This is a genomic window from Streptomyces sp. NPDC006309 (genome assembly GCF_040613095.1).
In the GTDB taxonomy this organism is placed as follows: Bacteria; Actinomycetota; Actinomycetes; order Streptomycetales; family Streptomycetaceae; genus Streptomyces.
The window spans coordinates 17745-246153 of sequence record NZ_JBEXRO010000008.1 but is presented as its reverse complement, the minus strand read 5'-3'; the positions used below and the strand labels follow the sequence as shown (position 1 = coordinate 246153).

At 73.2% G+C, this 228409-nt stretch carries 192 protein-coding genes, 3 tRNA genes, 9 pseudogenes and 2 riboswitches (1 of these 206 running past the window's edge); of the genes and pseudogenes, 74 read left to right on the top strand and 130 right to left on the bottom strand.

Features of this window, described 5'->3' with window-relative positions; all coding sequences use genetic code 11:
- From ABZ117_RS14445 to ABZ117_RS14410, 8 genes are all read right to left on the bottom strand, one after another.
- On the bottom strand, window positions 1–4058 hold part of the coding region annotated (locus ABZ117_RS14445; RefSeq protein ID WP_356820591.1) for a beta-ketoacyl synthase N-terminal-like domain-containing protein (this coding region is incomplete at its 3' end). 1600 nt of the annotated region lie to the left of the window's left edge; 4058 of 5658 annotated nt are visible.
- 269 nt (window positions 4059–4327) lie between these two features.
- Window positions 4328–5521: a cytochrome P450 gene (locus ABZ117_RS14440; protein ID WP_356820589.1), complete on the bottom strand. Its 1194-nt coding sequence runs from the start codon at window positions 5519–5521 to the stop codon at window positions 4328–4330.
- 96 nt (window positions 5522–5617) lie between these two features.
- Window positions 5618–6253 carry an NAD(P)H-dependent oxidoreductase gene (locus ABZ117_RS14435; RefSeq protein WP_356820587.1) on the bottom strand — a complete coding sequence of 212 codons (636 nt, stop codon included), beginning with the start codon at window positions 6251–6253 and terminating at the stop codon, window positions 5618–5620.
- Between the two features lie 224 nt (window positions 6254–6477).
- The gene (locus ABZ117_RS14430; protein ID WP_356820585.1) at window positions 6478–7695 is read right to left on the bottom strand and encodes a LuxR C-terminal-related transcriptional regulator; all 1218 of its coding nucleotides are present in this window, start codon (window positions 7693–7695) and stop codon (window positions 6478–6480) included.
- 904 nt (window positions 7696–8599) lie between these two features.
- On the bottom strand, window positions 8600–9787 hold the full coding sequence (locus ABZ117_RS14425; protein ID WP_356820583.1) for a histidine kinase: 1188 nt from the start codon (window positions 9785–9787) through the stop codon (window positions 8600–8602).
- Window positions 9788–10086: 299 nt separating this feature from the next.
- Entirely contained in the window at window positions 10087–11805 is a 1719-nt protein-coding gene (locus ABZ117_RS14420; RefSeq protein WP_356820581.1) for a cation acetate symporter, read from the bottom strand.
- Window positions 11806–11836: 31 nt separating this feature from the next.
- Window positions 11837–12220 carry a hypothetical protein gene (locus tag ABZ117_RS14415; protein ID WP_356820579.1) on the bottom strand — a complete coding sequence of 128 codons (384 nt, stop codon included), beginning with the start codon at window positions 12218–12220 and terminating at the stop codon, window positions 11837–11839.
- Window positions 12221–12373: 153 nt separating this feature from the next.
- Window positions 12374–13174: a LytTR family DNA-binding domain-containing protein gene (locus tag ABZ117_RS14410; protein WP_356820577.1), complete on the bottom strand. Its 801-nt coding sequence runs from the start codon at window positions 13172–13174 to the stop codon at window positions 12374–12376.
- A gap of 274 nt (window positions 13175–13448) precedes the next feature.
- On the opposite strand from ABZ117_RS14410, the gene ABZ117_RS14405 reads away from it, so the two are divergent.
- On the top strand, window positions 13449–14492 hold the full coding sequence (locus ABZ117_RS14405; RefSeq protein WP_356820575.1) for an NUDIX domain-containing protein: 1044 nt from the start codon (window positions 13449–13451) through the stop codon (window positions 14490–14492).
- 24 nt (window positions 14493–14516) lie between these two features.
- On the opposite strand, the gene ABZ117_RS14400 is transcribed toward ABZ117_RS14405, so the two are convergent.
- From ABZ117_RS14400 to ABZ117_RS14380, 5 genes are all read right to left on the bottom strand, one after another.
- Window positions 14517–16601 (bottom strand): xanthine dehydrogenase family protein molybdopterin-binding subunit, encoded by a 2085-nt coding sequence (locus ABZ117_RS14400; protein ID WP_356820573.1) that lies wholly within the window; start codon window positions 16599–16601, stop codon window positions 14517–14519.
- Between the two features lie 18 nt (window positions 16602–16619).
- On the bottom strand, window positions 16620–17615 hold the full coding sequence (locus ABZ117_RS14395; protein WP_356820571.1) for a xanthine dehydrogenase family protein subunit M: 996 nt from the start codon (window positions 17613–17615) through the stop codon (window positions 16620–16622).
- Window positions 17612–18151 carry a 2Fe-2S iron-sulfur cluster-binding protein gene (locus tag ABZ117_RS14390; RefSeq protein ID WP_356820570.1) on the bottom strand — a complete coding sequence of 180 codons (540 nt, stop codon included), beginning with the start codon at window positions 18149–18151 and terminating at the stop codon, window positions 17612–17614. Before ABZ117_RS14390 ends, ABZ117_RS14395 begins: the two co-directional genes overlap by 4 nt.
- A 73-nt stretch (window positions 18152–18224) precedes the next feature.
- A complete protein-coding gene (locus ABZ117_RS14385; protein WP_356820568.1) occupies window positions 18225–19085 on the bottom strand; it encodes a hypothetical protein in 861 nt (286 codons plus the stop codon).
- Window positions 19086–19196: 111 nt separating this feature from the next.
- Window positions 19197–21074 carry an ABC transporter ATP-binding protein gene (locus tag ABZ117_RS14380; protein ID WP_356820615.1) on the bottom strand — a complete coding sequence of 626 codons (1878 nt, stop codon included), beginning with the start codon at window positions 21072–21074 and terminating at the stop codon, window positions 19197–19199.
- Window positions 21075–21401: 327 nt separating this feature from the next.
- Here ABZ117_RS14380 and ABZ117_RS14375 point away from each other — a divergent pair, with 327 nt between their 5' ends.
- A complete protein-coding gene (locus ABZ117_RS14375) occupies window positions 21402–22166 on the top strand; it encodes a crotonase/enoyl-CoA hydratase family protein (protein WP_356820566.1) in 765 nt (254 codons plus the stop codon).
- A gap of 46 nt (window positions 22167–22212) precedes the next feature.
- On the opposite strand, the gene ABZ117_RS14370 is transcribed toward ABZ117_RS14375, so the two are convergent.
- The 4 genes from ABZ117_RS14370 to ABZ117_RS14355 are packed head-to-tail and all read right to left on the bottom strand — an operon-like array spanning window position 22213 to window position 27132.
- Window positions 22213–22953 (bottom strand): class I SAM-dependent methyltransferase, encoded by a 741-nt coding sequence (locus tag ABZ117_RS14370; RefSeq protein WP_356820564.1) that lies wholly within the window; start codon window positions 22951–22953, stop codon window positions 22213–22215.
- Between the two features lie 41 nt (window positions 22954–22994).
- Window positions 22995–24287 carry an FAD-dependent oxidoreductase gene (locus ABZ117_RS14365; RefSeq protein ID WP_356820562.1) on the bottom strand — a complete coding sequence of 431 codons (1293 nt, stop codon included), beginning with the start codon at window positions 24285–24287 and terminating at the stop codon, window positions 22995–22997.
- Window positions 24284–25705, bottom strand: coding sequence for an FAD-dependent oxidoreductase (locus tag ABZ117_RS14360; RefSeq protein ID WP_356820560.1), 1422 nt, complete (start codon window positions 25703–25705; stop codon window positions 24284–24286). The genes ABZ117_RS14365 and ABZ117_RS14360 overlap by 4 nt, the downstream gene beginning before the upstream one ends.
- Window positions 25702–27132 carry an FGGY family carbohydrate kinase gene (locus ABZ117_RS14355; protein WP_356820558.1) on the bottom strand — a complete coding sequence of 477 codons (1431 nt, stop codon included), beginning with the start codon at window positions 27130–27132 and terminating at the stop codon, window positions 25702–25704. The genes ABZ117_RS14360 and ABZ117_RS14355 overlap by 4 nt, the downstream gene beginning before the upstream one ends.
- Before the next feature lie 253 nt (window positions 27133–27385).
- Between ABZ117_RS14355 and ABZ117_RS14350 the strand changes: the two genes are divergently transcribed.
- The 3 genes from ABZ117_RS14350 to ABZ117_RS14340 all read left to right on the top strand — a co-directional run bounded on the left by ABZ117_RS14350 (window position 27386) and on the right by ABZ117_RS14340 (window position 31341).
- Complete coding sequence (locus tag ABZ117_RS14350) at window positions 27386–28372, top strand: hypothetical protein (protein WP_356820556.1); 987 nt, start codon at window positions 27386–27388, stop codon at window positions 28370–28372.
- A gap of 149 nt (window positions 28373–28521) precedes the next feature.
- Window positions 28522–30060, top strand: coding sequence for an amino acid permease (locus ABZ117_RS14345; RefSeq protein ID WP_356820554.1), 1539 nt, complete (start codon window positions 28522–28524; stop codon window positions 30058–30060).
- A 189-nt stretch (window positions 30061–30249) separates the two neighbouring features.
- Window positions 30250–31341, top strand: coding sequence for a mechanosensitive ion channel family protein (locus ABZ117_RS14340; protein WP_356820553.1), 1092 nt, complete (start codon window positions 30250–30252; stop codon window positions 31339–31341).
- Between the two features lie 45 nt (window positions 31342–31386).
- Here the strand turns inward: ABZ117_RS14340 and ABZ117_RS14335 are convergent.
- From ABZ117_RS14335 to ABZ117_RS14285, 11 genes and pseudogenes are all read right to left on the bottom strand, one after another.
- Window positions 31387–31863, bottom strand: a pseudogene (locus tag ABZ117_RS14335) (LLM class flavin-dependent oxidoreductase); the annotation flags it as partial.
- 157 nt (window positions 31864–32020) lie between these two features.
- Window positions 32021–33448 carry an MFS transporter gene (locus ABZ117_RS14330; RefSeq protein WP_356820551.1) on the bottom strand — a complete coding sequence of 476 codons (1428 nt, stop codon included), beginning with the start codon at window positions 33446–33448 and terminating at the stop codon, window positions 32021–32023.
- Window positions 33445–35351: pseudogene (locus ABZ117_RS14325) on the bottom strand (glycoside hydrolase family 15 protein). Before ABZ117_RS14325 ends, ABZ117_RS14330 begins: the two are co-directional and overlap by 4 nt.
- Before the next feature lie 21 nt (window positions 35352–35372).
- Window positions 35373–35804, bottom strand: a complete 432-nt coding sequence (locus ABZ117_RS14320; RefSeq protein WP_356820550.1) for a hypothetical protein — start codon at window positions 35802–35804, stop codon at window positions 35373–35375.
- Between the two features lie 33 nt (window positions 35805–35837).
- The gene (locus tag ABZ117_RS14315) at window positions 35838–36308 is read right to left on the bottom strand and encodes an SHOCT domain-containing protein (protein WP_356820548.1); all 471 of its coding nucleotides are present in this window, start codon (window positions 36306–36308) and stop codon (window positions 35838–35840) included.
- A 122-nt stretch (window positions 36309–36430) separates the two neighbouring features.
- On the bottom strand, window positions 36431–37000 hold the full coding sequence (locus ABZ117_RS14310) for a DUF308 domain-containing protein (RefSeq protein ID WP_356820613.1): 570 nt from the start codon (window positions 36998–37000) through the stop codon (window positions 36431–36433).
- Window positions 37001–37286: 286 nt separating this feature from the next.
- Window positions 37287–37484, bottom strand: a complete 198-nt coding sequence (locus ABZ117_RS14305; protein WP_356820546.1) for a hypothetical protein — start codon at window positions 37482–37484, stop codon at window positions 37287–37289.
- 113 nt (window positions 37485–37597) lie between these two features.
- A complete protein-coding gene (locus tag ABZ117_RS14300) occupies window positions 37598–38116 on the bottom strand; it encodes a hypothetical protein (protein WP_356820544.1) in 519 nt (172 codons plus the stop codon).
- An 87-nt stretch (window positions 38117–38203) separates the two neighbouring features.
- Window positions 38204–40912 (bottom strand): LuxR C-terminal-related transcriptional regulator, encoded by a 2709-nt coding sequence (locus ABZ117_RS14295; protein WP_356820542.1) that lies wholly within the window; start codon window positions 40910–40912, stop codon window positions 38204–38206.
- A 144-nt stretch (window positions 40913–41056) separates the two neighbouring features.
- Window positions 41057–42283, bottom strand: a complete 1227-nt coding sequence (locus tag ABZ117_RS14290; protein WP_356820540.1) for a hypothetical protein — start codon at window positions 42281–42283, stop codon at window positions 41057–41059.
- A 619-nt stretch (window positions 42284–42902) separates the two neighbouring features.
- Entirely contained in the window at window positions 42903–43796 is an 894-nt protein-coding gene (locus tag ABZ117_RS14285; RefSeq protein ID WP_356820538.1) for a YhjD/YihY/BrkB family envelope integrity protein, read from the bottom strand.
- Between the two features lie 356 nt (window positions 43797–44152).
- Between ABZ117_RS14285 and ABZ117_RS14280 the strand changes: the two genes are divergently transcribed.
- The 5 genes from ABZ117_RS14280 to ABZ117_RS14260 all read left to right on the top strand — a co-directional run bounded on the left by ABZ117_RS14280 (window position 44153) and on the right by ABZ117_RS14260 (window position 48562).
- Window positions 44153–44611 carry a DUF6325 family protein gene (locus ABZ117_RS14280; protein ID WP_356820537.1) on the top strand — a complete coding sequence of 153 codons (459 nt, stop codon included), beginning with the start codon at window positions 44153–44155 and terminating at the stop codon, window positions 44609–44611.
- Window positions 44612–44660: 49 nt separating this feature from the next.
- The gene (locus ABZ117_RS14275; RefSeq protein ID WP_356820611.1) at window positions 44661–44954 is read left to right on the top strand and encodes an SHOCT domain-containing protein; all 294 of its coding nucleotides are present in this window, start codon (window positions 44661–44663) and stop codon (window positions 44952–44954) included.
- A gap of 16 nt (window positions 44955–44970) precedes the next feature.
- Window positions 44971–45417, top strand: a complete 447-nt coding sequence (locus ABZ117_RS14270) for a DUF4186 domain-containing protein (RefSeq protein ID WP_356820535.1) — start codon at window positions 44971–44973, stop codon at window positions 45415–45417.
- 37 nt (window positions 45418–45454) lie between these two features.
- On the top strand, window positions 45455–47674 hold the full coding sequence (locus tag ABZ117_RS14265; protein ID WP_356820533.1) for an NADP-dependent isocitrate dehydrogenase: 2220 nt from the start codon (window positions 45455–45457) through the stop codon (window positions 47672–47674).
- 108 nt (window positions 47675–47782) lie between these two features.
- On the top strand, window positions 47783–48562 hold the full coding sequence (locus ABZ117_RS14260) for an N-formylglutamate amidohydrolase (RefSeq protein WP_356820531.1): 780 nt from the start codon (window positions 47783–47785) through the stop codon (window positions 48560–48562).
- Window positions 48563–48596: 34 nt separating this feature from the next.
- Here the strand turns inward: ABZ117_RS14260 and ABZ117_RS14255 are convergent, their stop codons facing one another.
- From ABZ117_RS14255 to ABZ117_RS14245, 3 genes are read right to left on the bottom strand one after another with little or no spacing between them, the layout of a single operon-like run.
- Window positions 48597–49076 carry a hypothetical protein gene (locus ABZ117_RS14255; RefSeq protein WP_356820529.1) on the bottom strand — a complete coding sequence of 160 codons (480 nt, stop codon included), beginning with the start codon at window positions 49074–49076 and terminating at the stop codon, window positions 48597–48599.
- Window positions 49073–49711, bottom strand: coding sequence for a sigma-70 family RNA polymerase sigma factor (locus tag ABZ117_RS14250; protein WP_356820527.1), 639 nt, complete (start codon window positions 49709–49711; stop codon window positions 49073–49075). The genes ABZ117_RS14255 and ABZ117_RS14250 overlap by 4 nt, the downstream gene beginning before the upstream one ends.
- Window positions 49708–51132, bottom strand: coding sequence for a S8/S53 family peptidase (locus ABZ117_RS14245; RefSeq protein WP_356820525.1), 1425 nt, complete (start codon window positions 51130–51132; stop codon window positions 49708–49710). The genes ABZ117_RS14250 and ABZ117_RS14245 overlap by 4 nt, the downstream gene beginning before the upstream one ends.
- A gap of 76 nt (window positions 51133–51208) precedes the next feature.
- Here ABZ117_RS14245 and ABZ117_RS14240 point away from each other — a divergent pair, with 76 nt between their 5' ends.
- Complete coding sequence (locus tag ABZ117_RS14240) at window positions 51209–53821, top strand: CHAT domain-containing protein (RefSeq protein ID WP_356820524.1); 2613 nt, start codon at window positions 51209–51211, stop codon at window positions 53819–53821.
- A 71-nt stretch (window positions 53822–53892) separates the two neighbouring features.
- Here the strand turns inward: ABZ117_RS14240 and ABZ117_RS14235 are convergent, their stop codons facing one another.
- Complete coding sequence (locus tag ABZ117_RS14235; protein ID WP_356820522.1) at window positions 53893–55617, bottom strand: LuxR C-terminal-related transcriptional regulator; 1725 nt, start codon at window positions 55615–55617, stop codon at window positions 53893–53895.
- 95 nt (window positions 55618–55712) lie between these two features.
- On the opposite strand from ABZ117_RS14235, the gene ABZ117_RS14230 reads away from it, so the two are divergent.
- Window positions 55713–56798: a M12 family metallopeptidase gene (locus ABZ117_RS14230; RefSeq protein WP_356820520.1), complete on the top strand. Its 1086-nt coding sequence runs from the start codon at window positions 55713–55715 to the stop codon at window positions 56796–56798.
- A 354-nt stretch (window positions 56799–57152) separates the two neighbouring features.
- Here ABZ117_RS14230 and ABZ117_RS14225 read toward each other — a convergent pair whose 3' ends face one another.
- The 10 genes from ABZ117_RS14225 to ABZ117_RS14180 form a co-directional block, all read right to left on the bottom strand.
- Window positions 57153–58262: an LLM class flavin-dependent oxidoreductase gene (locus ABZ117_RS14225; protein WP_356820518.1), complete on the bottom strand. Its 1110-nt coding sequence runs from the start codon at window positions 58260–58262 to the stop codon at window positions 57153–57155.
- Window positions 58259–59638 carry an NtaA/DmoA family FMN-dependent monooxygenase gene (locus ABZ117_RS14220; protein WP_356820516.1) on the bottom strand — a complete coding sequence of 460 codons (1380 nt, stop codon included), beginning with the start codon at window positions 59636–59638 and terminating at the stop codon, window positions 58259–58261. Before ABZ117_RS14220 ends, ABZ117_RS14225 begins: the two co-directional genes overlap by 4 nt.
- An 18-nt stretch (window positions 59639–59656) precedes the next feature.
- Window positions 59657–60865, bottom strand: a complete 1209-nt coding sequence (locus ABZ117_RS14215) for an LLM class flavin-dependent oxidoreductase (protein ID WP_356820514.1) — start codon at window positions 60863–60865, stop codon at window positions 59657–59659.
- A gap of 237 nt (window positions 60866–61102) precedes the next feature.
- Complete coding sequence (locus ABZ117_RS14210) at window positions 61103–61915, bottom strand: GNAT family N-acetyltransferase (RefSeq protein ID WP_356820512.1); 813 nt, start codon at window positions 61913–61915, stop codon at window positions 61103–61105.
- 45 nt (window positions 61916–61960) lie between these two features.
- On the bottom strand, window positions 61961–62977 hold the full coding sequence (locus tag ABZ117_RS14205; protein ID WP_356820510.1) for an ABC transporter substrate-binding protein: 1017 nt from the start codon (window positions 62975–62977) through the stop codon (window positions 61961–61963).
- Window positions 62978–63072: 95 nt separating this feature from the next.
- Window positions 63073–63864 (bottom strand): amino acid ABC transporter ATP-binding protein, encoded by a 792-nt coding sequence (locus tag ABZ117_RS14200; protein WP_356820508.1) that lies wholly within the window; start codon window positions 63862–63864, stop codon window positions 63073–63075.
- A complete protein-coding gene (locus ABZ117_RS14195; RefSeq protein WP_356820506.1) occupies window positions 63861–64844 on the bottom strand; it encodes an amino acid ABC transporter permease in 984 nt (327 codons plus the stop codon). The genes ABZ117_RS14200 and ABZ117_RS14195 overlap by 4 nt, the downstream gene beginning before the upstream one ends.
- Before the next feature lie 170 nt (window positions 64845–65014).
- Entirely contained in the window at window positions 65015–65164 is a 150-nt protein-coding gene (locus ABZ117_RS14190; RefSeq protein WP_356820504.1) for a hypothetical protein, read from the bottom strand.
- A gap of 31 nt (window positions 65165–65195) precedes the next feature.
- Window positions 65196–65306, bottom strand: a riboswitch (SAM riboswitch).
- Window positions 65307–65383: 77 nt separating this feature from the next.
- Window positions 65384–66289: a glutathione S-transferase C-terminal domain-containing protein gene (locus ABZ117_RS14185; RefSeq protein WP_356820503.1), complete on the bottom strand. Its 906-nt coding sequence runs from the start codon at window positions 66287–66289 to the stop codon at window positions 65384–65386.
- Between the two features lie 117 nt (window positions 66290–66406).
- The gene (locus tag ABZ117_RS14180) at window positions 66407–66529 is read right to left on the bottom strand and encodes a putative leader peptide (RefSeq protein WP_356820501.1); all 123 of its coding nucleotides are present in this window, start codon (window positions 66527–66529) and stop codon (window positions 66407–66409) included.
- Between the two features lie 184 nt (window positions 66530–66713).
- Here ABZ117_RS14180 and ABZ117_RS14175 point away from each other — a divergent pair, with 184 nt between their 5' ends.
- From ABZ117_RS14175 to ABZ117_RS14140, 8 genes are all read left to right on the top strand, one after another.
- Window positions 66714–67886, top strand: a complete 1173-nt coding sequence (locus tag ABZ117_RS14175) for an FAD-binding oxidoreductase (RefSeq protein WP_356820499.1) — start codon at window positions 66714–66716, stop codon at window positions 67884–67886.
- Window positions 67883–68230 carry a (2Fe-2S)-binding protein gene (locus tag ABZ117_RS14170; protein ID WP_356820610.1) on the top strand — a complete coding sequence of 116 codons (348 nt, stop codon included), beginning with the start codon at window positions 67883–67885 and terminating at the stop codon, window positions 68228–68230. Before ABZ117_RS14175 ends, ABZ117_RS14170 begins: the two co-directional genes overlap by 4 nt.
- Window positions 68223–69638 (top strand): FAD-dependent oxidoreductase, encoded by a 1416-nt coding sequence (locus tag ABZ117_RS14165; protein WP_356820497.1) that lies wholly within the window; start codon window positions 68223–68225, stop codon window positions 69636–69638. Before ABZ117_RS14170 ends, ABZ117_RS14165 begins: the two co-directional genes overlap by 8 nt.
- Window positions 69639–69783: 145 nt before the next feature.
- Window positions 69784–70680, top strand: a complete 897-nt coding sequence (locus ABZ117_RS14160; protein ID WP_356820496.1) for a dihydrodipicolinate synthase family protein — start codon at window positions 69784–69786, stop codon at window positions 70678–70680.
- 13 nt (window positions 70681–70693) lie between these two features.
- Window positions 70694–71695 (top strand): proline racemase family protein, encoded by a 1002-nt coding sequence (locus tag ABZ117_RS14155; protein WP_356820494.1) that lies wholly within the window; start codon window positions 70694–70696, stop codon window positions 71693–71695.
- A 21-nt stretch (window positions 71696–71716) separates the two neighbouring features.
- Window positions 71717–72400: a GntR family transcriptional regulator gene (locus ABZ117_RS14150; protein WP_356820608.1), complete on the top strand. Its 684-nt coding sequence runs from the start codon at window positions 71717–71719 to the stop codon at window positions 72398–72400.
- A 915-nt stretch (window positions 72401–73315) separates the two neighbouring features.
- On the top strand, window positions 73316–74734 hold the full coding sequence (locus ABZ117_RS14145; RefSeq protein ID WP_356820492.1) for an amino acid permease: 1419 nt from the start codon (window positions 73316–73318) through the stop codon (window positions 74732–74734).
- 360 nt (window positions 74735–75094) lie between these two features.
- Window positions 75095–76645 (top strand): pectate lyase, encoded by a 1551-nt coding sequence (locus ABZ117_RS14140; RefSeq protein WP_356820490.1) that lies wholly within the window; start codon window positions 75095–75097, stop codon window positions 76643–76645.
- A 122-nt stretch (window positions 76646–76767) separates the two neighbouring features.
- On the opposite strand, the gene ABZ117_RS14135 is transcribed toward ABZ117_RS14140, so the two are convergent.
- A complete protein-coding gene (locus ABZ117_RS14135; protein ID WP_356820488.1) occupies window positions 76768–79908 on the bottom strand; it encodes an amidohydrolase family protein in 3141 nt (1046 codons plus the stop codon).
- Window positions 79909–80511: 603 nt separating this feature from the next.
- Between ABZ117_RS14135 and ABZ117_RS14130 the strand changes: the two are divergent.
- A pseudogene (locus ABZ117_RS14130) lies at window positions 80512–80613 on the top strand (IS5/IS1182 family transposase); the annotation flags it as partial.
- 248 nt (window positions 80614–80861) lie between these two features.
- Here the strand turns inward: ABZ117_RS14130 and ABZ117_RS14125 are convergent.
- Window positions 80862–80935: transfer RNA gene (locus tag ABZ117_RS14125), tRNA-Pro, on the bottom strand.
- A gap of 111 nt (window positions 80936–81046) precedes the next feature.
- Window positions 81047–81562, bottom strand: a complete 516-nt coding sequence (locus ABZ117_RS14120) for a hypothetical protein (RefSeq protein ID WP_356820486.1) — start codon at window positions 81560–81562, stop codon at window positions 81047–81049.
- A gap of 129 nt (window positions 81563–81691) precedes the next feature.
- Here ABZ117_RS14120 and ABZ117_RS14115 point away from each other — a divergent pair, with 129 nt between their 5' ends.
- Window positions 81692–82036 carry a cupin domain-containing protein gene (locus ABZ117_RS14115; protein WP_356820485.1) on the top strand — a complete coding sequence of 115 codons (345 nt, stop codon included), beginning with the start codon at window positions 81692–81694 and terminating at the stop codon, window positions 82034–82036.
- A 105-nt stretch (window positions 82037–82141) separates the two neighbouring features.
- Window positions 82142–83302 carry a Gfo/Idh/MocA family oxidoreductase gene (locus ABZ117_RS14110; protein WP_356820483.1) on the top strand — a complete coding sequence of 387 codons (1161 nt, stop codon included), beginning with the start codon at window positions 82142–82144 and terminating at the stop codon, window positions 83300–83302.
- Window positions 83303–83363: 61 nt separating this feature from the next.
- Here ABZ117_RS14110 and ABZ117_RS14105 read toward each other — a convergent pair whose 3' ends face one another.
- Window positions 83364–84395 carry a LacI family DNA-binding transcriptional regulator gene (locus tag ABZ117_RS14105; protein ID WP_356820481.1) on the bottom strand — a complete coding sequence of 344 codons (1032 nt, stop codon included), beginning with the start codon at window positions 84393–84395 and terminating at the stop codon, window positions 83364–83366.
- 107 nt (window positions 84396–84502) lie between these two features.
- Here ABZ117_RS14105 and ABZ117_RS14100 point away from each other — a divergent pair, with 107 nt between their 5' ends.
- Complete coding sequence (locus tag ABZ117_RS14100; RefSeq protein WP_356820479.1) at window positions 84503–85507, top strand: Gfo/Idh/MocA family oxidoreductase; 1005 nt, start codon at window positions 84503–84505, stop codon at window positions 85505–85507.
- Window positions 85508–85571: 64 nt separating this feature from the next.
- On the opposite strand, the gene ABZ117_RS14095 is transcribed toward ABZ117_RS14100, so the two are convergent.
- From ABZ117_RS14095 to ABZ117_RS14075, 5 genes are all read right to left on the bottom strand, one after another.
- Window positions 85572–85775: a hypothetical protein gene (locus ABZ117_RS14095; protein ID WP_356820478.1), complete on the bottom strand. Its 204-nt coding sequence runs from the start codon at window positions 85773–85775 to the stop codon at window positions 85572–85574.
- Between the two features lie 158 nt (window positions 85776–85933).
- Window positions 85934–86842 carry a sugar phosphate isomerase/epimerase gene (locus tag ABZ117_RS14090; protein WP_356820476.1) on the bottom strand — a complete coding sequence of 303 codons (909 nt, stop codon included), beginning with the start codon at window positions 86840–86842 and terminating at the stop codon, window positions 85934–85936.
- Between the two features lies 1 nt (window position 86843).
- Entirely contained in the window at window positions 86844–87755 is a 912-nt protein-coding gene (locus ABZ117_RS14085) for an ATP-binding cassette domain-containing protein (protein WP_356820474.1), read from the bottom strand.
- Between the two features lie 3 nt (window positions 87756–87758).
- Window positions 87759–88835: an ABC transporter permease gene (locus tag ABZ117_RS14080; protein WP_356820473.1), complete on the bottom strand. Its 1077-nt coding sequence runs from the start codon at window positions 88833–88835 to the stop codon at window positions 87759–87761.
- Window positions 88835–89854: a substrate-binding domain-containing protein gene (locus ABZ117_RS14075; protein ID WP_356820471.1), complete on the bottom strand. Its 1020-nt coding sequence runs from the start codon at window positions 89852–89854 to the stop codon at window positions 88835–88837. Before ABZ117_RS14075 ends, ABZ117_RS14080 begins: the two co-directional genes overlap by 1 nt.
- A 277-nt stretch (window positions 89855–90131) precedes the next feature.
- Here ABZ117_RS14075 and ABZ117_RS14070 point away from each other — a divergent pair, with 277 nt between their 5' ends.
- On the top strand, window positions 90132–91529 hold the full coding sequence (locus tag ABZ117_RS14070) for a cellulase family glycosylhydrolase (RefSeq protein ID WP_356820469.1): 1398 nt from the start codon (window positions 90132–90134) through the stop codon (window positions 91527–91529).
- A 54-nt stretch (window positions 91530–91583) separates the two neighbouring features.
- Here the strand turns inward: ABZ117_RS14070 and ABZ117_RS14065 are convergent, their stop codons facing one another.
- From ABZ117_RS14065 to ABZ117_RS14050, 4 genes are read right to left on the bottom strand one after another with little or no spacing between them, the layout of a single operon-like run.
- On the bottom strand, window positions 91584–93989 hold the full coding sequence (locus tag ABZ117_RS14065; protein WP_356820467.1) for a glycoside hydrolase family 3 N-terminal domain-containing protein: 2406 nt from the start codon (window positions 93987–93989) through the stop codon (window positions 91584–91586).
- A complete protein-coding gene (locus ABZ117_RS14060) occupies window positions 93986–94804 on the bottom strand; it encodes a carbohydrate ABC transporter permease (protein ID WP_356820466.1) in 819 nt (272 codons plus the stop codon). The genes ABZ117_RS14065 and ABZ117_RS14060 overlap by 4 nt, the downstream gene beginning before the upstream one ends.
- Window positions 94801–95757 (bottom strand): sugar ABC transporter permease, encoded by a 957-nt coding sequence (locus tag ABZ117_RS14055; RefSeq protein WP_356820464.1) that lies wholly within the window; start codon window positions 95755–95757, stop codon window positions 94801–94803. Before ABZ117_RS14055 ends, ABZ117_RS14060 begins: the two co-directional genes overlap by 4 nt.
- A gap of 7 nt (window positions 95758–95764) precedes the next feature.
- Entirely contained in the window at window positions 95765–97066 is a 1302-nt protein-coding gene (locus ABZ117_RS14050; protein WP_356820463.1) for an extracellular solute-binding protein, read from the bottom strand.
- A 134-nt stretch (window positions 97067–97200) separates the two neighbouring features.
- On the opposite strand from ABZ117_RS14050, the gene ABZ117_RS14045 reads away from it, so the two are divergent.
- A complete protein-coding gene (locus ABZ117_RS14045; protein ID WP_356820461.1) occupies window positions 97201–98226 on the top strand; it encodes a LacI family DNA-binding transcriptional regulator in 1026 nt (341 codons plus the stop codon).
- A gap of 83 nt (window positions 98227–98309) precedes the next feature.
- Window positions 98310–99665: an APC family permease gene (locus ABZ117_RS14040; RefSeq protein WP_356820459.1), complete on the top strand. Its 1356-nt coding sequence runs from the start codon at window positions 98310–98312 to the stop codon at window positions 99663–99665.
- Here ABZ117_RS14040 and ABZ117_RS14035 read toward each other — a convergent pair.
- Window positions 99607–100041, bottom strand: coding sequence for an ATP-binding protein (locus ABZ117_RS14035; protein WP_356820457.1), 435 nt, complete (start codon window positions 100039–100041; stop codon window positions 99607–99609). The genes ABZ117_RS14040 and ABZ117_RS14035 overlap by 59 nt on opposite strands.
- A gap of 240 nt (window positions 100042–100281) precedes the next feature.
- Here ABZ117_RS14035 and ABZ117_RS14030 point away from each other — a divergent pair, with 240 nt between their 5' ends.
- Window positions 100282–100995 carry a GAF domain-containing protein gene (locus ABZ117_RS14030; RefSeq protein WP_356820455.1) on the top strand — a complete coding sequence of 238 codons (714 nt, stop codon included), beginning with the start codon at window positions 100282–100284 and terminating at the stop codon, window positions 100993–100995.
- Between the two features lie 63 nt (window positions 100996–101058).
- Here ABZ117_RS14030 and ABZ117_RS14025 read toward each other — a convergent pair whose 3' ends face one another.
- The gene (locus ABZ117_RS14025) at window positions 101059–101409 is read right to left on the bottom strand and encodes an endo-1,4-beta-xylanase (protein WP_356820606.1); all 351 of its coding nucleotides are present in this window, start codon (window positions 101407–101409) and stop codon (window positions 101059–101061) included.
- 860 nt (window positions 101410–102269) lie between these two features.
- Between ABZ117_RS14025 and ABZ117_RS14020 the strand changes: the two genes are divergently transcribed.
- Entirely contained in the window at window positions 102270–102965 is a 696-nt protein-coding gene (locus tag ABZ117_RS14020; protein WP_356820453.1) for a glycoside hydrolase family 11 protein, read from the top strand.
- 66 nt (window positions 102966–103031) lie between these two features.
- Window positions 103032–103715: pseudogene (locus tag ABZ117_RS14015) on the top strand (polysaccharide deacetylase family protein); the annotation flags it as partial.
- Window positions 103716–104065: 350 nt separating this feature from the next.
- Here ABZ117_RS14015 and arr read toward each other — a convergent pair.
- The 4 genes and pseudogenes from arr to ABZ117_RS13995 form a co-directional block, all read right to left on the bottom strand.
- Window positions 104066–104476, bottom strand: a complete 411-nt coding sequence (gene arr, locus ABZ117_RS14010) for an NAD(+)--rifampin ADP-ribosyltransferase (protein ID WP_356820451.1) — start codon at window positions 104474–104476, stop codon at window positions 104066–104068.
- Between the two features lie 273 nt (window positions 104477–104749).
- The gene (locus ABZ117_RS14005) at window positions 104750–105022 is read right to left on the bottom strand and encodes a hypothetical protein (protein WP_356820449.1); all 273 of its coding nucleotides are present in this window, start codon (window positions 105020–105022) and stop codon (window positions 104750–104752) included.
- A gap of 17 nt (window positions 105023–105039) precedes the next feature.
- Window positions 105040–105462 (bottom strand): hypothetical protein, encoded by a 423-nt coding sequence (locus tag ABZ117_RS14000; protein ID WP_356820605.1) that lies wholly within the window; start codon window positions 105460–105462, stop codon window positions 105040–105042.
- Window positions 105463–105654: 192 nt separating this feature from the next.
- A pseudogene (locus tag ABZ117_RS13995) lies at window positions 105655–106160 on the bottom strand (NAD(P)-dependent oxidoreductase); the annotation flags it as partial.
- 294 nt (window positions 106161–106454) lie between these two features.
- Between ABZ117_RS13995 and ABZ117_RS13990 the strand changes: the two are divergent.
- The 5 genes from ABZ117_RS13990 to fmdA all read left to right on the top strand — a co-directional run bounded on the left by ABZ117_RS13990 (window position 106455) and on the right by fmdA (window position 109858).
- A complete protein-coding gene (locus tag ABZ117_RS13990; RefSeq protein ID WP_356820447.1) occupies window positions 106455–106964 on the top strand; it encodes a CrcB family protein in 510 nt (169 codons plus the stop codon).
- A complete protein-coding gene (gene crcB, locus ABZ117_RS13985) occupies window positions 106961–107329 on the top strand; it encodes a fluoride efflux transporter CrcB (RefSeq protein ID WP_356820446.1) in 369 nt (122 codons plus the stop codon). Before ABZ117_RS13990 ends, crcB begins: the two co-directional genes overlap by 4 nt.
- Before the next feature lie 68 nt (window positions 107330–107397).
- A complete protein-coding gene (locus ABZ117_RS13980) occupies window positions 107398–107751 on the top strand; it encodes an FmdB family zinc ribbon protein (protein WP_356820444.1) in 354 nt (117 codons plus the stop codon).
- A gap of 193 nt (window positions 107752–107944) precedes the next feature.
- On the top strand, window positions 107945–108583 hold the full coding sequence (locus ABZ117_RS13975) for an AmiS/UreI family transporter (RefSeq protein ID WP_356820442.1): 639 nt from the start codon (window positions 107945–107947) through the stop codon (window positions 108581–108583).
- Window positions 108584–108607: 24 nt separating this feature from the next.
- Complete coding sequence (fmdA, locus tag ABZ117_RS13970; RefSeq protein WP_356820440.1) at window positions 108608–109858, top strand: formamidase; 1251 nt, start codon at window positions 108608–108610, stop codon at window positions 109856–109858.
- Between the two features lie 379 nt (window positions 109859–110237).
- On the opposite strand, the gene ABZ117_RS13965 is transcribed toward fmdA, so the two are convergent.
- A tRNA-Pro gene (locus tag ABZ117_RS13965) sits at window positions 110238–110311 on the bottom strand.
- A gap of 105 nt (window positions 110312–110416) precedes the next feature.
- Between ABZ117_RS13965 and ABZ117_RS13960 the strand changes: the two genes are divergently transcribed.
- Together ABZ117_RS13960 and cobF are read left to right on the top strand one after the other, a co-directional pair.
- The gene (locus ABZ117_RS13960; RefSeq protein WP_356820438.1) at window positions 110417–110935 is read left to right on the top strand and encodes a DUF309 domain-containing protein; all 519 of its coding nucleotides are present in this window, start codon (window positions 110417–110419) and stop codon (window positions 110933–110935) included.
- A 68-nt stretch (window positions 110936–111003) separates the two neighbouring features.
- Window positions 111004–111777 carry a precorrin-6A synthase (deacetylating) gene (gene cobF, locus ABZ117_RS13955; protein ID WP_356820437.1) on the top strand — a complete coding sequence of 258 codons (774 nt, stop codon included), beginning with the start codon at window positions 111004–111006 and terminating at the stop codon, window positions 111775–111777.
- A 413-nt stretch (window positions 111778–112190) separates the two neighbouring features.
- On the opposite strand, the gene ABZ117_RS13950 is transcribed toward cobF, so the two are convergent.
- The 4 genes from ABZ117_RS13950 to ABZ117_RS13935 form a co-directional block, all read right to left on the bottom strand.
- Window positions 112191–112970 carry a cobalt-precorrin-6A reductase gene (locus ABZ117_RS13950; RefSeq protein WP_356820435.1) on the bottom strand — a complete coding sequence of 260 codons (780 nt, stop codon included), beginning with the start codon at window positions 112968–112970 and terminating at the stop codon, window positions 112191–112193.
- A gap of 116 nt (window positions 112971–113086) precedes the next feature.
- The gene (locus ABZ117_RS13945; protein ID WP_356820433.1) at window positions 113087–113860 is read right to left on the bottom strand and encodes a sulfite exporter TauE/SafE family protein; all 774 of its coding nucleotides are present in this window, start codon (window positions 113858–113860) and stop codon (window positions 113087–113089) included.
- A gap of 104 nt (window positions 113861–113964) precedes the next feature.
- Window positions 113965–115476 carry a long-chain fatty acid--CoA ligase gene (locus ABZ117_RS13940; protein WP_356820431.1) on the bottom strand — a complete coding sequence of 504 codons (1512 nt, stop codon included), beginning with the start codon at window positions 115474–115476 and terminating at the stop codon, window positions 113965–113967.
- Between the two features lie 68 nt (window positions 115477–115544).
- A complete protein-coding gene (locus ABZ117_RS13935; RefSeq protein ID WP_356820429.1) occupies window positions 115545–116732 on the bottom strand; it encodes a thiolase family protein in 1188 nt (395 codons plus the stop codon).
- 146 nt (window positions 116733–116878) lie between these two features.
- Between ABZ117_RS13935 and ABZ117_RS13930 the strand changes: the two genes are divergently transcribed.
- The 4 genes from ABZ117_RS13930 to ABZ117_RS13915 all read left to right on the top strand — a co-directional run bounded on the left by ABZ117_RS13930 (window position 116879) and on the right by ABZ117_RS13915 (window position 119679).
- A complete protein-coding gene (locus tag ABZ117_RS13930; protein WP_356820427.1) occupies window positions 116879–117688 on the top strand; it encodes a lysophospholipase in 810 nt (269 codons plus the stop codon).
- Window positions 117689–117772: 84 nt separating this feature from the next.
- Complete coding sequence (locus ABZ117_RS13925) at window positions 117773–118264, top strand: DNA starvation/stationary phase protection protein (RefSeq protein ID WP_356820425.1); 492 nt, start codon at window positions 117773–117775, stop codon at window positions 118262–118264.
- A 31-nt stretch (window positions 118265–118295) separates the two neighbouring features.
- Window positions 118296–118640, top strand: coding sequence for a DUF3140 domain-containing protein (locus ABZ117_RS13920; protein ID WP_356820423.1), 345 nt, complete (start codon window positions 118296–118298; stop codon window positions 118638–118640).
- Window positions 118641–118884: 244 nt separating this feature from the next.
- Complete coding sequence (locus ABZ117_RS13915; RefSeq protein WP_356820422.1) at window positions 118885–119679, top strand: SAM-dependent methyltransferase; 795 nt, start codon at window positions 118885–118887, stop codon at window positions 119677–119679.
- Window positions 119680–119946: 267 nt separating this feature from the next.
- Here the strand turns inward: ABZ117_RS13915 and ABZ117_RS13910 are convergent.
- Window positions 119947–120281: pseudogene (locus tag ABZ117_RS13910) on the bottom strand (HAD family hydrolase); the annotation flags it as partial.
- Between the two features lie 386 nt (window positions 120282–120667).
- Between ABZ117_RS13910 and ABZ117_RS13905 the strand changes: the two are divergent.
- From ABZ117_RS13905 to ABZ117_RS13895, 3 genes are read left to right on the top strand one after another with little or no spacing between them, the layout of a single operon-like run.
- The gene (locus ABZ117_RS13905) at window positions 120668–122071 is read left to right on the top strand and encodes a glutamine synthetase family protein (RefSeq protein ID WP_356820420.1); all 1404 of its coding nucleotides are present in this window, start codon (window positions 120668–120670) and stop codon (window positions 122069–122071) included.
- A 2-nt stretch (window positions 122072–122073) separates the two neighbouring features.
- Window positions 122074–123249 (top strand): amidohydrolase family protein, encoded by a 1176-nt coding sequence (locus ABZ117_RS13900; RefSeq protein WP_356820418.1) that lies wholly within the window; start codon window positions 122074–122076, stop codon window positions 123247–123249.
- A gap of 16 nt (window positions 123250–123265) precedes the next feature.
- Window positions 123266–123793 carry an NUDIX hydrolase family protein gene (locus ABZ117_RS13895; protein ID WP_356820603.1) on the top strand — a complete coding sequence of 176 codons (528 nt, stop codon included), beginning with the start codon at window positions 123266–123268 and terminating at the stop codon, window positions 123791–123793.
- A 41-nt stretch (window positions 123794–123834) separates the two neighbouring features.
- Here ABZ117_RS13895 and ABZ117_RS13890 read toward each other — a convergent pair whose 3' ends face one another.
- The 4 genes from ABZ117_RS13890 to ABZ117_RS13875 form a co-directional block, all read right to left on the bottom strand.
- Entirely contained in the window at window positions 123835–124293 is a 459-nt protein-coding gene (locus ABZ117_RS13890; protein ID WP_356820416.1) for a helix-turn-helix domain-containing protein, read from the bottom strand.
- Between the two features lie 154 nt (window positions 124294–124447).
- Entirely contained in the window at window positions 124448–125668 is a 1221-nt protein-coding gene (locus tag ABZ117_RS13885) for an MFS transporter (protein ID WP_356820601.1), read from the bottom strand.
- A gap of 272 nt (window positions 125669–125940) precedes the next feature.
- Window positions 125941–126144 (bottom strand): hypothetical protein, encoded by a 204-nt coding sequence (locus ABZ117_RS13880; protein WP_356820415.1) that lies wholly within the window; start codon window positions 126142–126144, stop codon window positions 125941–125943.
- Between the two features lie 191 nt (window positions 126145–126335).
- A tRNA-Pro gene (locus ABZ117_RS13875) sits at window positions 126336–126409 on the bottom strand.
- A gap of 125 nt (window positions 126410–126534) precedes the next feature.
- Here ABZ117_RS13875 and ABZ117_RS13870 point away from each other — a divergent pair.
- Together ABZ117_RS13870 and ABZ117_RS13865 are read left to right on the top strand one after the other, a co-directional pair.
- Window positions 126535–127242 carry a transketolase gene (locus tag ABZ117_RS13870; protein WP_356820413.1) on the top strand — a complete coding sequence of 236 codons (708 nt, stop codon included), beginning with the start codon at window positions 126535–126537 and terminating at the stop codon, window positions 127240–127242.
- A 43-nt stretch (window positions 127243–127285) separates the two neighbouring features.
- Window positions 127286–128215, top strand: coding sequence for a transketolase C-terminal domain-containing protein (locus tag ABZ117_RS13865; protein WP_356820411.1), 930 nt, complete (start codon window positions 127286–127288; stop codon window positions 128213–128215).
- A gap of 43 nt (window positions 128216–128258) precedes the next feature.
- Here ABZ117_RS13865 and ABZ117_RS13860 read toward each other — a convergent pair whose 3' ends face one another.
- The 12 genes from ABZ117_RS13860 to ABZ117_RS13805 all read right to left on the bottom strand — a co-directional run bounded on the left by ABZ117_RS13860 (window position 128259) and on the right by ABZ117_RS13805 (window position 138936).
- Entirely contained in the window at window positions 128259–129455 is a 1197-nt protein-coding gene (locus ABZ117_RS13860) for an MFS transporter (protein ID WP_356820599.1), read from the bottom strand.
- 275 nt (window positions 129456–129730) lie between these two features.
- Entirely contained in the window at window positions 129731–130114 is a 384-nt protein-coding gene (locus tag ABZ117_RS13855; RefSeq protein WP_356820409.1) for an MmcQ/YjbR family DNA-binding protein, read from the bottom strand.
- 30 nt (window positions 130115–130144) lie between these two features.
- A complete protein-coding gene (locus ABZ117_RS13850; RefSeq protein ID WP_356820408.1) occupies window positions 130145–130666 on the bottom strand; it encodes a GNAT family N-acetyltransferase in 522 nt (173 codons plus the stop codon).
- On the bottom strand, window positions 130663–131229 hold the full coding sequence (locus tag ABZ117_RS13845) for an XRE family transcriptional regulator (RefSeq protein WP_356820407.1): 567 nt from the start codon (window positions 131227–131229) through the stop codon (window positions 130663–130665). Before ABZ117_RS13845 ends, ABZ117_RS13850 begins: the two co-directional genes overlap by 4 nt.
- 46 nt (window positions 131230–131275) lie before the next feature.
- Window positions 131276–132178, bottom strand: a complete 903-nt coding sequence (locus tag ABZ117_RS13840) for a LysR family transcriptional regulator (RefSeq protein ID WP_356820406.1) — start codon at window positions 132176–132178, stop codon at window positions 131276–131278.
- 31 nt (window positions 132179–132209) lie between these two features.
- Window positions 132210–133403, bottom strand: a complete 1194-nt coding sequence (locus ABZ117_RS13835; RefSeq protein WP_356820404.1) for a glycine C-acetyltransferase — start codon at window positions 133401–133403, stop codon at window positions 132210–132212.
- A 51-nt stretch (window positions 133404–133454) separates the two neighbouring features.
- On the bottom strand, window positions 133455–134483 hold the full coding sequence (gene tdh / locus ABZ117_RS13830; RefSeq protein WP_356820402.1) for an L-threonine 3-dehydrogenase: 1029 nt from the start codon (window positions 134481–134483) through the stop codon (window positions 133455–133457).
- A gap of 173 nt (window positions 134484–134656) precedes the next feature.
- Entirely contained in the window at window positions 134657–135232 is a 576-nt protein-coding gene (locus tag ABZ117_RS13825) for a GAF domain-containing protein (RefSeq protein WP_356820400.1), read from the bottom strand.
- A gap of 60 nt (window positions 135233–135292) precedes the next feature.
- On the bottom strand, window positions 135293–135892 hold the full coding sequence (locus tag ABZ117_RS13820; RefSeq protein ID WP_356820398.1) for an ATP/GTP-binding protein: 600 nt from the start codon (window positions 135890–135892) through the stop codon (window positions 135293–135295).
- Complete coding sequence (locus ABZ117_RS13815) at window positions 135870–136241, bottom strand: DUF742 domain-containing protein (protein WP_356820597.1); 372 nt, start codon at window positions 136239–136241, stop codon at window positions 135870–135872. Before ABZ117_RS13815 ends, ABZ117_RS13820 begins: the two co-directional genes overlap by 23 nt.
- 2 nt (window positions 136242–136243) lie before the next feature.
- Window positions 136244–136678: a roadblock/LC7 domain-containing protein gene (locus ABZ117_RS13810; RefSeq protein WP_356820396.1), complete on the bottom strand. Its 435-nt coding sequence runs from the start codon at window positions 136676–136678 to the stop codon at window positions 136244–136246.
- Between the two features lie 77 nt (window positions 136679–136755).
- A complete protein-coding gene (locus ABZ117_RS13805; RefSeq protein WP_356820395.1) occupies window positions 136756–138936 on the bottom strand; it encodes an ATP-binding protein in 2181 nt (726 codons plus the stop codon).
- 666 nt (window positions 138937–139602) lie between these two features.
- Here ABZ117_RS13805 and ABZ117_RS13800 point away from each other — a divergent pair.
- The 5 genes and pseudogenes from ABZ117_RS13800 to ABZ117_RS13780 all read left to right on the top strand — a co-directional run.
- Window positions 139603–139941: pseudogene (locus ABZ117_RS13800) on the top strand (Tn3 family transposase); the annotation flags it as partial.
- A 447-nt stretch (window positions 139942–140388) separates the two neighbouring features.
- Window positions 140389–140658, top strand: a complete 270-nt coding sequence (locus tag ABZ117_RS13795) for a hypothetical protein (protein ID WP_356820394.1) — start codon at window positions 140389–140391, stop codon at window positions 140656–140658.
- A complete protein-coding gene (locus tag ABZ117_RS13790) occupies window positions 140655–141605 on the top strand; it encodes a carbohydrate kinase family protein (RefSeq protein ID WP_356820392.1) in 951 nt (316 codons plus the stop codon). Before ABZ117_RS13795 ends, ABZ117_RS13790 begins: the two co-directional genes overlap by 4 nt.
- Window positions 141606–141846: 241 nt before the next feature.
- A complete protein-coding gene (locus ABZ117_RS13785) occupies window positions 141847–142089 on the top strand; it encodes a hypothetical protein (RefSeq protein ID WP_356820391.1) in 243 nt (80 codons plus the stop codon).
- Window positions 142090–142213: 124 nt separating this feature from the next.
- A pseudogene (locus tag ABZ117_RS13780) lies at window positions 142214–143029 on the top strand (aldo/keto reductase); the annotation flags it as partial.
- 171 nt (window positions 143030–143200) lie between these two features.
- Here the strand turns inward: ABZ117_RS13780 and ABZ117_RS13775 are convergent.
- Window positions 143201–144385, bottom strand: a complete 1185-nt coding sequence (locus ABZ117_RS13775) for an MBL fold metallo-hydrolase (RefSeq protein ID WP_356820389.1) — start codon at window positions 144383–144385, stop codon at window positions 143201–143203.
- Between the two features lie 216 nt (window positions 144386–144601).
- Here ABZ117_RS13775 and ABZ117_RS13770 point away from each other — a divergent pair, with 216 nt between their 5' ends.
- Window positions 144602–145780, top strand: a complete 1179-nt coding sequence (locus ABZ117_RS13770) for a Glu/Leu/Phe/Val dehydrogenase dimerization domain-containing protein (protein WP_356820387.1) — start codon at window positions 144602–144604, stop codon at window positions 145778–145780.
- An 86-nt stretch (window positions 145781–145866) separates the two neighbouring features.
- Complete coding sequence (locus ABZ117_RS13765; protein ID WP_356820385.1) at window positions 145867–146487, top strand: TetR/AcrR family transcriptional regulator; 621 nt, start codon at window positions 145867–145869, stop codon at window positions 146485–146487.
- A 771-nt stretch (window positions 146488–147258) separates the two neighbouring features.
- Here the strand turns inward: ABZ117_RS13765 and ABZ117_RS13760 are convergent.
- From ABZ117_RS13760 to ABZ117_RS13750, 3 genes and pseudogenes are all read right to left on the bottom strand, one after another.
- Window positions 147259–148044, bottom strand: coding sequence for an SGNH/GDSL hydrolase family protein (locus ABZ117_RS13760; protein WP_356820383.1), 786 nt, complete (start codon window positions 148042–148044; stop codon window positions 147259–147261).
- A 248-nt stretch (window positions 148045–148292) separates the two neighbouring features.
- Window positions 148293–149201 carry a peptidoglycan DD-metalloendopeptidase family protein gene (locus ABZ117_RS13755; RefSeq protein WP_356820381.1) on the bottom strand — a complete coding sequence of 303 codons (909 nt, stop codon included), beginning with the start codon at window positions 149199–149201 and terminating at the stop codon, window positions 148293–148295.
- Between the two features lie 5 nt (window positions 149202–149206).
- A riboswitch (cyclic di-AMP (ydaO/yuaA leader) is annotated at window positions 149207–149365 on the bottom strand.
- Window positions 149366–149714: 349 nt separating this feature from the next.
- Window positions 149715–150017 (bottom strand): annotated as a pseudogene (locus ABZ117_RS13750) (GH36 C-terminal domain-containing protein); the annotation flags it as partial.
- Window positions 150018–150265: 248 nt separating this feature from the next.
- Here ABZ117_RS13750 and ABZ117_RS13745 point away from each other — a divergent pair.
- A complete protein-coding gene (locus ABZ117_RS13745) occupies window positions 150266–151063 on the top strand; it encodes a tyrosine-protein phosphatase (protein ID WP_356820379.1) in 798 nt (265 codons plus the stop codon).
- Between the two features lie 36 nt (window positions 151064–151099).
- On the opposite strand, the gene ABZ117_RS13740 is transcribed toward ABZ117_RS13745, so the two are convergent.
- The 19 genes from ABZ117_RS13740 to ABZ117_RS13650 form a co-directional block, all read right to left on the bottom strand.
- Window positions 151100–151222, bottom strand: coding sequence for a DUF6126 family protein (locus tag ABZ117_RS13740; RefSeq protein WP_356820378.1), 123 nt, complete (start codon window positions 151220–151222; stop codon window positions 151100–151102).
- Complete coding sequence (locus tag ABZ117_RS13735) at window positions 151219–151842, bottom strand: XRE family transcriptional regulator (protein WP_356820376.1); 624 nt, start codon at window positions 151840–151842, stop codon at window positions 151219–151221. Before ABZ117_RS13735 ends, ABZ117_RS13740 begins: the two co-directional genes overlap by 4 nt.
- A 133-nt stretch (window positions 151843–151975) precedes the next feature.
- A complete protein-coding gene (locus ABZ117_RS13730; RefSeq protein WP_356820374.1) occupies window positions 151976–153361 on the bottom strand; it encodes an aspartate aminotransferase family protein in 1386 nt (461 codons plus the stop codon).
- The gene (gene dxs, locus ABZ117_RS13725; RefSeq protein WP_356820373.1) at window positions 153358–155256 is read right to left on the bottom strand and encodes a 1-deoxy-D-xylulose-5-phosphate synthase; all 1899 of its coding nucleotides are present in this window, start codon (window positions 155254–155256) and stop codon (window positions 153358–153360) included. Before dxs ends, ABZ117_RS13730 begins: the two co-directional genes overlap by 4 nt.
- A 97-nt stretch (window positions 155257–155353) precedes the next feature.
- Entirely contained in the window at window positions 155354–156376 is a 1023-nt protein-coding gene (gene hpnH / locus ABZ117_RS13720) for an adenosyl-hopene transferase HpnH (protein ID WP_356820372.1), read from the bottom strand.
- A 5-nt stretch (window positions 156377–156381) separates the two neighbouring features.
- Window positions 156382–157023, bottom strand: coding sequence for a 1-hydroxy-2-methyl-2-butenyl 4-diphosphate reductase (locus ABZ117_RS13715; RefSeq protein WP_356820371.1), 642 nt, complete (start codon window positions 157021–157023; stop codon window positions 156382–156384).
- Window position 157024: 1 nt separating this feature from the next.
- Window positions 157025–159055 (bottom strand): squalene--hopene cyclase, encoded by a 2031-nt coding sequence (shc, locus tag ABZ117_RS13710; protein WP_356820369.1) that lies wholly within the window; start codon window positions 159053–159055, stop codon window positions 157025–157027.
- 115 nt (window positions 159056–159170) lie between these two features.
- On the bottom strand, window positions 159171–160304 hold the full coding sequence (locus ABZ117_RS13705; protein ID WP_356820367.1) for a polyprenyl synthetase family protein: 1134 nt from the start codon (window positions 160302–160304) through the stop codon (window positions 159171–159173).
- Window positions 160304–161731, bottom strand: a complete 1428-nt coding sequence (gene hpnE / locus ABZ117_RS13700) for a hydroxysqualene dehydroxylase HpnE (protein WP_356820366.1) — start codon at window positions 161729–161731, stop codon at window positions 160304–160306. The genes ABZ117_RS13705 and hpnE overlap by 1 nt, the downstream gene beginning before the upstream one ends.
- Window positions 161728–161856 (bottom strand): DUF6380 family protein, encoded by a 129-nt coding sequence (locus ABZ117_RS13695; RefSeq protein WP_356820364.1) that lies wholly within the window; start codon window positions 161854–161856, stop codon window positions 161728–161730. Before ABZ117_RS13695 ends, hpnE begins: the two co-directional genes overlap by 4 nt.
- Window positions 161856–162818, bottom strand: a complete 963-nt coding sequence (gene hpnD, locus ABZ117_RS13690) for a presqualene diphosphate synthase HpnD (RefSeq protein ID WP_356820362.1) — start codon at window positions 162816–162818, stop codon at window positions 161856–161858. Before hpnD ends, ABZ117_RS13695 begins: the two co-directional genes overlap by 1 nt.
- A complete protein-coding gene (hpnC, locus tag ABZ117_RS13685; RefSeq protein WP_356820361.1) occupies window positions 162815–163711 on the bottom strand; it encodes a squalene synthase HpnC in 897 nt (298 codons plus the stop codon). The genes hpnD and hpnC overlap by 4 nt, the downstream gene beginning before the upstream one ends.
- A gap of 359 nt (window positions 163712–164070) precedes the next feature.
- Window positions 164071–164859 (bottom strand): ABC transporter ATP-binding protein, encoded by a 789-nt coding sequence (locus tag ABZ117_RS13680; RefSeq protein ID WP_356820359.1) that lies wholly within the window; start codon window positions 164857–164859, stop codon window positions 164071–164073.
- Window positions 164852–165781: an ABC transporter permease gene (locus ABZ117_RS13675; protein ID WP_356820357.1), complete on the bottom strand. Its 930-nt coding sequence runs from the start codon at window positions 165779–165781 to the stop codon at window positions 164852–164854. The genes ABZ117_RS13680 and ABZ117_RS13675 overlap by 8 nt, the downstream gene beginning before the upstream one ends.
- Window positions 165782–165864: 83 nt before the next feature.
- Window positions 165865–166737, bottom strand: a complete 873-nt coding sequence (locus ABZ117_RS13670) for a glycosyltransferase (protein WP_356820595.1) — start codon at window positions 166735–166737, stop codon at window positions 165865–165867.
- A 5-nt stretch (window positions 166738–166742) separates the two neighbouring features.
- The gene (locus ABZ117_RS13665) at window positions 166743–167528 is read right to left on the bottom strand and encodes a CDP-alcohol phosphatidyltransferase family protein (RefSeq protein ID WP_356820355.1); all 786 of its coding nucleotides are present in this window, start codon (window positions 167526–167528) and stop codon (window positions 166743–166745) included.
- Entirely contained in the window at window positions 167506–168567 is a 1062-nt protein-coding gene (locus tag ABZ117_RS13660) for an iron-containing alcohol dehydrogenase family protein (protein ID WP_356820353.1), read from the bottom strand. Before ABZ117_RS13660 ends, ABZ117_RS13665 begins: the two co-directional genes overlap by 23 nt.
- The gene (locus ABZ117_RS13655; RefSeq protein WP_356820352.1) at window positions 168555–169307 is read right to left on the bottom strand and encodes a phosphocholine cytidylyltransferase family protein; all 753 of its coding nucleotides are present in this window, start codon (window positions 169305–169307) and stop codon (window positions 168555–168557) included. The genes ABZ117_RS13660 and ABZ117_RS13655 overlap by 13 nt, the downstream gene beginning before the upstream one ends.
- Window positions 169304–171151: a DUF5941 domain-containing protein gene (locus ABZ117_RS13650; RefSeq protein WP_356820350.1), complete on the bottom strand. Its 1848-nt coding sequence runs from the start codon at window positions 171149–171151 to the stop codon at window positions 169304–169306. The genes ABZ117_RS13655 and ABZ117_RS13650 overlap by 4 nt, the downstream gene beginning before the upstream one ends.
- Window positions 171152–171416: 265 nt before the next feature.
- On the opposite strand from ABZ117_RS13650, the gene galE reads away from it, so the two are divergent.
- The 3 genes from galE (at window position 171417) to idi (ending at window position 174272) form a co-directional block, all read left to right on the top strand.
- Window positions 171417–172388 (top strand): UDP-glucose 4-epimerase GalE, encoded by a 972-nt coding sequence (gene galE, locus ABZ117_RS13645; RefSeq protein ID WP_356820348.1) that lies wholly within the window; start codon window positions 171417–171419, stop codon window positions 172386–172388.
- A 166-nt stretch (window positions 172389–172554) separates the two neighbouring features.
- On the top strand, window positions 172555–173496 hold the full coding sequence (locus ABZ117_RS13640; RefSeq protein WP_356820347.1) for a cation diffusion facilitator family transporter: 942 nt from the start codon (window positions 172555–172557) through the stop codon (window positions 173494–173496).
- A 182-nt stretch (window positions 173497–173678) separates the two neighbouring features.
- A complete protein-coding gene (gene idi / locus ABZ117_RS13635) occupies window positions 173679–174272 on the top strand; it encodes an isopentenyl-diphosphate Delta-isomerase (RefSeq protein ID WP_356820345.1) in 594 nt (197 codons plus the stop codon).
- A 6-nt stretch (window positions 174273–174278) separates the two neighbouring features.
- Here the strand turns inward: idi and ABZ117_RS13630 are convergent, their stop codons facing one another.
- On the bottom strand, window positions 174279–174770 hold the full coding sequence (locus tag ABZ117_RS13630; RefSeq protein ID WP_356820593.1) for an ATP-binding protein: 492 nt from the start codon (window positions 174768–174770) through the stop codon (window positions 174279–174281).
- Window positions 174771–174984: 214 nt separating this feature from the next.
- Between ABZ117_RS13630 and ABZ117_RS13625 the strand changes: the two genes are divergently transcribed.
- Entirely contained in the window at window positions 174985–175740 is a 756-nt protein-coding gene (locus ABZ117_RS13625; RefSeq protein WP_356820343.1) for an enoyl-CoA hydratase/isomerase family protein, read from the top strand.
- A gap of 132 nt (window positions 175741–175872) precedes the next feature.
- Window positions 175873–178320: a Tex family protein gene (locus tag ABZ117_RS13620; RefSeq protein ID WP_356820341.1), complete on the top strand. Its 2448-nt coding sequence runs from the start codon at window positions 175873–175875 to the stop codon at window positions 178318–178320.
- A gap of 139 nt (window positions 178321–178459) precedes the next feature.
- On the opposite strand, the gene ABZ117_RS13615 is transcribed toward ABZ117_RS13620, so the two are convergent.
- Window positions 178460–180100, bottom strand: coding sequence for an ABC-F family ATP-binding cassette domain-containing protein (locus tag ABZ117_RS13615; protein ID WP_356820340.1), 1641 nt, complete (start codon window positions 180098–180100; stop codon window positions 178460–178462).
- 143 nt (window positions 180101–180243) lie between these two features.
- Between ABZ117_RS13615 and ABZ117_RS13610 the strand changes: the two genes are divergently transcribed.
- The gene (locus ABZ117_RS13610; protein WP_356820338.1) at window positions 180244–181182 is read left to right on the top strand and encodes an FAD-dependent oxidoreductase; all 939 of its coding nucleotides are present in this window, start codon (window positions 180244–180246) and stop codon (window positions 181180–181182) included.
- A 673-nt stretch (window positions 181183–181855) separates the two neighbouring features.
- On the opposite strand, the gene ABZ117_RS13605 is transcribed toward ABZ117_RS13610, so the two are convergent.
- The gene (locus tag ABZ117_RS13605) at window positions 181856–183805 is read right to left on the bottom strand and encodes a Xaa-Pro dipeptidyl-peptidase (RefSeq protein WP_356820336.1); all 1950 of its coding nucleotides are present in this window, start codon (window positions 183803–183805) and stop codon (window positions 181856–181858) included.
- Window positions 183806–183982: 177 nt separating this feature from the next.
- Here ABZ117_RS13605 and ABZ117_RS13600 point away from each other — a divergent pair, with 177 nt between their 5' ends.
- A complete protein-coding gene (locus tag ABZ117_RS13600) occupies window positions 183983–185476 on the top strand; it encodes a M1 family metallopeptidase (protein WP_356820334.1) in 1494 nt (497 codons plus the stop codon).
- Between the two features lie 112 nt (window positions 185477–185588).
- Here ABZ117_RS13600 and ABZ117_RS13595 read toward each other — a convergent pair whose 3' ends face one another.
- Window positions 185589–187064, bottom strand: coding sequence for an amino acid permease (locus tag ABZ117_RS13595; protein WP_356820333.1), 1476 nt, complete (start codon window positions 187062–187064; stop codon window positions 185589–185591).
- Window positions 187065–187319: 255 nt separating this feature from the next.
- Between ABZ117_RS13595 and ABZ117_RS13590 the strand changes: the two genes are divergently transcribed.
- Window positions 187320–188096, top strand: a complete 777-nt coding sequence (locus tag ABZ117_RS13590) for a MerR family transcriptional regulator (protein ID WP_356820331.1) — start codon at window positions 187320–187322, stop codon at window positions 188094–188096.
- A 59-nt stretch (window positions 188097–188155) separates the two neighbouring features.
- Here ABZ117_RS13590 and ABZ117_RS13585 read toward each other — a convergent pair whose 3' ends face one another.
- Genes ABZ117_RS13585 through ABZ117_RS13575 form a run of 3 tightly spaced genes read right to left on the bottom strand, consistent with a single transcriptional unit; the run spans window position 188156 to window position 192789 of the window.
- On the bottom strand, window positions 188156–190333 hold the full coding sequence (locus ABZ117_RS13585) for a 3-hydroxyacyl-CoA dehydrogenase NAD-binding domain-containing protein (protein WP_356820329.1): 2178 nt from the start codon (window positions 190331–190333) through the stop codon (window positions 188156–188158).
- A gap of 41 nt (window positions 190334–190374) precedes the next feature.
- Window positions 190375–191589 carry an acetyl-CoA C-acetyltransferase gene (locus tag ABZ117_RS13580; RefSeq protein WP_356820327.1) on the bottom strand — a complete coding sequence of 405 codons (1215 nt, stop codon included), beginning with the start codon at window positions 191587–191589 and terminating at the stop codon, window positions 190375–190377.
- Between the two features lie 42 nt (window positions 191590–191631).
- The gene (locus tag ABZ117_RS13575; RefSeq protein WP_356820325.1) at window positions 191632–192789 is read right to left on the bottom strand and encodes a CaiB/BaiF CoA-transferase family protein; all 1158 of its coding nucleotides are present in this window, start codon (window positions 192787–192789) and stop codon (window positions 191632–191634) included.
- A 303-nt stretch (window positions 192790–193092) separates the two neighbouring features.
- Between ABZ117_RS13575 and ABZ117_RS13570 the strand changes: the two genes are divergently transcribed.
- Entirely contained in the window at window positions 193093–194271 is a 1179-nt protein-coding gene (locus ABZ117_RS13570) for a saccharopine dehydrogenase NADP-binding domain-containing protein (RefSeq protein ID WP_356820324.1), read from the top strand.
- Between the two features lie 36 nt (window positions 194272–194307).
- Here the strand turns inward: ABZ117_RS13570 and ABZ117_RS13565 are convergent, their stop codons facing one another.
- Window positions 194308–195057 (bottom strand): endonuclease V, encoded by a 750-nt coding sequence (locus ABZ117_RS13565; protein WP_356820322.1) that lies wholly within the window; start codon window positions 195055–195057, stop codon window positions 194308–194310.
- A gap of 60 nt (window positions 195058–195117) precedes the next feature.
- On the opposite strand from ABZ117_RS13565, the gene ABZ117_RS13560 reads away from it, so the two are divergent.
- Entirely contained in the window at window positions 195118–195414 is a 297-nt protein-coding gene (locus ABZ117_RS13560; protein ID WP_356820320.1) for a YciI family protein, read from the top strand.
- A gap of 10 nt (window positions 195415–195424) precedes the next feature.
- Here ABZ117_RS13560 and ABZ117_RS13555 read toward each other — a convergent pair whose 3' ends face one another.
- On the bottom strand, window positions 195425–195763 hold the full coding sequence (locus tag ABZ117_RS13555; RefSeq protein WP_356820318.1) for a plasmid stabilization protein: 339 nt from the start codon (window positions 195761–195763) through the stop codon (window positions 195425–195427).
- 55 nt (window positions 195764–195818) lie between these two features.
- Window positions 195819–196982 (bottom strand): oxidoreductase, encoded by a 1164-nt coding sequence (locus tag ABZ117_RS13550; protein ID WP_356820316.1) that lies wholly within the window; start codon window positions 196980–196982, stop codon window positions 195819–195821.
- Window positions 196983–197222: 240 nt separating this feature from the next.
- On the opposite strand from ABZ117_RS13550, the gene ABZ117_RS13545 reads away from it, so the two are divergent.
- The 4 genes from ABZ117_RS13545 to ABZ117_RS13530 all read left to right on the top strand — a co-directional run bounded on the left by ABZ117_RS13545 (window position 197223) and on the right by ABZ117_RS13530 (window position 201692).
- On the top strand, window positions 197223–197639 hold the full coding sequence (locus ABZ117_RS13545; RefSeq protein WP_356820314.1) for an SsgA family sporulation/cell division regulator: 417 nt from the start codon (window positions 197223–197225) through the stop codon (window positions 197637–197639).
- A 309-nt stretch (window positions 197640–197948) separates the two neighbouring features.
- A complete protein-coding gene (locus ABZ117_RS13540; RefSeq protein ID WP_356820312.1) occupies window positions 197949–199574 on the top strand; it encodes an ABC-F family ATP-binding cassette domain-containing protein in 1626 nt (541 codons plus the stop codon).
- A 146-nt stretch (window positions 199575–199720) separates the two neighbouring features.
- Window positions 199721–200497, top strand: coding sequence for a dimethylargininase (ddaH, locus tag ABZ117_RS13535; protein WP_356820310.1), 777 nt, complete (start codon window positions 199721–199723; stop codon window positions 200495–200497).
- A 220-nt stretch (window positions 200498–200717) separates the two neighbouring features.
- The gene (locus tag ABZ117_RS13530) at window positions 200718–201692 is read left to right on the top strand and encodes an acyl-ACP desaturase (protein ID WP_356820308.1); all 975 of its coding nucleotides are present in this window, start codon (window positions 200718–200720) and stop codon (window positions 201690–201692) included.
- Between the two features lie 53 nt (window positions 201693–201745).
- Here ABZ117_RS13530 and ABZ117_RS13525 read toward each other — a convergent pair whose 3' ends face one another.
- Window positions 201746–201991, bottom strand: coding sequence for a WhiB family transcriptional regulator (locus tag ABZ117_RS13525; RefSeq protein ID WP_356820306.1), 246 nt, complete (start codon window positions 201989–201991; stop codon window positions 201746–201748).
- A 311-nt stretch (window positions 201992–202302) separates the two neighbouring features.
- Here ABZ117_RS13525 and ABZ117_RS13520 point away from each other — a divergent pair, with 311 nt between their 5' ends.
- Entirely contained in the window at window positions 202303–203094 is a 792-nt protein-coding gene (locus ABZ117_RS13520) for a VOC family protein (RefSeq protein WP_356820305.1), read from the top strand.
- A 75-nt stretch (window positions 203095–203169) separates the two neighbouring features.
- Here ABZ117_RS13520 and ABZ117_RS13515 read toward each other — a convergent pair whose 3' ends face one another.
- Both ABZ117_RS13515 and ligD read right to left on the bottom strand, forming a co-directional pair.
- Entirely contained in the window at window positions 203170–204264 is a 1095-nt protein-coding gene (locus ABZ117_RS13515) for a LacI family DNA-binding transcriptional regulator (RefSeq protein WP_356820303.1), read from the bottom strand.
- Window positions 204265–204390: 126 nt separating this feature from the next.
- Window positions 204391–205410 carry a non-homologous end-joining DNA ligase gene (ligD, locus tag ABZ117_RS13510; protein WP_356820301.1) on the bottom strand — a complete coding sequence of 340 codons (1020 nt, stop codon included), beginning with the start codon at window positions 205408–205410 and terminating at the stop codon, window positions 204391–204393.
- Between the two features lie 74 nt (window positions 205411–205484).
- Here ligD and ABZ117_RS13505 point away from each other — a divergent pair, with 74 nt between their 5' ends.
- Window positions 205485–206561: an ATP-dependent DNA ligase gene (locus ABZ117_RS13505; RefSeq protein WP_356820299.1), complete on the top strand. Its 1077-nt coding sequence runs from the start codon at window positions 205485–205487 to the stop codon at window positions 206559–206561.
- 51 nt (window positions 206562–206612) lie between these two features.
- Here ABZ117_RS13505 and ABZ117_RS13500 read toward each other — a convergent pair whose 3' ends face one another.
- The gene (locus ABZ117_RS13500; RefSeq protein WP_356820297.1) at window positions 206613–207803 is read right to left on the bottom strand and encodes a zinc-dependent alcohol dehydrogenase; all 1191 of its coding nucleotides are present in this window, start codon (window positions 207801–207803) and stop codon (window positions 206613–206615) included.
- 171 nt (window positions 207804–207974) lie between these two features.
- Between ABZ117_RS13500 and ABZ117_RS13495 the strand changes: the two genes are divergently transcribed.
- Window positions 207975–208961, top strand: coding sequence for a DUF3048 domain-containing protein (locus tag ABZ117_RS13495; protein WP_356820295.1), 987 nt, complete (start codon window positions 207975–207977; stop codon window positions 208959–208961).
- Window positions 208962–209763: 802 nt separating this feature from the next.
- Here ABZ117_RS13495 and ABZ117_RS13490 read toward each other — a convergent pair.
- Complete coding sequence (locus ABZ117_RS13490; protein ID WP_356820293.1) at window positions 209764–212445, bottom strand: AAA family ATPase; 2682 nt, start codon at window positions 212443–212445, stop codon at window positions 209764–209766.
- Between the two features lie 305 nt (window positions 212446–212750).
- Here ABZ117_RS13490 and ABZ117_RS13485 point away from each other — a divergent pair, with 305 nt between their 5' ends.
- Window positions 212751–213887 (top strand): DUF2510 domain-containing protein, encoded by a 1137-nt coding sequence (locus tag ABZ117_RS13485; protein WP_356820291.1) that lies wholly within the window; start codon window positions 212751–212753, stop codon window positions 213885–213887.
- 137 nt (window positions 213888–214024) lie between these two features.
- Here ABZ117_RS13485 and ABZ117_RS13480 read toward each other — a convergent pair whose 3' ends face one another.
- The gene (locus ABZ117_RS13480; protein ID WP_356820289.1) at window positions 214025–214639 is read right to left on the bottom strand and encodes a TetR/AcrR family transcriptional regulator C-terminal ligand-binding domain-containing protein; all 615 of its coding nucleotides are present in this window, start codon (window positions 214637–214639) and stop codon (window positions 214025–214027) included.
- A gap of 265 nt (window positions 214640–214904) precedes the next feature.
- Between ABZ117_RS13480 and ABZ117_RS13475 the strand changes: the two genes are divergently transcribed.
- Window positions 214905–215705 (top strand): phosphatase PAP2 family protein, encoded by an 801-nt coding sequence (locus ABZ117_RS13475; protein WP_356820287.1) that lies wholly within the window; start codon window positions 214905–214907, stop codon window positions 215703–215705.
- Window positions 215702–216700, top strand: a complete 999-nt coding sequence (locus tag ABZ117_RS13470; RefSeq protein ID WP_356820285.1) for a hypothetical protein — start codon at window positions 215702–215704, stop codon at window positions 216698–216700. The genes ABZ117_RS13475 and ABZ117_RS13470 overlap by 4 nt, the downstream gene beginning before the upstream one ends.
- Before the next feature lie 84 nt (window positions 216701–216784).
- Here the strand turns inward: ABZ117_RS13470 and ABZ117_RS13465 are convergent, their stop codons facing one another.
- The 8 genes from ABZ117_RS13465 to ABZ117_RS13430 all read right to left on the bottom strand — a co-directional run bounded on the left by ABZ117_RS13465 (window position 216785) and on the right by ABZ117_RS13430 (window position 228206).
- Window positions 216785–217633, bottom strand: coding sequence for a phospholipid scramblase-related protein (locus ABZ117_RS13465; protein ID WP_356820283.1), 849 nt, complete (start codon window positions 217631–217633; stop codon window positions 216785–216787).
- A gap of 66 nt (window positions 217634–217699) precedes the next feature.
- Window positions 217700–219748: a phosphocholine-specific phospholipase C gene (locus tag ABZ117_RS13460; RefSeq protein WP_356820281.1), complete on the bottom strand. Its 2049-nt coding sequence runs from the start codon at window positions 219746–219748 to the stop codon at window positions 217700–217702.
- 225 nt (window positions 219749–219973) lie between these two features.
- Window positions 219974–222151: a discoidin domain-containing protein gene (locus ABZ117_RS13455; protein WP_356820279.1), complete on the bottom strand. Its 2178-nt coding sequence runs from the start codon at window positions 222149–222151 to the stop codon at window positions 219974–219976.
- 85 nt (window positions 222152–222236) lie between these two features.
- Complete coding sequence (locus ABZ117_RS13450; RefSeq protein ID WP_356820277.1) at window positions 222237–223844, bottom strand: glycoside hydrolase family 13 protein; 1608 nt, start codon at window positions 223842–223844, stop codon at window positions 222237–222239.
- A 45-nt stretch (window positions 223845–223889) separates the two neighbouring features.
- Window positions 223890–224771, bottom strand: coding sequence for a carbohydrate ABC transporter permease (locus tag ABZ117_RS13445; RefSeq protein ID WP_356820275.1), 882 nt, complete (start codon window positions 224769–224771; stop codon window positions 223890–223892).
- Window positions 224768–225721 (bottom strand): sugar ABC transporter permease, encoded by a 954-nt coding sequence (locus tag ABZ117_RS13440; RefSeq protein ID WP_356820273.1) that lies wholly within the window; start codon window positions 225719–225721, stop codon window positions 224768–224770. The genes ABZ117_RS13445 and ABZ117_RS13440 overlap by 4 nt, the downstream gene beginning before the upstream one ends.
- A 5-nt stretch (window positions 225722–225726) precedes the next feature.
- The gene (locus ABZ117_RS13435; protein ID WP_356820271.1) at window positions 225727–227079 is read right to left on the bottom strand and encodes an extracellular solute-binding protein; all 1353 of its coding nucleotides are present in this window, start codon (window positions 227077–227079) and stop codon (window positions 225727–225729) included.
- 128 nt (window positions 227080–227207) lie between these two features.
- Window positions 227208–228206, bottom strand: coding sequence for a LacI family DNA-binding transcriptional regulator (locus ABZ117_RS13430; RefSeq protein ID WP_356820269.1), 999 nt, complete (start codon window positions 228204–228206; stop codon window positions 227208–227210).
- Window positions 228207–228409: the final 203 nt, after the last annotated feature.

Sequence of the window (228409 nt, the reverse complement as noted above, 5' to 3'; positions counted from 1 at the left end):
GTGGCGAGCAGGGCCTGTGCCTCGATCGGGTCGCCGAGGGTCGTGCCGGTGCCGTGGCCCTCGACCGCGTCGACGTCGGCCGGGGTCAGGCCCGCGTCGGCCAGTGCCTTGCGGATCACCCGCTGCTGGGACGGTCCGCTGGGAGCGGTGAGGCCGTTGGAGGCGCCGTCCTGGTTGACCGCGCTGCCCCGGACGACCGCGAGCACCCGGTGCCCGTTGCGGCGGGCCTCCGACAGGCGTTCCAGGACGAGGACGCCGGCGCCTTCGGCCCAGCCGGTGCCGTCGGCGGCCTCCGCGTACGACTTGCAGCGGCCGTCGGCGGCCAGGGCGCCCTGCCGGGAGAACTCCACGAAGGTGCCCGGGGTCGCCATGACGGTGGCGCCGCCGGCCAGGGCCATGGCGCACTCCCCGCGGCGCAGGGCCTGGGCGGCGAGGTGCAGGGCGACGAGGGAGGAGGAGCAGGCGGTGTCCACGGTTACGGCGGGGCCTTCGAGGCCGAACACGTAGGCGATCCGGCCGGAGGCCACGCTGGTCGCGGTGCCGGTGGTCACGAAGCCTTCGAGTTCCGCGGGGAGTTCGCCGCCGGTGCCGTACTGCTGGCCCATCACACCGGCGAACACGCCGACGTCGGTGCCCTTCAGGGAGGTCGGGTCGATACCGGCCCGCTCCAGCGCCTCCCAGGAGGTCTCCAGCAGGAGCCGCTGCTGCGGGTCCATCGCCAGGGCCTCGCGCGGGGAGATCCCGAAGAAGCCGGCGTCGAACCGGCCCGCCTCGTGCAGGAAGCCGCCCCGGTCGACGTAGGAGGTGCCCGTCTGCTGCGGGTCCTGGTCGAAGAGGCGGTCCAGGTCCCAGCCCCGGTCGGTCGGGAAGCCGGAGACGGCGTCCCGGCCGGAGGCGAGCAACTGCCACAGTTCGTCGGGGTTGTCGATGCCGCCGGGCAGCCGGCAGGCCATGCCGACGATGGCGATGGGCTCCTGCGGGTCGGCGGCTCCGGCCGGCTGCTCCTGTGGCGCCGGGGTGTCGTCCCGGCCGAGGACCGCGCCGTGCAGGTGGGCCGCCAGGTCGCGCGGGGTCGGGTGGTCGAAGGTCACGGTGGTGGGCAGCCGTAGGCCGGTGTGCTCGGTGAGCCGGTCGCGCAGGGCGACGACGGTCACCGAGGTCAGGCCGAGGTCGCGGAAGGCGCGGCCGGCGGGGAGCGGGGCCGCGTCAGGTCCGTTCATGACCGTGGCGGCCTGTTCCCGGACGAGTTGTTCGAGGTGGGACAGCTGGGCGCGTTCGTCCAGGCCGGCCAGGCGGGTGCGCAGGGCCGCGGTGACCGCCGGGTCGGGCCGTGACTGCCGGGCCGGTGGTTCGATCAGCGCGCGCAGCAGCGCGGGTGCCGGCCGGGACGGGTCGGGCAGGGTGGGCCGGGGCGCGAGGAGGGCGGGGGTCCGGCCGGCCAGCAGGACGTCGAACGCGGCCAGCAGGTGGGCGAGTTGTTCCGGTGCGTCCTCGGTGTCCCGGGGGCCGGTCCAGGCCAGGGTGGAGGCGGTGGCGCCCCTGGCCCGGCGGGCGTGTGTGACCGCCTCGGTGCGGGCGTCGCGGACGGCCCGGTCCGGGTCGCCGGGCGCGCCCAGGGTGGCTGAGCCGTCGGTGACGGTGACGAACTCGGTTCCGTCGTCGGCGAGTTCATCGAGGGCGCGGCCCAGGCCGGGATCGCCGGTGGTGTGCACCACGGCGGTCACCGGGTGCCGGATGTCCGCCAGGGCGTGGTGCGGGCCGGGGCCGTCGGCGGTGACGCTGGTGGTGTGGGTGCCGGGGGGCCAGGCGTCCGGGTCGGTGCCGTCGGTGGTGCCGGGTGCGTGGACGAGCAGCAGGTGGGCGGCCCGGTGGACGTCGGCGAGGTGGTGGGCGAGCGCGGCGCCGAGGGGGGTGTCGGTGCCGGTGACGACGACGGTGCCGGGGCCGGTGAGCGCCGGGGCGGGCCGTGGCCGGTCGTCCAGGGGGGCGCGCAGCAGCCGGGGCAGCAGCAGCCGGCCTTCGCGGACGGCCACCTGCGGTTCGTCCGTGGCGAGGGCGGTGAGCAGCGTGTCCGCGTCCGGGCCGTCGGTGTCGAGGTCGATGACGGTCACCTGCGTGTGTCCGTCCGCCTGGAGGGACCGTACGGCGGCCCACAGGGCGGCGCCCGCCGGGTCGGGCGCGGTGTCGCCCACGGGTGTGGCTCCGCGGGTGAGGACGACGAGCGGTGCGGGGGCGGCGCCTCTGGTGACGTGTTCGGTGAGGACGCGGGCCGGGGTGGCGGGGTCGGCGGTGGGGGCGGGCGGCAGGAGGACGGTCAGGGGCGCGTCGCTCCGGGCCGCGGACGCCAGGTCGGGGTGGCGGCCGGTGCGGACGCCGGCCGTGCGCAGGGCGGCGGCGAGTCCGCCGGTGTCCTCGCCCACCAGGGCGCACGCGGCCGGGCGGGCGGCGGCGGGTCCGGTGGGTGCGGGGATCCAGGCGGAGGTGACCAGGGCGTCGTGGTGGCCGTCGGCGGTGTGCCGCGGCCAGTACGGCTGTGCGGCGAGCAGCCGGCGGACGATCTTCCCGGAGGCGGTGCGCGGGATGACGGTGGTCTCGTGGATCCGTTCGGGGATCTTGTAGGCGGAGAGCCGGGCGCGGCAGTGTTCGAGGACGGCGGCCGTGTCCAGGCCGGCCGGGCCGGGGACCACCCAGGCGACGGGGACCTCGCCCAGGGTGTCGTGGGCGGCGCCGGCGACTCCGGCGTCGGCGACCCCGGGGGCACCGCGCAGGACCGCCTCGACCTCGTCGGGGTGGATGTTCTCGCCGCCGCGGATGATCAGGTCCTTGAGCCGGCCGCAGACGGTGACGTAGCCGGCCGCGTCGCGGCGGGCCAGGTCGCCGGTGCGGAACCAGCCGTCGCGCAGGGCGGCGCGGGTCGCCTCGGGGCTGTTGTGGTAGCCCACCATGACGTTGGGGCCGCTGACCCAGACCTCGCCCTCCTGCCCGGCGGGCACGTCCTGTCCCGTACCGGGGTCGACCACGCGGACGTCGACGCCCGGGACCGGCAGCCCGCAGGAGCCTTCCACGCGGGCGCCGTCCGGCGGGTTCATGGTGATCGCGCCGCAGGTCTCGGTGCTGCCGTAGGCGTCGACCAGCGGGACGCCGAAGGTCTCCTCGAAGGAGCGGCGCAGCTCGGAGCCGGTGACGGCGCCGCCGACGAGGCCGATGCGCAGGTCGGGCAGGGACAGGCCGGTGCGCCGGGCGGTGGCGACGAGGTGGTGGTAGGTGGTGGGGACGCCGGCGAGGAAGGTGGCCTTCTCCTCGCGGAGCAGATCCAGTACGTCGTCGGCGGAACCGCCGTCCGTGATGCGGGCGGTGGCGCCGACGGCGGTCACGGACAGCACGCACGCGATGTGGGAGAGGCTGTGGAACAGCGGCAGCGGCCAGAGCACCCGGTCGTCCGGCGTGAGGCCCGGGAGGGGGACGTAGCTGACGGCGACGGACCACAGGCAGTTGCGCTGGGTGGACAGCACGCCCTTGGGGCGCCCGGTGGTGCCGGACGTGTAGAACATCCAGGCCACTTCGTCCAGGCCGAGGTCGTCGGGAGCGGGCGTGCCCGGGTCGGTGACCGCCAGCTCGTCGTAGGCGTGGGTGCCGGCCGGTACGGACGTGGTGCCGGCCACCAGGACCGTCGTACGGGGGGCGGTGGACGCCACCACCTGGAGAAACGTCACTGCACTGCCTGCCCCGGCGAGGGCGAACACCGCGCCGCTGTCGGCGAGAAGGTACTCCAGCTCGGCGGGCGCGGACCGCGGGTTCACGGGGACGCCGACGCCGCCGGCGCGCACGACCGCGAGGTAACCCTCCACCATGGCGACGGAGTTGCCGAGGCACAGCGCCACCCGGTCGCCGCGCCGCAGACCGAGGCGGACGAGATGTCCGGCGAGCCGCCGGGTACGCGCCTCCAGCTCGCCGTAGGTGACGGAGCGCCGGTCGTCCGCGAAGGCGGCCTTCTCGGGGGTGCGGGAAGCGTGCTGTCGGAGCGTGACCGCAAGCGGTGTGACCAGGTCGGGACGCACGCCTCGGACTCCTTCCACAGGGCGGCAGCGGGTACCGGGGGCAGCAGGTCGGGAGCGGTTGCCGGACACGGCCGAGACGGCTGTGCGGCATCGGACAGCCGGCCTGCGTCCTGAGCGACGGGAGCGGAACATCCCCGTGCCGCGCTGGTACGCGCGGCGGTCAGGCGCCCGGAAGAGCGGGGGCGGCCGCCCCCGCGCGACATTGCGCGGGACGCCGCCACGCCGCCGGAGGTGGTCGGAGGGGTGGTGTGACCGAGAGGTGCGGGGTGCTACCAGGTGACGGGCAGGCTCTTCAGCCCGAAGACGGATCCGCGCAGGCTCAGCGGGATCTCCTCGGCCGGCGTGGCCGCCCGCAGGTCCGGGAAGGCCTCCAGCAGCACGCGCAGGCCGGTGCGCAGTTCGAGGCGGGCCAGGTTCTGGCCGACGCACTGGTGGATGCCGTGGCCGAACGCCAGATGTCCGGCGGTGTCGCGGTCGAGGTCGAGCTGCGCGGGGCAGCCGTACTTCGCCGGGTCACGGTTGGCGGCCGGCAGGGACACCGTGACGGTCTCCCCCTTCTTCACGGTCCGGCCGTCCAGCTCGACGTCCTCCAGCGCGGTGCGGAAGATCTCGTACTGGTTGACGGTCACATAGCGCAGGATCTCCTCCACCGCCGCGTCGACCCGGGTCAGGTCGGCGCGCAGGGCGGCGAGTTGCCCGGGGTGGTGCAACAGCGCCAGCACACCGACACTGAGAGCGCTCTCCGTCGTCTCGTAGCCCGCGAACAGCAACAGGGCCACCATGTTGCCCAGTTCCTCGTCGGACAGCTCACCGGCGGCCAGGAGGCGGCTGATGATGTCGTCGCCGGGTTCCTTGCGCTTGCGCTCGATGGTCTCCCCGATGAGCGCGCCGACCTGCCCGTAGGCGGCCATCGCCTCCTCCGCGTCAGCGTCCGGGTCGTGGGTGAGGGCGGGCACGTCCTGGTACCGTTCCCGCTCCTCGTACGGCAGGCCGACCAGCTCGGACAGGACCCGCAGGACGAACGGCTTGGCGAAGGTCGCGAGCAGGTCGGCGGGGGCGCCGTGCTCGCGCACCGCCTCGATCTGCTCGGCGGCCACCGTCTCGACGCGGGGGGCGAGTTCGGCGATGCTCCGGACGGTGAACTCCCGCGCCAGCATGCGGCGGAAACGGGTGTGGTCCGGCGGGTCCATGTGGATGAACATGCCGGGCAGCGCCGGGAACTGCGGTACGGGAGCACCGTACTTGGTGACCGGGAAGTGGCCGATCTCCAGGCTGTGGCTGAAGCGGGGGTCGCTGAGGACCTCACGGACGAGCCGGTGGCTGGTGGCGATCCAGCCGATGTGACCGTCGGGGTAGGCCATCCGCGCGAGCGGACGTTCCTCCCGGAGCGCGTCGAAGATCGCGGGCGGGTCGAAGTGATGGGTGCGTGACCAGACTTCTTCGTAGGAGAGCATCTCGCTCATGAAGCACCTTCCCCACAGTGTGTGCGAACGTACCTGGCCGCGGAGAACCGCGCCCCCCACGGGTGCGCCCGCCCGCGAGAACGGTGGTGCCGAAGGTCAGAGGGCCAGCTTGCGCAAGGTGTCGCGGGCGTCCGCCAGGGACTTCTCGCCCAGCGGCTTCAGCTGCGCCATGGCGGGCACGATCGCCGCGAAGGTGAGTTCGGCGTGCACGAACTTCAGGTGGTCGGCGAGGCCGATGGCGCTGAGCACGGCCCGCAGGTACGGCTCCTGGTAGTCCCAGCCCTCGCGCGGGGTGCCGGGGGCGTAGGAGCCGCCGCGCGCGGTGACGGCGATGACGTTCTTGCCGCTCAGCGCGCCGGACTCGGCACCCGGGAGGATCATGTGGGCCGGGCTGACCAGCCGGTCGATCCAGGCCTTGACCGACGACGGGATCGTGTAGTTGTACATCGGGATGCCGAGCACGATCGTGGTCGCCTCGCGGACCTCGGAGACGAGCGCCTCGGTGAGCGCCTGCTCCTCGGGGCTGACGCCGTGCAGGTCGCCGGACGGGTCGAAGAGCCACTCCCGCACCTCGTGCGTGATGTGCGGGACCGGCTCGGCACCGAGGTCGCGGTAGGTGTAGCCGGCGTCGGGGTGGTTCTGCCGCCACTGGGTGGCGAACTCGGCGGTGAGCTGCCGCGTCACGGACTCGCCGGAGCGGATGCTCGCGTCGATGTGCAGAAGATGGGTCATGACATGTCTCCTGGCCACTTGTACGGCTGTTCCGGCAACCCGCCCGGTCCCTTCCGGCCGGCACTCGCCGACGGACGGCACACCACGGTGAGGAGCGGTGCTTGTCTCGACGGGAGGCTACGGGCAGACACCGCCGCGGCGGCATCCCCCAGGTTGGTAGGGCGGGGTCGGTGGTGCCGGCGCGGGGCTGCCACCTGCGACGACGACCCCGCACCGGCGGGTGGCTACCCGGCCTGCCGGGCCATGGGCGGCCGGATCTTGAACCCGGGCTCGGACTCCCGCGGGGAGTCGGGGCGTTCCTCGACCAGGATCCGGTTCCAGGAGCGGGCCAGTTCGACGCGGGAGGTCACGTCGAGCTTGCGGAAGATCTTCTTCAGATGGAACGCCACCGTGTGGGGCGAGATGTACAGCTGGCTGCCGACCCGCCCGTTGGTCAGGCCCTGGCTGACCAGTTCTGCCACCGCGAACTCGGTGTCCGTGAGCCGGCTGACCCGGGTCCGGCTGCGGGCCGGCCGGCCGCACTGGCCGTCGAGCTCCCGGATCCGGCTCTGCACCCGGGACAGGTCGCGGGACGCGCCGGCCCGCAGGTAGGCGTCGGCCGCGCGCCGGAGCAGGTCGACCGCCCGGTCGCGCTCCGAGACGCGCGCGGAGCGTAGGCGGCTCGCGTCCTCCAGCGCGGACGCCCGGGCCCACAGGTCCAGGTGCCGTTCCGCGGCCGCCTCCAGCGCGTCCGCGTCCCGCTCGTAGAGCGCGGAGGCGTGCTCGGCCGCCGCCTGCACGCTGCGGAAGCTCCGGTTGACGAGGGCGAGGGCGCTCATGCGGCGGACGGTCCCCTCGGCGAGGCCGTCGTCGCCGAGGCGCTGCCCGGCCCGCACCAGCCAGGAGGCCGCCGCCGGCTGGGACACCAGCAGGTCGCCGGTGAGCACGTCGTCGTGGGCGATGCCCTTCAGCAGATGGGCCACGCTCTCCAGGCCGTTGCGGGCCTCCAGCGCCTGGGCGGCGGCCCACACGCACTGGCCCGGCATGAGGTTCTCCTGCCCGAGCAGTCCGGCGTCCCGCAGGTAGTTGGCGTACAGCAGGCCCGTCGTCAGGTCCAGGGAGCGCACCGAGCACACGGCCATGACCACGTGCCCCCGCGGCGGCAGACCACGGCTCCCGGCCTGGCCGGCCAGCCGGAGCCCCGCCTGGGCAGCCGCCGCCGCCTCGACGGGTCTCCCCGCGGCGAGGTGGATCTCCGCCTGGCACAGGTGCAGCGCCGCCTGCACCTCCGGGCGGAGCGACGCGTGGGGAGCGGACGCTGCGCCGGCGATGAGACGGCCGGCCGGCCGCAGGCCGCGGACGCGGGTCAGCAGCGTCGCGTACCAGATGCGGGCCTCGAGCGAGCTGACGCGACCGGTCCGTTCCCCCGGGACCGGTTGCGACGCCGCGGCCGCTAACTCCATGCTTTTGCCAAGCCGTCCGTCGAGCCAGAGCAGCGCGGATTGTGCGATAGAGCGGCCCGGTTCGGAAGATGATTCCAGAAGAATTTGTTCGGAGATGACTGAATATCGCGGGGGCACTACAAACCTCTGACTCGTGATCGGGTGGCGTTCTGATCTCGTGGGGGTGTCGCTCTGACCCGTTGGCCGCTTCTTCGGGGCCGCTCGGAGGTGGTGCCCTGTCCCCCGCCGTGGCTCTCCGGGGACCCGCCCGGAAGAACCGCAAGGTGTCCTGCGTCTGCTCGCGTCCGCCGTCCAGCACGATTCCGCACCTCACAGCTGCTTTGTCCGCCGACGGCCCGCACGGGACGACCCGTGCGGTCCGCCCTTCTCCGACTCGACCGGAGCGCCTCAGCGCCCCGTCCGCCGTGCTGCGCGAACGAACGGCCCGCGCACTCCGCCCTGCCGGAGCGGCTGCTGCATGGCACGGCCCGGTTTGATGAAGAACATCAAGTAACCCCCCTGGCCTGTGCGCCGGTTGTCCGTGTTGCTACACGCAAGGTGAACCGCGGTCGCGCACGAACCTCACATGACCGGCGAGGAATAACGCCCCCGCCATCCGCTCATGGATCCCTTCGCACAACCATACGTATTCATGCGGTGAAGCACCACGAATCGCCGTGACGCTGCCGTTAACGCTTGCCGACGACCGGCCGGGCGCACGCGTGATCACGGCCACCGTTCACCATTCCCCCACACAAGTCCCACCCCCGTCCCCGTCGCAAGACGGCTCGCCGCCCCGCGTCCCCGGAGGGAAGCCCTGCCCCGATCGGCGCCCGTGTGAACGTGACCAATGCCACGGAGATGAGGGGCTGTTGATCCGGTGGCGCAACCGTCGGGGTTCGGCCATGATGGCCGGACGGCGGCGTCAGGACGGGGGTGCCTGGACGCCCGGCCGGAACTTCGGCACGCGGACCGTGATCTTCGTACCGGCTCCCACGCCCGTCTCGATGACGAGGCCGTGGTCGTCGCCGTACACCTGGCGCAGTCTGCGGTCCACGTTGCTCAGGCCGATCCCGGTGGACGCCCCGGCCGTGCCGCGCAGGATCCCGCGCAGCCGCTCCGGTTCCATGCCGACGCCGTTGTCCTCGATGACGACCCGGGCCTCGGTGCCCTCGTCCTCGGCGGTGATCGTCACCCTGCTGCGCTCCACGGAGTCCTCCAGGCCGTGTTTGAGGGCGTTCTCGACCAGGGGTTGCAGACACAGGAACGGGAGCGTCACGGGCAGCACCTCGGGGGCGATGCGCAGGGTGACCTGGAGACGGTGGCCGAACCGGGCACGGGCCAGCTCCAAGTACTGCTCGATGGAGCGCAGTTCCTCGGCGAGCGTGGTGAAGTCACCGTCGCGGCGGAACGAGTAGCGGGTGAACTCGGCGAACTCCTGGAGCAGTTCGCGGGCGCGGTCGGGGTCGGTGCGGACGAAGGAGGCGATGCTCGCGAGGGAGTTGTATACGAAGTGCGGGGAGATCTGTGCGCGCAGCGCCCGCACCTCGGCCTCGTGCGCGCTGGAGCGGGCCCGGTCGAGGCCGGCCAGGTCGAGGTCCACCGAGAGCCGGCGGGCCGCCTCCTCCGCGGCCCTGACCAGTGTGGCGGACTCCGCTTCCGCGAACACGGCGAGCGTGCCGGTGGTCACCCCGCCGGCGCTCAGCGGCACCAGGACGGCCCAGCGCACCGGGCAGCCCTCGTCGGCGCAGGACAGCGCGAAGGTACGCGGGCGCGGGGCGGGGGCCGGCTGGGCCGCGAGCTGGTCGCGGTGGTGCTCGGCGGCGCCGTCCCAGACGAGGATCCGGGTGTCGTCGGCGAGGGCGAGGGCCGGGGCGCCGAGCAGGGGGCGCAGCCGGCGGGCCGTCCTGCGGGCCGTGTCCGGGGTCAGCCCGGCGCGCAGCGGTGCCGCGGCGAGCGCGGCCGAGTGCAGGGCGTGCGCGAGGGCGCGCGTCCCGTCGGTGCCGGCCGCGTGCTCCAGCTGCCGGCGCGCCGCGCCGTGCCCCAGGGCGGCCCCCAGCACGAACAGCGCGAGCCCGGCCAGCACGAGGGCCGTGGTGACGAGCACGGTCATGAGCGGTGCGGCCGGAGGTGATCCGGCGGACGGACGGACACGGGACTCCTCGGTGGCGGTGGCGGTGTGGGTGGCGGTGGCGGTGGGGGCAGGGGTGGCAGTAGCGGTGGGGTGATCGGGGTGGGGCCGGGGGCGTCGGGGTCCGGGGGTGGCAAGAGGCTGGTCGTGGCGGACGGACGTGGGCGGGGCGGCCGGGGGGAGCGATCAAGGCTGGGGGGCGGGTGGAGGCCGGAGTGATCAGGAGTGGGCGGGGCCGGTTCGGGCAGGGCGATCAAGGCCGGGGGTGGGTGGCAGGGCGGTCAGGGGTGGGTGGGGGCGGGTTCGGGCAGGTGGAGGCGGGCCATCGTGGCGGTCGTGCCGGGTGGCACCCGGTCGCGGGTGGCCAGGGACGTCAGCACCATGGCCGCGAACCCCACCGGCACGGACCACACCGCGGGCCAGGCCAGCAGGGTGTGCAGCCAGCCCGACCGGGCGCCGCCCGCGATGGTCACCGTGACCGCGGTGAGCGCCGAGCCGCCGCCGAGCAGGAGCCCGGCGATCGCGCCCGGCGGGGTCAGGCCGCGCCACCAGATGCCGAGCACGAGCAGTGGGCAGAACGAGGAGGCGGACACGGCGAAGGCGAGCCCGACCGCGTCGGCCACCGGCAGGTCGCTGACCACGGCACCCGCCGCGGTGGGCACCGCGATCGCGGGCAGCGCGGCGAACCTGAAGTGGCGTACCCCCAGGGTGGGCAGCACGTCCTGGGCGAGCACGCCGGCCACGGACAGGGTGAGCCCGGAGGCGGTGGACAGGAACGCCGCGCAGGCGCCCCCGGCGACGAGAGCGCCGAGCAGATCACCGGTGACGCCGCCGATCAGCCGCTGCGGCAGCACGAGGACCGCGGCGTCGGTGTCGCCCGTGAGCAGCAGGTCGGGCGCGTACAGCCGGCCCAGCATGCCGTACAGGGGTACCAGCAGGTAGAAGGCGCCGAGCAGGCCGAGCACGATCACGGTGGTGCGGCGGGCGGCGCGTCCGTCGGGGTTGGTGTAGAAGCGGACGACGACGTGCGGCAGGCCCATCGTGCCGAGGAAGGTGGCCAGAATCAGCCCGTAGGTGGCGTACAGGCTGTGCTGTTCGCGGTCCGCGGAGAGCGGTCTCGCCCAACTGGACGGGGCGGTACGGCCGGACGTGCCGGCCGGCAGCGGGACGCGGGCGCCGGCCGGGAAGCGCAGGGTGGTGTCCGCGCCGATCCGGTGCCGCCCCTCGGTCAGGGTGAGCGGAGTACCGTGCAGGGTACGGCCGTCGACGGGACCGGAGACGGTCACACGGACCGGTGCGCGGACGGTGAGGGTGACCGGCCGGTCCGGGCGCACCTCGGTCGAGCGGTGGAAGACGGGCCGGTCGTCCCAGGACGGAGCCGGGGCGTGGTCGGCGCGCCAGGCGAGCAGCAGGAAGGCCACGGGCACCAGCAGGGCGGTGAGTTTCAGCCAGTACTGGAAGGCCTGGACGAAGGTGATGCTGCGCATCCCGCCGGCGGCCACGGCCACGGTCACCACGGCCGCGACGATCAGCCCGCCGAACCAGCCGGGCACGCCCGTGAGCAGCCGCAGGGTCAGCCCGGCCCCACGCAGCTGGGGCAGCAGATACAGCCAGCCGATGCCGACGACCAGGCCGCCCGCGACCCGGCGGACCGCCCGGGACTCCAGCCGGGCCTCGGCGAAGTCCGGCAGGGTGTAGGCGCCGGAGCGGCGCAGCGGGGCGGCGACGAAGGCCAGCAGCACCAGGAACCCGGCGGTGTAGCCGATGGGGAACCACAGCATGTCGACGCCCTGGGCGAGGACGAGCCCGGCGACGCCGAGGAAGGAGGCGGCGGAGAGGTACTCGCCGCTGACCGCGCAGGCGTTGAGGCGGGGGGCCACGGTGCGTGAGGCGACGTAGAAGTCGGAGGTGGTGCGGGAGACGCGCAGGCCCAGCGAGCCGACGAGGACCGTGGCGAGGACCACGGCCGTCACGCCCGCGATGCCGTACGTCCGGTTCACCGGCCGGTCCCGGTGTGTGGTCGGCGCATGGTCAGGGGCGCTCCGCGGGGGCGGGCGTGCCGGTCTCGTTGCGCTCGGCCCGGCGGACGTACCAGGCGCCGATGCCCAGCAGCGCCGGATACGGCGCCACGCCCAGCAGGAGCCAGAGGGCCGGCGGGACGCGGGCTCCGGTGCCGGCCAGCGGCAGGGCCCGCAGGAGGACGGGGAGCAGACCGAGCGGGACCGCGAGCAGGGCCGTCGCGGTGAGGGCGGCCCGCAGCTGACGGCGCATCAGAGCGCGGACGGCGGTGTCGCCGTCCGGGTGGGCGGGGGCGGGAGTGGGCGCGGGGACCGGGGGCGGCAGGGCCCGGCCGCCGCCGGGCGTGTGCGGCCGTCCGGTGACCACCTCTCTGCGAGGGACGGATTCCGTACCCATCACGCACTCCCCGACGCCACGGTGATCACCTTGTGTGCGGCGAGTGTACGCAGAGCGCCACCGCCGAGACACCCGGCGGACCGGATTCCGCACGGCCCGGCACGCGGGGGCCGCGCCCGTGCGCGGCACCCGGGCCGCCGTCGCACCGCCGGTTCAGCGGGGGCGGGCCGTCGCGCGGATGGCCAGCAGGTCGCGGAGTTCGCGGGCGTTGCGGCGGCTCACCGCGAGGATCCGGTCGCCGATCCGGACGCTCAGGTTGCCGCCGTCCAGCCGGAGTTCCTCGATCCGGCCGAGGGCGACGAGCCGGCTGCGGTGGATCCGCACGAAGCCGCGTGCGCGCCACTGTTCCTCCAGCGTCGACAGCGGTGTCCGCACCAGGTGGCTGCCGCCGCGGGTGTGCAGCCGGGCGTAGTCGCCGTGCGCCTCGGCATAGGTGATGTCGGCGACGGGCACGAAGCGGGTCACCCCGCCCAGCTCCACCGGGATCTGGTCACCCGGAGCGGGCGCGGGCGGCGGGAGGGCGGCGGGCCGGGGCCCCTGGCCGGCCCGGACGAGATCGGCGACCCGGCGCACGGCCTCGGCGAAGCGCTCTTTGCGCAGCGGCTTGAGCAGGTAGTCGACGGCCTTGAGGTCGAAGGCACGGACCGCGAAGTCCTCGTGGGCGGTGACGAAGACGATCAACGGTGGGGTGGCGAACCCGCCGAGCAGCCGGGCCAGTTCGAGGCCGTTGAGGCCCGGCATGCTGACGTCGAGGAACACGACGTCGAAGGCGTCCGCGCCGTCCGGCCCCTCCTCCATGGCCCGGCCGAGCCGGCGCAGCGCCTCGGTGGCCGCGGACGCAGGCACGACCGTGCCGACCCTCGGGTCCTTCCCGAGCAGGTACAGCAGTTCCCCTAGCGCGGGGCGCTCGTCGTCCACCGCCAGGACGCGCAGGGGTACGTCGCTCACGTGCATGTTCCGGCAGCTCCTGTCGCCCTCGACCGCTCCTCCCAGGGAATGGTGGCCCCGTCGGGCTCCCGCGTCGAGATCGCGTACGGCGGTGCGCGCGGATCGGCGGTGCGCCGACGGGATGCCCGGGCCGGCGGTGTGGCCCCGGTCGGCGGGTGTGGCCGGGTCGGCGGTGTGCCCCGGGCCGGTGCCGTGGCCGGGTCGGCGGGTGTGGCCGGTCCCTCACCCGGCCATGATTGCCTTGGCGGCGGAACGGACCGGCACGCACGGAGGAGACCCGGTGGCACACCTGACACCCGAGGAGTGGGACGCCCACTACGCGAGGGGCGGCCGGTTCCGGTCGCTGGGCGAGGCCGAACGGCGGCTGCTCGCCGCACACGTCCCGGCCCCCGCCGGCGGGCTCGCCCTGGACGTGGGCTGCGGACTCGGCGAACTCGCCCGCCATCTGGCCGGGTCGGGGTACCGGGTGGACGCCATCGACCTGTCGGCCGCCGCGCTCGCCGAGGCCGGACGCGCGGACGGCCCGGAGGTGGCGTACCTGCGACTGGACGTCGAACGCGACGACCTGGGACAACTACCGCACGCGGCCTACGACTTGATCACCGTCCGGCTCGCCTGGGCGTTCGTGCGCGACCGTACCCGGGTGCTGAACCGGCTGCGGGAGCGGCTGCGTCCCGGCGGCGCGCTGTGCGTGATCACCTCGGTCGCGGACGCCGTACCGGAGGACAAGCGGCCCGTCGCCCTGGACGAGGAGGAGATCGGACTGCTGTGCGCGGGCTGGGAGTCGGCCGGGCGGTACGACGCCGACGGCCTGGCCCTGCTCGTGCTGCGCGGCCCCTCCCCCGGCCCGCTCGTGTGCGCCGCCAAGGGACGCCCCGTCCCGCACGCGCTGACCGGTGCCGGTGTCGTGGTCACCGATCCGGTGGGGCGGGTGCTGCTGGGCTGGTCGGTGCGGGGCGTCTGGGAGCTGCCCGGCGGCAAGAACGACCCGGGTGAGGACTTCGCCACCGCCGGGGTGCGGGAGCTGGCGGAGGAGACGTCGCTGCGGGCCGACCCGGCCGGCGTCCGGGTGCGTGCGGTGCTGCTGGACTCCGTCGACGGCATACCCCGGCTGACGGCCGCCGTCCAGGTCACCGCGTTCACCGGTGCACCGGTCGTCACCGAGCCGCATCTGATCCACCGCTGGGAGTGGCACGAGGTCGCCGACCTGCCTGCCCTGTCCGCACCGCTGTTCACACCGAGCGCCCACGTCCTGGACACCGTGTGGCCGGGTCTCCTGCCGGGCCTGCCGCCGGTGCACCGCTACCCGGTCGCCGGGGACTGACGGACCCGGCCGGCCCGGGCGGGGTCAGCCCTCGGACAGCAGGCCGGTGAGGATGCGGTCGGGGGTGAGGGGGAGTTCGCGGAAGCGGATGCCGGTGGCGTGGTGGACGGCGTTGCCGAGGGCGGCGGCGGTGCCGACGATGCCGATCTCGCCGATGCCCTTGCTGCCCATCGGGTTGAGGTGGGGATCGTCCTCGTCGATCCAGTCGGCCTCGATGGCGGGGACGTCGGCGTGGGCGGGGACGTGGTAGGAGGCGAGGTCGGTCTCGGGGAAGTCACCGAACGCGGGGTCCAGGGTGCTGCCCTCGGTGAGCGCCATGCCGAGGCCCATGACCATGCCGCCGGTGAACTGGGAGCGTGCGGTGCGGGCGTTGAGGATGCGGCCGGCGGCGAAGACGCCCAGCATGCGGCGCACCCGGACCTCACCGGTGACGGTGTCGACGGCGACCTCGGCGAAGTGGGCGCCGAACGCGTGCCGCGCGTAGGGGCTGTCGGCGTCTGCGCGGCCGGTGGTGTCGGCGCGGACGGTCAGGCCGTCGGGGGGCAGCGGGCCGGGATGCGCGGCGAGCCGGGTGCACGCCTCGTGCACGGCCCAGCCCCAGGAGGCGGTGCCGGAGGAGCCGCCGGCCAGCGGGGCCGGCGGCAGGTCGCTGTGGCCGACCTCGCAGCGGACCCGGTCCAGGGGGACGCCGAGGGCGTCGGCGGCGATCTGGGCCAGGACGGTACGGGCTCCGGTACCGATGTCGGCCGCGTTGACCCGGACGGTGAACGTGCCGTCGGGCAGGGCCTGGGCACTGGCCGAGGACGGGGACGCCATCACGGGGTAGGTGGCGGCGGCCACGCCGGTGCCCAGGAGCAGGGGGCCCTCGCGGCGGACGCCGGGGCGCGGGTCGCGGCCGGCCCAGCCGAAGCGGCGGGCGCCCTCGCGCAGGCACCGCACGAGGCCGCGGCTGCTGAACGGCCGGCCGCTGCCGGGTTCGCGGTCGGGTTCGTTGCGGACGCGCAGCTCCACCGGGTCCACGCCGAGCGCGTCGGCGAGTTCGTCCACGGCGGATTCCAGGGCGTACATGCCGGGGGCCTCGCCGGGCGCCCGCATCCAGGAGGGGGTGGGCACGTCCAGGGGGACGACGCGGTGGGTGCTGCGCAGGGCGGGGGTGGCGTACATGGTGCGGGAGACCAGCGCGGCGTACTCCACGAACTCCTTCACCCGCGAGGTGTAGGTGGTCACCTCGTGCAGCAGGGCGGTGAGGTGGCCGTCCGCGTCCGTTCCGAGCCGGATCCGCTGCCGGGTGGGGGCGCGGTGGCCGGTGGTGGTGGGCAGGTGGCGGCGGTGGCAGGCCAGGGTGACGGGCCGGCCGGTGTGCCGGGCGGCCATCGCGGCGAGGACGACGTCCGGGCGCGGGGTGCCCTTGGCGCCGAAGCCGCCGCCGACGTGCTCGGCGACGACGGTGATCCGCTCCTCGGGCAGCTCGAACAGCTGGGCGAGCACGGACCGGACGACCGTACCGCCCTGGCTGGAGGTGTACACGGTGAGCCGGTCGCCGTCCCAGTGGGCGGTGCTGGTGTGCGGCTCCATGGGGTGGTTGTGCAGCGGCGGCACCCGGTAGGTGACGTCGACGCGCACGGCGGCAGCGGCGAAGGCCGCCTCCGGGTCGCCGTGCTCCAGGGTGCCCGGCCGGCCCCCGGCTTCCTCCGGGGCGTAGGCGTCCCGGTGGCCCTCGTTCAGGTCCACGTCGTGGGGCCGGGTGTCGTAGCTGACCCGGACCGCGCGGGCGGCGGCTCGGGCCGTCTCCAGGGTCTCGGCGACGACCAGGGCCACGCACCAGCCGCGGTGCGGTACGGCGGTGTCCTGGAGTACGGCGAGTGTGGCGTCCTCGGGTTCGGCGAGGCGCGGGGCGTCGCCGGGGGTGAGGACGGCGAGGACGCCCGGCAGGGCGAGGGCGGCCGAGGTGTCGACGGCGGTGACCCGGCCGCGGGCGACCGCGGCCGGGACGGGCCAGGCGTGGGCGCGGCCGGGCACGGCGTACTCGGCGGCGTAGCGGGCGGTGCCGGTGACCTTCTGGCGTCCTTCCCGGCGCTCGGCGGGGGCGCCCAGGGCGCTGCCGGTCATGGTTCCTCCTGTGGCGGCTCAGGCCGTTGCGGGTGCCGGGGCGAGACGGTGCAGGACGTCGAGGGCCAGGTTGCGGGCGAGGGGCACCTTGTAGGCGTTGTCCCGCAGCGGCTCGGCGTGCGCGAGTTCGAGTGCCACGGCCCCTTCGAAGGCGGCCGGGGTGGCGGGGGCGCCCAGCAGGGCCAGCTCGGTGTGCCGGGCCCGCCAGGGCCGGTGGGCGAGTCCGCCGAAGGCGACGCCGGCCTGGTCGACGACCCCGTCCACGACCTTCAGGACGACGGCCACGGAGGCGAGGGCGAAGGCGTACGACGCCCGGTCGCGGGCCTTGCGGTAGGCGGAGGGGACCCCGGCCGTGGCGGCCGGCAGGACCACCCCGGTGATCAGTTCGCCGGGGCGGATCCAGGTGTCCCGTTCGGGGTGCTCGCCGGGCAGCCGGTACAGGTCGGCCACGGCGAGGCGCCGGGTGCCTTCGGTGCCGTACAGCTCGACCTGGGCGTCCAGCGCGGCCAGGGCGACGGCCATGTCGGAGGGGTGGGTGGCGATGCAGTGCTCGGAGTGGCCGAGGACGGCGTGGTCGCGGTGGACGCCGTCCCGGGCGCCGCAGCCGCTGCCCGGCTCGCGTTTGTTGCAGGGCTTGTCCAGGTCCTGGAAGTAGGGGCAGCGGGTGCGCTGGAGCAGGTTGCCGCCGGTGGTGGCGGCGTTGCGCAGCTGTGCGGAGGCGCCCGCCAGCAGGGCCTGGGACAGGGCCGGGTAGCGGCCGCGGACGCGCGGGTCGGCGGCCAGGTCGCTGTTGCGGACGGTGGCGCCGACGCGCAGGGAGCCGTCGGGCAGCTCCTCGACGGTGTCCAGCGGCAGCCGGCCGATGTCGATGAGGAGGGCGGGCCGCTCGACGCCGAGTTTCAGCAGGTCGACCAGGTTGGTGCCGCCGGCGAGGTAGCGGGCGCCGGGGTGGGCGGCGTACGCCTCGACGGCCTCCTGGAGGCCGGTGGGCCTGAGGTATCCGAAGCCGGTCACTCGATCACGTCCTCGATCGCCTCGACGATGCGCGGGTAGGCGCCGCAGCGGCACAGGTTGCCGCTCATCCGCTCGCGGATCTCGGACCGGTCCAGCGGTACGGGCCGCCCGGCGGGGGCCGCCGGGTCGGTGACGTGCGAGGGGTGGCCGGCCGCGCCCTCGGCGAGCATGCCCACGGCGGAGCAGAGCTGGCCCGGGGTGCAGTACCCGCACTGGAAGGCGTCGCGGTCCAGGAAGGCCCGCTGGAGCGGGTGCGGCTGCTCGCCGTCACCGCCGAGGCCCTCGACGGTGGTGACCTCGCGGCCGTCGAGGGTGACGGCGAGCAGCAGGCAGCTGTTGAGGCGGCGCCCGTCGACCAGCACGGTGCAGGCGCCGCACTGGCCCTGGTCGCAGCCCTTCTTGGACCCGGTGAGATCCAGGTCCTCACGCAGCACGTCCAGCAGGACGCGCCGGTGGTCGATGAGCACGGTGTGCGGTTTGCCGTTGACCCGGAGGGTCACCTCGCAGTGGTGGCCGGGCTCCTGTGGGCTGGTCATGTGGGGGCTGACCTTCCGGACGGGCGGTGATGCCGTCCCCACCGCGTATCCAGGCGCGGGCGGCTCACACCTGTCAGGTGCCGGCCGCGCCGGTCCTGGCCACCCTGTCGGTGACGTCCGCGGTGTCGCGGGCGGGCGGCGCGCTGACCCGTGCGTCGGTCCCGAAGTCCGAGAAGCGCAGCACGGTCGTGCTCGTCACGGGGGTGTCCCCCCGGCCCGGCGTCCTGTGGGCCAGCGGGCGCAGGGTGAGGCGGACGCTCTCCTGGCGCAGCCGCCCCCGCGCGTCCAGCCACAGGTCCACGGGCAGGGTGGCCTTCCCGAGCTGCTCACGCAGTTCCCGCTCCTGTGCGGCGTTGCCGGAGGAGAGCGCGGAGAGGGGGACGGAGACGCGGTAGTGGGTGGTGCGGGTGCCGTCGAGGGTCTGAGTGCCGACCCGGGTGACGTCCTCGGAGCCGACGTTCCTGAGGTAGCGGACCGGTTCGGCGGGGTCGCTGACCTGGGACCGGCCGGCCGCACCCCGGGCGGCCAGCCGCTTGAGGTCGATCTTCGCCCAGGCCTTGCCGCCCGGCACGGAGGCGTGCTTCCCGCCCGACGGCTTCTGGTAGACCACGCCGTCGACGACGCGCTGCTCGACGGTGGCGCCCCGCGAGGTCAGCGTGACGCGGCTGGTGCCGTCCTTCAGGCCGGCCACGCCGCTGCCGTGCGCCGTGACGGCCTGCCCCACGGCGACGACCTTGCTGGTGACCTCGATCTTCGCTGTGTCCGCGGCCACCGTCCTGCGGTAGGCGTCCTGGACGGCCCGGGCGGGCGGGGTCGCGCCCGGCCGGGCCTGCGCGTCCCCGCCCTTGCCGCCACCGTCCTCGCTGCCGCAGCCGGTCAGCCCGGCGGCGAGGACGAGGGCGGCGACGGCACTTCCGATACCAGCCTTGGACACAGTGAGGTTCCTTCCGATTGGGGCTCTTTCACGGGCACTTGACCCGATCACGGCTTCCCCGTCCGGTGCCCCTCACCCCCGGGAGGTGGCGTACCCGTGGGCCGTGGCCGCTCAGACCGTCGGCACGGTCTCGTCCCGCCGGGCGAACTGGGTGCGGTGCAGCTCCGCGTACCGGCCGCCCGCCGCCAGCAGTTCCTCGTGCGTGCCCCGTTCGGCGATCCGGCCGGCCTCCACCACCAGGATCTGATCGGCGGCCCGCACGGTGGACAGGCGGTGTGCGATGACCACGGCGGTGCGGCCCTCCAGGGCCTCGGTGAGCGCCTCCTGGACGGCCGCCTCGGAGGTGTTGTCCAGGTGGGCGGTGGCCTCGTCCAGGATGACGACGCGCTGGCGGGCCAGCAGCAGCCGGGCGATGGTCATGCGCTGGCGTTCGCCGCCGGAGAGCCGGTAGCCGCGCTCGCCGACGACCGTGTCCAGGCCGTCGGGCAGGGACCGTACTACGTCGGCGAGGCGGGCACGGCCGAGGGCGTCCCACAGGTCGTCGTCCGTGGCACCGGGCCGGGCCAGCAGCAGGTTGGCGCGGACGGTGTCGTGGAAGAGGTGACCGTCCTGGGTGACCATGCCGAGGGTGGCCCGCAGCGACGCGGCGGTCACGTCCCGGACGTCGGTGCCGCCGATGCGGACCGCGCCCGCGTCGACGTCGTACAGGCGCGGCAGGAGCTGCGCGATGGTCGACTTGCCGGCGCCTGAGGAGCCGACTAGGGCGACGGTCTGGCCGGGTTCGGCGCGGAAGGAGACGCCGTGCAGGACCTCGGCGCCGCCCCGGGTGTCGAGGGCGGCGACCTCCTCCAGGGAGGCGAGGGAGACCTGGTCGGCGGACGGGTAGGCGAAGCGGACGTCCTCGAACTCGACGGCCACCGGGCCTTCGGGGACCTCGCGGGCGTCCGGCTTCTCCGCGATGAGCGGCTTCAGGTCGAGCACCTCGAAGACCCGCTCGAAGCTGACGAGCGCGCTCATCACCTCGACCCGGGCCCCGGCGAGCGCGGTCAGCGGGGCGTACAGGCGGGTCAGCAGCAGGGCGAGGGAGACCACCGCGCCGGGCTCCAGGGTGCCGCGCAGCGCGAACCAGCCGCCCAGGCCGTAGACGAGGGCCAGGGCGAGGGCGGAGACCAGGGTGAGGGAGGTGATGAACACCGACTGGGCCGTGGCCGTGCGCACCCCGATGTCACGGACCTCGCGGGCGCGGGCCGCGAACTCGGCCGACTCCTCCTCCGGGCGGCCGAACAGCTTGACCAGGGTGGCGCCGGGGGCGGAGAACCGTTCGGTCATCCGGGTGCCCATGGCCGCGTTCAGTGTCGCCGCCTCCCGCTGCATGCGGGCCATCCGGCGGCCCATGCGGCGGGCGGGCACCACGAACACCGGGAGCAGCACCAGTGCGAGCAGGGTGATCTGCCAGGACAGGGTGAGCATCACCGCGAGCGTGAGCAGCAGGGTGACCAGGTTGCTGACCACGCCGGAGAGGGTGTTGGCGAACGCCCGCTGGGCACCGATCACGTCGTTGTTGAGACGGCTGACCAGTGCGCCCGTACGGGTACGCGTGAAGAACGCGACGGGCATGCGCTGCACATGATCGAACACGGCCGTGCGGAGGTCGAGGATGAGTCCCTCCCCGAGCGTCGACGACAGGCGCCGGCCGAGGATGCCGAGCCCCGCCTCGGCGAGGGCGACGAGGCCGATGAGCAGGGACAGCCGGACCACGGTGCGGGAGTCGTGCCCCGCCACGATCGCGTCGACGACGCGGCCGGCGAGCACGGGGGTCGCCACGGCGAGCAGGGCCGTCACCACCCCCAGGAGCACGAACCGGACGATGCCGGCACGGTGAGGGCGGGCGAAGGCGGCGATGCGGCGCAGCGTGGCGCGGGCGAGGGGGCGACGCTCGGACTGCGCGTTCATCACGCTGTGCAGTTGCGTCCAGGCGGTGGTTTCCATGCTCATGGGAGAGAACGTAGAACCTCAAGCGTCGTCGAGGTCAAGGGCCGCGCTCTGTCAGCCCCGCCGGCGCCCCCGCACCGGCGGGCCCCGCCACCCGCCGGCGGGACGGCGCGGGGCGCTTTCGGCGGTTCCTGGCCGAGGTCGCTCGCGGCGGCCGGCACGAGGTGCCTGACCTGGGTGGCCGGCGCGTTCACGCGGAAGCGGCGGTGACGCCGGGAGCGCTGACGTCCGGGGGCGCCGGTGCGCCCGGTGGCCGTCCCACGCGAAGCTACGGGGAGGTCACCGTCCCCGCCAGCGCAGGGGGCCCGAGAAGGAGGTTGCCGTATGCCGGTGCGCGTCGAACGGCAGGAGCACGTCACCACGGTCGTCCTGTCCCGGCCGGAGGCCCGCAACGCGGTGGACGGGCCGACGGCCGCCGCCCTCGCCGTCGCCTTCCGGTCGTTCGAGGCGGACGACGGCGCCCGGGTGGCGGTGCTGTGGGGGGAGGGCGGCACGTTCTGTGCGGGCGCGGACCTGAAGGCGATCGGCACGGAGCGCGGCAACCGGGTGGCGGAGGACGGCGACGGGCCGATGGGGCCGACGCGGATGCGGCTGTCCAAGCCGGTGATCGCGGCGGTGGCCGGACACGCGGTCGCGGGCGGCCTGGAACTCGCCCTGTGGTGCGATCTGCGGGTCGCGGAGGAGGACGCGGTGTTCGGGGTGTTCTGCCGGCGCTGGGGGGTGCCGCTGATCGACGGCGGCACGGTCCGGCTGCCCCGGCTGATCGGGACCGGCCGGGCCATGGACATGATTCTCACGGGCCGCCCGGTCCCCGCCCGCGAGGCGCGGGCCATGGGGCTCGCCGACCGCGTGGTGCCGGCCGGCACCGCCCGCGCCGAGGCCGAGACGCTCGCCGCACAGATCGCCCGCTTCCCCCAGGTCTGCCTGCGCGGCGACCGCGCGTCGGTCCTCGACCAGGAGGGCCGGGACGAGGAGACGGCACTGCGCACCGAACTGCACCACGGCATGGCCGTCCTGGCCCACGGCACGCAGGGCGCAGCCCGCTTCGCCTCCGGCTCCGGCCGGCACGGCACGTTCCCGGACACGTGAGGCGCCGCCCCTGGGACGCCTCGATCCGGCTCTGGCTATGGCTCCGCTACGGTTTGTGGGTTACCCAGAGCAGTTCCGCCGGCCAGCGGTGTGCCCAGTCGGGTGGGTCGGTTTCGTTGTAGCCGTTGGGCGTTCCGAGTTCGGGCCGCGGCTCGATGAGGTCGTCGATGATGAGACCCGCGCCGCACAGGACCTTGACCCAGTCGCCGTAGGTGAGCTGATAGCTGGTCGCGCCGTCGTCCTCGGCGATGGTGTTCAGCCCGAAGTAGTCCTGCCGCAGCGTCGTGGTCACGCGGCCGGCGGCTTCGTCGTAGCAAGCTTCGAACCATGGGCTGGCGACGTTGAACACCAGGCGCCCGCCTCGGCCCAAGACGCGTGCGGCCTCCGGGACGGCCAGGTGCGGGGGCGCCCAGCTGAGCCCACCGAAGTCGCAGAACACCAGGTCGAAGCTGTCGGCGGCGAAGGGGAGTTGTTCGGCGGCGCCTTGTACCAGCGGGTAGCGGGCCGCTCCCATCGCGCGGGCCGCCGCGGCGAGTTGGGCTTCGGACAGGTCGAGCCCGACCACGGTGGCGCCCTCGGCGGCGAGCGCTCTGGACCACTGGCCGGCGCCGCAGCCGAGTTCGAGGACACGCTTGCCGGTGACGTCGCCCAGGGCGTGCAGGTGCGCGTCGGGGATGGAGTACATGCCCCACAGCCGGGGTGTGGCGCCGATTCGCGGGTCGTGCTTGTGCTGGTAGGAGCTGCTGATCTGGTTCCAGAGCCGCCGGTTGGCGGGGATGTTGTCCACGGGCCGACTCCAGCACTGCCTGCCGGGGGCGGTCAACACGATCAGGGCACTGGCCGGCCCTCGCCTCGGTCCGGCCCTGGCTCGGCCCATGATCCGCCGGACGAGCCCTGGGCCGTGCTGACCCGTACCTCTCCGCCCCCGGGGTCGACCAGGTCGTGCCAGCGGTCGGTGAGGGTCAGGGGACGGTGGGGTGAGGCGGTGCCGGGGCGTTCGCGGTGCAGCAGGCGGCCGTCCTGGTGGACGAGGAGGACCGGGCGGGTCAGCGGGGTGCCGGTGCGCAGCACATGGCGGGCGGGCCGGGCGCCCGGTGTGACGCGGTTGGGGACGATCCAGCGCAGCGGCGCCTCGACGGTGACGGGTACGCCCGGGTCCGGCCAGGGCGCGCCCGCCAGGAGGTCCAGGACGGCGCCGGCCGCCCGGGCGCCCTCGCGGGCCGCGGTGCCGGCGGGCTCCACGGCGTGCAGGACGTTGCCGGCGGCGAGGACGCCGGGCCGCGAGGTGTGCAGGGAACCGCCGACGGCGGGGCCGCGGGTGCCGGGGTCGAGGATGAGGCCGCCGCGCCGGGCGAGTTCGTGGTCGGGGACGAAGTCGCCGGTGAACACGACGGTGTCGCACGGCAGTACCGCCGTACGGCCGTCCCGGTGGCGGACGCGGACGCCGGACAGCCGCCCGTGGCCCAGGAGTTCGGCGACCGTGGTGCCGGTCAGCAGCGGGATGCCGTGGAGCAGCCGGGCCGCCTGGGCGCGGGCACGGCCCGTTCCGGCGCGCGGGTGTTCCGTGACCAGGGCGACGACCCCGGTGCCGGCGGCGCGCAGGGTGCCGACGGCCGCGTAGGAGACGTCCTCGGCGCCGACGACGACCGCGCGGCTGCCGATGTGCTGACCGAACAGGTGGACGGCCTGCTGGAGTTCGCCGGTGGTGTAGACGCCGGCGGGGCGGGTGCCGGGCACCAGCCGGGCGGGGCGCGGGCGTTCGCGGGCTCCGGTGGCCAGGACGACCGCCCGCGCCTCGATGATCTCGTGCCCGCCGGGACCGACGGCATGGAGCGCCGGGCCCTCGGGCGCCCAGTCCAGCGCGGTCGTCCGGGTGCGGACCGTGGCGCCCGCTCGTTCGGCGGCCTCGGTGAGCAGGCGGGCGTAGCGGGGGCCGGTCAGCGGATGCGTCCAGGTGCCGAAGCCGCCGTGCGCGCAGTGGCGGGGGACTCCGCCGGGCGACGCCTCACGTTCCAGCACCTCCACGCGTCCGGCGCCGGCCACGGCCAGCCGCGCCGCGGCGGCGAGCCCGGCGGGGCCCGCTCCGACGACGAGGACGTCGACGCGGCGCGCTGTCGTCATGGCCGGTTCCTTCCGCCGTCCGTCCCCCGCTCGAACAGCTCGCGCACCGCCGCCCCGCAGTAGAAGCCCTGGCAGCGGCCCGCCCGGGCCCGGGTGCGGCGGCGCAGGCCCTCCAGGCTGCGGGGCGGGAGCGGCCCGGCGAGGGCGTCGCGGATCTCGCCGCGGGAGACGCGCTCGCAGTGGCAGACGAGGATGCCGTACTCGGGGTCCGCGGCGATGAGGCCGGGCCGCTGGTAGGGGCGGGGGAAGGCCTCGCCGAGCTGGGGCAGGGCGACCGCGTCCGGTTCGCGTACCGGGCCGGGGTCGAGGCCGGCGTCGGTGAGCAGGCCGGTGACGTGGGCGGCGATGGCCAGGGACGCGGTGAGGCCGGTGGAGCGGATGCCGCCGACGGTGACGTACGCCTGCCCGGGGTGGCTGGTGATCCGGTAGTCCTCGTGCCCGGTGGCCGCCCGCAGTCCGGCGTAGACGGCGGTGACCTCCTCGTCGAGGAGGGCGGGCAGGATGCGCCGGCCCTGGTCGCGCAGCGTGGCGAGCCCGTCGGCGGTGGACCCGGTGGCCCTTTTGTCGCGCAGGTCCTCGGCGGTGGGGCCGAGGAGGACGTTGCCGTGGACGGTGGGGGCGACCAGGACGCCCTTGCCGAGGGCGGTGGGGACGGGCAGCAGGATGTGCCGGACGAGGGGGCGGGCGAGCTTGTCGAACACCAGGAGCTGGCCGCGGCGCGGGGTGACGGTGAAGTCCTGGTGGCCGAGCCGGCGGTCCAGGGTGTCGGCGTGCAGTCCGGCCGCGTTGACCAGGTGGCGGGCGCGCAGGGTGCCCCTGGTGGTGGTCAGCCGGTGCCCGTCCGCTGCCCACCGCGCGTCGCGTACGCCGGCGTTGAGGTGCAGGTCGGCTCCGGCGCCGACGGCCTGGGTGGCGTAGGCGAGGGTGGTCGTCCAGGGGCAGATGACGCTCTCGCCGGGGATGTGCAGGGCGCCGAGCGCGCCGGGGCCGAGATGGGGTTCGCGGGCGTACAGCTCGCCGGGACCCAGCAGCGCGAGGTCGGGGCAGGCGTTGCGCTCGGCCTTCGCGGCGAGCCGGGGCAGCGCGGCCAGTTGCTCCTCGTCCCAGGCGACCAGCAGCGCGCCGACCCGTTCGACGGGGATGCCGGTCTCGGCGGCGTAGGCGCCGAGCCGCCCGTAGCCCTCGCGGACCAGGCGGGCCTCCAGGGTGCCGGGGGTGGCGTCGAAACCGGTGTGCAGGATGGCCGTGTTGGCCTTGGAGGTGCCCTGGCCGACGTCGTCCTGGGCCTCGACGAGGGCGATGCGCAGGCGGGGGTGGCGGGCGAGTTCGCGGGCGATGGCGCAGCCGACGACGCCGGCGCCGACGATCGCCACGTCGTACGGCGTCGACGGCAGCGGGCCGTCCGCGGTGACGGTCACGGGCCGAGGAGGGCCGCGACGGCGCCGCGGAAGCGGGCGCGGCGTTCGGCGGCCCGGTCGGCCGGGATGCGGGGCTCGTACACGGTGGCGGGTTTCCAGTCGGGCAGGGCGTCCTCGACGCTCAGTGCGGGGTCCGCGCCGAGGCGGGCGAGGGCGGCGGCGCCGAGCGCGGTGGCGTCGGGCAGCGCGGACACCTCGACGGGGCGCTGGAGCAGGTCGGCCTGGGCCTGCATGAGGAGCGTGGAGCGGGTCAGGCCGCCGTCGACGCGGAGGGTGTCCAGCGGGGTGCCGAGGTCGGTGGCGGCGGCCTCGGCGAGTTCGGCGACCTGGGCGGCGATGCCCTCGCACAGGGCGCGCACCAGGTGCCCGGGGGTGGTGTCGAGGCCGAGGCCGGTCAGGGAGCCGCGCAGGTCGCCGCGCCACCAGGGGGCGGCGAGTCCGGCGAGGGCCGGGACGAAGGTGACCCCGCCGCTGTCGGGGACGCTGCCGCCGACCGGGTCGAGGTCGGCGGCGCAGGAGAGGACGCCGAGGTCGGTGAGCCAGCGGACGGCGGAGGCGGCCGTGTACACCTGGCCGTCCAGGCAGTAGCTGGTGTGTCCGGCGAGCCGCCAGGCCACGCAGCTGACCAGGCCCGAGGCGCCGCGCCGGGGGCGGTCGCCGGTGTGGGCGAGGAGGAACGCGCCGGTGCCGTAGGTGCACTTGGCGGCGCCGGGCCCGGTGACGCGCTGGGCGAGCAGGGCGGCCTGCTGGTCGACGGCGAGGCCGGTCAGCGGGATCTCGGGGCCGAACGCCCGTGTCGTGCCGACGGGTTGCGCGGCGTCGGTCACCTCGGGCAGGCGTTCGCCGGCCAGCCCGTACAGGTCGAGGGCGCGCGGGGACCAGGTGACGCCGTCCAGGTCCAGCAGCTGGGTGCGGCCGGCGGTGGCGGCGTCGGTGACGAAGGCGCCGGTGAGGCGGTGGATCAGCCAGGCGTCGGAGGTGGTGACGACGCCCTCACGGGTGAGGTGACGGCGGATCCAGGCCATTTTGGGTGCGGCGAAGTAGGGGTCGAGGGGCAGGCCGGTCAGCTGCCGCAGCTCGTCCGCGTGCGCGGTCAGTCCGGCACAGACGGTCTCGGCGCGCCGGTCCTGCCACACCAGGGCGTCGGTGAGCGGACGGCCGGTGGCGGGGTCCCAGGCGAGGACGGTCTCGCCCTGGTTGGCGAGGCCGAGCGCGACGACGTCCTCACCGGCCTCGGCGAGCGCGCGGCGGCCGGCTTCGACCACGGAGTCGTACAGCCCGGCCGGGTCCACCTCGACCAGGCCGCCGGGCAGGTACCGGGGGCGGACCTCGGCGAATCCGGTGCCGAGGACACCGCGTTCGGGGCAGACGACGAGCGCCTTGGTGCCGGAGGTGCCCTGGTCGACGGCGAGCACCGGCCCCGTCATCGCCCGCCCTCCGCCGCGGCACTGAAGATCACCGCTTCAGCCTGCCGTCGCACGGGGGGCGGCGTCAAGGGTTTACGGATTCGTCCAACTGATCTGTTCAATGGTTGAGTTGGCAATAATGGTTCGGCGGGAACCCGCGCCTCTATAGTGACCGCCGACCACATGCGAGATCTTCATGACCGCCCAGGGGAGGGCTGTTGCTACGTCACCCCGCCACCACGCCCGCGTGCCAGTGGCAAGGGGCCGGCGGCTGATGGCCAGAGACGGAGTCCGCCCCTCCTACGATCCCGCCGGCCCCGACCAGGCGCTGCGCGCCGCCCTCCAGGATCTGCGCACCGGCCGCTGGATGGCCATGCGCTCCCTGCTCGGGGACACCACGCAGTGGTGGCGGTGGACCCAGCGCACCCAGATCCTCGCGGCGGCCGCGGCCGGCACCGACGTGGTGCGGGCCTGGCTCGCCGAGGAGCCGGGGAACGTGCACGCCGCGGTGATGCACGCCCGGGTCCTGGTGGAGCGGGCGCTGCGGGCCCGGCGCGAACGGCACCGCCGTACCCACGAGTTGTGGATCGAGGCGTGGGACGCCGCCCAGTCCGCCACGGCCACCGCCCCACGGGACCCCGTGCCCTGGGTGTGTCTGCTGGCGCTGGCCCAGCTGGACCCGGAGCAGCGCTGGGAGGAGCACCGGGCCGCCGCGCCGGAGCCGATGCTGCCGCCGGGGCCCTGGGGGCTGCTGGCCGAGGCCCGCAGCCGCGACCCGGACAACCGCGAGGCGCACCACCGGATGCTCCAGTTCCTTTACGTGCGCGGCGGTTCGGGCCGGCTGGCGGAGGCCGCCGGGTACGCGCAGTGGGCCGCCGGGCAGGCTCCGCCCGGTGCCGCGGCGCATCTGCTGCCGCTGTACGTGCGGGTCGAGCGCTACCGCCGGGACAGCGGCCACGACGCGGCGCTGGACCTGCACTGGGTGGTGGACGAGGCGGCCCGCGAGGCACGGCGCGCCCTGCACACCTGGTTCGAGCACACCGAGCCCGCCGAACGCTCGCTGTCCGACCTCAACCATCTGGCGCACGCCCTGTGGGGTTCCCTCCAGTTCGCGGAGGCCGCGCGGGTGTTCGAGGCGATCGGGCCGTACTTCACGCCCCCGCCGTGGATGTACCGCACCCCGGACCGGGAGCGTGCCGTGGAGGTCTTCGTCCAGGCCCGGGACCGCTGCCGGGCCGCCGTGGACGGCCCCCGCCCCTGACCGGAACGGCAACCCCGGATGACCGGCCCGGCACCCCCGGAACCGACGCCCCACCCCGCACCGCCCCGGAACTCCCCGCACCAGGAAATCCCCGCTCACCCCCCTGAACGTGCCCTGTTCGACAACCTGTTGATCCCGGAGGTCCCCGCGTGTCCCCCATCCCCGATTCCTCGTCCGCCCCCGCCAAGGGCCTGCCGCAGCAGGACGAGGAGCAGCGCCTGCGTGAACTCGGCTACCGGCCGGTGCTGGCCCGCCGCATGGGCGGTTTCGGCAACTTCGCGATCAGCTTCTCGGTGATCTCGATCCTGTCCGGCTGCATGACCCTGTACGGCTTCGGCCTGAACACCGGCGGCCCCGCCGTGATGCTGTGGGGCTGGGCCGGCGTCGGCGTGTTCGTGCTGTGCGTCGGGCTGGCGCTCGCCGAGGTCACCAGCGCCTACCCGACCTCGGGCGCCCTGTACTACATGGCCGACCGGCTCGGCGGCCGGCGCTGGGGCTGGTACACCGGCTGGCTGAACCTGCTGGGGCTGCTCGGCGCGATCGCCGGCATCGACTACGGCGCCGCCCTGTTCACCGGCGCGTTCGCCAACCTCCAGTGGGGCTTCGAGCCGACGCCCGGCAGGACCATGCTGATCTTCTGCGTGATCCTGCTGCTGCACGCGGTGCTGAACCTGTTCGGTGTCCGCCTGGTCAGTGTGCTCAACTCGGTCAGCGTGTGGTGGCACCTGGCGGGTGTCGCGCTGATCGTCGGCGCGCTGGCGGTCGTCCCCGACCACCACCGGTCGGCGTCCTTCGTGTTCACGAAGTTCGTCAACGAGACCGGCTGGCACAACCCCCTGTACGTGGCGGCGATCGGCCTGCTGCTCGCGCAGTACACCTTCTCCGGATACGACGCCTCCGCCCACCTGTCGGAGGAGACCTCGCACGCCTCGGTGGCCGCGTCCCGCGGGATCGTCCGGGCCATCTGGGTCTCCTGGCTCGCCGGCTTCGCCCTGCTGGCCGGGCTGACCTTCGCCATCCAGGACTACGACGCCACGCGCACCACGGACACCGGTGTGCCGCCCGCCCAGATCCTGCTCGACGGTCTCGGCACCGGGGGCGCCTGCGCGCTGCTGCTCGTGGTGATCGTCGCCCAGCTGTTCTGCGGGAACGCCGAGGTCGCCGCGGCCAGCCGGATGGTGTTCGCGTTCAGCCGGGACGGGGCGCTGCCCGGCTCGCACCTGTGGCGCAAGGTGAGCGACCGCACCCAGACCCCGGTCGCCGCGGTCTGGCTGTCCGTGGCCGTGGCCTGCGTCCTCGCCCTGCCGTCGCTGTACTCGGCGACGGCGTACAACGCGGTGACCGCCATCAACGTCATCGGCATCACCCCGGCCTACGCGATCCCCGTCTACCTGCGGCTGCGCGCGGGCGACCGGTTCCAGCGGGGGCCGTGGCACCTGGGCCGCTGGAGCAGACCGGTCGGCTGGGTGGCGGTCGTGTGGGTGGCGTGCGTGACCATCCTGTTCTGCCTGCCGCAGTCGTCACCGGTGAACGTCGACACGATGAACTACGCGTCGGTGGCGCTCGCCGTGGTCCTGGTCCTCGCCAGCGTCTGGTGGTACGTCGCCCGCCGGTCGTACGGCACGCCCTCGACGGCCTCCTACGGCAGCGACCGCGAACAGGCCGACCTGGCCGAGGGCATCGTCTGAGCCGGCTGTCCGGTGAGCGCCGGTCCCGGTACGGAACACGCGCACCGGATACGGCAGGATGAACGAACGCGCCGGTCACCGGAGTTCCGGGGCCGGCGCGGTCGCACATCCCGGACATCGAGCAGGTGGCAACGTGACGAGACTTCCCCGCAGGCCTTCCGTAGCGGTTCCGTGCCCGGGAGGTGACCGGTGAACCGCACGCCGACCCTGGACGACCTCGTCCTCGCCGGAATCGCCCTGGGAGCGGGCCTGCTGCTCGCCTTCCTGTCGCGCACCCTGCTGCACTGGCTCGGGGGGCACGCCAAGCGGACCCGCTGGAGCGGAGACGACGTCATCGTGGACGCGCTGCGCTCGGTCGTGCCGTGGGCGGCGATCGCGGGCGGCGCGGCGGCGGCAGCGGCGGTGCTGCCGCTCACCGGAGCCGTCCAGCACCATGCCGACCAGTGGCTCCAGGTGTGGCTGATCGCCGTGGTGACGTTCTCCGCGGCCCGGGTCATCGCCGGCCTGGTGCGTACGGTCACCCAGTCCCGCTCGGGCGTGGCGGGCTCGGCGACGATCTTCGTCAACATCACCCGGGTGCTGGTCCTGGCGATCGGTTTCCTGATCGTCCTCCAGACCCTCGGCATCTCGATAGCGCCCCTGCTCACCGCCCTGGGTGTGGGCGGTCTGGCCGTGGCCCTGGCCTTGCAGGACACGCTCGCCAACCTCTTCGCGGGCGTCCACATCCTCGCCTCCAGGACCGTCCAGCCGGGCGACTACATCCGGCTGAGCAGCGGTGAGGAGGGTTACGTCGTCGACATCAACTGGCGTCAGACGACGGTCCGCCAGCTCTCCAACAACCTGGTGGTCATCCCCAACGGCCAGCTCGCCAAGGCCAACATGACCAACTACACCCGCCCCGAGCAGGGACTGACCGTCCTGGTGCAGGTGGGCGTGGGCTACGACTCCGACCTGGAGCACGTCGAGCGGGTCACCGCGGAGGTGGTCTCGGAGGTCATGACGGACGTCACGGGCGCGGTCCCCGACCATGAACCCGCCGTCCGCTTCCACACCTTCGGCGACTCCCGGATCGGTTTCACGGTGATCCTCGGCGTGGGCGAGTTCAGCGACCAGTACCGGATCAAGCACGAGTTCATCAAGCGCCTGCACCGCCGCTACCGCGAGGAGGGCATCCGCATCCCGGCTCCCACCCGCACGGTGTCCCTCCAGCAGGGCGCGGTGGTGATCCCGCAGCAGCGCAACGCCGAGGAGATGACCCCGGACTCCTTCCGGACCGACTAGGACGGGCTCGCGGCGAAACCCGGCACAGCGTCGCACGGCCGGTCGGACCACCGGCGGCCCCGCCTCGACGCGGCGCAGCACCGGGGGAAGGCGGTCCAGGTCGGGGCCCGTCTGGATCTGTCGCTCGTCCCTCCAGGTGGCACCGGCGTCGCGCAGGGGACCGGTCACGTCTCCGGCCTTCGCCGCGTCCGGGGGCGTGGCACCGCCGAGCACGATCTCGAAGGGGCGCTCGTTCCCGGCTGTGCGGTGTTCGCGTACATAGCCGACCAGGTCGCGTACCTCCGCCACGGCCGGCACCTGACCGTGCGAGGCCGTCTCGAACAGGGGCGCCGCGCCGTCCCACCGCGCTGCCCGCCGCATGGGCGCACGACGCGGCCAGAACCCGCCGGTCCACACCGGCGGGCGGGGCCGTTGCACACTGGCGGGCAGCAGCGCCACGTCCCGGGCCTCGTAGTGCCGACCGTGGTGGTTCACCGGCTCACCGGACCAGAAGCGGCCCACCAACTGGAGTCCCTCGTCCAGGGGTCGGCGAACTCACCGGAATTCGGGATGTTCACGGAGAAGCGCATGCCGGCAGGACGCGCAGCCGGCCACGAAGCAGCAACCCTGTGCCGGGGGCAGGCAGCCCTCGTCCGGGAGCCGGTCTGTACGTCGGCGGCGGCCAGAACCGGATCCGACCCTATGGCCGGGTCCCCGGTGCGCCGGCCGGGGTGCCGTGGGCCGGGGCCGGGGACGGGATCCGCGGGAGCAGGGCCCCGGCCGCGAGGCCGCCGAGGCCGATCACCGCGAGCGTGATCATTGCGACGGCGTAGGCGCCCTTGCTGAGTCCCGCGACGAGGATGGTGCCGGCGATCGCCGTACCGAAGGACGAGCCGAGGTTGGACACGCTGCGGGACAGGCCGGAGATCTCGCCCTGCCGCTCCTCCGGGAAGCTCGACTGGACGACGTTCACCGACGGCGTCAGCATCAGGCCCAGGCCGAGCCCGACGAGGAGCAGTCCGGGCACGAACGCCCAGGCCGTGGAGAAACTGCCGGCCAGGCCGACCAGTATCCCCACGCCCGCGACGGCGACCACGAAGCCGGTCGTGATCAGCGTCCGCTGGGACCGCCGCCGCGCCAGCGCCTCGGCGGACAGCGACGTCACGAGCAGCCCGAGCGTGGCCGCCGTGAAGATCACGCCGGTCTGGACGGCGTCGTAGCCGCGCACCACCTGGAGGTAGGCGGCCACCGTGAACGACGTGCCCATGAGCAGCAGCCACTGGGCGTTCTGCGTGATCAGTCCGAGGTTGGAGGTGCGATTGCGGAACAGGCCGAGCGAGAGCAGCGGTTCCTTGCCGGCCCGTTCCTTGGCGCCGGACGAGCGGAGGAACCAGGCGAGGACGAGGACGCCGAGGACGATCAGGACGATCATCAGCCAGAGGTTGTTGTCCGCCGCCAGGATGCCCATGACGACCAGGACCAGGCCCGTCGCGGACAGGACCGCTCCGAAGGTGTCGAAGGAACGGGTGGGGTCCGGGGGCAGGGGGTCCTCGATACGGCGGCTGAGCCAGACGATCACCGCGATGACCAGCGCCTGGAACACGAAGGCGGCGCGCCAGCTGATGCCGGTGGTGATGAGCCCGCCGATCAGCGGTCCGGCCGCGGCCCCGATGCCGCCCAGCGCCATGATGATCCCGAACGCGCGGGCGCGGGAGGTCAGGTCCCGGTGGAGCAGCGTGGTGAGGATGTAGACGGGCGGGATGAGCAGGGCCGTGCCGACGCCCTCCAGGACGGAGTTGCCCAGGATGAGGACACCGAGCCCCGGGGACACCGCGCTCAGCAGCGCGCCGACGCCGTAGACCAGGAGTCCGGTGACGAAGCAGCGCTTGCGGCCGTAGCGGTCGGTCAGTTTGCCGCCGGGGATCATCAGCGCGGCCATCACCAGCAGGAAGACGGTGATGGCCACCTGGACGCCCTGGACGCTGGTGTCGAGGTCCTTGCTGATGTCGTTGATCATCACGTTCATGTTGGAGCCGGCGAAGCTACAGATGAACTGGGCGAGGGCCAGCGCGGCGAGTATCCGCCGCTGCTCCGGCGGCGGCTGTGTCCGACCGGTCCCGTCAGTCATCCCGTGGTCCCCTCCCCCGTGGCCCCGGTGGGTACCGTGAGGCCCTGGATGGCGGGATGCCGGGCCGTGCCGGTGCCGGCGTCCGTCGTGGCCCGGCCCAGTTCCTCGTCGAGGGCCATGGCGGCGGTGACCAGGGCGAGATGCGTGAACGCCTGCGGGAAGTTGCCGAGCTGCTCCCCCGACGGACCGATCTCCTCGGCGAACAGGCCGACGTGGTTGGCGTAGGTGAGCATCTTGTCGAAGGCGTACCGGGCCTGGTGGAGCCGGCCGCTGCGGGCGAGGGCCTCGACGTAGAAGAAGCTGCACAGGTTGAACGTGCCCTCGGAGCCGCGCAGTCCGTCGGGCGAGGCCGCCGGGTCGTACCGGTAGACCAGACTGTCGCTGACCAGTTCCCCGTCCATGGCGTCGAGGGTGCTGATCCAGTCGGGGTCGCGCGGGGACAGGAACCCGACCCGGGGCATCAGCAGCAGCGAGGCGTCCAGGACGTCGGTGTCGAAGTGCTGGACGAAGGCCTGCCGCTTGTCGTGCCAGCCCCGTTCGATGATCTGGTGGAAGACCGCGTCCCGGACGGCCGTCCAGCGGGCGGTGTCGGCGGGGCGGGAGAAGTCGGTGGCGGCCCGTATGCCCCGGTCGAAGGCGACCCAGGTCATCAGCCGGCTGTAGGTGAAGTCCTGCCGGCCGCCCCGGGTCTCCCAGATACCCTCGTCCGGCCGGTCCCAGTTGTCGGCCAGCCAGTCCAGTACGCCGCTCAGCGCCTTCCAGCCGCGGACCGCGCCGATGTCGCCGCCGACCGACAGGGCGTCCGAGGCCTCGCCGTAGATGTCCAGCTGGAGCTGGTCGACGGCCGCGTTGCCCGCCCGTACCGGCCGTGACCCCCGGTAGCCCTCCAGGTGGTCGAGGGCCTCCTCGCCCAGGTGGGGGTCGCCGTCCACGCGGTACATGATCTGCAAGGGGTCGCCCGAGGCGGTGCCGCCGGCCTCGACGCGGTCGCGCAGCCAGCGCCGGAAGGCGTACGCCTCCGCCTTGAATCCCAGGTCGGTCAGGGCGCCCACGGACAGTGAGCCGTCCCGTACCCAGGTGTAGCGGTAGTCCCAGTTGCGCTCCCCGCCGACCTGCTCGGGCAGTCCCATGGTGGCGGCGGCGATGGGCGCCCCCGTCGGCGCGTAGGTGAGCAGTTTGAGGGTGATGGCCGACCGGTTCACCATGTCCTGCCAGCGCCCGTGGTAGGTGCTGGAGCGCAGCCAGGACAGCCAGAACAGGCGGCACTTCTCGATGTCCTCGGCGATCTCGGGCAGCGCGGGGGCGTGCGGAGCGGGGGCGTCGCCGGCCGCGCTGGTCAGCACGAAGGCGACGGCCTGTCCCGCGCCGAGGGTGAAGCGTGCGGTGACGTCCGCGCCGTCGGCGCGCAGGGCGGCCCCGGGGGTGGACTGGACGTGCAGGTCGGTGCCCGGGCCGCGCAGGACGGCCTGGTGGTCGTCGGTGACGCCGAGCGTGTGCGGGGCCCGCCCGTAGTCGAAGCGCGGCCTGCACGCGAAGGTGAAGGGCAGGCTGCCGCGCAGGACCCGGGCGACCCTGATCAGGCGGTGCCGGTCGGTGGGTGCCGGGGAGTCGACGGGGGGCATGAAGTCGGCGACCTCGCCGACTCCGCCCGGCCCCATGAACCGGGTGATCAGGATCGCCGTGTCGGACAGGTACAGCTGCCGGACCGACACGCTGCCGTCGAGGCCCTCCGCGGCGAGCCGGCAGTGCCCGCCGCGCTCGCAGTCCAGCAGCGAGGCGAAGACGCTGGGCGAGTCGAAGCGGGGGGGCACCACCAGTCGACGGTTCCCCCGGACGACACCAGAGCCGCCGTCTGGAGGTCACCCACCAGCCCGTGCTCCGCTATGGGCGGATACCTGTCCATCGCGTCTCCTCCCCGTCCCCGCTACGGATTCGCGGCGAGGTCGTCGTCCTCGAGCACGCAGAGGGCCCAGATGATGAACCCGGAGAGCGCGATCAGCACGATCGACCACAGCGGGTAGTACGGCAGCGAGAGGAAGTTGGCGATGATGACCAGCCCGGCGATGACCACGCCGGACACGCGTGCCCATGTCGCCCGTCCCAGCAGGCCGAAGCCCACGATCACCGCGATCACGCCCAGGACCAGGTGGATCCAGCCCCAGCTGGTGAGGTTGAACTTGAAGACGTAGTTGGGTGCCGAGACGAAGACGTCGTCGTGGGCGATCGCCATGATGCCCCGGAACACACCGAGCAGTCCGGCGATCGACAGCATGACCCCGGCGAAGGATGTCAGGCCGCCCGCCCACGCCTGCTTGGCGGAGCGCGTGTGGGCACGGGTGGGATGTGTGGCGGTCATACGGAGTCCTCGATTCGTTGTCGTGGGCGCCGCTCAGCGCCCGGAGGCGGTGGGCACGGTGTCGGAGGGACGGGCCGGGCCGGCGCCGGTGAGGACCAGCTCCTTGGCCTTGCGGAACTCGTCGTCGGTGATGTCGCCGCGGGAGCGCATCTCGGACAGCTTGCCGAGTTCGTCGGCGTGGCTGGGCCCTGCCTCACCGGACTGCGCGGTCTGGCGTACGTAGGAGTCGAGCGCCTCCTGCCGGGCGCGCGCTTCCGCCATCTCCCGCTTGCCCATGCCCTTGCCGCGGGCGATCAGGTAGACGAAGACGCCCAGGAAGGGCAGCACGACGACGAACAGCGTCCAGCCGGCCTTGGCCCAGCCGTTCATGTCGTCGTCGCGAAAGATGTCGACGATGATCCGGAACAGCAGGACGAACCACAGGATCCACAGGAAGAACACCAGCATGGTCCAGAAGGCGCTCAGCAGCGGATAGTCGTACGCGAGGTAGTTCTGCGCGCTCATGTCTCTCCTCCGTCCGGGGCGCCGGCACGTACGGTTCGCCGAGCCGGCTTCTGCGGCTTTCAGCGTGCACACGGCGATCGGGTCGCGTCCTCACCCGGAGCGGGTGAGGGTGTCCGCGGGGGTCAGGCCGTGGGGCCGGGCCCGCCCGGCAGGGTGCCGCCGCTCCTGCGCAGGGCGGCCCGCCAGGCGAAGGCGACGCCCAGCTCGACCAGGCCCAGCAGCACGAGCCACAGACCGAGCAGCCGGGTCAGCGCCCGCGCCGACTCGGCGGGCAGCGCCAGCACCACGATCCCGGCGACGATGCCGAGCAGCGCGGCACCCAGGACGACACCCCGGTGCGGCAGCTCCCGGACGGCGATCGCCGTGTAGAGCGTGAGGACGCCGGACGCCAGCCAGACCAGCCCGACGATCAGCGACAGGGCGGCGATGGTCTGCATCGGGTTGCGCAGGCAGAGCACTCCGGCCAGGACGTACAGCACCGCGGCCAGCAGCCCGGGAAGCCGTTCCCCGTGCTCCTCCCGCGCGAACGCCGTCACGAACCGGAACGCGCCGTTGAGCAGCAGGCAGAGCCCGATGATGACCGCCAGGACATGCAGCGTCTCGTCCGGCCAGACGAGGATCAGCACGCCCGGTACGAGCGTGACGAGCGCCGCTCCCAGGGTCCAGGTCCAGGAGCGGGCGATCACCGTCATGGTCTCGGTGGGGCCGGTGGCCGTCCCGCCGGACGGATACGGCTGTCCGGTCCGCGGCGTCTGTCCACGCGACTCGGTCATGGCTCCTCCTCGCGTGTCCGTGGCCGGACCGTCCGCGGATCCCCGGCGGGACGGCACACGGCCCCTCTGCTCAACAGCGTGGCCGGGGCGACGCTGCGCCGGATCACCCACCGCGGGTGATCCTCGCGGTGCGGCCCGGCAGGGGTGGGGGTGAGCCGTGGACGGACGGGACGGCCAGAAGGGGAGTGCCGGGCCGCGGCGCCGTTCACTCCGGCAGTTGCCGCATCTCCACGACCCGCAGTCCGAGCGACTGGCAGCGGTTGAGCAGCCCGTAGAGGTGTGCCTCGTCGATGACGGGACCGAACAGGACCGTCTGCCCGGACATCAGCACCCGCTCGAGTTCCGGGAAGGCCTGGGCCATGGTCTCCGACAGGTGTCCATCGACACGGATCTCGTAGCGCATGTGGCCTTCTCCCGCCGCGGGCCGGTTGCGGTCTCCTCGTGATCCTGCTCCGTCCGGCCGCGTGGGGCCTCACCCGGCGCAGGTGACCCGCCCGCCGGGGCCGGTGCGCCGGATCAGTGGGTGACCACGATCTTGAACGAGATGATCGCCAGACCGAGCAGCAGATTGACCGCCGCGGCGGCCGTCACCAGACGCCAGGACGCCCCCGCCCGCCGCGCGCCGACCGCGGACCAGCCCACCTGACCGGCCACGGCCACCCCGACCGCCAGCCAGCCCGCGCCCTGCACGCCCAGGCCGAACAGCGGGCTGACGGCCACCGCGACGGCCGGCGGGACGGCCGCCTCGACGATCGGCCACTCCTCGCGGCACACCCGCAGCACGGTCGGCCGGTCCAGTGAGCGTTGCGCGAGGCGGGCCCCGAACAGGTGGGCGTGGACGTGCCCGACCCAGAAGACCAGGCCGGTGACCAGCAGCAGGAGCACCAGCTCCAGCCGCGGGAACTCACCCAGGCCCGAGGCGCCGATCACCACGGACGCGGCGAGCATCGACCCGTACACGGCGCCCGTGTAGTCGGCGTGGGAGCGGCGCCCGGTCCGGCGTTCGGGGGCCGTGGCCCGGTCGGTCGAGGACATCGGCGTCGCCTTTCGTGTGCACTCCGTGGCGCCGCCACACCGGCCACGCGGTCGCGCCGGCCGCGGACGGCCCCGTTCGGCGGACGGTCAGATCTGCCCGTGCTCGCGGGCCCGGCGTACCGCGTCGGCGCGTCCGTTCACCCCGAGTTTGCGGTAGGCGCTCTTGAGGTGGGTCTTCACCGTGTTGACGGAGACGTACAGGTGGGCGGCGATCTCCTCCGTGGACATCATGTCGGCCAGCCCGCCCACGACCTCGCGTTCGCGCCCGCTCAGTTCCTCCACGACGAGGGACGGGGCGTACGCGCCCGGTCCCGGGCCGTCCCGCGGGCCGGAGCCGTCCGGCGTGAGCCAGCCCGCGGCCAGCCCCTGGAGGGACGGCGAGTCCAGCAGGCGCCGGATACCGGGCCCGGCGTCGAGGAAGGGCCGCCGCAGCCGCTCCCGCCGGGCCTTCAGGAGGGCGTGGGCGAGCTGCTTGCGGGCGGTGGCGGTGTCCCCCGCCTCCTCGGCGTCCCGGGCGCGCACCAGCGCGGCCCGGACGGCCGTCCGCGGGCCGGTACGGCCGCCGGTCCCGGCCTGGTCGAGCAGGCCGATGGCCGCCTCGCGGTTCCCGGCGGCGAGCTGGGCCCAGGCGATGTCGGCCGCGTACGCGGGCTCACCGGCGCAGGAGACGCCGTCGAGGACCTTGACGGCACTGTCCGCGCGGCCCTCGGCCAGATGGGCCGCGGAGGCGATCAGCGCGGTCCGGACCTCCGCCCAGGGGGAGGCCACGAGGGCCGGCACGGTGGGGACGGCCGCCGCCGCGGCGGCCACGGGCTCGTCCCGGGCCAGCAGCAGCCCCGCCGTCGCGAGGGACCGGCTGGTGGCCGTCACCGGATCGCGCGGCGAACCGCGGTCGGCCGCCTCGTCCAGCAGGGTCTGGGCCCGCCCGAGTTCGCCGCGGTCCACGGCCACGGCCGCCAGCACCAGCCGGCCGAGGCCCTCGCCGGCCGAGCGGGAGCGGCCCGCGCCGGACGTCTCCGTCCCGGTCAGGGCCGCCAGCGCGGTGCGCTCGGCCCGGCAGAGCCGGCCGTCGAGGTAGTCGATCAGGGCCAGCTGTCCGAGGGAGTCCTCCCGGGGCAGGGCGGTCGCCGCCCCGCCCGGGCCCGAGGCCACCTCGGACAGCGCGGCACGCGCGTCGTCGAAGCGGCCGGCCCACAGCCGGGCCGATCCCAGGTGGGTCAGCAGGAGGGCGGTGAGTTCGGGGTGTTTCTCCAGCAGCCGGGCGGAGACCTCGCCCCGCAGGTCCTCGGCGGCTGCCACGGCCCGCTCGGCCGTGCCGGGCGCCCCGGACAGCCGGGCCCCCAGGGTCTGGAGCAGCAGACAGCTCAGCCGGAGCGCGGCGTCGGGCGGTTGCGCGGCGTCGGGTCGTCGCCCGGCGTCGGGCCGTTGTGCGGCGAGGTGCTCCTCGGCCCGGCGCAGATGGGCCAGGCCCCGGTCCACCTCGCGCTCGGACAGGTCACGGGCGGCGCGCACCAGGTCCGCCGCCGCGCTCGTGACCTCGGGTCCCATCGGTGAGAACAGCTCGGTGAGGCCGTCCGCGCGCAGTCCGCCGAGCAGCTGGCCGATCGCCAGGTCGTCGACGAGGGCCCGGGCGGTGAAGTCCCAGTCGCCCGCGGCGGCGCCGTGCGCCAGCGCCTCGGGGATGAGGCCGCAGGCCCGCAGCCACCGCGCGGCACGCCGGTGGAGTTCCGGTTCGAGCCCGGGCGAGCCGGCCCGCAGATGAGCCCGGAGGATCTCCCCGAACAGGGGGTGCAGGCGGTACCAGGACTGTTCCAGGTCCTCCACGAACGCGTTCTGGCCGTGCAGCGCGGCGAGGATCGGCTCCGCACCGCCGTGGCCGGTCAGCTCGGCGGCCAGAGCGGGGCAGAAACGGTCCGTGACGCTGACCCGCAGCAGAAGATCCTGCGTGCGGGCCGTCTGCCGCTTGAGCACCTCGGCGAGCAGGAAGTCGGCGATCGTGCTGCGGCCCGCCTCGAAGTCCTTCAGGTACCTCTCGGGGTCCGGGCTCCGCTCCGCGGCCAGGGCGCTCAGGCGCAGCCCGGCGGCCCAGCCCCCGGTGCGCTCCACCAGGGCGCGGGTGGCCTCCGCGGGAAGCCGTAGTCCGTGCAGTTCCAGGAGCGCGGCGGCCTCCTCCTCGGTGAAGGCCAGCTCGGCGTCCCGGATCTCGGTGACGGCTCCGGCCGCCCGGTAGCGGTGCAGCGGCAGCAGCGGCTCGGTGCGCGAGACGAGTATCAGGCGCAGGCCCGGTCCGGCGTGGTGCAGGACGAACTCCAGCTGTTCGGCGATCGGCGCGGAGGTCATCCGGTCGGAGTCGTCGAGCACGAGGACGACGGGCCGCTCGCGCCCGCTGAGGTCGTCGGCGAGGCGGGCCAGCAGCCTGTGCTCCACCCGGCCGGCGTCCGCGGGGCAGCCGATGCCGGGCGGGAGCGGCACGCCGGCGGCGCGCAGGGCCTGGAGCACATAGGCCCAGAACATCCCGCAGCCCTGGTCCCCCGGCTCACCCGTCAGCCAGGCGACCGGCCGTCGGAGCCCGGCGGCCCAGTCCGCGACCAGCAGGGTCTTGCCCGCGCCGGCCGAGCCGTCGACCAGCGTCAGCGGGGTGTCGAAGGCCTGGCCGAGGTGCGCGGCGAGCCGTGGGCGGCGCAGGAAGGTGGCCGGCCGGGCCGGTAGCGCGAACCGGGTCCGGAGGAACGGCTCGCCCAGTGGATCGACGCACGCGACGGCCGGTCCCGGCGCGTTCTGCTGCCTCTCGGACACTGGGTCACCGCCTGTCCGTCGGACCGTGGAGAGGACTCCTCGATCAGCATCCCAGTCCTGCGGCCCCGGCGCAGTTCGCGCGGGACCGGGCGGGGCCGGGCACGGGTCCCCGCGCGGCGCGGGACGGTGGGGCGGGTGCCGCGGTCAGTGCTCGTCGCCGGGCGGACGCGTCCGACCGCCTGGCGCGGGGGCCTGGACGCGGGCGGTGGCCGCCAGCAGGGCGAGCAGCGCCAGGATGCCGAGGAGGACCAGGACCAGCAGCAGGACCGTGAGAACCGTCGGATGGTTCCAGAGCGCGAAGACGAACGCGATGACCAGCAGGGCGGCCAGGGTGAGCCACCGGCGGTAGGCCAGGGTCCAGGCGCCGACCTGCCCGGTGCCGATGTGGTGGCCCGCCGCCCACCGCGCCGCGGAGTCCGCCGTGTGGTCGGACGCGCCGCGGATCGCCACGGGCAGCCGGCCCGGTCCGACGAGATAGGCGCCCAGGGCGATGACGACGCCCAGGACGACGGCCGTCCGCAGGCTGACCCGCAGGAAGCGGAGCAGGGTGTCGAAGACGGCCGCGGCGGCGGCCTCGGACTGCACCTGGGGCGGCAGGTGGTCGAGGTAGTAGTGGCGGGCCACGACCAGGGCGACGGCGACCACCAGACAGGCGAGGGAGGCTCCCAGCGCGGTGCGTACCAGGGCTCGTCGGCGCCGGTGGGCCAGGAGCACTCCGGCGGCGCCGAGGACGACGACGAGCACCGGGAACCAGTTCCCGACGATGTCGAGGAGGTGCGCGGCCTTGCGGTACTTGGCGAGCTGGTCGGACTGGAACAGCACGAACTCCTTGTTCACCTGCGGGATCTTGTCGGCGGGTTTCAGGCCCGCGTCGACCAGCTCCTTCTTGACCCGGTCGACGGCCGTACCCACGTCCACGGTCACCGTGCCGTCGCTGACTCCGACCGCGCCGCGTCCCTTGCCGGTCAGGGCGTGCACGACGGCGTTGTGGGCCGCGCGGTTGGCGGTGCGCCACACCGCGGCGAAGGCGTCGCTCTCGACGACCCGCGTGGCGATCTTGGTGACGGCCTGGTCGACGGCGGAGTCGAGCTGCGGCCCCAGCCCCCGGATCGCGTCGGCGGCGCGCGGCGGCAGGCCCTGGGACCTCAGCCAGGACGCCATGTCCGCGGCGGCCTGCGCGCCGTTCACGCGGGTGTCCACGGCCTCGGTGACGCGGTGGACGGCGGCCTCCCGGACGGCGGGGTCGGTGGCGAGGGGCGCGACGGTGGAGACGTAGCGGTCGGTGTCGAGCGCGATGTCGTGCACCCAGGTGGCCATGAGGGCGACCGGGACGAGAACGCAGGTGAGGACGATGAGCACGGCCGAGGCCACGCTGCGCGCGGTGCGGCCGGCGGCACCGGCGGCGCTTCCGCCGGCCTTCCCGCCGGGTGGCCGCCCCCTACCGCCGGGAGCGGTGGCGTCACGGTCCGACGGGTTCCGGTCCGGGTGCGGGGCCCGGTCCCGAGCCGCGGTTCCGTCCCGGTCCTGGGTTCCGTCCGGGTCCGGGATTCCGTCCGGTTCCTGGGTCCCGTCCGGGTCCGGGGTCCGGGCCGGGTCCGGGGTCCAGGCCCGAGCCACGGTCCCGTCCGGGTCCGGGGTCGCGTCCGGGTCCGGGGTCGCGTCCGGGTCCGGGGTCGCGTCCGGGTCCGCGGTCCGGTCCGGGTACGGGGTCCGGTCCGGGTACGGATTCCGGTTCCGAGCCGGGGTCCCGTCCGGGTCCGGGGTCCGGGCCGGGTGCGGATTGCGGTTCCGAGCCGGGGTCCCGTCCGGGTCCGGGGTCCCGTCCGGGTCCGGCATCCGGGCCGGGTCCGGCGGGTGGGGGTCGGGCGGCTCGGTCACGGGGTTCTCCGGCGCGGTAGGTGCCTGGACACGCCCCATTGCCTCAGCTCCGCGGCCCGGTCGCACGCCGAGTGGACCGGACGGACGACGCCATGCACGCCGCGGCGGCACGTCAGGAGGCGGGCGGGCGGCGGTCGCGCAGGGGCGGCGGGCTGCCCAGGCGGCGGGCCAGGAAGGGCTCCTGTGCCAGGACGGCGCCCACGCTGACGCCGACGGCGGCCGCGACGCAGACCACGATCAGCCAGGAGAGCAGCACGAACACGGAACCGACGGGGCCGTACTCGGTCATGGCGCGGTCGAGCGCGCGCGGCATGTACAGGCGGGCGGTGACCGTCAGCGTGGTGAGGACGGCCGCCGTGATCAGGGCACCCGGCAGCAGGGGGCGCCAGCCGATGCGCCCGCCCAGCAGCAGATGCTGGGTCCACCACCACAGGCCCGTCTGGACGACGAGCGTGAGGGGGGCGCCCAGCCAGACGCCGGCCCCGAAACCGTCCCGTACGGGTCCCTGGAGGACCAGGACACCGAGCCACAGCAGGAGCCAGGCCGGCCACCGCCAGAGGGCGACCCTGGTACCCGCCCGGGGAATCTCCCACGCGCGCTTGCACAGCCGTTGCAGCGCCCGGCTGACCGCGGTGGCCGACAGCAGCACCATCAGAGCGCCCACGATGCCGGTGGCCTGCTGGAGGTCGTGCGTCGTGGGCTGGAGCACGTGCTTCAGCTCGGTGTTCGCCGACCCGGAGAGCCCGAACACCGCCTGCACGGAGTCGACCAGCTGATGGCGCACCCCCGGCGGGGCGTAGGCCGAGACGACGAAGAGCAGCGGGACCGCGGTCAGGAAGCACTGCGCGGCCAGACGGGTGGCGGAGTCGAAGATGTTCACGGACACCATGCGGTCCGCGAGGTGCGTGAGAACCGGCAGGCGGCTCTCCGCCCGCCGGTGCGCCGACCTCGCCCGGGCCATCAGCCGCTGGGCACGCCCGTCCGCCGCCATCAGGGTTCCGGGCACGGCATGACGTTGTTCCCTTCGCTGCCCCTGTCCGCACTGCCACTGCGTTCCCTGCGTCCAGAGTGGGGTGTGCGCCGGCCGGCGGCACCCCGGCGGCGCCTGGCCGGCTCAGGCGGACGGGCAGGCGTCGTCCGCGCGGCTGACGGAGAAGACGGACCGCACCTCCGCCCGGACCGCCGCCGGACGGGCCGTGCTCACGGGCGCGGAAGTGCGGGGCCCCGGGCCGCGTGCTGCAATGGCAGGCGGGGGCCGCCGGCCATCGGCCGTGAAGGCGCTGCCAGGGCGACGGTACGGCCGGACGGGGCGACCGCCCCGGCTCCTGTCCGGCTCTTGTCCGGTTTCGATGAGGAGTGGCCATGGACAGTGTCGAAGAGATGGGCCCCGTCGACTACCTGGTGATCGAGTTCCCCGGGAACCGCATGACGGGCGAGGCGTTCCCCCTGCTGGTCGATCTCGCCGAGCGCGGCATCATCCGCATCATCGACCTGGCGTTCGTACGCAAGGAGACGGACGGCTCGGTGGTCGCGCTGGAACTGAAGGATCTCGGTGACGAGGTGGATCTGTCCGTCTTCGAGGGAGCCTCGTCCGGCGTGCTGGACCAGAGCGACCTGGAGGAGGCCGCCAACGCCCTGGAACCCGGCAACGCGTCCGCGGTGCTGGTGTACGAGAACCTGTGGGCGGCTCCGCTGGCCCGAGCGCTGCGGCGCGGCGGGGGGCAGCTCGTCGCGAGCGGCCGCATCCCCGTGCAGGCGCTGCTCGCCTCCCTGGACGCCATGGAGGACACCGTGCCGCCCGGCGGTTCCGCAGCCGCCTGAGCCGGTCCCGCACCGGCCGGCGCATCGATCGACTTGGGAGATGACCGACATGCCCGGACTGCTTCGGGGCGTCGCACGCACAGCCGCCGTCGCCGGAACCGCCACCGCCGTGTCCAACCGGGTCTCCCGGCGGCAGGCGGGCCGCTGGGCGCAGCAGGACTACGACCAGCAGCAGCAACAGGCCCCGCCGCCGCCCGCAGCGCCCCCGGCCCCCGCCCCCGCCTCCGCCTCCGACGACATGAGCCACCGGATCGACCAGCTCAAGCAGCTGACCGACCTCAAGGCCCAGGGAGTCCTGACGGACGAGGAGTTCGAGAGCCAGAAGCGCCGGCTGCTGGCGTGAGCCGGCGGGGCCGGGGATGGACGAGGAGCGGGCCCGCGCGCTCCGCTCCCTGGACCGGCGGCTGGACGCGCTCGCCCGGCAGCCGTTCCGGGCGGGGTTCCGCCTGCGCGGCCGGGACCGGGCCACCGCCGCGCTGAAGGGCCCGGCGACCCTGCGATGGCACGCGTACGACCTGGTCGCCAAGCGGCTGGCGCCGGCCGAGCCGTACAAGGACGGCAGGCAGACGCCGTACCGCGGGCACCCGGTGTTCGTGGCCCAGCACGCCACCGCCACCTGCTGCCGGGGCTGCCTCGCGCGCTGGCACGGCATCCCCGCGGGACGGGAGCTGACCCGTGCCGAACACCTGTACGTGGTGGACGTGATCTGCCGCTGGATCGCGCGCGAGATGGACGGCGGCGAGGACGGCTGCGAGTTTTCCGGCCAGGACCCCTGTCCCACCGACCCCGGTCACGAGATATCTTGATGTCGAGCAATGTTGCAGACGTGGAGCGGAGCACCCGGTGACTGACTCGACCATCATCTACACCTACACAGACGAGGCCCCGGCCCTGGCGACGCATTCGTTCCTGCCGGTGATCCGGGCGTACGCCTCGCAGGCCGGTGTGCCCGTGGAGACCCGCGACATCTCGCTGGCAGGGCGCATCATCGCCGTCTTCCCGGAGTACCTGACCGAGGACCAGCGCGTCCCGGACGCGCTGACCGAGCTGGGCGAGCTGGCCAAGACCCCCGCCGCCAACATCATCAAGCTGCCGAACATCTCGGCGTCGATCCCGCAGCTCAAGGCCGCCGTCGCCGAGCTCCAGGGCAAGGGCTACGCGCTGCCGGACTACCCGGACGACCCCAGGACCGACGAGGAGCGCGACATCCGCGCCCGTTACGACAAGATCAAGGGCTCCGCCGTCAACCCGGTGCTGCGCGAGGGCAACTCCGACCGCCGCGCCCCGGCCTCGGTGAAGAACTACGCCAAGGCGCACCCGCACCGCATGGGTGCCTGGAGCACCGAGTCCCGCACCGACGTGGCGACCATGGGCGAGAACGACTTCCGTTCCACCGAGAAGTCCGTGGTGATCGCCGAGGACGGCGCGCTGCGGATCGAGCTGGTCGCCGAGGACGGCACCACCACCGTGCTGCGCCAGTCCGTACCGGTCCGCAAGGACGAGGTCGTCGACGCCTCCGTGCTGCGCGTGGCCGAGCTGAACACGTTCCTCGCCGCGCAGGTCGCCCGCGCCAAGGAGGAGGGCGTCCTGTTCTCCGTGCACCTGAAGGCGACGATGATGAAGGTCTCCGACCCGATCATCTTCGGCCACGTGGTGCGCACCTTCTTCCCGAAGACGTTCGCGAAGTACGGCGAGACCCTCAAGGCCGCCGGCCTCACCCCGAACGACGGCCTCGGCGGCATCCTGAAGGGCCTGGAGAAGCTGCCCGAGGGCGCCGAGATCAAGGCCTCCTTCGACGCGGAGATCGCCGAGGGCCCGGCCCTCGCGATGGTCGACTCCGACAAGGGCATCACCAACCTGCACGTGCCCTCGGACGTCATCATCGACGCCTCGATGCCGGCGATGATCCGCACCTCCGGCCACATGTGGGGCCCGGACGGCCAGGAGCACGACGCCCTCGCCGTCATCCCGGACTCCTCCTACGCCGGCGTCTACCAGGCCGTCATCGACGACTGCCGGGCCAACGGCGCCTACGACCCGTCGACCATGGGCTCCGTCCCGAACGTCGGCCTCATGGCGCAGAAGGCCGAGGAGTACGGCTCCCACGACAAGACCTTCGAGGTCCCGGCGGCCGGCACCGTCCGCCTGACCGACCGGGCCGGCAACGTGCTGATCGAGCAGCCGGTCGCCGCGGGCGACATCTTCCGCGCCTGCCAGACCAAGGACGACCCGATCCGCGACTGGGTCAAGCTGGCCGTCACGCGTGCCCGCGCCACCGGTGACCCGGCCGTGTTCTGGCTGGACGAGACCCGCGCCCACGACGCGCAGCTCATCGCCAAGGTCAAGCAGTACCTCCCGGAGCACGACACCGAGGGCCTCGACATCCGGATCCTCGACCCGGTCCAGGCCACCAAGCTGTCGGTGGAGCGCATCCGCCGCGGCGAGAACACCATCTCGGTCACCGGCAACGTGCTGCGCGACTACCTGACCGACCTGTTCCCGATCATGGAGCTGGGCACCAGCGCCAAGATGCTGTCGGTCGTCCCGCTGATGGCGGGCGGCGGCCTGTTCGAGACGGGTGCCGGCGGCTCCGCGCCCAAGCACGTCCAGCAGCTGGTCAAGGAGAACTACCTGCGCTGGGACTCCCTCGGCGAGTTCTTCGCGCTCGTCCCCTCCTTCGAGCAGTTCGCCGAGACCACCGGCAACACCCGTGCCAAGGTCCTCGCCGACACCCTCGACCGCGCCACGGCGACCTTCCTCGAGGAGGACAAGTCCCCGACCCGGCGCGTCGGCGGCATCGACAACCGCGGCAGCCACTTCTACCTGTCCCTGTACTGGGCGCAGGAACTGGCGCGGCAGACCGACGACGCCGACCTGGCCAAGGCGTTCGCGCCGCTGGCCGAGAACCTCGCCGCGAACGAGCAGCGGATCGTGGACGAGCTGAACGCCGTCCAGGGTTCCCCGGTCGACATCGGCGGCTACTACCAGGTCGACCAGGCCAAGGCGGACGCGGTCATGCGCCCGTCGGCCACCTGGAACGAGGCGCTGGCGTCGCTGAGCTGACGCCCGCGGACCGACCGTAGCCCTGGTCGCCGTAGTCTCCGCCCCGGCCGGCACCACCCGGCCGGGGCGGAGCCGTACCCACTGCCCACTACCTCCCGGGAGCCGCCCGTGTCCTCCTTCGACCTCCTGCCCGGCGCCGCCGGCTCTCCCGTACTGCTGCACGTGCCGCACTCCGCGCGGGCGGTACCGGACGACGTACGCGGCGGCATCGTGCTGGACGACGCGGAGCTGGAGCGGGAGCTGGACCACATCACGGACGCGCACACCGCCGAGATCGCCGAGCGGGCCGCCGCGCTCGCCGGGGTCCGGCCCTGGCGGTTCGTGAACCGGCTGTCACGGCTGGTCGTGGACCCGGAGCGGTTCCCCGACGAGCGGGAGGAGATGCTCGCCGCCGGGATGGGCGCGGTGTACACGCGGACCACGCACCGCGGTGAGCTGCGGCCCGCGGACACCGACCCGGAGCCGCTGCTCGCCCGCTACTTCCGCCCGTACGCCGAGGCCATGACGGAGGCGGTCGCCGGACGGCTGGCCGCCACCGGACGGGCCGTGATCATCGACGTGCACTCGTATCCGGCCGTGCCGCTCCCCTACGAGCTGCACGGGGCCGGGCCGCGCCCGCCGGTGTGCCTGGGCACGGACGCCTTCCACACCCCGCCGGCGCTGACCGAGGCCGCGCGCCGGGCGTTCGCCGGGTGCGGGGAGAGCGGGCTGGACAGCCCGTTCGCGGGGACGTACGTGCCGCTGGAGTTCTACGGCACGGACGCCCGGGTCGCCGCGCTGATGGTGGAGATCCGGCGGGACGTCTACATGACCGAACCGGGCGGCCCGGCCGGGCCGGGCCTGGACCGGCTCGCCTCTGCGCTGGCCGCGCTCGTCGACGCCCTGTAGCCCGGGCCCCCGTCCCGTTACCCGGTGAGCGGTCTCAGGTGCGCAGCCACTCGGTGACGATCACCTCCGCACCGGTGCGCAGCCGCAGGGCGAACGGGCCGGCCGGCGGCGTGTCGCTGGTGAACCGGCCGAGGGTGTCGGCCGCGACCGGGCGCGGGGCCCGGGGGCCGCCGAGCACCTCGATCCGGGCCGGCTGCGGCGGCAGCACCTGGCCGATCAGCCCGTCGGCGGTGACCTCGACGTCGACGGTCACCTCTCCCGCCCGGAACGTCAGCATGCGCGGCGCGTCCGTGGCGCCCCGGACCGGCAGCGCGTCCACGAGCGAGTCGAAGGTCAGCTCGGCGAGCCGGGCGTCCAGGTCGTGCAGGGCGTAGGCGTCCAGGGCGCTCTGGAGGAGTTCGGCCGGGACGGGGTCCAGGACGGCGGCGGCCAGGCGCAGTTCCTCCTCCAGCAGCGTGTCCGCGTAAGCGTCCTCGTCCGGGACCGCGTCCCGGCGCGGCTCGTCGTCGTTCACACCGCACCCCGTGTGTCCATCCGGGCCCGCAGCCGGCGCAGACAGCGCTGGCGCAGCGGGCCGATGCTGCCGACCGCGATGCCGAGGGCGGCGGAGATCTCCCCGTAGCTGGGCGGGGGCGAGGCCATCAGCACGCGCAGCAGCTGCCGGCAGCGTTCGCCCAGTGAGTCCAGCTCCTGCCAGAGCCGGCGGATCCGCTCGGCGCGGTCCGCCGCCTCCTCGGTGTCGATCAGCGACTCCTCCGGCGTCCGCTCCTGGCTGGCCCGGTCGAGCAGCTGCGGATCGTCGGTGAGAGTGAGCCGCGTCAGCTGCCTGAGCACCTTCAGGCACTCGTGGCGGGCGGTACTGGCCAGCCAGGCGGCGGTCTTGTCCGGTTCCCGGATCCGGCCCAGATGCTGGGCGAAGCGGAACCACACGGTCTGGAAGACCTCGTGCCCGTCGGCGTCCGAGAGCCGGTGGGCGCGCACGACCGACCACACCAGCGGACTCATCCCTTCCACCAGCGCCTTCCAGGCCGCGGCGTCCCCGTCGACGGCGGACTGGACCAGCGCGCCGACCTCTGCTCGGTCCACGGCTCCACCCCTTGTGTACGGCACGTCATCGTACGCCGCGGAGCGGAGGGTTCCGGCCGTCATGCGGGCAGCGCCGGGATCACGGTGCGGACGGGGCGCCAGGTGGGCGGGCGGAGCGCGGGGACGTGCGCCCCGCGCACCTCCGCCCGGTGGGTGCCGGCCGCCAGCAGCCGGGCGGCGGCCACCCGCGGGTCGCGCTCGGCGTACGCCGTCATCCGGGCGGCGACGAGTCCCGCGGCCACCGGTGCGGCGAAGGAGGTGCCGCTCCACTGCGCGAGGCCGTCGAACATCACCTGGTCGGGTTTGCCGCCGGTGTTCTCCCGGCCCTCGCTCAGCACGCCGGTGTGACGCGGGTACAGGCAGGTGCAGGCGTAGTCGGCGCCGAACCGGCAGTCGTCGTAGGTGGAGTGCTGGTAGACGTACGGCACGGGGGTGACGAAGCCGGTGAGGGCGCTGGTGAGGCGCTCGCCGGGGGCGTGGACGCGCACCCAGGGGCCGTGGTTGGTGAAGCAGGCCCCCGACTCGCCGTCCGCGCGCAGGGCGCCGACCGAGAGCACGCAGTCGGCGTACTCGGGCAGGGCGGCGTAGGCGGCGGGCCAGAACGGGGTGTCGCTGCCGTTGTTGCCGGCGGCGGCGACCAGCAGGGTGCGCCGCTCGCGCAGTTCCCGCATGAACGTGTCGAGACCGATCAGGCCGTCGGTGTCCGCGCCGGGGGTGCCGGCGGAGAGGCTGATGATGTCCGGCCAGCCGTCCCGGTCGACGGCCTCGAAGAGCCGGCCGGCGAACTCGGACTCCAGGACGGCACCGGCGTCGTTGAGGGTGCCCCGGACGGTGATGTCGGTGTTGGGCGCGAGGGCCGCGAGGATCCCGGCGATGAACGTGCCGTGGCCGACGTACTGGTGGAGCACCCCGTCGCCGTCGGTCTCGGTCAGCTGGGCGTCGCCGGTGGTGTGGGCGAGCGGCGGGTAGGCGAGGTGGTCGTGCACCAGGCCGGTGTCGATCACGAGGACGCCGACGGCGGTGGCCGGGTCGTGACGGGCCCCGGAGACGGCCGGGTTGGCGGCCTCGGTGCGCGGGGCGGGCACGGGCTCGTCGCCGGGGCAGGCGTTGACCGCGATGTGCAGTACGTGGTTGCGGCCGGCCAGCCGGCGGCCCCGGCGCCGCTCGGCCGCCCGTACGGCGCGCAGGGCGTGCGGCACGGTGTCCTCGCCCCCGGCGGGGTCGCCGACGCGGACGCGGGTGACGCCGGTGCGGTCCGCCGGCGGGTCCACGCGGCCCACGTGGTCGGGGACGAGGCCCGGGGTCTCGGTGAAGTGGGCGCGCACGGCGTCCTCGACGAACCGGACGTCCTCACCGCCCCGGACGAGGACGACACCCTTCTCGTAGAGGAGGCCGGGGGTGTCGTCGGGCCCCATGGTGAGGGGGACGTCCGGCAGGGAGCGCCGGATGTGCTCGAACTGCTCGTGGAATCGCTGTGGTGCCATGTCGTGATCTCCCCCTCGGGACGGTGTCCGACAGTGAGAGCCGCGGGACCACCGTCTGATACAGCAGGCCACTACCATGCGAGACGTGACAGCGGGAAGCGAGTCGGTGCTCGAACTGCTGCCCATGGTGTTCGCCGATCCGGGCGAGGCCCGGGCACGCGCCGAACACGTCCTGCGCTCCGCCGCGCCGCCGTTGCACGCCAGCGTGGCCCACCAGGTGCTCGGCATCTGGCAGCGGGACTTCGGGGATCTGCGCATCGCGCTCCGGCATCTGCGGCGGGCCCGGGACCTGGCCGCGCGCGCCGAGTCGGCCGACCGGGAGGCCGATGTGCTCGCGACGCTGGGGGTCGCACTGGTGCACGCGGGGCGCACGCGGCAGGGGCTCGCGTCGTTCGAGCGGGGGGTCGCCCGGGGCAGCGGGCACACCCGGGCCCGGGTGCTGTTCCGGCGGGCGTACGTGTGGTGGGTGCTGGGGCGGCACCGCGAGTCGCTGGAGGACGTACGGCGGGCGCTGCCGGTGCTGCGGCAGGCCGGCGACGACATCTGGACCGCGCGGGCGCTGACCCTGCGGGCGACCGTGCACCTGGCGCTCGGCGCGGTGGACCGGGCGGTCGCGGACTTCACGGCGGCGGAGCGGCTGTGGGACACCACCGGCCAGGAGCACGACAAGGCGGACGCGGTGGAGAGCCGGGGGCTCGCCGCGTTCCGGTCCGGGGACATCCCGGCGGCGCTGCGGCTGCTGGACGAGGCCGAGGAGCGGTACGCCAAGCTGGGCACGCCCACCTACAACCTGTCGATCCGGCGGTGCGAGGTGCTGATGGCGGCGGGGCTCGCCCCGGAGGCGCTGGCGGAGGCGGACGCGGCCGGCGCGGTGCTGGACCGGATCGGCGGGCAGTCCACCCGCAGGGCCGAGCTGCTGCTCGCGGCGGCGCGGGCCGCCCGCTCGGCCGGGGACCCGCACACCGCGATAGCCCGCGCCGCCGTCGCCGTACGCCTGTTCGCCGCGCAGCGCCGGACGTGGTGGGAGACGCACGCCCGACTGGTGCTGATCGAGGCGCGGGTGGCGGCCGGCCGGCGGTCGGGGCGGCTGGTCGGGGACGCGGCGGCGGTCGCCGAGCGGCTGGCCTCCTTCGGGTCGCCCGCCGCACCCGAGGCCTCACTGCTCGCGGGCCGGATCGCACTGGAGCTGGGCTGGACGGCGGACGCCGAACGGCATCTGGCGGTGGCCGCCCGCAGCCGGAACTGCGGGCGGCCACCGGCCCGGATGACCGGCTGGGCGGCGCAGGCGCTGCGGGCGCGGGCCGCCGGTTCGCGGCGGGGGGTGCTGGAGGCGTGCCGGCGCGGCCTGGACGTGCTGGACGACCACCGGATGACGCTGGGCGCCTCGGAGCTGCGGGCCCACGCCACCGCGCAGGGCGCCGAACTGGCCGCGCTGGCGCAGGAGGTGAGCCTCGCGCAGGGCGGTCCGCGGCGGCTGCTGGTGTGGAGCGAGCGGTGGCGGGCGACCGTACTGTCCGCGCCACCGGCCCGGCCGCCGCACGATCCGGCGCTGCTGAGCGGTCTGACCGCCTACCGGGAGATCGCGGCCCGCGCGGAGGCCGCCCGGATGGAGGGCCGCCCGGTACCGGCGCTGGAACGCGAACAGCGGCGCCTGGAGCGGGAGATCCGCTCCCGGACCCGGCACATGGGCGGCGCCGCCACCGGCGCGGGAGACCGCTTGGACGTGGCCCGGCTGCTGGACCGGCTCGGTGACGGGTGGCTGGTGGAACTGGCCGTCGTGGACGGCCGGGTGCACGTGCTGCTGTGCGGGCAGGGCCGGGTGCGGCGGTTCACCGGCGGGTCGCTGGCGGAGGCGGTGGCGGAGGCCGGGCATGTGCAGGCCGGGCTGCGGCGGCTCGCGCACCCGGGTGCCGAGGCGCGGCTGCCGCTGGTGGAGGCGGCGGGCCGGCGGTTGCAGGAACTGCTGCTGGCCGGGGCGGCGAAGTCGCTCGGTCCGGGACCGGTGGTGGTCGTGCCGCCGGGGGCGCTGCACCGGGTGCCGTGGGCGCTGCTGCCCGCGCTGCGGGAGCGGGTGCTGAGCGTGTCGCCGTCGGCGGGCAGCTGGCTACGGGCCCGGGAGACGGAGCCGCCGCCGGAGGGCCGGCCGGTGCTGGTGCGCGGTCCCGGCCTGGCGACGGGCGGTGCGGAGGTGCCCGAACTGGCCGGCCGGTACGGCACGGCGACGGTCCTGGAGGGCGACGACGCGCAGGTGCCGCGGGTGCTGGCGGAACTCGACGGGGCGGGCCTCGCCCATCTCGCGGCGCACGGCACGTTCCGCGCGGACAGCCCGCTGTTCTCCGCCCTGCGGATGGCCGACGGGCCGCTGATCGTCCACGACTTCGAGCGGCTGTCCCGCAGCCCGTACCGGATCATCCTCTCCAGCTGCGACACCGCCCGCCTCGCCTCGGTCGGTGCCGACGAACTGCTGGGCCTGGTCACCGCGTTGCTGCCGCTGGGCACGGCCGGGGTGGTGGCCAGCAGCGCGCCGGTCAACGACGCGGCGGTGGTGCCGCTGATGCTGGCCCTGCACAAGGGCCTCGGCGCGGGCCTCTCCCTGGCCGAGGCCCTGCGCGACGCCCGTACGACGCTGCCGGGCGACGCGGTGCACCAGGCGACGGGCTGGGCGTTCGCGGCGTTCGGCGCGGCGTGAGGGACGGTGCGCGGGACGGCGTCAGGGGCAGTACGCGGATCGGCGTGAGGGAGACGGTGCGCGGGCGCGCCCTACGCCGTCTCCCGCTCGGGCACGTCCACCAGCCAGGGCAGGGTGCCGCGGCCCGCCGTGCCCAGCCGGGTGTAGGCGCCGTACAGGTGGTTGCCCACCGTCCGCACGGACAGGGTCAGCTTCTCGGCGATCTCCCGGTTGCTCAGCCCCGCCGCCGCCAGTGCGACGATCTGCCGTTGCCGCGCGGTGAGTTCGCCGAGGAGGAGCCCGGTCAGGGCGGGCGTGCGGGCCCCCTCGCAGCGGCGGGCCAGGGCCACGGCCCGGATGCGGGACAGCCGCGCGGCACGTGGGTCACGGTGGGCCCGTGCGGCCTGGGCGTGGGCCTCCGCCGCGTACAGCAGGAATCCCCGCCCCGCGAGCGCCTGCGCGGCCCGGTCCAGCGCGGTCCCGTCGCCGCGGGCCAGTGCCTCGGCGTGCCGGGCGAACACACTGCCGGCCGGCAGCCGTCCGACGGCCTCCCGGGGAGCGCCGAGGCGTACGGCGCCGTAGAGCGCGTGGACGTCGTCGGGGTCGGCCGTCTCGCCCGGCTCCCCTTCCGCCAGGGCCAGTTCCGTCCGGCACCCGGTGTCCCCGGGCGCCTCCCGCAGCCCCTCCCTGGCCCAGGCCGCCGCCTCGCGCAGCTCGCCCCGCAGCCGCGCGAACCGGGCGCGGACCGCGGCGTACCCGGCGGGCAGCGGACCGCCCTCCGCCACCAGCCACTCCCCCACCGGAGTCGGCACCGTCCGTACGTCCAGCCGCTCCAACCGGCCGGCGAGGAGCCGCTGTTCGGCGGCGAGCGCCGGTCCGTACGCGAAGGGCGCGCGGCCCAGCCGGCGGGCCCGCAGCCGGCCGGCCGCGGCGCGCAGCACGGGGCCGTGCAGGGGGTGGGCGAGGGTGACGGCTCCCTGGTCGTCCACGTCGACGAGGCCGTCCGCCTCCAGGCGTTCGAGGGCGTCCAGGTCCAGCCCGTCCGCCGGCAGCGGCCGGGGTTCGGCGAACGCCAGGCGCTCCAGGGCGTCACGCTCACCCGGGCCGGTCCGCTCCAGGGCCGGGGCGAGCCGCTCCCGGACGGCCGGGGTGACCGGTGGCGCGCCCCGCCAGGCCCGCTCGCCGGTGCCCGGGACGGGCGTCAGCCGTCCGGACGCGTCGAGCCCGGTCACCAGGTCGCGCAGCAGCCGCAGATCACTCCGGCACGCCCGGTGCAGCCGGCCCACGGTCAGCGGTTCCAGCGCGGCGCCCGCGAGCAGCCGGGCGGTGTCCTCCCGGGACAGCGGGGCGAGGGCCAGCCGGGGCAGCAGCTCCCCGGTCCACAGCCGGGACACCGCGCCCGGAGCGGGCACCTCGTCGGCGGCGGCCACGAGCAGGCGGGTGCGCCCGTGCACGGCGAGCTGGTGGACCAGGGCGGCGGAGGCCTCGTCCAGCAGCTGGGCGTCGTCCACGATGAGCAGGCGTACCCCGGACAGGGCGCGGACCGCCTGGTGCAGCGAGAGGGTGCCGGGGAGCAGCGGGGCGAAGGCGCCGAAGGGCAGGCCGCGGGCCTCGGGGGTACCCGTCACCCGGGCGTGGTCCGTGCCCCGCACCGCCTCCGTGATGAGCCGGGTCTTGCCGCGGCCGGCCGGTCCGGTCACCACGATGCCGGGCCGGCCGGCGGCCGACGCCCCGCGCACCAGCTCCAGTTCGTCCGTCCGGCCCGTGAACGGCCAGGGCGGTGCGGGCGTGCTCGCGTCCTGCTCGTCAGTTCTCACGTCATACTGAGCGCGCGTACTCAGCTTTGATACAGGGTGACTTGAGTAGCCCCCGACTCAGGCGTGCGGCCCGGGCGGTGCGGCACGCTGGCCGCATGACCCGACGCCTCTGCTCGCTTCCGCGGCAGCCGGCCCCGTCTTTCGCACCGGGGCTGACCGCCGGGCGGCTGGGCGCGCTGCTCGCCGGGCGGCGGATGTGGGTCAACGGCACCGTCCTGCACTACTGCTTCCTGGACACCCGCTGCGACGCCTCGGTGATCCCGGTCCCCGGGACCGGCGAGCTGCGCCGGGTGCCGTGGGCGGGCGGCGCGGAGCAGCGGGACGTGGTCCGCGGGTGTTTCCGCGAGTGGCAGGACCTCGGCATCGGCGTCACGTTCACCGAGGTCGGCGACCGTCATGAGGCGGAGCTGCGGATCGGGTTCCAGGCCGGTGCCGGTTCCTGGTCGGCGGTCGGCCGGGAGGCGCTGTCGGCCGGGCGCGGTGAGCGCACCGTCAACCTCGGCTGGGACGTGACCGCGCCCGGGGAGCGCGGGACGGTCCTGCACCAGATCGGACACGCGCTCGGCATGGTGCACGAGCACCAGAGCCCGTTCGCCGGGCTCCACTGGGACGACGAGGCCGTGTACGCCGAACTGGCGGGCCCGCCGAACTTCTGGAGCCGGGAGACGACGTACACGAACGTACTGCGCCGGCTGGACGCCTGCGCGGCGGACGGCTCGGTGTGGGATCCGCAGTCGGTCATGACGCTGCCGATCGGGCCGGGGCTGGTGCTGGAGCCGGAGCAGTACCGCGGGGGGCTGCGCCCGCCCTGCTCGCCGTCCCCGGCCGACAAGGAGTTCGTGCTGCGCTGGTACCCGCCCACCGGGCTGTCCGAGCCGGCCGCGCTGGTGCCGTTCCGGTCCGCGCCGCTCGGGCTGGGGCCCGGCGGGCAGGCCGACTTCACCGTCGAGCCGCCGGAGACCCGCGAGTACACCGTGGGAGCCTTCGGCGACGCCGACACCGTGCTGGTGGTCTTCGAGGAGCGTGACGGGGAACCGCGCTTCCTCGCGGGGCACGACGACGGCGGCACGCCGGACAACGCCGCCGTCCGGGTCCGGCTCGTCAGGGGCCGCCGCTACACCGTCCGGGTCCGCCTGTACTCCACCTGGGGTTCGGGAGAGACGGCCGTCATGTGCTGGTGACGGGACCCGGGCGGCACACCGCCACAGTCCGGCGCCGGGGGAACGGCCGCGGACGTCACCCACGGGGGAGGTGACGTCCGCGGCCACGCCGCCGCCCGTACCGCGAACGCCCTGTGTCCGGGCACGAAGGCGGTGTGTCCGCGCGACGCGCGTGTTTCCGTCGTGCGAACGGTTGCACCGGTACGGCGGCGGGGGTGTCCGGGCGTGTGAGCATGACCGCATGCTCCCGGGAGAGGACCGTGCCGACCGGCGGGTGCCGGCGGTCTGTCCGGCCGCAGGGGTGACCACCCTGCTGGACCAGTCGGTCCTCGACACCGCCGTCCCGGCCCTGCGCCAGTCGCTGTCGGCGGGACCTCAGCGGTCGGCGGGCACGGGATCGGGCACGGACTCGGCCGCCGGGCCGGGCGCGGGCAGCACCGGTGCCCACGGGAACGGCGGGTCAGGGATGTCCCGGCGCAGCACCGGCGCCACCTCCGACTGGAACAGCTCCAGCGAGTCCCGGTGCCGGCCGCCGGGCAGTCCCCCGGCGTCCGCCTGCACGTGGAGCACGCTGTGCCCGAACTGTTCGTGGTAGCGGTGGACCTTGTCGATGACCTGTTCGGGGCTGCCGATCAGGGCGGAGGTGCGCGCCACGAAGTCCTCCAGCGTGTCGAACAGCACGGGCAGGCCGGCGTCACGGTGGAAGGCCAGGTTGCTCTCGAACACCGGGCGGTAGAGGTCCAGCGCCTCCTGCGAGGTGCGGGTGACGCACAGGCCGGCCGAGCCGGCGCCGACCGCGATGCCGGCCGGGTCGCGGCCGTAGTGCTCCCAGCGTTCCCGGTAGTGGCGGACCAGCTCGGCGTACGGCTCGATCGGGTGGGTGACGTTCGCCGAGAACAGCGGGGCGCCGTACCGGGCGGCGAGGTCCACGGACTCCTTGCTGGTGGCGCTGCCGTGCCAGACGCGGACGGGCCGCTGGTACGGCCGCGGCCACACCTCGGCGTCCTTCAGCGGCGGCCGGAAGCGGGTGTCGGCGGTCACCCGGTCCTGCCGCCAGATCCGCCGGAACACTTCGTGGCTCTCGGCGTTGCGCTCCCACTGGTCCTCGGGGGTGACCTGGAACAATTCCCGCTGGGCGGTGCCGTTGCCCTTGCCGATGATGAGGTCGAGCCGGCCGCCGGACAGGTGGTCCAGCGTCGCGTAGTCCTCGTAGGCCCGGACCGGGTCGAGCAGGCTGAGCGTGGTGACGGCGGTGAAGAGCCGGATGCGCCGGGTGAGCGCGGCGACATGGCTCAGCACGACCGTCGGCGCGGAGGAGAGGAACGGCCGCTCGTGCCGCTCCCCCACGCCGAACCCGTCGAAGCCCAGCTCCTCCGCCAGCACCGCGCTGTCGAGGACCTCCCGGAACCGGTCGTACGTCGGTTTCCGCACGCCCGTGACCGGGTCCGGCCGGTGCACGATCAGGGTGATCGCGAGGAACCTCACGACGCGGCCCGCTCGGCCGGGACACCGGCGGCGTCGGGGTGGGCGAGTCCCAGGTGGTCGCGCAGGGTCGTGCCCTCGTAGTCGGTGCGGAACACGCCCTGTTCCTGGAGCAGCGGGACCACCTTGTCGGCGAACGGGTCGAGTCCGCCGGGCGTGATGTGCGGGACGAGGATGAACCCGTCGGAGGCGTCGGCCTGCACGAAGTCGTTGATGGTCCGGGCGACGGTGGCCGGGGTGCCGACGAAGGTCTGCCGGTTGCCGGTGTTGATCACCAGGTCCCGGATGGACCACTTGTTGGCCTCGGCGAGCTGCCGCCACTCCCGCGCGATGGCGATCGGGTCGCGGTACATCCGCACCTGGGCGCGGCCACGGGAGATGTGCTCCTCGTCGACCACAGGGTCGACGTCGGGCAGCGGGCCCTCCGGGTCGTACGCCGACAGGTCACGGTTCCAGACGAACTCCAGGTGCTTGACGGCGGTGGCGCCGCTGACCTGCTGCCGGCGGACCTCGCGCGCGAGTTCGGCGGCCTCCTGGTCGGTGTCGCCGAGGACGAAGGTCGCGGCGGGCAGGATGAGCAGCTGGTCGGGGCGGCGGCCGTACGCGGCGAGGCGGGACTTGACGTCGGTGTAGAAGGCCTGTCCCTCCTTCAGCGTGGCGTAGCGGCTGAAGATGGCGTCGGCGGTGGAGGCGGCGAACTCGCGGCCCTCGTCGGAGTCGCCCGCCTGGAAGATGACGGGGCGGCCCTGCGGGGAGCGCGGCACGTTGAACCGGCCGTGGATGTCGAAGTGCTGTCCCTGGTGGACGAAGGCGCCGGCCGCGGCGTCCTTCAGGAAGGTGCCGGTGGCCTGGTCGGCGAGGATCTCGTCGCCGTGCCAGGAGTCGAAGAGTTCCTGGGTGGTGGCGAGGAACTCCTTGGCGCGGGAGTAGCGCTCCTCCTGCGGCAGGAAGCCGCCGCGGCGGAAGTTCTCGCCGGTGAAGGCGTCCCAGGAGGTGACGACGTTCCACGCGGAGCGGCCGTCGGAGAGGTGGTCGAGGCTGGCGAACTGGCGGGCCACCTCGTAGGGCTCGTTGAAGGTGGAGTTGATGGTGCCGGTCAGGCCGAGCCGGTCGGTGACGGCGGCGAGCGCGGCCAGCACGGTGAAGGTGTCGGGGCGGCCGACCACGTCCAGGTCGTAGATCTTGCCGCCCTGTTCGCGCAGCCTGAGCCCCTCGGCGAGGAACAGGAAGTCGAACTTGGCGCGTTCGGCGGTCTTCGCGAAGTGCACGAACGACTCGAACTCGATGTGGCTGCCGGCTGCCGGGTCGCTCCACACGGTGGTGTTGTTGACCCCGGGGAAGTGGGCGGCCAGGTGGATCTGCTTCAGCGGCTTGCTCATGGGGGCGGTCCTCCTGGCTCAGGCGGTGGCTGCGGCGTAGCGGTTGGCGGGGCGGGCGAGGCCGAGGTGGCCGCGCAGGGTGCCGGCCTCGTAGGCGTCCCGGAAGCGGTGGCGGCGCTGGAGCTCGGGCACCAGCTCGCGGCTGATGCGCGGCAGGTCGTGGCCGGCGACCGCGGGGCGCAGCCGGAACCCGGTCAGCCCGCCGGCCGCCAGCTCCTCCAGCAGGTCGGCCAGTTGGGCGGCCGTCCCGGTGAAGACGCGGGCGTCGCTGGTGTACGGCTCACCGGCGAGGGCGTCGAGGCGGCCGAGGCGCGCCTCGGCCTCGGCCTGGCTGTCGTCGAGGAGGACGAAGAGGTCACCGAAGACGTGGAGGGTGTCCCCGGCGCGGCCCGCCGCCTCCTGCTCGGCACGGATCTCCGCGACGATCGCGCGGGCGTGTGCCGCGTCGCGCGGGGTGACGTAGCCGATGTCGGCCTGGCGGGCGACGAGCCGGTAGGGGACGGTCTGGTGGGCGAGGGCGGTGACCAGCGGCTGGCCCTGCGGCGGGCGGGGGGTGATGGAGGGGCCCTTGACCTTGAAGAAGCGGCCCTCGAAGTCGATGTAGTGCAGCTTGTCCCGGTCGATGAAGCGGCCGGTGGCCGCGTCCCGGATCTCGGCGTCGTCCTCCCAGCTGTCCCAGAGCCGGCGCACCACTTCCACGTGGTCGGCGGCCTCGTCGAACAGGCCGCTGATCAGTTCCTGCGCGCCCGGGCTGTCGAAGCCGGTGATCCGGGGGACCGTACGGCGGCCGAAGTGGGCGGCCTCGTTCGGGCGGGCGGTGATCTGCACGCGCAGGCCGGCGCGTCCGGCGCTGACGTAGTCGAGGGTGGCGATGGCCTTGGAGATGTGGAACGGCTCGGTGTGTGTGGCCACCACGGTCGGGACCAGGCCTATGTGCCGGGTGAGCGGGGCGACGCGGGAGGCGACGAGGACCGCGTCGAGGCGGCCGCGGACCCGGTCGGTGCGCTCGTCGGGTGCCAGGAGCTGGTCGGACTGCGGGCCGAGGCCGTCCTCCAGGGTGACGAAGTCGAGCAGGCCGCGTTCGGCCTCGGCGACCAGGCCGGCCCAGTAGCCGGCGGTGAACAGGTCGCGGGGGCGGGCGGCCGGCTCGCGCCAGGACGCGGGGTGCCAGCCGGTGCCGTCCAGGGCGACGGCGAGATGCAGGTGTGCGGAGGGGGTCGAGGACACGTCGGTGCCTTCCTTGATGTCCGTACGAGAGGGCCGGCTCGCGGGCAGGGTGCGGCGAGGGGCGAGCGCGGCAGGAGGAGAACCGGGCCGGGGAGGCCGGGGGCTGGGGTCAGCGGCGACAGAGCGCGGCGGACACGCGCTGGAGGTCGATGTGCGGCCGGGAGTGCAGACGGACGGAGCGGTAGGGGTGCGGGAGGCACAGCGGGCGCTGCCGCGGTCGTACGGGCGTCACGGCCGTCATCTCCCTCCGGCTGGCGAGGCGGGCCCGATCGGCGTCCGCCCGGCGGATCTCGTCAGGACGCTCAACGCCCGGCCGGGGGCGGTTGTTCCCGGGGTGCGCAGGTGCGCGACGCGGGAGCGGCGGCGCAGGGTGAAGCCGATCGACTCGTACAGCCGGATCGCGGGCGTGTTGCCGGCGGCGGCGTGCAGGAACGGGGTGTCCCCGCGGTCCCGGATGCCCGCGGCGACCGCCCGCACCAGCCGGGTCGCCAGTCCCCGGCCGCGGTGCGCGGGGTCGGTGCACACGGCGCTGATCTCCGTCCAGCCGGGCAGCCGCAGCCGCTCCCCGGCCATGGCGACCAGCCTGCCGCGGTGCCGGATGCCGAGATAGCTGCCCAGCTCGACGGTCCGGGTGAGGAACGGGCCCGGCCGGGTGCGGGCGACCAGATCGAGGATCTCGGGCAGGTCGGCGGGGCCCAACAGGACGGCTTCCGGGGCAGGTTCGGCGCGCAGCGCGGTGTCGACGAGCTGGACGCCCTCCCCCTCGGCGAGCAGCTCCCAGCCGTCCGGCACCCGGCCGACGGGCTTGACCCGTACCGTGGCCGAGGGTCCGGCCAGGGTGTGCAGGTCGGCCCAGGCGGCCGGGTCCGCCGGGTCGGCGAGGGCGGCGAAGGCGTACAGGTCCGCCCGGTAGCGGGCCGCGCGCCCGTACCGTTCGGCGAGGTGCGCGTGGGGGCCGTCGAGCGCGGCCCAGACGGCGTTGTCCAGCGGACTGCCGCCGGGCGGGGCGGTCGGGGCGCCGCCCGCGCGCACGTCGTTCGGGTGTGCCACGGAAGGCGGGGTCCTCTCTTCTTCCGGCGGGTAGGGGGGTCGGGGTCAGGAATTGGTCAGCGGCAGCCCGGGCGGGTTGACCTCGGACCTGGCGACGGCCTCGTTGGAAAGGTTGTAGGCGGCCAGCCACTTGGCGTACTGCCCGTGCTCGATGAGGTGGTTGACGGCGTCCGCGAGCGGCTTGGCGAGCCCGCTTTCCTTCTTGGCGGTGGCGGCGATCAGGCCCTGGAGCGTCTCGCCGGCGCCGGAGAAGGTGCCCGCGTTGCGGGTCGGGCTGGGCGTGTTCGCGGTCTGCCTGGCCCGGTAGGCCACGGAGGGGTTGGGGCCGAGGAAGGCGTCGATCTTGCCGCTGCTGAGCGCCAGGTTGGTGGCGTTCTGGTCCGGGAAGTACTTGACGGTGAGCTTCTTGCCCTCCTTGGCCAGCCGCGTCTTCCACTCCAGGAGGATCTTCTCCTGGTTGGTGCCCGCGCCCACGGAGACCGTCCTGCCCGCGAGGTTCTCGTAGTCGCCGCCGAAGTTCCAGGTGCTCTTCTTCAGCACCTCGAAGGCGAGGTTGTCCTTGCGGTAGGAGGCGAACTCGTACTTCTTCTTGCGTTCCTCGGTGTCGGTGACGTTGGAGATGGCCACGTCGACCTTGCCGCTGTCGACGCCGACGAAGAGGTTCTCCCAGGTGAAGTTCCTGATCTCGGGCTTGAGTCCGAGCACCGCGGCGACCAGGCGGCCGAAGTCGGGCTCGGAGCCGGTGAGGGTCTTCTGGTCGGTGCCGGTGAAGTCGAGCGGCGCGGATCCGGCCGGCAGGCCGCCGACGCCGATGACGAGCTTGCCGCTCCTGCGGACGGACGCGGGCAGTTCGGCACGGATGGACTTCACCTCGGAGACCTTCAGCGTGGTCTCCTTGGCGGCCCCGTTGGACAGCCGTCCGACGGTGACCGTTCCCGCGGCATCGGTGGTGGCGGCCTCGCTGTCGCCCCCGCAGGCGGCGAGCCCGGTGGCGAGGGTGGCGACGGCGGTCGCCGCGGTGATGCCCCGGATCAGGCTGCGTCGGGAGAGGTGGGTAGGCATGGCGTGGCTGTCCTTGTCTCGCTTGTCTCGCTGATGACGGTGGTGGGAGTGGTGCCGTGGGGGGAGGTCGTGGGTGCGCCGCCGGAGGGCGGGGGTCAGAGCACCTTGGCGAGGAAGTCCCGGGTCCGTTCGTGGCGGGGCCGGTCCAGCACCTCGCCGGGCGGGCCCTGTTCGACGATCCGGCCGCCGTCGATGAAGACGACCCGGTCGGCGACCTCGCGGGCGAAGCCGATCTCGTGGGTGACGATGACCAGGGTGGTGCCGCTGGTCGCAAGGTCCTTGATGACGGCCAGTACCTCGCCGACGAGTTCGGGGTCGAGCGCCGAGGTCGGCTCGTCGAAGAGGATCACCCCGGGCCGCAGGGCGAGGGCGCGGGCGATGGCGACGCGCTGCTGCTGGCCGCCGGACAACTGCCGGGGGTAGGCGCCGGTCCGGTCGCCGAGGCCCACGCGGGTGAGCAGCTCGCGGGCGAGTTCGCGGGCCGCCGGCCTGGTCAGTTTCCCGGTGGCGACGGGAGCGGCGGCGACGTTGTCGAGGACGGTCAGGTGCGGGAACAGGTTGAAGTTCTGGAAGACGAAGCCGATGCGGCTGCGCTGGGCGAGGATGGCGCGTTCGCTGAGTTCCTTCAGCCGTTCGCCGTGCCGCTTCACGCCGATCAGTTCGCCGCCCACGCTGACGTGGCCGATCTCGGGCTTCTCCAGGTGGTTGACGACCCTGAGGAGGGTCGACTTGCCGGAGCCGGACGGGCCGAGGATGACCGTGACCTCGCCGGGCCGGATGGTCAGGTCGATGCCGTCGAGGACGCGGTGGGCGCCGTACCACTTGTGGACGTCGTGCAGTTCGAGCGCGGCGGGGACGGCCTTGTCGAGGGTTTCGGCGGTGGTCATACGGCGGCCTCCCCGCGCAGCCGGGCCCGCAGGCCGGCCAGTGCGGCCCGGGCCCGCTGTGCCGGTGTCGGCGGCAGGGTGCGGGTGGCGCCCCGGGCGTAGTACCGCTCGACGTAGAACTGGACGACGGACACGGCGCTGGTCAGGATCAGGTACCAGACGGTGGCGACCAGCAGCAGCGGCACGACGTCGCCGGGGTAGGTGCTGCCCAGCGACTGCACCGAGCCGAACAGGTCGAGCAGGGACACGTAGAACACCAGGGACGTGCTCTTGACGAGGCCGATCAACTGGTTGACGTAGTTCGGGGTGATGGAGCGCAGGGCCTGCGGGAAGACGATCCGGCGGAACTGGTACCCCTTGGGCAGGCCGAGCGCGGCGGCGGCCTCGTGCTGGCCCTGGTCGACGGAGAGGATGCCGCCGCGGACCACCTCGGCCGCGTACGCCGCCTCGTTGAGGCTGAGGCCGACGACGGCGATCGTCATGTCGGTGGCCAGCCTGGACTCGTCGAAGCTGACGAAGGCCGGGCCGAACGGCACACCCAGGCTCAACGTCTTGTACAGGGCACTGAAGTTGTACAGGAAGATCAGCACCACGATCAGCGGCACGGACCGGAACAGCCAGGTGTACGTCCAGCTGACCGCGCGCAGCACCGGGCTGCCGGAGAGCCGGGCGAGCGCCAGCAGGACGCCGCCGAGGAGACCCAGCACGGCGCTGAGCGCGGCGACTTCGAGGGTGACGAGGAGTCCGTCGAGAACGGCGGGGCGCAGGAACCAGTAGCGGAACCGGTCCCACTGGTAGAAGGGGTTGGTGGCCAGCCCGTGCAGGATCTGCGTGACGAGCACGAGGACGACGGCGGTGACGATCCACCGGCCGGGCCGGCGCAGCGGCTGGACGCGTTGTGCGGTCAGCGGTCTTGGCGGGGCGTCGGTGGGTGGTGGCGCCTCGGCGAGGGAGAGGGCGGCGCCTGGGGGTTCACTCATGGCGGACTCCGGCGGGATCGGACACCCCGGGACGGCGGCGAGCGGGTGCGGGCCCCGACGGCACTGGGCGCGGGGCGGCGCACGGGAACGCGCGGAACCGGGAGCTGGGTGGACAACGGCACACCACGAGGACGGTGTGCGGCGGGAACGCGGGGGGCTGGGAGGAGGCGTCAGCCCCGGCAGCGGGCGAGGCCCGGCGCGGTACACAGTGCGCTGTTCACGCGGAGCAGGTCGACGGCGCGGTCGGCGACGAGGAGGCCGGCGAACGACGGTACGCAGCCCTGGGGGCGGCTGTCGGCCGTCCTGGGAGCTGCGTACATGGCGTCACCTGTCACTGTTCCGGCCCGTGTGGCCTCGCGCTTACCGAAAACGTCATCCGGTCCGGTCGTCACCTGGGGCACCCCACCGCGGTGCGAGGGTTGCCGGTCAGCGAGCCAGGGCTTGGCGCTGACACTCATGACCGTTCTGAGCGGTAAGTAAGGCAGTCGTCCGTTCGAATGTCAACGGCTGTCCGCGCACTGGACGCCAACAGCCCACGCTCACCTGCGAGAAGCGTCCGAGGTCTCCGCGGCGTGACCCGCCCAGTCCAGGATCTGGACGGCGGCTCCGGCGGCTTCCAGGCCCTGGCAGCGGCCGTGGTGGCGGCGGGCGATGCCGTCGAGGTCAAGGTGGCGGCCGAAGGCGGGCCGGGCGGTCAGGCGGCGGGCGTAGGCCCACAGCGCGCGGTGGCCGGCGATGCGGTGCACGGCGGCGGCGTCGAGGTGGCAGCGGTGGACGGTGTCCAGCTGCACGAGGGACACCCACAACTCGATGTCGGCGGCGGTCAGCCGGCCGTCGACCAGGTACTCCTCCCCGCTCAGCCTCCGTTCCAGCCGGTCCAGGGTGTCGAGCAGCACCTCCAGGGCGGCGGCCCGTTCGTCCGGGGCGGCACCGGCCCGGCCGGCGCGCTGCGCGGCCTCCTCGACCCCCTCGGCACACATCCGCTCCACGGCCTCGATCACGGACTCCAGGCCGCGGGGGTGGAGTCGGGCGTGGCCGGTGTGCCGGAAGCGGTCCAGGTCGCGGAAGCGGTCCAGGTCGCGCAGGATGTCCGGGGCGTGGGTGCTGACGATGCGCCCGGACCAGTCGTCGCTGAGCACGGGTGCGAGGGCCGGGCCGGTGTGGTGGTGGGCGCTCGCCTCGTACAGCGGGCGCAGCGCCGTGTGGCCGCCGCCGGGCTGGTCCGGGACGGCGGGCAGCAGGGTGACCGGACAGCTGGTGTCCAGTTCGAGCAGGCTGTGTCCGACGGCGAGGCGCAGCCCGTCGGGACAGGCGGTCGACAGGTGGAGCCGGTAGCGGTGCGGCACGGCGTAGTGGCCGCTGCGGGCGTCCCGGCCGATCCGGCCCCGGAAGAGGGGCGCGGCGCGGTGGACGGACGGCGCGGCGGCGAGCGGAGTGATGGACATGCGTCTCCCCGGGTGATGGGCGTGCGGACGGGTGCGCGGGCACGGGAGCGGCCGGGCGGTGGGCGTACGGCCGGACGGTGGGGGTACGGCCGCGCGGTGGGCGCGGAGGGGCCCGGCTCAGCGGTGGAGGCTGATCGCGCTACAGACCCGCAGCAGGTCGATGTGACGGCGGGAGGTGAGCAGGAGTGCGCGCGACGGCGTCCGGCCCGCTGGGCCGGTGACCGCTTCGAGGCGCGCCATGATTTCCTACCTGTTCACTAGGATTCCCTTCTTGGAGTGTCGATCCGCCGTCCCGCGGCGTCAAGGGGGCGTCCACACCCGGGACTCCGGGCGGGTGAGCTTGGGTCGACGAGGGCCGCCGAAGGCTGCGCGAGGTCTCTCGCGAGGTCTCCCCAGTGGCTGCGATATGTGACATAGTACTGCCGTGACGAAGCGACCGACCTGTGACGTCGTGGTCGTAGGAGCCGGGATGGTGGGTGCGGCCTGCGCGCTGTACGCCGCACGGGCCGGCCTCGACGTACGGCTGGTGGACCGGGGCGCGGTGGCCGGCGGCACCACCGGCGCCGGCGAGGGCAACGTGCTCGTCTCCGACAAGGAACCCGGCCCCGAACTGCGGCTCGCCCTGCTGTCGGCCGTGTTGTGGGCGGACCTGGCGCAGGAGCTGGGCACGGCGATCGAGTACGAGCCCAAGGGCGGCCTGGTGGTCGCCCGGACACCCCAAGCCCTGACCGCCCTGCGGGAGTTCGCCGCCGGACAGCGGGCCGCCTCGGTCACGGCCGTACCGGTCGACGCGGACGGGCTGCGCTGCCTCGAACCCCGGCTGGCGTCCGGCATGGCGGGCGGGGTCCACTATCCGCAGGACGCCCAGGTGATGCCCGCGCTGGCCGCCGCGCACCTGGTCCGTGCCTCCGGCGCCCGCCTGCACACGGACCGGACCGTGACCGGGGTACTGCGCGCGGCGGACGGCGCGGTGTACGGCGTGCGCACCGACCGGGGCGACATCCACGCGCCGGCGGTGGTGAACGCGGCCGGCACCTGGGGCGGTGACCTCGCGGCGCTCGCCGGTGTCCGGCTGCCGGTACTCCCCCGGCGCGGCTTCGTGCTGGTCACGGAGCCGCTGCCACCGCGCGTGATCCGGCACAAGGTGTACGCCGCGGACTACGTGGCCGACGTGGCGAGCGACTCGGCCGGCCTGCGCACCTCGCCGGTCGTGGAAGCGACGGCCGCAGGCCCGGTACTGATCGGCGCGAGCCGGGAACGGGTCGGTTTCGACCGTTCGCTGTCCCTGCCCGCGCTGCGGGCGCTCGCGGCGGGGGCCGTGGGACTGTTCCCGTTCCTGGCGCGGGTCCGCGCGCTGCGGACGTACGCGGGCTTCCGGCCGTACCTGCCCGACCACCTGCCGGCGATCGGCCCCGACCCGCGGGTGCCCGGCCTGTTCCACGCCTGCGGGCACGAGGGCGCCGGCATCGGGCTCGCCCCGGCCACCGGGCGGCTGGTCGCGCAGGCCCTCACCGGGACGGCATCGGAGCTGGACCTCACGCCGTTCCGGCCGGAACGGTTCGACACCGACGGAGGCGAGAACCCGTGCGTCCACTGAGACGGCATCCCGCAGACCCACCGGAGCCGGCCCCGGCCCGGCCGGACGGGGCCTTCACGGTCACCTTCGACGGCCGTCCCCTGCCGGCGCTGCCCGGGCAGACGGTCGCGGCGGCCCTGTGGGCGGCCGGCGTGACCGCCTGGCGTGACACCCGCGGCGCGGGCCGGCCCCGGGGAGTGTTCTGCGGGATCGGCGTGTGCTTCGACTGCCTGGTGAGCGTCGACGACCGCCCGAACCAGCGGGCCTGCCTGGTCCCGGTGCACCCGGGCGACGCCATCCGCACCCAGCCGGGGACGGGATGGGCCGACAGCCGGCCGCGGGACGCGGAGCCGGGCCATGAGTGAACGACCGACCCTCGCCATCGTCGGCGCGGGCCCGGCGGGCCTCGCCGCGGCCCTGGCCGCAGCCGCGCGCGGTGTACGGGTGACGCTCGTGGACGCGGGCGGCCGGGCCGGCGGACAGTTCTACCGGCAGCCCGCCCCGGCCCTCGCTCCCCGCCCGGCACACGCCCCGCATCCTCGGGGGCGCACCTGGGAACGGCTCAGGGACGGTCTCGCCCGGCACCGCGCGGCCGGCCGGATCACGCACCTGACGGATCACCATGTGTGGTGCGCGGTACGGGACGAGCCGTCCGGAACCTTCGCCGTGCACAGCCTGCTCGGCCCCGCACAGGAGGAGGGCCGCACCGTCCGCGCCGACGCCGTGCTCCTCGCCACCGGCGGCTACGAGCGGATCCTCCCCTTCCCCGGCTGGACGTTGCCCGGCGTGGTCACCGCGGGCGGCGCGCAGGCCATGCTCAAGGGCGCGCTGGTGCTGCCCGGCCGGACGGCCGTGATCGCGGGCACCGGGCCGCTGCTGCTGCCGGTGGCCACCGGGCTCGCCGCGGCCGGCGCCCGGGTCACGGCGCTGGTGGAGTCCGCCGGCCCCGGCGCGCTGCTGCGCACGGCGCCCGCCCTGGCCGCGCAGCCCGGCAGACTCGCCGAGGGCGCCGGGTACGCGGTACGGCTGCTCCGGCACGGGGTGCGCACGCTGACCCGGCACACCGTGGTGGAGGCGCACGGCACCGACCGGCTGGAGGCCGTGACGGTGGCCGCGCTCGACCGCGACGGGCACCCCCGGCCCGGCAGCGCGCGGCGCATCCCCTGCGACACCCTCGCCGTCGGTCACGGCATGCTGCCGCACACCGACCTCGCCGAGACCCTCGGCTGCACCCTGTCCGGCACGGGTGTCCGGGTCGACGAGGAGCAGCGCACCGACGTGCCCGGCGTCTGGGCGGCCGGGGAGGCGACCGGTGTCGGCGGGGCGGCCCTCGCGCTCGCCGAGGGCCACATCGCCGGCCGCTCGGCCGCCGCCCGCCTGTACGGCACCGCCCCCGACCCGCGCCGCTGGGCCGCCGCCGCCCGGGCCAGGACCCGGCTGCGGGCGTTCGCCACGGCGCTCGACGCGGTGTACGCCCCGCCGGCGGGCTGGGCGCAGGCGGTCACGGACGACACGGTGGTGTGCCGCTGCGAGGAGGTCACCGCCGGGGAGGTCCGGGAGGCCGTCGGCACGCTGGGCGCCGGTGACCTGCGCACCGTGAAGCTGCTCACCCGGGCCGGGATGGGCTGGTGCCAGGGCCGGATGTGCGCGCCCGGGGTGGCGGGGCTGGCCGGCTGCCCGCCGACCGCCGGACGCCGGCCGTTCGCCCGGCCGGTACCGCTCGGCGTGCTGGCCGCACTTCCGGGAACCGACGCCGGGGCCGGCACGGACTGAGCTAGGCGCCGCGGTTGTACCCGAGTCCCGTGGCCGCAGTTGTACCCGAGTCCCGTGGTCGCGGTTGTACCCAAGTCCCGTGGGTCGCGGTTGTACTCGAGTCCGGGTCAGTAATATGTCACACCCTACGAAGGGGAGAACGTCCATGTCCGAGGCACCGAAGCGTCCCTGGCGCGGCATCCTCGTCGCCACCGCCCTCCCGCTCACCGCCGGCCTCCGCGTCGACCACGACCGCTATGCCGAACACTGCGCCTGGCTCGTCGCGAACGGCTGCGACGGCGTCGTACCGAACGGCTCGCTCGGCGAGTACCAGGTACTCACCCCCGACGAACGCCGGCGGGTGGTCGAGACCGCCGTGGCCGCGGTCGGCGGTGAGCGGGTGATGCCCGGCGTCGCCGCGTACGGCTCCGCCGAGGCCCGCCGCTGGGCCGAGCAGGCGGGCGAGGCCGGCTGCGGGTCGGTGATGCTGCTGCCGCCCAACGCCTACCGCGCCGACGAGCGGTCCGTCCTCGCCCACTACAGGGAGGTGGCGCGGGCGGGCCTGCCGGTGGTGGCGTACAACAACCCGGTGGACACCAAGGTCGACCTGGTGCCCGAACTCCTCGCCCGGCTGCACGGCGAGGGGCTCGTGCAGGCCGTCAAGGAGTTCTCCGGAGACGTCCGCCGGGCCTACCGTATCGCCGAACTCGCTCCGGAACTCGACCTGTTGGCCGGTGCCGACGACGTCCTGCTGGAACTGGCGGTGGCCGGTGCCAAGGGCTGGGTGGCCGGCTACCCCAACGCGCTGCCACGGGCCTCGGCGGAGCTGTACCGCGCCGTGGTGGCCGGTGACCTCGCCACCGCGCTCCCCCTGTACCGGCAGCTGCACCCGCTGCTGCGCTGGGACTCCAGAACGGAGTTCGTCCAGGCGATCAAGGTGTCGATGGACGTCGTCGGACGCTACGGCGGCCCGGTGCGCCCGCCGCGCGTCCCGCTGCTGCCCGAACAGGAGGCCGCGGTCCGTGCGGCCACCGAGAAGGCCGTCGCCGCGGGCCTCGCGTAAGGAGGGCGGGACCATGCGCAGCAAGTTCGTCCTGCACGCCGTCGACTCGCACACCGAGGGCATGCCGACCCGCGTGATCACCGGCGGGATCGGCACCGTCCCCGGTGCGACGATGAACGAACGACGGCTGTACTTCCGTGAACACCGTGACCACCTCAAGCAGTTGCTGATGAACGAGCCACGCGGCCACTCCGCGATGAGCGGCGCCGTCCTCCAGCCGCCGAGCCGGCCGGACTGCGACTGGGGCGTCATCTACATCGAGGTCTCCGGCTATCTGCCGATGTGCGGGCACGGCACGATCGGGGTGGCGACCGTGCTGGTCGAGACGGGCATGGTGGAGGTGGTGGAGCCGGTGACCACCATCCGGCTCGACACCCCGGCGGGGGTGGTGGTCGCCGAGGTAGCGGTGGCGGACGGCGCCGCACAGCACGTGACCCTGCGGAACGTCCCGTCGTTCGCCGCCGGCCTGAACCGCGCGATCACCCTGCCCGACGGCCGCGCGGTCACCTACGACCTCGCCTACGGCGGCAACTTCTACGCGATCCTCCCGCTCGACGCGTTCGGCCTGCCCTTCGACCGCGCCCACAAGGACGACATCCTGGCCGCGGGCCTGTCGCTGATGCGGGCGATCAACGCCGAGGCGGAGCCGGTGCACCCCGAGGACCCGTCCATCCGCGGCTGCCACCACGTCCACGTCCTCGCGCCCGGCGCCACGGCCCGGCACTCCCGGCACGCCATGGTCATCCACCCGGGCTGGTTCGACCGCTCCCCGTGCGGCACGGGTACGAGCGCGCGCATGGCGCAGCTGCACGCGCGCGGCGAACTGCCCCTGCACACCGAGTTCGTGAACGAGTCGTTCATCGGCACCCGCTTCACGGGACGGCTGCTGGACACGACGGAGGTCGACGGGATCCCGGCCGTGCTGCCCAGCTTCACCGGCCGCGCGTGGATCACCGGCACCGCGCAGTACCTGCTGGACCCCACCGACCCGTTCCCGGAGGGTTTCGTCCTCTAGACTCGCCGGGTGATGCGTGACATGGCACAGGACCGGCAGGGCGCCGAGCCGCCCGCACTCCCCCGGCTGGGCGGCCGGAGCAGCTTCCGCGAGCGGGTCGCCGAGGCGTTGCGAGCCGCGCTGATCGCCGGTGAGCTGCGCCCCGGCGAGGTGTACTCGGCGCCGTCGCTCGCCACCCGCTTCGGTGTCTCGGCGACGCCGGTGCGGGAGGCGATGCTGGACCTGGCCAAGGAAGGGCTGGTCGACACCGTGCCCAACAAGGGCTTCCGGGTCACCGCCGTCTCCGACAGGCAGCTGGACGAGTACACACACATCCGCTCCCTCGTCGAGATCCCCACCGTGGTGGAGCTGGCCCGTACGGCCGACCGCGTCTCGCTGGAGGCGCTGCGCCCGGCGGCCCGGGAGATCGTCACCGCCGCGGTGGCGGGCGACCTGATCGGCTACGTCGAGGCCGACACCCGCTTCCACCTCGGCCTGCTCGCCCTGGCGGGCAACGCCCACCTGGTCGAGGTCGTCGCCGACCTGCGCAAACGCTCCCGTCTGTACGGGCTTACCGCGCTGGTGGAGGCGGGCCGGCTGCTCGCCTCCGCCCAGGAGCACCTGGAACTGCTGGACGCCCTGCTGGAGCACGACGAGAAGGCCGTACACGCGATCATGACCCGGCACCTGGGACACGTGCGCAGCCTCTGGGCAGCGACGGACTGACCGCGCCCCCGCCGGGCGGGGGTCGCCCGGCCCCCACGCCAAACCCTCACCCACACCCCCGCCGGACCACCACGTCCACCCCCGGCCCCCGCCGCCCGGCCCCGCCACACCTCCACCGCCGGGGCCGTGGCGCTCCACCACCGCGCCCCCAGCCCCGGACCGCCACCGCACTTCCACCGGTCCCACACCTCCACCCCCGGCCCCCGCCGCCGGGTCCAGCGTCGCACCCACACCGCCGGACCCCGCCGCCGCCCTCCGCCACCGCACACCCCCACCGGACCGCCGCCACCTCCACGCCGGGCCCCCGTCACACCTGCACCCCCGCACACCCCCACCGCCCGGCCCACCGTCGCACCCCCACCGGCGGACCCTCGCCGCCCGGCCCCACCACACCTCCGCCGCCGGACGCCACCGTGGCCGTCCGCCATCGCACGCCCCACCGGACCGCCGTCCCACCTCGACCGATGGACCCCATCGCACGGACCGTCGCCGCACCGCCCCGCGCCGGACCCCGCCCCGGACCGCCGCCACACCTCCACCACCGGCCCCCGCCACCCGGCCCCGTCACGCCTCCACCGCCAGACACCATCGCGAGCCTCTGCCATCGCACAACCCCCACCGGACCCAGGTCACACCTGCCGCACACCGCCGCCGCCCAGCCCGCCCGACCCTCCTGCTCCGCCCCGCCACACCCCCACCGCCCTGCCCCGCCGGGCCCCGCCCCGCCGGCCCCCGTCCCGCCGCTCACCACCGCACATCTGACGGCCGGCAGGCCGCACCGCGATGCTTTTTGCGTCGCCGGGCCGGACGTACAGGACAACAAACGGCGATTTTGCGCCGGAATGCCGCATCCCCGACCATGGGCCCCGTCCCGGCGATCCCGGGAACGTCAGTTCCATGAGAGGCGCACCACCCATGCACAGCACCGGGACCGCCACACCGTCGGCTCCGGCTCCCGCGGAGACCCTCGCGGGTCCCGCAGAGGACCCGCACGGAGAGTCCGGCAGGCACGCCCGCCGGTTCGGCCTGCCCGTCGCCACCGCACTGGTGATGGGCAACATCATCGGCGGCGGTATCTTCCTGCTCCCCGCCTCCATCGCCCCGTACGGCACGGTCAGCCTGGTCGCCTTCGTGGTGCTGACCGTCGGCGCCGTCGCCCTCGCCCTGGTCTTCGGCCGGCTCGCCGCCCGCGACCCCCGCACCGGCGGGCCGTACGTCTACGCCCGAGAGGCGTTCGGCGACTTCGCGGGCTTCCTCGCCGCCTGGTCGTACTGGATCACCACGTGGGTGTCGAACGCCGCGCTCGCCGTGGCCGCCGTCGGGTATCTCGACGTGCTGATCCCGGTGGAGGGGCATCGCTGGACCGCGTGCCTGGCCGCCCTGATCCTCCAGTGGCTGCCCGCCCTCGCCAACTTCGCCGGCACCCGCTACGTGGGCGCCGTCCAGCTGGTGTCCACGGTGCTGAAGTTCGTGCCCCTGCTGCTCGTCGCGGTCGGCGGGCTGTTCTTCTTCGACCCTTCGAGGCTCGGCCCGTTCAACGCCGGCGGGCACAGCGCGGTCGGCGCGGTCTCGGCCTCCGCCGCCCTGCTGCTGTTCTCCTACCTCGGCGTGGAGTCCGCCGCCGTCAGCGCGGGCGAGGTCAAGGACGCCCGCCGCAACGTGGGGCGCGCCACCGTCATCGGCACCGCGGGCGCCGCGCTGGTGTATCTGCTGGGCACACTGTCCGTGTTCGGTACGGTCCCGCACAGCCGCCTGGTGACGTCCACCGCGCCGTTCTCGGACGCCGTCAACACGATGTTCGGCGGCAGCTGGGGCGGCACGGCCGTGGCCCTCGCCGCACTGGTGTCGATGACCGGCTGCCTCAACGGCTGGACGCTGCTGAGCGCGCAGACGCCGTACGCCGCGGCACGCGACGGCCTGTTCCCGGCCGCCTTCACGCGCCGGCGGCGGGGCGTGCCCACGGTCGGTGTCGGCGTGACCGTCGTCCTCGCCTCGCTGCTCACCTGCTACAACTACCTGTCCGGCTCGGGCCGGGTCTTCGAGGTCCTGGTGCTCGTCACCACGTTCACCGCGACCGTGCCGTATCTGCTGGCCGCCTCCGCGCAGATCTTCCACCTGGTCTCGGGCCGACCCGAGGTGGTCGACCGGGGACGGCTGGTCCGGGACTCCGTGGTCACCGCGGTGGCCGCCGCGTTCTCGGTGTGGCTGATGGCGGGTGCCGGCTACGCGGCGGTCTACCAGGGCGCGTTGTTCCTGTTCGCCGGGGTCATTGTCTACGCGGTGATGGCGGCGCGCCGGCAGCGTGGGCAGACTCCGGTGACCGAGGCGCCCTGACACGCTGACGCGGCTGTCCGGGCCGGGCCCGGACAGCCCGACGGGGGTCCCGGCACGGCTCCCCCCGACAGGCGCGTACGAGGTGCCCGGCGGGGCCGGCACTCGGCGCGCGCCGGCCCGTCCCGGCGTCGCCCGACGTCTTCCTCCGGGCTGCGCGAAGTCTTGCCAGTCCGTCGCCGCACTTCTATTCTCCGGGAACCAGAAAGCGCTTTCCCTCCTCCTGAGGGGAGGCGCTGTCGCGTAGGCCGCCCTTCCGTGACGCCGTGCGTGAGCCACCGCGGAATCCGCACGCCGGCGTCCCGGGCGGACGTACCGCGCACCCGACCGACCCCGCGTCAAGGGGCGAAGGAGCAGGCGAGAATGAGACGTTCAGCCGCAGTGCGGCTCTACGCGGCCGGGGCCGCCGTGGCCCTCGCAGCCGCCACCGGAGCTGTCATGTCCACAACATCCGCGTCGGCGGTGACCGGCAGCGCGACCGGCTACGCCGGCCAGAACGGCGGAACCACCGGCGGCGCGGGCGGGGCGATCGTACGGGCCACCACGGGCACCGCCATCCACGCGGCCCTGTGCAACCGGGCCGACAGCGACACCCCCCTCACCATCGAGGTCGAGGGCACGATCAACCACAGCAACACCGCGAAGGTGTCGGGCAGCAGCTGCGACACCGCCGACGGCGTGATCGAGCTGAAGCGGATCCGCAACGTGACGCTGGTCGGAGTCGGCAGCGGGGCGGTCTTCGATCAGGTGGGCATCCACGTCCGGGAGTCCAGCAACATCATCATCCAGAACGTGACGGTGAAGAACGTCAAGAAGTCGGGCTCGCCCACGTCCAACGGGGGCGACGCCATCGGCATGGAGAGCAACGTCCGCAACGTCTGGGTCGACCACGCGACACTGGAGGCGTCCGGGGGTGAGGCGGAGGGGTACGACAGCCTGTTCGACCTGAAGGACAACACGCAGTACGTCACGCTTTCCTACAGCATCATGCGCGACTCCGGCCGAGGCGGCCTCGTCGGGTCGAGCGACACGCAGCTCTCCAACGGCTACATCACGTACCACCACAACCTGTACGAGAACATCGACTCCCGCACCCCGCTGCTGCGCGGCGGCATCGCCCACATCTACAACAACTACTACAAGGGGCTGAACAAGTCCGGCATCAACTCCCGCGCGGGCGCCCGCGCGAAGGTGGACAACAACTACTTCGAGGACTCGAAGGACGTCCTGGGCACCTTCTACACGGACGCGGCCGGTTACTGGCAGGTCAGCGGCAACGTCTACGACAATGTGACCTGGTCCGCACCGGGCACGGAGAACCACCCGGCCGGTCCCGGCCCGACGTCGAACACGACCGTCGGCATTCCGTACGGCTACCGCCTCGACGAGGCGGCGTGCGTCCCGTCGATCGTGACGCGGACGGCCGGCGCCGGTACCGGGCTGAAGGTGTCGGACGGCAGCTGCCCGGCGCAGACGCCCGCCCCGACGCCGGCCACGCCGGTGCCTACGCCCACGCCGACCCCGACCGCGGAGCCGACGCGGCCCAGCGGCACCAATCTCAGCCTCGGCGCCGCTGCCGACGGCTCCAGCAAGGCGGACGGGAAGAGCTACGGCAACGTCCGCGACGGTGACATGAGCACCTACTGGTCCCCCGCCGCCTCGACGGGTTCCCTCTCGGTGAAGTGGGGAACGGCGACCACGGTGTCCCGGATCGACATCAGGGAGGCGTCCGGTGCCACGGGCGCCGTCGGCTCCTGGCGGGTCCTCGACGGGGACACCGGTACGACCCTGGCCTCCGGCAGCGGAGCAGGGGTCATCGCCGTCCCCCGGACCACCCTCAAGAAGATCACCTTCGAGATCACCGGCTCCAGCGGCACCCCGGAGATCGCCGAGTTCGAGACCTACGCCGGGTGAGCGCTTCCCCCCTCGGTGCGCGTACGGCGAGCCGGCCCCGGCGGCTCGCCGTCCGCGGCCCGGTCGCGGCCACGGCCAGGCCGCGGCATCCCGGTACCGGGCCCGGTCCGCCCCGCTGCGGCTCAGCCGCCGGGACGGCAGCACGAGCCCTGTCGCATACGGCGTGCGACGTCCAGCCACGTACCGGCCCGAGGGGACGGCTGGGCGGTGTTCTCCCGGGAGCCGACGAGGTCGGCCTGGTGGTGGGCGATGCCCTCGCGCAGCACCAGGGGGGTGTGGACGAGACGGCTGAACTCGGTGAAGGGATCGCCGTCGACGACGGTGAGGTCGGCGATCTTCCCGGGTTCGACGGTGCCGAGGTCATGGCCGAGTCCGAAGAGCCGTGCGGGAGCGGCGGTGACGCAGTGCAGGGCCTGAGCGGGGGTGAAGCCGTGAGCGTGCAGGGCGCGCAGGCTGAGGTGGAGGGAGAGGCCGACGGGGACCAGGGGGGCGTCGGTGCCCAGGGCGAGGACGGCGCCGTGGGAGGCGAGACGGCGGTAGTCGGCGATCTCGGTGACCAGGGCCTGTCGCTGCCGGGCCGTGGGCGGGGTGCCGGCGCGTTCGCGGACGGAAGCCACGTCCCACGGCGGCATGAGGGTGACCACACGGGGGTCCTCGGCCAGGGCCGGGTCGGTGCCGAGCAGGAACTGGGCCGTGAACGGGGTCATGATCAGGGCGAAGGTGCCGTCGGCGTACTGCTGGACGAGATCCTGGTGGATGTGGCCCGTGGGGTCGGCGGCATGGCCGTAGGGCAGTCGCTGGGTCGCCTGGAGGTGGGTGGTCAGGTCCTGTCCGGCGGCGCGGCCGGGCGTGCACAGGTGGCTGCCGCTGGGGACTCCCAGACGATGGGCGGCCTCGGCTGCCCGCGCCATGACCTCGCCGGAAGCGCGGACGTAGGTCTTCACGAAGTCGACGTCCAGGGCGGTGGCCCGCTCCAGGGTGCGCTGGACGCCGGCTGCACTCCGGTGGGCGCGGCCCATGGCGTACGCGGTGCGGGCGCCGTCGATCAGTTCGGCGCAGGCCAGCAGGCGTGGGCCGGTGCTGTGCCCGGAGGCGAGGGACTCCCGCAGCCGGACGGCCTCGTACAGGGACGCGCCCAGGCAGGCGGTGGTGGTGATGCCGTAGGCGAGCGCGGTGAGGCTGTGCCGGGCGCCGTAGGTGGCGCTGTAGGGGTGGGTGTGGCTGTCGAAGAGGCCGGGCAGGACGGTGTGCCGGGAGGCGTCGATCGTCCGGTGGCCTGGTCGGCGGGTGCGATGGGGTTCGACGGCGGTGATCCTCCGGCCGTCGATGAGGATGTCGATGTCCTGGCGCGGGGTGGTGCCGGTGGCGTCCCACAGCTGCCCGGCGTGGACGCGCAGCCGCTCCCGGTTGCGGGCCGGGCGGTGGGTGAGCGGCACGGGCAGGGTGCGGGGGCCGGACGGGGCCGGGCCGGTGGCGGGGTCGAGGAGGCGGAGCCGGCCCGAGGACAGGTAGAGCAGGGTGTTCGTCTCGCGCGCCCAGGTGGGGTGGTCGGCGGGTTCGTCGGTGAGCCGGCGGGCGGGGCCGGCCGGCGTGCCGTCGCCGGTGACGGGCAGCAGCCACAGCGCCGACTCGGCGACCAGCGCCATGCTCCGGCCGTCGGGCGACCACACGGGCCCGGCGGCGGCGCGGTCGGACAGGGACTGGTGAGCGGCGGGCAGGTGGCGTCTCTCGGTGCCGGTGCGGGTGTCGAGGACGCGGATGAGGTGGTAGCCCTCGCGGAAGCGGTGGTTGAGCCGGTTGCGGTCGCAGAAGGCCACGTACCGGCCGTCGGGTGACCAGGTCGGGGCGCCCGGCGGGCCGTCGGCGGCCAGTGGCCGCGCCAGTACCCGCTCGTCGCCGGTGGCCAGGTCGTGCAGCAGCAGGTTGCCGGTGACGTCCTGGCAGGCAAGGCGTGAGCCGTCCGGGGACGGCGCCGGGTGCAGCCGGCCGGGGCCGGTGACCGGCTCGTCCTGGCCGGTGTCCAGGTGCAGCCGGCGTACGGCCGTCAGCCCCTCCCGGTCGGTGCAGTACATGAGGCTCCGCCCGTCCGGTGCCCAGGCGGGCATGTGCACGTGATGGACGGCGGCGGCTTGCAGCAGCTTGCGGGGGGTGCCGCCCAGGGGCATCAGCCACAGAGCGTTCAGCGCCACGAAGGCCACGCCGCTCCCGTCGGGGGACAGGGCGGGCAGGTGGATGCCGCGCACCGGTCTTGCGGTCTCCGGGAAGGGCCGCCTGGGGCGCCGACGAGGTTGCGGGACAGGCATGTCCGCGGTGAAGGGCACGTCCCGCACCGAGCCGGGTGCGCCGAGCGCGCGCAGGCGCAGCCGGCCGCCGGCCACATAGAGGAGCCGGTCGTCGCCGAGCCAGCACGGGGGTGCCGCCGCCAGGTCCTCGTCCTCGGTCACGACCCGGCCGTCGACCAGCAGCGCCGACCGCGCGGCCGGCAGGGACGGGGAGGCGGTGGTGCCGGACAGATGCAGGCAGGCGACGCGGCCCGACGGTGACACCGACGGACACAGCAGCCGGCCCTCCGCCACCCGGTGCACCACCTGTTCACGGCCGCCGCCGGCCGGCACGCGGACCAGCGTCAGGCCGCCGTCGTCGCCTCCGTCGGGGGTGTGGGCCGCCCGCACGCACACCACCGACCGCCCGTCCGGCCACCACACCGGGTCGAGGTCCTCGAAGGGCCCGCCGGTCAGCCGTACGATCCGGCCGCCGTTCGCCTCGGCGGTGCACAGTCCGAACGAGGCGCCGGTCACGGGATCTCCGCCGCGCTCGGAGGAGAAGACGAGACGCGTGCCGTCGGGCGACCAGGCCACGCCCCGGTCGTCCCACGGCCCGTCGGTGATCTGACGCAGGCCTTCGCCGTCGGTCCCCAGCGTCCACAGATGGAAGCCGCCGCCCCGGTAGCCCACCACCGCCAGCCGCCGCCCGTCCGGTGACAGCGCCGGGCGGGTGGCCTCCAGCTCCCAGTCCGTGAGGCGCGCCGCCGCCCCTCCCCGGGGCGGCACGCGCCACAGCACACCCTGGATCTCGGCGACCAGTACGGACCCGTCCCGCGAGGCGGTGACCGAGCCTCCGGTCAACTCCCGGTACCTCAGGGTCGTTCCGGCCGCGACGGCGGACACGGCCGCGCCCGCGGACACCGCCGGCACCGCGGCCGTCGTCAGACCGGCGGCGGATACCTGAAGCAGGCTGCGGCGGCTGAAGGAGCCCTGGTCCACCCTCGTTCCCCCTCACCACGGCACCCGTCGGATCCACCGCCGCGCGGCCCGTGCCGGCGGCCGGAAGCGGCTCCGCCCATGCTGTCCAGCGCCGTCACCGAATGCCGGCCGACGCGCCGGACCCCCACCCGGACGAGCAAGGCCGGCGACCGGCCCCGGTCTCGGCCGGGCCCGGAAATGGCGTCCTCGTCCTGGAGCGGATCAGGAAGTCGGCCCGCCCGGCGTCCATCATGCGTGTGGGACGGCGTTGGCCACCAGCTCGGCGATGACCAGGGAGCCGTCCTCGGCCAAGCCGTCCAGGCGCCGAACGGCCATTGCGACGCCCACCGGACGCCGGGCGGTGGGCGTCGCTCTCCGGCTCAGGCGGCAGGGTCTCGCCGTACCCGGCACAACCGGCGGACGTACCCTCGTCGTTGCTCGCGGCATGTGGGTCCGCTTTCTCGGATCGGCCGAGCCCCGGGTGACTCCGCGTCCTGGAACGACCCGGCGGTCATCAAGGTCGACACCCGCCTGCGGGAGTTGACCGCCCGTGGTGCCGCCGGTCATCGAACCACCCGTCGTCGTACGGCTGGTCGTCAACCAGCCATCGTCGTGCCACCGGTTGACATCCGGGCCGCGCGCGAGCACTGCATGATCGACGCTCTCACCGAGACCGGCATCACCTGCTGGGCGGACAAGGGATACCAGGGCGCAAGCGGCACGGTCGCACGAGCCTCGTCCAGGCTGTCCTCACCCTCCATCTGGCCGAACCGGACCGAGGATGGGAAAGGCGTGGTGGGTCTGGACAGGACGGCGTCGGACCGCACCCGCGCCGGGCGGGCTCACCGACAAGGGAACCAAAGAAAGCGGGCCCGCAAGGCTCCCAGGACGCCGGTCCTCAGCTGGTCCCCAAAATGATCACAGGCCGATTTCGAATACCTCCGAAACCGGCCCTGACCCGCGACTCTCACGAGTCGGGACGACAGGATTTGAACCTGCGACCCCTTGACCCCCAGTCAAGTGCGCTACCAAGCTGCGCCACGTCCCGTCGCGCTGTCACGCGGAGTCTCCCGCGTGATCACGCACGTCAACCCTACCGCACCGGCGCGGGTGCGCGTGTCGCGCTCGCGCCGCCCGCCGGGCGCGTCCGGTCCGCCGGTCATTTGATGAGCGCGTTCGCCACCACCACGATCATGCCGAGGAGCGCGTCCACCAGTCCGGTGAGCACGGCGGCCGGCCAGCTCCGCGCCGACCAGCGGGCGGTGATGAGGCCGAGCACGAAGAGGAGCACGACGTTGAGGACGAACGCCGCGTACTCGACACCGTTCGCCGGCCACCACCGCCAGTAGGCGCCCGCGAGCAGGAAGGCCGTGGGCAGCACCGCCGCGACGAGCGGCCATTCGTCGCGCACGGCGAGCAGCACGTCACGGCGGCGGTGCGGGCCCCGCTCGGCGACGTAGTGGGCGTAGCCGTGGGCGAGCGCGGAGGCGAGCGCGGTCACCACCAGCCACGCGGCGTCGTAGCCGCGGACCTGGGCGGACGTGTGCCCGTACTGGGTGAGCGCGGCGACCATCGAGCTGGCGAGGACGGCGCCGTACACCCCGCCGAACAGGATGACCTCGCGGGCGTCGTGGTGCCGGGGCGGCGGCGTGCGGGCCGCCGGGGAGTCGGACATGCACTCCACGTTCACCCGCGTCCCTACCGCCCGCCACCGCACCGGGCGACGAAGTGTCCCCTCACCAGGCCCGATGCCCCACACACTGTCGACGGCGGCACGGCCCGCGCGCGGGCTAGGGTCGGCCGCATGACGCACAGCTTCGCGCTCCACATCCCGGGCGCCGACCTCGCACCCGAGCCGCTCGACCCGGAGCAGATCGTCGCCGGGCAGCCGGAGGTGACCGGCAAGGTGGTCTGGGAGTCACCGGACGGCCGGCAGATCCGCGGCATCTGGCAGATCACGCCGGGCGTGGTCACCGACACGGAGGCGGACGAGCTGTTCGTGGTGATCAGCGGCTCGGCGACGATCGAGGTCGAGGGCGGGCCGGTGCTGACGGTGGGGCCCGGCGACATGGCGGTGCTCCGCGCGGGTGACCGGACGACGTGGACCGTGCACGAGACCCTCCGCAAGGCCTACGCGATCAGCCTCTGAGCGGAACCGGCCCCGCACCTGCCAGAGGCTTGACACGCGCGTATGTCCGGACAAAGGTGGCCCGGACAGAGGTGGACCGGTCCCGCGGGTCAGGGAGAGGCTGTCATGGTGGATGCGCTGGGTGTCGCCGTCATCGGGTTCGGCTGGATGGGCCGGGTGCACACCCAGGCGTACGCCCGGCTACCCCACCACTATCCGCGGCTCCCGCTGCGCCCCCTGCTGGTGGCGGTCGCCGAGGAGGTGCCGGGCCGGGCCGAGGAGGCCGCCGAGCGGTTCGGGTTCGCGTCGGCGACCCGCGACTGGCGCGAGGTGGCGGCCGACCCGCGGGTGCGGGCCGTCAGCGTCACCGCGCCGAACTTCCTGCACCGCGAGATCGGCGTGGCGATGGCCGAGGCCGGCAAGCACCTGTGGATCGAGAAACCGGTGGGCCTGACCGCCGGGGACGCCCGCGCGGTCGCCGGCGCCGTCGCCCGGGCCGGCGTCCAGGGCACGGTCGGCTTCAACTACCGCAACGCGCCCGCCGTCGAGGCAGCCCGCGAGCTGATCGTCTCCGGCGGGATCGGCGCGGTCACCCACGCCCGGATCCGGCTGTTCAGCGACTACGCCGCCCACCCGGACTCCGCCCTGACCTGGCGGTACGAGCGCGAACGCGGCGGCAACGGGGTGCTCGGCGACCTGGCCTCGCACGGCGCCGACCTGGCCCGGTTCCTGCTCGGCGACATCGCGTCGCTGACCGCCGACACGGCGGTCTTCGTGCCGGAGCGGGCCCGGCCGGCCGGTGCGACGGCCGGTCACGCCCTGGCCTGCGGCGGCGTACCGGGCCCCGTCGAGAACGAGGACTACGTCAGCTGTCTGCTGCGCTTCGTCTCGGGCGCCCGCGGGGTCCTGGAGGCCTGCCGGGTCTCGGTCGGCGAGCAGAACACCTACGGCTTCGAGGTGCACGGCACCCGGGGGGCGGTGTTCTGGGACTTCCGGCGGATGAGCGAACTGGGGGTGAGCCGGGGAACGACGTACCAGGACCAGCCGGTCAGCACCGTGTACGTCGGCCCGGGCGACGGCGAGTTCGCCGCGTTCCAGCCCGGCGCGGGGAACGCGATGGGCTACGACGACCTGAAGGTGATCGAGGCGCACCGCTTCGTCCGCTCCATCGCCGAGGGCACGCCGTACGGGGCCACCCTCGCGGACGCCGTGCACAGCGCGACCGTGCTGGACGCGATGACGCGGTCGGCCCGGCTCGGCTCGTGGGTGGACGTGGACGGCGGCTGAGCGCGCCGGAGAACCGCCCGTTCTCGGGCTGCCCGACCCCGTACCGGCCGTCCGGCCCCCGTCACCCGGCGGTCCGCGCGGGCATGTTGTAGGGCGTGACGACCTGGATCGGGGACGGCAGCAGCGGGCCCGCGGGCGGCAGCGCGCCGTGGAACCGCATCACCTCGTGGCAGGCCTCGCGCATGTCGTGCCGCAGGTCGTGGTGGAGCACGGCGGACAGGCGGTGCTCGCGCAGCAGGCGGGTGTTGTCGTGGTCCAGGTCGTGCGCGACGAACACGGCGCAGTCCCGGCCGAGGTCGGCGAAGGCCCGCAGGGTGGCGTTGTTGCCGCCGCCGATCGAGTACACCGCCCGGATCTCCGGGTCGCGTTCCAGGGCGGCGCGCACGAGGTCGTACTGCGTGGTGTCCAGTCCCTGTCCCTCGGTGATCTCCACCAGCGTCCGCTCCGGGTGCCGGGCCCGCATGACGCCGCGGAAGCCCATCTCGCGCTCCTCCTCGTTGCGGAAGAAGCCGCTGCTGAGGCTGGTGAGGACGTTGCCGGGCCGGCCGCCGAGCCACTGGCCGGTCAGATAGGCGGCGGTCGCGCCGGCGGCCCGGTTGTCGATGCCGACGTAGGCCAGGCGGCCGCTGGCGGGCAGGTCGGTGACCAGGGTGACGACCGGGATGCCGGCGGCGGTGAGCCGGCCGACGGCCGCCGTGATCTCGGGGACGTCCGGCGCCTTGAGGATCACGCCCTGGGAGCCGCGCCGGGCGATGCGGTCCAGTGTCCCGGCCTGCTCCCCGGCCGGCCCGGTCTCGCGGAAGTGGAAACGTGAGCGGACCACGGCCGGGTGCAGCGCGGGCAGTTCGGCCTCCAGGGCGGCGCGTACGGCGGCGGTGAACCGCTCGGGCGCCTGCGCCACGATGTCGACCATGAACGTGCGGCCGACCAGCCGTACCTGGGTGCGCTGGCGGTCGAGGTCCGCGATGGCCCGGCGCACCTCCTGCGCGGTGCTCTCGCGCACCCCTCCCCTGCCGTTCAGCACCCGGTCCACGGTGGCCTCGCTCAGGCCCGCCTGCCGGGCTATCTCGCGCAGGGGGAACGGATGGCCCATGGCCCGGCTCCTTGAGGGGTTTTTGACGGTTGCCTGCTGGTTGTTCGAGGGGTTTGTGCTGACAAGAATGACAGGACCGCTCCGCTCCTGTGACCGAAAGAGTGCACATGCGTATCGGAATTCTCGGCCTCGGCCGCATCGGCGCCTTCCACGCCGAGACCCTCTCCGGACTGGACGCCGTCGAGTCGCTGGTCGTGGCCGACCCGTTCGCGGGCGCGGCCGTGGCCGCCGCCGAGCGGTTCGGGGCGCGGGTCGCGGACTCGCCGGAGGCCCTGCTGGCGGGCGGCGTGGACGCCCTCGTCGTCGCGGCGGCCACCGACGCCCATCCGGCGCTGATCCGGGCCGGCGTCGAGGCCGGGGTGCCGGTCTTCTGCGAGAAGCCGGTGGCCCGCACGATCGCGGAAGCAGTGGCGGTGCGGGAGGCCGTGCGGGACAGCGGCGTGCCGGTGCAGATCGGCTACAACCGGCGTTTCGACGCGGGCTTCGCCGCCGCGCGAGCCGCCGTGCGCGCCGGTGAGCTGGGCATCCTGCACACCGTCCGGTGCACGACCCTGGACCCGGCGCCGCCGCCCGCCGCGTACGTCGCCGCGTCCGGCGGGATCTTCCGGGACTGCTCCGTGCACGACTTCGACATCATCCGCTGGGTGACCGGCCGCGAGGTCGCCGAGGTGTACGCGGTGGGCGGCAACCGGGGCGCCGGCTACATCAGGGCCGCGGGCGACGCCGACACCACCGGCGCGGTGCTCACCCTGGACGACGGCACGATCGCGGTGGTGTCCAACTCCCGTCACAACGGCCGGGGTTACGACGTCCGCATGGAGCTGCACGGCTTCGCGGACTCCCTCGCCGTCGGCCTGGACGACAAACTGCCGCTGCGCTCGGCCGAGCCTGGGGCGGTCTTCCCCGCCGGTACCCCGCACGCCTTCTTCATGGACCGCTTCGGCGACGCCTACCGCGCCGAACTCACCGCGTTCACCGAGGTCGTAGCGGGCGTCCGCCCCTCGCCCTGCACCATCGAGGACGCCCTGGAGGCGGGCTGGATCGCCGAGGCCTGCACGTTGTCCCTGCGCGAGCACCGCCCGGTGACGCCGGCGGAGGTGCGCCGGGCGTGAGCCGGAGCCGGCAGGCGGGAGCGGAAGGCGGTGCCGGGCGCGTGCCCGGCGCCGTGCCCGCTCCTCAGCCGCAGTACCGGATCAGCCACTCGTCCGGGTTGTAGGTGTCCCGCGTCGGGTCCGGTGTCGTCGCCGGCTTCGTCTCCACCGTCTCCTCCAGGCGTATCCGCTCCGGCAACGCGCCGAAGCGGTCGCGGCGCAGGGCGGCCGGGTCGGCGTCGCCCGCGGCGTCCTGGGGCGTCGTGCGAGGTTCCGTACGGTGTGTCATCTCGTCCTCCCGTCGGCGCGGGCGTCCCCCGTCTCCTGCACAACGCCCGCGTGCCCCGGTTGGTTCCCGGCCGCGTCCGCGCCGAATCCCCTGGGATACCGAAGGAACCGGCCGGCGCGCCCGGTGCCGCGGCCGGTTCCCCGGATCCGTCACGCTCCTCAGGCCCCGCAGGACCGCAGGAAACGCCGGGTGCGCACCGCGATCGGCAGCGGCGCGTCCGGCTCGCACGGGTACATGTCCTGCTCGACGATCGCGAACAGCTCCACGCCCAGCTTCTGCGCGGCCTCCAGCACCGGACCCAGCGCGGGCACGCCCGACGGCGGTTCGCACATCACTCCGCGCCGCACGGCCGGCCCGAACGGCACGCCGTCGGCGACCACCTGGGCGAGGACGTCGGGGTCGACCTGCTTGAGGTGCAGGTAGCCGATGCGCTCGCCGTAGGTCTGGATGAGCCGGACGCTGTCACCGCCGCAGTAGGCGTAGTGCCCGGTGTCCAGGCAGAGGTTGACCAGTTCGCTGTCGGTGGAGTCCAGGAACCGTTCGACGTGGGCCTCGGTGTCGATGTGGGTGTCGGCGTGCGGGTGCACGACGAGTTCCAGGCCGTACGCCTCCCTGACCTCGTGGCCGAGCCGTTCCATGCCCTTGGTCAGGTGCGCCCACTGCTCGGTGGTCAGCTCGGGGGGTTCCAGGATCTCGGCGGTCCTGTCGTCCCGCCAGAAGGAGGGGATCACCACCAGGTGCCGGGCGCCCATCGCCCCGGTGAGCGCGGCGACCTGGCTGACGTGGGCCCAGGTCTCCTCCCAGACGGCCGGGCCGCGGTGCAGGCCGGTGAAGACCGTGCCCGCGGAGACCTTCAGGTTCCGCCTGGCCACTTCCTCCGTCAGCCGTGCCGGATCGGTGGGGAGGTAGCCGTAGGGGCCGAGTTCGATCCACTCGTAGCCGGCCTCGCCGACCTCGTCGAGGAAGCGTTCCCAGGGCACCTGCCGGGGGTCGTCGGGGAACCAGACACCCCAGGAGTCGGGGGCGGAGCCGACCCGGATGCGGTCCAGAGGGGTGGGGCGGTCCATGTCAGGGGGTTCCTTCCGGGGAGGTCGTCACGGGTGCGCCGGGACCGCCGTCCTCGGGCAGCTCCTCCACGTCGACGCCGCGCACCTGGGCCAGTTCGTGCTTGAGCGCGGCGAGTTCGGCGCCGCCGGCCATGTGGTTGGTCAGCTGTTCCAGGGTGACCTCGGCGCGTTCGGCGGACAGTTCGAGGGTGCCCAGGCGCAGGACGCTGAAGTGGTCGCCGACCATGTAGGCGTGGTGGGGGTTGTGAGTGATGAAGATGACGCCGAGGCCGCGGTCGCGGGCGGCGGCGATGTACTTCAGGACCACGCCGGACTGCTTGACGCCGAGGGCGGCCGTCGGCTCGTCCAGGATGAGGACACGGGCGCCGAAGTGGACGGCGCGGGCGATCGCCACGCTCTGCCGCTGGCCGCCGGAGAGGGTGCCGATGGGCTGCTCCAGGTCGTCCAGGGCGATGCCCATGTGGCGCAGTTCCTCGTCGGCGGTCCGTTTCATGCGGGTGATGTCGAGGCGGCGGACGGGCCAGGGGCCCCGGGTCAGCTCGGAGCCGAGGAAGAAGTTCCGCCACACGGGCATGAGGGGGACGGTGGCCAGGTCCTGGTAGACGGTGGCGATGCCCTTGTCCAGGGCCTCGCGGGGGGTGCTGAAACGCACCGGCTGCCCGTCGACGAGGAACTCGCCCTCGGTGTGCCGGTGCAGCCCCGAGATGATCTTGATGAGGGTGGACTTGCCGGCGCCGTTGTCGCCGAGCACGCAGGTGACCCGGCCGGCGGGGACCCGGAGGTCGACGCCGTGCAGGGCGCGGACGTTGCCGTAGGACTTGCCGGCGCCGCGCAGTTCGACCAGGGGGCCGTCCGGCGCGGGCGCGCCGTCCTGGCGGGCGGTGCCGTGGGATGTGCTTCCGTTGTCGGTCATGGGTCACCTCCGGGTCGCCGTGCGCTGGACCCACAGATTGATCAGGACGGCGCCGAGCAGCATCACGCCGAGGAACGCCTTGAACCAGTCGGGGTTCCAGCCGGCGTAGACGATGCCCTGCTGCACCATGCCGAACATGAAGGCGCCGAAGACCGGGCCGATCGCGGAGCCGTAGCCGCCGGTGAGCAGACAGCCGCCGATGACGGCCGCGGCGATGTAGATCAGCTCCTGGCCGACGCCCTCGCCGGACTGCACGGTGTTGAACGAGAACAGGTTGTGCATGCCGACGAACCAGGCGCCGAAGCCGACCAGCATGAACAGGCTGATCTTGGTGAAGGTGACGGGGACGCCGACGGCGCGGGCGCTGTCCTTGTCGCCGCCGACCGCGAAGATCCAGTTGCCGTACCTGGTGCGCAGCAGCACCCAGGTGGCGAGGGCCGCGAAGACCAGCCACCAGACCACGGTGATCTTCACCTGTACCCCGCCGACGCCGAAGGAGGACGCGAAGATCTTCCTGGCCGGGCCGAAGCCGTCCATGTCGCTGACGTCGTCGGTGGCGACGTTCCCGGTGACCAGCTTGGTCACGGCCAGGTTGGCGCCCTGGAGGAACAGGAAGGTGCCGAGGGTGATCAGGAAGCTGGGCAGGCCGGTCCTGACGACCATCCAGCCGTTGAGGGCGCCGATCGCGAGGGACACGGCCAGGGCGACGATGACTCCGGTCCACACGTTCAGGGTGAGCTGGTAGCTGAGCATGCTGGCGGTGAGCGCCGAGGAGATCACCGCGACGCCCGAGGAGAGATCGAACTCGCCGCCGATCATCAGCAGGGCCACCGGGAGCGCCATGATCCCGATGGTCGACGACTGGTAGAGGATGTTCGCCATCGAGCTGCCGTCGCGCACCGGCGGCGCGGCGATCAGGAAGAAGACCAGGACGGCCGCGGCGCCGAGGAAGACGCCCACTTCGGGCCGGGCGAGCAGCCGGAGCGGAAGCGGGCGCCGGGTGGTGCGGCCGTCGGTCCGCCGGGGTCCGGGCGCCGGCGGCGTGCCCACCGCCGGTTCAGCCTGCTGGGCCATACTCATCACCGGGTGCCCTTCGCGGCGAACTCGGCGATCTTGTCGACGTTGCTCTTGTCGACGAAGGCCGGGCCGGTGAGCACCGGCTGCACTCCGCCGCCGCTGTAGTTGCCGTTGTTCTTGTAGAGCCACAGGGAGTCGACCGCCATGTAGCCCTGGAGGTAGGGCTGCTGGTCGACGGCGAACTCGATACTGCCGTTCCGGACGGCCTTGACCAGCTGGTTGTTGAGGTCGAACGTGGCCACCTCGGCCTTGCTGCCCGCGTCGGCCACGGACTGGGTCGCGGTGAGGGCGATGGGGGCGCCGAGGGTGACGACGGTGTCGATGGAGTTGTCCTGCTTCAGCTTCGCCGTGATGGTCGACCTCACGGACGGCATGTCGGTGCCGTTCACGTACAGGGTCTCAGTGGTGCCCTTGAACGTCTTCTTCACGCCGTCGCAGCGCTGGGTGAGGCCGACGTTGCCCTGTTCCTGGATCACGCAGACGATCTTCTTGGCGGGGGTGGTGTCGAGCTTGTCGCCGAACGCCTCGCCCGCCACGCCCTCGTCCTGCCCGAAGAACTCGACCAGGCCGAGCTTCTTCCAGTCACTCAGACCCGAGTTCAGACCCACCACCGGGATGCCGGCCTGCTCGGCCTTGCCGAGCACGCCCTTCATGGCGTCCGGCTTGGCCAGGGTGACCGCGATGCCGTCGACCTTCTGGTCCACGGCGTTCTGCACCAGGCCGGCCTGGTTGCCGGCGTTCGGGTCGGCGGAGTAGACGAGCTTGACGTTGTCCTTGGCCGCCGCGGCCTGCGCGCCCTTGCGGACGGTGTCCCAGAAGGTGTCTCCGGGCGCCTGGTGGGTGACCAGCGCGACGGTCATCCGGGGCGTGTCGGCCCTGCCCGCGGAGGCGTTCGCCGCTCCCGCCTCGGCCTTCTTGCCGCCGGAGCCGCTGGAGCAGCCGGCGAGGGTGAGCGCCGCCGCGGTGGCCACGGCCACGAGGGGGGCCGCTCGGCGGGAGCGGGAGCGAGAAGAGCGGTCCATCTTGCCTGCACCTCACTGTGCGTGCGACGGGGGAACGGACGCTGTTGCGTTGGGACGGGATACAAGCCTCTGCCGGGCCCACTGTCAATACTTTGTTAAGACATTCTTTCACGAACAGGTCAGTATGTAAGGACAAATGCCGGGCTCAGCCGGGGACGTGCCGGGCCCGCAACCAGTAGACAGCAGGAGGCGCCGGACGGCACCGGACCCTTGAGAAGCGCCGCGACTGCTGGTGGGATGCGCGGCACGACGAACACCGCCGGCCCGGAGGTCTCCTGTGCTGCGAGCGATTCTGACGGCGAGTACGGCCGTCGCCGCGCTGCTTGCCCCCGCCACCGCCCCCACCACCGCTCACGCCGCCGCAACCGCCACCGTCGAGGACCCCGGGCGGGGCATCCCCCCGCTCACGGACCGGCAGGGGCGGGTCCTGACCCTGCGCGGCTGGAACCTCGAGGACAAGGCGCACCGTGGCGGCCAGGCGCTGACCGGCATCACCGAACGGCACCTGCGCGACATGCGCGCGGAGGGTTTCGGCCTCGCCCGGCTGCTGGTGTTCTGGGACGACCTGGAACCGAGGCCGGGGCGGTACAGCCGCGGTTACCTGAGCAGGATCGGACGGATCCTGGACTGGGCCGAACGCCACGGCGTGAAGGTCGTGCTCGACGCCCACCAGGACGTCTTCGGGCCCGCCTTCGGCCACCGCGGCATCCCCGAGTGGGCGACCAGGACCGACGGGCTGCCCTTCACGCCGCATCCGGACGACTGGTTCGCCGAGTACTTCGAGCCCGCCGTGCAGCGCGCCTTCACCCATCTCTACGAGGACGCCGACCTGCGCCGGGCCCAGGCCGGCATGTGGCGGACCCTCGCCGCCCGCTTCGCCCGCCATCCGGCCGTGCTCGGCTACGACCTCCTCAACGAGCCGATGGGCGAAGTACGTCCGGGGGAGGATCCGGTGACGGCGGCGGGCCGCATCGAGCGCGAACAACTGACGCCGATGTACAACCGGCTGGCCGGCGCGGTCCGTTCGGCCGACCGGCGCTCCTGGCTGTTCGTCGAACCCACCCCGGTCGTGGGCGAGGGCGTACCGACCGGCCTCGGCCGCGTCGAGGACCCCCGCGTCGTGTACGCGCCGCACTTCTACGACACCGCCATGGAGGCGGGCTCCGACTACGACCCCGGCGCCGGCTGGATCGAGTCGTACGAGCGGGCCGTGACCGTCTACCCGGAGCGGTACGGGGTCCCGGTCGTGGTCGGCGAGTGGGGGCCGCCCGACAGCACCCTGCCGAACATGGGCCGCTTCTACCGCGACGCGATGGCCTCCCTGGGCCGTTACACCTCCGGCTGGGCGGGCTACGAGTGGTGCTACGGCGGCGGGTACTGCGCTGTCGGTGCCACCGGCGCCTTCCGCACCCACAAGGAGCTGACCGCCGAGCCGTACGCGGAGGCCGTCGCGGGCACGGTCAGCTCCGCCGTGTACGACGCCGGGCGGGGCGTGTACCGGCTCTCCTACCGCGCGGCACGCCACGGTTCCCGGCTGACCGCGCTGTCCCTGCCGCCGGGCACCTGGCGGATCACGGCGGGCGGCGGCGCGGCCGTCGGGCGCCGGACGGCCGGCCGGGCGTGGGTGCGGGCCGTACCGGGCAGCCGGGTGACCGTCACCGTCGAGCGTGGCTGACGGCCGGCGCCGTGGCCCGCTTCCCGCCGGGGGCGGGCCACGGCGCGGTGGCGGTCAGACGGCGGTGTGCGGCTCGGGTTCCGGCCGTCCTGCCTCCTCCTGGACGAAGTGCGCGTGGAACCGGCGGCGGTGGTCCACGTGGCGTGCCGCGCCGGTCAGGGTGACCGTCGCCGTCAGCCGGACGTCGCTGCTGGACGCCGCCAGACGCAGGTGCAGCTCGCCCGGTTCGACCACCCGGCGCCCGTCGCGGCCGGTGAAGGAGGCCAGGTCGGCCGGTACGGTCACGCGCAGGCGGCGGGCCTCGCCCGGGGCGAGCGGGACCCGGGTGTACCCGATGAGCCGCTGCACCGGCTGGACGACGGAGGCGACCGGGTCGTGCAGGTAGAGCTGGACGGTCTCGGTGCCGTGCCGCTCCCCCGTGTTGCGCACCGTGAGGCCGAGGACGAACTCGCCGCCGGTGTCCGTCTCCGCCCGCCCGACCGTCAGATCCTCCCAGTCGAAGGACGTGTAGGACAGGCCGTGCCCGAACGCGAAGGCCGGGGTGGGGTCGATGCTGGAGACGTCGCCGGCCTGGGCGAGCCGGGCGCCGAGGTAGGTGGCGGGCTGGCCGCCCGTACCGCGGGGCACGCTGACCGGCAGCCGCCCCGAGGGGTTGGTCCGGCCGCTGAGGACACCGGCGAGGGCGGTGGTGCCCTCCGCGCCGGGGAAGAAGGACTGCACCAGCGCGGCGGCCTCCTCCGAGGCGCGGCCGAGGGCGTAGGGCCGGCCGGCGAGCAGGACCGCCACCACCGGCGTGCCGCTGTCCAGCAGCGCGTCGAGCAGGTACTGCTGGGCGCCGGGCAGGGCCAGTGACTCGGCGTCGCAGCCCTCACCGCTGGTGCCCCGGCCGAACAGGCCCGCGCGGTCACCGAGGGCCGCGACGACGACGTCGGCCCGGCGCGCGGCACCGACGGCCTCGGCGAGGCCGGAGACATCGCCGTCGTCGACGCCGGTGCCGCGGGCCACGGTGATCTCCGCGCCGGGGAACTCGCGCCGGAGGGCGTCCTCCAGGGTGGGCAGGTCGATGCCGGCCGGCGTCCCCGGGTGGTGCACGCCGACGTGCTGGGGGAAGGAGTAGCAGCCCAGTACGGCCGTGGGTTCGGCGGCGTTGGGGCCGATCAGGGCGATGCGGCGGGGCCGGTCCAGGGGCAGGGTGCCGTCGTTGGCCAGCAGGACGACGGCCTCCTCGGCGACGGCGCGGGCCAGTTCCCGGTTCTCGGCGGTGTCCAGGCCGACGCTGCCGCGCAGGGCGTCCGGGTCGTCCGGACCGCCTCCCCGCAGGGCGGCCGGGACCGGGTCCCAGCCGGCGTCGAGCAGGCCCAGCCGGGCCTTCTGGGTGAGCACCCGGCGCAGGGCGCGGTCGATGAGCGACTCCGGGACCCGGCCCGCGGCGACGGCTTCGGCGAGGGGCGCGCCGAACGTCTTGACGGTCGGCAGTTCCACGTCGACGCCTGCCCGCAGGGCCGCCCCCGCGGCCTCCGCCCAGTCGCCGGCGACGCCGTGCAGGGTCTTGAGGAAGGCGATGCCGAAGTAGTCGGCGACGACCGTGCCGTCGAAGCCCCAGGTGTCGCGCAGCAGCCCGGTGAGGAGGTCCTCGTCGGCCGCGGAGGGCATGCCGTCGGTGTCGGTGTAGGCGTGCATGACGGAGTCGGCGCCACCCTCGCGCACGGCCATCTCGAAGGGGGGCAGGACGATGTCCGCCCGCTCGCGCGGGCCCATGCCGACGGGCGCGAGGTTGCGGCCGGCACGGGAGGCGGAGTATCCGGCGAAGTGCTTCAGGGTGGCGACGACGCCGGCGGACCGCAGCCCCTGGACGTAGGCGGTGCCGATGCTGCCGACGAGGTACGGGTCCTCGCCGATGGTCTCCTCCACGCGGCCCCAGCGGGCGTCGCGGACCACGTCCAGGACAGGCGCGAGACCCTGGTGGACGCCGACGGACCGCATGTCGCGGCCGATGGCCGCGGCCATCCGGCGGATCAGGCCGGGGTCGAAGGTGGCGCCCCAGGACAGCGGGACGGGGTAGGCGGTGGCGCCCCAGGTGGCGAACCCGGCCAGGCATTCCTCGTGCGCCAGGGCGGGGATGCCGAAGCGGTTCGCGGCCATGATCCGCTTCTGGGTGCGCAGCAGGGAGAGCGCGCCGAGCGCGGGGTCGACGGGTGCCGTGCCGAAGGGGCGGGTGAGCTGTCCCAGACCGGCCGGCAGGAGGGCGTCGAGGTCGACCGCGTCCTCCATGTCGTGCTGGTGCGGGGCGACTTCGGCGCCCTCGTCGGACGCGCCGACCCACACGCCGTACAGCTGGGCGATCTTCTCCTCGACGGTCATCGCACCGATCAGCGCGGACACCCGGGTGCCGGTGTCCTGGGCCGGGTCGTTCCAGAGGGGGACTTCGGGGATGGTCTCTACGGCCACGTTGGCGGTCACTTTCCTCCCATGCCCATCAGGCCCTGGACGAGGGCCCGGCGGGCGAACAGGTAGACGAGCAGGACGGGCACCATGGAGAGCGTCACGGCGCCCAGCAGACCGGGGATGTCGATGCCGTGCTCGGTCTGGAAGTTGTACAGGCCCAGCGTGATCACCTTGGTGGAGTCGGACTGGGTCAGGACGAGCGGGAACAGGAAGCCGTTCCAGGCCTGGAGCGCGGAGAACACCACGATCGTGGAGAGACCGCCGCGCGAGAGCGGGACGACGAGCTGGAAGAACATCCGCCGCGGGCTCGCCCCGTCCATCGTCATGGCCTCGAACAGCTCGGGGCTGATGTCGCGCATGGCGCCGCTGAGGATGAGGGCCGACATCGGCAGGCAGAACGCGGCGGTGGGCAGGATGATGCCGAGCAGGTTGTCGTACAGGCCCGCCTCGCTGATCAGGTAGAACATCGGGACGATGACGGCCTGGGCGGGGATGGCGAGGCCCAGCAGGAACAGCCGGAAGATCTGCGAGGTGACCCGGCCGCGGCTGCGGACGATCGCGTAGGCCAGGGGCGGCACGAGCAGCAGCACCACGCCGACGACGCAGACGGTGACGACGACGGTGTTGAGGAAGTACCGGCCGAAGCCCGAGTCGAAGGCCCCGGTGTAGTTGTCCAGGGTGAGGTCGCGGGGGAAGGACAGGGGGCCGTGCTTCGCGTAGTCCTCGCGGGTGCGCAGGGTCGCGGTGAGCATCACGTACAGCGGCAGGCCCACCAGGACGAGCCAGACGAGCGAGCCGGCGCCGGCCGGGTAGTTGGGGCGCTGCCTCATGACACCCCCTCCATGGAGCTGCGCATCCTGTCGTAGCCGGAGACGCGGACGACGATCAGCGAGACGACCGTGGCGGCGACGACCAGGCAGAGGGCGATGGCCGAGCCGGCGCCGAAGTCGAAGCCCTTGAAGGCCTTCTGGTACATGTAGTAGGAGCTGATCGTGGTGTCGGTGCCCGGTCCGCCCTGGGTGAGGATCAACACGGTCTCGAAGGTGGTGAGCCCGCCGACGATCATCAGGATCATCGAGGTGATCACCGAGGTGCGCAGCTGCGGCAGGGTGATGTGGAAGAACCGGCGGTAGCGCCCCGCGCCGTCGATCGCCGCCGCCTGGTACAGCACCTGCGGGACGGCGCGGGCGGCGCCCTGGTAGATCAGCGTGTGGAACGGGGTGAACTGCCAGGTGCTGACGAAGGCCAGCACGCCGATCGCCGAGCTCTGCTCACCGAACAGGTTGCCGTCGCCGAACAGCCAGGTCATCCGCGCGGGGATGCCGAAGTTCGGGTCGAGCAGCGCCCGCCACAGCACCGACACGGCGGTGGAGGACAGCAGCAGCGGGACGAAGTAGATCGCCGACAGGACGGCGCGGTTGCGCTGGTGTCCGGCGGCCCAGACGCCGAGCACGATGCTCAGCGGGGTCTGGAGGGCCACGCCCAGGCCGGTGAGCAGCAGGGTGAGCCAGATGCTCTTGATCATCACGGGGTCGTCGAGGATGCGCCGCCAGTTGTCCGTCCCGACGAACCGCGGTGACCCCAGGCCGTTCCAGCTCATGAAGGACAGCACCGCCACCATGATCAGCGGCACGATGGCGAAGAGGGCGAAGAACAGGGTGGCGGGCAGGGCCCAGAGGAAGCCGGGGCGCGTGCCCTGGGCGGTGTAGGAGGCTTCCGCCCGCCGCCGGTCCTTCCCGGGGGCCGTGGCGGCGGGCGGGGCGCTCGTGGTCTGTGTCGTCATGTGCGGTTCACTCGGCCGGGAGGGCCTGCATGGCCTTGATGAAGCCGTCGGTGTCGAGCTGCCCGTCGAAGAACTGCTGGACGGCCTGGTGGATGGGCGTCATGGCCGACGGCGGGAAGGCCTGGTCCCACGACAGCTGGAAGGACTTCGCCTTGGCGACGAGGCCGTACTGGAAGCGGGAGTAGGCGGGGCTGGCCGACGTGCCGAGGAACTGCGGCGTGTTCGTGGTGGTCGGCAGGTTGCCGATGGCCAGCTGGGCCTTGACGAACTGGTCGGAGTACATCAGCTTCAGGAACCGGGCGACCGCCTCGGGGTGTTCGGTCTTCTTCAGCACCGAGTAGAAGTTGTTGGTGTTGCCGACGACGTCGGACGGGTCGCCCTTGCCGCCGGGGACGTCCGGGAACGAGCTGTAGCCCAGGCCCTTGGCGGCGAAGTCCTTGACGTCCTGCTGCTGTTGCGCGTAGTACCAGGAGCCCATCAGCTCGAAGCCGGCCTTGCCCTGGGCCACCAGCGCGGGCGAGGCGCCGTTGGTGTACTTCACGGAGTCGTAGTTCTTGCCGAAGGCACCGGCGTCGACCAGCTCCCGCAGCATGCCGAGCGCCTTACGGCTGTCCGCGCTCGCCCAGGCGTCCTTGTCGCCGTCCAGTGCCTTCTGGAACAGCCGCGGGCCGGCGACGCGGTCGTAGACGTACTCGAACCACATCAGCGTCGGCCACTGGTCGCCGCCGCCGAGGGCGATGGGGGTGGTCCCCTGGGACTTGAGCTTCTTGACGGCGTCGATCAGCTGGGGCCAGGTCGCGGGCCGCTCCACGCCCGCCTTGTCGAGGACGTCCTTGTTGTGGAACAGCAGGACCGGCTGGGTGCCGCGCATCGGGATGCCGTAGGGCTTGCCGTCGATGACGGCGCTGTTGTAGACGGCGGGCAGGAACTTGTCGTCCAGGTTCGGGTCCTTCTTCACGAAGTCGTCCAGCGGCATCAGCAGCCCGGCCTTCACGAACGGCTGGATGCTGCCGCCGCCCCAGTTGAAGAAGACGTCCGGCGCCTGCGGCGTGTTGATGATCGTCTGGAGCTTCTGCTGGTAGTCGGCGCCGGGGATGGTGTCGAGGACGGCCTTGACGTCGGACGTCCGGTTGAAGGTGTCGACGATCCGCTTCTCGACCTTGTTGCTGGCGTCCCCGTAGACCAGCACGTGGATCCTGCCGTCGTCCGAGGAACCTCCCCCGCTGTTTCCGCAAGCGGCGAGGCTCGCCGCCAGGGCGAGCGTCGCGCCGCAGGCGAGCACCCGGGGTATCCGTGTACGCATGATCATCCGCCTTCCGAAAGTTTCGGTACTAAAGTCGAAAGTCCTGCGGCTGGACAGTAGGAGCACACCGAAGAAATGGTCAACGGTCGTGCACGCACGCGGCCAAACCGTTATCGGACGCCATGCCCTATGCTGCCGCCATGGGCGCAGAAGACGAGGTCGGCCGCAGAGTGACCCTGGCAGCCGTGGCCAAAGAGGCCGGCGTCTCCCTCCCGACAGTTTCGAAAGTCCTCAACGGTCGTTCGGATGTGTCCCCGGCAACCCGGGACAAGGTCGAGCGCCTGCTGGAGGTTCACGGCTACCGCCGGCGCACCCCGGGACCGCCCCCGGCCCCGCTCATCGAGATCGTCTTCCACGAACTGGAGAGCGTCTGGGCGATGGAGCTGATCCGGGGCGTGGAGAACGTCGCCCAGCGCAGCGGCGCCACCGTCGCGCTCACCGAGAGCGGGACACGGCAGGCGCCCGGACCCGAGTGGATCGAGGGAGTCCTGCGCCGCCGACCCCTGGGAGTGCTGCTGGTCTTCTCCACCGTCCCGGAGGCCGTGAAGAGACGGCTGCGGTCCCGGGCCATCCCGTTCGTCATCGTGGACCCGGCCGGTGATCCCGATCCCGACGTACCGTCCGTCGGTTCGGCCAACTGGGCCGGCGGGCTGGCCGCCACCCGCCACCTCACCGACCAGGGCCACGAACGCGTCGCCATCATCACCGGCCCCGAGGACCTGATGTGCTCGCTGGCCCGGCTGGACGGGTACCGCTCCGCGCTGGCGATGGCGGGCCTGGAACCGGACCCGCGGCTGGTGCGCTTCGGCGACTTCCACGTCCAGGGCGGCTACGAGCACGCCCTGGAGCTGCTGCGCCGCCCGGACCGGCCCACGGCGATCTTCGCCGGGAGCGACCTCCAGGCGCTGGGCGTCCTGGAGGCGGCCCGGGTGCTGGGCCTGAGCGTGCCGCGGGAGCTGTCGGTGGTGGGGTACGACGACGTACCGCCGGCCCGGTGGTCGAGCCCGCCGCTCACCACCGTGCAGCAGCCGCTGCGGCGCATGGCCGAGGAGGCGGCCCGGATGCTGCTGCGGCCCGCTGATCCCCGCAAGGCCGCCCTGCGCATCGAGCTGGCCACGCATCTGGTGGTGCGGCAGAGCACCGCCGCGCCGCCCGCGCCGCACTGAACTCGCGCCTGCGGGAGAGGCGCGGCCCGCACCGGTCGCAGGAGACAGGCGTGGTTCGCGTGCCGGCGGGGACACGGATCGACATGTCGATAGCGAGAGAACAGGCACCGGAGACCGCCCCGGGCGGCCCCGCGCTCAAGCAGGCCCTCACCACCCCCCTGCTGTACTTCTTCATCCTCGGCGACGTCCTGGGCGCCGGTGTGTACGTACTGGTCGGCCAGATCGCCGCCGACGTGGGCGGGGCGGTGTGGGCACCGCTGCTCGTCGCCCTCGTCCTGGCGATGCTGACCGCCGCCTCGTACGCCGAGCTGGCCACGAAGTACCCCCGGGCGGGTGGCGCCTCCCACTACGCCACGCGGGCGTTCGGCCCGTTCGCCGGCTTCCTGGCCGGCTTCTGCATGCTCGCCGCCGGCATCGTCTCCGTCGCCGCCCTGGCCCGCGGTTTCGCCGGTGACTACCTGTCGGCCTTCGTGTCCCTGCCCGTGGGCCTCGTCGCCGTGGTCTTCCTCGCCCTGCTCGCCCTGCTCAACGCGCGCGGCATCAAGGAGTCCACCCGGGCGAACGCCGTCGCCACCGTCATCGAGGTCGGCGGACTGGTGCTCATCGTGGTCCTCGGCGCCTGGCTGCTGCTGCGCGGCGACGGCGACCCCGGGCGGCTCACCCGGCTCGGCACCGCGGACAAGGGCGCCGCGACCGCCCTCCTGAGCGGCTCGGTGCTGGCCTACTACTCGTTCGTGGGATTCGAGACCTCCGTGAACGTCGCCGAGGAGACCCGGAACCCGCGCCGCTCGTACCCCCGGGCCCTGTTCGGCGCCCTGGCCACCGCCGGTGCCGTCTACGTCCTGGTGGGCGTCGCCGCCTCAGCCGCGGTGCCGACCGGCCGGCTCGTCGCCTCCAGCGGCCCGCTGCTGGAGGTCGTCAAGGAGGCGGGCGGCGTCCCCGTCCGCCTCTTCAGCGCGATCGCGCTCGTCGCCGTCGCCAACGGTGCCCTCCTGACCGGCATCATGGCCTCCCGGCTCGCCTTCGGCATGGCCCGCGACGGGCTGCTCCCCGCGCCGCTGACCGCGGTCCTGCCGGGCCGCCGCACCCCGTGGGCCGCGATCGCGGCCACCACCGTCCCGGCGATGGTCCTCGCGCTGACCGGGAGCGTCGCCACGCTGGCGTCCACCCTGGTCCTGCTGCTGCTCGTGGTCTTCCTCATGGTCAACATCGCCGTGCTCGTCCTGCGCCGCGAACCGGGCACGGAGCGGCACTTCCGGGCCCCGACGGTGCTGCCCGTGCTGGGCGCGGCCTCCTGCGTCCTGCTCGCCACGCAGATCGAGGGCCGGGTGTGGCTGCGGGGGCTGGTCGTGCTCGCCGTCGGCGCGCTGCTCGCCGGGGTCACCGCCCTGCGCGGTGCCCGTCGTCCACCGGCGAGGACGGCCGAAAACAGGCGATGACGGTCTTGCCGTGCGGGCACGGCCGGGCCTCCCAGCTCTCGGCCAGGGCGTTCATGAGGAGAATGCCCCGCCCGCCGGGCTGAAGGGAGTCGGGCTGCCGGGGAGACGGCAGCTCCGGCGACGTGTCGTGCACCGCGATGTGCAGGCAGTCGCTGTCCCAGGACATCACCAGCTGCGCGGTGCTGTGCGCGTGGATCTGTGCGTTGGTGGCCAGCTCCGACACGACCAGCAGCACGTCGTCCGCCGTATCGGGGGCGGACTCCGACCAGCCCAGCTCGTCCAGATGGGAGCGTGCCCAGTCACGTGCCGTCTTGACCTGGCTGTTGAGCGGCAGTGAGCGTGCCCAGCCCACCGCGCGAAGCGAACGTCCGTCCACGATCATCCTTGTCCGTACCGACTCGGCCGTCTTCGTCTGTCGGCCTACCGGTTACCCGCATACCGGCCCGGTACCGCCGCGGCGTGCCGGCGGCCGGGCCGGGTACTCCGTGGACATGGTCTGTCCTCGTCAGCCGGCGCCCTCGTCGCGCCCGCGGTGTCCCCGGCCCGCCCCGCCCGCGGCGCGCGCCCTGCCGCTCCCCGCCCCCGCTCCCCGCCCCCGCGAGTCACGGAGGGCGGGATGACACCCGACGTGACGAAGGCGGTGCGGATGGTCGCGGAGGCCGCGGACGGGGCGGCCCTGACGGAGGTGCCCCGGCGGGTGTGCGCGGCGGTGTCCGAGGGACTCGGCATGGACGGCGCCACCCTGTCACTGCTCACCGACACGCCCTCGCGCCAGCTGCTCGCCGCCTCGAACGACGCCGCGCTGCTGCTGGAGGAGATCCAGTTCACCCTGCTGGAGGGGCCGTGCATCGCCGCGGCGCACCGGGGCGAGCCCGTGGCGGTGGACGAGCTGCGCGGCGCGGTGACGCCCTGGCCGCTGTTCGGAGCCGCCATGCGGGAGAAACTGCCGCAGGTGGAGTCGGTCTACGCGCTGCCCGTCTTCTTCGGCGACTACGTCCTCGGCTCCGTCGACCTGCTCGCGCTGCGCCCCCACGCGCTCGACGAGGAGGCGCTGGAGCGTGCGTCCGCCGTGGCAGACGCGGTGGCGGCGGCACTCCTGCCCACCCGGGACGTGATCATCACCGGGGACCGGGCCCCGTCCTGGGAGCCGGTCGACGTCGTCCGCGCGCACTGGTTCGACACCGCGCGGGCCGTCGGTGCCCTGGTGGCCACCCGGGAACTGACCCCCGAGAACGCGCTGGCCCTCATGCGCGCCGAAGCCTTCCGCACGGGCAGGTCACTGGCCGACATCACCCGGGACATCCTGCACGAGTCTCCCGGCTCGCCGTAGTCGCCGCCCGGCCCCGGCCCGCGGCCCGTCTCCGGTTCCGCGTCGGCGACGGCTCCCCCGGCCTCAGCGGGCGGTCCGGGGGCGTGCCCGGCCCGCCAGTTTCGACTCCAGTGCCCGGTACGCCGGCTTCGGCCGGTACTCCTCGTCGTACAGGTCGGCGGCGCCCTCGCCGGGGAACGTGCCGGGGACCCAGGAGTACCGGTCGGTGAAGCCCCACACGGTGAACGAGACGCAGTGCCGGGTGCGCAGGCAGGCGTCGAGGAGGCGGCGGTAGCCCTCGGCCTGCGTGGCCGGCTTCGTGTCGTCGGCCGGCACGGCCATGCGGACGTCCGCCTCCGTCACCGCGGTGTCCAGCCCCAGTCCGTCGAAGCGGGCGAAGTCGGCGGCCATACCGGTGGGCAGGTCGTACCGGATGCTCAGGTGGCCCTGGAAGCCGACCCCGTCGACGGGGACGCCGTCGGCGCGCAGCGGCTGAGCAGGTCGTGGACGGCGTCGCTCTTCGGGCCGCCCACTCCGTGCTGTAGTCGTCGTACTCCCCCTGGCACGGCTCGACCGATTCCCGCTTCATGACGTCCTCGGGGGTGACCGTGGAGAACCCGGAGCCCGTGAGCCGGCGGTAGGCGGCGTCATCGGCGAGGGCGGACATGTCGACGGCGGTGCCGACGCGCAGATGGTCGTCGGCGGCGAGCTGCCGCAGCGGACGGTCCGGTACGGCGGAGCCGTTCGAGGCGCCCGCGGGACTCGCGGCGAGAAGGGGGAGCAGGGCCGGACAGGAGGTCGCGGCGGCGGCCGTGACGAGCCGGGAGAGGTTCACGGGACTCCTCAACGGGGTCTCGAAACATTCGGTACACAAGACGAGCGTTGCGACACGGTAAGCAGCTCCATTCTCCCCGTCAACCGCGGGGACAGAGGTCGCCGGAAGCTGTGCAGCGCCGGGAAGATCGGCCAGCCGGCTCAGCGACAAGCCCCAGAGGCCCGTCATGAGCCCTCGACCTCCCGTACGAGAAGCGTCCGAATCTTTCGACACCGGACTCGGGCGAACTCCTTCGAAGTTTCGGTGAAATTTCGGAAACGGACGCATTGACCGGCGTTTCCGGCCCGGCGCATACTCTCCAGCAATCGACCCCCTCCCCCAGCTCCCCCGGCGCCGACCCGCTTCGCCGCGTCAATTGACGCGAGCATGCCAGCGAGCGCTGTCGAGCACCCACCCAGCACTCGCGCTCACCCAGCACTCACCCAGCACTCACCCAGTACTCACCAGGAGGAAGCCACACATGGACAACGACAAGGCCCTCGACCGCGCGATGAGCCGCAGGGGCTTCATCAACCGTGCCGGCGCTCTGGCGCTGGCGACCTCCGCGTCCGGACTGCTGCTGCCCGGCACCGCCCACGCCGCCACGACCATCACCACCAACCAGACCGGCACCAACAACGGCTTCTACTACTCGTTCTGGACCGATGGCGGTGGATCGGTCTCCATGACCCTCGGGTCCGGCGGCAACTACAGCACCTCGTGGACGAACTGCGGGAACTTCGTCGCGGGCAAGGGCTGGAGCAACGGCGGACGCCGGAACGTGCAGTACTCGGGCAGCTTCAACCCGTCCGGCAACGGCTACCTGTCGCTGTACGGATGGACCTCCAACCCGCTCGTGGAGTACTACATCGTCGACAACTGGGGCACCTACCGGCCCACCGGGACCTACAAGGGCACGGTCACCAGCGACGGCGGCACCTACGACGTCTACCAGACGACGCGATACAACGCCCCCTCGGTGGAGGGCACCAAAACCTTCAACCAGTACTGGAGCGTGCGGCAGTCGAAGAGGACGGGCGGAACCATCACCACCGGCAACCACTTCGACGCCTGGGCCCGCTACGGCATGCGGCTGGGCAGCTTCAGCTACTACATGATCCTCGCCACCGAGGGATACCAGAGCAGCGGCAACTCCAACATCACGATGAGCGGCTGACCCTCCCCGCCCGCCCCGCTCTCCGCACCCCCACCGCGGTCACGCCGCCCCCCACGAGGAGGACCCATCCGCATGCGCGCCGCACACCGCCCCCTGCTGACCGCCCTGGCCGTCGCCGCGACGGCCGTGGCCGGCACCGTCACCGCCGCCGGCACCACCCCGGCACACGCCGCCGGCTGCACCGGATACGTCGGACTCACCTTCGACGACGGGCCGTCCAACGCCCACACCCCCGCCCTGCTCAACGCCCTGCGGCAGAACGGCCTGCGGGCCACCATGTTCAACGAGGGCCAGTACGCCGCCGCCTACCCGGCCCAGGTCCGGGCCGAGGCAGCCGCCGGCATGTGGATCGGCAACCACAGCTACACCCACCCCCACCTCACCCAGCAGAGCCAGGCACAGATCGACTCCGAGGTGTCCCGCACCCAGCAGGCGATCGCCGCGGCCGGCGGCGGTACGCCGCAACTGTTCCGCCCGCCCTACGGCGAGACCAACGCCACGCTCCAGGCGGTCGAGGCCAAGTACGGCCTGACCCAGATCATCTGGGACGTCGACTCGCAGGACTGGAACGGCGCGAGCACCGACGCGATCGTGCAGGCCGCGTCCCGGCTGACCAACGGCCAGATCATCCTCATGCACGAATGGCCCGCCAACACGCTCGCCGCGATCCCGCGCATCGCGCAGACACTGGCGGGCAAGGGCCTGTGCGCCGGCCGGATCTCCCCACAGACCGGCCGAGCCGTGGCACCCTGACCGCGACCCGCGCTCGACACAACGAAGCCCCGCCTCGGGGGTGACCGGCGGGGCCTCGCTGTGTCGTTGGGGGCTGGGGGCGGTGGCGCGGCATCCGGGTGGAGGTGCACCCATAGCTGGGGCCGCCCTGAGCCGCTGGCTGCTGGTCCAGGGCGTCTGCACGTACCGCAGCTCGGCACACGTCACAGCAGCGGCCGGCACGGCGGCGAACAGGATGGACGACCACAGACCACGACGACCGGGCGGCTGCCGGCGTCGGTGACGACCTGGTGGTTGGTGGAGTACCGGACCGCTCGGCGATCGTGCTGTCGCGGGTAGGGACCAGGATGCCGCCACCATGAACGGCCTTAGTTGATGATTTCGGCGCGATCATCCACACGGATTGCCGCCAGGCGTTCTCGCCACATCTGGAGAGCTTCGGGTGTCTGTCGCGTCCAGTCGGTGACCTCGGCGACGATCCGGAGCGGCTCCTTGCTGCGATAGGAGCGGGTGGGATTGCCGGGGAACTTCCTGTCGGTGACGTTCGGATCGTTCTCGAACTCCCCGGTCGGTTCGACGACGTACACGCGCGGAGCCCCGTCCCCGGCGGCGAGTTCGGCGGCGAGTCCTGCGCCGTCGCGCAACGCGGTGAAGTAGATGTGGTTCATCACGATCTCGGGCCGGTAGTTCGAGCGGAAACCGGCGGTGAGGTGATCTCCGACCCGCAGGTCTGCCTTCGTGCCGTGAAAGAACGGTCCCTCGTCCAACACCTCGTCCATCGCGACAGGTTATCAAGCCAGGCTGTCGTGACGGCGAGCTGTCCAGGAGGGCTCGGACGCCTTGGTCACACCGGCGACAGCAGGATCATCCAGCGCTGACCGGTAGTTGAGGGACAGCCCTCGGCCGGAGGAGGAGACGCTTCACAGTGACGCCCTCTGACAGCACAACGGTGTGGGGCCTGACCGAGCAGGCCCCGGTGTGCGCCGGCCGGGGCGAGTCACAGCCCGACGCAGGGCCTGATCAACCGACCGGTGGTTGCCGTCGACCGACGCTCACGCAAGACCGCGGAGCACCGGAACGGCCTGCCCGCGGGCCGGGATACCGGCGATCACCGAGTCAGTCCGCTCGGCCGCCTCGGCATACACGGCCAGGACCTCGGCCAGGCTCACGTCGGGGGCGAGGCGGAACTCGTCGGCGTCCGGCCCGTCCGCCTTCCGCTGGGACCCACGTCGCTGCTGAAGGACCAGGGTGCCGTCGGCGTCGAGGAGGGAGGTGTCATGGTGGTCGCTGGCCCCAACGGTGATGTTTGGATCCGGCTCGGCCACGGAAGCCCCGGGGCTCGTCAGAGCTTGCCGCCGATCTCACAGGCCCGGCACGGCGGTCGGCCGCAGGTGCACTGCATGATGGCATCGAGGATCTCGCGGTCGTGGTAAAGACACTCGTCCTTGCAGGTGTGGCGCGGGATGAATCCTGCCGGGATCTCGCCGGGCCACGGCTCGTGGCCGTCTCGGCAGCGGATGAACCGCTCGGGGTCGGCGGAGTGCAGTTCATGCATGCTCGACCGCGCCTCGTCCTCCAGTTCACGCACTCGCTCCACCAGAGCCTTGAGCTCGGCGGCGATGCCGGAGTACCGTTCGGCGCCGGTCCTTACGTGCGCGGCCCGCAGTGCCATCGCTGCATTGCCCAAAAACCTGCCGGCATCCTGAAGGTCGGTCACGTGGTGCATCTGAATGCCGGTCACACCCCGGACCCACACTGCGTCCATGCTCACTGATCCACCTTCCCGGCGTTCGCCTGGTTTTCTTACGAGAGATTACGCGCGGCGCCGGAATCCCTCCATGCCGTGCCGGAATCTCCCCGCAATGAAAAACAATCTATTTACGGACGCTAAAGGTTTCACCCGTGCCCGTCCAGTCAATCGTGGGTGAATCGGATCACAGCCGGGGTGGTGGATCTTCTATTGAATGTTGATTTCTTGTCCGCCGGACGTCACACTCGCCCGTGCCGGTGATCCGGTGACCGTGCAGGAGCTCGGCCCCGTCCCGGCAAGCCCATCGCCTTCGGCGATCAGGTACTCCGGGCGAATATGGCGACCGTCGAGCCAGCACTTCCAAAATCTCCCGCGTACCGGCCGCGTGAGCGTGCCTGCGCCGAGAGGGTCGACCCGGACATGTGCGGCGTCATCGCCCCGTAGGGCATGGTGCGCCAGGGATGGTCGGGCGGTGGCGGCTGCGGGTACCAGACGTCACCGGTACAACCGGCCAGTTGGCCGCTTGCGAGGGCGTGTACGACGGCGTCCCGGCTGACGATGAGCGCCCGTGCGGTGTTGACGATGTACGAGCCGCCCTTCATCGCCCCGATCAGCTCCTCGTCGAAGAGGTTCTGTGTCTGCGGATGCAGCGGAGTGTGGATCGAGAGCACATCGACGGAGCAGACCAGCGAACGGGCGTCGGGATGCCAGGTCCACGGTCATGACGTAGGCAATGGCGCTCGGCAGGTGGACGTGGTCCCGACCCGATCCCCGCGGTGATCGCGAGTCTGAGCCGGGAAGCCGCGGCGATGTGTTCGGGAGTCAGACAGGGGCCAGATCGGCTGTGAGACGACCACGTCGGACTTTTGCCATGGCCGTCCTCCATCGGTGGGGACACTGTTCCTGTGAACGGGTGGGGCACCGGCAAGCCGGTCGAACACCGATCTTGATTTTTAGTCGAGTGTGCGTCAGTACGGCAATCCCTGGGATAATGGGGAGGTGTTCCAGTGAATAGAGATGCGGCTATTTCGATGAGGCTTTTGACAGGAGTTCGGGAGCCGTTCCGCGTACGTCTGAGCGGGGGCGTCCTGGCGGCGGTCGCGCTCGGCGGCCTTCTGGGCGGGACGGCCCGTTATGCGCTGGTACTGGCCTTCCCCGCCTCGGGGGCGGCGTTTCCGTGGACGACGTTCGCCGTCAACGTGTCCGGGGCGTTCGCGCTGGCGCTGCTGCTCGTGCATGTGTTCGAGGTCTGGCCGCCGACCCGGTACGTGCGGCCGTTCGCCGCCGTCGGCTTCCTCGGCGCCTTCACCACCTTCTCGACCTGGATGGTCGACACCGATCGCCTGCTGGGCCACGGCCACTACGCAGCCGCGGCATTGAACGTTGTCGGAAGCCTCTTCGCCGGCCTGGCCGCAACCGTTCTGGGCCTGGTCATCGGCAGACTGATATCGGCCCGGCGCATTCGGCTCGACGCGCGGCGCGGGCGCGCCCGCCGGCACGGCTGGTGGGTGCGGTGATCACTCTGTTCGCCGTCGGTGCGGCGGCCGCCGTCGGGGCGGTTGCGCGTTACGTACTCGACCAGTACGTCCAGTACCGGAGCCCGGGCGCGTTCCCGCGCGGCACCTGGCTGATCAACGTGACCGGCTCATTCGTACTGGGACTGCTGGTGGGCCTCGGCGCACGGCACGCGCTGCCGGAGCAGGTCGTGACCATTGGCGGCATCGGTTTCTGCGGCGCCTACACGACGTTCTCCACATTCAGTTACGAGTTGGTCCACCTGTGCGAGAAAGGGCAGGTCGGCAAATGCTTGCTGTACGTCGTTTCGAGTATTGCGGTGGGGCTTGCGGCAGCGGCGGCGGCGCTCGCCGTCGGGTCCTCATGAGAAGGTCCACGCCCGGCTGTCCGGTACTTGACACCGGGCTTTGCGAGACGTCTTCTTGAAGGTAGGAAATGCGTTGTGGCGTGCGCCGGTCGGGTGCGCACCGCACGCACTCGGGTCTGGGAGCGTCCACCGGCACCCGGAGGCTGCTGATGGCAACCTATGAATACCTATGCAGCCGATGTGGGCCTTTCGATGTGAAGTTGACGATCGGGACGGCACCCAAGGCGTATGGCTGCCCTGTTTGCGCAGTCGCTGCGAAACGTGTGTACTCCTCGCCCAGCCTGAGGCTGACCTCGCACGCGGTCGCCGCCCTCCATGTCCGGGAGGAGCAGGCGCGTGAGGCCCCGGCGGTGGTGTCCCAATTGCCGCCGCGCAGAAGGGTGCACCCGCACCCCGCACTCTCGCGGCTGCCGCGTCTCTGAAGGCGGTGGTTGACAAGGCAGAACGCCTCATGCGGGTTTCGGCATCGGAACACGACGTCGTTCCCGCCAGCGGTGTGCGGAATGCGGAATCACGCAACGCGGGCCGGGAGCCGAGCCGTATCATCGGCAGCTCATCGGCGGCTCTGGCGCCACGCGATTCCACTCCCCACGCGGACTTAGGAGGTGTGTCCCCGTGGGAAACGTGGGACTGCTCTTCGTCGGTGCGGTGCTCTTCATCAACGGATTGCTGCTGCTCGGGAAGGTCGATGCCCGATCGGGAGCGGTGTTCAACCTTTTCGTAGGCGCACTCCAGGTACTGACGCCGACTTACCTCATCTTCACTGCCAACGGTGACCCCATGAAGATCCTGGCGGCATCTGGCATCTACCTCTTCGGCTTCACCTACCTCTACGTGGGTATCGGCCTGCTCGCCGGTCTCGACAGCTCCGGCGTCGGCTACTACTCGCTGTTCGTGGCAGTTGTCGCCCTGGGGTACTCGTTCGTCAATTTCCGGCTCTTCAAGGATTACCCATTCGGGGTCATCTGGCTCTACTGGGCCTACCTGTGGTTCCTGTTCTTCCTGCTGCTCGGTCTCAAGAAGGACGACCTCAGGATCTATACCGGCTGGGTCACGGCGATCGAAGGTTGGGTTACTGGTGTGATTCCCGCCGGGCTGCTGCTCTCCGGCTACTGGAAGCACCCCACCGAGATCGCCATCGCACTGGCGGTCTTCGGCGTGGTGGTGTTCGCAGGGCTGTGGCCGCGCACCCATAGAACGCCGCGGCCGACCTCAGCCGCCCCGCCGGCCGGAGGCGTGGGCGCACCAACGTGACCGGATCAGGAACGAGGAGTTCTCATGCCTGAAATTCTCTTCAGCGTGGACCACAGCAAGTCGATGCGTGACCAGGCCCTGCCCGGCCACAACAGGTGGCACCCGGACATCCCCATCGTCGCCATGGTGAAGCCGGGAGCGGAGTTCCGCATGGAGTGCCGCGACTGGACCGACTGCCAGGTCGGCAACAACGACACCGCCAACGACGTACGCGACATCGACCTGACCATCCCTCACATGCTCAGCGGCCCGATAGGCGTGGAGGGTGCCGAACCCGGCGACCTGCTCGTCGTCGACATCCTCGACCTCGGCCCGGTGCCGCAGCAGACCGGGGACGCGGCAGGACAGGGCTGGGGCTATACCGGCATCTTCGCCAAGGCCAACGGCGGAGGCTTCCTGACCGACTACTTCCCGGACGCCTACAAAGCGGTATGGGACTTCCACGGGCAGCAGGCCGTCTCCCGTCACCTTCCCGGGATCCGCTTCACCGGTATCACCCACCCCGGGCTGTTCGGAACCGCTCCGTCCGCCGAGATGCTCGCCCGCTGGAACGCCCGTGAGCAGGCGCTGATCGACACGGACCCCAACCGGGTCCCGCCCCTCGCCGTACCTCCGGACGGCACCAACGCACTCGCCGGTACGGCCACCGGGGACCTGGCACGCCGCATCGGCGAGGAAGGCGCACGCACGGTGCCGGCCCGCGAGAACGGAGGCAACCACGACATCAAGAACTTCACCCGGGGGTCGAGAGTCTTCTACCCCGTACACGTCAAGGACGCGAAGCTGTCCGGTGGCGACCTGCACTTCAGCCAGGGCGACGGAGAGATCACCTTCTGCGGCGCCATCGAGATGGGCGGGTTCATCGACTTCCACGTCGACCTGATCAAGGGCGGCATGGAGACCTATGGCATCTCCACCAACCCCGTGTTCATCCCGGGCAACGTCGAGCCGAGGTACACGGAGTTCCTCACCTTCATCGGGATCTCCGTCGACCATGACACGGACACGAACTACTACCTGGACGCGACGTTGGCCTACCGCCGGGCCTGCCTCAACGCCGTCGAGTACTTCAAGAAGTTCGGCTACAGCGGAGAGCAGGCCTACCTGCTGCTCGGCTCCTCCCCCATAGAGGGACGTATCAGCGGCATCGTCGACATCCCCAACGCCTGCTGCTCGTTGTACGTACCTACCGCCATGTTCGACTTCGAGGTCCGTCCCAGCGCTGCCGGACCGATGAAGGCCGACCGAGGCCAGTGCGCGTTGGCCACCGCCTGACCGGACCCCGGCTGCGGCCCTGCGGTCCCGGCAGCGACTCGGCTTTGCACATCATCGCCGTTTGCCGGTCCCGAGACGGCGGGCCGCGGCCAGGAGCCTGTCTGCGCAGTAATGCCGGCAGGTCGGTCCGCCGGCTGAGGCTTTGGCCTCCCGTGGCCCGAGCGGATCACGATGCCGTCTGTCCTCTCGCTGCCTGGACAAGCTGGCCGGGTATGTCGGGCAGGGCCCGGCCGCGCATGGCTGGGTGGAGGCACCTTGACCGAGTCAAGGTGCGCTTCGGCCGTGTTCAAGCGAACCGGTCCCCAACAGGTCCCCAAAATGATCAGAAGACCGCTCCAGATCCTCTCTGAAACGGCCTCTGACCTGCGACTTCGAAAAGTCGGGACGACAGGATTTGAACCTGCGACCCCTTGACCCCCAGTCAAGTGCGCTACCAAGCTGCGCCACGTCCCGTCGCGCTCTCCCGCGGTGCCCCGCGTGATCGTGCGGACAGCACTGTACCCCACGCCGCGGAACGCACCGAAGAAGGCCCGGGCGGAACGGGGGACAATCGGCCGTATGACGAACGCGGACGCATCGGATGCCAGGGACCGGTCCAGGGACCGGGACGTGGACGGGCGAGCCCGGAACGCGCGGCCCCGGGACGGGCTGGGCCGGCCGCTGCCGTACGGCGCCGAGGGCGTGCCCCGGCAGCCGGAGGGGCTCGTACGCACGCCGCGGGAAACGGTCGCCGAGGCGCAGGCGCTGCTGACGCAGGGGCGGCCGTTCCACGCGCACGAGGTCTTCGAGGACGCCTGGAAGTCGGGGCCGCCCGAGGAGCGCACGCTGTGGCGGGGGCTGGCCCAGCTGGCCGTGGGGCTCACCCACGTGGCCCGTGGCAACACCCGGGGCGGGGCCCGCCTGCTGCGGCGGGGTGCGCGTGCCGTCGAGGAGTGGCAGGCCGGGCGGGGCGAGGACCGGCCGTACGGGATGGATCTGCCGGGGCTCACCCGGTGGGCCGGGGAGCTGGCCGGACGGGTCGAGCACGGCTCGGCACCGGTGGACGCGCGGGCCGAGGCACCCCGGCTGGGCCCCTGACCGGGAGGCCGTCGCGGGCGTGCGGAGGCGGTGGACGCGCTGTCAGTGGCATGCGGCAGACTCGGGGCGTGCGAAAGATTCATGTCATCGGTATCGGCGCGGGCGACCCCGACCAGCTGACCCTCCAGGCGGTCAGGGCGCTGCGCAGCACGGACGTGTTCTTCCTGCTCGACAAGGGCGAGGTGAAGAGCGATCTGACGCGGCTGCGCCGGGACATGCTGGACGCGCACCTGCCGGCGGGCTCGTACCGGGTGGTGCAGGCCCGTGACCCGGACCGGGACCGGAAGGCGGGCGGGGCGGCCTACTCGCCGGCCGTCGGGGACTGGCGCAGCGCCCGCGCCGGGATCTACCAGCAGCTGATCGCCGAGGAGCTGGGCGAGGACGGCACCGGCGCCTTCCTCGTGTGGGGGGACCCGGCGCTGTACGACAGCACGCTGGGCATCCTCGAGGAGGTGCTGGAGCGCGGTGAGGTGGAGTTCGCGTACGACGTGATACCCGGCATCAGCAGCGTCTCCGCGCTGGTCGCCCGGCACCGCACGGGGCTGAACCGGGTCGCCGGGCCGGTGCAGATCACCACCGGGCGGCGGCTGGCCGAGGGGTTCCCGGAGGGGGTGGACGACGTGGTCGTCATGCTGGACGCCCACCAGGCCTTCCGGCGGTACGCCGACGAGGACATGGACATCTACTGGGGTGCCTACATCGGTACGCCGGACGAGATCCTCGTCTCCGGGCCGCTCGCCGAGGCCGGTCCGCGCATCGAACGGCTGCGGGCGGAGGCGCGGGAACGCAAGGGCTGGATCATGGACACGTACCTGCTGCGCCGCCACCCCGCGAAGGACTGACCGGCACCGGCCGCCACCGGCACCGGCCGGCCCCGCACGCATCCGCCGCCACCGGCCCGCCCGCGAGCACCCGCCGCCACCGGTACTGCCACCGGCCGGCCCGCCCGCACCAGCCGCCACCGGCGCCAGCCGCCACCGGCACGCGTCGCCACCCGCACCCCCGCCACCTCGCGAGCACCCCCGCCACCGGCACTGCCACCGGCCGGCCCGCCCGCGCCAGCCGCCACCGGCGCCAGCCGCCATCGGCACGCGCCGCCACCCGCACCCCCGCCACCTCGCGAAGGTCGCCCGACGCCCGAGACGCACCACCCCGCACCCGCACCCGTGCCCGGCCCACCCGGCCTCCGCGCCCCGCAACCCGTCAGCCGTCAGCCGTCAGCCGTCAGCCGGAGGCACGCTCCCGGGCGTACCCGTCAGCCAGGCCCTTCCTGTCCCTCCCCGGGGCCCGGCCCCGCGGCGAGGCCCAGCCGCTCCAGGGCCCCCGCCACGTCCGGTACCGCCTGTACGCCCTCCGGCAGCGGTGGCCGGCGGACGACGAGCACGGGGAGTGCGAGGTCGCGGGCGGCGGTCAGTTTCGCGGCGACGGCCGCGCCGCCGCTGTCCTTGGTGACCAGGACGTCGACGCGGTGGGCGCGCAGGAGTTCCGTCTCGTCGGTGACCGTGAAGGGGCCCCGGGCCAGGACGACCCGGGTGTCCGGCGGCAGGGGCGGTTCGGGCGGCTCGACCGACCGGACGACGAAGTGCAGGCCGTGCAGGTGGGCGAAGGCCGCGAGGCCGAGGCGCCCGGTGCTGAGGAACACCCGGCGGCCCAGGCCCGGCAGGGCCTCGGCGGCCCCGGCCAGGGACGGGACGTCGTACCAGCGGTCGCCGGGGCCCGGCCGCCAGCCGGGGCGGCGCAGCACGACGGCCGGGATGCCCGTGGTGCGGGCGGCGCGGACCGCGTTGGCCGTGATCGTCTCGGCGAAGGGGTGGGTGGCGTCCACCAGGGCGTCCACGTGATGTGCGCGCAGCCAGTCGGCGAGCCCCTGCGGGCCGCCGAAGCCGCCGGTCCGCACCTCGCCGGGCAGTGCCGCGGGCCGGGTGACCCGGCCGGCGAGGGAGGTGGTGACGCGGACCCCGGGGCGGGCGGCGAGGTCGGCGGCGAGGCGGCGGGCCTCGGTGGTGCCGCCGAGGATCAGCACGTGCGCGGGCATGGAGGTGAGCGTACGAGGTCGTACGGGCCGGCCGGCCGCCCGGGTGTCCACGGCCCGGCCACGCAGCCGATGCCGCGGAACCCGCCCTCCGGGCAGGGCGGGTCCGACGACACGGCCTAGCGGAGCAGCAGTTGCAGGCCGCCGACGACGGTCGCCGCGATCACCAGTTGTTCGAAGAGCCGCTGGTTGATCCGGTGTACGGCCCACTTGCCGAACAGGGCACCGGGCACCACGAACACCGCGAGCGCGGCGTCCAGGAGCAGTGAGCGGCCGTCGATCAGGCCGAGGCCGACGCTGAACGGCACCTTGGACACGTTCACGATGAGGAAGAAGAAGGCCGAGGTGCCCAGGAAGCCGAGTTTGCGGAAGCCGGCGGAGAGCAGATAGAGGGACATCACCGGCCCGCCCGCGTTGGCGACCATGGTGGTGAACCCGCCGAGGACACCGTACGAGCGTGCCTTGACGCGGCCCGCCCGGGTGGTGACCGCGTCCGGCGCCTGAGGGGTCCCGGCCGTCCGCCGTCGCCACACCGTCACCCCGGCCATGAGCAGCAGGATCGCGCCGATCGAGGTCCGTACGACCCCGTCGTCGGCCCACACCAGGAACAGGGTGCCCGCCACCACGCCCACCGCGACGGCGGGGAACAGCCGCCACAGCGTGGGCCAGTGCGCGTGCCGCCGGTAGGTGGCGACGGCGAGCAGGTCACCGGCGATCAGGACGGGCAGCAGGACCCCGGTGGAGGCCCGGGCGGGCAGGACCGCCGCGAAGACCGCGAGACTGACCGTGTTGGCCCCGCTCACGGCGGTCTTGGAGAAGCCGACGAGGAGTGCGGCGGCGGCGAGCGCGGCGAACTGCCCGCCCGAGAGGTGCCAGAGCGTCATCGTGTTCATGGAGGGACCGATGCTATGCACACGTATACGTTCCGCGTAAGCGGCGTCTCGCCGGCCGGTCCCGGGCCCGGTGCCGGTCCTGCACCGGGTCCGGCACCCGTGCGCTACCGGCCCGTGTACCGCGCCCGCAGTTCCCGCTTGAGCACCTTCATGCTCGGTCCGAGCGGCAGCGCGTCGGTGAACTCCACGCGCCGCGGGTACTTGTGACGTCCGAGGTGCTGCTTGGACCACTCGGTGAGCGCGGCGGCGTCGGGCGTGGCGTCCCGCGCCGGGACGACGACGGCGCACACCTCCTCGCCGTGCAGTTCGTCGGGCAGGCCGATGACGGCGGCCTGGGCGATCTCCGGGTGGCGCATCAGGACCTCCTCGACCTCGCGCGGGTAGACGTTGTAGCCGCCGCGGATGATGACGTCCTTCTTGCGGTCGACGATCCGCAGGAAACCCTCGTCGTCCTTGGTGCCGAGGTCGCCGGTGCGGAACCAGCCGTCCACCACGGCCTCGGCGGTGGCCTCGGGGCGGCCGAGGTAGCCGGAGAAGACGTTGTGGCCGCGGATGACGACCTCGCCCAGCTCACCGGGCGGCAGGAGTTCGATCCGGCCCTCCAGCTCGGCGCGCGCGATCTCCACGTCGATGCCCCAGAGGGGGTGGCCGATGGTGCCGGGCCTGGTGCCGAACACGGGCTGGTTGACCGTGGCGGTCGGTGAGGTCTCCGACAGGCCGTACCCCTCGTAGATCTTCACCCCGAAGGCGGCCTCGAACCGCTCCAGCACGGCGACCGGGAGCGAGGCCCCGCCGGAGACGCACACGCGCAGTTCGGGCAGCCGGGCGGCGTCGGCGGCCGCCGCGGCGAGGGCGACGAACATGGTGGGCACGCCGTGGAAGGTGTTCACGCCCTCCCGCACCATCAGCGCGAGGGCGCGGGCGGCGTCGAAGCGGGGCAGCAGGACGAGCGTGGCCCCCGCGCGCCAGGTGGAGTTGAGCGACACCGTCTGGCCGAAGGCGTGGAACAGCGGCAGCGCGCCGAGTGCGACGTCGTCGGGCCGGATGTCGTTGGCGTCGAAGGCGTTGACGGTCGCGTTCATCACCAGGTTGAAGTGGCTCAGCACGGCGCCCTTGGGGACGCCGGTGGTGCCGCTGGTGTAGAAGACGACCGCCGGGTCGTCCGCGGCCCGGGTGACGTACGAGGGCAGCGGTTCGGCGTCGGCCGCGAGCTTGCCGAACTCCTCGCCCAGGGTGAGGGCCCGGATGCCGGCGGTGCCGGCGGCGGCGCGGCCGGTGTCCGCCTGGGCCGGGTGGACGAGCAGCAGGGTGGCTCCGCTGTCCTTCAGGACGTGCTCGACCTCTTCGGCGGAGAGCAGCAGGTGCACGGGGACGACGACCGCGCCGGCCGCGGCGATCGCGTAGTAGGCGACCGGGAAGTCGGCGGTGTTGGGGGCCATCAGGGCCACCCGGTCGCCGGGCCGTACGCCGAGGCCGGTGAGGGCGCCCGCCTGTGCCAGCGCCCGCTGCCACACCTCGGCGAAGGTGAGCCGGAGGTCGCCTTCGACGAGGGCGGTCCTGCCGGGGCGGCGCCGGGCGTTCTCGGCGAGGATGGCGGCGACGGACAGGGTTGCCATGGGGTGCTGCTCCGTTTCCTTGCGGCTCGTACTACCGATCCCCTTGCGGGGCCCCCGTTGGGGGCGGTTCAGTGCCTTTCGACCAGCACCGCGCTGCCCTGCCCCACGCCCACGCACATGGTCGCGAGCCCGCGCCGCGCGTCCGTGCGCCGCATGCGGTGCAGCAGGGTGGTGAGGATGCGGGCGCCCGAGCAGCCGAGGGGGTGGCCGAGGGCGATGGCGCCGCCGGTGGGGTTCACCAGCTCCGGGTCGATGCCGAGCAGGTCGACGCAGGCGAGGGCCTGCGCGGCGAACGCCTCGTTGAACTCGGCCTCCTGGAGGTCGGCGGTCTCCCAGCCGGCCCGGTCCAGCACCTTGCGGGTGGCGGGGACGGGGCCGAGGCCCATCACGTCGGGGTGGACGCCGGCGGAGGCGCCCGCGACGTACCGCCCGAGGGACTCCAGGCCCAGCTCGGTCAGGGCCTCTTCGCTGACCAGGAGCAGACCGGCGGCCCCGTCGTTCATCGGTGAGGCGTTGCCGGCGGTGACGGTGCCGTCCGCGCGGAAGACCGGCCTGAGCCCCGCGAGCTTCTCCAGGGAGGTGTCCTCGCGGACGCACTCGTCCTGCTCGACCAGGACGCCGTCGGGGCGTTCCACGGGCAGGAGTTCGTCGTCGAAGTGGCCGTTCTTGCGTGCCGTGGCCGCCAGTTGGTGGCTGCGCAGGGCGAACTCGTCCTGGCGGGCTCGGGAGATGCCGTGGCGGGCGGCGACCTCCTCGGCGGTCTCGCCCATGGCGAGGAGGCCGTGCAGTTCCTTCATGGCGGGGTTCACCAGCCGCCAGCCGAGCCGGGTGTCGTGGGTCTCGATGCGCTGCGGCAGGGCCTCGTCGGGGCGGGGCAGCACGAAGGGGGCGCGGCTCATCGACTCGGAGCCGCCCGCGATCACGATGTCGGCCTCGCCCGCGGCGATGGTCCGCGCGGCGATGGTGACCGCTTCGAGTCCGGAGGCGCACAGCCGGTTGACGGTGGCGCCGGGCACGGAGTCGGGGAGCCCGGCAAGCAGGGCGGCCATCCGGGCGACGTTGCGGTTGTCCTCGCCGGCCTGGTTGGCGGCGCCCCAGTAGACGTCGTCGACGCGGGCCGGGTCGAGGGCGGGCACGCCGGCCACCAGGTGGCGGATCACGGTCGCCGCCAGGTCGTCGGGACGGACGGACGAGAGGGCTCCGCGCAGCTTGCCGATGGGGGTGCGGCGGGCGGCCGCGAAGTGGACGGGACGCACGGCTGGGACTCCTGACCTACGACGCTGTGGATCAGCACGGACCGGTACAGCACCTGTTAATTAGCACTGCTAGTTTTCGACTATAGACCTCCGACCGCCCCGCTGGGAAGATTCCCCCGGCCGTCACCGAGCCCGCTGGAGGAGACATGCCCCACGTCCGCGAGCACCTGCTCGACGGCACGCACGGACCTCTCGCCGTACACGAGTGGCCGCATCCGGCGCCCCGCCTCCTCGTCCTCCTGGCGCACGGGTACGGCGAGCACGCCGGCCGGTACGCGGAACTCGCCGCAGTGCTCACCGGGCACGGCGCCGCCGTGTACGCACCCGACCACGCCGGCCACGGCAGGTCGGCCGGCGAGCGGGTGCTGATCGAGGACTTCGAGGACGTGGTCACGGACGTGCACCGGGCGGCGGACCTGGCCCGGACCGCCCACCCCGGCCTGCCGCTGGTCCTGGTCGGTCACTCCATGGGCGGCCTCGTCGCGGCCCGGTACGCCCAGCGGTACGGCGACGAGCTGAGCGCGCTGGTCCTGTCCGGGCCCGTGATCGGCGCGTGGGAGCTGCCGGGGCGGCTGCTGGCCCTGGAGGAGATCCCGGGCCTGCCGGTCAGCCCGTCCGCGCTCTCCCGGGACCCGGCGGTGGGCGCCGCCTACGCGGCCGATCCACTGGTCTGGCACGGGCCCATGAAGCGGCCGACGCTGGAGGCGTTCGCCCGGACCCTGGAGACCGTCGCCCGGGGCGGTGACGTCGGGCGGCTGCCGCTGCTGTGGCTGCACGGGGACGACGACCGGCTGGTGCCGCTGTCCGGCAGCCGGCCCGGGGTGCGGCGCCTGAGCGGCGGCCGGCTGACCGAACGGATCTTCGCCGGGGCACGCCACGAGGTGTTCCAGGAGACGTGCAAGGAGGCGGTCCACGCGGAGACACTGGCCTTCCTGGACCGGGTGCTGCCTCGCTGATCAGGGCGTTTGCCCCCTGGTGAGCCGGGGCACCCGCCCTGTCGGACGTGACCCGAAATGCTGACGAAAGGGGACCGACCCATCATGACCGTGGTCAAGAGCACGCTGCCCGAGGAGTCGCTCGGCGTCGTCGGGGCCGCCCTTCAGGACACGCTGGTCGACCTGCTCGGACTGTCACTGATCGGGAAGCAGGCGCACTGGAACATCGTGGGCCCGCGCTTCCGGTCGATCCACCTCCAGCTGGACGAGGTGGTCACCACCGTCCGCGAGCACTCGGACACGGTCGCCGAACGGGCCGCCGCGCTGGGCGTGTCGCCGGACGGCCGGCCGGAGACCATCGCCGCGGCCTTCTCGCTGCCCGGCGCCAAGGACGGCTGGCTGCGCGACACGGAGGTCGTGGAGCTGATGGTGGAATCGCTCGGGACGGCCGTCGACCGGCTGCGCGGGCGGATCGAGGCGACCGAGAAGGCCGACCCGGTCACCCAGGATCTGCTGATCGCCATCACGGCCGACCTGGAGAAGCAGCGCTGGATGTTCCAGGCCGAGAACCACACCCCCGAGCAGGCCTCCAGCTAGCGCGTCCGACCCACGCAACGAAGGGAGAACCATGGCCGACGCCCTGGAACTCGACGCGCTGTGGGAGAACTTCCACCGCGTGGTCAACATGACCTCGGCGGAACTGGCGGCCTGGCTGAAGGTCCGGGACGCCGACGAGGAGACGGAGCAGTTGCCGGAGGCGTCGGGCTCGCCCACCGGACGGCATGTCCTCGCCATCCTCCAGAAGCGCCGTACCGACCTCACCGACGACGACATCCGGGTGATGCACCAGGTCGTCGACAGGGTCGAGGCCCTGACGGACCTGGAGAACGAGCCCGCACCCGAGACCACGCCGGCGGACACCCGCCGCCGGCACCGGCTGATGACGCTGGGCCACGACCCGCTCAAGCCGTAGGCGGGCAGCCGCCCGCGGGCAGCCGGACGGCACGGCGCCGGACGGCCCGCCCCGGCCCGCCCGCAACACACCGGGAAGCCGGCCGGGAGCGCCCAACTGCCCATGCTCTCCGCCGTGTCGGCGCGGGCGGCAGCCGGCGGGCAGGTGGCGGGGGCCCGTCCGCGCCGCGCCGCGTGATCGTGTCAGACTGCTCCCCGCACGTCCCGGATCGACCACCGGGACCGGACGCGCGGAGGAGCAGCACGTGACGGGGACCGAGCCCGACAGCCGGCACATCGACACCACCCGGCCGCATCCGGCACGGGTGTACGACTGGTTCCTCGGCGGCAAGGACAACTACCCCGTCGACGAGGAACTGGCCCGCCGGATCACGGCGATCGACGGGGGCGCCCCCAAGGCCGCCCGCGCGAACCGGGCGTTCATGCGCCGGGCCACCCGCGCGCTGGCCGCGGAGGCGGGGATCCGCCAGTTCCTGGACATCGGCACCGGCATACCGACCGAGCCGAACCTGCACCAGATCGCCCAGTCGGTCACCCCGGACGCCCGGGTGGTCTACGTCGACAACGACCCCATCGTGCTGGCCCACGCGCACGCGCTGCTGCGGGGCACCCCCGCCGGCGTGACGGAGTACGTGCAGGCCGACGCCCGCGATCCGCACACCATCCTCGAACAGGCCGGCCGCGTGCTGGACTTCGACCGCCCGGTGGCCCTCTCCCTCATCGCGCTGCTGCACTTCATCGCCGACGAGGACGGCGCCCACGACCTGGTGGCCGCCCTGGTCGACGTGCTGGCGCCGGGCAGCTTCCTGGTGCTGTCGACCATGACCGCCGACTTCGACCCGGAGAACGTCCGCACGGGCATCGCGGCCTACAAGGCGGGCGGAGTGACCCTGGTCGCCCGCTCGCACGCCGAAGTGGGCGTCTTCTTCGAGGGCCTGGAACTGCTGGAACCCGGGATCGTGTCCGTGGCGCAGTGGCGCCCGGAGGAGGAGCCGCAGGAGCGGATATCGCTGTACGGCGGGGTCGCGCGAAAGCCCTGACGCCCCGGCGCGCCGCCCGGCCCGTTGGCGCGCGCAGACCATGGTGTTCGGCCACCACTTCAACGACCCGGAGATGCTGGACGCGGCGCCGACCGGTCCTTCGCCATGGCGGGAGCCCACCCCGAGGTGATCCGCCGGGCCCGCCACCTGTCCCCGTCAGCAACGACGACGGCGTACCGCGCACCGTCGCCCGCGTCCTCGGACCGTGGCCCGCCCCCGGTCCCGGCCGTCGCCCGTACGCGCCTCGCCCGCACGCCGGCGCCACCGGAACGCCTCGTCGGTCCGCTCGACGTACGCCGCCCGCTCGCCGCAGACGACGGCGCCGACGTCCGCGCCGCCCGCGACCAGCCGCCGTACCGTCCGGGCGGGCGCGGGGGCGACGGACCGGTCCAGCGGATCGCCGGAGCTCAGCTCCACGCCGTCGCGGACCACGTACGTGCCGTTCTCCGCGATGAACACCATGCCCTCGGCGACGTCCGCGAACTGCCGGGCCGCGTCGCGTACCGACGGCCGCTGACCGGGCTGAACAGCACGCCGCGGCGGCGCAGTTCGGCGAGCATCGGGCCACAGCCCTCCCGCCTGCCCGCCGGGCCCGCCGACATCCGGCTGATCGTCACCCGGACCGGTGTTCCGCATGCCCGCCGCAGGCCCGGAACCGGTGGGACCCGGTTCGCACACGTGCCCGGAACCGCCCAGGGTGCCCGTTTCCCGGGCGCGGGCGATCAGCGGGCGGCACAATGGCGGCGGAGCACCGCACAGGAGAAGGGCGGACACGTGAGCGAGGACCAGGCCCCGCCGGCCACCGCCCACGGGCACGCCGGATCCGCCGCCCTCCCCGGTGCCCCGGCACCGGCCGCGCCCGGCCTCGTGCCCGGCCCGCGGTGGCGCGCCGGGCCGGCGCCGGCCGCACCGGTGCCGCGGTCCGTCCCGGCCGCCGTGCGACCCTGATGCCGGCCGCGTGCGCCGCCGGGCCCGCCGAGGAGGACGTATGACGACTTTCGCCGACCCCGTGCCCGGCGGCCGTCCCGCGGATCTGCGCCGGGTCGCCGCGCTCACCGCCGGCCTGGCCGCGCGGGGTGTGCACGGCATCGTGCTGGCGTACGTCGACACGGCGGGCGTCGGCCGGGTGAAGACGGTCCCGACGGCCCGGCTGGAGGCGGCCGTGTCCTGGGGCGTCGGCATGTCCCCGGTGTTCGACACGTTCCTCGCCGGTGACTCCGTCGTCACCACCGACGTCCTCGGCTCCCCCGACGGCGATCTGCGGCTCTACCCGGACCTGGACGGACTGGTGGCGCTGGCCGGGCAGCCCGGCTGGGCGTGGGCGCCGGTGGACCGGATCACCCAGGAGGGGACCCGGCACCCCGGCTGCACCCGGACCTTCCTGCGCCGGGTCGTCACCGACGCCGCCGAACGGCACGGCCTCGCCTTCAAGGCGGCGATCGAGATCGAGTGGTCGGTGGGCGCCGGCTCGGCGCCCGCCGGGGAGTTCGTGCCGGCGGTCCACGGACCGGCGTACGGCGCGATCCGGCAGGTCGAGCTGAGCGACTACACCGCCGATCTGCTGGCCGCGTGCGCCGCGCAGGGCGTGGCCGTCGACCAGCTGCATCCCGAGTACGCGGCCGGCCAGTTCGAGATCTCGGTGGGCGCGCAGGACCCGGTGGCCGCGGCCGACCGCAGCGTGCTGGTCCGCCAGACCATCCGGGCGGTGGCCCAGCGGCACGGCCTCAGGGTGTCGTTCGCGCCCGCGGTGACCGGTGAAGGCGTCGGCAACGGCGGCCATCTGCACCTGTCCTGCTGGCGCGACGGGATGAACCTGCACGCGGGCGGTGACCGCCGGTACGGCATGACGGCCGAGGCGGAGGCCTTCGCCGCCGGGGTGCTCGCCCGCCTCCCCGCGCTGACGGCGGTCACCGCGCCGAGCCCGGCCAGCTATCTGCGGCTCAGACCCTCCCAGTGGGCGGGGGTGTTCACCGCCTGGGGCCGCGAGACCCGCGAGGCCGCGCTGCGGGTGATCACGGGGACGGCGGGCCGTCACGCCCAGGACGCCAACCTGGAGGTCAAGCCGGTCGATCTGGCCGCCAACCCGTATCTGGCTCTCGGCTGTGTGATCGCCGCCGGCCTCGACGGCATGGCGGCGGACCGCGTCCTGCCCGAGGAGATCACCGGTGACCCGGCCCGGTACGGCCCGCGGGAGGCGGCGGCCCTGGACGTACGGCGGCTGCCGCGGTCGCTGCCGGAGGCCGCCGAGGCGTTCCGCGCGGACCCGGTGCTGCGGGCCGCGCTGGGCCCGGTCCTCGCGGACGCGGTGACCGCCGTACGGCTCGGCGAGGCGGCGGCCGTCGACGGCCTCGACGACACCCGGGTGGCGGCGGCCTACCGCTGGAGGTACTGAGCATGCCCGCATCGGGACCGGTTCACGAGGCCCTCGCCGCGCTGCCGCTGGTGGACCACCACTGCCACGGCGCGGTGACGGCCGACCTGGACGCCGGGGACTTCGAGTCGCTGCTCACCGAGGGCGACGCCTGGCCCGGCATCTCGTCCTTCGACAGCCCCGTCGGCGTGGCCGTGCGCCGCCACTGCGCGCCCCTGCTGGACCTCCCCCGGCACGCGCCGCCCGCCGACTACGTGGCCCGGCGCGCGGAGCTGGGCTGGCAGGAGGTCAACCGGCGCTTCCTGACGGCGTCCGGGGCCGGGGTGTTCTGCGTGGACACCGGTTACGCGCCGCACCCGGTCACCAGCCCCGCCGAGCTGGCCGCGGCGGCCGGCGCCACCGCGTGCGAGGTCGTACGGCTGGAACAGCTCGCCGAATCGGTGGCCGCGCGGGGCGTGGCGGCCGGGGAGTACGCGGCCGTCCTGCGCGCGACCGCCGAGGAGGCCGTCCGCCGGCCGGGCGTGGTGGCGGTGAAGTCCATCGCCGCGTACCGCACCGGCTTCGCCCTGGACCCGCAGCGCCCGGCGGACGCCGAGGTCGCGCGGGCGGCCGGGCACTGGCTGGCGGGCGGTGGCCGGCTCACCGACCCGGTGCTGGTCCGGCACCTGCTGTGGACCGCCGTCGACCTGGGGCTGCCGCTCCAGCTGCACACCGGTTTCGGTGACGCGGACGTACGGCTGCACCGCGCCGACCCCACGCTGCTCGCCGACTGGCTGCACCTGACCGCCGGCACGATCCCGGTGCTGCTGCTGCACTGCTGGCCGTACCAGCGCCAAGCCGCCTGGCTGGCCGCGGTGTTCGAGCAGGTATACCTGGACGTCGGCCTCGCCCTGCACCACACCGGCCCGGCCCGCTGCCGCGCCGTGCTGGAGGAGGCGCTGGAGATCACCCCGTTCCGCAAGCTCCTGTACAGCTCGGACGCCTACGGTGTGGCCGAGTTCCACCACCTGGGCGCCCTGTGTTTCCGGCAGGCGCTCGCCGGTCTCCTCCAGGACCGGGTGGACGCCGACGAGCTGAGCCCGGCCGACGCCCTGCGCATCGCGGACTGGACGGGCCGCGACAACGCCCGCCGCCTGTACGGGCCTCCCGTATCCGAACCGGCCCGCGATCCCCGCGGGCGCCCCACCCGGAAAGTATGATCAAGCAATGTCTGACATGACCGAAACCACGCCCGGCTGGCTCACCACGGACGAGCTGGAGATGGCCCGGGCCCGGATGCCGATCCTGTACGTCGAGGCCGTGCCCGTGCGCGTGGACGACAGCGGTGAAGTCACCAGTATCGGGCTGCTGCTGCGCATCGGCCAGGACGGAACGGTCAGCCGGGCCCTGGTCTCCGGGCGCGTCCTGCACCACGAGCGGGTGCGCGACGCGCTGTTGCGCCACCTGGAGAAGGACCTGGGCCCGGTGGCCCTCCCCCACGTCCCGGCCTCGCTCCAGCCCTTCACCGTCGCCGAGTACTTCCCGACGGCCGGCATGACCCCGTACCACGACCCGCGCCAGCACGCGGTGTCCCTGGCCTACGTCGTCCCGGTGACCGGCGACTGCCGGCCGCGCCAGGACGCGCTGGACCTCGTCTGGTTCAGCCCCCGGGAGGCCGCTTCGCCGGCGGTGCAGAACGAGATGCCGGGCGGGCACGGGGCGCTGCTGAAGCAGGCGCTCGCCCATGTGGGTGTCGTGTCCTGAAGCGGCCGGAGGGCGGCTTCGGATCGCCTCCGAAGCCGCCTCTACCCGGGCTTCCGCACGTGGGTGGTCTCGCTGTCGAGCAGGGTGCCGCCGGCGCCGGCCGGCGCGAGCTCCGGCACCGGGATGCCGTCCTGGTCGACCAGGACGGAGTGGGTCTCACCAGGGGCGAAGGCGTGGCGTTCGCCCCACTGCCGCAGGGCGAGGATGACGGGGAAGAGGTCGCGGCCGGTGTCGGTGAGCACGTACTCCCGGCGGCGGCCCGATGGCGCGGTGCGCTGGACGAGCAGCCCGTGCGCGGTGAGCTTGCGGAGCCGGTCGGTGAGGATGTTGCGGGCGATGCCGGTGCGTCGCTGGAACTCGGTGAACGAGCGGGCCCCGTCCATCGCGTCGCGGATGACGAGAAGGCTCCACCTGTCGCCGACGAGGTCGAGCGTCCGGGCGACGGGACAGTCCGGGTCGGTCCAGCCGGGCTTCGCGGCGCGCGTGGTGTCGTTCGCCATGACACCTCCCGATGAGTTGCGGACCGAAACCATTATGCCGCATGGGCCCGCCGGGCCGGGTTCCGTACGGGTACGAGGGTGAGTGACCGGGGGGAGGGCCCGGCCTCCGGTCTACCCGCGGCCGGGGAGCGCTCGCAGCACGCGTCCGGCTCCGTCACCCCTCTCGCGCCTCCTCCCGCATCCGCCGCGCGCCCGCCGCCTCGGTTCCGGGGGGCGTGCTGTCGACGGGCGGTCGCCTGTCGATCGCCCAGACGGCGAGGGCGCAGGCCGCGAACCCGGCCCCGAGGAGACTGGAACCGGCCCAGCCGCGGGCACTGAAGACGGCCGTGGTCGCGGCTGCGCCGAGGGCGGAGCCGAGCGAGTAGAAGACCATGTAGCTGCCGACGACGCCGCTGATCCGATCCGGATTCGCGGTGGTGAGCAGGTGCTGGTTGCTCACATGGACGACCTGGACCGCGAAGTCGAGAAGCACGATCCCGACGACGAGGAGCCACAGTGACGACGGAAGCCGTGCGATCGCCGCCCACGAGACGATCAGCAGGGTGAGCGCGAACCCGCTGACCGGGACCGCCCGTCCCTTGTCCGCCCACCGTCCCGCACGTGCCGCGCCGAGCGCGCCGGCGAGTCCGGCGATGCCGAACAGTCCGATCCGCCCCTCGCTCAGCCGCCACGGCGCGGCCCCCAGCGGCAGGGACAGTCCGCTCCACAGCGTTCCGAACGAGGCGAACAGGAAGAACGCGACGAGCCCGCGCGTCAGGAAGAGGCGCTGCCCGAACAGTCCGCCGACCGAGGCGACGGCCCGCCCGTACCCCGCGGGCCGGCCGGGGCGCTGCTCCGACGGCAGTACGGCGAGGGCGAGGGCCGCCAGCCCGAGTGACAGCACCGCGAGCACGGCGTAGACGCTCCGCCAGCCCCACACCTCGGCGAGCATGCCGGTGGCGACCCGCGCGCCCAGGATGCCGACGACGACGCCCGAGGTCACGACGCCGATGCTCCGTCCGCGTTCGGCGGGCGGCGAGACCGAGGCGGCGTAGGCCACCGCGGTCTGCACCACGACCGCGAACAGCCCGGCCGTCGCGAGCCCGGCGAACGCCACCCACGCGGCCGACGCCGAGGCCGTCAGGAGCATGCCCGCCGCGGTGACCGTCAGGTGCACGGCGATGAGGCGGCGCCTGTCGACCACGTCGCCGAGCGGGACCAGCAGCACCAGCCCCGCCAGGTAGCCGAACTGGCCGGTCGCGACGATCCATCCGGCGAGTCCCGGCGACAGGCCGAGGTCGTGTCCCATCGGCTCCAGGATCGGCTGCGCGGCATAGACGCCCGCCACCGCGACACCGCACACCACCGCGAGCAGCAACCGCCGCCAGGCGTCCATCGCACCCACACCCCGATCAGTAGCACTACGCAACTGTCTCGACCGTATGCCAGAATGGTTTCAATCCGCAACTCATTGAGAGGTGGCCGCGGCCGACGGCTCCCTCACGGGGCCACGCCGCTTTGCACCCTCCCCCGCGTAGACAGACATAAATAGCGTTCTTTATGCTTGGCGCAGCCTCGTCGCCGGGTGATTCCCCCGTCGCCGGCGGCGAGGCTGCACAGCGCTCGTCGTGCACGACGAGCGTCCCGGCGGAGCGGCCGCCGTGGCGGTCAGGAGGCGGGGACGCGCCCGGAGTCGATCTGGATCCCATCGGCCGCCGACTCGGGGGCGATGCTGGGCAGCAGCAGTTCGGCGCGCTGGGTGGCGAGCTGCGAGTAGACCCGCATGCCGGTGCAGGCACCCACGAGGAAACGGGCCAGCCGGTCGGGGCTGACGGCCGCACGGAGTTCACCGTCAGCCTTGGCACCCGGCACTCGGCGCCGTCCCTCGCGAACATAAGTAACGCTCTTTATGTTATTCGCGCCGGGACAGAACTCCGCACGCGCCGGGGCGCGCTCACGACGCTCCCGGCGCCGACCCTCGGGTTCCCGGCCGCCCCCCGGAAATGATCGAGGGCCGGTTTCGGATCTCTCCGAAACCGGCCCTGACCTGCCACTCTCACGAGTCGGGACGACAGGATTTGAACCTGCGACCCCTTGACCCCCAGTCAAGTGCGCTACCAAGCTGCGCCACGTCCCGATGCCGTTTGACCTGGACTTTCCCCAGGCCGAACGCGCAGAGAAACAATACCGCACTCGGATCGGTGGTCGTGCGCCACTCTCCCTGTTGACCTCAAGTCCGCTTGAGGTTGCACGATCGTCCCTATGACGATCACAGCGGACGACAGCCGCACGCACGGATACGACGACCTGCCCCGTCTGATGCAGCTCATGACCGGCGACGAGAAGCACGGCCCGGCGGCCACCTCCACCCTCGACGTGCTCTGGGTGCTCTACGACCGCGTGCTCCGGGTCACTCCCGAGCGGCGGGACGACCCGGCCCGCGACCGGTTCCTGCTCAGCAAGGGGCACGGGCCCATGGCGTACTACGCCGTACTGGCCGCGAAGGGGTTCGTGCCCGTCGCCTGGCTGCCCGGGTTCGGGTCGTACGACTCCCCGCTCGGGCATCACCCGGACCGGGTGCTGGTGCCGGGCGCCGAGATCGGCAGCGGGTCGCTGGGACACGGGCTGCCGATCGCCGTGGGCACCGCGCTGGGTCTGCGCGCGCAGGGCCTGCCCGGTCCGGCGGTCTGGGTGCTGATCGGGGACGCGGAGCTGGACGAGGGCAGCAACCACGAGGCGATCGCCTTCGCCGGGCCCGCCGCACTGGACCGGCTGCACACCGTGGTCATCGACAACTCCTCCGCCAGCCACGCGCGGCCCGGCGGGATCGCCGCCCGGTTCGAGGCCGCGGGCTGGTCCGCGGTGACTGTCGACGGACGCGACCACGAGGCGCTGTACGCCGCGTTCACCGCACCGCACCCCGGCCGGCCGCACGTGGTCGTGGCCCGTGTCGAACCGAAGAACGCCTGACTCCCGCCGCTCCCCCTCCCCGTCAAGGAAAAGGTTCTCTCCTATGGACACCATGCGTGACCGTTTCGCCCCTGTCGTCTCCCGGCTGCTGGACGAGGACCCGCGGGTCGCCGTCGTCCTCGCCGAGATCGGTGCCGACGGCTTCCGGGAGACCATGCGCCGCCACCCCGACCGGGTGATCAACGTCGGCATCCGCGAACAGCTGCTGGTCGGGACGGCGGCGGGCCTGGCGCTCACCGGGCTGCGGCCCGTCGTGCACACCTTCGCCAGCTTTCTCGTGGAACGGCCGTTCGAGCAGGTCAAGCTGGATCTGGGCCATCAGGACGCGGGGGCGGTGCTGGTGAGTGCCGCCGCCTCGTTCGACTGGCCGGCCGGTGGCTTCACCCACATGGCGCCGGGCGACGTGGCCCTCCTCGACACGCTGGACGGCTGGACCGTGCACGTCCCCGGGCATCCCGACGAGGCCGAGACGCTGCTGCGCCACGCGGTCGCCGCGGGCGACGACAAGGTGTACGTGCGGCTGTCCGTGCAGTCCAACGAACAGGGGCGGCCCGTCGACGGGCGGCACTTGCGCACGGTCCGCGAGGGCCGCTCCGGGGTGGTCGTCGCCGTCGGCCCGATGCTGGACGCCGTCCTCGCCGCCACCGAGGGCCTGGACGTGACCGTGCTCTACGCGACGACCGTGCGGCCCTTCGACGCGGCCGGGCTGCGCCGGGCGACCGAGGCCGCGGGCACGGACGTCGTGCTGGTCGAGCCGTATCTCGCGGGGACGTCGACGGCCGCGGTGAGCGAGGCGCTGTCCGATGTCCCGCACCGGGTGCTCGGCCTCGGCGTGGGCCGCCGCGAACTGCGCCGCTACGGCACGATCGAGGAGCACGTGGCCGCCCACGGGCTCGACCCGGCGGGCCTGCGGCGGCGGATCGCCGGCTACCTGGGCGCCGGACGCACCACCGCCCCGGCCACCGGCGTGTGACGGCACGGAGGGAAGCCGCGCGCACGGGCCTCGGGCCGGTCTCTCAGCGGGCGGGGGTGTCCGCGTCGGCTCGGACCAGGTCGCGTATCGCCGGGACCGCTAGCAGGGCCGCCGCCACGACCAGGCTCACCGCGCCGGCGATCAGCAGGACGTGGCCGGCGCCCAGTGCCCCGGCCGCGGGGCCGGCGAGGGCCTGGCCGATGGGCATCATGGCGAGCGAACCGGCCACGTCGTAGGCGTGGATGCGGTTGAGGACGTCGGCCGGGACCTGGGTCTGCACGCTGGTCGCCCACATGACACCCCAGAACGACATCCCGGCACCGGCGAGCGCGGCCCCGGCCGCCATGGCCGGTACGCCGAGTCCCGCCCCGACGGCCGCCGGGAAGCCGAAGAAGGCGAACAGGGCGACGGCGCCCGCCCGGAGCATGCGGCGGGGCCGCAGCCGGAGGGCGATCAGGCCGCCGATCACCGTACCCCCGCCCAGGGCCGAGTTGACCAGACCGTAGGCGCCCGGGCCGTGCTGCCCGACGACCTCCGTGGCCACCAGCGGGACGGCCGGACCCCATACGGCGATCATGTAGAGGCACCAGACGGCGATCACGCCCCACAACCACGTGCGGGCACGGAACTCCCGCCAGCCGTCGACGAGATCGGCGCGGAAGGCCCGCATGCCGGAGCCGGTGGCGGCGCGGACGCCCGCGGGCAGCGGGGGCAGCCGGAGCAGCAGCAGGCACAGGGCGCTGACCGTGTAGGTGGCGGCGTGCGCGGCGAAGACACCGCCGGGCGAGGCGAGAGCGACGAGGACGCCGGCGACGGCCGGGCCGGCGAGCTGGGCGGCGGACTCGGCGATACGGATCGCGCCGTTCGCGCCCTGGATGTCGGCGGCGAGCCGGGGCACCGTACTGGCCACGCCCGGCTGGAAGACGGCCCCGGCGATACCGTTGACGACCCCGATGGCGCAGATCTGCCACAGCACCACATGCCCGGTGAAGAACAGGCCCGCGGCGAGCGACTGGGTGCCGAGCCGGACCAGATCGGCGCCGATCATCAGTTTCCGGGTGCTGAACCGGTCGGCGATGACCCCGCCGAAGACGACCAGCCCGGCGAACGCGGCGGTCGTGGCGGCCATGGCGAGACCGACCGCGCCGGCGCCGTAGCCCTGCTCCAGCAGGCCGGTGGCGAGGGCCACGGGCAGCATGGTGTCGCCGAGGCGGGCGACGGCCCGGGCCACGAAGAACAGTGCGAAGTCCCGCGACCAGACGGCCGGGCCGCCGGCCGCGGCGCCGCGTACATCCCGTACGGCGCTGCCGCGTCGTGCGCCGGTTCCCGTCACGCCCCGTGCTCCCCTCCCCGTAGTGGAGCCGGCCGGCCGCCCGCAGTCCGGCCCCGGCGCCGCCGCTCCCCCGCGGTCCGACCGCTTACCCACGCCGCACGCTCCCCCGCGCCCCGGTACCGCCCGGACCCGGTGCCGTCGCGCGGGATCCTGTCACGCCCCGGCCGCGCGCACCGGGATTTTCACTCCCCGGACTCGCCGGACGCCAAGGACCCCCCGGACAGGAGCAACTCGGGGTGGGCGTCCAGGAGTCGGGGCGGGGCGGCCTGACGCCAGGAGTCGGTGAGGATGTCCCGCAGCTCCTCCTCGTCCTCCAGGGCGGCGAGTCTCGCTCTCACCCAGGCGAACTGCGCCTCGTGGCCGGCGACCCAGAACTTCTCCGGTTCGGCCAGCACCAGTTCCTCGCGCTCCTCCCTGGGGCAGCGCACGGCGATGGAGGTCTCTTCCTCGGGCAGGGTCGCGAACATCTTCCCCGCCACCCGGAAGGTGGGCATGTTCCAGGCGGTCTTCTCCGTGGTCTCCGGCAGGGACAGGGCAATGCGGCGTACGTCTTCTGCATCCGGCATGCCACGCACCGTAGCTCCTGCCACTGACAGTCACCCCGGGAGCCGTTTGTAGTACAGCGTCGTCGGCCGCAGCCCGCCCGCCGGGGCGGCCGCGTAGTCGGGGATGGTGCCGGCCACGGTCCAGCCGGCCGAGCGGTACAGCTCCTCGGCGGGGCTGCCGGTCTCGGTGTCGAGGTGGAGCAGGGTGATCCCGCCGGCCACGGCCGCGTCCTCGGCGGTGGCGAGCAGCCGGCGGCCCAGTCCCCGGCCGCGCGCGCGGCGGTGCACCATCAGCTTGACGAGTTCCGCGCGGTGCCGGCTGTTCGGCTTGCCGGGGAAGGCCAGGCCGACCGTGCCGGCCACCCGGTCCCTGGGGTCCACGGCCGCCCAGACGCCGACGTGGCCCGCACGGACGGCGTCCGCCCGCTCCCGCCACCAGGCGACCGCCTCCGCGTGGCCGAGCGGCGCGAGGAAGCCGACGGAGGCGCCCGAGGCCACGGTGTCGGTCAGCAGTACCGCCAGGTCGTCGGCCCGTTCGCGGACGCGGGCTCCGTCCCAGCGCTCCAGCCTCACGGCCGTACCACCGCCAGCACATACCGCGCCGAGCCCGGGCCGGCGCAGCGGAACCGGGTCGCGCCGTGGACGCGCATCCGCAGGCAGTCGCCCGCGCCGAGCCGGTGGACCCGGTCGCCGACGGTCACCTCCAGGGCCCCCTCCAGCAGCCACAGGTGCTGTTCCAGGCCGGGCACGGGCGGGCGGTCGTAGGCGATGTCCGCGCCGGCGGAGAGACGGCCCTCGACCAGTTCGCCGCGCAGTGCGGCGTGCGGCGGCGACACGGACCGGCGGACGAACCCGGAGGCGCGGTCCTCCCACACCTGCTGGCCGGCGGCCGGCACCAGCGCTGCCGGTTCCGCCTCGACCTCGCTGAGCAGCTGGGACATCGTGCGGCCGTAGACGTGGCAGAGCCGGTTCAGGAGGGCGGCGGTGGGGCTCGTCTCCGCCCGTTCGGCGCGGGACAGGGTGGACCGGCTCACTCCGCTGCGCTCCGCCAACTCGCCCAGGGTCAAGCCGTGCTGGGCGCGCAGCTCGGCCAGCCGGGCACCGATGAGGTGATCGACGGTGTCCTCGGTTCTCATATCCGGGACGCTATCCCGCGGATGAGACGGGCGGGTTGCGGAGTCCTCACGCCTGCGCGGCCTCGCCCAGGGCCTCGAGCACCGGGCGGATCAGCGGGTGCCCCTCCGCCCCGCGGCGTACGGCGGCGAAGACCCTGCGGGTCGGAGCGACGCCGTCGACGGGCCGCACGACGACGCCGGAGAGGTCCATGCCGCGCAGCGCGGAGCGCGGTACGAGGGCGACGCCGGCGTCGGCCGAGGCCAGGGCGACGACGGCGCGGAAGTCGTCGGAGGAGTGTTCCAGGCGGGGCTGGAAACCGGCGCTCTCACAGGCCAGGACGACCACGTCGTGGCAGGGGTTGCCGGGGTACGGGCCGATCCACGGGTCCTTGGCCAGGTCGGCGAGGGGGACCTCGCGGGCGTCCGCCAGCCGGTGCCCCAGGGGGACGACCGCGTCGAACGGCTCGGCGTACAGCGGGACATGGGTCAGGCGGGGATCGCCCGCGGCCGGGGCGCCCCGGTACTCGACGGCGACCGCGACGTCGACCTGCCGGTCCAGCACCATGGGCAGGCTGGCGTCGCCCTCCGCGTCCTGGACCCGGATCCGGATGCCGGGCGCCGAGGCCGCGAGGCGGGCCACCGCGGGGGCCACGACCTGGGCGATGCCCGTCGCGAACGCCGCAACGGTGACCGTGCCCGCCTCACCCGAACCGTAGGCGGCCAGCTCGGCCTCGGCCCGCTCCAGCTGGGCGAGGACCGCGTTGGTGTGGCTGAGCAGGATCTCACCGGCCGGGGTGAGCCGGACCCCCTTGGCGCCGCGCTCGACCAGCCGGTGGCCGGTCTCCTGCTCCAGCGCCGTCAGCTGCTGGGAGACGGCCGAGGGGGTGAGGTAGAGCGCGGCGGCCGCCGCGGTGACCGTGCGGTGGTCGGCCACCGCGCGGAGGATGTGGAGCCGCCGTGCCTCGATCATGCCCCCGATTATCCCAGGGTGTCCGGCCCGCTCAGGCCTCCAGTTCGGCGCGCGCGGCGACGAACGCGTCGACCGCGCGGTCGACGTCCTGCGTGGAGTGTGCGGCGGACAGCTGGACGCGGATGCGGGCCCGGTCCTGCGGGACGACCGGGTAGGAGAAGCCGATCACGTAGACGCCGCGCTCAAGCAGCAGCTCGGCCATGCGGGCCGCCTTCGCCGCGTCACCGATCATGACGGGGGCGATGGCGTGGTCGCCGGGGAGGATGTCGAAGCCCTCCCCGGTCATACGGCGGCGGAACAGCGCGGTGTTCTCGGCGAGCCGGACCCGCAGGTCGTCGGCCGACTCCAGCAGGTCGAGGACCTTCAGGGAGGCGGCGGCGATCACCGGGGCGAGGGTGTTGGAGAACAGGTAGGGGCGGGAGCGCTGGCGCAGCAGGGCGACGATCTCGGCGCGGGCGGCGACGTAACCGCCGGAGGCGCCGCCGAGGGCCTTGCCGAGGGTGCCGGTGATGATGTCGACGCGGTCCATGACGCCGTGCAGTTCGGGGGTGCCGCGGCCGGAGGGGCCGACGAAGCCGACGGCGTGCGAGTCGTCGACCATGACCATGGCGTCGTAGCGGTCGGCGAGGTCGCAGATCTCGCGCAGCGGGGCCACGTAGCCGTCCATGGAGAAGACGCCGTCGGTGACGATCAGGCGGCGCCGGGCGTCGGACGCCTCCTTGAGCTTGGTCTCCAGGTCCGCGAGGTCGCGGTTGGCGTAGCGGAAGCGGCGGGCCTTCGACAGGCGGATGCCGTCGATGATGGAGGCGTGGTTGAGGGCGTCGGAGATCACCGCGTCCTCCTCGCCGAGCAGGGTCTCGAAGACACCGCCGTTGGCGTCGAAGCAGGAGGAGTACAGGATCGTGTCCTCCTGGCCGAGGAACGCCGACAGCCGGGCCTCCAGCTCCTTGTGCACCTCCTGGGTGCCGCAGATGAAGCGGACGGAGGCCATGCCGTAGCCCCAGCGGTCCAGCGCCTCGTGGGCGGCGGCGATCACCTCGGGGTGGTCGGCCAGGCCGAGGTAGTTGTTGGCGCAGAAGTTGAGGACCTCGCCGGGACGGCCGCCGGCGGTGACGCCGACGGTCGCGGACTGCGGGGTGCCGATGACCCGCTCGGGCTTGTGCAGACCGGCGGCGCGGATCTCGTCGAGGGTGGCGCGCAGGTCGTCGCGGACGGTGTCGAACATGGGGTGCTCCTGAAGACGCTGACGGAGAAGGGGAGTCGGGTCCGGTGCGGGCTACACGGTCCAGTCGAGGACGACTTTGCCGCCCTTGCCGCCGGCGGCGTCGGCGAAGGCCGCCTCGAAGTCGCGGTACCCGTACCGGCCGGTGATCACGGGGGCGAGATCCAGACCGCCCTCCAGCAGCACCGACATCGCGTACCAGGTCTCGAACATCTCCCGGCCGTAGATGCCCTTGATGGTGATCATCGAAGTGACGATCCGCGCCCAGTCGACCGGGAACTCCTGCGCGGGCAGGCCGAGCATGGCGATCCGGCCGCCGTGCGTCATGTTGCCGATCATGTCCCGCATGGCCTCGGGACGGCCGGACATCTCCAGGCCGATGTCGAAGCCCTCGCGCAGCCCCAGCTCCCGCTGCCCCTGCGCGATCGAGGTCTCGGCGACGTTCAGGGCGAGGCTGACGCCGATCTTGCGGGCCAGCTCCAGGCGCTCCTCGCTGACGTCGGTGATGACGACGTTGCGGGCACCGGCGTGCCGGGCCACCGCGGCGGCCATCAGGCCGATGGGGCCGGCGCCGGTGATCAGGACGTCCTCGCCGACCAGCGGGAAGGACAGCGCGGTGTGCACCGCGTTGCCGAACGGGTCGAAGATCGCGGCGACGTCGAGGTCGACGGGGATCCGGTGCACCCAGACGTTGGCCGCGGGCAGCGCGACGTACTCCGCGAACGCGCCGTCGCGGCCGACGCCGAGGCCGACGGTGGCCCGGCACAGGTGGCGGCGGCCGGCCAGGCAGTTGCGGCACTTGCCGCACACCAGGTGGCCCTCGCCGCTGACCCGGTCGCCGATGCGGATGTCGGCCACGTCCCGCCCGGTCTCGACGACCTGCCCGACGAACTCGTGTCCGATCACGAGCGGTGTGCGGATCGCCTGCTGCGCCCAGCCGTCCCAGGCCCGGATGTGCAGGTCGGTGCCGCAGATACCGGTCCGCATGACCTTGATCAGTACGTCACCGGGGCCGATGACGGGCTCCGGTACGTCCGTCAGCCGGAGTCCCGGCTCCGCCTTCTCCTTGACCAGCGCCTTCAACGCTACGGCTCCTGTGGGTGAGACCCGGTCCGCGGGCATGCCGAAGCAGCCCGGCACCGGGTCGGAGGGGTGGAATCACCCTGCAATCTGCCGTATGCGCGGGCCGGGGTCCATCGAGCTTTTCTTAACCGCCGCCTCAGCTTTCCTTCAGGCTCCTCCCGCCGTCCTTCGGATCACAGGGGCAGGCCGTCCGCCGCACTCCGTTCGAGGCGTACGACGAGATCGGCGGCCAGCCCCTTGATGGTCTCCAGGCCCGGCCTGCCCCAGGCGCGGGGCGCCATGTCGGCGGCGCACACAGTGCCGAGCGCCATACCGGAGTGGTCGATGAGTGGGGCGCCGAGATATGAACGGATGCCGTACGCGTCGACGATCGGGTTGCCCGCGAACCGGGGATAGTCGCGGACGTCCTCCAGAACCAGTGCTTTGTGGCGTACCACCACATGGGGGCAGAACCCATGGTCGCGCGGGAGCACCCGGCCGATGAGGGCCCTGCCGCCGTCCTCCCGTACCACCGGGGCGGTGGCCGGGGCACTCAGGCCCGCGAAGAACTGGTGGTCCTCGCCGACGAAGTTCACCATGGCGTACGGCGCGCCGGTGAGCTGGGCGAGGTGCCCGGCGAAGGCGTCCAGCACGGCGTCGGGCCGGTCCGCCAGGCCAAGCCGGCGCAGCCGGTGGACGCGGGCGGGGGCCTCCTTGTCCTCGGGGGTGAGCAGCAGGCCCCGGACCGGCCGGGGCGGCTCGTAGCTCATGGCCGGGCTCCGTCGCTGTGGGCGTACCTCATAGAGGGGCTCCGTACTGGTAGGGCTGGATCACCTGTGGGCGCCGTGGGTGGGCGCGGTCCCCGGGGCGTGGGCGAGGAGATGGCGTACGAGGGTGAGCAGGGTCTGGACGCCGGAGCTGGAGATCCGGGCGTCGCAGCGGACCACCGGCACCTGCGGGTCGAGGTCGATGGCGGAGCGCACCTCCTCGGCGTCGTAGCGGTGGGAGCCGTCGAACTCGTTGACGGCGACGACGAAGGCGAGCCCGCGCTCCTCGAAGAAGTCCACGGCGGCGAAGCAGTCCTCCAGACGCCGGGTGTCGGCGAGGATGACCGCGCCGAGCGCGCCCTCGGACAGCTCGTCCCACATGAACCAGAACCGCTCCTGCCCCGGTGTGCCGAACAGGTACAGGACGTGCTGCGGATCGAGGGTGATCCGGCCGAAGTCCATGGCGACGGTGGTCTCCATCTTGTTCTCGATGCCGTCGAGACTGTCCGTGCCGACACTGACCGTGGTGAGCAGCTCCTCCGTGCTGAGCGGCGCGATCTCGCTGACCGCGCCCACGAAGGTCGTCTTGCCGACCCCGAACCCGCCCGCGACGAGAATTTTGAGCGCGGTGGGGAACGGGTCACAGCTGTCGTCGTAGTCCATCGAGCACTGCCTCCAGCAGAGACCGGTCAGTGGGAGTGTGGCGGTAGGCGGGCGGCTTGGTGGTCAGCGCCCCGCAGTCGACCAGGTCCGACAGGAGCACCTTGGTCACCACGGCGGGCAGCCCGAGCTGGGCGGCCAGCTCGGCGACCGAGACGGGCGCGCGGCACAGGTCGAGGGCCTGCGCGTGTTCGGGCCCGAGGTAGCCCAGCGGGGTGACGCCGGTGGACATCACCTGTGACATCAGGTCGAGGGCGACGCTGGGTCTGGTACGGCCGTTGCTGACCGTGAACGGCCGCACCAGGCGGCCGGCCGCGGCGTCCAGCCAGGGCCCGTCACCGGCCGCGGTCACGCTCAAGGCCTCGTCGCCGTGGGATCGGCGGTGTGCTGCCGGGGCGCGGTCACCAGGTAGGGGCGGACGCTCTTGACCAGCATCGCCATCTCGTAGCCCAGCACCGCCGCGTCGGCCTCCCGGCCGGCGAGCACGGCGAGGCAGGTGCCGGAGCCGGCGGTGGTGACGAACAGCAGCGTGGAGTCGAGTTCGACGACGACCTGGCGCACGTCACCGCCGTCGCCGAACCGGATGCCCGCGCTGCGGCCGAGGGAGTACAGGCCGGAGGCCAGGGCCGCCATGTGGTCGGCGCTGTCGTGGTCGAGGCCGTGCACGGACTTGACCAGTCCGTCACAGGACAGGAGCACCGCGCTGCTGGTGTGGGGCACGCGCTGCACGAGGCCGCTCAGCAGCCAGTCGAGGTCGGATGCGTGGGCGGTCGGCGCTTCGCTCGCCATGGTGGATCGACTCCTTGCGGTACGAAGGTGTGGGGGCGCGCTGGGGGTGGGGGCGGGGCGTACGCGTGCGGGGGCGGTCATCCGGCCGACGCGCTCCCCCCGGTCCGGCCGGTGCCCCGGGTGCCTTCGGGCACGGGCACGGGCACATGGGCGTGCGGCTGGGGGGTGGGGGGCGGACCCATGTGGTGCGAACCCATGCTGTGGTCCGAACTCATGCTGTGGTCCGAACTCATGCTGTGGTCCGAACCCATGCCGGAAGGCTCCATGACCGGGGCCTGCCCGGTCGCCGGGTCGTCGTACGTCGGGTCCAGGTGCTGCCGGGCCTCGGCGAGTCCGATTCCGCGCTGGAAGGCGGCCATCAGACCGGGGTCGTGGCCGGCGACGGTGTCGGTGTCCTGGCGGGGTGCGGGGCCGCCGCGCAGCTGGGGCACGAGGTGTTCCTGGGCGCGGCGGCGGGGCAGCCGGGGTTTGCCCATGGTGCCGCGCACGGCGTCGGCGCGCGGGGTGGGCAGGATGCCGGCATGCGCCTCCACGACCGGCCGGTCCCCGGCGCTGACACCGGGCAGGGCCGCGGCGGGGGTGGGCCGCGCCTGCTGGGCTCCGCGCACGGGGAGCGGTGCCGGGGCACCGCCGTGGCGTACGTGTCCGGCGTCCTCGGCGGTACGCCGCCCGGAACCGTTGTCGGCGCCGGCCGGTCCGGCTCCGCTCTCCGCCCCGCGTCGCCCGGGTCCGCGCTGGGCGTGCCGCCGTCGTCCGGTGGGCGGAGCCTGCCCGGCACCCGCCCCGGCCTCGGGCGCGTCCGCGGCGGCGAAGCCACTCCCGGCGTCACCCTCCGGTCCGGCGTCACCTTCCGGCCCGGCCGCGCTGCCCGTCACAGCCGGGCCTCCCGCGACGCGCGGGCTCCCGGCCCGGGCCATGCTCCCGGCGCCGGGCAGGTCCGCGGCAGCCGTCGGCACCGCTGTGCCCACCTGCCCGGCACCGCCCTGGCCGGGAATCACGCCGCCCGGTGTCTGCGGCTGTGGCGCCACGGCGTCCGCGCCCAGAGCGGCCGGCGCACTGCCCAGCAAGGCCTGCGGGACGACGAGGACGGCCTGCACCCCGCCGTAGATGTTGCTCTGGAGCCGGACGTGGATGCCGTGCCTGCGGGCGAGCTGGGAGACGACGTAGAGGCCGATCCGGCCGTCGGCCAGCAGGCTGGCGACGTTGACCTGGTCGGGGTCGGCGAGCAGGGCGTTCATCCGGTTCTGCTCGGTGACGGGCATGCCGAGCCCGCGGTCCTCGACCTCCACGGCGAGCCCGGCGGTGACGAGGCTGGCGCGCAGCAGCACCGGGGTGTGCGGGGCCGAGAACACCGTGGCGTTCTCGATGAGTTCGGCGAGCAGGTGGATGACGTCGGCGACGGCGTGACCGCGCAGTTCGCCCGCGACCGGCGGCACCAGTTTCACCCGGGAGTACTGCTCGACCTCGGCGATGGCGGAACGCAGCAGCTCGGTCATGTCGACCGGGTTGCTCCACTGACGCCGGGAGACCGCGCCGCCGAGCACGGCGAGGTTCTCGGCGTGCCGCCGGATGCGGGTGGCCAGGTGGTCGACGTGGAACAGGCCCTTGAGGAGGTCGGGGTCCTCGATCTCGTTCTCGAGGTCGTCGAGGATGGAGATCTCGCGGTGCACGAGGGACTGGAGCCGGCGCGCGAGGTTGACGAAGACCTCGAGTTTCTGCTCGCTGCCCGCCTGGCTGGAGAGCTGGGCGGCGCGCACGACGGCGGTGACGGCGCCGTCGTGCGCGCGGGCCAGGTCGGCGGCGAGCAGTTCGAAGTCGTCGGCGTCCGCGGGCGGCCGGCGGCGCGGGCCGCGCTGGGGCGGGGTCTCCCCCTGGCGCAGCGCGTCGACCAGGTCGTGCAGGTCGGCCTCGCCGAGCGCGGCCGTGCGGCGCAGGGCGTCGACGCGGTCGGCGACCGAGCGGGCGGCGCGGTCGGCGGCCACGGCGGCGATGAGGATGCCGGCGACGGCCACGGTGACCGCTCCGGCGAGCACGGCCCACAGGGTGGGCCCGGTGCGTACGCCGGTGGAGCGGATGCTGAAGAGGACGGCGGCGGTGGCGCCGAGGGCGACGGCGAGGGGCGGCAGGACGGCGAGCCGCATGAGCTGCGGCCGTATGTGCGTCTCGGGCAGTGCGGGAGCGGGTCGGGCGACCGGCCGCCCGTGCCGGCCGCCCTCGCGGCGTTCGGCACGGGTGGCCGGTGCTCGGAGGTGAGACATCTGCGTCCTCGTACTGGTCCGTCGGGCCTGGGGGTGTCCTGCGGTGCGCGCTTCGGACGTGCGTCACCGCGCCGTCGGCGACGGAACCGGGAAACCCGGCCGCGCGTCGCCCGACGGACACTCACCGTAGTCGCCAGAGCCTCATGTGCGGTGGGCAGTTGACAAACTCCCCCGAGGAGCGTCCCGCTCTGGTATTAAGCGTCGTACGCCGGACCGATAACTCGACTGAACAACTGGGCCGATTCGGAAGTCGGCGAAAAGAGCTGGTCCAAAGCGGTCGGAAAGAGAAGGTGGGGCGGAGCGGGCCGAGGGGCGGTTCCTGGCCGCCGTCCGGCGGACGCACGCCTCCTGCCGTGGCCCGCGCGCGCTTCCCGCTTCCGCGCAGGCGCCCCCACCCCCGCCGAATGTCACGGATGGTGACACCATGGCCTTGACTGATCGGCTGAGAACGATCATGGTCGCGCGGGTCGACCACGCGGAGCAGGTGCTCGGTCTTGGCGATGCGCCCCGTACTCGGCGAACGCCTCGCGTTTGCGGGCCAGGTCCCAGCACCCCCGCAATCGCACCCTGCTCGACGAATGGGCCTACCCACGGCCCTACACCAGCAACACCGAACGCACCGCCGCCCTGGCAGACTTCCTGCACGCTCACCGTGCAGGAGTCCCGCACAAGCTCGCCCGCGACGTGTGCCACGGCAAGCGCGGCACCATCCACCAGGCGTACCGCGACGGGATGGAGGACCAGGTCGGCGCGCTCGGGCTGGTCCTCAACGCCATCGTGCTGTGGACAACGAAATACATCGACGCCGCAGTCGCCCGGCTACAGGCCGAGGGCCACGAACTTCGCGAGGAGGACATCGCTCGGCTCTCCCGGCTCAAGCACCGCAACCTGAACCTGCTCGGCCGCTACAGATTCACCGCCTCCACTCCGGCAGCCGGTGCCCTGGGCCCGCTGCGCGATCCGGACGGGTCGGAGCTTGATGAGGACGACGGGGACGAGGCGTGAGCACGCCGATCCATTCGGTGCCCTTGATCGCGGCCGGCAGGTGAGCGGCATGACACGGGTTGCGTTCGCCTGGACCGCGGTTTCGGAATCGGCCTTGCGGTACAACGGTTGACGCCAAGCCGACGATCATGGACTTGAGGCCGGTCGTGGGGAGCGGCTATGCGGTGCACGGCAGGGACGGCGCTGACGGGCAGGGTGTAGCCCTGGCCTCGCCGTAGGGTCATCCCGGCTTAGCGCAAGGCCCGCCGCGAGTACGAGAACCGCGTCAGGACGCTCGCACCGATCGGATCATGATCGTTCTCAGCGCCAACCGCTGTACCGATGTTCCCCGAGGCCGTTCGAGGCCCTGCAACCTCCTCCAGCAGCGCGCGCACCGCGGCCTGGCCTATCGCGGCACCGGCTTGCGGATCGTGGTCAGGGGCGGGTCGGTGAAGGCGATCAGGGCGGATGCTCCGGACGGTGCGGCCGGAGACCGGCCTGCGCTGGGTCCGCGACGCCCCCGGGGTGCGCGCGTCGGTGTTCCCGTCGGACCTCGTCAACGCGGGACTCGTGGCGGACAGCGTGCTCTTCCCCGGGGTCGGGGTCGGCGCGGGCGCCCGGGTGCGGCGCAGCGTGGTGCTGCCCGGCGCGGTGGTGCCGGCCGACGCCGACATCGACGGGGCGGTCGTCCTGGAGGATGGACGGATTCAGCATGTAGCCGAAGGAGTGAGCGCATGATCCTGCCCGAACCCCACCAGCGTGAACAGCATCCGCGCGACTACGACGTCCTGGTGGTCGGCGGGGTCGGCGTGGACACCATCGTGCCCGTGGACGAGTTGCGCGTGCCGCCGGGCGACTCGGTCTTCGTGGAGCCGCTGAAGGACTACGTCGGGCACACCGGCAACGGTGTGGCACTCGGCTGGCACGCGCTCGGCCTGCGCACCAAGTTCGTCGACTTCCTCGGCGACGACCCGCAGGGCCGTCTGGTGCTGGAGCACTACGCCCGTCACGGCCTCGACTTCAGCCACCTCCACTCGCCCCACGGCACCCCGCGTTCGGCGAACCTCGTGGACCCGCGGGGCCGCCGCTTCTCGTTCTACGACGGCCGCCACCCCGCCGACCTCAGACTGCCGCGCGACTTCTACCTGCCCTTCCTGGAGCGGTCGGCCCATGTCCACATGTCGATCATCGGCCACAACCAGGACATGTACGAGGACATCCACCGCCTTGGCGTGACCAGCTCCACCGACCTGCACGACTGGGACGGACACAACCCGCACCACCGCCACTACGCGCTCAACTCCGACTACGTCTTCCTGAGCGCCGCGGCCGTCCACGACCGGCTGGACACCGTGCTGCGGACCATCGTCGACGAGGGCCGGGCCCGGTTCGTGATCGCGACCGACGGCGCCGAGGGCTGCTACCTGCTCGAGCGCGGCGACGACACGATCCGCCACTTCCCCGCCGTACGCCCCGAGCGTCCGGTGGTGGACAGCAACGGGGCCGGCGACGCCTTCGTCACCGCGTTCCTGCACTCCTACTTCGACGGCCAAGCACTGGAGGACTGCGTGCTGAGCGGTTCGGTGGCCGGGGCGTTCGTGTGCGGGAGCGTCGGCACCCACACCGAGTTCATCGACCTGCCGGGTCTGCGCGCGGCGCGTGCGCGGGCCGCGGGGAACCGGTGAGGCGCGGGCGCAGGCACATCATCCACTTCGCCTTCGAGTGCGGCGGGTTCGACAACCGTCTGATGCGCGGCGGGCTGTCCCCGCTGGTGTGGAATCTGTCGCGGGAGTACGCCGCACACGGTCACCGCGTCTCGCTGGTCACCCCCGCGCACGGACTCCTCGACACGCTGCGGCGCGACCATCCGATCGAGGACCTCCCCTACCTCGACGAACACCGCGTCCCGCACACTGCGTCCCGCTCGTGCCGGACCCCAAGGTGTGGCCGGACCACCCGGCCGAGATCACCCTGGAGCTGACCACCCGGGCCCACCGGCTCCGGAGGGACGGCGTGGACGTGTACTTCCTCTCCGACTCCTGCCTGGATCTGCTCCCCGACCGGCTATATCCGCCGCCCGGCACCGAGGGCCGGGATCTCGCCCACCTCAAGCCGCTGGTGTTCCAGGTGGCGGGCGCCCGCTTCATCCGGCGGTACCTGCACGGCTAGTAGGAGGCGGTGCTGCACGGCTTCCAACACACAACTGCCGGTCCTGGCCGTCGCCGAGATGCTCGCCGGCACCCTTCGCGCCTGACCGCCCCGCCACCACCCGCACTCACCCACGGAGACCGCCATGGCGGCAGAGACCGACATACGCGCGCACAAGCTGGTCCACGGCTGCATGGGACTCGGTGGCGGCTGGGACACGGAGCCGTACACGGCCGAGGACGTCCAGCACGCCGAGACCGCGATCGAGGCGGCCCTGGCCGCCGGCATCACGGCCTTCGACCACGCCGACATCTACCGGTACGGCAAGTCGGAGGCCGTCTTCGGCGAGGTGCTCGCCCGCAGCCACGGACTGCGGGAACGCATCGTCCTCCAGACCAAGTGCGGCATCCGGCTGCCCGACGGCGGCCGGCCCGGGCACTACGACCTGCGAGGAGCGAGCATCCTGCGGCGTGTCGAGGAGAGCCTCGTCCGCCTGCGCACGGACGTCCTGGACGTCCTCCTCCTGCACCGGCCCGACCCCCTGGCCGATCCCGTCGAGATCGCCGAGGCGCTGACCGCTCTGCACGCCCAGGGACTGGTCCGGCAGTTCGGCGTCTCCAACATGAGCGGCCCGCAGATCGCCGCCCTCCAGGCCCACGTCGACGTCCCGCTGGTCGTCAACCAGCTGGAGATGAGCCTCGCCCAGCGGGACCGGCTGGAGGCGGGCGTCCTGTTCAACACACCGGACGCCACGCGGAACGGCTTCACGACGGGCACGCTGGAGTGCTGCGCGGCCAACGGCGTCCGGCTACAGGCCTGGGGCCCGCTCGCCCGCGGCCGCTTCACCACCCGCACGGACACGACGGTGAACCGGCTCGTCGCGGACCTCGCCCGGCGCAAGGACACCACACCGGAGACCATCCTCCTGTGGTGGCTCCAGCGGCACCCGACGGGCATCACCCCCGTCGTCGGCACCACCCGCCCCGAGCGCATCGGCGCCTGCGGGGACGCGGTCTCCCGCGAGCCGGACCTCACGCACGAGGAGTGGTACGAGTTGTGGATCACCGCACGCGGCGGCCCCACTGCCCTGAGAGGAGCCGACGCACCCCCGCCTGTCCGGGTCCGCCCGTGGTCAGACCTCGCCCACGAAGTCGAGGTCCCCACGGGGCGCCACCGCGGTGATCTCCGGAACCGGCCACTCGCGGTTCAGCGGCAGGGACACATCCCGCCACCAGGGGCGCGTGGGGAGGACGCCGGCAGGCTCGAAGGACTGGCCCGGAACGGGGAAGGCCGCCGCCTGTCCCACCGCCCCGGCCGCGGCCAGCATCCACTCGCCCGGCTCGGCCCAGGGGTGCGGGGCCAGGTTGAAGGTGCCCCAGTGGATCGGCAGGAGCACGCCGTGCGGCACCCCGCCCTGGAGGTCGAGGTGGGCGCGCACGCCTTCTTCCGGAGTCATGTGGATCTCGGTCCAGAACTCGCTGTACGCCCCGACCTGGATCATCGTGGCGTCGAACGGGCCGTGCCCGGCGCCGATGTCCTTGAAGCCGTCGAAATAGCCGGTGTCACCGCTGTGGTAGATCCGGTGCTCCTCGCCGGCGACGGCCCAGGACGCCCAGAGGGTGTGCTGGGTGTTGCGCAGGCCCCGGCCGCAGAAGTGGCGGGCCGGTGTGGCGGTGAGGGTGAGGCCGCCGATCCGGGTGGACTCGTGCCAGTCCAGCTCGCGGAGCCGGTCCGGGGAGACGCCCCAGTGTTCCAGGTGGGCGCCCACGCCCAGCGGTACGGCGAACAGCGTGTCGGTGCCGGCCAGCGCCTTGATCGTGGGCAGGTCCAGGTGGTCGTAGTGGTCGTGGGAGATGACGACGACGTCGACCGGTCCCAGCGCGGCCAGGGGCAGCGGCACCGGGTGCAGCCGCTTGGGCCCGGCGAACGGGAACGGGGAGCAGCGCTCGCCCCAGACGGGGTCGAACAGGACCCGGTGCCCGTCGATCTCCACGAGCACGCTGGAGTGGCCCACCCACGTGAGCCGGAGGCCGGTGACGGGCGGCCGGGCCAGGTCGGCGTAGGTCGTGGGGTGCACCGGGACGGTGCCCCTGGGGGCGCGCAGGGGCCGGGTGTCCTTGTCGAGGAACACCTTGGCCACGTCGAGCGTGGAGCCGGCGGGGCGGGTGCGTGCGGGGCCGCCCGGGTTCTGGAAGACACCGTCCTTGAAGTGGGGCGAGCGGCGGATGCGTGCCAGGCGCTCGCCGCCCGGGTCCGCGCCGAAGGCCGCGGGCCGCAGCGCGCGGAGCCCGGTATTCGGGGAACGCAGACCGGTCACGGTACCTCCCGTGGAGTGGGTGAGGTTTCCATTATGGTCGGCCCGGCCGGCAGTCCCGACGTGCCGGGGTGCCGACTGCCGTCAGCGGGCTTCCGCCGAGCACGTTGACAGCTGCCGGACCGGGTCCGAATACTGACCCACCATTCAGTATCACGCGCTGTCGCACCGTCCGGCCGGCAGCCTCGGAGCTGCGCCCCGGCCCCTTTTGGAGACCCCGTGACCGCCCCTTGGATGTCGCTCGTGTGGACCGACCACGTCACCGGCCGCCGGGGCTTCCTGGTGGTGGACCGGCTGGTGCGGGGCGTGGCCAGCGGCGGACTGCGGATGCGGCCGGGCTGCACCCTGGAGGAGGTGACGGGTCTCGCCCGCGGCATGACCGTGAAGGAGGCCCTGCACTACCGCCCCGGAGCCCGCTACATCCCGCTCGGCGGCGCGAAGGGCGGCATCGACTGCGACCCGCGGGACCCGGGGGCGTACGGGCTCCTCGTGCGGTACCTGCGCGCCGTGCGGCCGTACATCGAGACCTGCTGGACCACCGGCGAGGACCTCGGCCTCGGCCAGGAAACGGTGGACCGCGCGGCCGCCGAGGCGGGGCTGGTCTCCTCCGTCCAGGCGGTGTATCCGCTGCTGGACGACGAGGTGACGGCCCGCGGGCGCCTCGCGGACGCCTTCCCGGTCGAGGTGGACGGCATCGGCCTCGACGAGCTGGCGGGCGGCTGCGGGGTCGCCGAGTCGGTGCTCACGGCCCTGGACCGGGCGGGGGTGCCGTACGCGGGGACCCGGGTCGCCGTACAGGGTCTCGGCACGATGGGCGGGGCCACCGCCCGTTTCCTCGTTCGCGCGGGCCTGACGGTGGTGGCCGTCGCCGACGTCAAGGGCACGATCGCCAACCCGGCGGGGCTCGACGTCGAGGCCCTGCTGGCCGCGCGGGACGGCTACGGCACCGTGGACCGCCGGGTGCTCGGCCCGGACGACCTCGAACTGTCCGGGGACGCCTGGCTGTCCACGGAGGCGGAGGTGCTGGTGCCGGCGGCCGTTTCGTACGCGATCGACACCGCGAACCAGGAGGAGATCGGCGCCCGTTGGATCGTCGAGGCCGCCAACATGCCGGTCGTACCGGAGGCGGAGGAACTGCTCGCCGCGCGCGGGGTGACGGTGCTGCCGGACGTGGTCGTCAACTCCGGCACCAACGCCTGGTGGTGGTGGACGCTGTTCGGAGACATCGGTGCCGACGCCGAGGAGGCGTTCGCGTATATCCGCCGCTCGATGCGCGCCCTGGTCGGCCTGACGCTCGACCGCGCGTCGGCCGACGGGACGAGCCCGCGGGCGGCCGCGCACGCCCTGGCGGCCGACCGGCTGCCGCTGATCGCGGAGCGTTTCGGCTGGTACCGGTGACGAGCCCGGGAGGGGAGCGGACGGCGTGGGCCGGGACCGGACGCCGGACGGCTTCGGCGCCCGGGGACAACGGCTAGGGTGACCGCGTGGCGAGAGTGCGGTTGAGCGTGGCGGAGCGGCAGGAGGAACTGCTGCGGGCCGCCATCGAGCAGATCGAGGCGCGGGGCGTGGCGGCGGTCAGGATCGCCGACGTGGCCGCGACCCTCGGTGTGAGCAACGCGCTGGTGCTGTACCACTTCTCGACGAAGGAGAAGCTGGTCGCCGCCGCCTTCACGTACGCGGCGGCGGACGATCTCGCGCATCTGCGCGGGCTGCTGGGGCGCCGGACGACCGCGCTGCGCCGGTTGCGGGCGGCGGTGCGCTGGTACGCGCCGACCGGGCAGGCCAAAGGCTGGCGGCTGTGGATCGAGGGCTGGGCGGTGGCCCTGCGCGAGCCCGCGCTCCGCGATGTCACCCGGGAGCTGGACAGGCAGTGGAAGGCGGCCATCGCGGAGGTCATCGCCGAGGGCGTGGCGGCCGGTGAGTTCGTGTGCGCGGACCCGGCCGGCGCGGCGCTGCGGCTGACCGCGCTGCTGGACGGTCTGGCCGTACAGCTGACGTCCTACCCGGGCGGGGTGCCACGGGCCCGGGCCCAGGAGTGGGTGGACGACGCCCTCGCCCGGGAACTCGGCCTGGACCGCGAGACCTTGGCCGGCCCCGAGCGCTGAGAGCGCCCACCCGGGCCCGGAGCGGGCGACACCGCCCCGGCGGCACATTCCCGCACCGGGCAGTCGCCGAGGCCCAGGACCGGGACCGGGCACGCGCCGAGGAACGAGACCGCGCAGGCACCGAAAGGGCCGACCGGCATGCGCCGAAAGGGCGGGACCGGGCAGGGACCGAAACCGGCACCGCTCACGCGCCGGAGTGCAGGCTGAGTGCGCTTCGAAGCGCTGGACCGGCACGCGCCCAAGCCCGCACCGGGCACGCGCCGAAACCCGGGAGCGCACAGGCACCGAAGTGCAGGACCGGGCAAGCACCGAAACCCGCACCGGGCACGCCCCGACGGACAGGCTGCGCACGCGTCCGAACCGGCACCAGGCATGCACCGAAGCCCCGGACCGGGCACGCGTCGAAGTGCAGCACCGGGCACGCGCCGAAACCCGGGAGCGCACAGGCACCGAAGCGCAGGACCGGGCAAGCACCGAAACCCGCACCGGGCACGCCCCGACGGACAGGCTGCGCACGCGCCCGCACCGGCACCAGGCAGGCGCCCAAACCCCGGAGCTCGCAGGCGCCGAAGCACGGGACCGGGCACGCGCCGCAGCCCGGGACCGGCATGCGCCCAAGCCCGCACCGGGCACGCGCCGGGCTTCGTGCCCGGGGCGGCGGTGGGCGGTGAGCAGCGGGCGGCAAGGCCGAACGTGCCGCCACGCCCGGTACCGTCTGCCCCGCACCGCGTGTGCGGGGCAGACGGTACCGGGCGTGGGCCGGCCATGAGGTCAGGCCACGGTGGCGATCCGCATCCTGATGTCGTCCGGCGACAGCAGGCCCTTGGCGGTCACGTGGTCGCCGGAGGACTCCCCGCGCAGCCGGCGCCCGATCCACGGGACGAGGTGCTCGCGGGCCCAGTGCACGTCGTCGCGGCGGATTTCCAGGGTGCCCCGGGGCGGCAGCGGCGGCCACGGCTGCTCCGGGTCGGCCGGGACCTCCAGGCCGAGGACCTGCCCGGCCCGCAGGGCCACGCGCGTGTGCCCCTCGGGCGAGAGGTGCAGCCGGTCGCGGTCCCAGGCCCTGCGGTCCTGCACGGACTTCAGGGACCACAGGTCGAGCACGGGGCAGCCGTACCGGTCGGCGATGGCGCGGACGTGCCCGTTGTACGTGGCGATCTTGCCGCGCAGGTGCTTGAGCACGGGCACGCCACGGGTGTCGAAGCCGGTCGTCACCAGCACGGTGCCGACCGTCTCGGTGAGCCGGGCCACGGCACGTTCGAAGCGCTCGGCCACCTCGTCGGGGTCGGTGCCCGGGCGGATGATGTCGTTGCCGCCCGCGCAGAAGGAGACCAGGTCCGGGGCCAGTTCGACGGCCCTGGGGAGCTGGTCCGCCATGACCTGGTCCAGCAGTTTGCCGCGTACGGCGAGATTGGTGTACTGGAAGTCGCCCTCGGGACGCCGGTCGGCGAGCAGGACCGCGAACCGGTCGGCCCAGCCCACGAACGCCCCGTCGGGGCCGGGGTCGCCGACGCCCTCGGTGAAGCTGTCCCCCACCGCTACGTACGACCCGATCACTGATCTGTTGTCATTCTTCGAATCGTCTGCCACGTCGGATCATGATTCACCTTCGGGTGTGACCTACGCGACCGTAGGCGGGGGTTGACTAACGGTGAGATGAGCCACTCCTAAAGAATCCGCCAACCCCGGAATAGGGCTGTCGCCAGGCGCGTTGAACGCCGCGCAACCGGAACACCGAAGGCCGGGCCCCGGGTTGGGGTCCGGCCTTCGACGGCGTGCCAGGCGGGCGGTGCGGGGGCCGGGCGTCAGCCCACGGCGAGGCCGTGCCGGCGGAGGTAGCCGACCGGGTCGATGTCGGAGCCGTAGTCCGGCGTGGTGCGGATCTCGAAGTGCAGGTGCGGGCCGGTCACGTTGCCGGTGGCGCCGGACAGGCCTATCTGCTGGCCCGGGGTGACGCTCTGGCCGGCCGAGACGGAGAGCTGGGACAGGTGGCCGTACTGGGCGTAGTAGCCGTCGTTCAGCCGGATGACGACCTGGTTGCCGTACGCGCCGCCCCAGCCGGCGGAGACGACGGTGCCCGCGGCGACGGCCTTGAGGGACGTGCCGGTCGGGACGACGAAGTCGACGCCGGTGTGGTAGCCGCTGGACCACATGCCGCCCGGCACGTGATAGCCGGTGCCGGTGGCCGCGCCCGCCACCGGGAGGGTGTAGCCCGTGGAGACACCGGTGGACGTGGAGGACGGGGCGGACTGCGGGGTCCGGGCGGACCGGGTGGACTCCGGGGTCGCCGGGGTGTGCCGCGGGGCGGCGGTCCCGGTGCGGGTCTGCGCGGCCTTCGCACCGAGGCTGAGCTTCAGGCCCGGGTGGATCAGCGACGGATCGGCGCCGACGGCCTGCCGGTTGTCGTCGTAGAGGCGCTGCCAGCCGCCGGTGACACGCTGCTCGTCGGCGATCTTCGAGAGGTAGTCGCCGCTGCGGACCGTGTAGGTGCGCAGATCCGTGCCGGGCCGCGCGGCGGCCTTGTCCGCCGTGTCCGGGAGGGACTGCGCGGTCTTGCCGGACACGGCCTGCACGGGGGCGGCGGTCTGCGCGGCGTGCGCGCCGGTGGCCCCGATCAGCGGGAGTGCCAGCGCGGCGCCACCGGTTCCGGCGGCGGCGATGGAGCGGGAGAAACGCTGGGGCTTGGGACGTCGGTGCTTGCCCTTGGCGGACATGGCGCGGTTCCTCTCCGGCGCCTGCGAGGTCAGCTGTCGGGTTCGGGCTGGAGCTGCCCGGCCGTGCACCGCACGGCTGCACCCCAAAGCCTGTCGCGGAGACCGGGACAGGCGGTTTTACCTGGTGGGTCCCCCGCTCCTGCCGGACGCGGGTCAAGTGTGTGGGGTTCCGGGCGGCGGCAGGATTCGGCGTTCCGTCCGGATTGGTGGTGAACGTAAGCGAGGGGGACGCGAGGAAACAAGCACCAGGTTCCCGCTGTTCGCGTTTCGGGTGACCGGATACGGGAACTCATGGTCACCCTGCGTGCGTTTCCGCCTCTCCCGTCCCCCAAATCCCCTTGCCGTGACCGGTATTACGTGGACATGACGTACGACGCAGGGTCACGGATATGACGCTCCTCACGTGAACACTTCCCACGCCACCTCAAATCGCGCCGAGTTGGAGGAAAACTCCCAATACGGGCACGCGGCTCAGATGTGACGCAGCCGGAAAACCGCCGCATCCAGGTCTCCCTAGAGTCCCGTACACAACCCGTGGTGCAGCAGCACCGCCCCCGCGATGGATTGTCCCCGTTTCGCGGCATTCGTACGATGCCGCCGGGTCGGGTCCGCGCAGCCGGACCGCCGGCGCCGGTTCGCCTAGCGCTGCGCCTGGAGCCAGGCGAGGGACCATCGCCTCCTCCCCCAGGACGTACTGGACCGCGCCCGAGGCCGCCCGTCGGGGGCCGCAGCCGGTACAGCTCGCCGCGCTGCGCGACCGGCCGGATCTCCTTGAGCCTCGGCCAGCTCCCGCGGGGTCCACCGGGTGAGTTCGCCGGCGCCGGTGAGATGCAGGGCGCAACTGCCGGGGCCGGACAGGAACCACGTACGGCCGTCTTCGGCGATGCCCGCCATCGAGACCTCACAGGTACCGACAACGACGCTCAGACACCAACATCATCCAGGGCGCCGGACCGCGTGACAATGCCTGTGGACGACTCGTCGCCCGGGGAAATCGATGTCGTATGGTCGTCGAAGTGCCCGCCGGTGAGCCGCGCCGGCGGGGCCGACCGGGAGGAGCCCCCGTGACGCAGCAGGTGCCGTCGACCGAGCCGGAGCTGGCCGGAGTGCGCAATTTCCGTGACGTGGGCGGGCTGCCGACCACGGACGGACGGCGGGTGCGCCACGGCGTGCTGTTCCGCAGCGGGCATCTGGCGCACGCGACCGAGGACGACGCGGCGTTCCTCGCCTCCCTGGGCCTGCACACGGTCTTCGACTTCCGCAACTCGGCCGACCAGCGGCTGGAGGGCCCCGATGTCGAGCTGCCCGGCGTGCGGAACGTGAACCTGCCGCTGAGCGACCCGGCGGACGGCGCCGAGTTCTGGACGATGGTCCGGGAGGGCGACCTCGACCAGCTGCGTGCGATCCTCGACGACGGCAAGGGGGCGGCCCGGATGATCGCCTCCTACCGGAAGATCGTCCGGGAGCGCACCGCCGAGCACTCCCGGGTGCTGCACGCGCTCGCCGACGACAGCGTGCCCGCGCTGATGCACTGTGCGGCCGGCAAGGACCGCGCGGGCATCTCCATAGCGGTGACGCTTCTCGCCCTGGGGGTGGAGCGGGACGCCATCGTCGCGGACTACCTGGAGTCCAACGCCAGGCACCGCCGCTACAAGGTCCGCCGCAGCGGCAGCGCCGACTCCGCGTACACCCCCGAGGTCATGGAACTGCTCAACCCGCTCTTCGACGCCCGCGCCGAGTACCTGGAAGCGGCCTTCGAGAGCATCGAGGAGACCTGGGGTGAGGTCGACACCTACCTGCGCCAGGGCCTGGGCCTTGCCCCCGAGACCCGCGAACGGCTCCGCGAGCGCCTGCTGGACTGACCGGGGACGCCGGCCCGGCCGTGGGCGCCCGGCGGGTCACGACTTGGCGCCCACCGTGAACAGCAGGTACAGGAACGCGGCCAGGACATGCCCGAGGGCGATGTAGATGACGAGCCGGATCCACAGGGAACGGGGGAGCTTGGTCTCGAAGTCACTCATGGCAGCTCTCCGGTCAGCGGCCCCAGGCACAGCGTGGCCGTGGGACTCTGCAACAGGGTGTGGACGAACAGCAGCTCGACGCCGTCCTGGTCCTCGGCGGCGAGGCGGTGCGGGGTGAGGGAGTCGAAGTGCGCGCTGTCGCCGGCGGCGAGCAGATGCGCGGTGTCCCCGAGCCGCAGCCGCAGCCGCCCCCTGAGGACGTACAGCCACTCCTCACCGGGGTGGACGCGCACGATGTCGCCCTGCGAGCCGTGGGGCACGCGCACCCGCAGGGCCTGCATACCGCGGCCGGGCGCCCCGGCCTGCACATACGTCCATCCGCCCGCACGCGTGGGTTCCATGTCGGCGGCCCGTACGATCGCGTCCCGGTCAGCGGCCGTCTCACCGAGCAGTTCGGAGACGGTCGTACCGTAGATACGGGCGAGCGCGAGGAGCATCGGCAGCGAGGGCTGGCGGTGCCCGGTCTCCAGGCGGGACAGGTGGGCCGGCGAGAGCCCCGCGGCATGCGCCGTGGCCTCCAGGGTCAGCCCCGCACGCCGGCGCAGGGCGCGCAGCTGGGGCGCGACGGCGGGCAGACCCTCACCCGGCCCCGTCGGCGGCGGGACGTCTGAGGCGTTCATGCCTCCATTCAGCCCGATTTTTGCCCGAGCGGCAATTCTCTTGCCTCAGAGGCAAATGGTGCTGCATAACCGGTGACGGTCGGGGCTGGAGGCGAACGCGCTCGAAGAGGCGCCCGCCCCGGCAGACCCGTGGTCAGCGGTTTGCCACCGCCTGTTTGATCAGGGTCTTGCCGAAGTCCCACAGCAGGCCGCTGCCGGTGTGCGCGTCGTCCATCACCGCGGTGAAGGCGTCCACGAACCGGTCCACGTCTTCCTCGTCGATGATCAGTGGCGGGATGAGCTTGATCACTTCCAGGTGGTCGCCGGACACCTGGGTGAGGATCCGGTGCCGTTGCAGCAGCGGGACGACGACCATCTGGGCGAACAGTCCCTTGCGTGCCGCCTGGAGCACCGTCCAGCGGCTGCGCAGCGCCAGCGAGGACGGCCGGCCGAACTCGATGCCGATCATCAGGCCCCGGCCGCGGACGTCGGCGAGCAGCTCGTACCTGTCGATGAGCGCGGCCAGCCGGGACTTCAGCAGCTCACCCGTCCTGCGCACCCCGGCGACGATCTGTTCGTTCTCCATCACCGACAGCACGGCCAGGCCGGCCGCCATCGCCTGGGCGTTGGACCCGAAGCTCGCCGAGTGCACCAGGACGCGGTCCATGGACGAGTAGACCTTCCTGAAGATCCACTCCTTGCCGAGGGTGGCCCCGACCGGGACATAGCCGCCGGACAGCGCCTTGGCCACGCACACCAGGTCGGGTTCGACGCCGTCCTCGTGCTGGTAGGCGTAGAAGTCGCCGGTGCGGCCGAGCCCGGTCTGCACCTCGTCGACGATGAGCAGCGCCCGGTGCCGGCGCAGCAGGTCCTGCGCGGCGCGCAGATAGCCGGGCGGCGTCTCGTGCACGCCCTTGCCCTGGATCGGCTCGACGATCAGGGCGGCCACGTCGCCCTTGCCCAGCTCCCGGGCGAGCGCGTCGAGATCACCGAGGGGGACGGCCGTGTCGGGCAGCAGGGGGTCGAATCCGTCCCGGAAGCCGCTCTCGCCGTTGACCGACAGGGAGCCGGTGGTCAGGCCGTGGAAGGCGTGGTCGCAGTAGAGGATGCGGGGCCTGCCGGTGGCGTACCGGGCGAACTTCAGGGCGGTCTCGACCGCCTCGGTGCCGCTGTTGCCGAAGAACACCCGGTCCAGGTGCGGGCTGTGGGCCAGCAGCCGTTCGGCGAGCAGGCCGGGCAGCGGCTGGCAGTCGAAGCGGGTGAGGTCGGCGAGGTCCATGTCCAGGACGTCGTGCAGCGCCTTGCGGACGACCGGGTGGTGCCGGCCGAGCCCCATCACCCCGAACCCGGCGAGCATGTCCAGGTAGTCGTTGCCGTCGGCGTCGTAGAAGTGGGCGCCCTCCGCCCGCTCGTACACCTTGTCGAAGCCGATGGTGTGCAGCATGCGCGGGAGCTGCGGGTTGAGGTGCCTGGCGTGCAGCTCGTAGCGTTCGGCTCCGCGCTGGGCGAGCAGGGCGCCGAGGTCGAACTCGGTGGTCATTCACTCTCCTTGGCTGTGCCGTCTGCATCCTTGACGGCCAGGCCGGCGCTGATCCGGCCGGCGATCTCGACGGGCGTGAGGCCGATGTCGGCCAGCACCTCGTCGCGTCGGGCGTGTGCGAGGAACTGCTCGGGGACGCCGAACCGTCGTACGGGCACGTCGACGTCGGCGTCGCCGAGGGCCAGGGCCACGGCCGAACCGACGCCCCCGGCGCGGCTGTTGTCCTCGACCACGGCCACCGTCCGGTGGCCGGCCGCGAGTCCGGGCAGGGCGGGGTCGACGGGCTTGACCCAGCGCGGGTCCACCACCGTGCAGCCGAGGCCGCGGGCTTCGAGCAGTTCGGCGGCCTGGAGGCACACCGGGGCCATCACGCCGACGGCGACGAGGAGCACGTCGGGGTGGGCGGCGCGGTGCAGGACGTCCATGCCGCCGATCCGGCCGAGGGCGGGGACGGGCGGACCGGCGGTCGCCTTCGGGAAGCGGACCAGAGTCGGGGCGTCGTCCACGGCGACCGCCTCGCGCAGCTGCGCGCGCAGCTGGTCGGTGTCGCGCGGGGCGGCGATCCGCAGCCCCGGGACGACCTGGAGGACGGACATGTCCCACATCCCGTTGTGGGAGGCGCCGTCCACGCCGGTGACGCCGGCCCGGTCCAGGACGAAGGTGACCCCGCAGCGGTGCAGGGCGACGTCCATCAGCAGCTGGTCGAAGGCGCGGTTGAGGAAGGTGGCGTAGACGGCGACCACCGGGTGCAGACCGCCGGTCGCCAGCCCGGCCGCGGAGACGGCCGCGTGCTGCTCGGCGATGCCCACGTCCCACACCCGGTCCGGGAAGCGTTCGGCGAACCCGCCGAGGCCCACCGGGTGCAGCATGGCCGCCGTGATCGCGACGACGTCGTCCCGCTCCTCCCCGATCCGCACGATCTCGTCGCCGAACACCGAGGTCCAGGACGGTCCCCGGGAGGGCACGAGCGGTGCGCACGTCAGCGGGTCCATCACGCCGACGGTGTGGAAGTGGTCCTCCTCGTGGGCGAGGGCGGGTGCGTAGCCGCGGCCCTTCTCGGTGAGGCAGTGGACCAGGACGGGCCCGTGGAAGCGTTTCGCCCGGCGCAGCGCGGACTCGACGGCGCCGATGTCGTGGCCGTCGACCGGGCCGACGTACTTCAGGCCCAGGTCCTCGAACATGCCCTGCGGGGCGAAGGCGTCCTTGAAACCCTTCTTCGCGCCGTGCAGGGACTCGTAGAGCGTGGTGCCGACGACGGGGGTGCGCCGGAGCACGTCCTTGCCCCAGGCGAGGACCTTCTCGTAGCCGTCGGTGGTGCGCAGGGCGGCCAGGTGGCCGGCGAGGCCGCCGATGGTGGGGGCGTAGGACCGCTCGTTGTCGTTGACGACGATGATCAGGGGCCGGTCCCTGGCGGCGGCGATGTTGTTGAGCGCCTCCCAGGCCATGCCGCCGGTCAGCGCGCCGTCCCCGACGACCGCGACCACATGGCCCTTCTCCCCGCGCACCTGGCGGGCCTTGGCGAGGCCGTCGGCCCAGCCGAGCGCGGTGGAGGCGTGACTGTTCTCGATGACGTCGTGCTCGGACTCCGCACGCGAGGGATAGCCGGACAGGCCGCCCTTGCCGCGCAGTTTCGAGAAGTCCTGACGCCCGGTGAGCAGCTTGTGGACGTAACTCTGGTGACCGGTGTCCCACAGGATGCGGTCGACCGGTGAGTCGAAGACCCGGTGGAGCGCGACGGACAGTTCCACCACGCCCAGATTGGGCCCGAGGTGGCCGCCGGTCCGCGACACCGCCTGCACCAGGAACCCGCGTATCTCCTCGGCCAGTTCACCGAGTCTCGCCTCGGGCAGCGCCTTCAGGTCGCGTGGTCCCCGGATGCTCTCCAGAATGGTCACGCTCGGCCCCCTCTCGGTCCGTGCCTTGCCTCGGCCCACTCGTCGCGCCCACCGCCCCGGCCGCCGCCGGCCCGTACGGGGGGCGGCGGCCGTCGCGTCAGTCCCGGTTGCCGGAGACGGTCTCGCGCATCGCCCGCAGCGACTCCTTCAGGGAGCCCATGGTGGCGAGGACGGCCGTGGGCTCGTAGCCGCAGTGCGCCATGCAGTTGGCGCAGCGCGGGTCCTTGCCGCGGCCGTACTTGTCCCAGTCGGTCTTCTCGATCAGCTCGCGGTACGTCGGCACGTACCCGTCGCTCATCAGGTAGCAGGGGCGCTGCCAGCCGAAGAGCGAGTAGTTGGGGATCGCCCACGCGGTGCACGGGAAGTCGACCTTGCCCTCCAGGAAGTCCAGGAAGAGCGGGGAGTGGTTCAGCCGCCACTTGCGGCGGTTGCCGCCCGCGAAGGCCTTCCTGAACAGCTCGCGGGTCTGCTCGACGCCGAGGAAGTGCTCCTGGTCGGGCGCCTTCTCGTAGGCGTACGCGGGCGAGATCATCATCTCGTCGACCTGGAGGTCGTCGTTGAGGAAGTTGAGCACCTCGATGATCGTCTGCGGGGTGTCGGTGTTGAAGAAGGTGGAGTTGGTGGTCACCCGGAAGCCGCGCCGTCTGGCCTCCTTGATGGCCTCCACGGCCTCGTCGAACACCCCCTCCTTCGCCACGGACTCGTCGTGCCGCTCGCGCAGCCCGTCGATGTGCACCGCGAAGGCGAAGTAGGGCGACGGCGTGAACTTCTCGATCTTCTTGCGCAGCAGCATCGCGTTGGTGCACAGGAAGACGTACTTCCTCTTGGCCACCAGCTGCCGCACGATCTCGTCGATCTGGGGATGCATCAGCGGTTCGCCGCCGGCGATGGAGACCATCGGCGCGCCGGACTCCAGCACCGCGCCCACGGCCTGCGCGACCGGCATGCGCTGCTTGAGCACACCGGCCGGATGCTGGATCTTGCCGCAGCCCTCGCACTTGAGATTGCAGGCGAAGAGCGGTTCGAGCTCGACAATGAGCGGGAACTTGTCCCGCCTGCGCAGCTTCTGTTCGACCAGGTATGTAGCGACCTTGATGGACTGACGCAACGGCATGGCCATCTGGCTCACCTCCGGGGGAGCGGCAAAGAACGGTGCCATTCGAAAAAAGCGGGAAGAACGGAACGGAGAACACGGAAAGCCGATATTCCACCGCGTACGGTGCCGATCCGGACGAGTTCGTGTTCGGGAGCGTCCACGACCACCCGGACGGCCGCGGCCGGGCGCGGGCCCGCGCGGACGGCCGCGAGGAGCGTCGCCGCCGACTCCATGTCGACGGCGATCGCTCCGGTCGCGAGCAGATCGGACCGCTCATGGCCCCGGACCACGTGGTCGGAGCCGGTGAGCGGGCCGGTGTGCACCGTGCGTCCGGGCAGCCGGCGCACGAGTTCCGCCACCAGCGCTGCGGTACCCGCGCACGGGACGGTTCCGCGCGGATCCCGGGTCTCCTCGGCGACGACGAGGTCGCCGGGGTGCATGCCGGGGGCGAGTCCGGCACAGAAGCCGGTGGCCAGGACGGCCGCGCCGGCCAGGGCCGGGTCACCGAGGTAGCGGGTGACGGAGCGTTCCGCCGCACGGGGGCCCATGCCCGTACGGACGAAGGTGACCGGCCCGTCCGCCCCGCTCCTGTCGCCGGTGCGCAGGGCGAGGTGCTCGATGCCGAGCGCGCAGGCGACCAGCAGTGGGGCGGGGACGGGCGGGGTGCTCATGTCAGGCCCCCTTGGCCTCGGTGAGCGGTTTCCCGGCCCGGGCGAGCGGCTGCCGCTCGAAGGGGTCCCCGTGCAGGTACCGGCCGAGCGCGGTGAGCGGGAACACCTGCCGGTAGAGGTGGTAGTTGATGGAGAAGTCCCAGGGGAAGCCGGTGCCGGTGAAGTACGGCTCGTCCCAGGTGCCGTCCGCCCGCTGGGTGGTGGCCAGCCACCGGATGCCGCGCTCCACGGCCTTGGAGTCCCGTTCGCCCGCCGCGAGCAGGGCCATCAGCGCCCACCCGGTCTGGGAGGCGGTGGAGGCGCCGCGGCCGCTCCACTCCTTGACGTACTTGTAGGAGCGCAGGTCCTCGCCCCAGCCGCCGTCGTCGTTCTGGACGCTCTCCAGCCAGACCACGGCCCGCCGGATGGCCGGGTGCGAGCCGGGCAGTCCGGCCGCGGTGAGCGCGGGCACCACCGACCCGGTGCCGTAGAGGTAGTTGACGCCCCAGCGGCCGAACCAGGAGCCGTCGGGCTCCTGTTCGGCGAGCAGCCAGGCGATGCCGCGCCGGGTGCGCGGGTCGTGGGCCAGGCCCTCGGCGGCGAGCATCTCCACGACGTGCGCGGTGACGTCCGCGGACGGCGGGTCGATGACCTCCCCGAAGTCGCAGAACGGCAGCCGGTTGGGGAACGGACTGGTGTTGTCGGCGTCGAACGCGCCCCAGGCGCCGTTCTTCGACTGCATGCCCAGGTTCCAGCGGACGGCCCGGCCGATGGCCCGGTCCACGCGCTCGGGGTCGTGGTGGCGGACCCGGCGCAGCGCGAGCACGACCTCGGCGGTGTCGTCGATGTCCGGGTAGTTGTCGTTGTGGAACTCGAACGCCCAGCCGCCCGGCGGGAGATGAGGGCGCTTCACGGCCCAGTCGCCGGGCCGGACGATCTCCTCGCCGAGCATCCAGTCGGCCGCCTTGACCAGTTGCGGATGGTCGACCGGGAGGCCCGCGTCGACGAGGGCGATGGTGGCCAGGCAGGTGTCCCACACCGGGGACTGGCAGGCCTCGATCATCCGGGCGCCGTCCTCGCGCCAGACCGCGAACCGGTCCAGGGAGGCGAGGCCCTCACGCATCACGGGATGCTGGAGGTCGTAGCCGAGCAGGTACAGGGCGATGATGGAGTACACGGCCGGGGGCTGGATGCCGCCCCAGCAGCCGTCGTTCTCCTGGCGTTCGATGATCCAGCGGGCCGCCGAGTCCATCGCCGCCTTGCGCACCCGGCGCGGGGCGACCTTGCGCAGCCGGTGCAGCGCCTTGTCCAGCCGCTGGAAGGCTCCGTCCCAACTGGCCAGCGGGGCGCGGGGCCTGGGCGGGCGGGGCCGGGCGGGGTCGGTGTGCAGCTCGTCCAGCGGGAAGGGCGCCGGGCGGACCGGGCGTTTGGCCGAGACGATGGTGAGCGGCACGATGGTCTGCCGGGCCCAGCAGCCGAAGTCGTAGATGTTGAGCGGCATCCAGGTGGGGAACCAGATGAGTTCCGGCGGGAGTTCGGGCAGGTCCTCCCATTTCCACCAGCCGAACAGGGCGAGCCAGATCCGGGTGAACACGCGGGCGGCGGCGATGCCGCCGCGCTCGCGGACCCAGGCCGACGCCTTCGCCATGTGGGGGGCGTCGGGCGCGTCACCGGCCAGCCGGAGGGCGACGTAGGCCTCGACGGTGGCGGACAGGTCACCGGGCCCGCCGTAGAAGGTGGCCCAGGTGCCGTCGTCCCGCTGCTCGCCGCGGATGAACCTGGCGGCGGCCTGCGTGGTGTTCTCGTCCAGGATGTCCAGGAACTGACGCAGCAGGAGGTCCTCCGCGTCCATGGTGACGTTGGTCTCCAGGTCGCCCTTCCACCAGCCCTCGGCGTCCTGCCGGGCCAGCAGGAAGTCGGTGGCGCGCCGCGCGGCGCGAGCGGCGGCTTCGTGTACCCCGGCCGTCTCGGGGACGGTGAAGGTGGTGTCGCTGGCCGCGGCAGCGCGGGACGGCAAGGTCGCCCCGGTGCTTCCGTCGGTCGTCGCTGTCATGGCTTCCCCTTCGTGCAGTCGTGCGAAGTCGTGCTGCTGTGGGAACGCCGTCGGCCGGTGTGCGGACACTGGTCACCGGCCGGCGACTACGCGAGGCTGGTCGAGCCGATGACGGTCATCTCTTCCGTACGACGACGAAGTCGGCCAGGGCCGTGAAGGAGTCCCGCACCCGGCCGGGCATGTCGACGGCGTCGAGGGCCTCGACGGCGATGGTGTGCTGACGGCGCGCCTCCCGCGCCGTCCATTCGCGGCCGCCGGCCTCCTCGATGAGGGCCGCGCGGGCCGCGAACTCCTCCTCGGAGAAGTTCTCGAAGTCGCTGCTCTTGGCGTCGGCGGCGAGCATCTCGCCCAGCTGCTCCGAGGCGGGGCCGCCGGCCGCGAGCGCGGCCACCACCGGCAGGGACTTCTTGCGCTGACGCAGGTCGCTCCACGTCTGCTTGCCGGTGGCCTCCGGGTCGCCCCAGATGCCGAGGAGGTCGTCGACGGCCTGGAAGGCGAGGCCGAGGTGGTATCCGTAGCGCTCCAGCGCGTCGGCGGTGGCGTCGTCGGCGCCGCCGAGGACCGCGCCGATGGAGGAGGCGCAGGCGAGCAGCGCGCCGGTCTTGTTGCCCTCCATCTCCAGGCACTCCTCGACGCTGACGCGGTCGCGGTGCTCGTAGGAGATGTCCTGGGCCTGACCGTCGATCAGGGCACGGGTGGCGGTGGTCAGCCGGCGGGTGGCGCGGCCGGCCTCGACGGTGCCGAGTTCCAGCAGGACCTCGTTGGCGAGGGCGAACAGGGCGTCGCCGACCAGGATGGCCTGGGCGGGGCCGTGCACCTTCCAGACGGTGTCCCGGTGCCGGCGCTGCTCGTCGCCGTCCATCAGGTCGTCGTGCAGCAGGGAGAAGTTGTGCACGAGTTCGACGGCGACCGCGCCCGGGATGCCCGCCTCCGGTGCGGCGCCGGTGACCTCGGCGGAGAGAACGGCGAGCGCGGGACGGACGGCCTTGCCGCCGTCGCCGTCGGCGGGGTTGCCGGCGGCGTCGATCCAGCCGAAGTGGTAGGCGGCGACGGTGTCCATGGGAGGCGCCAGGCGGTCGACGGCCGCACGCAGGACCGGTGTGGCCAGGGTGCGGCCGCGCTCCAGCAGCGCGGTCACGTCCACCGCGGCCCGTGGAGCGGGCGTCGGGGCCGGGGGCACAGTGGGCACAGTCTCTCCTCTTGTCGCGGTACCGGGGGTGCGGGGGCCGGCCGCCTGCTGATCGGGCATCAGGCCGCCTCCTCGAATGCGAAGAGGCGACGGGGGCGGGGCCGGCCCAGGGCGCCGAGCGCGGCGTCGGCCGCGCTCACTCCACTGCGGACCGCACCCTCCATGGTCGCGGGCCACCCGGTGGCGGTCCACGCTCCGGCCAGGTACAGGCCGGGGGCCTTGGTGCGGGCGCCGGGCCGCAGCCGCCCGACGCCGGGGGCGGGGGCGAACGTGGCCGCGCGCTCCCGGGTCACGAAGAAGTCCTCCACGACGGCCGTACGCGTACCCGGGATCAGCCGGGCCAGCTCGGGCAGGTAGCGCTCACGGAGTTCGGCGACCGGGGTGTCGATCTCGTCCTGCGCGGCCGACTGGGACAGGGCGAGGTACTGGCCGGTGCGCAGTCCCGAGGCGTCGGTGCGGTCGAAGACCCACTGCACCGGGGTGCCGAGCGCGGCGAAGAAGGGTGTCGCCAGGACCCGGCGGTCGTAGACGACGTGGACGTTGAGGATCGGCGCGGTGCCGATCTCCAGCAGCCGCCGCGGCGCGTCGAGGGCACCGGACGGCAGCAGTTCGTGGGCCTCGCGCTGGGGTACGGCGAGGACGACGGCGTCGGTCTCCAGCGTCTCGCCGGGAACCTGAACGCTCCAGGACCCGTTCGCGTCGAGAGAGAGGGAGGTGACGCGTGCACGGACCTCGGTACGCACGCCCGCGGAGTCGAGCGCCCTGCGGGCCAGCCGGTCGTGCAGTTCGCCCAGCGGGACGCGGGCCCAGCCGATGTCGGCCGCGCCCGGGTCGGACAGCAGACCGGTCTTGAACACCATCGCGGCGAGTCCCAGCGAGGCGTCGCCGGCGACCGCGTTGAGGGTGGCGACCCCGACCAGGTCCCACAGGGCCTCGATGGCGCGCGCCGACTGGCCGTGCGCGGCCAGCCAGCTGCCGAAGTCCTGTGTGTCCAGGGCCGGATCGGCGAGGTCCAGTCCCTTCAGCGCGAGCGCGGCGCGCCCGACGGCCGCGCGCTCGGCGAGCGAGAGGTGTGGATAGGCGGCCAGGCTGCGCCCCAGGTGGAGGGGGACGGGCAACGGGTCGCGCCGCAGCCGGCCGAGCCGCCTGCCCGCGGGCTTGGCGACATCGACGACGGGCACGTCCAGGCGGTCCTGGAGCGGTGCCAGCGCCGCGCCCTCGATCCGGTCGAGGAACCAGCGGTAGGCGGTGCAGCAGCGCAGGTACACGTGCTGACCGTTGTCGACGGTCAGCTCGCCGCGCCGGAAGGAGAAGGCGAGGCCGCCCAGCCGGGGCCTGCCCTCGAGCAGGGTGACGCGGACACCGGCGTCGGCGAGGGCGAGCGCCGCGGTGATGCCGGCGAGTCCGCCGCCGACCACGACGGCGCTGCGGCCAGCCGGCTGCGGGCCGGCGGCGTGCGCCGGTGCGGGGCGTGAGCCGTCGCTCATCGTGCGTCCTTCCGTGCGGGGCGGGCGTGCTGGTCGAACGGTGCACGCCCGGCCGTCGCAGTGAGGGACGCCACGCCGCGGCGGAGGGTTGCCCGCCCTCTGCCGTCCGGTCCCGGGACGTCCATCAGGCGCGCCTCCTGAGGGAGCGCCGGGAGACATGGCGGGTCACGTGCCGGGTGTCGAGCCCGGACAGGCCGCGCACGGCGACGTAGGCCTTCTCGTGCCCGGGCAGCGAGACCCGGCCGCGCAGCACGGCCTCCGGGTCGCGCTCGATGCGGTCGAGCAGCCGGCGGTAGATACCGGCCATCGCGGCCACACAGGCGCCGCTGCGCCGGTCGAGCATGGGCAGCAGCCGGTAGCCCTCGGCGAACAGGGCGCGGGCGCGGCGCACCTCGAAGTGGACGAGGCCCGCGAAGTCGGAGCCGTCCGGTGGTGTCGGCCCGTGGAACCCGGCCGAGCAGCCGAACTTGGCGAGGTCGTCGGCGGGCAGATAGGTACGGCCGTCCTCGGCGTCCTCGCGGACGTCCCTGAGGATGTTGGTGAGCTGGAGCGCGAGACCCAGGGTGTCGGCGTACTCGGGTGCGCGCTCGGCGCCCCGCGCCCCCGGTTCGGTGCCGAACACGCCGAGCGAGAGGCGGCCGATGGCACCGGCGACACACCGGCAGTAGACCTTCAGGTCGTCCCAGGTCTCGTAGGTCTGGCCGCGGGCGTCCATCTGGACGCCGTCGATCAGCTCGTCCAGGCCGCCGAGCGGGATCGGGAAGGCCTGTGCCGCGTGGGTGAGGGCGACGGCCACCGGGTCGGTGTCGTCCTCCTCGACCTTGCCGTCCCTGACCCGGGCGAGCAGCGTCCGGGTGTCCTCCAGGCGGGCCAGTTTGACCTCGTCGGCCAGGTCGCCGTCGCCGATGTCGTCCACGCGCCGGGAGAACGCGTACAGCGCCGACATGGCGCGGCGCTTGGCCGTCGGCAGCAGCCGGATGCCGTAGGCGAAGTTCCGGGCCTGCTGCCCGGTGACGGCCTCGCAGTAGCTGTAGGCGGCGAGTACCGGTGCGGACACGTGCGGCGGAGAATCCACGGTCCGGATCACCCCTCTCCTCGCAGGATCACGCCCACCTCACGCAGCAACTGGAGCGTGCCGGGCTTGGGCGGGCCGGGAAGTACGTCGAATTCGGCGGCGGTGATCGCCCGGATCGCCGCCCTCCCTCCCGCCACGAACCCCGCGAGCAGCAGTTTCAGCCTGCCGTGGACGCTACCCACCAGGGGGGCGCCTTCATTCAGCAGATCGCGGGCGCGTTGTGCCTCGTATGCAACCAGGGCGCGCACCGACGCGCCCGCGGTTCTCGCGGCGAGGTCCGATTCCCGGACGTGGAAGCGCTTCATGTCCTGCGCGGGCAGGTAGATCCGGTCACGGCCGAGGTCCTCGGCGACGTCCTGGAGGTGCTCCACGATCTGGAGGGCGGTGCAGATCGCGTCGGAGAGCCGGACGCGCTCGGGGGTCGAGGTGCCGGTGACGGCGAGCACGATGCGGCCGACGGGGTTGGCGGACAGTTCGCAGTAGGCGAGAAGGTCGTCGTAGGTCTCGTAGCGGGTGACGAGCTGGTCCTGGCGGTTGGCGGCGATCAGGCCGAGGAACGGCTCGGGCGTGAGGGCGTGGCGGCGGACGGTGGGCGTCAGGCGGCGCAGCAGCGGATGGCGCGGGGTGCCGTCGAAGACCCGGCGCAGGTCGGTCTCGAAGGCGTCGAGGAGGACCAGCCGGTCCTCGGCCTCGTCCGGTGACACGCCGAGCAGACGGGCGTCGCCACCGCCGGGTGCGAGGTCGCCGTCGCCGATGTCGTCCACCAGACGGGCGAAACCGTAGACGGCCATGAGGTCGTCGCGCCACGCCCGGGGCAGGAAGAAGGGGGCCACGGGGAAGTTCTCGCCCGCGGCCTTGTCCAGGGTGGCGCGTTCCAGGTCCGGCGCCGGTTCGGTGGCCGTCATCGCACGCTGCCCGGGGCGGGGACGGCACATGCTGCGTCGAGCAGGGGAGTCTCCGTAGCCATTGCCGTCACATCTCCCGTTCTACACTGCCGACCTAATACACACTATTTCGGACACGCCGCCCGGCCGCGCGCACGGCGCCCTGACGGGGGGTGTCGCGCGTTATCGCCCCACTTGCCGGGTTCCGGCGCCGGTACAGCTTACGTTGTACAACGCAGCACGGACCGCCGGGGTGTCCCGCGCATCACAACAACACACCGATTGGCTCCAAGATTCCTGCCACCGGCCGGAGTTGACGCTTCCTTTGCGGACGCAGGGCCCCGCCGGACGCATACCGGCGGGGCCCTGGCCGAAGCGGGTCACTTGCCCGTGAACTTCTCGTACTCCTTCAGGACCTCTTCGGTGGGCCCGTCCATGCGCAGCTCACCGCGCTCCAGCCACAGCACGCGGTTGCAGGTGTCACGGATCGACTTGTTGTTGTGACTGACCAGGAACACCGTTCCGGCCTCCTTGCGCAGTTCCCGGATGCGCTCCTCCGAGCGCTTCTGGAACTTGCGGTCGCCGGTGGCCAGCGCCTCGTCGATCATGAGCACGTCGTGGTCCTTGGCGGCGGCGATGGAGAACCGCAGCCGGGCGGCCATGCCGGAGGAGTACGTCCGCATCGGCAGGGTGATGAAGTCGCCCTTCTCGTTGATGCCCGAGAAGTCGACGATGTCCTGGTAGCGCTCCTTGACCTGCTCCCGGGACATACCCATGGCGAGGCCGCCGAGGATGACGTTGCGCTCGCCGGTGAGGTCGTTCATCAGCGCCGCGTTGACGCCGAGCAGGGAGGGCTGGCCGTCGGTGTAGACCTTGCCCTTCTCGGCGGGCAGCAGGCCGGCGATGGCACGCAGCAGGGTGGACTTGCCGGAGCCGTTGGAGCCGATCAGGCCGATGGCCTCGCCCCGGTAGGCGACGAAGGACACCCCCCGCACGGCGTGCACCTTGCGCACTCCTCGCGCCGCGTCGTCGGAGCCGCGCCTCAGGATGCGGCTCAGAGCCGCCGTCGCGCTGCCCTTGCCGGTCCTGGCTCCGTTGACGCGGTAGACGATGTGCAGCTCGTCGGCGATGACCGTCGGGCGACGCTCGCCGTTGTCGTGTTCAGCCACGGCCGTACCGCTCCTCAGCCTTCCAGAAGTACACGAAGCCGCCGGCGAAGACCGCCACGGCCCAGAACAGGGCGATGACCCACACGTGCGGGGGCAGGTTCGAGGCACCGTAGCCGTCGATCAGCGCGAACCGCATCAGGTCCATGTAGATCGCGGCCGGGTTGACCTGGAGCAGCCGGACGATCCACTCCGGGCGCCCCTCCAGCATCTTGTTGATCGAGAACATGACGCCGGAGGTGTACATCCAGGTGCGCAGCAGGAACGGCATGAGCTGCGCGAGGTCCGGCGTCTTGGCGCCCATGCGGGCCACGATCATCGCCAGTCCGGTGTTGAACAGGAACTGGAACACCAGCACGGGCACGATCAGCAGCCAGGACACGCTCGGGTAGCTGCCGAAGCCGATCGCCACGACGAACAGCACGATCATCGAGAACAGCAGCTGCTGGAGCTGCTGGAGCGAGAAGGAGACCGGCAGCGAGGCGCGCGGGAAGTGCAGGGCCCGCACCAGGCCGAGGTTCCCGGAGATCGCGCGGACGCCGGACATCACCGAGTTCTGCGTGAAGGTGAACACGAACACGCCGGTCACCAGGAACGGGATGTAGACGTCCCGGGACATGCCGCGGCTGGCGTGCAGGATCACACCGAAGATGAAGAAGTACACGGCCGCGTTCAGCAGTGGCGTGGCCACCTGCCACAGCTGGCCCAGCTTGGCCTGGCTGTACTGGGCCGTCAGCTTCGCCTGGGAGAAGGCGAGGATGAAGTGGCGGCGCCCCCACAGCTGACGGACGTACTCCACGAGCGAGGGCCGGGCACCGCTCACGGTCAGCCCGTACTTGGCGGCCAGCCGGTCCGCCGTCAGTCCCTCGTCGGGCGACGGGGCCGCGGTCACCGCGACCGTGCCGTCGTGCGTGGTCTCACTCACAGGGGGAAACTTTCGTCTTCGGGTTCGCGTTCGTCGTCCGGTGCGCGCGTCCGCGGACGCACGGGCCCTCACGGACGAGCTTGTCAGATGACCGGGGGACGGCCCAGTCGGGTGAGGCGCCACACCGTACGCCAGCGCATCGGGCGGCGCGGACCGCACGGTGTGGTCCAGCCTTCCCGGAACCCGCCGAACCAGGCCTTCAGGGCCGGCCGCGAGGGGCGGCGCAGGAGGGTGAGCAGCAGCCAGACCCCGAGGTAGACGGGGACCAGGAGCGCGGGCAGGTTGCGGCGGGCCAGCCAGACCCGGTTACGGGCGACCATGCGGTGGTAGACCGCGTGCCGCGAGGGCGCGGTGGTCGGGTGGTACAGCACCATGTCGGACCGGTAGTCGATCATCCAGCCCGCGTCGAGGGCCCGCCAGGCCAGGTCGGTTTCCTCGTGGGCGTAGAAGAACTCGTCCGGCAGCCCGCCGACCTCGGCGAGGACGCGGGTGCGTACGGCGTTGGCGCCGCCGAGGAAGGTGGTCACCCGGGAGGAGCGCATCGGGTCGGCGGCGCGCAGCCGGGGCACGTGCCGGCGCTGGGTCTCGCCGGTGCCGGGGTCGGCGATGCGGAAGCTGATGATGCCGAGCTCCGGGTCGGCGGCGAAGGCCTCCCGGCACAGCTCGGCGGTGTCGTGCCGGGCGAGCAGGCCGTCGTCGTCGAGGAAGAGCAGGATGTCGGCGTCGCGGCCGCTGGGACCGAAGGCCTCGATGCCGACGTTGCGTCCGCCGGGGATGCCCAGGTTCTCGGGCAGCTCGATGGTGCGCACGCCGGCCGGCACGTCCGGGACCGGCGAGCCGTTGCCGACGACGACGACCTCGACGGGGTCGCCGTCCTGCTTGGCGACGGAGTCGAGCAGGGCCCGCAGCTCCTCGGGCCGGTTGCCCATGGTGATGATGACGGCGCCGACCTTCACGGCACTCACCGCAGCCTGCTGGAGGCGAGGACGGACACCAGGTGCAGCAGCGTCTGGAGCAGGGCGATGCCGGCGAGGACGGCGGTGCCGAGCCGGGTGAAGAACAGGTCGCCGCGGACCTGGTCCACGATCGCGAGGACCAGGATGAGCAGCGATGCCTCGATGCCGAGGATGAGCCGGTGGAACCTCAGCGCCGAGGCGGCGCGGCGGGCCAGCGCCATGCCCGCGGAACGCGGCTCGGCGACGCCCGCCGCGTCCTTCACCGGCGGCATCCCGGCCTGGTGGCGGGCGACGCCGACCAGGTCGGTCTCGGCCTTGATCAGGATGGCGCCGAGCGCGGCGAGGGTGCCGAGGAAGGCCCACAGCCAGTCGATGCGGCCGCTGCCCCACAGGTCGGCGGCGCGCAGGCCGAGGCCGACCAGCACGGCCGCGTCGGTGAGGTAGGCGCCCACGCGGTCCAGGTAGACCCCGCCGAGCGAGTACTGCTTCTTCCAGCGGGCGATCTCGCCGTCGACGCAGTCCAGCAGGAGGTACAGCTGGGTGGCGACGATCCCGAGGACGGCGCCCGCGATCCCCGGCACCAGCAGGGCCGGGGCCGCGAGCACGCCGCAGACGGTCATCAGGTACGTGAGCTGGTTGGGCGTGACCCTGGTGTTCACCAGGTAGCGGTCGACGCGCAGGGACACCTCACGCATGTAGAGGCGTCCCGCCCAGTGCTCACCGCTGCGCCGGTCCTTCACCCCCGCGGGGTGGACGACCGGACGGAGTTCAGCTACCGATGGCCTTGACATAGTCGGCGTAGATGTCCTTGATCTGGTTCGTCTTGAGGTCGAGGTGTTCGATGATCGTGTAGCGGCCGGGCCTGGTCTCCGGGGCGAACTCCACCACGCGGACGAACTCGTCCACCGTGAAGCCGATCTCCTCCGGCAGCACCGGCAGCCCGTGCCGGCGCAGCACCCCGGCCATGTACGCCGACTCCTCGTGCGCGCCGCGCAGGTACATCGCGAAGGCGGCGCCGAGGCCGCACTGCTCGCCGTGGGCGGCCGCCCGCTTGGGATAGAGCAGGTCGAAGGCGTGGTTGATCTCGTGGCAGGCGCCGGAGGACGGGCGGGAGTCGCCCGACACCGACATGGCGATGCCGGTGAGGACCAGCGCCTCGGCCAGTACCTGGAGGAAGCCGTCGTCGCCGACCCCGCCCGGGTGCCTGAGCACCGCCTCGCCGGCCTGGCGGGCCATGGCGGCGGCCAGGCCGTCGATCTTCTCGCCGTTGACGCGGTGGGACAGCTCCCAGTCCGCGACCGCGGAGATGTTGGAGATGACGTCGCCGATGCCGGAGCGCACGAACCGGACGGGCGCCTCACGGATCACGTTCAGGTCGATGACGACCGCGATCGGATTCGGCACGCCGTACGAGCCGCGGCCCGCGTCGTTGTCGAGGGTGGCGACCGGCGAGCACAGGCCGTCGTGCGCGAGGTTGGTGGCGACGGCCACCAGCGGCAGGCCGACGCGGGCCGCCGCGAACTTGGCGCAGTCGATGATCTTGCCGCCGCCCAGGCCGACGACCGCGTCGTAGTGGCCGGCCTTTATGTCGCCCGCCAGCCGGACCGCGTCGTCAATGGTCCCGCCGTCGACCTCGTACCAGGTGGCGCCGGGCAGCGAGGGGGCGATCCGGTCGCGCAGCCGGGCGCCCGATCCGCCGCTGACGGCGATGGCGAGCCGGCCCGACTGCGAGATGCGCTCGTCGGCGAGGACACAGGCCAGATCGTCGAGGGCACCCGGGCGGATGTCCACGACGACCGGCGAGGGAATGAGCCGGGTCAGTACTGGCACGCGATCTCCCGTCCCCGGGCGAGGTCGTCGTGGTTGTCGATCTCCACCCACGGGACCTCGCCGATCGGCGCGACGTCGATCCTGAAGCCGCGGTTCACCAGCTCCTGGTACCCGTGCTCGTAGAACTGCTGCGGGTCGGTCTCCCAGACCGTCTTCAGCGCGTCCGCCAGCTCGGGGGCGGCGTCGCCCTCGATCAGCGTGACGCCGATGTACTCGCCGGTCGCCTCGGCCGGGTCCATCAGCTTGGTGATCTTCCGGACACCCTTGGCCGGGTCGACGACGACCTTCATCTCCTCGTCGGCGAGGGACTTCACCGTGTCCAGCGCGAGGATGATCCGCCTGCCCTCGCCGCGGGCGGCAAGCAGCGTCTTCTCGACGGAGACCGGGTGCACGGTGTCGCCGTTGGCGAGGATGACGCCGTCCTTCAGGGCGTCACGGCCGCACCACAGGGAGTAGGCGTTGTTCCACTCCTCGGCCTTGTCGTTGTCGATGAGCGTGAGCTTCAGGCCGTACTTCCGCTCCAGGGCCGCCTTGCGCTCGTACACGGCCTCCTTGCGGTAGCCGACGATGACCGCGACCTCGGTGAGGCCGATCTCGGCGAAGTTGCCGAGGGTCAGGTCCAGGACCGTCGGTTCGCCCTCTATGCCCGCGGGGCCCACCGGCACCAGAGCCTTGGGAAGGCTGTCGGTGTAGGGGCGCAGACGCCGTCCGGCGCCGGCCGCCAGCACGAGGCCGATCATGCGGGTTCTCCTTCATCGTGTACGGCGGGCGCGCCGCCCTTGTGGGCGGACACCCAGAAGCGGATGCTCTCGACGAGCACCAGCAGGGCGACGGCCACGGCGAGGACCGTGAGCGCGGCCTTGAACTGCGCGGCGGTGAGCACCGCGGCCAGGACGGTGACGAGCAGCGTCCGCCCTTCCTGCCCCCCGACGGCACGCACCAGCCAGGCCGGGGGCGCTCCGGCGTCGCCGCGGATGCGGTACACCGTGTCGTAGTGATGGTAGGCGACGGCGGCCACCAGGCCGAAAGCCGCGGGAAGCGCCCCGTTCACCCCCGCTCTGCCGGCCAGGGCGAGCACGGTGCCGTACTCGGCGGCCCGGAAGAAGGGCGGCACCAGCCAGTCGAGGGCTCCCTTGAGGGGGCGGGCGACGGCGAGGGCGGAGGTGAGGACGTACACGAGGGCGCCGGCGACCGGCAGGAGCCCGCCGAAGCCGGTCAGCGCCGAGCAGGCGACGACCGCGGCACCGCCGAGCAGGGCGGCGGCGGGCACGGCGAGACCGGGCAGGCCCCGTCCGGCCACGCGCCCGAGCGCCTCGGCGAGCGGGCCGGAGTCGGCGAGGTCGGCGAGCGCCCGCGCCGCCCGGTCGGTGCGCCGGGCCCGCCGGGTCACCGAGCGCAGCACGCGGCCGGCCGTGGTGTACGTGGCCGCGAAGGCGCAGCCGGCGAGCAGGACGTAGAAGGTGATCCGCGGCGTCGTCACGGCCGTGAGGACGGCGATCATCGCCCAGCGCTCGCCGATCGGCAGCACGATCATGCGGCGCAGCCAGACCGTCCAGCCGACACTGTCGAGCTTGTCGGAGAGGGCGGCGGTGGGGCTGGTGTTGGCGGCGGCGTCGTGGTTGGCCTCGTTGAAGGAGAAGTCGACCACGTGCCGGCAGGTCTGGAGGATCATCGCGCCGAGGGCGAGGGCCCAGACGTCGTCGCCGCCGCGGGCCGCGCCGAGCGCGAGGCCGGCGTAGTAGGCGTACTCCTTGGCCCGGTCGAAGGTGGCGTCGAGCCAGGCGCCGAGCGTGGAGTACTTCAGGGCGTAGCGGGCGAGCTGGCCGTCGGTGCAGTCGAGCACGAAGGACGCGATGAGCAGCACGCCGGCCGCGACGAACCCGCCGCGGGTGCCGGTCGCCGCGCAGCCGGCCGCGATGAGCGCCGTGAGGAGCGAGGCGGTGGTGACCTGGTTGGGGGTCAGGCCGCGGCGGGCGCACCAGCGGGCGAGGTAGCGCGAGTAGGGGCTGATGAAGAACGTGGTGAAGAAGCCGTCGCGGGCCTTCACGGCCGACTTCAGGCGTACGGCCTCGTCGTCCACGGCGGCGACGGCCTGCCGGGCCTCGTTGCGGGCCTGCGGGTCGGCGGGCACGGTGGCGACCAGGCTGCCCAGCTCGGGCCGGTGCACGGCGTTGCCCTCGGCGTCGAGGGCGGTGACCACGTGGTCGGCGAGGCTGTCCGGAGCGAGGGCGGGGGCGCCGCCCGGTGCGAGCGCCGCGGGCTCGCCGGCCGTGCCGGTGCCCGCGGAGGTCTCGCGGGCCACGGCCCGGGCCAGCGCCTGCCGGGCGGCCGGCTGGGCGGTGACGGCGCCGGGGACGGCGGCGAGCGGGAAGCGCGGGTCGGTCAGGCCGAGGCGCAGGGCGTGCGGGTGGCCGACGAAACGGGAGTCGACCAGGGCCACGCGCCGGCCGGCGGGCACGGCGGCCAGCAGGGCCTCCGCCCCGGCGGCGTCGGGGGCCACGCACACGTCGAAGCCGAGGGAGCGCAGATCGTTCTCGAGTGACGATCCGGGCACCGGCTGACCGGTGACGATGGCGGTCGACAACCGAACTCACTCCCTGGGTGCCGACGCGCGGGCGCCGGTCTTCTGCGTGGTGGGGCGCCCTGCCTGCGACACCCGGGCGGCATGTCGGCAGAGGCTATCGGATGGGCCGGAGCCCGTGTTCACCGGCCGTTCACGGCCCGGCCCACGGGGGCTGCCCCGGCCTTTGCCGCGATCATCATCGGGGATCCGGACCCCGGCCCACAAACCCGCGGGCGCAGACCCGGGCATCCGGGACACCGGTCGGCCCGGCATAGGGTGGGCGACCATGACGTGGCTGATCACCGGCGGAGCCGGATACATCGGGGCGCACGTGGCTCGGGCCATGGCCGGCGCCGGGGAGAGCGTCGTGGCGCTGGACGACCTGTCGGCCGCCGTGCCCGCGCGGCTCCCGGCCGAGGTCCCCCTCGTCCGGGGCTCGACGCTGGACGGGGCGCTGCTGAAGCGGGTCCTCACCGAGTACGGCGTGACGGGCGTCGTCCACCTCGCGGCGCGCAAGCAGGTCGCGGAGTCGGTGGCGCAGCCCACCCGCTACTACCGGGAGAACGTGGGCGCTCTGGCCACGCTGCTCGACGCGGTCGCCGAGGCGGGCGTCGGCCGGCTGGTGTTCTCCTCGTCGGCGGCGGTGTACGGCAACCCGGACGTCGACCTGATCACCGAGGACACCCCGTGCGCCCCGGTCAACCCGTACGGCGAGACCAAGCTGGCCGGGGAGTGGCTGGTGCGGGCGGCGGGGCGGGCGCACGGCATCTCCACGGTGTGCCTGCGCTACTTCAACGTGGCGGGTGCGGCGGCGCCGGAACTCGCGGACACGGGGGTGTTCAACATCGTGCCGATGGTCTTCGACCGGCTCACCCGGGACGAGGCCCCGCGGATCTTCGGCGACGACTATCCGACGCCGGACGGCACCTGCGTGCGGGACTACATCCATGTCGCCGATCTCGCGGAGGCCCATCTCGCGGCGGCGCGGCGGCTCGCCGGCGGGGACGTCACCGGTGACCTGACGCTGAACATCGGCCGGGGCGAGGGCGTCTCGGTGCGCGAGCTGATCACGGTCATCGGGGAGGTCACCGGGGACCGCAGGGCACCCGTGGTGGAGGGCCGCCGTCCCGGTGACGCGCCCCGCGCGGTGGCCTCGGCGGAACGGGCCGCCGAGGCACTGGGCTGGCGGGCCCGGCGGGGGGTGCGGGAGATGACCGAGTCGGCCTGGCTGGGCTGGCGGCTGCACCACGGGGGGTGAACCGGCACGGCACGCGGGCGGCGGGGGCCGCAGCGCTCTGACCTGCGAAACGTTTGCGCAGGTCAGGGCATATGACAACGGTGTTCAGTGCCGCGTTGCCCGATACCCCCGCCCCGTAGTTCACTGGCCTCCCGGCAGGCACTCAGGCGCTCGGAAGGCGGTAGTCATGGGGGCAGGGCACGACCACGGGCACGCGCACTCCCACGTGCCGGCCACGGGTACGGCCACGGCCGCGTACCGGGGCCGGCTGCGGATCGCGCTGGGCATCACGCTCACCGTCATGCTGGTCGAGATCGCCGGCGGCCTGCTCGCGGACTCGCTCGCGCTGATCGCGGACGCCGCGCACATGGCGACCGACGCCGTGGGCCTCGGCATGGCCCTGCTCGCCGTCCACTTCGCGGGCCGCCCGCCGAGCACCAACCGCACCTTCGGCCTGGCCCGCGCGGAGATCCTCGCCGCGCTGGCCAACTGCCTGCTGCTGCTCGGGGTCGGCGGATACGTCGTGTACGAGGCGGTGCAGCGGTTCGTCGAGCCCGCCGGCACCCGGGCCGGGCTGATGATCGTGTTCGGTCTGGTCGGCCTGGTCGCGAACTCCGTCTCGCTGGTGCTGCTGATGCGCGGGCAGAAGGAGAGCCTGAACGTGCGCGGCGCCTTCCTGGAGGTGGCCGCGGACGCCCTCGGCTCGGTGGCGGTGCTGATCTCGGCGGCCGTGATCCTCACCACCGGGTGGCAGCCCGCCGACCCGGTCGCCTCGCTGGTGATCGGCCTGATGATCGTGCCGCGGACCGTCAGGCTGCTGCGCGAGACGCTGGACGTCCTGCTGGAGGCGGCACCGAAGGACGTCGACATGGCGGAGGTCCGGGCGCACATCCTGGCGCTGGACGGCGTCGAGGACGTCCACGACCTGCACGCCTGGACGATCACCTCGGGCATGCCGGTGCTGTCGGCGCACGTGGTGGTCACCTCGGAGGTGCTGAACGCGATCGGCAACGAGAAGATGCTGCACGAACTCCAGGGCTGCCTGGGCGACCACTTCGACGTGGAGCACTGCACCTTCCAGCTGGAGCCGGGCGGGCACGCGGAGCACGAAGCGCGGCTGTGCGGCTGACCGTCCGAACGTTCGTTCGAGGTCTCGCGGGTGGTTCCCGGGGCGGCCGGCGGGCACGCTGATCCACCAGGTCCGGCGTCGCCTGCCGCACCGCGCGCGGACGGCTCCCGCGCCGGGAAGTGCCGGGAGTGCCGGATTCGTACGGCAGACTTGGGGTGCGAAGACCGAGGCGAAGGATGGGTATGCCGATCACACCTGCCACCGCGACGCACAGCTCGTCGGAGGGCACCGAAGAGGCGATTCTGCTGGAACTGGTCGACGAGAAGGGCGTGACGACCGGTACGGCGGAGAAGCTCGCCGCCCATCAGCCGCCGGGACAACTGCACCGGGCGTTCTCGGTGTTCCTCTTCGACGAGCGGGGCCGGCTGCTGTTGCAGCAGCGGGCGCTCGGCAAGTACCACTCCCCCGGTGTGTGGTCCAACACCTGCTGCGGCCACCCCTACCCCGGCGAGGCGCCGTTCGCGGCGGCCTCCCGGCGCACGTACGAGGAGCTGGGTGTGTCGCCGTCGCTGCTCGCGGAGGCCGGCACCGTCCGGTACAACCACCCGGACCCCGCCTCGGGCCTCGTGGAGCAGGAGTACAACCACCTGTTCGTCGGCCTGGTGCAGGCCACGCTCGGGCCGGACCCGCAGGAGGTCGCCTCGACGGCCTTCGTGACGGCGGCCGAGCTGGCGGAGCGGCACGCCCGGGAGCCGTTCTCGGCCTGGTTCATGACCGTGCTGGACGCGGCGCGCCCGGCGATCAGGGAGCTGACGGGCCCGTCCGCGGGCTGGTAGGGGTCCTCAGGAGAAGTCGGGCTTGAGCGGCAGGGCGGCCCAGATCACCTTGCCGCCGCTCGCGGTGTGCTCGACGTCGACCACCCCGCCCGCCTCCCGGGCCACCTCACGGACCAGGAGCAGGCCCCGGCCGCCGGTCCGGCCGTGGTCGGCCTCCAGTGCGGTCGGCCGGTAGGGGTGGTTGTCCTCGACGGACACCCGTACCCACTCGGCTCCGACGGCGACCTCGACGGCCAGCACCGGCGACAGCAGCGCCGCGTGCCGGACCGCGTTGGTGACCAGCTCGGAGACGATCAGCAGCAGCCCGTGCACCAGGTCGTCGGGGACCGGCACACCCTGGCGCAGCAGCAGGTCCCGTACCGCGTGCCGGGCCTGCGGGACCGAGGCGTCCACCGCGGCCGCGGTGAACCGCCAGACGCCTTCGTACGGCAGCGGATCGGGCGGCCGGTCGCCGCCCCCCGCTGGGCGCCGGCCGTCCCCGCGCCCGTGGTTGTCCATCGTCAGGTCGCCGCCCTCGCACTCGATTGTCACCACGCGTCAAGTGTTGGTAACAATCCGCTCCGATCCGGCTGCCTGAACGCAAGTCAGCGGGTATCGAACGGTTTCTGACCGAGTGGGTATGCCAGGGGCGATGACGGGACCGCTTCTGTCGCCCGGGCGCCGGTTCGCGAACTAGTCCGACGATACGGCGCCTTCGGTTACGATCCGCCGCATGGAGCCCCAGCTGTCCCACCAGGTCACCGACTCCGTCGCCACCGTGGTGATCCGTCATCCCGCCAAGCGCAACGCCATGACGGCGCGGATGTGGCGGGACCTGCCGCCGCTGCTGGACGCGCTGGGCCGCGACCCGGGCGTGCGGGCGCTGGTGCTGACCGGCGAGGGCGGCACCTTCTGCGCGGGCGCCGACATCTCCTCGCTGCGAGGGGCACCGGACCGGGCGCAGGGCCTCGCGGTGGCGGCCGAGGAGGCCCTGGCGGCGTTCCCGAAGCCGACCGTCGCCGCCGTGCGCGGGCACTGTGTGGGCGGCGGTGCGCAGCTCGCGGTGGCCTGTGACCTGCGGCTGGCGGAGGAGGGCGCGCTGTTCGGGGTGACCCCGGCGAGGCTCGGCATCGTCTATCCGGCCTCCTCGACACGCCGGCTGGTGTCCCTGGTCGGCCCCGCCACGGCCAAGTATCTGCTGTTCACGGCCGAGTTGATCGACACCGGGCGGGCCCTGCGGACCGGCCTCGTGGACGAGGTACTGCCGGACGGCGCACTGGACGGCCGGGTCGCCGCGTTGACCCGGGTCCTGGTGTCCCGCTCGCAGCTCACCCAGGCCGCCGCCAAGGAGTTCGCGAACGGCCGCACGGACCGGGACGCCCACTGGGCCGGGCAGGCACAGGGCAGCGGCGACACCGCGGAGGGCGTCGCCGCGTTCCTGGAGCGCAGGCAGCCGCGCTTCACCTGGAACGTGGCCGCGTCAGGGTGAGACGGAGCCCCGTGGGGCCGGGCGCCCACGGTCGGGGCCCGGCGCCCCGCCGCGCGGCGCCCTGATCCCCGGTTGTCGGTGTCACCTGCCACAATTGCCGCGCAACCTCAGTGGAGAAGGCGGTACGGGCTCGTGACGACACCCGGTTCCCTGGCAGCAGGGTCCATCGAAGGCAGGATCGCCGAGGAACTCGGCGTACGGGAGCGGCAGGTGAAGGCCGCGGTGGAACTGCTCGACGGCGGATCCACGGTGCCCTTCATCGCCCGCTACCGCAAGGAAGCGACCGAGATGCTCGACGACGCGCAGCTGCGCACGCTCGAGGAGCGGCTGCGGTATCTGCGGGACCTGGAGGAGCGGCGGACCGCGATCCTGGAGTCGGTGCGGGAGCAGGGCAAGCTGACCGAGGAGCTGGAGGCCCGTATCCGCGGCGCCGAGACCAAGGCGCGCCTGGAGGACGTCTACCTGCCCTACAAGCCCAAGCGGCGCACCAAGGCGCAGATCGCGCGGGAGGCGGGCCTGGAGCCGCTGGCGGACGGGCTGCTGGGCGATCCCACCGTCGATCCGGCGGCCGCCGCGGCGGCGTTCGTCGACGCGGACAAGGGCGTCGCCGACGCGCAGGCCGCGCTGGAGGGCGCGCGGGCGATCCTCACCGAGCGGTTCTCCGAGGACGCCGATCTGATCGGTGAGCTGCGCGAACGCATGTGGGTGCGCGGGCGGCTGGTCGCGAAGGTGCGGGAGGGCAAGGAGGAGGCGGGCGCCAAGTTCGCCGACTACTTCGACTTCGCCGAGCCGTTCACCGCGCTGCCCTCGCACCGCGTCCTGGCGATGCTGCGCGGCGAGAAGGAGGAGGTCCTGGACCTCGTCCTGGAGCCGGAGGAGCCCACGGAGGGCCCGTCCTCGTACGAGGGCGTCGTGGCCGCGAGGTTCGGCATCGTGAACCGCGGCCGCCCGGGTGACAAGTGGCTCAACGACACGGTCCGCTGGGCCTGGCGCACCCGCCTGCTGGTCCACCTCGGCATCGACCTGCGCCTGCGGCTGCGTACGGCGGCCGAGGACGAGGCGGTGAACGTGTTCGCCGCGAACCTCCGCGACCTGCTGCTGGCCGCGCCGGCCGGCACCCGCGCGACGCTCGGCCTGGACCCCGGTTTCCGCACCGGTGTGAAGGTCGCCGTCGTCGACGCCACCGGCAAGGCCGTCGCCACGGACGTGATCCACCCGCACGTGCCGGCCAACAAGTGGGACGAGGCCATCGCCCGGCTGGCGGAACTGGCCCGGGAGCACGCGGTCGAGCTGATCGCGATCGGCAACGGCACGGCCTCCCGCGAGACCGACCGGCTCGCCGGCGAACTCATCGCCCGGCACCCCGAGCTGAAGCTCACCAAGGTGGTGGTGTCCGAGGCGGGCGCGTCCGTGTACTCCGCCTCGCAGTACGCCTCCCAGGAGCTGCCCGGCATGGACGTGTCGCTGCGCGGCGCGGTCTCCATCGCCCGGCGCCTCCAGGACCCGCTGGCCGAACTGGTGAAGATCGACCCCAGGTCGATCGGTGTCGGCCAGTACCAGCACGACCTGTCCGAGGTGAAGCTGTCCCGCTCCCTGGACGCGGTCGTCGAGGACTGTGTGAACGGCGTCGGCGTGGACGTCAACACCGCGTCGGTGCCGCTGCTGTCACGCGTCTCGGGCATCTCCGCCGGGCTCGCCGAGAACATCGTCGCGCACCGGGACCAGAACGGTCCCTTCGTCTCCCGCTCGGAGCTGCGGAAGGTGCCCCGGCTCGGCCCGAAGGCGTACGAGCAGTGCGCGGGCTTCCTGCGCATCCGGGGCGGCGCCGACCCGCTGGACGCCTCCAGCGTGCACCCGGAGGCGTACCCGGTGGTGCGCCGCATGGTGAAGACCACGGGTCAGGAGGTGGCCTCCCTCGTCGGCAACACGGGCGCCCTGCGCTCGCTGCGGCCCGCCGACTTCGTGGACGACACGTTCGGTCTGCCGACCGTCACCGACATCCTCAAGGAGCTGGAGAAGCCCGGGCGCGACCCGCGTCCCGCCTTCCGTACGGCCACCTTCAAGGAGGGCGTGGAGAAGATCTCCGACCTGTCCGCCGGGATGATCCTGGAGGGCGTGGTGACGAACGTGGCCGCGTTCGGCGCGTTCGTGGACGTCGGTGTCCACCAGGACGGTCTGGTGCACGTGTCGGCGATGTCGAAGACGTTCGTCAAGGATCCGCGCGATGTCGCGAAGCCGGGTGACATCGTCCGGGTGAAGGTCCTGGACGTCGACATTCCGCGCAAGCGGATCGCGCTGACCCTGCGCCTGGACGACGAGGCGGCACCCCAGGGCGAGGACGGCGGCAGGCCGCAGCGGGGCGGCACCCGGCCGCCCCAGCAGCGGCAGAGCGGCGGCGGCCAGGGACAGCGGCAGGGCGGTGGCGGCCAGGGCCGGCGCCAGAGCGGCGACCAGGGCCGGCGGCAGGACCGCGGGAGCGGTGACCGGGGCGGCCGGCAGGCGCCGGCGCCCGCACCGGCCAACAGCGCCATGGCCGACGCCCTGCGCCGCGCGGGCCTGCTGAACCCGAAGAAGCGCTGACCGGCCGGGGCCGGAGCCACCCGGCTCCGGCCCCGCGGAGCAGCCGGCCCCGCGGACGCGCCCTGCGGACGCGCCCTGCGGCAACACCCCGCTGTGGATCACCGGCCGCTGGAAGTGACGGCCGCCCCGGAGGGGTGGTTCAGCGCTCGGTCACCTTGCCGGCCGTCACCTCGAGGCGTCGGGTCACCCGGACCGCGTCCAGCATGCGCCGGTCGTGGGTGACCAGCAGCAAGGTGCCCTCGTAGGCGTCGAGGGCCGACTCCAGCTGCTCAATGGCCGGCAGGTCCAGATGGTTCGTCGGCTCGTCCAGGACCAGGAGGTTGACGCCCCGGCCCTGGAGCAGGGCGAGGGCGGAGCGGGTGCGTTCGCCCGGGGAGAGGGTCGCCGCCGGGCGCAGGACGTGGCCGGACTTCAGGCCGAACTTGGCGAGCAGCGTGCGGACCTCCGCCGGTTCCGTGTCGGGCACGGCCGCGCAGAAGGCGTCGAGCAGGGACTCGGGCCCGTGGAACAGCTTGCGTGCCTGGTCGACCTCGCCGACCAGGACACCGGAGCCCATGGCCGCGTGCCCCGCGTCGAGCGGGACCCGGCCCAGCAGGGCACCGAGCAGGGTGGACTTGCCCGCGCCGTTGGCCCCCGTCACCGCGACCCGGTCGGCCCAGTCGATCTGCAAGGACACCGGGCCGAAGGAGAAGCCGCCGCGGCGCACCTCGGCGTCCCGCAGCGTCGCCACGACCGCGCCGGAACGCGGCGCGGACGCGATCTCCATGCGCAGGTCCCACTCCTTGCGCGGCTCCTCGACCACCTCCAGGCGCTCGATCATGCGCTGGGTCTGGCGGGCCTTGGCGGCCTGCTTCTCGCTGGCCTCGCTGCGGAACTTGCGGCCGATCTTGTCGTTGTCGTTGCCGGCCTTCCGCCGGGCGTTCTTGACGCCCTTGTCCATCCAGGACCGCTGCGTCTGGGCGCGGTCCTGGAGGCCGGCCTTCTTGTCGGCGAACTCGTCGTACTCGTCGCGGGCGTGCCGGCGGGCCACGTCCCGCTCCTCCAGGTAGGCCTCGTAGCCGCCGCCGTAGAGGTTGATCTGTTGCTGGGCCAGGTCCAGTTCGAGGACCTTGGTCACCGTGCGGGTGAGGAACTCGCGGTCGTGGCTGACGACGACCGTGCCCGCGCGCAGGCCGGTGACGAACCGCTCCAGACGCTCCAGGCCGTCCAGGTCGAGGTCGTTGGTGGGCTCGTCCAGGAGGAAGACGTCGTACCGCGACAGCAGGAGGGAGGCAAGGCCGGCGCGGGCCGCCTGGCCACCGGAGAGCGAGGTCATCGGCTGCTCCAGGTCCACGGCCAGCCCGAGGGAGCCGGCGACCTCCTCGGCGCGTTCGTCGAGGTCGGCACCGCCGAGACCGAGCCACCGTTCGAGGGCGTTCGCGTAGGCGTCGTCGGCGCCGGGCGCACCGTCGACCAGCGCCTGGGTGGCCTCGTCCATGACCCGCTGGGCCTCGGCCACGCCGGTGCGGCGGGCCAGGAGGTCCCGGACACTCTCTCCCGGCCTGCGCTCCGGCTCCTGCGGCAGGTGGCCGACGGTCGCGGCCGGCGGGGACAACCGCAGTTCGCCCTGCTCGGGTGGGACGAGGCCGGCGAGCATCCGCAGCAGGGTCGACTTGCCCGCGCCGTTGGCTCCGACCAGCCCGATGACGTCGCCGGGCGCGACGACCAGGTCGAGCCCGGAGAACAGGGAGCGGTCGCCATGGCCGGCGGCGAGGTTCTTGGCAACGAGGGTGGCAGTCATCAGACGTCGATCCTAATGGCCGTACGTGACCGGCCCGGCCCCGTTTCCGCCGCTCACCGGCGCGCGGGGCACGCCTGCCCGGCCCTTCGGCCGCCTTCGGCCGCGGGGTGCCGCCGGACACGCGCGGGGCCTATCGTCCTGCCGTGGACAGCGAGCCGAGTGACGAAGTGATCGTGGTCGGAGGCGGGATCGCCGGGCTGACGACGGCCGTGCTGCTGGCCGAGTCGGGGCGGCCGGTGCGGGTGTGGGCGCGGGAGCCGGCCGAGCGGACGACCTCCGCGGTCGCGGGCGGCCTGTGGTGGCCGTACCGCATCGAACCGGAGCCGCTGGTCGGCGCCTGGGCGCTGCACTCCCTGACGGTGTACGAGGAGTTGGCCGCGCGGCCCGGGGAGACGGGCGTACGCCTGGTGGAGGGCGTGCACCACGGAGCGCGGCTCGACGAGCTGGGCGCGTGGGCGGGCCGGGTGCCGGGGCTGCGGGCGGTGGCCGGCGGGCTGGCGGCGCGGCTGCCGGTCATCGACATGCCGGTGCATCTGGCGTGGCTGCGGGAGCGGCTGGTGAAGGCGGGAGGGACGGTGGAGGAGCGGACGGTGACCGACCTGGCCGCGGTGCCGGCCGCCGTGGTCGTCAACTGCGCCGGTCTGGGCGCCCGTTCGCTGGTGCCGGACCCCGCGGTGCGTCCTGTGCGCGGGCAGCTGGTGGTGGTGGAGAACCCGGGCGTCACGACCTGGTTCACCTCCGTCGACCACTCCTCGGCCGCCTCCGCCTACTTCATCCCGCAGCCGGGCGGGCTGCTCCTCGGCGGTACGGCGGAGGAGGACGACTGGTCCCTGGAGCCGGACCCGGACACCGCTGCGGCGATCGTCGCCCGCTGCGCGGCGGTACGGCCGGAGATCGCCGGGGCCCGGGTGCTCGCCCACCGGGTGGGACTGCGCCCGGCCCGCGACGCGGTACGGCTGGAACGCCGGCCCCTGCCGGACGGCCGCGCCCTGGTGCACAACTACGGCCACGGCGGCGCCGGCATCACCGTGGCCTGGGGCTGCGCCCGGGAAGCGGCCGAACTGGCGTTCCCGGGGGCGTGAGCGGGCGTCACAGCGGTGTTAGGGGGGCCGGCGGCGGTGAGCGGATGTTCCCGGCCGACCGAGCGGGCCCCGGACCGCGTGGGCGAGCGGGTACGGCCGTGCGAGCGCGGGAGTACCGGCCGCGTGGGCGGCTGTCCCGGCCGCGTGAACGGGCTCCGGTCGTGTGGACGGCTGTTCCCGTCCGTGCGAGTGCGGTCGTACCCGGCCGCGCGAGTCGGTCGTACCCGGCCCTGTGAACGGGACCCGGCCGCGTGGGCGGCTGTCCCCGCACGCATGAACGGGACCCGGCCCCGTCGGCGGCTGCTCCCGGCCGCGTCAACGGGCCCGACCCCGTCGGCCGGCATTCGCGGCCGCGTGAGTCGGTCGTACCCGGCCATGTGGACGGGACCCGGCCCCGTGGGCGGCTGTCCCAGCACGCATGAACGGGACCCCGCCCCGTCGGCGGCTGCTCCCGGCCGCGTCAACGGGCCCGACCCCGGCGGCCGGCGTTCGCGGCCGCGCGAGTGCGGTCGTACCCCGCCATGTGAACGGGACCCGGCCGCGCGAGTCGGTCGTACCCCCGCCATGTGCACGGGACCCGGCCACCTGGGCGGCTGTCCCGGCCGTATCGGGTGGGCGCTCCGGCCGCCCGCGGTGTCGGCAGGCGGCCGGGGCTGTGGTCGGTGGGCCGGTGTCAGGCCGCCGGGAGGTGCCGGACGGCGTGGGGTGCGCGGACGCCGGACAGGGGCGCCGGCGCGAGAGCCGGGGCGCTGCCGGACATGGCGCGGGCGAACGCCGCCGCACCGCCGGCCAGCGGGAGCCGCGCGCTCGTACCGGACAGGTCCAGCGTGAGCGTCGGCCCCGCCGCCGGGGGCGGGTCGATGAGGTCGCGGTCCGTGCCGGCGACGATCAGCGCCAGCCGGTGCCCGGCGGGGACGACGTGGTCGGTGGCGGCGAGGTCGAGGGTCATCGTGTACGGCTTGCCGGGGGTGAGCGGCACGCCCTTGTCCAGGGAGGCGTGATGGCCGAGGTCGGCCCAGCCGCGGCTGAACACGGTGTAGTCGACGGCGGCCGTCCTGGCGCCGGTCTCCTTGAAGCAGGCGCTGTCCCCGGCCGTGCTCGCGCCCCAGCAGGTGCGGTCGGTGAGGGTGGTGATGCCTTCGGCGCTGTCGGCGTAGTCGCGGATGGTGTCCGGGCCGAGGTCGACCAGGACGGCGGACAGGTGGGCGGAGGTGGTGGTCGGGGTGGCGGTGACCGTCACGCGGGAGGAGCCGGACAGGCGCAGGCCGCGGGTGAGCGGTGCCGTGAGGAACCCGGCCTTCTCGGGGGTGGGCGTGGTGAGGTGCGCGGCCCAGTCGGTCTCGCTCAGCCGCGGGTCGTCGGTGAAGGTCTCGGTGCCGGCGGCCGGGCGCAGCCCGAGCGTGCCGACGCCGGCCCGGGCGCCGGAGGCCGGGTGCAGGACGGTGGTGCGGGTGGTGCGCGGGGGCCAGGCCGCGGAGGTGACCCACTGGTCGGGGTGGCGTTCGATGTCGGCCGTGGGCTCTCGGTCGATGCCGTTGTCGTAGCCGAGGAGTTCGTGGTCGAACCAGCGGTGCAGGGTGTCGACCCAGGCGCCGCGCCGGTAGTCGAACGGGTCGACGTGACCGGTCTGCGACAGCCAGATCTTCCGCTCGACCCCGTGCTTCGCGAGGGCGTCCCACCACTGGCCGAGGTGCTTGGTGCGGACGTTGAGGTCCTGCATGCCGTGCACGAGGAACACGCTGGCGCGCACCTTGCCCGCGTCCTTGACGTAGTCGCGTTCGTTCCACAGCGGGGTCCGGTCGCCGCTGCGCGGGCTGCCGTCGGCGAGCCTTCGCTGGACGGCGGCGCAGTGGGCCCGCGCGCCGTCGCTCTCGACGTAGCCGGCCAGTTCGGCGGGGCCGCCGTCGTAGAGGGGGGCGCCCTGCGCGAAGTAGTAGTCGTACCAGGAGGAGATGGCGCTGATCGGGACGATGGTCCTCAGGCCCTTGACGCCCGTGGCGGCGACGCCGTTGGCGATGGTGCCGTCCCAGCTCTTGCCGATCATGCCGGTTCTGCCGTTGGTCCAGCCGGCCCGCACCGGGGTGCCGCCGGTGCGGCTGGTGTATGCCCGGGCGCGCCCGTTCAGCCAGTCGACGACGGCCTTCGCGGACCGGATGTCGGAGCGCCCGCCGACGTCGACGCAGCCGTCGGAGCGGTTGGTGCCGGCGAGGTCGACGCCGACGAAGGCGTAGCCGCGGGGCACGAAGTAGTTGTCGTAGAACAGCGGCATCTGTACCACGCGGCCCCGGGCGTCGTACGTCTTGCGCTGGCTCTCGTTGCCGCGTCCGCAGCAGGAGTAGTACGGGCTCGCGTCCATGATGACCGGCACCTTGCGGCCCTGCCTGGCGGGTTCGGCGGGGCGGACGATGTCGGCGGCGACGCGGTCGGTCCGTCCGTCGCGGTCCTCGTCGAGGCCGGTGTCCACCCAGACGGATTCGCGGATGGCGTCGGCGTAGGAGTAGACGGGTCTGCTCTCCCGGGGCGTGGCCTGTGCACCGGCCGGGGTGAGGAAGACGGCCGTCAGGGCGGCGACGGCGGCGATGACGAGCGTTCTCCGGAGTGTGGAGCGCGTGCGTTTCGGCATGCGCGGACGGTACCGCCGCCAACTGCCGTACAGAAGAGGGCTCTCCGGGGCCCGTGACGGCTGAATGGCGATCGTGTGACAGCAGGGGTCATGGACAGGTCAGTGGCCACAGGGACTGAATAGGCTCCGGACAGACTTCTGTGAACCGACTGGCATTCCCGACGACTTGGAGCTGACGTGCACCGCAGAATCATCGCGCCGGGCGCCCTGGCGGCGGCCTCCCTCCTGCTGGCGATCCCGGCATCGGCCGCGAGCTACTCCCCCGGCGCACCGGGCATCGGCGACCCCTACTACCCGGACTACGGCAACGGCGGCTACGACGTCTCCCACTACGACCTGAGGCTCCGGTACCAGCCGGCGACGGACGAGCTGGAGGGCACCGCGACGATCCTGGCGAGGACCACCCAGGACCTGTCCAGCTTCGACCTGGACTTCCTGCTGGACGTCAGCGAGGTGCGGGTCAACGGCACCAGGGCGGCCTTCACGGCCTCCGGCCAGCACGAACTGGTCGTCACTCCGAGGACCCCGCTGGCGAAGGGCACACCGGTCACGGTCGTCGTCCGCTACAGCGGGGTGCCGTCGACGAAGAGCGCCTACGGGTTCACCACCTGGCACCGCACCCCGGACGGCGCGGTGGCCGCCGACGAACCCGAGGCCGCCTGGTGGTGGTTCCCGAGCAACGACCACCCGAGCGACAAGGCCACCTACGACGTGTCGGTGGCCGTGCCGGACGGCACCCAGGCCATCTCCAACGGCACGCTCCAGTCGACCGGTTCCAAGCTGGGCTGGACCCGCTACAACTGGCGGCAGGACAAGCCGCAGGCGACCTATCTGGCCACCCTGGCGCTCGGCAGGTTCGACATCACCACCGGCACCTCCGACGGCGGGGTGCCCGTAGTCAACGCCTACAGCAAGGACCTCGGCGACAACGACGGGGCCGCGCGGGCCAGTGTGGAGCGCACCGGGGAGATCGTCGACTGGCTGAGCGGCTACTTCGGGCCGTATCCCTTCAGCTCGGCGGGCGGCTACGTGCCCAACACCACCACCGGGTACGCGCTGGAGACGCAGAGCCGGATCTACTACAGCCCGAAGCAGTTCGCGAACGGCTCTAACACCTCGGTGGTCGTGCACGAGCTGGCCCACCAGTGGTACGGCGACGACGTGTCGCTGAAGGGCTGGAAGGACATCTGGATCAACGAGGGCTTCGCCCGGTACGCGCAGTGGCTGTGGTCCGACGCGCAGGGCGAGGGCACCACGCAGGAACTCGCCGACTACGTGTACGCCTCCCACCCGGCCGACGACCCGTTCTGGACGGTGCGGCCCGGCGACCCGGGCCCGGACGAGCAGTTCTCCGCCGCCGTCTACGACCGGGGCGCCCTGGCCATCCAGGAGCTGCGCAAAGCCATCGGTGACGACGCGTTCTTCGCGGTCCTCAAGGGCTGGCCGAAGACGCACGCGTACGGCAACGCCTCGGTGGCCGACTTCCAGAAGTACGCCGAGCAGGTGTCCGGCAAGCCCCTGTCCGCGCTGTTCGACACCTGGCTGTTCCAGCCGTCGAAGCCGGCCGGGCCCGCGGCCCGCGCGCTGGCGGGGACGGGCACGGGTACGGCGGTGGCGCAGCCGAAGTCGTGGAAGAAGATCGAGGCGACGAACGGCGTGCACGGGCACTGACCCGCGCGGCCCGGAGGAACGCGGCGGCGAAGACGTCGCCCGCGCCGGTGGGTGTCGACCCACCGGCGCGGGCGGGGCCGCCGCCGCTGTCCGGCCGGTGGCCGCCGGACGGCTACTTCACGGCCGGGGCGTCCGTCGTGTCCCCGCCGGTGTTGCGGGCCACCCGGCGGCGGACGCCGAACCAGCCGGCGACCAGCATGACGGCGATCACCGGAATGAGGAGCAGGGTCTTGCGGCCGACCTCGGGGTCGTTCCACATCAGGCCGAGGCAGACCATGAGGAAGACGATCGTGGCGATCTCGGTGACCGGGGTGAACTTCAGCTGGAAGTGCGGCCGCGTCACCTGTCCGTCGCGGGCGCGGCGGACGAAGACCACGTGACAGATCATGATGATCACCCAGGTGCTGATGATGCCGAGGGAGGCGACGTTCAGCACGATCTCGAAGGCCTGGTCGGGCAGACGGTAGTTCAGGACGACGCCGAGGACGCAGACCGCGCAGGTCAGCAGGATGCCGCCGTAGGGGACCTGGCTGCGGTTCATACGGGCGGTGAACTTCGGGGCGGAACCGGCCGTGGCCATGGAGCGCAGGATGCGGCCGGTGGAGTACAGCCCGGAGTTGAGCGAGGACATGGCGGCGGTCAGCACCACCAGGTTCATCACGTCACCGGCCGCCGGGATGCCGATCTTGGACAGCACGGTCACGAACGGGCTCTGGTCGGCGGAGTACACCGAGCCGGGCAGCAGCAGCGCGAGCAGGACGACCGAGCCGACGTAGAACAGGCCCACGCGCCACATGATCGAGTTCACCGCGCGCGGGACGATCTTCTCCGGCTCGGCGGTCTCACCGGCGGCGACGCCGACCAGTTCCAGGGCGGCGTAGGCGAAGATCACGCCCTGCATGACGAGGACGACCGGCATCACACCGTGCGGGAAGACGCCGCCGTGGTCGGCGATCACGCTGAGGCCGGGCTTGGTGCCGTCCACGTCGTGCTGGGTGGCCAGCAGGAAGACGCCGATGAGCATGAAGCCCACGAGGGTGGCGACCTTGATGATCGCGAACCAGAACTCCATCTCACCGAAGATCTTCACCGAGATCAGGTTCACGGCGAGGACCACCGCGAGGGCGATCAGCGCCAGCACCCACTGGGGGACGGAGGTGAACATGCTCCAGTAGTGCGCGTAGAGCGCGATCGCGGTGATGTCGGCGATACCGGTGGTCGACCAGTTCAGGAAGTACATCCAGCCGGCGACGTAGGCGCCCTTCTCGCCGAGGAACTCGCGCGCGTACGACACGAAAGAACCGGACGACGGGCGGTACAGGACCAGCTCGCCGAGGGCCCGGACGACGAAGAAGGCGAAGATGCCGCAGACCAGATAGGCCAGGGCGAGCGCCGGGCCCGCGTTGTGCAGGCGTCCGCCGGCGCCCAGGAACAGACCGGTGCCGATGGCGCCACCGATGGCGATCATGTTGACGTGGCGGGCCTTGAGTCCCTTGCTGTAACCGGCGTCGCCCGCGTCCGCGGGCGTCCGGGCCACCTCGGGACGGTCGGCGGCCTGTGCTATGTCCACGGCGTCCTTGCTGCTCACGGGTGGTTTTTCACTTCCTGGTGCGCCCGGACCTCGTGGGCCGGGGTTCGTGCAGGTCCTGGCCCGCACCACCCTGGTATGTCGCGGCACAGACCAAGACAGCAGCTTCCCAGAGAGTTCCGCCGGCACGCGGTGGCCCACGTCACACAGCGTCCTTTCTCACAGGCCCGAAGGGCGGGAAAGCAGACGTCACGGGGCGTTTCACTGCGGCACGTGAGGTGTTACAGCGTTGGTGGGACAGCGATACTGCTGCACATGACGACCGAGACCACGGAGCAGACGGATCCGGGCGGGCCCACGCTGACGATCGACGAGCTGGCCGCCCGGGCGGGCGTCACCGTCCGTACCGTCCGCTTCTACGGCACCAGAGGGCTGCTGCCTCCTCCGGCGCTCGGTCCGCGCCGGGTCGGGCACTACGGACCGGAGCACCTGGCGCGTCTCGCCCTGATCGACGAGCTGCAACGGCAGGGCATGACGCTGTCCGCGATCGAACGGCATCTGCGCCGGCTGCCGCCGGACCTGAGCGCGCAGGACCTCGCCATCCACCGTGCGGTGGTGGCCTCCTGGGCACCGGACACGGTGGAGACGGTGACGCGGGAGGAGCTGAGCCGGCTCGCGGGACGGGAGCTGAGCGACGCGGACGTGGCCCGTCTGGCGGCCCTGGACGTGGTCACGCCGGACGACGGTGGCTACGGGGTCGACGCGGGGCTCCTGCGGCTGGGCGTCGAGCTGCTCGACGTACCGCTGTCCCAGGACGTGGTCCTCGCGGCCCGGGAGGTGCTGCTGGAGCACTCGCGCGCGGCGGCGCAGGAGCTGTCCCGGCTGCTGCGCGAGGCGGTGTCCGAGCTGGCCCCGAAGGACGTGAAGTCGCTGACGGCCCACATGCACCCGCTGGTGGTGCAGGCGCTGCTCACCACGTTCCAGCGCTCCCTGCGGCAGGAACTGCGCGGCTGGCTGAGCGATCCCCGCGAGAACGGCGAGAACGGACAGGACGGGCAGGACGAACAGGACGGCGGGAGCGGACGGGGCTGAGCAGCCGGGGCACGCCGCCCCCGCGGGCCTGCCGGTCGGCAGGCCCGCAGGCCAGTGGGTCAGCGGGCGTCGGTGAAGATCTCCCCCTGCTCGGCCTTCGTCAGGAGCAGCGCGGGCGGGGTGAACCGCTCGCCGTAGCGCTCGGCCAGCTCGCGCGCGCGGGCGACGAATCCGGGCAGGCCTCCTTCGTAGCCGTTGATGTACTGGAGGACGCCACCGGTCCAGCCGGGGAAGCCGATGCCCAGGATCGAGCCGATGTTGGCGTCGGCGACCGAGATCAGGACGCCCTCCTCCAGGAGGCGTACGGTGTCGAGGGCCTCGGCGAAGAGCATGCGCTCCTGCATGTCCCGGAACGGGATCTCGTACCCGGCCGTGGTGAAGTGCTCGCGCAGGCCCGGCCACAGTCCGGCCCGCCCGCCGTCCTCGGTGTAGTCGTAGAACCCGGCGCCGCCGCTGCGGCCGGGGCGGCCGAACTCGTCGACCATGCGGTCGATGACCGCCTCCGCCGGGTGCGCGGTCCAGGTGCCGCCCGCCTCCTCCACGGCCCGCCGGGTCTCCTCGCGGATCTTGCGCGGGAGGGTGAGGGTCAGCTCGTCCATGAGGGACAGCACCTTGGCCGGGTAGCCGGCCTGGGCCGCGGCCTGCTCGACGGAGGCCGGCTCGATGCCCTCGCCGACCATGGCGACGCCCTCGTTGATGAAGTGGCCGATCACCCGGGAGGTGAAGAAGCCGCGCGAGTCGTTGACGACGATCGGCGTCTTGTTGATCTGCCGGACCAGGTCGAAGGCGCGCGCGATGGCCTCCTCGCCGGTGCGCTCCCCCTTGATGATCTCGACCAGCGGCATCTTGTCGACCGGCGAGAAGAAGTGCAGCCCGATGAAGTCGGCCTGGCGCTCCACGCCCTCGGCGAGGGTGGTGATGGGCAGCGTGGAGGTGTTGGAGCACAGCAGCGCGTCGGGGGCGACGACGGACTCGGTCTCCTGGAACACCTTGTGCTTGAGGGCGGTGTCCTCGAAGACGGCCTCGATGACCGCGTCGCAGCCCGCGAGGTCGGCCACGTCGGCGGTGGGCGTGATCCGGGCGAGCAGCGCGTCCGCCTTCTCCTGGCTGGTACGGCCCTTGGCGACGGCCTTGGCGCACAGCTTCTCGGAGTAGCCCTTGCCCTTGACGGCCGCTTCCAGGGAGACGTCCTTCAGGAGGACGTCGATGCCCGCGCGGGCGCACGAGTACGCGATGCCGGCGCCCATCATGCCGGCGCCGAGGACGGCGACCTTGCGGACCGGGCGGGGCTCGATGCCCTGGGGGCGGCTGACGCCGGAGTTGACCGCCTGGAGGTCGAAGAAGAACGCCTGGATCATGTTCTTCGCGGTCTGCCCGGTGACCAGCTCGGTGAAGTAGCGGGTCTCGATGGTGATCGCGGTCTCGAAGTCGACCTGGGAACCCTCGACGGCGGCGGCCATGATGTTGCGCGGGGCCGGATAGGGCGCGCCCCCCGTCTGCTTGCGCAGGCTCGCCGGGAACGCGGGCAGGTTCGCGGCGAACTTCGGGTGGGCCGGGGTGCCGCCGGGGATCTTGTGACCGGGGACGTCCCAGGGCTGGTGCGACTCGGGGTGGGCGTCGATGAAGGCGCGGGCCTTGGCGAGCATCTCCTCCTCGCTCACGGCCACCTCGTGGACGAGGCCGTTCTCCAGGGCGCGCCGGGGGGTGTACTGGGTGCCCTGGAGCAGCACCTTCAGCAGTGCGTCCGTGATGCCCATCAGCCGTACCGTACGGGTGACGCCGCCGCCCGCGGGCAGCAGGCCGAGGGTGACCTCGGGCAGGCCGATCCGGGAGCCGGGGGCGTCCAGGGCGATGCGGTGGTGGGAGGCGAGCGCGATCTCGTAGCCGCCGCCGAGGGCCGCGCCATTGATGGCGGCGACGACCGGCTTGCCGAGGGTCTCGATGCGGCGCAGCGCGTTCTTGATCTCGGTCGCGGTGTCGAAGACCCGCTGGGCGTCCTCGGGGCCGGCCTTGATCATGTCCTTGAGGTCGCCGCCGGCGAAGAAGGTCTTCTTGGCGGAGGTGTAGATGATGCCGCGGATGGAGTCCTTCTCGGCCTCCGCGCGCGCGGCGATCGCCGTGACGGAGGCCCGGAAGGCCTGGTTCATGGTGTTCGCGGACTGGTTCGGGTCGTCCAGGACGAGGGTGACGACACCGGTGTCGTCCTGCTCCCAGCGGATGGTGGTGCTCTCGGTCATGACAGTCGTCTCCGTTGAAGTCGCTTGGTTCCGCAGGGAGTTCAGACGCGCTCGACGATGGTGGCGACGCCCATGCCGCCGCCCACGCAGAGCGTGGCGAGGCCGTAGCGCTTGTCCTGGCGCTCCAGTTCGTCGATGAGCGAGCCGAGGATCATCGCGCCGGTCGCGCCGAGCGGGTGGCCGAGGGCGATGGCGCCGCCGTTGACGTTGACCTTGTCCAGGGACAGGCCCATGTCCCGCACGAAGCGCAGCACGACCGCGGCGAACGCCTCGTTGATCTCGACCAGGTCGATGTCGTCGATGGTGAGGCCGGCCTTGGCCAGGGCCTTGCGGGTGGCCGGAGCGGGACCGGTGAGCATGATGGTGGGCTCGGAGCCGGAGACGGCCGCGGAGACGATCCGGGCGCGGGGGGTCAGGCCGTGGCGCTCGCCGACCTCCCTGGAGCCGACCGCGACGAGCGAGGCGCCGTCCACGATGCCGGAGGAGTTGCCCGCGTGGTGGACGTGGTCGATCCTCTCCACGTGGTGGTACTTCTGGAGCGCTACCGCGTCGAAGCCGCCGAGCTCGCCGATGTCCGCGAAGGACGGCTTCAGCCTGGCGAGGGAGTCGGCGGTGGTGCCGGGGCGCATGTGCTCGTCGTGGTCGAGGACGATCAGGCCGTTGCGGTCCCTGACGGGCACGACCGAGCGGTCGAAGCGCCCTTCCTTCCAGGCGGTGGCGGCGCGCTCCTGGGACAGGGCCGCGTACTCGTCGACGTCCCGGCGGGAGAAGCCCTCGATGGTGGCGATCAGGTCGGCGCTGATGCCCTGGGGCACGAAGTTGACGGCGAGGTTGGTCATCGGGTCGTTGAACCAGGCGCCGCCGTCGGAGGCCATCGGGACGCGGGACATGGACTCGACACCGCCCGCGAGGACCAGGTCCTCCCAGCCCGAGCGGATCTTGGCGGCGGCCAGGTTGACGGACTCCAGGCCGGAGGCACAGAAGCGGTTCTCCTGCACGCCCGCGACCGTGTCCGGCAGTCCGGCGGCGATGGCGGCGATCCGGGCGATGTCGGCGCCCTGGTCGCCGACGGGTCCGACGACGCCGAGCACGATGTCGTCGATCGCGGCGGGGTCCAGGCCCGGGAAGCGGCCGCGGATCTCGTGGATGAGGCCGACGACCAGGTCGATGGGCTTCGTGCCGTGCAGGGCGCCGTTCGCCTTGCCGCGCCCGCGCGGGGTGCGGATCGCGTCGTACACGTACGCTTCGGTGCTCACTGGTGTGCCTTTCGGGAGGGTGGGCCGAGCGGGTGGTCGGGGTCAGCCGCCGTCGGTGACCGGGTCGTCGGTCGGGCGCGCGGGTATGCCCCAGTCCCGGGCGACCGTCTCCGTGTCCGCGCCGGGCCGGGCGGGGCCGCCGCGGACGGTGGTGGGCGTCGCGGAGAACCGGGGCGCGGGGGCGGGCTGGGTGATGCCGTCGTGGTCGGTGAAGGTGCCGCGGGCGGCCAGGTGCGGGTGGTGCGGGGCCTCGCGCAGTGACAGTACGGGTGCCACGCAGGCGTCGGAGCCCTCGAAGACGGCGGTCCACTCGGCCCGGGTACGGGATGCGAAGCGGGCGGCGATCCGTTCGCGCAACTCGTTCCAGCGGGCCGGGTCCGTGCGGGCGGACGCCAGGCCGTCCAGGCCGAGCAGGCGGAGGAACTCGCCGTAGAACTTCTCCTCCAGGGCGCCGACCGCCATGTGGCCGCCGTCGGCGGTCTCGTAGGTGCCGTAGTAGGGGCAGCCGCCGTCCAGCAGGTTCGCGGCGCGCCGGTCCTGCCAGGCGCCGGCGGCGAGCATGCCGTGGATCATCGTGGAGAGGTGGGCCGTGCCGTCGACGATGGCGGCGTCGACCACCTGGCCGGTGCCGGTCGCGCGCGCGTGGTGCAGGGCGGCGAGGACGCCGACGACCAGGTAGAGGGAGCCGCCCGCGTAGTCCCCGAGGAGGTTGGCGGGGGCGGTGGGGGGCTCACCGGGGCGGCCGGTCAGGCCGAGCGTGCCGGTGAGCGCGATGTAGGCGATGTCGTGGCCCGCGCGCCGGGCGAGGGGGCCGTCCTGGCCCCAGCCGGTCATGCGGCCGTAGACCAGCCGGGGGTTGCGGGCGTGGCAGTCCTCGGGGCCGATGCCGAGCCGCTCGGCGACGCCCGGGCGGTAGCCCTCGACGAGGATGTCGGCCCGCTCGGCGAGATCCAGGACGCGCGCGGGGCCGTCCGGTGCCTTCAGGTCGACCATGACCGAGCGCTTGTTGCGGTTGGTGACGTCGTACGCGGGGTCGATTGCGAGGCCGGGGCCGCCCGGGCGGTCCACCCGGACCACGTCGGCGCCCAGGTCGGCCAGCAGCATGGCGGCGAACGGGCCCGGTCCGATGCCGGCCAGCTCGACCACGCGCACACCGTGGAGCGGGCCGGCACCCGGCGTCGGCGTCCCTGCCGTTGTCATGCGACCAGCTCCCGGAGCGTGTGTGACACAACTGATGTAACACCGATGATGCTAAGAACGCGTTCCACCGGGCACAAGACCTGAACGAGCAAGCGCTTAGCCGAGTGCCCGTCCCGGTCACTCCTCACCCGGGAGAGTGACGCACCCCCCGACGCCTCTGCGGCGGGGGGGCGCGACAGGGCATTCCCGGCCACCGCCATCGCTTCCTCCGGGTGACGTGTCGGACCGCGCACACCTCACGCTAGCCTCAGCCACCGACAGCGGCGCGGGCTGCCCGGCAGGCCGCACGAAGCGAGGGGTGTCATGAGCAGGCTGAACAGGACAGACCGTCCCTACGACCTCGTGCTCTTCGGAGCCACGGGCTTCGTCGGCACGCTCACGGCCCGGTATCTCGCCGCCCACGCGCCGAAGGACCTGCGCTGGGCCGTCGCCGGCCGCTACGAACGCAGGCTGGAGGAACTGCGCGGACAGCTGCCCGGCGGCGCGGACCCCGGCGTGCTGCGGGCCGACGTGACCGAACCGGCCACCCTGCGCGCCCTCGCCGAGCACGCGCGCGTGGTCGCCACGACCGTGGGGCCCTACGTGCTGCACGGCGAGGAACTCGTCGCCGCCTGCGCCGACACGGGGGCCGACTATCTGGACCTCACCGGTGAGCCGGAGTTCGTCGACCTGATGTACGTCCGGCACGACGCACGCGCGCGTGAGACGGGCGCACGTCTCGTGCACGCCTGCGGGTTCGACTCCGTACCGCACGATCTCGGCGCGTACTTCACGGTCCGGCAGCTGCCGGAGGGGGTCCCGCTGACCGTGGACGGCTATGTGACGGCCGACGCGGCCTTCTCCGGAGGCACCCTCGCCTCGGCGCTGAACCAGCTGGCCCGGGGACGGCGGATGCTGGGCGCCGCCCGTGAACGGTCCCGGTACGAGCCGCGGCTGCCGGGCCGCCGGGTCACGGCACCGACGGGCGCGCCGAGGTTCGCCGGCGAGGTCGGCGCGTGGGCGCTGCCGCTGCCGACCATCGACCCGCAGATCGTGCGCCGTTCGGCGCGGGCGCTGGAGCGGTACGGCCCGGATTTCCGCTACCGGCACTACGCCGCCGTCCGGCGCCTGCCGGTCGCCCTCGGCTCGGTCGCCGCCGTCGGCGCGCTGACCGCGGCGGCCCAGCTGCCGCCCGCCCGGCACTGGCTGTCGGACCGGCTCCGGCCGGGCGACGGACCCAGCGCGCAGAAGCGGGCGAAGAGCTGGTTCCGGGTGCGGTTCGTCGGAGAGGGCGGCGGGCGCCGCGTGTTCACGGAGGTCGCCGGCGGTGACCCCGGCTACGACGAGACGGCGAAGATGTTCGCCGAGGCGGCCCTGAGCCTGGCCTTCGACGACCTGCCGCCGACGGCCGGACAGGTCACCACGGCCGAGGCGATGGGCGACGCCCTGACCGAGCGGCTGCGCGCCGCCGGCATCACCTTCCGGGTGGCGGCGGAACGCTAGGGCGTGTCGTCGGACTCCCGCCGTTCGCCCGGAGGGCTAGCGCCTGTCGCCCTGGTCCTGCCGCGGTCGGCCGGAACCGGCCTGATCCGGAGGAAAGGCCCTGCCGGCCGCCCGCAGTGCCTGCCGGCACAGGGCGTCCGCCCGGCGCGTGGTCTCGGGCAGCCGGTAGCGCGGGGTCAGCGCCAGGGTGTGTGCCAGGGCGGTGCCGAGGCTCACGCGGTGGCCGGCCGAGACGAACACCGGCTTGACGCCGTCCCGGGTGCGCAGGGCGCGCCCGACCTCCTCGGCCCCGTCGAGCAGGGGTGCGGAGCTGCCCCGCGCCGGTGCCGGGTCGTCGTAGGTGAAGGTGAACGGGTTCTTGGCGACGCCGATGGTCGGCAGGTCCGTGAGCACGCCGAGATGGCTCGCCAGGCCGAAGCGGCGCGGATGGGCCACGCCATAGCCGTCGCAGACCACCAGGCCGGGCGGGCACGGCAGCCGGTCCAGGGCGGCCCGCACGGTCGGGATCTCGCGGAAGGCGAGGAGCCCCGGCACGTAGGGGAACGAGACGCGGCCCACGGCCGTCGCCTCGGCGACGACCTCCAGGGTCGCGGCGTCCAGCACGACGGCCGCCGCCGCGACGAGGTCCAGGCCGTCGTCGTAGGCGACGTCGACGCCCGTGACCCGGCCCGTTCCCGGCGGCGGTCCGGGCTCGTCGAGGACCACCCGCCCGCGCAGCCAGTCCTGTACGGCACGGGCCTCTTCCTCGGTCGCGGGCCAGCCCGCGGGTACGCCGACGATCGTCATGGTGGGCGACTGTACGGACCCGCCGCGGGGCGCCGGTCCGCCGGGGGTAGGCTCGCGATCATGTTCGTACTGGAGCTGACCTACACCGCGCCGCTCGATGCCGTGGACGCCGTCCTGCCGGACCATGTGGCCTGGCTGGAGGAGCAGTACGAGAAGGGCCTCTTCCTGGCCTCCGGACGCAAGAACCCCCGCGACGGAGGTGTGATCCTGGCCGTCGCGGAGGATCGCGCGGGCGTCGAGGAACTCGTCGCGGGCGATCCCTTCACCGTCGCGGGTGTGTGCGCCTACCGCGTCACGGAGTTCGTCGCCACGAAGACGGCTCCGGAGCTGGCGCACCACCGGCAGACGCTCGGCTGAGCCCGGCGGCTCAGCCCTTCTTCGAGTCGAGCGCGCGCTGGAGCTCGTCCTTGTTCATGTTCGAGCGGCCTTCGATGCCGCGCTGCTTCGCCTCGTTGTAGAGCTGGTCGCGGGTCGGTCCGTGCGAGCCGGACCGGTTGCCGGACCGCTGCCCGCCCCGCTCGCCGGACGACTTGTCCTGCGTGGAGCTGCGGCTGGCGGTCCTGGACTCGCCCGACCGCGCGCGTTCCTTGTTCACCGTCCGCGCGGCGATCTCCTTGGCGCGTCCCTCGCTCTCGCCCCGGTCCTGGGCGCTGTCCTTGATGTGCTCGTACTGACGCTCACGCTTGGGGCTGGAACCGGCTGGCATGATCGCTCCTCTCCTTTGCGGCGGGGAACGGGTACCCGCCTCGCACCCACTTACGTCAGCGTTCCAGCCGGGCCACCCTGCCCTGCTCGCCGGCCGCCCAGCAGCCCAGGTCGGGCGCGCAGTCCACGGTGTCGTACGACCCGGTGTCGATCGTGCGCCAGCCGCGCCCGCCGTCGGTGGTCAGGTCGGTGCCAGCCGGGCCGACGGCCAGCGCGGCGCCGCGGCTGTGCGGGAGCCAGGCGGCACCGGAGCGGTAGGCGGGCGGCGGGGCCGCGGCGGGCCGCCAGGTCCGGCCGCCGTCGGCGGTGACCGCGGCGCCCCGCGGTGAGGGCCGGTCGGGGCGGTAGTCGCCGCCGACCGCGATGCCGTGGGCAGGGTCGCGGAAGGCGAGCGCGAAGACGCCCTTGGCCGGATCGCCCGCCGGGACCGGCGTGTCGGCGGCCGTCCAGGTCAGTCCGCGGTCGGTGGAGTGCAGCACGCGCGCGTGGGCGCCGCCCCCGGTGGCCAGCCAGACGTCCTTCGGGCCGGAGGTGACCAGGCACTGCCCGCTCGCGGCGAAGCCCGCCTCGCCGTCCAGGGCGGCCGGCATGCCGTCGGAGGGCAGTACGCGCCAGGAACGGCCACCGTCGGCGGTGGACAGGAGCCGGAACCTCCCGTCGACCGGGTCGCTCAGGGCGAGGCCGTGGCGGGAGTCGGAGAAGGCGAGGCAGTCGTAGAAGGCCTTCGGGTCGGTGTTGCGGAAGGACTCCGTCCAGGTGGTTCCGCCGTCGTCGGTGCGGTAGACGCGGGAGGCCTCGCCCTCGCCGATGGCCAGCACCACCGCCCGCCGCGCGTCGAACGCCTCGACGTCCCGGAACTGGAGCGCGTCCGCGCCCGCCGGAGAGACGTTCCGCCAGCCGGCGCCGCCGTCCGTGGTGCGCAGCACCGTGCCGCCGGTGCCGGCCAGCCAGGCGGTGCGCCGGCTGACGGCCGCGAGGCCCCGGAAGCGCACGTGCGGCGTGCCGGGGTCCTTGAGCGCCCAGTGCGCGCCCGCCGGGCCCGCGCTGCCCGTACCGGGTGCCGGCCGCCCGGCGCCCGCCGGCGTGAGGCCCGCCCGTTCGAGCGGCCGGGCCCCGGCCGCCGGGACCGTCAGCGCGGCCAGCGCCACCCCGCACGCCACCCCCACCGCCAGCAGTCCGTTCGCCCGTCCCCCGCGTCGCGTGCTCCCTGAGCGCCTCATGGCGGGCGAAGCTAGCCCACCGCACCGGCGCCGTCCAGAGGACCACCTGGTCTCTCCCGTGCCGGCACCCGGCGGGGACACGGGAAGTGATCGCGAACACCTGGCCGGTCCCCGTGCATGAAAGGCGGTGACCGAGGTCACTCGTTCCCCGTGTGCACGCAACGGCAGTTTCCTTCGTCTCTTCCGGTGCCGGGTGTCACACGTCCGGAGGCAGTCCAGCCGTCACGAGGGAGCAAGGCGTTGTCCACCGTCATCGAGCAGCCCGTAGAGGCCCGCCTCGTCGCCGCCGCACCGCGCATGCCGAGCATCCCCGCGACGCTGCGCTACGACCGGCGTGACCCGTTCGCCGTCCGCATGACGTTCCCCGCCCCGGCGACCCTGGAGGGTGTCGAGGTGTGCTGGACGTTCTCCCGGGAGCTGCTGACGGCCGGGCTGACGGGACCGGAGGGCCATGGCGACGTCCGGGTGCGACCGTACGGGTACGACCGCACGGTGCTGGAGTTCCACGCCCCCGAGGGCACCGCGATCGTCCACGTGCGCTCCGGTGAGATCCGGCGGTTCCTGGAGGCGGCCGACGCCCTGGTGCCCACCGGCCGTGAGCACCTCCAGTTCGACCTCGACCACGACCTGGCCGAGCTGATGCGGGACGCCTGCTAGCACCGTTCCGCGCGCCACGCGCGCGTGCCGGGGCGGCGCGGTAATCCCGTTGACACCCCTCCGGCCCCTTTCCTACCGTGTACAGCGGTTCTGTTGCCGCCGATAGGAGAAGGACGTTGCTCGTCTGAGGTCCCGAGACACCGCGTCGCACCGGTGAGGTGTGCGCGGCGTACGACCTCGGCGTCCGAGCCGTCCGTCCCCGGCACAGGCCTTCTCTCATGGCCTCCTGTGCTCCCAGGCCCTTCGGTCTCCGCCTCGCGGTGTCTCGACACGTGTCCGACCGACCGTTCGCACCGTAACGAGGCGCCCATGTCCGCATCCCTCACCTGTACGTCCCTGTCCTTCGCCTGGCCCGACGGCACCACCGTCCTCGACGGCCTCGACCTCGCCTTCGGCCCCGGCCGCACCGGGCTCGTCGGCGCCAACGGTTCAGGGAAGTCCACCCTGCTGAAACTGCTGGCCGGCGAACTGACCCCGGCCGGAGGCACCGTCAAGGCGGCCGGCGAGACCGGCTACCTGCCCCAGAACGTCACCCTGGACACCGCGCTCCGCGTCGACGAAGCCCTCGGCATCGCCGGCCGGCGCGCCGCGCTGCACGCCATCGAGGCGGGCGACACCGCCGAGGAGCACTTCGAGGCCCTCGGCGACGACTGGGACGTCGAGGAGCGCGCCCTGGCCGCCCTCGGCGAACTCGGCCTCGGCCACATCGGTCTGGACCGGACCGTCGGCGAGGTGTCCGGCGGGGAGTCGGTGCTGCTGCGGCTCGCCGCGCTGCTGCTGCGCCGCCCGGACGTCCTGCTGCTGGACGAGCCCACCAACAACCTCGACCTGTACGCGCGGCGCCGGCTCTACCAGGCCGTCGCCTCCTGGCCGGGTGTCCTGGTCGTGGTCAGCCACGACCGGGAACTGCTCGACCTGGTCGACCGGATCGCGGAGCTGCGCTCGGGGGAGGTCACCTGGTACGGCGGCAACTTCTCGGCCTACGAGGAAGCGCTGGCCGTCGAGCAGGAGGCGGCCGAGCGGATGATGCGCGTCGCCGAGGCCGATATGCGCAAGCAGCGGCGCGAACTGTCCGACGCCCAGGTCAAGCTGGCCCGGCGCAAGCGCTACGGGCAGAAGATGTGGGACTCCAAGCGCGAACCGAAGATCGTCATGGGTGCGCGCAAACGCGCCGCCCAGGAGTCCGCGGGCAAGCACCGCCTGCTGCACGAGGACCGGCTCGCCGGGGCCCGGGAACGCCTGGACGAGGCGGCGGAGGCCGTACGGGACGACGACGAGATCCGCGTCGACCTGCCCCGCACGGCCGTACCGCCCGGGCGGCAAGTGCTCACCCTGGAGGACCTGCGCATGGTCCACCACGCGCGCGTGGAGGGCGTGTTCGACCTGCGCGGCCCGGAGCGGATCGCGCTCGTCGGCCGCAACGGCGCCGGCAAGACGACGCTGCTGCGGACCGTCGCCGGGGAGCTGGCGCCGGTGGCCGGCACGGCGACGGCGCACGTGCCGCTGCGGTTCCTGCCCCAGCGGCTGGACGTACTGGACGACGCCCTGACGGTGGCCGAGAACGTGGCCCGGTTCGCGCCGGACGCCACCGGCAACCGGGTCCGGGCGCGCCTCGCGCGCTTCCTGTTCCGCGGCGCGCGGGCCGACCGGACGGCGGGCACCCTGTCGGGCGGTGAGCGGTTCCGGGCGACCCTGGCCGCGCTGCTGCTCGCCGAACCCGCGCCCCAGCTGCTGCTGCTCGACGAGCCGACGAACAACCTCGACCTGGCCAGCGTCCGGCAGCTGACCTCGGCCCTGGAGGCGTACGAGGGCGCCCTGATCGTGGCCGGCCACGACCTGCCGTTCCTGGAGTCGATCGGGATCACACGGTGGCTGCTGATGGAAGGAGGACAGCTGAAGGAGACGACACCCGGGGCGCTCGGCGACCCGGCCTGACCGGCCCCGGCGGCGGTCCCGGAACGGCCGCGGCCGGGCGGCGGGAGTTTTGTGCCGGCCGCGGTGACCTGCATGATGGCGGACCGGTGCCCTCTCACCGGCACCGGAACACCGCACCGTCGACCGATAGACCCGAAAGGCCCGTCGTGCCCAGCAAGAAGGCCCTCGTCCGCCGCCCCGGCCCCCGCCTCGCCGACGGTCTGGTGACGCACATCGAGCGGGAGAAGGTCGACGTGGGGCTCGCCACCGAGCAGTGGGAGGCCTACGTCGAGGCACTGCGCGCGAACGGCTGGGAGACGATCGAGGTCGAACCGGCCGACGACTGCCCCGACTCGGTGTTCGTCGAGGACACCGTGGTCATGTACCGGAACGTGGCGTTGATCACCCGGCCCGGAGCCGCGTCCCGGCTGGCGGAGACCGCCGGCGTCGAGGAGGCGGTGGCCCGCCTCGGCTGCTCGGTGAACTGGATCTGGGACCCGGGCACGCTGGACGGCGGCGACGTCCTGAAGGTCGGCGACACGGTGTACGTGGGCCGGGGCGGGCGGACCAACGCGGCCGGCGTGCAGCAGCTGCGGGCGGCCTTCGAACCGCTGGGCGCCCGGGTGGTGGCCGTACCCGTGAGCAAGGTGCTGCACCTGAAGTCGGCCGTGACCGCGCTGCCCGACGGCACGGTGATCGGGCACATCCCCAGGGTGGACCGGCCGTCACTGTTCCCGGGCTTCCTGTCGGTGCCCGAGGAGACCGGGGCGCACGTGGTGCTGCTCGGTGGCGGGAAACTGCTCATGGCGGCGAGCGCCCCGAGGACGGCGGAGCTGCTGACCGACCTCGGCCACGACGTGGTCACGGTGGACATCAGCGAGTTCGAGAAGCTGGAGGGCTGTGTGACCTGCCTCTCGGTGCGCATGCGGGAGTTGTACGCCTGACCGGGTGATCCCCTGCCTCCGGGAGCCCCGGGACCTGCGGGTCCCGAGGCTGCCGACGCGGCCCCCCGCGGGCCGCCGTACGGCTGATCAGCGGTTCCTTTACGGCACTCTTAACCTACGGCTTCGTAACCTACGGTTTCGTAGCCTACGATTTCCGCAGGATCCCGGCACCGCTCGCCGGGACTCCGCTCCCCCTGTTCGGCGTCCCCCTGGAGTTCCCGTGACGATCACCTCCCCCCGACTCGGCAGCCCGTCCGCCTGGACCGACGCACGGCTGCTCCACGCACTGGAGGAAGTGGTCGAGACCGAACTGAACCGGCATCTGAAAGTCGCCAAGGACTGGATGCCGCACGAGTACGTGCCGTGGACCGACGGACGTAACTTCCCGGGCCTGTTCGAGGACGGGCAGCCCTGGCAGAAGGAGCAGTCCAAGGTCACGGACATCGGCCGGATCGCCCTCGTCGTCAATCTGCTGACCGAGGACAACCTGCCCAGCTACCACCACGAGATCGCCTCGCTCTTCGGCCGCGACGGCGCCTGGGGCACCTGGGTGCACCGCTGGACGGCCGAGGAGGGCCGCCACGGCATCGTGATGCGCGACTACCTGCTCACCTCGCGCGCGGTCGACCCGGACCAGCTGGAGCGGTTCCGCATGTCCCACATGAGCGAGGGCTTCGAGTCCGACAACCGGCACTCGATGCTGCACTCGATCGCCTACGTCGCCTTCCAGGAGCTGGCCACCCGGATCTCGCACCGCAACACCGGCCACCAGTCCGGCGACCCGGTCTGCGACCGCATGCTGGCCCGGATCGCCACCGACGAGAACCTGCACATGGTCTTCTACCGCAACCTGCTGAAGGCGGCGTTCGAGCTGGCGCCCGACCTGACCATGCAGGCGGTCCGGGACGTCGTCGTCGACTTCCGCATGCCCGGCCACGGCATCCCCGGCTTCGAGCGGGCCGCCGCGCAGATGGCGATCGGCGAGGTCTACAACCTGCGCATCCACCACGACGACGTGCTCCAGCCGGTGCTGCGCTTCCTGAAGGTCCTGGAGATCGACGGTCTCGGCTCCGAGGGACTCAAGGCGCAGGAGGAACTGGGTCTGTTCCTGGGCGGGCTGGACACGGAGGCCTCCAAGTTCGACGAGAAGCTCGCCGCGCGCAAGGCCCGGATGGCGGCGCGCGCCGCAGGCTGACGGCCCGCGTGCGGGGCGGGTGGTCAGCCGGCCGCCCCGCGCCCGGGGCGGCGTCAGCGGGCGGTGCGCCGCAGGGCGAGACGTTCCTTCTCCGACAGGCCGCCCCAGACGCCGAACCGCTCGTCGTTGGCCAGCGCGTAGTCCAGGCAGGCCGGGCGCAGCTCGCACATGGCGCAGATGCGCTTCGCGTCGCGCACCGAGCTGCCGGGTTCGGGGAAGAAGAAGTCGGGCCCGGTCTGCGCGCACAGGGCCTGCGCCTGCCAGGTGTCGTCGGCCGGGGTGATGGTTTCGGAGTGCATGGCCAGGAGCGTGCCGTACGCCGAAAAACGTTCGATCAACGCCGGCTCAACGGCGCCCCCCGGCCACCCGGCGCGCCCGCCACCGCTGCCGTCGTTCCGACGCCGCTCCCGTCCCCCTCGCCCCGCTCCCGTCACCCCGATGCTGCTCCCTCCGGCCCGGCGCGCGCACGGCGGCGCGCGGAACAAGGCGGGAAAACCGGCGTGGGGGCGGACGGGGCTCCGGCGCGGCGCGGTGCTCCGGCGGCGCTTGTCAGTGGGCGGTGCCAGACTCGGCAGTGCACAGGACGGGACCGCTTCCGAGGAGGGCACGCATGCTCACCACCCGTTTCGTCACCGGCGCCCCGAACTGGATCGACGTGGGCACCCCCAACATCGACGGCGCCACCTCCTTCTACGGCGCCCTCTTCGGCTGGCGGTTCCGGTCGGCGGGACCGGAAGCCGGCGGGTACGGCTTCTTCCAGCGCGACGGGAAGACCGTCGCGGGCGGCATGCGGAGCGGTCCGGAACAGGGCCCGCCGGCCTGGACGGTGTACTTCCGCAGCGAGGACGCGCAGGCCACCGCCGAGGCGGCCGAACAGGCCCACGGCGGTGTGCTGGTCCCGCCGACCGACGTGATGGGCGAGGGCCGCATGGCGGTCCTCGCCGACCAGGCGGGCGTGCCGTTCGGGATCTGGCAGCCCGGACGGACCAAGGGCGTGGACGCGGCGAACGAGCCGGGCGCGCTGTGCTGGGTCGAGCTGTACACCCGGGACGTCGCGGCGGCGGCGGCCTTCTACCACCGGGTGCTGGGCCTGGAGACCTACGCGGTGCCCTTCCCGGGCGGGACGTACACCTGCGTCAACCCGGCCGGGGCCGGGGAGGACGCCATGTTCGGCGGGCTGGTGCCGCTGGCCGACGCCCCCGCCGAGGCGGAGGACGGCCCGTACTGGCTGCCGTACTTCGAGGTGGAGGACCCCGACGCCGTGGCCGGCCAGGCGGAGCGGCTCGGCGGGACGGTGCGGATGCCGCCGACGACGGTGGACGGCGTGGGCCGCATGGCCAAACTCGCCGACCCCTACGGCGCCCGGTTCGCCGTGATCAGAAGCGCTTCCCCGCAGACCTGATGCCGTGCCGCGGCCGGGCCCGACCGTGCTCCGCCGGGCCACGCCGGGCCCTGGCGTATCGGGCCCGGCCGGGGGTCACGCCGAGGCGCGGCGTACCAGGGTCGTCGGGAGGATGACTCCCGCCGGCGTCGTGTCCGGGGCGCCGGCAGGGGGCCGCGGGTGGTCCTGCGCGGCCGGGTCGTCGCGGTCGCCGGTCAGGCCCTGGAGCAGCAGGCGCGCCATCAGACGGCCCATCTCCTCTATGTCCTGGCGGACGGTCGTCAGCGGTGGGTCGGCCTGCTCGGCCACCGGCATCACGTCGTCGAAACCGACCACGGCCACGTCCTCGGGCACACGCCGGCCGCTCTCCCGCAGCACCCGCAGGGCGCCGAGCGCGGAGAGGTCGTTGGCGGCGAACACGGCGTCCACGTCCGGGCGGCGGCCGAGCAGTTCCCGCATCGCGCGTTCCCCGCCGGCCGGTGTGAAGTCGCTCTCCACGACCAGCGAGGGATCGTTCCCGCCCGGGACGCCGGCCATGACGTCCCGGTAGCCGTCGAAGCGGTCCACCGCCGACGTCTGGTCCAGCGCGCCGGTGATGTGCGCGATGCGCCGGCGGCCGAGGCCGGCGAGGTGCCGTACGGCCGTGCGGGCCCCGCCGCGGTTGTCGCAGTCCACGTACACGGCACCCGGGTCCTGCGCCCGGCTGTTCTCCCCCCGGTGAGGCCGGCCGCCGAACACGGTGGGCACGCCGGCGTCGTGGATGAGGCCCGGCAGCGGGTCGTCCAGGTGGAGGGAGAAGACGAGCGCGCCGTCGACATGGCCGCCGGCGAGGTACCGGGCCACCCGGGCGTGGTCGTCGCGGCCCTCGGTGAGCAGCAGCACGAGCTGGTTGTCGTGGGCGGTCAGTTCCTTGCTGATGCCGCGCAGCTGAAGGGCGAAGAAGGGATCGGCGAAGACCCGGGCCTCGGGTTCGGCGATGACGACGGCGACGGCGTCGTGCCGCCGGGTGACGAGGCTGCGCGCCGCCTGGTTGGGGACGTAACCCAGTTCCTCCACGGCCCGCCTCACCCGCTCGGCGAGCGGCTTGCGGACCCCGTCCCCGCCGTTGACCACCCGGGACACGGTGGCCCGGGAGACGCCGGCCCGCGCGGCCACGGCCTCCAGCGTGGGGCGCGACACTGCCTCGGTCACTTCGGGACTCCTCATCGGCGGCTGCCGATCAGGATAGCCGCGGGGCGCCGGCCCGGCCGGTGCCGGCAGGGGCTCGGCCGGGCTGGTCGGAGCGCGCGTACAGCGCGGATACGCGCGCTGTCCCCGTCAGGACGTCGGCTCGGGCCGGGCCCGGCTCGGCTGGACGCGTTTCGGTTCGCCGGGCATCTTCGGGTACTCGGGGGGATACGGCAGATCGCCCAGGCCGTGGTCGTGTTCGTCCCGGCGGGCGAGGTCGAGCAGCGCGTCCAGGGAGTAGGCGTGGTCGTCCATGCCGGCGTGCACGTCGCCGACCTCGGCGAACCGGGCCGGCATGGTGGCGAGGTCGAAGTCACGGGGGTGGGCGACGCCGACCTCCTCCCAGCGCAGGGGCGCGGAGACGGGGGCGTGCGGGCGGGGGCGTACGGAGTAGGCGGAGGCGATGGTGCGGTCGCGGGCCGTCTGGTTGTAGTCGAGGAAGATCCGGCGTCCGCGCTCCTCCTTCCACCATCTGATGGTCACCTGGTCGGGCATCCGGCGTTCCATCTCCCGGCCGACCGCGATCGCGGCGCGGCGCACCTGGGTGAAGGTCCAGCGGGGCTCGATGGGCACGAAGACGTGCAGGCCCCGGCCCCCGGAGGTCTTCGGCCAGCCGCGCAGCCCGCCGAACTCCTCCAGGACGGCGCGCAGTTCGTGGGCGGCGCGGACCGCGTCGTCGTAGTCGGTGCCGGGCTGCGGGTCGAGGTCGATGCGGAGTTCGTCGGGATGGTCGACGTCGGTGGCGCGCACCGGCCAGGGGTGGAAGGTGAGGGTGCCGTACTGGGCGGCCCACACCACGGCCGCCTCCTCGGTGGGGCACATCTCGTCGGCGCTGCGCCCGCTGGGGAAGGTGATGTGGGCGGTCGGGATCCACCGGGGCATGCCCTTGGGGGCCCGCTTCTGGTAGAACCACTCGCCGCCGACGCCGTCCGGGTAGCGCTCCAGGGTGGTGGGGCGGTTGCGCAGGGCGCGCAGGATGCCGGGGGCGACGGCGGCGTAGTAGCGGGCGAGGTCCAGCTTCGTGAAGCCCCGCTCCGGGAAGAACACCTTGTCCGGGCTGGACAGCCGTACCGTCCGGCCGCCCACCTCGAGTTCCACCGCATCGCCCATGCGGCCACGGTAGGCGCACCCCGCGCGGCGCGCATACCGGGCGGACCGGTACGTATGCGCGCAGAATCGGATCCATGGATCTGCCCGTCATGCCGCCCGTGAAACCCATGCTCGCCAAGTCGGTGGCGAAGATCCCACCGGGTATGCACTACGAGGCGAAGTGGGACGGGTTCCGGTCGATCGTGTTCCGGGACGGCGCCGAGGTGGAACTGGGCAGCCGTACCGGGAAGCCGCTGACCAGGTATTTCCCGGAGCTGGTCGCGGCGCTGCGGGAGCGGCTGCCCGAGCGGTGCGTGGTCGACGGGGAGATCGTGATCGCGCGGAACGGCCGGCTGGACTTCGACGCGCTGACCGAGCGGATCCATCCGGCGGCGTCCCGGGTGCGGACGCTCGCGGAGCGGACGCCGGCGTCCTTCGTCGCCTTCGACCTGCTGGCCCTGGACGACCACGCCCTGCTCGACGTGGAGCTGACCGACCGCCGCGCCCTGCTGGACCGGGCGCTGGCCGAGGCGGCCCCGCCGGTGCACCTGGCGCCGGCGACGACCGACATCGAGGTGGCCCGGCAGTGGTTCGAGCAGTTCGAGGGCGCCGGTCTCGACGGGGTCGTCGCCAAGCCGCTCACCCTGCGCTATCTCCAGGACGAGCGGGCCATGTTCAAGATCAAGCACGAGCGGACGGCGGACGTCGTGGTGGCCGGGTACCGCTTCCACAAGAGCGGCCCGGTGGTCGGCTCGCTGCTGCTCGGGCTGTACGACGACCAGGGCCGGCTCCAGCACGTGGGCGTGTCGGCCGCGTTCCCGATGCGCACCCGCGCGGAACTGGTCGAGGAGCTGGAGCCGTCGCGCATGGACGACGTGTCCGCGCACCCCTGGGCCGCGTGGGCGGACGAGGCCGCGCACGAGACCGCCCGGCTGCCGGGGGCGCCGAGCCGCTGGTCCGGCAAGAAGGACCTGTCGTGGGTGCCGCTGCGCCCCGACCGGGTGGCCGAGGTGGCGTACGACCACATGGAGAACGGGCAGCGGTTCCGGCACACGGCCCGGTTCCGGCGCTGGCGGCCGGACCGTACGCCGGAGAGCTGCACCTACGCCCAGCTGGAGGAGCCGGTGCGCTACGACCTGGCGGAGATCCTCGGCGAGAAGGACCGCGGCTGAGCCGGGCCGCGGCCGCACGGGAATGCGGCTGGGCCGGGCCACGGCCGCACGCTACGGCTGCATGAGAATCTTGACGGCGCCGTCCTGCTTGCGCTGGAACATCTCGTACGCGTGCGGAGCCTCCGACAGCGGCACCCGATGCGTGGCGAAGTCGTCCACGCCGAGCGGGTCCTCGTCCGTCAGGTAGGGCATGATCTGGTCGCTCCAGCGGCGGACGTTGGCCTGTCCCATGCGCAGCTGGATCTGCTTGTCGAAGAGGGTGAGCATCGGCATCGGGTCGGCCATGCCGCCGTAGACACCGCTGAGGGAGATGGTGCCGCCGCGGCGGACCAGGTCGATGGCCATGTACAGGGCACCGAGCCGGTCGATGCTGAAGCGCTCGGCGAGCGGACCGCTGATCTTGCGCGGCATCAGCGCGGTGGCCTGCTGCGCGAGCTTGGCGGCGGCGCTGCCGTGGGCCTCGGTGCCGACGGCGTCGATCACGGCGTCGGGGCCCCGGCCGCCGGTCTCGTCCTGGATGGCGTGGACGAGCGCCTTCTCGTTGTCGAAGGCCCGAATGTCGTACGTCTCCACGCCCCGCCGCTTCGCCCGGGCGAGACGCTCGGGCACGAGGTCGACACCGAACACCCGCTCGGCGCCGCGTGCCTTGGCGATACGGCAGGCCATGTCGCCGATGGGACCGAGGCCGAGGACCGCCAGGGTGCCGCCGGGCGGGACGGCGGCGTACTCGACGGCCTGCCAGGCGGTGGGCAGCACGTCGGAGAGGTAGACGAACCGGTCGTCCGACGGGCCCTCGGGCACCTTGATGGGCCCGAACTGCGCCTGCGGCACCCGCAGATACTCAGCCTGGCCGCCCGGGACGGCACCGTACAGGCGGGTGTAGCCGAAGAGGGGGGCGCCCATGCCCTCGCCGGTGACCTGGGTGGTCTCGCACTGGGTGGGCAGCCCGGTGTCGCACATGAAGCAGTGCCCGCAGGCGATCTGGAAGGGCACCACGACACGGTCGCCGGGCCGTAGGTTGGTCACCTCCGGACCCACCTCCTCGACGATTCCCATGGGTTCGTGGCCGAGGATGTCCCCCGGGGTCATGAACGGGGTCAGCACCTCGTACAGGTGCAGGTCCGAGCCGCACAGTCCGGTCGACGTGATCCGGATGACGGCGTCCGTGGGTTCCTCGATCCTCGGGTCGGGCACGTCCTCGACCCGTACCTTGCGCTTGCCCTGCCAGGTGACTGCTTTCATGCGGTCGCACTCCCTTGGTCGCGTGTGGCTGCGTCCTGCGTCCCGTGCGGTGCCGGCCGGGTACCCACGCCGCTGACAGCGAATCTTGGTCCGTTCCCGTGGGCGGCCGGGTATGGCCAGCCGCGAACCGATGAGCGCACAATCGGACAAGACGGACGGGGGTGGCCCACGGTGGACACGAGGGACAGGGCGCGCCGGCGGCGCACGGCACCGACGGCCGCGCTGCTGGCCGTCGCACTGTCGGCCTCGCTCGCGGCGGGCTGCACCGGCCACGGACGGGACGACGACCACCGCGCCCCGCACCGCACCCCGGCGCCGGCCTCGCCGACCGCGCCGGCAGTGGCGGGTTCCCCCCTCGCCGTGAAGATCGACAACGTGCCCGCGGCGCGCCCGCAGACCGGGCTGGAGGCGGCGGACGTGGTGTACGCGGAGCAGGTGGAGGGCGGTCTCAGCCGGCTGATGGCGGTCTACGCGACCCGGCTCCCGCGAACCGTCGGTCCCGTACGCAGCGCCCGCGAGTCCGATCTCGAGCTGCTGCGCCAGTTCCGCATGCCGGTCCTCGCCTTCTCGGGCGCCCAGCACAGACTGCTGCCGCTGATCGCCCGGGCGCCGCTGCGGGCCGAGCCCCCCGACGAGGCCCCCGGCGCCTACCGCCGCGACACCGGCAGGGCCGCCCCGCACAACCTCTATCTCCGCCCGGCCGCCCTGCTGCCCTCCGCCCCCGGCGGTACGGCCCTGACCACGGGCTTCCGCTACGGCCCGGCCCCGTCCGGCGGCACCTCCGCGCCCCCGAGGACCGTGCGCTACCCCGCCGCCCGGTTCACCTTCACCTGGTCGGCCGGACGCGGGGGCTGGCTGGTGGCGATGGACGGCACCCCGGCCGGGACGGCCGGCGGCGGTGGGCCGGCGCCGGCCACGGTGGTCGTGCAGCACGTGCGTATCCGTACCTCGCGCTACCACGACGCGCTCGGCAATTACACGCCGTACACCGAGACGGTGGGCTCCGGGCGGGCGGAGGTGCTGCGCGACGGGCGGTCCTTCGACGCCCGCTGGTCGCGCCCGTCGGCGGCGGCCGGTACGGCGTTCACGGCGGCGGACGGCAGCCCGCTGGACTTCGCCGCCGGGCAGGTGTGGGTGGTGTTCGTACCGGCGGCGTGAGGGCCCGGCAGTGCGAGGGGGCTCAGCCCTGGGTGGCGAGCGGCTCGGCCGGGTTGCGCAGGGCGTTGCCCGCGTCCGCGACCCGGCGGACAGGTCGAACTCCGGTCCCGGACGTACGTCGCTTCGGACCGGTCCGCGCCGGACCCTCGCAGCGGCCACGGCTGCGACGAGGGGCACGCGAGCGGCTGGACAGCAGGCGCGCGCGCCCATCGACCGCGCTCACTTGGCGGCTGCGGGGCACACGGCCGCGCTCGGGACCGACCGGAACCCCCGGTCAGCCGGACCACGGTCGGCCGGAAGTCGTGGTCGGCCACTGGCCACGGTCAGCCGGAACACCGCGGTCGGCCACTGGCCGCGGTCAGCCGGGAGCCGTGGTCGGCCAGTGGCACCGGTCGACCGGAAGCCGTGGTCGGCCAGTGGCACCGGTCGGCCGGAAGCCGCGGTCGGCCGGAAGCCGTGGTCGGCCAGTGGCACCGGTCGGCCGGAAGCCGTGGTCGGCCACTGGCCGCGGTCGGCCGGAAGCCCCGGTCAGCCGGACCACGGTCGACCGGAAGCCGCGGTCGGCCACTGGCCGCGGTCGGCCGGAAGCCGTGGTCGGCCACTGGCCGCGGTCGGCCGGTGGCCGCGGTCGGCCGGTGGCCGCGGTCGGCCGGAAGCCGCGGTCGGCCACTGGCCGCGGTCGGCCGGAAGCCCCGGTCAGCCGGACCACGGTCGACCGGAAGCCGCGGTCGGCCACTGGCCGCGGTCGGCCGGAAGCCGCCGTCGGCCGGTAGTCGCCGTGGTCGGTGACTCGGTCGGTGGGTCAGGGGCGGGCGTGTCCCGATTCCAGGGCCTCGCGGGCCTGGGCCGTCAGGCCTTCCGCGCCACAGGCTCGGGCGAGGTCCAGGCCCCGGTCGAGCTCCGCGGCCGAGCGGGCCACGATGCCGTACTCGATCCGGGCCGCCGCGTGCTCGTACTGGCAGGGCGAGGCCTCCAGGTAGGTGACGGCCCGGGCGGCGAGCCGTACCGCCTCCCGGCCCGTCGCCAGGGCGGCGGCGCAGCGCAGGGCCTCACCGATCGCGGTGTCGGTGCCGAACCGCTCGGCCTGCCGGCGGGCGTCGGCCGCGAGCTGGGCGGCCCGGACCGGGTCCTGGCCGGCGAGGGCCTTGGCGAGGTCGACGGACCAGGGCGCGAGGACGGGGTTGTGGCCGCCGCGGGAGGCGGCGGTCTTCTCGGCGGCCTCCAGTTCGTTGACGCCGTCCTCGGTGCGGCCGACGGCGAGCAGCAGCCGGCCGCGCACGGAGCGGATGTCGGGCAGCACGATCGTGGACGGGTACGGCGGCGCGAAGCCGTACTGTTCGGCGATCGACCAGGCCTCCGCGACGCGGCCCCGGGCCAGCAGGGTGTCGACCAGCCCGCAGACGGCCGACCAGTACAACGGCAGGCGCCGGCCGACGCGTTCGGCGAGGGCCAGGGCCTCGCGCAGGGCCGACTCGGCGTCGCGCAGCCTGCCCTGTCTGCGGTAGGCGAGCCCGAGGAAGGCGTTGGCCAGGGAGAGGTGGCCGCCGCGCCAGCCGGCCGTGGTGTAGACGCGCCGGGCCTCGGTGAACAGGCTCTCGGCGCGGTCCAGCCGGTCGGCGTAGGCGTACGCGCTGCCGAGCATCATCAGCAGCTCCATGCCCCACGCGGGGTCCGTCCAGCCGAGGCCGGGCGCGAGGCGGCCGTTGACGAGGGCGCGGTCGCACAGGGCGACGACCTCGTCGGCGCTCTCGCCGTGGGTCATCGCGTCGAAGCCGCGCAGGATGAGCAGGGCGCGTTCGGCGTTGTCGCGGCCGGTGCAGGTGCCGGCCAGCTCGGCCAGGCGCCGGGAGCGGGCCGGGGAGACGGTCTCGCCGTGGATGCCCTCCCACATGAACTGGAAGGCCTGGAGCCGCATTCGCACGTGGCCCGCGTCGTGCCGGGCGGCCTCGGCCTCGACCGTGCGGACGGCCTCCTCCAGCTGGTCGTTGTGGAGCAGCGCCTGGGAGAGGCGGACGACGGCGTCGACACGTTCGGTCCCGTCGAGGCCGCGCATGCCGAGCGCGCTCTGGAGGTGGCCGATGGTGACGGCGGGGTTGGTCAGGAGGGTGGCGCAGCCCAGTTCGTACAGGACGTGCGCGTGGACCTCGGGGAGGGGCGGTTCCCGCAGGGCGCGTTCGAGGCAGCGGCGGGCCGCGTCGGGTGCGCCGACGGCGAGGTGTTCGCGGGCGGCGTCTCGCAGCTGCTGCACGAGTTCCTCGTCGTCGTCCGGGTGCACCTTCAGCAGGTGCCGGGCGGCCTCGGCGGCGCCGCGGCCCAGCTCGGTGATGATCTGGGCGGCGACCCCGTGCATGGCGGTGCACACGCCGGGCGGGATGGACCGGTAGACGGCGGAGGCGATGAGCGGGTGGACGAACTCCAGCTCGCCGTCCTCGTGTTCGGTGCCGCCTGCCGGGTCGGGCGGGGTGAGGATGCGGGCGTTGCAGAGGAGTTCGGCGCTGTGCCGGGCGACGTCGTCGGTCATGGTGGCGAGGCGGGCGACCATGTCGACGGAGATGCCGGTGCCGAGGATGGCGGCGGCCCAGGCGAACCGGGTGGCCTCCAGGCCGAGCGCCTTGAGCCGGTCGACGAGTCCGCCGCCTCGTGCGCCGCGGTTGAGGGCGCGCAGTTCCCCGGCCTGTGCCTCGACCGGCGGGAGTTCGCTGTCGCGCACCTTGGCGAGGAGTTCGACGGTGTCGTAGGGGTTGCCGTCGGTGACGGCCCACACCTCGCGGCAGAAGGCGTCGTCGGCCTGCCGGCCGAGGGTGGCGCGGGTGAGGCCGGCGGTGGCGTCCGGGGTGAGGCTTCTGAGGTTGCTGACGGGGCGGCCCGCCGCGGCCACCGCGTCGAGGTGGCGGGCACCGTCCCCGCCGGTGCCGTCCGGGCGGCGGGCGACCACGACGAGGACGGACAGGTCGTCCAGGCGTTCGGCGAACGCGGCGAGCCAGCGCAGGGTCTCCTGGTCGGCCCAGTGGGCGTCGTCGAGGAGCAGGACGAGCGGCCATTCGCGGCGGGCCAGCCGGCGTACCGCCGCGACGAGTCCGTCGCAGACGTACTGCGGGTCGGCGTTGCCCTCCTGCGGGTCGGCTATGCCGAGGGCCGGGCCGGCGATGTCGTACCAGTCGCCGAGGTACTCGCGGGCCTCCTCGGGCAGCAGGGACAGCAGTGCGGGCTGGAGCAGCTGCCGTACCACGTTGAACGGCACGGACCTCAGGGTCTCGGCGCCGCGCGCGGACCAGACCGTGCAGCCGCGGCGTTCGGCGATGCGGCGGGTCTCGGCCAGCAGCGCGGTCTTGCCGAGTCCCGCGTCGCCCCGGAACATCAGCAGGCTGCCCGCGGAGGACCGGTCGGCACAGAGCACGTCGAGCGCCTGTACGACGGTGGCGATCTCGGTGTCCCGCTCCCACAGGGGAGCCGAACCGGCCGCCGACGGCCGTCCCTCCGTCATCCGTTACCTCCCCAGGTCGCCCGAACGACGTACGGAGCACGAGCGTAGCCGTCCGGTGGGGTGTGTGGTGGCCGGTCCCGGCAGGTACTGCCCCGCCGGGTGAACGGGGGTGCGGGCCGGCGACGCCCGACCCCGCCCGACCAGCGGACGGGGCGTCAACTCCGATGTTCTTGGGGCACCGGGGAGGTTCGGGAGGGGTGGGACGGGACGGGACGCGGGGAAATCCGGGGCGGAATGTGCCGCTTGACACGATCCGCCGCGGATCCTCTCATCCCACTTTCACCGTCGCCTCATACGGTGGGGACATGACGCAGGTGACTCCTCCCGGGTGGTATCCCGACCCCGGGCAGACGCATGACGGTCCGCCCACCGAGCGCTGGTGGGACGGCAAGGCCTGGACGGACCGGACCCGCCCCGCCGGCACGGCCGCCTTGTGGGGTCCCCCATCGCAGCCGGCGGCGGACGGCGGCCCGCCGCCGCCCCCTCCCGGGGCGCCGACCCCTTCCGGGCAGCCGGCCCACCCCGGACAGCCGGCCCACCCCGGACAGCCGGCCGGTCCGGCGCCCACAGCCCCGGCGGGGTACGGCGCTCCTCCGGGATATCCGGTGTATCCCGCCCAGCCGCCGGCCGGCTCCCGGCGCGGTCTGCGCACGGGCACAGCCGTCGCGGTGACGGCCGCGGTGCTGGCGAGCATCGGGGTGGGCGTGTACGCCCTCGCCGGGCACGGCGGGGACGGCGACCGCGCGGGCTCGGGGCGGGGCCCGGTCGGCGGGCAGGACGGCGGCGGGCCGTTCGGCGGGGCCGGTGGTTCGGGCGGGTCCGAGGGCTCGGGCGGTCAGGGCGGCTCCGGTGGCCCGGGCGGGCCCGGCGGGGCCTCGCCGTCTCCGGACCGGTCCGGTCCGCCGACGGTCCGGGGCGGCGGCACGGTGTCCGACCCCATCAGCGGCATCAGTCTGCCGGTGCCGAAGGGCTGGACGGGGGAGACGACCCGCGCCGGAGTGATGGTGAACTCCGACGACTCCTACAAGTGCCCGGGCGACACCACCAAGACGTGCACCGCGGGCGGCGTCTCCACGGCTCCGGCGACGGGGCTGGGCAGCGGGGCCGACACGGCCGAGAAGGTCGCCGAGGCGGACATCGCGGCCAACGCCAAGGACTCGTACGGCGGTACCACCTACGGCAGCATCACCTCGCACAAGGTGCTGGCCTCCGAGGCGGTGACGGTCGCCGGGCAGAAGGGCTACCTGGTCCGCTGGAAGGCGGTCACCAGCAAGGGCGCCGACGGCTATGTCGAGTCGGTCGCCTTCCCCTCGCCCCACGACCCCGGGCAGTTCGTCCTGGTGCGTTTCGGCGTAGACGTCGGCCAGCGGGTGTCCGTGATCGACGAGATCGTCAAGGGGATCAAGGTCTCGTCCGGCACCGGGAACGGCCAGGACGTCTGAGACCCGGATCGGCCGGGTGGGCTTCCTCTCCGCTCAAGAGGAACCCCACCCGGCCGGGGGTGCGCGCCGCCCCCGTCCCCACGGTGCGGCGCGGTCAGGTCACCGTTCAGTCATCCCGTGAACGGCGGCCTGGGTCTTCAGGCCAGTCCCAGCGCGGGCAGCACGGCCGCCTCCACGAAACCGGCGAGGTAGTCGGAGTCGGCGTACTGGCCGCACAGCACCGGCCGCACCCGCAGGACGCCGAACATCATGGCGGGCACGTAGGCGAGCGCCGGGTTCTCCGCGGGAACCTCGCCCCGGGCCACGCCCCGGGCGAGCATCTCCTCCAGCGCGGCGATCTCCGGCAGGACCAGCGCCTCGCGCAGCGCCTGGGCCAGTTCCTGGTCCGCCGTCACCGCGTGCCCGAGGGCCTGGAGCAGCCGGGTGTCCTTGCCGGACCAGTCGCCCGCGGCCCGCGCGGCCTGGCGCAGGTCCTCGGCGAGCGATCCGGTGTCGATGCCGGCGAACCGCACCCGGCGGTTGGCGCGCAGCGCCGCCGCGACGAACTGCGGTTTGGTCTTCCACTGCCGGTACAGCGTGGACTTGCTGCACCGGGTGCTGGCGGCGACGCCCTCCATGGTGACGGAGTCGTAGCCGCACTCGCGGATCTGTTCCAGCACGGCGTCGAAGAACTCCCGCTCACGCTCCGGCGTGATCTTGGAGCGGCGCGAGGCGACGACCGTCTCCGGTTCGTCCGCGGCCTGCGACGTCATGCGCTGCTTCCCCTCACTCGTGTACGGCCCGTCCGGCTGCGCGGCCCACTGCGGCGGGCCGGGTGTCCGGGCCTGTCTCCAGTGTGTCGCACCTCAATCGATACGCCAGTGTACCGGTACCCAGCCGTATCGGTACACTGGCGTATCGGTACGGAAACGTATCGATCGATTCCGGGTCCGGGTCCGGCAGGACCTGACACCCGGGAACGCACGCACCACGCGCACGCACCACCACACGCACCACCGTCAGCGAAGGGGCCGGGGGATGAATGCCCGAACCGAGCCTTCGGGGGCGAAAGCGGAGCCGCACACCACGGCACGCCCACCCCTGATACGTGAGTTCCTGCTGGTCGCCGGGCTCTTCCTGGTCTACAAGCTCGGCCGGCAGCTGGCCACCGGGCACACCGCCGAGGCCGTCCACAACGCCCGCCGCGTGTGGCACCTGGAGCGGGCCGCGCATCTCCCCCACGAGAACGCCGTGCAGTCCGCGTTGCTGCACGGCGACACCCTCGTCCACCTGGCGAACACCTACTACGCGACCGTCCACTTCCCGGCCACGCTCGCCTTCCTGGTCTGGCTCTACGTGCGGCGGCCCGCGCACTACGTCTGGGCCCGCCGGGTCCTCGCCGTCGTCACCACGGCCGCCCTGGTACTGCCGTTCACCTTCCCGCTGGCCCCGCCCCGGATGCTGACCGGCACCGGCCTGGTGGACACCGCGCGGGTCTACGGACCGTCCGTGTACGGCCCGCCGTCCAGCGACCACCTGTCCAACCAGTTCGCGGCCATGCCCTCGCTGCACTTCGGCTGGGCGCTGATGGTGGCGGTCGGCCTGATCGCCGCGACCCGCTCCCGGTGGCGCGCCCTGTGGCTGCTGCACCCGGCGCTCACCCTGCTGGTGATCACCGGCACCGCGAACCACTACTGGCTCGACGCCCTCGTCGCCACGGCCATGCTCGGCCTGGCCCTCGCGGTCATCCATCCGCCGCGGCACACGGCGACCACGGCCGGGCGCGGCGCCGGCCGGCTCGCCGCGCCGGAGCCCGTCCTGGCGGGAGCGGCCCGATGAGCGCCGCCGCGGTGACCGCCCTGGCCCTGTCCCTGGTGTCGGCCGTCGCCTACGCGCTGGCCGCCGTCGCCCAGGAACGCCTCGCCGCGCGCAGCGCCGGCACCGGTCTGCTGCGGCTGCTGGGCACCGGCGCCTGGTGGTCCGCGGTCGGCCTGAACGCCGTCGCCGCGCTGCTGCACGTCGTCGCCCTGAAGTACGGCCCGCTGACCGTCGTCCAGCCGCTGGGCGCCCTCACCCTGGTCGCGGCGGTGCCCCTGGGCGCGCGGGCGGCCGGCCGGCGGGTCAGCGCGATGGAGTGGCGCGGCACGGCACTGACCCTGCTCGGTCTCGGCGCCCTGCTCGTCGCCGCCTCCGGCCCCGCACCCGCCCGGGTGCTGTCGCTGACCGAGGCCCTGGCGGTCGCCGGTACGACGGCCGCGGCCATCGGACTGCTGTCCCGGCCCGGCGCCCGGCCGGGCCTGCGGCACGCGACCGCGTCCGGCTTCGCCTCCGGTGTCGCCTCCGCGCTCACCCAGACGGTGACCGTCGCGGCCACGGACCGGTCCGGACCGGCGCCCGGCACCGAGGTGATCGTCGTGGCCGTGCTGGTCGCCGCGTTCGCCGTGGGCGGGCTGCTGTTGTCGCAGACGGCCTACCGCGGCGGCCTCGGCGCCCCGCTGGCCGTCGTCACCCTCGCCAACCCGGTGGCCGCCGCGGTGATCGGCCTCGCCCTGCTGGGGCAGGGCCTCAAGGGCGGCGCCGGCGGGGTGCTGCTGGCCCTGGCCGGTGCGGCGCTGGCCGCGTCGGGGGTGGTGCTGCTGACGCGGGCGGCCCCCGCGCCCGGCCGCACGGAGGAGCCCGGACGGCACGCCGGACCAGAACTACTCCGAGAACACCAGGGCCACGACGAGCATCCGGTGGCGGCGGTGCTGGCCCTGGAGCCCGCGACGGCGACGGCCGAACCGGTGCTGCTGCCGCGGCAGACGGAGCAGCCGGGGCATCTCACGGCCCTGTGACCGGGTACGGCGACGGCGGCCGGCGCGCGCGGAAGTCCTCCGCCCGCACCGGCCGCCGTCGCCGTGCCCGTTCCGGCCCGCCGGTCAGCCCCAGCCGCGCGAGTCCTGCTTCAGCGCGGTGTCCACCGTCAGCGCCGTGGCCACCACGAGGCTCAGCAGCGGCTCGGGGAGCTGGTAGTGGATCTGGAGGACGTAGTTGTCCGCGGTCGTGAACAGCGTCTTGGCGAGACCTTCCCAGGTCTTGGTGATCCGGGCGACCTCGTTGTCCGCGTGGTCGACGATCGCGAAGTTCCAGGCCCGCCAGTTCTCCGCCTTGATCGCGCCGACCTGCCGGCCGTCCGCCGTCATCGCGAAATTGATCTTGCCGATCATGTTCTTCTGGACGATCTCGCCGACCGGCGAACCGTCCGGGCGCGTCACGATCACCCGGGACTTGAAGATCTTCGCGGGACGGGTCAGCAGCAGCTGCGGCTGGCCGTAGGCGTCGCGGATCTCCAGCTTGTGGGTCATGAACTGGTCGATGCTGGAGACGAAGCGCAGAATCTTCTTCAGTACGCCCTGTCCGACCTGGGTGACCGATCCGAGCTGCCGGCCGTTCTGATCCATGACCGTGTACTCGTTGGTCAGCTCGATCAGCTTGGCCTTCTGGTTCACGACCAGGACGGGCTCGGTGAAAAGGGTGCCGCCGCCGGGGCCGCCGGCCGTGACGCCGGCCTGCCGCTGCACCTGCCGCTGCACCTTGCTGTCGGCGGTCTGCTGCTGCGGGAAGGCGGCCTGCTGGGCCGGGGCCTGCTGCGGCGGAACCTGCCCGGCGGGCTGCTGGGCCGGGTTGGTGTGCTCGGTCCACTGCGCGCCGTCCCAGTAACGGAGCGTCTGGACCGCCCCGTGCGGATCCGGGTACCAGCCTGCCGGGGTGTTTGATTGCGTGGTCACCGGGGCACACTACCTTGTTCTGACCGGTACCTGACCAGTCCGCACGGAGCGGTGTTCATCGCGCGTTCATCCCGTCACGATGGCCGGGTCGCTGACGCCGGGCAGCCCGTTCTCGACGTGGCCGGCGAAGCCCCGCAGGAAGGCCGGGTCGGCCTCGGACGTGACGGTCAGGTCGTACCAGCGCTTGCTCGCCGCCAGTCCGACGGTCTGCCTGACGGTCGCGCCGGGCCGCACGCTTATCGCGACGGGGCTGCCGCCGTAGCCGTCGGCCAGCGTCAGCCTGACGGTGCCGGAGCCCTTGTTGGTGAAGGTGAGCTGGATGTCGTCGCCCGCGTGCCGGGCGGTGACCTCGGGGCCGGCGACCTTGTTGCGGCCCTTGAAGACGCGCAGGAAGCCGTTGGGGCCGTGCACGGCGAGGTCGTAGGTGCCGCCGGAGTAGACGGAGTTCCAGGTGTCCGAGAGGCTCTTGCCGGCCTCCGTGGTGTACGTCCAGGGGCCGTCGGTGCGGTTGCCGGACGTGACGAGGAAGGCGGCGCCCGCCTGCGCCCCCGAGGCGAAGGTGAGCGTGAACTTCCCGGCCGCGGTGTCCGCGGAACCGTCCGTCGTGGGCGCGTACCTCAGCGGGCGGGTGGGCCGGCTGCCGGGCTCCTGCACGGGCAGGGCGGGGTGGGCGGGCGGCTTGGGGACGTAGTCCGGGTGGCGGGCGCCGTCCGGCGGCCGGTAACCGGTCGTGGAGGGCAGTGCGACCGGCGCCGTGTCCTTGCGGGAGAAGTCGAAGGCGCTGGTCAGGTCGCCGCAGACGGCCCGCCGCCAGGGTGAGATGTTCGGCTCGCGCACACCGAAGCGGCGCTCGATGAACCGGATGACCGAGGTGTGGTCGAAGGTCTCGGAGCAGACGTAACCGCCCTTGCTCCAGGGAGAGACGACGAGCATCGGCACCCGCTGCCCCAGCCCGTACGGTCCCGCGACGTGGCTGCCGTCGCCCTTGAACAGGTCGGGCGCCGGGTCCACCGTCGACCGGCCCTGGGCGGCGGAGGCCGGCGGGTAGGGCGGGATCACGTGGTCGAAGAAGCCGTCGTTCTCGTCGTAGGTGATGAAGAGCGCGGTCCTGCCCCACACCTCGGGGTCGGAGGTGAGCGCGTCCAGTACCTGGGAGACGTACCAGGCGCCGTAGTTCGCGGGCCAGTTGGGGTGCTCGGTGAAGGCCTCGGGGGCCACGATCCAGGAGACCTGGGGCAGCCGGGCCGCCTGGACGTCCGCCTTCAGCCGGTCGAAGAAGCCCTCGCCCTTGCGGGCGTCGGTGCCGGTGCGGGCCTTGTCGTACAGCGGGTCGCCGGGCCGGGCGTTGCGGTACTGGTTGAAGTAGAGGAGCGAGTTGTCGCCGTAGTTGCCGCGGTAGGCGTCGTCGATCCAGCCCCAGGAGCCGGCCGCGTCCAGACCGTCACCGACGTCCTGGTAGATCTTCCAGGAGACCCCGGCCTGCTCCAGGCGCTCGGGGTACGTCGTCCAGCCGTAGCCCGCCTCCTCGTTGCCGAGGACCGGTCCGCCGCCCTTGCCGTCGTTGCCGGTGTAACCCGACCACAGGTAGTAGCGGTTGGGGTCGGTGGAGCCGATCAGCGAGCAGTGGTAGGCGTCGCAGACGGTGAAGGCGTCCGCGAGGGCGTAGTGGAAGGGGATGTCGTCGCGGGTCAGGTACGCCATCGTCGTGGCGGACTTGGCGGGCACCCACTTGTCGTACTTGCCGCCGTTGAACGCGGTGTGTCCGTCGTTCCAGCCGTGCGGGAGGTCCTGGATGAAGGCCAGGCCCAGGTCGTCGGCGTCGGGGTGGAAGGGCAGGATGTCCTTGGTGCCGTCGGACTGCTTCCAGACGGACCTGCCGTTCTGGCTGACCGGACGGGGGTCGCCGAAGCCCCGGACTCCGCGCAGCGAGCCGAAGTAGTGGTCGAAGGAACGGTTCTCCTGCATCAGGACGACGATGTGCTCCACGTCGTCCAGCGATCCGGTGCCGTAGTGGGCGGGCAGGGCGGCCGCCCGCTGGATGCTGCCGGCCAGCGCGCTGAACGCCGTGCCGGCACCGGCCACTTGGAGGAAGCGCCGCCGGTTGACTTCGGGCATGAGTGAGGGTCCTCTCGTCCTGACGTACGTCCGCGAACCGGTCAGTTGACGGAATGTGCGCGGAGCGAGTGTTCCAAGAGCAGCAAACGTCAGGGAAGTCTCCGGTGGCGCCCGCGTGAAAGTCGGCGGTACGGGTGGAGCCGGGACGCGCGCGCCGGGGGACGCCGGCCGGCACGCGCCCCGGCAGCGGGGCGGAGCCGCCACGGTCCGCCCCGGTGCCTCGCGTCACGGGGTCAGATACGCCTCCACCTCGCTGAACTGTCCGGCCGGCCACGCCGTGTTGGCGGTGACCGTCAGACGGAGGTGACGCAGGTTCGTGCCGCTGGGCAGGGGGACGGTCACGGTGTTGCCGGTGGCCGGGTCGAAGCGGTAGGCGTGGGCGGCGACCACGGTCGTGTAGCCGGAGCCGTCCGTGCTGCCGAGCACGGTGATCGTCTGGGCGCGGGCGCCCCAGGCCTGGGACGGCGGCAGTTTCAGCACCAGGCGGCGTACGGCGTACGCCGAGCCGAGGTCGGCCGTCCAGGACTGCGGAAAGGCGTTGTTGGCGGACTCCCAGTACGTACTGGCGTCGCCGTCGTCCGCTTTGCCGGGCGTGTAGACGTCCTGGGAGCCCGTCGCGGTGGCCGGGCGGCCCTTGGCGAGGTTGCGGTTCGGGTCGGGTTCGGGGTTGCCCTGGCCGGGCTGGGGCCAGGTGGAGCAGTCCGACCAGGTGGTGGACCAGCCGGAGTTGCCGCCTCCGTCGGTGAGCGCGAAGGAGCCGGAGTTCGCCGGGTAGGGGCAGTTGTAGACACCGGCCGCCCCGACCTGGGTGGCGGTGACGTTCTTGAAGGTGGCCGCGCCCTGCGCCTCGGCCTGGACCACGACCGTACCGGTGTTCCGTACGGTCGCGCCGGTCACGTTGACGTTGCGGACCGGGTAGCCCTGGCCGCCGCCGGAGACGAACTCGAAGGCGCTGTACGGGCTGTCGGTGATCGTCGTGTCGGTGATGTTCACGGTCGCGTTGATCGCGCTGTCGTAGGAGTCGACGCGCAGGGCACCCATGGGGTGGTTCCAGTTGGGGTTCATGGCGCCGGTGCGCACGAGGGTGTTGCCGCTCACGGTGATCGTCCCAGCGAGCGGGCTGAACGGGTCCAGGAACTTCTGGTTGGAGATCGCGATGCCGCTGCCGAGGGCGTTGGTGTCGGAGACCAGGTTGTTCCGTACGGCGATGTCGGTGCCGCCGTAGATCGCGATGCCGTTGGCGAGGTTGGGCTGCGAGACGGTGTTGTTCTCGAAGCTGGAGTCGGTGTCCGGGGAGTACAGCGACCACATGGCGAGGGCGTCGTCGCCCTGGTCGCGCAGGAAGTTGTTGCGGACCCGGACGCCCTTGGCGGTGCCGTTGAGGTTGATGCCGTCGGCGGTGGTGTCGAGGATGCGGTTGTTCTCCACCACCAGGTTGTCGTTGTTGCCGGTCAGCCACAGGCCGACCTTCAGGTGCTGGATCCACATGCCGGACACGGAGGAGTTCGGCCCGAGGGAGCCGTTGACGAAGTTGTCGGGGCTGGAGTCGACGCGTTCGGTGACCTCGCCGATGACCGCGAAGTCCTTGATGTGGACGTTCCCGGAGGAGCCGCTCTGGTCGACGAAGCGGGAGGTGTGCACGACGGAGTACCAGCTGCCGGCGCCCTGGAGCGTCACGTTCTGCACGCCGCTCAGGGCGGACGTCAGGCGGTAGTCGCCCGGCGGGATCCACACCGTGCCGCCCTGGGCGGCGGCGATGGCGTCGCGGAACGCCTGGGTGGAGTCGCCGTTGCCGCTGGGGTCGGCGCCCTTGGAGACGACGGACACCGACCCGGCGGGCTGGGTGGCGGCCGGGGCGACCTGCTCGAAGTCGGCGACGTCGACGGTCACCTGGGTGCCGGTCGGCTCGACGGCGATCTTGTCGCCGGCCTGGACGTTCTGCCCGAGCAGCAGCCGGGCGTTGTCGAAGAAGTGGTGCGTCCGGGCGCCGGTGATCCATCCGGTGTCGACGTACGAGTACTTGGAGGTGACCGGCAGCGTCCGGGCGAGCCGGACGCCGTTGACGTAGACGTTCAGCGCGCCGGACTGCCCGTCGGGAACGTTGTAGGCGATGTTCAGCGCGTTGGACGCGCGCGGCACGGTGAACTCCACCCGCTGCCCGGCCGTCAGCCGTACGGCCTGCCGGCCGGAGGCCTCCGAGGCGAGGGTGCCCTGGGTGTAGTCGGGGCCGATCCGCGTGCCGGTGGTGGCCGCCGACTCGGCCTCCACGGAGGTGAAGGGGAGCGTGGCGCCCGCCGCCGCGTGGGCGGCCGGGGCGAGGGTGACGAGCATGCCGGCGGCGAGGGCGACGACCGCCCCGATGGCCGGCATGCGCCGGACGTGTCCGGCGGTGCTGGTGTGCATGTGCTGATCCCTTCGTCGTGGGGGTGCGGGGATAGCGGGGTGCGTATGGCGGGGTGCGTATCGGGCGGTGTGCACGAGGGGCGGCTCAGGCGCGCAGCCAGGCCGCCGTGTCCGGGGGCAGCCGGCCCGCTTCGTCCAGCGGGCCGCTCGTCAGCAGGGACCGGGAGTGCGGGGGGAGGACGGCGGGCGTGGGCGCGAGGTTCACCACGCACAGGGCTCCCCCGGCACGGGAGAAGGCGAGGACGCCGTCGGGGGCGGGCAGCCAGGTCAGGGGGCCGTCGCCGAACATGGGGCGCAGGGCGATGGCCCGGCGGTAGAGGGTCAGCATGGAGTCCGGGTCGCGTTCCTGGCGGTCGACCGCGTACGACGGCCAGTCGGCCGGCTGCGGCAGCCACGGCTCCTCGTGGGCACCGAAGCCCGCGTACGGCATGTCCTCGGCCCACGGCAGCGGGATCCGGCAGCCGTCGCGGCCGGGAGCGGCGCCGCCGGACCGGAAGTACATCGGGTCCTGGACGCGGTCGGCCGGGACGTCGGCCTCCGGCAGGCCCAGCTCCTCCCCCTGGTAGAGGTACACCGCACCGGGCAGTGCCAGTGACAGCAGGGCCGCGGCCCGCGCCCTGCGCGTGCCGAGCGCCAGGTCCGCCGGCGTGCCGAAGGCCTTGGTGGCGAAGTCGAAGGCGGTGTCCTCACGGCCGTACCGGGTCACGGTGCGGGTGACGTCGTGGTTGCACAGCACCCAGGTGGCCGGGGCGCCGACGGGGGCGTGCTCGGCGAGGGTGGTGTCGATGGCGGCGCGCAGCCGTGCGGCATCCCAGGGGCAGGACAGAAAGGCGAAGTTGAAGGCGGTGTGGAGTTCGTCGGGGCGCAGGTAGCGGGCGAAGCGTTCGGGGTCGGGGAGCCAGACCTCGCCGACGAACACACCGCCGTACTCGTCCGCCACGCGCCGCCAGGAGCGGTAGACGGCGTGGAGTTCGTCGCGGTCGACGAAGGGGTGCGGCCGGGGCCGGGTGGCGAGGTCGGGCAGGTCCGGGTCCTTGGCGAGGAGGGCGGCCGAGTCGATGCGGACTCCGGCGACGCCCCGCTCGAACCAGAAGCGCAGCACGTCCTCGTGTTCCTGGCGGACGGCCGGGTGGGCCCAGTTGAGGTCCGGCTGCTCGGGGGTGAACAGGTGCAGGTACCAGTCGCCGTCGGGCAGCCGCGTCCACACCGGTGCGGTGGAGCCGGCGAACTGTGACGGCCAGTCGTTCGGCGGGAGTTCGCCGTCCGCGCCGCGTCCCCGCCGGAAGTGGAACAGCTCCCGCTCGGCGCTGCCCGGTCCGGCTGCGCGGGCCGCCCGGAACCAGGGGTGCTGGTCGGAGACGTGGTTGGGCACGATGTCGACGATCGTGCGGATGCCCAGCTCCCGGGCCTCGGCGATGAGTTTCTCCGCCTCGGCGAGGGTCCCGAAGGCCGGGTCGATGGCGCGGTAGTCGGCGACGTCGTAGCCGCCGTCCTTCATGGGCGAGGGGTACCAGGGGCTGAACCACAGGGCGTCCACGCCGAGTCCGGCGAGGTACGGCAGCCGGGAGCGGACGCCCGCGAGGTCGCCGGTGCCGTCGCCGTCGCCGTCCGCGAAGCTGCGGACGTACACCTGGTAGATGACGGCCGTGCGCCACCAGTCGGGGTCCTCGGGGGCATGGCGGGGCTGTCCCACGGAGCGTGCCTTTCGGTAGACGGGGCCGGGGAGGGGGTGCCGGTGTCAGCCCTTGGTGCTGCCCGCGCTGATCCCGGCGATGATGTGCCGCTGGAAGACGAGGAACAGTGCCACCATCGGGACGCTGGCGATCACCATGGCGGCGATGAGCACGGTGAGCTGGATGTTCTGCGACAGCTGGACGAGGGCCACGCTGATCGGCTGTTTGCCGGTGTCGGAGAAGACCATCAGCGGCCACAGGAAGTCCTGCCAGACGGCGACCAGCGCGAAGATGGACACCACCCCGAGGACCGGCCGGGACATGGGCAGGACGACCGACCACAGGATCCGCAGTCTGCCCGCGCCGTCGATCTCGGCGGCCTCCAGCACGTCGCGGGGCAGCTGGTCGAAGAACCGTTTGAGCAGGTAGAGGTTGAAGGCGTTGGCGACGGCCGGCAGCCAGATGGCGAGGGGGTCGTTGAGCAGGCTGGTGTGGATCAGCGGCAGGTCGGCGACGGTCAGGTACTTGGGGACGACCAGCGCCTGTGCCGGGACCATGAGGGTGGCGAGGATGCCGCCGAGGACCACCTTGCCGAAGGTGGGTCTCAGCCTGGACAGGGAGTAGGCGGCGGCCGTGCAGAACACCAGCTGGAAGGCCCAGGCGCCCACGGCCTGGACGACGGTGTTGCCCAGGTGCTGCGGGAGCTGCATCAGGTCCCAGGCGTCGGTGTAGCCGCCGAGGCGCCAGTGCTCGGGCAGGAGCGCCGGCGGGGTGCGCGCCACCTCGTCCGGGGACTTCATCGCGCCGGTCACCATCCAGTACACCGGGAAGAGGAAGGCGAGCGCGAAGAGGACGACGACGGCCGTGAACACCGTCCAGTACAAGGCTCTTCCGCGCGGGCGGCCGAGGGTGGCCGGGGAGATCAGGGTGCGGGTGCCGGTGCTCATGCGTCCCCCTCGGAGCGGGTGAGCCTCAGGTAGAGCGCGGAGAAGGCGCCGAGCAGGAGCAGCAGCAGGACGCTGAGGGCGCAGGCGCCACCGAAGTCGTTGTAGAGGAAGGCGTACTTGTAGATCAGGTACAGGACGGTGACGGTCGCGTTCTCCGGGCCGCCGCCCGTGATGACGAACGGTTCGGTGAACACCTGCATGGTGGCGATGATCTGGAGGAGCATCAGCATCAGGATGACGAACCGGGTCTGCGGGACGGTGACGTGCCGGACGCGCTGGAGGAGGTTCGCGCCGTCCAGTTCGGCGGCCTCGTACAGCTCGCCGGGGACGGACTGGAGGGCGGCGAGGTAGATGAGGACGGTGCCGCCCATGTTGGCCCAGGTGGCGACGAAGACCAGGGAGACGAGGGCGGTGTCGGTGCCGTTGGACCAGTTCGAGGTGGGCAGGTGCAGGAAGCGGAGGGTCTCGTTGGCCAGGCCGGTTCCGGGGTCGTAGAACCATTTCCACAGCAGGGCGCTGACCACGGGCGGGATCATCACCGGCAGGTAGACCACGACCCGGAAGAAGGCTCTGGCGTGCCGCAGCTCGTTGAGGACGAGAGCGAGTACGAAGGGGACCACGAACCCGATGAGCAGGGCGAGCAGGGTGAAGGTCAGGGTGTTGCGCCAGGCGGCGGCGAACTCGGGGTCGTGCAGGACCCGGGTGAAGTTGGCGGTGCCGGCCCACTCGGGCGGTGAGCCCGGGGTGTACTTCTGGAAGGCGATGACGACCGCGCGGATCGCCGGGTACCAGGAGAACAGGGCGAAGCAGATCAGGCCGCCGAGGAGGAAGCCGTAGGCGCGGGCCTGGTCGGCGAGGGCGCGCCGCCTGCGGTCCCCCGCCGGTGGCGGTGCCGGGACCGGGGGGACGGCGGCCGGTGCCGGGGGCCGCCGCTCGGCCGTCTTCGTCATGGCGGTCAGCTCCGGGCCAGGATGGAGTCGATCTTGCCGGAGGCCTCTTCGAGGAGCTGGTCGATGTCGGCGTCCTTCTTGGTGAGGACGGCGGAGACGACGGCGTCGAGGACGGAGTAGATCTGCTGGGCGTGCGGGGGCTCGATCCGCATGCGGAGCCGGGTGTTGCCTTCGAGGAAGGACCGGTAGTTCTCCACCGGCACGTTGGCGTCGGCCTTCTTGGCCCGCTGGTCGGTGGCGTCGGCGGTGCCGGTGAACAGGCGGGGCTCGGGCAGGCCGACGGGGGCGTCGTGCTTCCTGGCGCGGGCGTAGTCGCCGAGGAATCCCTTGCCCGGGGTGAGGAACATGTGGTCGAGCCACTTGAGGCCGGCGCGGATCTGGGCGGGCGTGTCGTGCTTGTTGAACATGTAGCCGTCACCGCCGATGAGGGTGGCCCTGCCGCCGGGCATGGGTGCGAGGGCGAGGTCCTTGTAGTCGCCGCCCTTCTCCTTGACCAGGATCGGGATGTTGTCGGGGGCGGCGAGGTACATGCCGAGCCGTCCCGCGCCCATCAGCTGCTGCACGTCGTTGATGACGAGGAGCTGTCTGCTGCCCATCGAGTCGTCGGTCCACCGCATGTCGTGCAGTTCGCGCAGGACGGCCCGGCCCTCGGGGCTGTCGACGGTGGCCTTCCTGCCGTCCGCGCTGACGACGTCCCCGCCCCGGGAGTACAGCTCGGCGGTGAAGTGCCAGCCGCCCTGGTTCTGCGCGCTGTAGTCGGCGTATCCGACCGTGCCGCTGCCGAGCGCGGCGATCCTCCTGGCGGCGGCGCGGACCTCGTCCCAGGTCGCGGGGGGCCGGTCGGGGTCGAGGCCGGCCTTGCGGAACAGTGCGCGGTTGTAGATCAGGCCCATGGAGTATCCGGTGCGCGGAACGCCGTAGACCTTGCCGTCCACGGTGTAGATGTCCCGCAGTTGCTTCTGGATGCTGCCGTAGCTCTTCAGCTCGCTGAGGTACGGCGTGAGGTCGGCTGCCTGGCGGATGTCGACGACGTGCCGCGCGTCGGTGAAGTACGTGTAGAACACGTCCTCCATCTGGCCCCCGGCGAGCTTGGCGTCGAAGGTCTTCGGGTCCTGGCAGGGGAAGGCGTCGTGCGCCACGACGTCGATGTCCGGGTTCCGCTTCTCGAAGGCGGCGACGTCGTCCTCGAAAAAGGCGCGGTCGACCTTGGCGCTCCTCGGCGGCTCGCAGTTGACGGTGATACGGGTCTTGCCGCTCGCCGAGCCGTCGTCGCCCGTCCCGCAGGCGGTGGCGGCGAGGGCGAGGGAGGAACAGACGCCGATCGCGACGACGGTACGGCGGAACCCGGTGGTTGTCATCGGTGGACCCCTCATGGCACGCGTGGCAGGAGCGGTGGGCGCCGCACACTCAAGCACCACCGCCGACGCTCCGCAAGATGTCGCGCGTAATCTGTAATTATTCGACAGCCTGCTGGATCACCGCGGGTTCAGTCGCGGGGCGCTTGCGCGGTGGAGCCGCGGACCACCAGTTCGGGCTCGAACAGCAGCTCCTCGGCGGGTACGGCGGTGCCGGCGATCCGCGCGTTCAGCAGCTCCACGGCCGCGCGCCCCATGGCCTCGATGGGCTGCCGGACGGTGGTGAGCGGGGGCTCGGTGCAGTTCATGAACGCCGAGTCGTCGTAACCCACGACGGAGACGCGGCCGGGGACGTCCAGACCCTTGCGGCGGGCGGCGCGTACGGCGCCGAGCGCCAGGGGGTCGCTGGCGCAGATGATCCCGGTGACACCGCGGTCGATCAGCCTGGAGGCAGCGGCGTGCCCGCCCTCCAGGGAGAAGATGGCCCGCGCGACGAACTCCTCCGGCAGGTCACCGGCGATCGCCCGGGCGGCGGCCAGTTTGCGCGCCGAGGGCACGTGGTCGCCGGGGCCGAGCAGCAGCCCGATCCGCTCGTGGCCGAGGGACGCCAGGTGACGCCAGGCCTGTTCGACGGCCACCGTGTCGTCGCAGGAGACGGCCGGGAACCCCAGGTCTTCGATGGCCGCGTTGACCAGGACGACCGGGATGTTGCGCTCCGCGAGCAGCCGGTAGTGGTCGTGCGGCGCGTCGGCCTGGGCGTACAGACCGCCGGCGAAGACGACGCCGGAGACCTGCTGCTGGAGCAGCAGTTCGACGTAGTCCGCCTCCGAGACGCCGCCCTTGGTCTGCGTGCACAGCACCGGGGTGAGCCCGAGCTGGGCCAGCGCACCCCCGATGACCTCGGCGAACGCCGGGAAGATGGGGTTCTGCAGCTCGGGCAGGACCAGGCCGACGAGCCGGGCGCGTTCGCCGCGCAGCTGGGTGGGGCGCTCGTAGCCGAGGATGTCGAGAGCCGTCAGCACCGCCTGCCGCGTGGCGTCGGAGACCCCGGGCTTGCCGTTGAGCACCCGGCTGACCGTGGCCTCGCTGACCCCGACCTTCTTCGCCACTTCCGCAAGTCGTCGCGTCATGGACGCAAGCCTAGCGCAAGCGATGCAAGTAGCTTGCGTTGGCGTTGCGGGGGCGGAGCGGCTCGCCGTACGGGAGAAGGAGGGGGCGGACCGGCCGTCCGGGCGAGAGGGGCAGGCACGGGAGGGGGCAGGCACGGGAGGGGGCAGGCACGGGAGGGGGCAGGCACGGGAGGGGGCAGGCACGGGAGGGGGCAGGCACGGGA

What these genes read in the sequence shown, in the direction of transcription:
- ABZ117_RS13705 (WP_356820367.1), bottom strand. Translation starts at nt 160,304, where the DNA reads ATGCCCGATCAGCAGGCGGCCGGCCCCCGCACCCCCGGTACCGCGACA.
- ABZ117_RS13445 (WP_356820275.1), bottom strand. Translation starts at nt 224,771, where the DNA reads ATGAGCACCGGCACCCGCACCCTGATCTCCCCGGCCACCCTCGGCCGC.
- hpnC (WP_356820361.1), bottom strand. Translation starts at nt 163,711, where the DNA reads ATGACGGCCACCGAACCGGCGCCGGACCTGGAACGCGCCACCCTGGAC.
- ABZ117_RS13735 (WP_356820376.1), bottom strand. Translation starts at nt 151,842, where the DNA reads ATGAACGCCTCAGACGTCCCGCCGCCGACGGGGCCGGGTGAGGGTCTG.
- ABZ117_RS13865 (WP_356820411.1), top strand. Translation starts at nt 127,286, where the DNA reads ATGGACACCATGCGTGACCGTTTCGCCCCTGTCGTCTCCCGGCTGCTG.
- ABZ117_RS13605 (WP_356820336.1), bottom strand. Translation starts at nt 183,805, where the DNA reads ATGCCGAAACGCACGCGCTCCACACTCCGGAGAACGCTCGTCATCGCC.
- ABZ117_RS13625 (WP_356820343.1), top strand. Translation starts at nt 174,985, where the DNA reads ATGGAGCCCCAGCTGTCCCACCAGGTCACCGACTCCGTCGCCACCGTG.
- ABZ117_RS13435 (WP_356820271.1), bottom strand. Translation starts at nt 227,079, where the DNA reads ATGACAACCACCGGGTTCCGCCGTACCGTCGTCGCGATCGGCGTCTGT.
- ABZ117_RS14150 (WP_356820608.1), top strand. Translation starts at nt 71,717, where the DNA reads ATGGCACAGGACCGGCAGGGCGCCGAGCCGCCCGCACTCCCCCGGCTG.
- ABZ117_RS14365 (WP_356820562.1), bottom strand. Translation starts at nt 24,287, where the DNA reads ATGACGACAGCGCGCCGCGTCGACGTCCTCGTCGTCGGAGCGGGCCCC.
- ABZ117_RS14155 (WP_356820494.1), top strand. Translation starts at nt 70,694, where the DNA reads ATGCGCAGCAAGTTCGTCCTGCACGCCGTCGACTCGCACACCGAGGGC.
- ABZ117_RS13485 (WP_356820291.1), top strand. Translation starts at nt 212,751, where the DNA reads ATGACGCAGGTGACTCCTCCCGGGTGGTATCCCGACCCCGGGCAGACG.
- idi (WP_356820345.1), top strand. Translation starts at nt 173,679, where the DNA reads ATGCCGATCACACCTGCCACCGCGACGCACAGCTCGTCGGAGGGCACC.
- ABZ117_RS14160 (WP_356820496.1), top strand. Translation starts at nt 69,784, where the DNA reads ATGTCCGAGGCACCGAAGCGTCCCTGGCGCGGCATCCTCGTCGCCACC.
- ABZ117_RS14115 (WP_356820485.1), top strand. Translation starts at nt 81,692, where the DNA reads ATGACGCACAGCTTCGCGCTCCACATCCCGGGCGCCGACCTCGCACCC.
- ABZ117_RS13790 (WP_356820392.1), top strand. Translation starts at nt 140,655, where the DNA reads ATGATCCTGCCCGAACCCCACCAGCGTGAACAGCATCCGCGCGACTAC.
- ABZ117_RS13500 (WP_356820297.1), bottom strand. Translation starts at nt 207,803, where the DNA reads ATGAAAGCAGTCACCTGGCAGGGCAAGCGCAAGGTACGGGTCGAGGAC.
- ABZ117_RS13740 (WP_356820378.1), bottom strand. Translation starts at nt 151,222, where the DNA reads ATGAGTGACTTCGAGACCAAGCTCCCCCGTTCCCTGTGGATCCGGCTC.
- ABZ117_RS13940 (WP_356820431.1), bottom strand. Translation starts at nt 115,476, where the DNA reads ATGGCAACCCTGTCCGTCGCCGCCATCCTCGCCGAGAACGCCCGGCGC.
- ligD (WP_356820301.1), bottom strand. Translation starts at nt 205,410, where the DNA reads ATGGGCGATGCGGTGGAACTCGAGGTGGGCGGCCGGACGGTACGGCTG.
- ABZ117_RS13560 (WP_356820320.1), top strand. Translation starts at nt 195,118, where the DNA reads ATGTTCGTACTGGAGCTGACCTACACCGCGCCGCTCGATGCCGTGGAC.
- ABZ117_RS13490 (WP_356820293.1), bottom strand. Translation starts at nt 212,445, where the DNA reads ATGACGGAGGGACGGCCGTCGGCGGCCGGTTCGGCTCCCCTGTGGGAG.
- ABZ117_RS13695 (WP_356820364.1), bottom strand. Translation starts at nt 161,856, where the DNA reads ATGGACGTCCCGGGACCGGACGGCAGAGGGCGGGCAACCCTCCGCCGC.
- ABZ117_RS13585 (WP_356820329.1), bottom strand. Translation starts at nt 190,333, where the DNA reads ATGACCGAGAGCACCACCATCCGCTGGGAGCAGGACGACACCGGTGTC.
- ABZ117_RS14045 (WP_356820461.1), top strand. Translation starts at nt 97,201, where the DNA reads ATGGGCGCAGAAGACGAGGTCGGCCGCAGAGTGACCCTGGCAGCCGTG.
- ABZ117_RS14390 (WP_356820570.1), bottom strand. Translation starts at nt 18,151, where the DNA reads ATGACCAGCCCACAGGAGCCCGGCCACCACTGCGAGGTGACCCTCCGG.
- shc (WP_356820369.1), bottom strand. Translation starts at nt 159,055, where the DNA reads ATGACAGCGACGACCGACGGAAGCACCGGGGCGACCTTGCCGTCCCGC.
- ABZ117_RS13590 (WP_356820331.1), top strand. Translation starts at nt 187,320, where the DNA reads ATGACGACCGAGACCACGGAGCAGACGGATCCGGGCGGGCCCACGCTG.
- ABZ117_RS13805 (WP_356820395.1), bottom strand. Translation starts at nt 138,936, where the DNA reads ATGTCTCACCTCCGAGCACCGGCCACCCGTGCCGAACGCCGCGAGGGC.
- ABZ117_RS14270 (WP_356820535.1), top strand. Translation starts at nt 44,971, where the DNA reads ATGGACGAGGAGCGGGCCCGCGCGCTCCGCTCCCTGGACCGGCGGCTG.
- ABZ117_RS14375 (WP_356820566.1), top strand. Translation starts at nt 21,402, where the DNA reads ATGCCGGTGCGCGTCGAACGGCAGGAGCACGTCACCACGGTCGTCCTG.
- galE (WP_356820348.1), top strand. Translation starts at nt 171,417, where the DNA reads ATGACGTGGCTGATCACCGGCGGAGCCGGATACATCGGGGCGCACGTG.
- ABZ117_RS13825 (WP_356820400.1), bottom strand. Translation starts at nt 135,232, where the DNA reads ATGAGCTACGAGCCGCCCCGGCCGGTCCGGGGCCTGCTGCTCACCCCC.
- ABZ117_RS13455 (WP_356820279.1), bottom strand. Translation starts at nt 222,151, where the DNA reads ATGCACACCAGCACCGCCGGACACGTCCGGCGCATGCCGGCCATCGGG.
- ABZ117_RS14180 (WP_356820501.1), bottom strand. Translation starts at nt 66,529, where the DNA reads ATGGCGCGCCTCGAAGCGGTCACCGGCCCAGCGGGCCGGACGCCGTCG.
- ABZ117_RS13565 (WP_356820322.1), bottom strand. Translation starts at nt 195,057, where the DNA reads ATGACGATCGTCGGCGTACCCGCGGGCTGGCCCGCGACCGAGGAAGAG.
- ABZ117_RS13960 (WP_356820438.1), top strand. Translation starts at nt 110,417, where the DNA reads ATGACGAACGCGGACGCATCGGATGCCAGGGACCGGTCCAGGGACCGG.
- ABZ117_RS13925 (WP_356820425.1), top strand. Translation starts at nt 117,773, where the DNA reads ATGACCGTGGTCAAGAGCACGCTGCCCGAGGAGTCGCTCGGCGTCGTC.
- ABZ117_RS14075 (WP_356820471.1), bottom strand. Translation starts at nt 89,854, where the DNA reads ATGGACCGCTCTTCTCGCTCCCGCTCCCGCCGAGCGGCCCCCCTCGTG.
- hpnE (WP_356820366.1), bottom strand. Translation starts at nt 161,731, where the DNA reads ATGAGCGACGGCTCACGCCCCGCACCGGCGCACGCCGCCGGCCCGCAG.
- ABZ117_RS14050 (WP_356820463.1), bottom strand. Translation starts at nt 97,066, where the DNA reads ATGATCATGCGTACACGGATACCCCGGGTGCTCGCCTGCGGCGCGACG.
- ABZ117_RS13980 (WP_356820444.1), top strand. Translation starts at nt 107,398, where the DNA reads ATGCGTTGTGGCGTGCGCCGGTCGGGTGCGCACCGCACGCACTCGGGT.
- ABZ117_RS13525 (WP_356820306.1), bottom strand. Translation starts at nt 201,991, where the DNA reads ATGCACTCCGAAACCATCACCCCGGCCGACGACACCTGGCAGGCGCAG.
- ABZ117_RS14040 (WP_356820459.1), top strand. Translation starts at nt 98,310, where the DNA reads ATGTCGATAGCGAGAGAACAGGCACCGGAGACCGCCCCGGGCGGCCCC.
- ABZ117_RS14320 (WP_356820550.1), bottom strand. Translation starts at nt 35,804, where the DNA reads ATGACCGCCACACATCCCACCCGTGCCCACACGCGCTCCGCCAAGCAG.
- ABZ117_RS13845 (WP_356820407.1), bottom strand. Translation starts at nt 131,229, where the DNA reads ATGAGAACCGAGGACACCGTCGATCACCTCATCGGTGCCCGGCTGGCC.
- ABZ117_RS14185 (WP_356820503.1), bottom strand. Translation starts at nt 66,289, where the DNA reads ATGTCCATCACTCCGCTCGCCGCCGCGCCGTCCGTCCACCGCGCCGCG.
- ABZ117_RS13835 (WP_356820404.1), bottom strand. Translation starts at nt 133,403, where the DNA reads ATGTTCGACACCGTCCGCGACGACCTGCGCGCCACCCTCGACGAGATC.
- ABZ117_RS14415 (WP_356820579.1), bottom strand. Translation starts at nt 12,220, where the DNA reads ATGGGTACGGAATCCGTCCCTCGCAGAGAGGTGGTCACCGGACGGCCG.
- ABZ117_RS14310 (WP_356820613.1), bottom strand. Translation starts at nt 37,000, where the DNA reads ATGACGGTGATCGCCCGCTCCTGGACCTGGACCCTGGGAGCGGCGCTC.
- ABZ117_RS14060 (WP_356820466.1), bottom strand. Translation starts at nt 94,804, where the DNA reads ATGAGGCAGCGCCCCAACTACCCGGCCGGCGCCGGCTCGCTCGTCTGG.
- ABZ117_RS14430 (WP_356820585.1), bottom strand. Translation starts at nt 7,695, where the DNA reads ATGGAGTTAGCGGCCGCGGCGTCGCAACCGGTCCCGGGGGAACGGACC.
- ABZ117_RS13555 (WP_356820318.1), bottom strand. Translation starts at nt 195,763, where the DNA reads ATGCCAGCCGGTTCCAGCCCCAAGCGTGAGCGTCAGTACGAGCACATC.
- ABZ117_RS13540 (WP_356820312.1), top strand. Translation starts at nt 197,949, where the DNA reads ATGTCCGCATCCCTCACCTGTACGTCCCTGTCCTTCGCCTGGCCCGAC.
- ABZ117_RS13640 (WP_356820347.1), top strand. Translation starts at nt 172,555, where the DNA reads ATGGGGGCAGGGCACGACCACGGGCACGCGCACTCCCACGTGCCGGCC.
- ABZ117_RS14230 (WP_356820520.1), top strand. Translation starts at nt 55,713, where the DNA reads ATGACCCGACGCCTCTGCTCGCTTCCGCGGCAGCCGGCCCCGTCTTTC.
- ABZ117_RS14080 (WP_356820473.1), bottom strand. Translation starts at nt 88,835, where the DNA reads ATGAGTATGGCCCAGCAGGCTGAACCGGCGGTGGGCACGCCGCCGGCG.
- ABZ117_RS14190 (WP_356820504.1), bottom strand. Translation starts at nt 65,164, where the DNA reads ATGTACGCAGCTCCCAGGACGGCCGACAGCCGCCCCCAGGGCTGCGTA.
- ABZ117_RS14220 (WP_356820516.1), bottom strand. Translation starts at nt 59,638, where the DNA reads ATGAGCAAGCCGCTGAAGCAGATCCACCTGGCCGCCCACTTCCCCGGG.
- ABZ117_RS14440 (WP_356820589.1), bottom strand. Translation starts at nt 5,521, where the DNA reads ATGAGCGAGATGCTCTCCTACGAAGAAGTCTGGTCACGCACCCATCAC.
- ABZ117_RS13655 (WP_356820352.1), bottom strand. Translation starts at nt 169,307, where the DNA reads ATGATCGGCCTCGTGCTGGCGGCCGGCGCCGGACGGCGTCTGCGCCCC.
- ABZ117_RS13550 (WP_356820316.1), bottom strand. Translation starts at nt 196,982, where the DNA reads ATGAGGCGCTCAGGGAGCACGCGACGCGGGGGACGGGCGAACGGACTG.
- ABZ117_RS13905 (WP_356820420.1), top strand. Translation starts at nt 120,668, where the DNA reads ATGACGACTTTCGCCGACCCCGTGCCCGGCGGCCGTCCCGCGGATCTG.
- ABZ117_RS13480 (WP_356820289.1), bottom strand. Translation starts at nt 214,639, where the DNA reads ATGACGTCGCAGGCCGCGGACGAACCGGAGACGGTCGTCGCCTCGCGC.
- ABZ117_RS14090 (WP_356820476.1), bottom strand. Translation starts at nt 86,842, where the DNA reads ATGGACCGCCCCACCCCTCTGGACCGCATCCGGGTCGGCTCCGCCCCC.
- ABZ117_RS13840 (WP_356820406.1), bottom strand. Translation starts at nt 132,178, where the DNA reads ATGATCGAGGCACGGCGGCTCCACATCCTCCGCGCGGTGGCCGACCAC.
- ABZ117_RS14425 (WP_356820583.1), bottom strand. Translation starts at nt 9,787, where the DNA reads ATGACCGTGCTCGTCACCACGGCCCTCGTGCTGGCCGGGCTCGCGCTG.
- ABZ117_RS14330 (WP_356820551.1), bottom strand. Translation starts at nt 33,448, where the DNA reads ATGACTGACGGGACCGGTCGGACACAGCCGCCGCCGGAGCAGCGGCGG.
- ABZ117_RS14140 (WP_356820490.1), top strand. Translation starts at nt 75,095, where the DNA reads ATGAGACGTTCAGCCGCAGTGCGGCTCTACGCGGCCGGGGCCGCCGTG.
- ABZ117_RS13945 (WP_356820433.1), bottom strand. Translation starts at nt 113,860, where the DNA reads ATGAACACGATGACGCTCTGGCACCTCTCGGGCGGGCAGTTCGCCGCG.
- ABZ117_RS14195 (WP_356820506.1), bottom strand. Translation starts at nt 64,844, where the DNA reads ATGAGTGAACCCCCAGGCGCCGCCCTCTCCCTCGCCGAGGCGCCACCA.
- ABZ117_RS14030 (WP_356820455.1), top strand. Translation starts at nt 100,282, where the DNA reads ATGACACCCGACGTGACGAAGGCGGTGCGGATGGTCGCGGAGGCCGCG.
- ABZ117_RS13810 (WP_356820396.1), bottom strand. Translation starts at nt 136,678, where the DNA reads ATGGCGAGCGAAGCGCCGACCGCCCACGCATCCGACCTCGACTGGCTG.
- ABZ117_RS13870 (WP_356820413.1), top strand. Translation starts at nt 126,535, where the DNA reads ATGACGATCACAGCGGACGACAGCCGCACGCACGGATACGACGACCTG.
- ABZ117_RS13890 (WP_356820416.1), bottom strand. Translation starts at nt 124,293, where the DNA reads ATGGCGAACGACACCACGCGCGCCGCGAAGCCCGGCTGGACCGACCCG.
- ABZ117_RS14205 (WP_356820510.1), bottom strand. Translation starts at nt 62,977, where the DNA reads ATGCCTACCCACCTCTCCCGACGCAGCCTGATCCGGGGCATCACCGCG.
- ABZ117_RS14145 (WP_356820492.1), top strand. Translation starts at nt 73,316, where the DNA reads ATGCACAGCACCGGGACCGCCACACCGTCGGCTCCGGCTCCCGCGGAG.
- ABZ117_RS13920 (WP_356820423.1), top strand. Translation starts at nt 118,296, where the DNA reads ATGGCCGACGCCCTGGAACTCGACGCGCTGTGGGAGAACTTCCACCGC.
- ABZ117_RS13755 (WP_356820381.1), bottom strand. Translation starts at nt 149,201, where the DNA reads ATGTCCGCCAAGGGCAAGCACCGACGTCCCAAGCCCCAGCGTTTCTCC.
- ABZ117_RS14305 (WP_356820546.1), bottom strand. Translation starts at nt 37,484, where the DNA reads ATGCGCTACGAGATCCGTGTCGATGGACACCTGTCGGAGACCATGGCC.
- ABZ117_RS14095 (WP_356820478.1), bottom strand. Translation starts at nt 85,775, where the DNA reads ATGACACACCGTACGGAACCTCGCACGACGCCCCAGGACGCCGCGGGC.
- ABZ117_RS13570 (WP_356820324.1), top strand. Translation starts at nt 193,093, where the DNA reads ATGAGCAGGCTGAACAGGACAGACCGTCCCTACGACCTCGTGCTCTTC.
- hpnH (WP_356820372.1), bottom strand. Translation starts at nt 156,376, where the DNA reads ATGGCCATGCCGTTGCGTCAGTCCATCAAGGTCGCTACATACCTGGTC.
- ABZ117_RS14350 (WP_356820556.1), top strand. Translation starts at nt 27,386, where the DNA reads ATGGCCAGAGACGGAGTCCGCCCCTCCTACGATCCCGCCGGCCCCGAC.
- ABZ117_RS13505 (WP_356820299.1), top strand. Translation starts at nt 205,485, where the DNA reads ATGGATCTGCCCGTCATGCCGCCCGTGAAACCCATGCTCGCCAAGTCG.
- ABZ117_RS13475 (WP_356820287.1), top strand. Translation starts at nt 214,905, where the DNA reads ATGAATGCCCGAACCGAGCCTTCGGGGGCGAAAGCGGAGCCGCACACC.
- ABZ117_RS13930 (WP_356820427.1), top strand. Translation starts at nt 116,879, where the DNA reads ATGCCCCACGTCCGCGAGCACCTGCTCGACGGCACGCACGGACCTCTC.
- ABZ117_RS14245 (WP_356820525.1), bottom strand. Translation starts at nt 51,132, where the DNA reads ATGGCACCACAGCGATTCCACGAGCAGTTCGAGCACATCCGGCGCTCC.
- ABZ117_RS14400 (WP_356820573.1), bottom strand. Translation starts at nt 16,601, where the DNA reads ATGACCGGCAGCGCCCTGGGCGCCCCCGCCGAGCGCCGGGAAGGACGC.
- ABZ117_RS13715 (WP_356820371.1), bottom strand. Translation starts at nt 157,023, where the DNA reads ATGAGCACCCCGCCCGTCCCCGCCCCACTGCTGGTCGCCTGCGCGCTC.
- ABZ117_RS14055 (WP_356820464.1), bottom strand. Translation starts at nt 95,757, where the DNA reads ATGACGACACAGACCACGAGCGCCCCGCCCGCCGCCACGGCCCCCGGG.
- ABZ117_RS14240 (WP_356820524.1), top strand. Translation starts at nt 51,209, where the DNA reads ATGCGAGACGTGACAGCGGGAAGCGAGTCGGTGCTCGAACTGCTGCCC.
- ABZ117_RS13895 (WP_356820603.1), top strand. Translation starts at nt 123,266, where the DNA reads ATGACCGAAACCACGCCCGGCTGGCTCACCACGGACGAGCTGGAGATG.
- ABZ117_RS13520 (WP_356820305.1), top strand. Translation starts at nt 202,303, where the DNA reads ATGCTCACCACCCGTTTCGTCACCGGCGCCCCGAACTGGATCGACGTG.
- ABZ117_RS14120 (WP_356820486.1), bottom strand. Translation starts at nt 81,562, where the DNA reads ATGTCCGACTCCCCGGCGGCCCGCACGCCGCCGCCCCGGCACCACGAC.
- ABZ117_RS13460 (WP_356820281.1), bottom strand. Translation starts at nt 219,748, where the DNA reads ATGCCCGAAGTCAACCGGCGGCGCTTCCTCCAAGTGGCCGGTGCCGGC.
- ABZ117_RS13440 (WP_356820273.1), bottom strand. Translation starts at nt 225,721, where the DNA reads ATGACGAAGACGGCCGAGCGGCGGCCCCCGGCACCGGCCGCCGTCCCC.
- ABZ117_RS14410 (WP_356820577.1), bottom strand. Translation starts at nt 13,174, where the DNA reads ATGCACGTGAGCGACGTACCCCTGCGCGTCCTGGCGGTGGACGACGAG.
- ABZ117_RS14000 (WP_356820605.1), bottom strand. Translation starts at nt 105,462, where the DNA reads ATGGACGCAGTGTGGGTCCGGGGTGTGACCGGCATTCAGATGCACCAC.
- ABZ117_RS14085 (WP_356820474.1), bottom strand. Translation starts at nt 87,755, where the DNA reads ATGACCGACAACGGAAGCACATCCCACGGCACCGCCCGCCAGGACGGC.
- ABZ117_RS13900 (WP_356820418.1), top strand. Translation starts at nt 122,074, where the DNA reads ATGCCCGCATCGGGACCGGTTCACGAGGCCCTCGCCGCGCTGCCGCTG.
- ABZ117_RS13575 (WP_356820325.1), bottom strand. Translation starts at nt 192,789, where the DNA reads ATGACAACGGCAGGGACGCCGACGCCGGGTGCCGGCCCGCTCCACGGT.
- ABZ117_RS14105 (WP_356820481.1), bottom strand. Translation starts at nt 84,395, where the DNA reads ATGGGCCATCCGTTCCCCCTGCGCGAGATAGCCCGGCAGGCGGGCCTG.
- ABZ117_RS14315 (WP_356820548.1), bottom strand. Translation starts at nt 36,308, where the DNA reads ATGAGCGCGCAGAACTACCTCGCGTACGACTATCCGCTGCTGAGCGCC.
- ABZ117_RS14280 (WP_356820537.1), top strand. Translation starts at nt 44,153, where the DNA reads ATGGACAGTGTCGAAGAGATGGGCCCCGTCGACTACCTGGTGATCGAG.
- fmdA (WP_356820440.1), top strand. Translation starts at nt 108,608, where the DNA reads ATGCCTGAAATTCTCTTCAGCGTGGACCACAGCAAGTCGATGCGTGAC.
- ABZ117_RS14110 (WP_356820483.1), top strand. Translation starts at nt 82,142, where the DNA reads ATGGTGGATGCGCTGGGTGTCGCCGTCATCGGGTTCGGCTGGATGGGC.
- ABZ117_RS13730 (WP_356820374.1), bottom strand. Translation starts at nt 153,361, where the DNA reads ATGACCACCGAGTTCGACCTCGGCGCCCTGCTCGCCCAGCGCGGAGCC.
- ABZ117_RS13470 (WP_356820285.1), top strand. Translation starts at nt 215,702, where the DNA reads ATGAGCGCCGCCGCGGTGACCGCCCTGGCCCTGTCCCTGGTGTCGGCC.
- ABZ117_RS14380 (WP_356820615.1), bottom strand. Translation starts at nt 21,074, where the DNA reads ATGGAAACCACCGCCTGGACGCAACTGCACAGCGTGATGAACGCGCAG.
- ABZ117_RS13630 (WP_356820593.1), bottom strand. Translation starts at nt 174,770, where the DNA reads ATGGACAACCACGGGCGCGGGGACGGCCGGCGCCCAGCGGGGGGCGGC.
- ABZ117_RS13665 (WP_356820355.1), bottom strand. Translation starts at nt 167,528, where the DNA reads ATGTCAAGGCCATCGGTAGCTGAACTCCGTCCGGTCGTCCACCCCGCG.
- ABZ117_RS14355 (WP_356820558.1), bottom strand. Translation starts at nt 27,132, where the DNA reads ATGACGGGGCCGGTGCTCGCCGTCGACCAGGGCACCTCCGGCACCAAG.
- ABZ117_RS13950 (WP_356820435.1), bottom strand. Translation starts at nt 112,970, where the DNA reads ATGCCCGCGCACGTGCTGATCCTCGGCGGCACCACCGAGGCCCGCCGC.
- ABZ117_RS13855 (WP_356820409.1), bottom strand. Translation starts at nt 130,114, where the DNA reads ATGCCGGATGCAGAAGACGTACGCCGCATTGCCCTGTCCCTGCCGGAG.
- ABZ117_RS14300 (WP_356820544.1), bottom strand. Translation starts at nt 38,116, where the DNA reads ATGTCCTCGACCGACCGGGCCACGGCCCCCGAACGCCGGACCGGGCGC.
- ABZ117_RS13795 (WP_356820394.1), top strand. Translation starts at nt 140,389, where the DNA reads ATGCTCCGGACGGTGCGGCCGGAGACCGGCCTGCGCTGGGTCCGCGAC.
- ABZ117_RS13615 (WP_356820340.1), bottom strand. Translation starts at nt 180,100, where the DNA reads ATGACTGCCACCCTCGTTGCCAAGAACCTCGCCGCCGGCCATGGCGAC.
- ABZ117_RS14020 (WP_356820453.1), top strand. Translation starts at nt 102,270, where the DNA reads ATGGACAACGACAAGGCCCTCGACCGCGCGATGAGCCGCAGGGGCTTC.
- ABZ117_RS14165 (WP_356820497.1), top strand. Translation starts at nt 68,223, where the DNA reads ATGAGTGAACGACCGACCCTCGCCATCGTCGGCGCGGGCCCGGCGGGC.
- arr (WP_356820451.1), bottom strand. Translation starts at nt 104,476, where the DNA reads ATGGACGAGGTGTTGGACGAGGGACCGTTCTTTCACGGCACGAAGGCA.
- ABZ117_RS14435 (WP_356820587.1), bottom strand. Translation starts at nt 6,253, where the DNA reads ATGACCCATCTTCTGCACATCGACGCGAGCATCCGCTCCGGCGAGTCC.
- ABZ117_RS14200 (WP_356820508.1), bottom strand. Translation starts at nt 63,864, where the DNA reads ATGACCACCGCCGAAACCCTCGACAAGGCCGTCCCCGCCGCGCTCGAA.
- ABZ117_RS14100 (WP_356820479.1), top strand. Translation starts at nt 84,503, where the DNA reads ATGCGTATCGGAATTCTCGGCCTCGGCCGCATCGGCGCCTTCCACGCC.
- ABZ117_RS13885 (WP_356820601.1), bottom strand. Translation starts at nt 125,668, where the DNA reads ATGGACGCCTGGCGGCGGTTGCTGCTCGCGGTGGTGTGCGGTGTCGCG.
- ABZ117_RS14250 (WP_356820527.1), bottom strand. Translation starts at nt 49,711, where the DNA reads ATGACGGCCGGAACCCTCCGCTCCGCGGCGTACGATGACGTGCCGTAC.
- ABZ117_RS14275 (WP_356820611.1), top strand. Translation starts at nt 44,661, where the DNA reads ATGCCCGGACTGCTTCGGGGCGTCGCACGCACAGCCGCCGTCGCCGGA.
- ABZ117_RS13430 (WP_356820269.1), bottom strand. Translation starts at nt 228,206, where the DNA reads ATGACGCGACGACTTGCGGAAGTGGCGAAGAAGGTCGGGGTCAGCGAG.
- ABZ117_RS13820 (WP_356820398.1), bottom strand. Translation starts at nt 135,892, where the DNA reads ATGGACTACGACGACAGCTGTGACCCGTTCCCCACCGCGCTCAAAATT.